General features: G+C 59.4%; 221 protein-coding genes, 4 tRNA genes and 2 pseudogenes (2 of these 227 only partly in view). 127 read left to right on the forward strand and 100 right to left on the reverse strand.

Going from position 1 to position 226,775, the window contains the following annotated elements:
- Positions 1-201, forward strand: the 3' portion of a protein-coding gene (locus tag L2I46_RS04820; RefSeq protein WP_023290977.1) for an SDR family oxidoreductase. The gene continues 543 nt to the left of window position 1, outside the view; 201 of the gene's 744 nt are visible here — the last part of the coding sequence; the start codon falls outside the window, past its left edge; its stop codon occupies positions 199-201.
- A gap of 116 nt (positions 202-317) precedes the next feature.
- Here the strand turns inward: L2I46_RS04820 and L2I46_RS04825 are convergent, their stop codons facing one another.
- The 6 genes from L2I46_RS04825 to L2I46_RS04850 form a co-directional block, all read right to left on the reverse strand.
- Complete coding sequence (locus L2I46_RS04825; protein WP_032454037.1) at positions 318-821, reverse strand: protein disulfide oxidoreductase; 504 nt, start codon at positions 819-821, stop codon at positions 318-320.
- Positions 811-1,422 carry a DsbA family protein gene (locus L2I46_RS04830; RefSeq protein WP_023290975.1) on the reverse strand — a complete coding sequence of 204 codons (612 nt, stop codon included), beginning with the start codon at positions 1,420-1,422 and terminating at the stop codon, positions 811-813. The genes L2I46_RS04825 and L2I46_RS04830 overlap by 11 nt, the downstream gene beginning before the upstream one ends.
- A gap of 1 nt (position 1,423) precedes the next feature.
- A complete protein-coding gene (locus L2I46_RS04835; protein ID WP_236947581.1) occupies positions 1,424-3,433 on the reverse strand; it encodes a protein-disulfide reductase DsbD family protein in 2,010 nt (669 codons plus the stop codon).
- A gap of 49 nt (positions 3,434-3,482) precedes the next feature.
- Positions 3,483-3,842: a hypothetical protein gene (locus tag L2I46_RS04840; protein WP_023290973.1), complete on the reverse strand. Its 360-nt coding sequence runs from the start codon at positions 3,840-3,842 to the stop codon at positions 3,483-3,485.
- 124 nt (positions 3,843-3,966) lie between these two features.
- Positions 3,967-5,400 (reverse strand): 6-phospho-beta-glucosidase BglA, encoded by a 1,434-nt coding sequence (bglA, locus tag L2I46_RS04845; protein WP_023290972.1) that lies wholly within the window; start codon positions 5,398-5,400, stop codon positions 3,967-3,969.
- 118 nt (positions 5,401-5,518) lie between these two features.
- Complete coding sequence (locus tag L2I46_RS04850; protein ID WP_032454033.1) at positions 5,519-6,247, reverse strand: MurR/RpiR family transcriptional regulator; 729 nt, start codon at positions 6,245-6,247, stop codon at positions 5,519-5,521.
- Positions 6,248-6,297: 50 nt separating this feature from the next.
- On the opposite strand from L2I46_RS04850, the gene yqfB reads away from it, so the two are divergent.
- The gene (gene yqfB, locus L2I46_RS04855; protein WP_087848598.1) at positions 6,298-6,609 is read left to right on the forward strand and encodes a N(4)-acetylcytidine aminohydrolase; all 312 of its coding nucleotides are present in this window, start codon (positions 6,298-6,300) and stop codon (positions 6,607-6,609) included.
- Between the two features lie 163 nt (positions 6,610-6,772).
- Complete coding sequence (gene trhA / locus L2I46_RS04860; protein WP_008806429.1) at positions 6,773-7,432, forward strand: PAQR family membrane homeostasis protein TrhA; 660 nt, start codon at positions 6,773-6,775, stop codon at positions 7,430-7,432.
- Between the two features lie 155 nt (positions 7,433-7,587).
- Here trhA and ygfZ read toward each other — a convergent pair whose 3' ends face one another.
- Positions 7,588-8,571 (reverse strand): tRNA-modifying protein YgfZ, encoded by a 984-nt coding sequence (ygfZ, locus tag L2I46_RS04865; protein WP_102003810.1) that lies wholly within the window; start codon positions 8,569-8,571, stop codon positions 7,588-7,590.
- Between the two features lie 245 nt (positions 8,572-8,816).
- Here ygfZ and sdhE point away from each other — a divergent pair, with 245 nt between their 5' ends.
- Together sdhE and L2I46_RS04875 are read left to right on the forward strand one after the other, a co-directional pair.
- A complete protein-coding gene (gene sdhE, locus L2I46_RS04870; RefSeq protein ID WP_002916312.1) occupies positions 8,817-9,083 on the forward strand; it encodes an FAD assembly factor SdhE in 267 nt (88 codons plus the stop codon).
- On the forward strand, positions 9,064-9,474 hold the full coding sequence (locus L2I46_RS04875; RefSeq protein ID WP_236947582.1) for a protein YgfX: 411 nt from the start codon (positions 9,064-9,066) through the stop codon (positions 9,472-9,474). The genes sdhE and L2I46_RS04875 overlap by 20 nt, the downstream gene beginning before the upstream one ends.
- A gap of 6 nt (positions 9,475-9,480) precedes the next feature.
- Here L2I46_RS04875 and fldB read toward each other — a convergent pair whose 3' ends face one another.
- The gene (fldB, locus tag L2I46_RS04880) at positions 9,481-10,002 is read right to left on the reverse strand and encodes a flavodoxin FldB (RefSeq protein WP_004205324.1); all 522 of its coding nucleotides are present in this window, start codon (positions 10,000-10,002) and stop codon (positions 9,481-9,483) included.
- Positions 10,003-10,102: 100 nt separating this feature from the next.
- On the opposite strand from fldB, the gene xerD reads away from it, so the two are divergent.
- The 5 genes from xerD to lysS all read left to right on the forward strand — a co-directional run bounded on the left by xerD (position 10,103) and on the right by lysS (position 16,185).
- Positions 10,103-10,999, forward strand: a complete 897-nt coding sequence (xerD, locus tag L2I46_RS04885) for a site-specific tyrosine recombinase XerD (RefSeq protein ID WP_105490963.1) — start codon at positions 10,103-10,105, stop codon at positions 10,997-10,999.
- A gap of 22 nt (positions 11,000-11,021) precedes the next feature.
- The gene (gene dsbC, locus L2I46_RS04890; protein ID WP_002916301.1) at positions 11,022-11,735 is read left to right on the forward strand and encodes a bifunctional protein-disulfide isomerase/oxidoreductase DsbC; all 714 of its coding nucleotides are present in this window, start codon (positions 11,022-11,024) and stop codon (positions 11,733-11,735) included.
- 5 nt (positions 11,736-11,740) lie between these two features.
- A complete protein-coding gene (gene recJ, locus L2I46_RS04895) occupies positions 11,741-13,474 on the forward strand; it encodes a single-stranded-DNA-specific exonuclease RecJ (RefSeq protein ID WP_032454029.1) in 1,734 nt (577 codons plus the stop codon).
- A gap of 85 nt (positions 13,475-13,559) precedes the next feature.
- Positions 13,560-14,658, forward strand: a protein-coding gene (gene prfB, locus L2I46_RS04900) for a peptide chain release factor 2 (RefSeq protein ID WP_101862173.1) whose coding sequence is annotated in 2 segments (ribosomal slippage) — positions 13,560-13,634 and positions 13,636-14,658 — 1,098 coding nt in all. Because the reading frame shifts where the segments join, the coding sequence is not laid out codon by codon here.
- A 9-nt stretch (positions 14,659-14,667) separates the two neighbouring features.
- Complete coding sequence (lysS, locus tag L2I46_RS04905) at positions 14,668-16,185, forward strand: lysine--tRNA ligase (protein ID WP_008806422.1); 1,518 nt, start codon at positions 14,668-14,670, stop codon at positions 16,183-16,185.
- Between the two features lie 217 nt (positions 16,186-16,402).
- Here lysS and idi read toward each other — a convergent pair whose 3' ends face one another.
- Entirely contained in the window at positions 16,403-16,957 is a 555-nt protein-coding gene (idi, locus tag L2I46_RS04910) for an isopentenyl-diphosphate Delta-isomerase (RefSeq protein ID WP_032454025.1), read from the reverse strand.
- A gap of 315 nt (positions 16,958-17,272) precedes the next feature.
- On the opposite strand from idi, the gene actS reads away from it, so the two are divergent.
- Together actS and L2I46_RS04920 are read left to right on the forward strand one after the other, a co-directional pair.
- Positions 17,273-17,986, forward strand: a complete 714-nt coding sequence (gene actS / locus L2I46_RS04915) for an amidase activator ActS (RefSeq protein ID WP_023290963.1) — start codon at positions 17,273-17,275, stop codon at positions 17,984-17,986.
- Between the two features lie 80 nt (positions 17,987-18,066).
- Positions 18,067-18,140: transfer RNA gene (locus tag L2I46_RS04920), tRNA-Gly, on the forward strand.
- Positions 18,141-18,307: 167 nt separating this feature from the next.
- Here L2I46_RS04920 and L2I46_RS04925 read toward each other — a convergent pair.
- On the reverse strand, positions 18,308-19,696 hold the full coding sequence (locus L2I46_RS04925; RefSeq protein ID WP_236947623.1) for an MFS transporter: 1,389 nt from the start codon (positions 19,694-19,696) through the stop codon (positions 18,308-18,310).
- A 129-nt stretch (positions 19,697-19,825) separates the two neighbouring features.
- On the opposite strand from L2I46_RS04925, the gene L2I46_RS04930 reads away from it, so the two are divergent.
- Positions 19,826-20,755 (forward strand): LysR family transcriptional regulator, encoded by a 930-nt coding sequence (locus L2I46_RS04930; protein WP_065805875.1) that lies wholly within the window; start codon positions 19,826-19,828, stop codon positions 20,753-20,755.
- Positions 20,756-21,106: 351 nt separating this feature from the next.
- Here the strand turns inward: L2I46_RS04930 and L2I46_RS04935 are convergent.
- Positions 21,107-21,808 (reverse strand): annotated as a pseudogene (locus L2I46_RS04935) (carboxymuconolactone decarboxylase family protein); the annotation flags it as partial.
- A 203-nt stretch (positions 21,809-22,011) separates the two neighbouring features.
- On the opposite strand from L2I46_RS04935, the gene L2I46_RS04940 reads away from it, so the two are divergent.
- Positions 22,012-22,275 carry a hypothetical protein gene (locus L2I46_RS04940; protein WP_023290955.1) on the forward strand — a complete coding sequence of 88 codons (264 nt, stop codon included), beginning with the start codon at positions 22,012-22,014 and terminating at the stop codon, positions 22,273-22,275.
- Positions 22,276-22,278: 3 nt separating this feature from the next.
- On the opposite strand, the gene L2I46_RS04945 is transcribed toward L2I46_RS04940, so the two are convergent.
- Positions 22,279-22,851: a DUF1349 domain-containing protein gene (locus tag L2I46_RS04945; protein ID WP_085551383.1), complete on the reverse strand. Its 573-nt coding sequence runs from the start codon at positions 22,849-22,851 to the stop codon at positions 22,279-22,281.
- 18 nt (positions 22,852-22,869) lie between these two features.
- Positions 22,870-23,163 (reverse strand): YciI family protein, encoded by a 294-nt coding sequence (locus L2I46_RS04950; protein WP_048298243.1) that lies wholly within the window; start codon positions 23,161-23,163, stop codon positions 22,870-22,872.
- A 217-nt stretch (positions 23,164-23,380) separates the two neighbouring features.
- On the opposite strand from L2I46_RS04950, the gene L2I46_RS04955 reads away from it, so the two are divergent.
- The 5 genes from L2I46_RS04955 to L2I46_RS04975 all read left to right on the forward strand — a co-directional run bounded on the left by L2I46_RS04955 (position 23,381) and on the right by L2I46_RS04975 (position 27,998).
- Positions 23,381-23,710 (forward strand): metalloregulator ArsR/SmtB family transcription factor, encoded by a 330-nt coding sequence (locus tag L2I46_RS04955; protein WP_085551384.1) that lies wholly within the window; start codon positions 23,381-23,383, stop codon positions 23,708-23,710.
- A 52-nt stretch (positions 23,711-23,762) separates the two neighbouring features.
- Positions 23,763-25,055: an arsenic transporter gene (locus tag L2I46_RS04960; RefSeq protein ID WP_139619931.1), complete on the forward strand. Its 1,293-nt coding sequence runs from the start codon at positions 23,763-23,765 to the stop codon at positions 25,053-25,055.
- 9 nt (positions 25,056-25,064) lie between these two features.
- Complete coding sequence (gene arsC / locus L2I46_RS04965; protein WP_032454017.1) at positions 25,065-25,487, forward strand: glutaredoxin-dependent arsenate reductase; 423 nt, start codon at positions 25,065-25,067, stop codon at positions 25,485-25,487.
- Between the two features lie 473 nt (positions 25,488-25,960).
- Entirely contained in the window at positions 25,961-27,514 is a 1,554-nt protein-coding gene (locus L2I46_RS04970) for a peptide MFS transporter (RefSeq protein ID WP_032454016.1), read from the forward strand.
- A gap of 184 nt (positions 27,515-27,698) precedes the next feature.
- Positions 27,699-27,998 (forward strand): DUF1889 family protein, encoded by a 300-nt coding sequence (locus L2I46_RS04975; protein WP_004205347.1) that lies wholly within the window; start codon positions 27,699-27,701, stop codon positions 27,996-27,998.
- A 250-nt stretch (positions 27,999-28,248) separates the two neighbouring features.
- Here the strand turns inward: L2I46_RS04975 and L2I46_RS04980 are convergent, their stop codons facing one another.
- Genes L2I46_RS04980 through L2I46_RS04995 form a run of 4 tightly spaced genes read right to left on the reverse strand, consistent with a single transcriptional unit; the run spans position 28,249 to position 32,948 of the window.
- The gene (locus L2I46_RS04980; protein WP_032454015.1) at positions 28,249-29,697 is read right to left on the reverse strand and encodes an MdtP family multidrug efflux transporter outer membrane subunit; all 1,449 of its coding nucleotides are present in this window, start codon (positions 29,695-29,697) and stop codon (positions 28,249-28,251) included.
- Positions 29,694-31,631, reverse strand: coding sequence for a multidrug efflux transporter permease subunit MdtO (mdtO, locus tag L2I46_RS04985; protein ID WP_236947583.1), 1,938 nt, complete (start codon positions 31,629-31,631; stop codon positions 29,694-29,696). Before mdtO ends, L2I46_RS04980 begins: the two co-directional genes overlap by 4 nt.
- 12 nt (positions 31,632-31,643) lie before the next feature.
- Positions 31,644-32,669, reverse strand: a complete 1,026-nt coding sequence (gene mdtN, locus L2I46_RS04990; protein WP_236947584.1) for a multidrug transporter subunit MdtN — start codon at positions 32,667-32,669, stop codon at positions 31,644-31,646.
- Between the two features lie 6 nt (positions 32,670-32,675).
- On the reverse strand, positions 32,676-32,948 hold the full coding sequence (locus L2I46_RS04995; protein WP_032454006.1) for a YtcA family lipoprotein: 273 nt from the start codon (positions 32,946-32,948) through the stop codon (positions 32,676-32,678).
- 224 nt (positions 32,949-33,172) lie between these two features.
- Here L2I46_RS04995 and yjdI point away from each other — a divergent pair, with 224 nt between their 5' ends.
- Both yjdI and L2I46_RS05005 read left to right on the forward strand, forming a co-directional pair.
- Positions 33,173-33,403, forward strand: coding sequence for a 4Fe-4S mono-cluster protein YjdI (gene yjdI / locus L2I46_RS05000; protein ID WP_004205354.1), 231 nt, complete (start codon positions 33,173-33,175; stop codon positions 33,401-33,403).
- Between the two features lie 11 nt (positions 33,404-33,414).
- On the forward strand, positions 33,415-33,687 hold the full coding sequence (locus L2I46_RS05005; RefSeq protein WP_002916201.1) for a GNAT family N-acetyltransferase: 273 nt from the start codon (positions 33,415-33,417) through the stop codon (positions 33,685-33,687).
- Positions 33,688-33,955: 268 nt separating this feature from the next.
- Here L2I46_RS05005 and L2I46_RS05010 read toward each other — a convergent pair whose 3' ends face one another.
- The 9 genes from L2I46_RS05010 to fimB all read right to left on the reverse strand — a co-directional run bounded on the left by L2I46_RS05010 (position 33,956) and on the right by fimB (position 42,682).
- Positions 33,956-34,861: a fimbrial protein gene (locus L2I46_RS05010; protein ID WP_032429212.1), complete on the reverse strand. Its 906-nt coding sequence runs from the start codon at positions 34,859-34,861 to the stop codon at positions 33,956-33,958.
- 17 nt (positions 34,862-34,878) lie between these two features.
- Positions 34,879-35,364, reverse strand: a complete 486-nt coding sequence (locus L2I46_RS05015) for a fimbrial protein (RefSeq protein ID WP_072199039.1) — start codon at positions 35,362-35,364, stop codon at positions 34,879-34,881.
- Between the two features lie 27 nt (positions 35,365-35,391).
- Positions 35,392-35,919: a fimbrial protein gene (locus tag L2I46_RS05020; RefSeq protein ID WP_023290941.1), complete on the reverse strand. Its 528-nt coding sequence runs from the start codon at positions 35,917-35,919 to the stop codon at positions 35,392-35,394.
- A 10-nt stretch (positions 35,920-35,929) separates the two neighbouring features.
- Complete coding sequence (locus L2I46_RS05025; RefSeq protein ID WP_236947585.1) at positions 35,930-38,542, reverse strand: fimbrial biogenesis usher protein; 2,613 nt, start codon at positions 38,540-38,542, stop codon at positions 35,930-35,932.
- Between the two features lie 81 nt (positions 38,543-38,623).
- Positions 38,624-39,307, reverse strand: coding sequence for a fimbria/pilus periplasmic chaperone (locus L2I46_RS05030; RefSeq protein WP_369821209.1), 684 nt, complete (start codon positions 39,305-39,307; stop codon positions 38,624-38,626).
- 70 nt (positions 39,308-39,377) lie between these two features.
- Positions 39,378-39,914, reverse strand: a complete 537-nt coding sequence (locus L2I46_RS05035; protein WP_117132684.1) for a fimbrial protein — start codon at positions 39,912-39,914, stop codon at positions 39,378-39,380.
- 71 nt (positions 39,915-39,985) lie between these two features.
- Complete coding sequence (fimA, locus tag L2I46_RS05040) at positions 39,986-40,534, reverse strand: type 1 fimbrial major subunit FimA (RefSeq protein WP_004205364.1); 549 nt, start codon at positions 40,532-40,534, stop codon at positions 39,986-39,988.
- Positions 40,535-41,014: 480 nt separating this feature from the next.
- Positions 41,015-41,623, reverse strand: coding sequence for a type 1 fimbria switch DNA invertase FimE (fimE, locus tag L2I46_RS05045; protein WP_032454002.1), 609 nt, complete (start codon positions 41,621-41,623; stop codon positions 41,015-41,017).
- Between the two features lie 453 nt (positions 41,624-42,076).
- Positions 42,077-42,682, reverse strand: a complete 606-nt coding sequence (gene fimB, locus L2I46_RS05050) for a type 1 fimbria switch DNA invertase FimB (protein WP_023290937.1) — start codon at positions 42,680-42,682, stop codon at positions 42,077-42,079.
- A 168-nt stretch (positions 42,683-42,850) separates the two neighbouring features.
- On the opposite strand from fimB, the gene L2I46_RS05055 reads away from it, so the two are divergent.
- On the forward strand, positions 42,851-43,111 hold the full coding sequence (locus L2I46_RS05055; RefSeq protein ID WP_032428979.1) for a hypothetical protein: 261 nt from the start codon (positions 42,851-42,853) through the stop codon (positions 43,109-43,111).
- Between the two features lie 348 nt (positions 43,112-43,459).
- Here L2I46_RS05055 and L2I46_RS05060 read toward each other — a convergent pair whose 3' ends face one another.
- Positions 43,460-43,705, reverse strand: a complete 246-nt coding sequence (locus L2I46_RS05060; RefSeq protein WP_023290936.1) for a hypothetical protein — start codon at positions 43,703-43,705, stop codon at positions 43,460-43,462.
- A 399-nt stretch (positions 43,706-44,104) separates the two neighbouring features.
- Between L2I46_RS05060 and L2I46_RS05065 the strand changes: the two genes are divergently transcribed.
- Positions 44,105-45,061: a nickel/cobalt transporter gene (locus tag L2I46_RS05065; RefSeq protein ID WP_044524643.1), complete on the forward strand. Its 957-nt coding sequence runs from the start codon at positions 44,105-44,107 to the stop codon at positions 45,059-45,061.
- Here the strand turns inward: L2I46_RS05065 and L2I46_RS05070 are convergent.
- Positions 45,058-45,564: a MarR family winged helix-turn-helix transcriptional regulator gene (locus L2I46_RS05070; RefSeq protein WP_032454000.1), complete on the reverse strand. Its 507-nt coding sequence runs from the start codon at positions 45,562-45,564 to the stop codon at positions 45,058-45,060. The two genes, L2I46_RS05065 and L2I46_RS05070, sit on opposite strands and share 4 nt — an antisense overlap.
- A gap of 81 nt (positions 45,565-45,645) precedes the next feature.
- On the opposite strand from L2I46_RS05070, the gene L2I46_RS05075 reads away from it, so the two are divergent.
- Entirely contained in the window at positions 45,646-46,542 is an 897-nt protein-coding gene (locus tag L2I46_RS05075) for an EamA family transporter (protein ID WP_236947586.1), read from the forward strand.
- Between the two features lie 95 nt (positions 46,543-46,637).
- On the opposite strand, the gene L2I46_RS05080 is transcribed toward L2I46_RS05075, so the two are convergent.
- The gene (locus tag L2I46_RS05080) at positions 46,638-46,847 is read right to left on the reverse strand and encodes a DUF1471 domain-containing protein (RefSeq protein WP_002916131.1); all 210 of its coding nucleotides are present in this window, start codon (positions 46,845-46,847) and stop codon (positions 46,638-46,640) included.
- A 705-nt stretch (positions 46,848-47,552) separates the two neighbouring features.
- Here L2I46_RS05080 and mrkA point away from each other — a divergent pair.
- The 5 genes from mrkA (at position 47,553) to mrkF (ending at position 53,091) form a co-directional block, all read left to right on the forward strand.
- Complete coding sequence (gene mrkA / locus L2I46_RS05085) at positions 47,553-48,161, forward strand: type 3 fimbria major subunit MrkA (protein WP_000756959.1); 609 nt, start codon at positions 47,553-47,555, stop codon at positions 48,159-48,161.
- Between the two features lie 95 nt (positions 48,162-48,256).
- Positions 48,257-48,958 (forward strand): type 3 fimbria chaperone MrkB, encoded by a 702-nt coding sequence (gene mrkB / locus L2I46_RS05090; protein WP_085551524.1) that lies wholly within the window; start codon positions 48,257-48,259, stop codon positions 48,956-48,958.
- A gap of 11 nt (positions 48,959-48,969) precedes the next feature.
- Positions 48,970-51,456, forward strand: coding sequence for a type 3 fimbria usher protein MrkC (gene mrkC, locus L2I46_RS05095; protein WP_032453998.1), 2,487 nt, complete (start codon positions 48,970-48,972; stop codon positions 51,454-51,456).
- On the forward strand, positions 51,447-52,442 hold the full coding sequence (gene mrkD, locus L2I46_RS05100) for a type 3 fimbria adhesin subunit MrkD (RefSeq protein WP_023290930.1): 996 nt from the start codon (positions 51,447-51,449) through the stop codon (positions 52,440-52,442). The genes mrkC and mrkD overlap by 10 nt, the downstream gene beginning before the upstream one ends.
- A 13-nt stretch (positions 52,443-52,455) precedes the next feature.
- A complete protein-coding gene (gene mrkF, locus L2I46_RS05105; RefSeq protein WP_023290929.1) occupies positions 52,456-53,091 on the forward strand; it encodes a type 3 fimbria minor subunit MrkF in 636 nt (211 codons plus the stop codon).
- 33 nt (positions 53,092-53,124) lie between these two features.
- Here the strand turns inward: mrkF and mrkJ are convergent, their stop codons facing one another.
- From mrkJ to L2I46_RS05135, 6 genes are all read right to left on the reverse strand, one after another.
- Positions 53,125-53,841 carry a cyclic-di-GMP phosphodiesterase MrkJ gene (mrkJ, locus tag L2I46_RS05110; protein ID WP_023290928.1) on the reverse strand — a complete coding sequence of 239 codons (717 nt, stop codon included), beginning with the start codon at positions 53,839-53,841 and terminating at the stop codon, positions 53,125-53,127.
- A 143-nt stretch (positions 53,842-53,984) separates the two neighbouring features.
- Positions 53,985-54,569: a transcriptional regulator MrkI gene (gene mrkI, locus L2I46_RS05115; protein ID WP_032453997.1), complete on the reverse strand. Its 585-nt coding sequence runs from the start codon at positions 54,567-54,569 to the stop codon at positions 53,985-53,987.
- 5 nt (positions 54,570-54,574) lie between these two features.
- Positions 54,575-55,279 (reverse strand): transcriptional activator MrkH, encoded by a 705-nt coding sequence (gene mrkH / locus L2I46_RS05120; protein WP_023290926.1) that lies wholly within the window; start codon positions 55,277-55,279, stop codon positions 54,575-54,577.
- 382 nt (positions 55,280-55,661) lie between these two features.
- Positions 55,662-56,540: an aldo/keto reductase family oxidoreductase gene (locus tag L2I46_RS05125; protein ID WP_130941534.1), complete on the reverse strand. Its 879-nt coding sequence runs from the start codon at positions 56,538-56,540 to the stop codon at positions 55,662-55,664.
- Positions 56,541-56,660: 120 nt separating this feature from the next.
- Positions 56,661-57,890, reverse strand: coding sequence for an amino acid permease (locus L2I46_RS05130; RefSeq protein WP_200927783.1), 1,230 nt, complete (start codon positions 57,888-57,890; stop codon positions 56,661-56,663).
- A 123-nt stretch (positions 57,891-58,013) separates the two neighbouring features.
- Entirely contained in the window at positions 58,014-58,475 is a 462-nt protein-coding gene (locus L2I46_RS05135) for a multidrug/biocide efflux PACE transporter (RefSeq protein ID WP_017899256.1), read from the reverse strand.
- 102 nt (positions 58,476-58,577) lie between these two features.
- On the opposite strand from L2I46_RS05135, the gene L2I46_RS05140 reads away from it, so the two are divergent.
- From L2I46_RS05140 to ompK26, 3 genes are all read left to right on the forward strand, one after another.
- On the forward strand, positions 58,578-59,447 hold the full coding sequence (locus tag L2I46_RS05140; protein ID WP_194859818.1) for a LysR family transcriptional regulator: 870 nt from the start codon (positions 58,578-58,580) through the stop codon (positions 59,445-59,447).
- 118 nt (positions 59,448-59,565) lie between these two features.
- On the forward strand, positions 59,566-60,744 hold the full coding sequence (locus L2I46_RS05145; protein ID WP_044524632.1) for an acetyl-CoA C-acetyltransferase: 1,179 nt from the start codon (positions 59,566-59,568) through the stop codon (positions 60,742-60,744).
- Between the two features lie 251 nt (positions 60,745-60,995).
- Complete coding sequence (gene ompK26 / locus L2I46_RS05150; protein ID WP_004205398.1) at positions 60,996-61,691, forward strand: KdgM family porin OmpK26; 696 nt, start codon at positions 60,996-60,998, stop codon at positions 61,689-61,691.
- A 131-nt stretch (positions 61,692-61,822) separates the two neighbouring features.
- On the opposite strand, the gene L2I46_RS05155 is transcribed toward ompK26, so the two are convergent.
- Positions 61,823-62,998 (reverse strand): oligogalacturonate lyase family protein, encoded by a 1,176-nt coding sequence (locus tag L2I46_RS05155; protein WP_032453989.1) that lies wholly within the window; start codon positions 62,996-62,998, stop codon positions 61,823-61,825.
- 483 nt (positions 62,999-63,481) lie between these two features.
- On the opposite strand from L2I46_RS05155, the gene kduD reads away from it, so the two are divergent.
- Positions 63,482-64,243, forward strand: coding sequence for a 2-dehydro-3-deoxy-D-gluconate 5-dehydrogenase KduD (gene kduD, locus L2I46_RS05160; RefSeq protein ID WP_023290920.1), 762 nt, complete (start codon positions 63,482-63,484; stop codon positions 64,241-64,243).
- A 296-nt stretch (positions 64,244-64,539) separates the two neighbouring features.
- On the forward strand, positions 64,540-65,961 hold the full coding sequence (gene araE / locus L2I46_RS05165) for an arabinose-proton symporter AraE (protein WP_236947587.1): 1,422 nt from the start codon (positions 64,540-64,542) through the stop codon (positions 65,959-65,961).
- Here the strand turns inward: araE and L2I46_RS05170 are convergent.
- A complete protein-coding gene (locus tag L2I46_RS05170) occupies positions 65,958-66,953 on the reverse strand; it encodes a LacI family DNA-binding transcriptional regulator (protein WP_032453988.1) in 996 nt (331 codons plus the stop codon). The genes araE and L2I46_RS05170 overlap by 4 nt on opposite strands.
- A gap of 94 nt (positions 66,954-67,047) precedes the next feature.
- Here L2I46_RS05170 and L2I46_RS05175 point away from each other — a divergent pair, with 94 nt between their 5' ends.
- From L2I46_RS05175 to L2I46_RS05190, 4 genes are all read left to right on the forward strand, one after another.
- Positions 67,048-67,182 (forward strand): hypothetical protein, encoded by a 135-nt coding sequence (locus L2I46_RS05175; RefSeq protein ID WP_032429210.1) that lies wholly within the window; start codon positions 67,048-67,050, stop codon positions 67,180-67,182.
- A 12-nt stretch (positions 67,183-67,194) separates the two neighbouring features.
- The gene (locus tag L2I46_RS05180) at positions 67,195-68,436 is read left to right on the forward strand and encodes an MFS transporter (RefSeq protein WP_023290917.1); all 1,242 of its coding nucleotides are present in this window, start codon (positions 67,195-67,197) and stop codon (positions 68,434-68,436) included.
- A 19-nt stretch (positions 68,437-68,455) separates the two neighbouring features.
- On the forward strand, positions 68,456-69,889 hold the full coding sequence (locus L2I46_RS05185) for a glycoside hydrolase family 32 protein (RefSeq protein ID WP_032429209.1): 1,434 nt from the start codon (positions 68,456-68,458) through the stop codon (positions 69,887-69,889).
- A gap of 121 nt (positions 69,890-70,010) precedes the next feature.
- Complete coding sequence (locus L2I46_RS05190; protein WP_032453987.1) at positions 70,011-71,354, forward strand: carbohydrate porin; 1,344 nt, start codon at positions 70,011-70,013, stop codon at positions 71,352-71,354.
- A 59-nt stretch (positions 71,355-71,413) separates the two neighbouring features.
- On the opposite strand, the gene L2I46_RS05195 is transcribed toward L2I46_RS05190, so the two are convergent.
- Genes L2I46_RS05195 through L2I46_RS05210 form a run of 4 tightly spaced genes read right to left on the reverse strand, consistent with a single transcriptional unit; the run spans position 71,414 to position 75,642 of the window.
- Positions 71,414-72,700 (reverse strand): ABC transporter substrate-binding protein, encoded by a 1,287-nt coding sequence (locus L2I46_RS05195; RefSeq protein ID WP_032453986.1) that lies wholly within the window; start codon positions 72,698-72,700, stop codon positions 71,414-71,416.
- A gap of 16 nt (positions 72,701-72,716) precedes the next feature.
- Positions 72,717-73,844 carry an ABC transporter ATP-binding protein gene (locus tag L2I46_RS05200; protein ID WP_236947588.1) on the reverse strand — a complete coding sequence of 376 codons (1,128 nt, stop codon included), beginning with the start codon at positions 73,842-73,844 and terminating at the stop codon, positions 72,717-72,719.
- Between the two features lie 12 nt (positions 73,845-73,856).
- Entirely contained in the window at positions 73,857-74,759 is a 903-nt protein-coding gene (locus L2I46_RS05205; RefSeq protein WP_025711283.1) for a carbohydrate ABC transporter permease, read from the reverse strand.
- Complete coding sequence (locus L2I46_RS05210) at positions 74,752-75,642, reverse strand: carbohydrate ABC transporter permease (RefSeq protein ID WP_002915995.1); 891 nt, start codon at positions 75,640-75,642, stop codon at positions 74,752-74,754. The genes L2I46_RS05205 and L2I46_RS05210 overlap by 8 nt, the downstream gene beginning before the upstream one ends.
- A gap of 259 nt (positions 75,643-75,901) precedes the next feature.
- Here L2I46_RS05210 and L2I46_RS05215 point away from each other — a divergent pair, with 259 nt between their 5' ends.
- The gene (locus L2I46_RS05215) at positions 75,902-76,099 is read left to right on the forward strand and encodes a hypothetical protein (protein WP_032453985.1); all 198 of its coding nucleotides are present in this window, start codon (positions 75,902-75,904) and stop codon (positions 76,097-76,099) included.
- On the opposite strand, the gene L2I46_RS05220 is transcribed toward L2I46_RS05215, so the two are convergent.
- A complete protein-coding gene (locus L2I46_RS05220) occupies positions 76,096-76,422 on the reverse strand; it encodes a cupin domain-containing protein (protein ID WP_023290912.1) in 327 nt (108 codons plus the stop codon). The genes L2I46_RS05215 and L2I46_RS05220 overlap by 4 nt on opposite strands.
- 139 nt (positions 76,423-76,561) lie before the next feature.
- On the opposite strand from L2I46_RS05220, the gene L2I46_RS05225 reads away from it, so the two are divergent.
- Positions 76,562-77,275: an aspartate/glutamate racemase gene (locus L2I46_RS05225; RefSeq protein ID WP_023290911.1), complete on the forward strand. Its 714-nt coding sequence runs from the start codon at positions 76,562-76,564 to the stop codon at positions 77,273-77,275.
- On the opposite strand, the gene L2I46_RS05230 is transcribed toward L2I46_RS05225, so the two are convergent.
- Positions 77,241-78,167 carry a LysR family transcriptional regulator gene (locus tag L2I46_RS05230; RefSeq protein ID WP_023319085.1) on the reverse strand — a complete coding sequence of 309 codons (927 nt, stop codon included), beginning with the start codon at positions 78,165-78,167 and terminating at the stop codon, positions 77,241-77,243. The two genes, L2I46_RS05225 and L2I46_RS05230, sit on opposite strands and share 35 nt — an antisense overlap.
- Before the next feature lie 136 nt (positions 78,168-78,303).
- Here L2I46_RS05230 and lysA point away from each other — a divergent pair, with 136 nt between their 5' ends.
- Positions 78,304-79,566 (forward strand): diaminopimelate decarboxylase, encoded by a 1,263-nt coding sequence (lysA, locus tag L2I46_RS05235; RefSeq protein ID WP_023290909.1) that lies wholly within the window; start codon positions 78,304-78,306, stop codon positions 79,564-79,566.
- Here the strand turns inward: lysA and L2I46_RS05240 are convergent.
- On the reverse strand, positions 79,552-80,559 hold the full coding sequence (locus L2I46_RS05240; RefSeq protein WP_074422442.1) for a LacI family DNA-binding transcriptional regulator: 1,008 nt from the start codon (positions 80,557-80,559) through the stop codon (positions 79,552-79,554). The genes lysA and L2I46_RS05240 overlap by 15 nt on opposite strands.
- Positions 80,560-80,858: 299 nt before the next feature.
- On the opposite strand from L2I46_RS05240, the gene L2I46_RS05245 reads away from it, so the two are divergent.
- The 4 genes from L2I46_RS05245 to L2I46_RS05260 all read left to right on the forward strand — a co-directional run bounded on the left by L2I46_RS05245 (position 80,859) and on the right by L2I46_RS05260 (position 84,948).
- Positions 80,859-82,196, forward strand: a complete 1,338-nt coding sequence (locus tag L2I46_RS05245) for a PTS sugar transporter subunit IIC (RefSeq protein ID WP_023290908.1) — start codon at positions 80,859-80,861, stop codon at positions 82,194-82,196.
- Between the two features lie 7 nt (positions 82,197-82,203).
- A complete protein-coding gene (locus L2I46_RS05250) occupies positions 82,204-83,631 on the forward strand; it encodes a glycoside hydrolase family 1 protein (RefSeq protein ID WP_032453983.1) in 1,428 nt (475 codons plus the stop codon).
- Positions 83,632-83,698: 67 nt separating this feature from the next.
- Positions 83,699-84,472 carry a GntR family transcriptional regulator gene (locus tag L2I46_RS05255; RefSeq protein ID WP_004205433.1) on the forward strand — a complete coding sequence of 258 codons (774 nt, stop codon included), beginning with the start codon at positions 83,699-83,701 and terminating at the stop codon, positions 84,470-84,472.
- The gene (locus L2I46_RS05260; protein ID WP_023290906.1) at positions 84,469-84,948 is read left to right on the forward strand and encodes a GNAT family N-acetyltransferase; all 480 of its coding nucleotides are present in this window, start codon (positions 84,469-84,471) and stop codon (positions 84,946-84,948) included. The genes L2I46_RS05255 and L2I46_RS05260 overlap by 4 nt, the downstream gene beginning before the upstream one ends.
- On the opposite strand, the gene galR is transcribed toward L2I46_RS05260, so the two are convergent.
- Entirely contained in the window at positions 84,909-85,925 is a 1,017-nt protein-coding gene (gene galR / locus L2I46_RS05265; protein WP_002915981.1) for an HTH-type transcriptional regulator GalR, read from the reverse strand. The two genes, L2I46_RS05260 and galR, sit on opposite strands and share 40 nt — an antisense overlap.
- Positions 85,926-86,545: 620 nt before the next feature.
- On the opposite strand from galR, the gene aas reads away from it, so the two are divergent.
- Together aas and lplT are read left to right on the forward strand one after the other, a co-directional pair.
- Positions 86,546-88,705: a bifunctional acyl-ACP--phospholipid O-acyltransferase/long-chain-fatty-acid--ACP ligase gene (gene aas, locus L2I46_RS05275; RefSeq protein ID WP_023290905.1), complete on the forward strand. Its 2,160-nt coding sequence runs from the start codon at positions 86,546-86,548 to the stop codon at positions 88,703-88,705.
- Positions 88,698-89,891, forward strand: a complete 1,194-nt coding sequence (gene lplT, locus L2I46_RS05280) for a lysophospholipid transporter LplT (RefSeq protein ID WP_023290904.1) — start codon at positions 88,698-88,700, stop codon at positions 89,889-89,891. Before aas ends, lplT begins: the two co-directional genes overlap by 8 nt.
- Positions 89,892-90,089: 198 nt before the next feature.
- On the opposite strand, the gene L2I46_RS05285 is transcribed toward lplT, so the two are convergent.
- The 5 genes and pseudogenes from L2I46_RS05285 to L2I46_RS05305 form a co-directional block, all read right to left on the reverse strand.
- Positions 90,090-91,130, reverse strand: coding sequence for an NADP(H)-dependent aldo-keto reductase (locus L2I46_RS05285; protein ID WP_072413531.1), 1,041 nt, complete (start codon positions 91,128-91,130; stop codon positions 90,090-90,092).
- A 221-nt stretch (positions 91,131-91,351) separates the two neighbouring features.
- On the reverse strand, positions 91,352-91,570 hold the full coding sequence (locus tag L2I46_RS05290) for a YgdI/YgdR family lipoprotein (RefSeq protein ID WP_002915974.1): 219 nt from the start codon (positions 91,568-91,570) through the stop codon (positions 91,352-91,354).
- A 123-nt stretch (positions 91,571-91,693) separates the two neighbouring features.
- Entirely contained in the window at positions 91,694-92,407 is a 714-nt protein-coding gene (locus L2I46_RS05295; protein ID WP_023290903.1) for a TerC family protein, read from the reverse strand.
- Positions 92,408-92,470: 63 nt separating this feature from the next.
- The gene (mutH, locus tag L2I46_RS05300) at positions 92,471-93,166 is read right to left on the reverse strand and encodes a DNA mismatch repair endonuclease MutH (protein WP_032453976.1); all 696 of its coding nucleotides are present in this window, start codon (positions 93,164-93,166) and stop codon (positions 92,471-92,473) included.
- Between the two features lie 88 nt (positions 93,167-93,254).
- Positions 93,255-93,395 (reverse strand): annotated as a pseudogene (locus tag L2I46_RS05305) (hypothetical protein); the annotation flags it as partial.
- Between the two features lie 453 nt (positions 93,396-93,848).
- Between L2I46_RS05305 and rppH the strand changes: the two are divergent.
- The 12 genes from rppH to recD all read left to right on the forward strand — a co-directional run bounded on the left by rppH (position 93,849) and on the right by recD (position 112,335).
- On the forward strand, positions 93,849-94,379 hold the full coding sequence (gene rppH, locus L2I46_RS05310) for an RNA pyrophosphohydrolase (protein WP_004205443.1): 531 nt from the start codon (positions 93,849-93,851) through the stop codon (positions 94,377-94,379).
- 12 nt (positions 94,380-94,391) lie between these two features.
- On the forward strand, positions 94,392-96,638 hold the full coding sequence (gene ptsP, locus L2I46_RS05315) for a phosphoenolpyruvate--protein phosphotransferase (protein ID WP_023290901.1): 2,247 nt from the start codon (positions 94,392-94,394) through the stop codon (positions 96,636-96,638).
- 244 nt (positions 96,639-96,882) lie between these two features.
- Positions 96,883-97,758 (forward strand): prolipoprotein diacylglyceryl transferase, encoded by an 876-nt coding sequence (gene lgt, locus L2I46_RS05320; RefSeq protein ID WP_004205445.1) that lies wholly within the window; start codon positions 96,883-96,885, stop codon positions 97,756-97,758.
- Between the two features lie 6 nt (positions 97,759-97,764).
- Positions 97,765-98,559 (forward strand): thymidylate synthase, encoded by a 795-nt coding sequence (gene thyA / locus L2I46_RS05325; protein ID WP_023290899.1) that lies wholly within the window; start codon positions 97,765-97,767, stop codon positions 98,557-98,559.
- A gap of 188 nt (positions 98,560-98,747) precedes the next feature.
- Entirely contained in the window at positions 98,748-99,299 is a 552-nt protein-coding gene (locus L2I46_RS05330) for a prepilin peptidase-dependent protein (protein ID WP_085551581.1), read from the forward strand.
- Positions 99,296-99,853 (forward strand): prepilin peptidase-dependent protein, encoded by a 558-nt coding sequence (locus L2I46_RS05335; RefSeq protein WP_236947589.1) that lies wholly within the window; start codon positions 99,296-99,298, stop codon positions 99,851-99,853. The genes L2I46_RS05330 and L2I46_RS05335 overlap by 4 nt, the downstream gene beginning before the upstream one ends.
- A complete protein-coding gene (locus L2I46_RS05340) occupies positions 99,850-100,257 on the forward strand; it encodes a DUF2509 family protein (RefSeq protein WP_023290896.1) in 408 nt (135 codons plus the stop codon). The genes L2I46_RS05335 and L2I46_RS05340 overlap by 4 nt, the downstream gene beginning before the upstream one ends.
- The gene (locus L2I46_RS05345; RefSeq protein WP_023290895.1) at positions 100,242-100,565 is read left to right on the forward strand and encodes a prepilin-type N-terminal cleavage/methylation domain-containing protein; all 324 of its coding nucleotides are present in this window, start codon (positions 100,242-100,244) and stop codon (positions 100,563-100,565) included. Before L2I46_RS05340 ends, L2I46_RS05345 begins: the two co-directional genes overlap by 16 nt.
- A gap of 12 nt (positions 100,566-100,577) precedes the next feature.
- Positions 100,578-103,955 carry an exodeoxyribonuclease V subunit gamma gene (recC, locus tag L2I46_RS05350; RefSeq protein WP_236947590.1) on the forward strand — a complete coding sequence of 1,126 codons (3,378 nt, stop codon included), beginning with the start codon at positions 100,578-100,580 and terminating at the stop codon, positions 103,953-103,955.
- 120 nt (positions 103,956-104,075) lie between these two features.
- Positions 104,076-106,961 (forward strand): pitrilysin, encoded by a 2,886-nt coding sequence (ptrA, locus tag L2I46_RS05355; protein WP_032453972.1) that lies wholly within the window; start codon positions 104,076-104,078, stop codon positions 106,959-106,961.
- On the forward strand, positions 106,958-110,494 hold the full coding sequence (gene recB, locus L2I46_RS05360; protein ID WP_236947591.1) for an exodeoxyribonuclease V subunit beta: 3,537 nt from the start codon (positions 106,958-106,960) through the stop codon (positions 110,492-110,494). The genes ptrA and recB overlap by 4 nt, the downstream gene beginning before the upstream one ends.
- Entirely contained in the window at positions 110,491-112,335 is a 1,845-nt protein-coding gene (recD, locus tag L2I46_RS05365) for an exodeoxyribonuclease V subunit alpha (protein WP_050533529.1), read from the forward strand. The genes recB and recD overlap by 4 nt, the downstream gene beginning before the upstream one ends.
- Positions 112,336-112,543: 208 nt before the next feature.
- Here recD and argA read toward each other — a convergent pair whose 3' ends face one another.
- Positions 112,544-113,875 (reverse strand): amino-acid N-acetyltransferase, encoded by a 1,332-nt coding sequence (argA, locus tag L2I46_RS05370; protein ID WP_004149616.1) that lies wholly within the window; start codon positions 113,873-113,875, stop codon positions 112,544-112,546.
- 226 nt (positions 113,876-114,101) lie between these two features.
- On the opposite strand from argA, the gene amiC reads away from it, so the two are divergent.
- A complete protein-coding gene (gene amiC, locus L2I46_RS05375; RefSeq protein WP_023290890.1) occupies positions 114,102-115,355 on the forward strand; it encodes an N-acetylmuramoyl-L-alanine amidase AmiC in 1,254 nt (417 codons plus the stop codon).
- Between the two features lie 17 nt (positions 115,356-115,372).
- On the forward strand, positions 115,373-116,449 hold the full coding sequence (gene cobD / locus L2I46_RS05380) for a threonine-phosphate decarboxylase CobD (RefSeq protein ID WP_236947592.1): 1,077 nt from the start codon (positions 115,373-115,375) through the stop codon (positions 116,447-116,449).
- A gap of 3 nt (positions 116,450-116,452) precedes the next feature.
- Here cobD and L2I46_RS05385 read toward each other — a convergent pair whose 3' ends face one another.
- The 21 genes from L2I46_RS05385 to pduA form a co-directional block, all read right to left on the reverse strand.
- Positions 116,453-117,319 carry a GHMP family kinase ATP-binding protein gene (locus L2I46_RS05385; RefSeq protein ID WP_032453970.1) on the reverse strand — a complete coding sequence of 289 codons (867 nt, stop codon included), beginning with the start codon at positions 117,317-117,319 and terminating at the stop codon, positions 116,453-116,455.
- Positions 117,320-117,410: 91 nt separating this feature from the next.
- On the reverse strand, positions 117,411-118,625 hold the full coding sequence (locus L2I46_RS05390; RefSeq protein ID WP_086075058.1) for an acetate/propionate family kinase: 1,215 nt from the start codon (positions 118,623-118,625) through the stop codon (positions 117,411-117,413).
- Positions 118,610-119,062, reverse strand: a complete 453-nt coding sequence (gene pduV / locus L2I46_RS05395; protein ID WP_032453967.1) for a propanediol utilization protein PduV — start codon at positions 119,060-119,062, stop codon at positions 118,610-118,612. Before pduV ends, L2I46_RS05390 begins: the two co-directional genes overlap by 16 nt.
- A 4-nt stretch (positions 119,063-119,066) precedes the next feature.
- On the reverse strand, positions 119,067-119,417 hold the full coding sequence (gene pduU, locus L2I46_RS05400) for a propanediol utilization microcompartment protein PduU (RefSeq protein WP_032453966.1): 351 nt from the start codon (positions 119,415-119,417) through the stop codon (positions 119,067-119,069).
- A complete protein-coding gene (gene pduT / locus L2I46_RS05405) occupies positions 119,417-119,971 on the reverse strand; it encodes a propanediol utilization microcompartment protein PduT (protein WP_014839414.1) in 555 nt (184 codons plus the stop codon). Before pduT ends, pduU begins: the two co-directional genes overlap by 1 nt.
- Before the next feature lie 2 nt (positions 119,972-119,973).
- On the reverse strand, positions 119,974-121,329 hold the full coding sequence (pduS, locus tag L2I46_RS05410) for a cobalamin reductase PduS (protein WP_236947593.1): 1,356 nt from the start codon (positions 121,327-121,329) through the stop codon (positions 119,974-119,976).
- Entirely contained in the window at positions 121,326-122,438 is a 1,113-nt protein-coding gene (gene pduQ, locus L2I46_RS05415) for a 1-propanol dehydrogenase PduQ (RefSeq protein WP_236947594.1), read from the reverse strand. The genes pduS and pduQ overlap by 4 nt, the downstream gene beginning before the upstream one ends.
- A gap of 11 nt (positions 122,439-122,449) precedes the next feature.
- Complete coding sequence (pduP, locus tag L2I46_RS05420) at positions 122,450-123,841, reverse strand: CoA-acylating propionaldehyde dehydrogenase PduP (RefSeq protein ID WP_236947595.1); 1,392 nt, start codon at positions 123,839-123,841, stop codon at positions 122,450-122,452.
- Complete coding sequence (pduO, locus tag L2I46_RS05425; protein ID WP_236947596.1) at positions 123,838-124,848, reverse strand: two-domain cob(I)yrinic acid a,c-diamide adenosyltransferase PduO; 1,011 nt, start codon at positions 124,846-124,848, stop codon at positions 123,838-123,840. Before pduO ends, pduP begins: the two co-directional genes overlap by 4 nt.
- Positions 124,849-124,857: 9 nt before the next feature.
- Positions 124,858-125,133: a propanediol utilization microcompartment protein PduN gene (gene pduN / locus L2I46_RS05430; protein WP_000549823.1), complete on the reverse strand. Its 276-nt coding sequence runs from the start codon at positions 125,131-125,133 to the stop codon at positions 124,858-124,860.
- A gap of 3 nt (positions 125,134-125,136) precedes the next feature.
- Positions 125,137-125,628, reverse strand: a complete 492-nt coding sequence (pduM, locus tag L2I46_RS05435; RefSeq protein WP_236947597.1) for a microcompartment protein PduM — start codon at positions 125,626-125,628, stop codon at positions 125,137-125,139.
- Positions 125,625-126,257, reverse strand: a complete 633-nt coding sequence (locus L2I46_RS05440; protein WP_085551543.1) for a phosphate propanoyltransferase — start codon at positions 126,255-126,257, stop codon at positions 125,625-125,627. The genes pduM and L2I46_RS05440 overlap by 4 nt, the downstream gene beginning before the upstream one ends.
- A complete protein-coding gene (locus L2I46_RS05445) occupies positions 126,257-126,739 on the reverse strand; it encodes a BMC domain-containing protein (protein WP_086075064.1) in 483 nt (160 codons plus the stop codon). Before L2I46_RS05445 ends, L2I46_RS05440 begins: the two co-directional genes overlap by 1 nt.
- Before the next feature lie 3 nt (positions 126,740-126,742).
- On the reverse strand, positions 126,743-127,018 hold the full coding sequence (pduJ, locus tag L2I46_RS05450; protein ID WP_001057755.1) for a propanediol utilization microcompartment protein PduJ: 276 nt from the start codon (positions 127,016-127,018) through the stop codon (positions 126,743-126,745).
- 19 nt (positions 127,019-127,037) lie between these two features.
- Positions 127,038-127,388, reverse strand: a complete 351-nt coding sequence (gene pduH / locus L2I46_RS05455; protein WP_236947598.1) for a glycerol dehydratase reactivase beta/small subunit family protein — start codon at positions 127,386-127,388, stop codon at positions 127,038-127,040.
- Complete coding sequence (pduG, locus tag L2I46_RS05460) at positions 127,378-129,210, reverse strand: propanediol dehydratase reactivase alpha subunit PduG (protein WP_236947599.1); 1,833 nt, start codon at positions 129,208-129,210, stop codon at positions 127,378-127,380. The genes pduH and pduG overlap by 11 nt, the downstream gene beginning before the upstream one ends.
- Positions 129,211-129,219: 9 nt before the next feature.
- Positions 129,220-129,741: a propanediol dehydratase small subunit PduE gene (gene pduE / locus L2I46_RS05465; RefSeq protein WP_085551547.1), complete on the reverse strand. Its 522-nt coding sequence runs from the start codon at positions 129,739-129,741 to the stop codon at positions 129,220-129,222.
- 14 nt (positions 129,742-129,755) lie between these two features.
- The gene (pduD, locus tag L2I46_RS05470) at positions 129,756-130,430 is read right to left on the reverse strand and encodes a propanediol dehydratase medium subunit PduD (RefSeq protein ID WP_048335194.1); all 675 of its coding nucleotides are present in this window, start codon (positions 130,428-130,430) and stop codon (positions 129,756-129,758) included.
- A 10-nt stretch (positions 130,431-130,440) separates the two neighbouring features.
- Positions 130,441-132,105, reverse strand: a complete 1,665-nt coding sequence (pduC, locus tag L2I46_RS05475) for a propanediol dehydratase large subunit PduC (RefSeq protein ID WP_004105132.1) — start codon at positions 132,103-132,105, stop codon at positions 130,441-130,443.
- An 18-nt stretch (positions 132,106-132,123) separates the two neighbouring features.
- Positions 132,124-132,936: a propanediol utilization microcompartment protein PduB gene (pduB, locus tag L2I46_RS05480; protein WP_004105122.1), complete on the reverse strand. Its 813-nt coding sequence runs from the start codon at positions 132,934-132,936 to the stop codon at positions 132,124-132,126.
- The gene (gene pduA, locus L2I46_RS05485) at positions 132,933-133,217 is read right to left on the reverse strand and encodes a propanediol utilization microcompartment protein PduA (protein WP_001183618.1); all 285 of its coding nucleotides are present in this window, start codon (positions 133,215-133,217) and stop codon (positions 132,933-132,935) included. The genes pduB and pduA overlap by 4 nt, the downstream gene beginning before the upstream one ends.
- A 525-nt stretch (positions 133,218-133,742) precedes the next feature.
- Here pduA and pduF point away from each other — a divergent pair.
- The 21 genes from pduF to cobT all read left to right on the forward strand — a co-directional run bounded on the left by pduF (position 133,743) and on the right by cobT (position 152,183).
- Positions 133,743-134,543: a propanediol diffusion facilitator PduF gene (gene pduF / locus L2I46_RS05490; protein ID WP_236947600.1), complete on the forward strand. Its 801-nt coding sequence runs from the start codon at positions 133,743-133,745 to the stop codon at positions 134,541-134,543.
- Between the two features lie 188 nt (positions 134,544-134,731).
- Positions 134,732-135,643, forward strand: a complete 912-nt coding sequence (gene pocR, locus L2I46_RS05495) for a transcriptional regulator PocR (RefSeq protein WP_023290877.1) — start codon at positions 134,732-134,734, stop codon at positions 135,641-135,643.
- Positions 135,644-136,392: 749 nt separating this feature from the next.
- Entirely contained in the window at positions 136,393-137,772 is a 1,380-nt protein-coding gene (locus L2I46_RS05500; protein ID WP_085551548.1) for a cobyrinate a,c-diamide synthase, read from the forward strand.
- Positions 137,769-138,728: an adenosylcobinamide-phosphate synthase CbiB gene (cbiB, locus tag L2I46_RS05505; RefSeq protein WP_085551549.1), complete on the forward strand. Its 960-nt coding sequence runs from the start codon at positions 137,769-137,771 to the stop codon at positions 138,726-138,728. Before L2I46_RS05500 ends, cbiB begins: the two co-directional genes overlap by 4 nt.
- A gap of 10 nt (positions 138,729-138,738) precedes the next feature.
- A complete protein-coding gene (locus tag L2I46_RS05510; RefSeq protein ID WP_004133657.1) occupies positions 138,739-139,371 on the forward strand; it encodes a cobalt-precorrin-8 methylmutase in 633 nt (210 codons plus the stop codon).
- Positions 139,368-140,507 carry a cobalt-precorrin-5B (C(1))-methyltransferase CbiD gene (gene cbiD, locus L2I46_RS05515; protein ID WP_236947601.1) on the forward strand — a complete coding sequence of 380 codons (1,140 nt, stop codon included), beginning with the start codon at positions 139,368-139,370 and terminating at the stop codon, positions 140,505-140,507. Before L2I46_RS05510 ends, cbiD begins: the two co-directional genes overlap by 4 nt.
- On the forward strand, positions 140,501-141,106 hold the full coding sequence (locus tag L2I46_RS05520; protein ID WP_060591999.1) for a cobalt-precorrin-7 (C(5))-methyltransferase: 606 nt from the start codon (positions 140,501-140,503) through the stop codon (positions 141,104-141,106). The genes cbiD and L2I46_RS05520 overlap by 7 nt, the downstream gene beginning before the upstream one ends.
- The gene (locus L2I46_RS05525; protein ID WP_105490996.1) at positions 141,096-141,665 is read left to right on the forward strand and encodes a decarboxylating cobalt-precorrin-6B (C(15))-methyltransferase; all 570 of its coding nucleotides are present in this window, start codon (positions 141,096-141,098) and stop codon (positions 141,663-141,665) included. Before L2I46_RS05520 ends, L2I46_RS05525 begins: the two co-directional genes overlap by 11 nt.
- Positions 141,658-142,431 (forward strand): cobalt-precorrin-4 methyltransferase, encoded by a 774-nt coding sequence (locus L2I46_RS05530; protein WP_050533546.1) that lies wholly within the window; start codon positions 141,658-141,660, stop codon positions 142,429-142,431. The genes L2I46_RS05525 and L2I46_RS05530 overlap by 8 nt, the downstream gene beginning before the upstream one ends.
- Positions 142,412-143,467: a cobalt-precorrin 5A hydrolase gene (gene cbiG, locus L2I46_RS05535; protein ID WP_236947602.1), complete on the forward strand. Its 1,056-nt coding sequence runs from the start codon at positions 142,412-142,414 to the stop codon at positions 143,465-143,467. Before L2I46_RS05530 ends, cbiG begins: the two co-directional genes overlap by 20 nt.
- Complete coding sequence (locus L2I46_RS05540) at positions 143,467-144,192, forward strand: precorrin-3B C(17)-methyltransferase (protein WP_004105101.1); 726 nt, start codon at positions 143,467-143,469, stop codon at positions 144,190-144,192. The genes cbiG and L2I46_RS05540 overlap by 1 nt, the downstream gene beginning before the upstream one ends.
- Positions 144,189-144,974, forward strand: coding sequence for a cobalt-precorrin-6A reductase (locus tag L2I46_RS05545; RefSeq protein ID WP_236947603.1), 786 nt, complete (start codon positions 144,189-144,191; stop codon positions 144,972-144,974). The genes L2I46_RS05540 and L2I46_RS05545 overlap by 4 nt, the downstream gene beginning before the upstream one ends.
- 10 nt (positions 144,975-144,984) lie before the next feature.
- Positions 144,985-145,779: a sirohydrochlorin cobaltochelatase gene (gene cbiK / locus L2I46_RS05550; protein WP_236947604.1), complete on the forward strand. Its 795-nt coding sequence runs from the start codon at positions 144,985-144,987 to the stop codon at positions 145,777-145,779.
- Entirely contained in the window at positions 145,776-146,489 is a 714-nt protein-coding gene (locus L2I46_RS05555) for a cobalt-factor II C(20)-methyltransferase (RefSeq protein ID WP_236947605.1), read from the forward strand. The genes cbiK and L2I46_RS05555 overlap by 4 nt, the downstream gene beginning before the upstream one ends.
- On the forward strand, positions 146,486-147,223 hold the full coding sequence (gene cbiM, locus L2I46_RS05560) for a cobalt ECF transporter S component CbiM (RefSeq protein WP_048335175.1): 738 nt from the start codon (positions 146,486-146,488) through the stop codon (positions 147,221-147,223). Before L2I46_RS05555 ends, cbiM begins: the two co-directional genes overlap by 4 nt.
- Before the next feature lies 1 nt (position 147,224).
- Positions 147,225-147,506, forward strand: a complete 282-nt coding sequence (locus L2I46_RS05565; protein WP_004105092.1) for an energy-coupling factor ABC transporter substrate-binding protein — start codon at positions 147,225-147,227, stop codon at positions 147,504-147,506.
- A complete protein-coding gene (locus L2I46_RS05570; RefSeq protein WP_014839396.1) occupies positions 147,493-148,170 on the forward strand; it encodes an energy-coupling factor ABC transporter transmembrane protein in 678 nt (225 codons plus the stop codon). The genes L2I46_RS05565 and L2I46_RS05570 overlap by 14 nt, the downstream gene beginning before the upstream one ends.
- A gap of 8 nt (positions 148,171-148,178) precedes the next feature.
- Positions 148,179-148,994, forward strand: a complete 816-nt coding sequence (locus L2I46_RS05575) for an energy-coupling factor ABC transporter ATP-binding protein (protein WP_004114986.1) — start codon at positions 148,179-148,181, stop codon at positions 148,992-148,994.
- A complete protein-coding gene (locus L2I46_RS05580) occupies positions 148,991-150,514 on the forward strand; it encodes a cobyric acid synthase (RefSeq protein WP_236947606.1) in 1,524 nt (507 codons plus the stop codon). Before L2I46_RS05575 ends, L2I46_RS05580 begins: the two co-directional genes overlap by 4 nt.
- Positions 150,508-151,053, forward strand: a complete 546-nt coding sequence (gene cobU / locus L2I46_RS05585) for a bifunctional adenosylcobinamide kinase/adenosylcobinamide-phosphate guanylyltransferase (RefSeq protein WP_236947607.1) — start codon at positions 150,508-150,510, stop codon at positions 151,051-151,053. Before L2I46_RS05580 ends, cobU begins: the two co-directional genes overlap by 7 nt.
- Before the next feature lie 74 nt (positions 151,054-151,127).
- Positions 151,128-152,183 (forward strand): nicotinate-nucleotide--dimethylbenzimidazole phosphoribosyltransferase, encoded by a 1,056-nt coding sequence (gene cobT, locus L2I46_RS05590; protein WP_236947608.1) that lies wholly within the window; start codon positions 151,128-151,130, stop codon positions 152,181-152,183.
- 96 nt (positions 152,184-152,279) lie between these two features.
- Here the strand turns inward: cobT and L2I46_RS05595 are convergent.
- The 3 genes from L2I46_RS05595 to L2I46_RS05605 form a co-directional block, all read right to left on the reverse strand.
- Positions 152,280-152,356 (reverse strand) — tRNA-Met (locus L2I46_RS05595).
- Positions 152,357-152,388: 32 nt separating this feature from the next.
- Positions 152,389-152,465: transfer RNA gene (locus L2I46_RS05600), tRNA-Met, on the reverse strand.
- Positions 152,466-152,498: 33 nt separating this feature from the next.
- Positions 152,499-152,575 (reverse strand) — tRNA-Met (locus tag L2I46_RS05605).
- 210 nt (positions 152,576-152,785) lie between these two features.
- Between L2I46_RS05605 and mltA the strand changes: the two genes are divergently transcribed.
- Positions 152,786-153,883: a murein transglycosylase A gene (gene mltA, locus L2I46_RS05610; RefSeq protein WP_008806279.1), complete on the forward strand. Its 1,098-nt coding sequence runs from the start codon at positions 152,786-152,788 to the stop codon at positions 153,881-153,883.
- A gap of 105 nt (positions 153,884-153,988) precedes the next feature.
- On the forward strand, positions 153,989-154,798 hold the full coding sequence (gene tcdA, locus L2I46_RS05615; RefSeq protein WP_065882032.1) for a tRNA cyclic N6-threonylcarbamoyladenosine(37) synthase TcdA: 810 nt from the start codon (positions 153,989-153,991) through the stop codon (positions 154,796-154,798).
- Positions 154,799-154,928: 130 nt separating this feature from the next.
- On the opposite strand, the gene csdE is transcribed toward tcdA, so the two are convergent.
- Together csdE and csdA are read right to left on the reverse strand one after the other, a co-directional pair.
- Positions 154,929-155,366 carry a cysteine desulfurase sulfur acceptor subunit CsdE gene (gene csdE, locus L2I46_RS05620; RefSeq protein WP_023290863.1) on the reverse strand — a complete coding sequence of 146 codons (438 nt, stop codon included), beginning with the start codon at positions 155,364-155,366 and terminating at the stop codon, positions 154,929-154,931.
- Positions 155,366-156,571: a cysteine desulfurase CsdA gene (gene csdA / locus L2I46_RS05625; protein WP_101881253.1), complete on the reverse strand. Its 1,206-nt coding sequence runs from the start codon at positions 156,569-156,571 to the stop codon at positions 155,366-155,368. The genes csdE and csdA overlap by 1 nt, the downstream gene beginning before the upstream one ends.
- A gap of 197 nt (positions 156,572-156,768) precedes the next feature.
- On the opposite strand from csdA, the gene L2I46_RS05630 reads away from it, so the two are divergent.
- The 4 genes from L2I46_RS05630 to rlmM all read left to right on the forward strand — a co-directional run bounded on the left by L2I46_RS05630 (position 156,769) and on the right by rlmM (position 159,770).
- Complete coding sequence (locus tag L2I46_RS05630) at positions 156,769-156,993, forward strand: YgdI/YgdR family lipoprotein (protein WP_002915549.1); 225 nt, start codon at positions 156,769-156,771, stop codon at positions 156,991-156,993.
- 351 nt (positions 156,994-157,344) lie between these two features.
- The gene (gene gcvA / locus L2I46_RS05635; protein ID WP_002915545.1) at positions 157,345-158,262 is read left to right on the forward strand and encodes a glycine cleavage system transcriptional regulator GcvA; all 918 of its coding nucleotides are present in this window, start codon (positions 157,345-157,347) and stop codon (positions 158,260-158,262) included.
- A gap of 19 nt (positions 158,263-158,281) precedes the next feature.
- Entirely contained in the window at positions 158,282-158,677 is a 396-nt protein-coding gene (locus L2I46_RS05640; protein WP_002915543.1) for a DUF423 domain-containing protein, read from the forward strand.
- The gene (gene rlmM / locus L2I46_RS05645; RefSeq protein WP_023290861.1) at positions 158,670-159,770 is read left to right on the forward strand and encodes a 23S rRNA (cytidine(2498)-2'-O)-methyltransferase RlmM; all 1,101 of its coding nucleotides are present in this window, start codon (positions 158,670-158,672) and stop codon (positions 159,768-159,770) included. Before L2I46_RS05640 ends, rlmM begins: the two co-directional genes overlap by 8 nt.
- Positions 159,771-159,824: 54 nt before the next feature.
- On the opposite strand, the gene fucR is transcribed toward rlmM, so the two are convergent.
- The 5 genes from fucR to fucP form a co-directional block, all read right to left on the reverse strand.
- Positions 159,825-160,535 carry an L-fucose operon activator gene (gene fucR / locus L2I46_RS05650; protein ID WP_023290860.1) on the reverse strand — a complete coding sequence of 237 codons (711 nt, stop codon included), beginning with the start codon at positions 160,533-160,535 and terminating at the stop codon, positions 159,825-159,827.
- A gap of 58 nt (positions 160,536-160,593) precedes the next feature.
- Positions 160,594-161,016, reverse strand: coding sequence for an L-fucose mutarotase (gene fucU, locus L2I46_RS05655; RefSeq protein ID WP_023290859.1), 423 nt, complete (start codon positions 161,014-161,016; stop codon positions 160,594-160,596).
- A 1-nt stretch (position 161,017) separates the two neighbouring features.
- Positions 161,018-162,436 carry an L-fuculokinase gene (gene fucK, locus L2I46_RS05660; protein WP_032453923.1) on the reverse strand — a complete coding sequence of 473 codons (1,419 nt, stop codon included), beginning with the start codon at positions 162,434-162,436 and terminating at the stop codon, positions 161,018-161,020.
- Positions 162,437-162,542: 106 nt separating this feature from the next.
- Positions 162,543-164,318: an L-fucose isomerase gene (fucI, locus tag L2I46_RS05665; protein WP_236947609.1), complete on the reverse strand. Its 1,776-nt coding sequence runs from the start codon at positions 164,316-164,318 to the stop codon at positions 162,543-162,545.
- A gap of 32 nt (positions 164,319-164,350) precedes the next feature.
- Positions 164,351-165,661 carry an L-fucose:H+ symporter permease gene (gene fucP, locus L2I46_RS05670; protein WP_085551559.1) on the reverse strand — a complete coding sequence of 437 codons (1,311 nt, stop codon included), beginning with the start codon at positions 165,659-165,661 and terminating at the stop codon, positions 164,351-164,353.
- A 415-nt stretch (positions 165,662-166,076) separates the two neighbouring features.
- Here fucP and L2I46_RS05675 point away from each other — a divergent pair, with 415 nt between their 5' ends.
- The 3 genes from L2I46_RS05675 to fucO are packed head-to-tail and all read left to right on the forward strand — an operon-like array spanning position 166,077 to position 168,051.
- A complete protein-coding gene (locus L2I46_RS05675; protein WP_142376527.1) occupies positions 166,077-166,262 on the forward strand; it encodes a hypothetical protein in 186 nt (61 codons plus the stop codon).
- Complete coding sequence (fucA, locus tag L2I46_RS05680; protein ID WP_023290855.1) at positions 166,228-166,875, forward strand: L-fuculose-phosphate aldolase; 648 nt, start codon at positions 166,228-166,230, stop codon at positions 166,873-166,875. Before L2I46_RS05675 ends, fucA begins: the two co-directional genes overlap by 35 nt.
- A gap of 27 nt (positions 166,876-166,902) precedes the next feature.
- Positions 166,903-168,051: a lactaldehyde reductase gene (gene fucO / locus L2I46_RS05685; protein WP_177335848.1), complete on the forward strand. Its 1,149-nt coding sequence runs from the start codon at positions 166,903-166,905 to the stop codon at positions 168,049-168,051.
- 58 nt (positions 168,052-168,109) lie between these two features.
- Here the strand turns inward: fucO and xni are convergent, their stop codons facing one another.
- The 5 genes from xni to queF form a co-directional block, all read right to left on the reverse strand.
- Positions 168,110-168,865 carry a flap endonuclease Xni gene (xni, locus tag L2I46_RS05690; RefSeq protein WP_023290853.1) on the reverse strand — a complete coding sequence of 252 codons (756 nt, stop codon included), beginning with the start codon at positions 168,863-168,865 and terminating at the stop codon, positions 168,110-168,112.
- A gap of 150 nt (positions 168,866-169,015) precedes the next feature.
- Entirely contained in the window at positions 169,016-170,383 is a 1,368-nt protein-coding gene (locus L2I46_RS05695; protein ID WP_044524543.1) for an L-serine ammonia-lyase, read from the reverse strand.
- Between the two features lie 65 nt (positions 170,384-170,448).
- Complete coding sequence (locus tag L2I46_RS05700) at positions 170,449-171,738, reverse strand: HAAAP family serine/threonine permease (protein ID WP_023290841.1); 1,290 nt, start codon at positions 171,736-171,738, stop codon at positions 170,449-170,451.
- A gap of 500 nt (positions 171,739-172,238) precedes the next feature.
- Positions 172,239-173,606: a nucleotide 5'-monophosphate nucleosidase PpnN gene (gene ppnN, locus L2I46_RS05705; protein ID WP_236947610.1), complete on the reverse strand. Its 1,368-nt coding sequence runs from the start codon at positions 173,604-173,606 to the stop codon at positions 172,239-172,241.
- Positions 173,607-173,717: 111 nt separating this feature from the next.
- Entirely contained in the window at positions 173,718-174,563 is an 846-nt protein-coding gene (gene queF, locus L2I46_RS05710; RefSeq protein WP_023290839.1) for an NADPH-dependent 7-cyano-7-deazaguanine reductase QueF, read from the reverse strand.
- A 68-nt stretch (positions 174,564-174,631) separates the two neighbouring features.
- Here queF and syd point away from each other — a divergent pair, with 68 nt between their 5' ends.
- From syd to L2I46_RS05750, 8 genes are all read left to right on the forward strand, one after another.
- Positions 174,632-175,177, forward strand: a complete 546-nt coding sequence (gene syd / locus L2I46_RS05715) for a SecY-interacting protein (protein WP_023290838.1) — start codon at positions 174,632-174,634, stop codon at positions 175,175-175,177.
- Between the two features lie 632 nt (positions 175,178-175,809).
- On the forward strand, positions 175,810-176,139 hold the full coding sequence (locus tag L2I46_RS05720; protein ID WP_032453918.1) for a YqcC family protein: 330 nt from the start codon (positions 175,810-175,812) through the stop codon (positions 176,137-176,139).
- The gene (gene truC / locus L2I46_RS05725; RefSeq protein WP_085551560.1) at positions 176,139-176,933 is read left to right on the forward strand and encodes a tRNA pseudouridine(65) synthase TruC; all 795 of its coding nucleotides are present in this window, start codon (positions 176,139-176,141) and stop codon (positions 176,931-176,933) included. Before L2I46_RS05720 ends, truC begins: the two co-directional genes overlap by 1 nt.
- A 4-nt stretch (positions 176,934-176,937) precedes the next feature.
- Positions 176,938-177,381 (forward strand): flavodoxin, encoded by a 444-nt coding sequence (locus L2I46_RS05730; RefSeq protein WP_004205560.1) that lies wholly within the window; start codon positions 176,938-176,940, stop codon positions 177,379-177,381.
- A 470-nt stretch (positions 177,382-177,851) separates the two neighbouring features.
- Positions 177,852-179,204, forward strand: a complete 1,353-nt coding sequence (locus L2I46_RS05735; RefSeq protein ID WP_023290835.1) for an MFS transporter — start codon at positions 177,852-177,854, stop codon at positions 179,202-179,204.
- Between the two features lie 2 nt (positions 179,205-179,206).
- Positions 179,207-180,547: a glucarate dehydratase family protein gene (locus L2I46_RS05740; protein ID WP_236947611.1), complete on the forward strand. Its 1,341-nt coding sequence runs from the start codon at positions 179,207-179,209 to the stop codon at positions 180,545-180,547.
- Between the two features lie 18 nt (positions 180,548-180,565).
- The gene (gene gudD / locus L2I46_RS05745) at positions 180,566-181,906 is read left to right on the forward strand and encodes a glucarate dehydratase (RefSeq protein ID WP_004205567.1); all 1,341 of its coding nucleotides are present in this window, start codon (positions 180,566-180,568) and stop codon (positions 181,904-181,906) included.
- 72 nt (positions 181,907-181,978) lie between these two features.
- Entirely contained in the window at positions 181,979-183,118 is a 1,140-nt protein-coding gene (locus L2I46_RS05750; RefSeq protein WP_087775312.1) for a glycerate kinase, read from the forward strand.
- Positions 183,119-183,448: 330 nt separating this feature from the next.
- Here the strand turns inward: L2I46_RS05750 and barA are convergent, their stop codons facing one another.
- Positions 183,449-186,199 carry a two-component sensor histidine kinase BarA gene (gene barA / locus L2I46_RS05755; protein WP_236947612.1) on the reverse strand — a complete coding sequence of 917 codons (2,751 nt, stop codon included), beginning with the start codon at positions 186,197-186,199 and terminating at the stop codon, positions 183,449-183,451.
- A 112-nt stretch (positions 186,200-186,311) separates the two neighbouring features.
- On the opposite strand from barA, the gene rlmD reads away from it, so the two are divergent.
- The 5 genes from rlmD (at position 186,312) to eno (ending at position 194,176) form a co-directional block, all read left to right on the forward strand.
- On the forward strand, positions 186,312-187,616 hold the full coding sequence (rlmD, locus tag L2I46_RS05760; RefSeq protein ID WP_110211535.1) for a 23S rRNA (uracil(1939)-C(5))-methyltransferase RlmD: 1,305 nt from the start codon (positions 186,312-186,314) through the stop codon (positions 187,614-187,616).
- 121 nt (positions 187,617-187,737) lie between these two features.
- Positions 187,738-189,975: a GTP diphosphokinase gene (gene relA, locus L2I46_RS05765; RefSeq protein ID WP_236947613.1), complete on the forward strand. Its 2,238-nt coding sequence runs from the start codon at positions 187,738-187,740 to the stop codon at positions 189,973-189,975.
- Positions 189,976-190,086: 111 nt separating this feature from the next.
- The gene (gene mazG / locus L2I46_RS05770) at positions 190,087-190,878 is read left to right on the forward strand and encodes a nucleoside triphosphate pyrophosphohydrolase (RefSeq protein ID WP_032453910.1); all 792 of its coding nucleotides are present in this window, start codon (positions 190,087-190,089) and stop codon (positions 190,876-190,878) included.
- 280 nt (positions 190,879-191,158) lie between these two features.
- Entirely contained in the window at positions 191,159-192,796 is a 1,638-nt protein-coding gene (gene pyrG, locus L2I46_RS05775) for a glutamine hydrolyzing CTP synthase (RefSeq protein WP_023290827.1), read from the forward strand.
- 81 nt (positions 192,797-192,877) lie between these two features.
- Positions 192,878-194,176, forward strand: a complete 1,299-nt coding sequence (gene eno / locus L2I46_RS05780; RefSeq protein WP_002915213.1) for a phosphopyruvate hydratase — start codon at positions 192,878-192,880, stop codon at positions 194,174-194,176.
- Between the two features lie 63 nt (positions 194,177-194,239).
- On the opposite strand, the gene L2I46_RS05785 is transcribed toward eno, so the two are convergent.
- Positions 194,240-195,349, reverse strand: coding sequence for an SDR family oxidoreductase (locus L2I46_RS05785; RefSeq protein WP_023290826.1), 1,110 nt, complete (start codon positions 195,347-195,349; stop codon positions 194,240-194,242).
- A gap of 478 nt (positions 195,350-195,827) precedes the next feature.
- On the opposite strand from L2I46_RS05785, the gene queE reads away from it, so the two are divergent.
- On the forward strand, positions 195,828-196,499 hold the full coding sequence (gene queE, locus L2I46_RS05790) for a 7-carboxy-7-deazaguanine synthase QueE (RefSeq protein ID WP_023290825.1): 672 nt from the start codon (positions 195,828-195,830) through the stop codon (positions 196,497-196,499).
- 40 nt (positions 196,500-196,539) lie between these two features.
- Here the strand turns inward: queE and queD are convergent, their stop codons facing one another.
- On the reverse strand, positions 196,540-196,905 hold the full coding sequence (gene queD, locus L2I46_RS05795; protein WP_004174641.1) for a 6-carboxytetrahydropterin synthase QueD: 366 nt from the start codon (positions 196,903-196,905) through the stop codon (positions 196,540-196,542).
- A gap of 316 nt (positions 196,906-197,221) precedes the next feature.
- Between queD and cysJ the strand changes: the two genes are divergently transcribed.
- From cysJ to cysH, 3 genes are all read left to right on the forward strand, one after another.
- Positions 197,222-199,021, forward strand: a complete 1,800-nt coding sequence (gene cysJ / locus L2I46_RS05800; protein WP_236947614.1) for an NADPH-dependent assimilatory sulfite reductase flavoprotein subunit — start codon at positions 197,222-197,224, stop codon at positions 199,019-199,021.
- Complete coding sequence (gene cysI, locus L2I46_RS05805) at positions 199,021-200,733, forward strand: assimilatory sulfite reductase (NADPH) hemoprotein subunit (RefSeq protein WP_004205585.1); 1,713 nt, start codon at positions 199,021-199,023, stop codon at positions 200,731-200,733. Before cysJ ends, cysI begins: the two co-directional genes overlap by 1 nt.
- A 98-nt stretch (positions 200,734-200,831) precedes the next feature.
- Positions 200,832-201,566 carry a phosphoadenosine phosphosulfate reductase gene (gene cysH / locus L2I46_RS05810; protein ID WP_004205586.1) on the forward strand — a complete coding sequence of 245 codons (735 nt, stop codon included), beginning with the start codon at positions 200,832-200,834 and terminating at the stop codon, positions 201,564-201,566.
- Positions 201,567-201,634: 68 nt separating this feature from the next.
- Here the strand turns inward: cysH and L2I46_RS05815 are convergent, their stop codons facing one another.
- Complete coding sequence (locus L2I46_RS05815) at positions 201,635-202,681, reverse strand: aminopeptidase (protein ID WP_023290823.1); 1,047 nt, start codon at positions 202,679-202,681, stop codon at positions 201,635-201,637.
- Positions 202,682-202,927: 246 nt separating this feature from the next.
- Between L2I46_RS05815 and cysG the strand changes: the two genes are divergently transcribed.
- The 13 genes from cysG to rpoS all read left to right on the forward strand — a co-directional run bounded on the left by cysG (position 202,928) and on the right by rpoS (position 214,153).
- Positions 202,928-204,334 (forward strand): siroheme synthase CysG, encoded by a 1,407-nt coding sequence (cysG, locus tag L2I46_RS05820; protein WP_072096587.1) that lies wholly within the window; start codon positions 202,928-202,930, stop codon positions 204,332-204,334.
- Positions 204,335-204,343: 9 nt separating this feature from the next.
- Entirely contained in the window at positions 204,344-205,252 is a 909-nt protein-coding gene (cysD, locus tag L2I46_RS05825) for a sulfate adenylyltransferase subunit CysD (RefSeq protein WP_002915160.1), read from the forward strand.
- Positions 205,253-205,261: 9 nt separating this feature from the next.
- Positions 205,262-206,689 carry a sulfate adenylyltransferase subunit CysN gene (gene cysN / locus L2I46_RS05830; protein ID WP_004205589.1) on the forward strand — a complete coding sequence of 476 codons (1,428 nt, stop codon included), beginning with the start codon at positions 205,262-205,264 and terminating at the stop codon, positions 206,687-206,689.
- Complete coding sequence (gene cysC / locus L2I46_RS05835) at positions 206,689-207,294, forward strand: adenylyl-sulfate kinase (RefSeq protein WP_002915158.1); 606 nt, start codon at positions 206,689-206,691, stop codon at positions 207,292-207,294. The genes cysN and cysC overlap by 1 nt, the downstream gene beginning before the upstream one ends.
- Positions 207,295-207,344: 50 nt before the next feature.
- Positions 207,345-207,671 carry a DUF3561 family protein gene (locus L2I46_RS05840; protein WP_004205590.1) on the forward strand — a complete coding sequence of 109 codons (327 nt, stop codon included), beginning with the start codon at positions 207,345-207,347 and terminating at the stop codon, positions 207,669-207,671.
- A gap of 140 nt (positions 207,672-207,811) precedes the next feature.
- Positions 207,812-208,129, forward strand: a complete 318-nt coding sequence (gene ftsB, locus L2I46_RS05845; protein WP_002915156.1) for a cell division protein FtsB — start codon at positions 207,812-207,814, stop codon at positions 208,127-208,129.
- Between the two features lie 19 nt (positions 208,130-208,148).
- Positions 208,149-208,859 carry a 2-C-methyl-D-erythritol 4-phosphate cytidylyltransferase gene (gene ispD, locus L2I46_RS05850; RefSeq protein ID WP_017899180.1) on the forward strand — a complete coding sequence of 237 codons (711 nt, stop codon included), beginning with the start codon at positions 208,149-208,151 and terminating at the stop codon, positions 208,857-208,859.
- A complete protein-coding gene (gene ispF / locus L2I46_RS05855; RefSeq protein ID WP_004181093.1) occupies positions 208,859-209,338 on the forward strand; it encodes a 2-C-methyl-D-erythritol 2,4-cyclodiphosphate synthase in 480 nt (159 codons plus the stop codon). Before ispD ends, ispF begins: the two co-directional genes overlap by 1 nt.
- The gene (gene truD / locus L2I46_RS05860; RefSeq protein ID WP_032453903.1) at positions 209,335-210,384 is read left to right on the forward strand and encodes a tRNA pseudouridine(13) synthase TruD; all 1,050 of its coding nucleotides are present in this window, start codon (positions 209,335-209,337) and stop codon (positions 210,382-210,384) included. The genes ispF and truD overlap by 4 nt, the downstream gene beginning before the upstream one ends.
- On the forward strand, positions 210,365-211,126 hold the full coding sequence (gene surE / locus L2I46_RS05865) for a 5'/3'-nucleotidase SurE (RefSeq protein WP_004205600.1): 762 nt from the start codon (positions 210,365-210,367) through the stop codon (positions 211,124-211,126). The genes truD and surE overlap by 20 nt, the downstream gene beginning before the upstream one ends.
- Positions 211,120-211,746, forward strand: coding sequence for a protein-L-isoaspartate(D-aspartate) O-methyltransferase (locus L2I46_RS05870; RefSeq protein WP_023290820.1), 627 nt, complete (start codon positions 211,120-211,122; stop codon positions 211,744-211,746). Before surE ends, L2I46_RS05870 begins: the two co-directional genes overlap by 7 nt.
- Before the next feature lie 125 nt (positions 211,747-211,871).
- Complete coding sequence (gene nlpD, locus L2I46_RS05875) at positions 211,872-213,002, forward strand: murein hydrolase activator NlpD (RefSeq protein ID WP_023290819.1); 1,131 nt, start codon at positions 211,872-211,874, stop codon at positions 213,000-213,002.
- Positions 213,003-213,160: 158 nt separating this feature from the next.
- Positions 213,161-214,153, forward strand: a complete 993-nt coding sequence (gene rpoS, locus L2I46_RS05880) for an RNA polymerase sigma factor RpoS (RefSeq protein ID WP_002915106.1) — start codon at positions 213,161-213,163, stop codon at positions 214,151-214,153.
- 52 nt (positions 214,154-214,205) lie between these two features.
- On the opposite strand, the gene L2I46_RS05885 is transcribed toward rpoS, so the two are convergent.
- Both L2I46_RS05885 and L2I46_RS05890 read right to left on the reverse strand, forming a co-directional pair.
- Positions 214,206-214,583 (reverse strand): DUF4440 domain-containing protein, encoded by a 378-nt coding sequence (locus L2I46_RS05885; protein WP_223065647.1) that lies wholly within the window; start codon positions 214,581-214,583, stop codon positions 214,206-214,208.
- On the reverse strand, positions 214,580-215,782 hold the full coding sequence (locus L2I46_RS05890) for an MFS transporter (RefSeq protein WP_101977760.1): 1,203 nt from the start codon (positions 215,780-215,782) through the stop codon (positions 214,580-214,582). Before L2I46_RS05890 ends, L2I46_RS05885 begins: the two co-directional genes overlap by 4 nt.
- Before the next feature lie 108 nt (positions 215,783-215,890).
- On the opposite strand from L2I46_RS05890, the gene L2I46_RS05895 reads away from it, so the two are divergent.
- On the forward strand, positions 215,891-216,778 hold the full coding sequence (locus tag L2I46_RS05895; RefSeq protein ID WP_032453901.1) for a LysR family transcriptional regulator: 888 nt from the start codon (positions 215,891-215,893) through the stop codon (positions 216,776-216,778).
- 8 nt (positions 216,779-216,786) lie between these two features.
- On the opposite strand, the gene L2I46_RS05900 is transcribed toward L2I46_RS05895, so the two are convergent.
- Positions 216,787-217,194, reverse strand: a complete 408-nt coding sequence (locus L2I46_RS05900; RefSeq protein ID WP_023290815.1) for a MarR family winged helix-turn-helix transcriptional regulator — start codon at positions 217,192-217,194, stop codon at positions 216,787-216,789.
- A gap of 172 nt (positions 217,195-217,366) precedes the next feature.
- On the opposite strand from L2I46_RS05900, the gene L2I46_RS05905 reads away from it, so the two are divergent.
- The 4 genes from L2I46_RS05905 to L2I46_RS05920 all read left to right on the forward strand — a co-directional run bounded on the left by L2I46_RS05905 (position 217,367) and on the right by L2I46_RS05920 (position 220,218).
- Positions 217,367-217,960, forward strand: coding sequence for a non-oxidative hydroxyarylic acid decarboxylases subunit B (locus L2I46_RS05905; protein WP_023290814.1), 594 nt, complete (start codon positions 217,367-217,369; stop codon positions 217,958-217,960).
- The gene (locus L2I46_RS05910; RefSeq protein WP_236947615.1) at positions 217,960-219,387 is read left to right on the forward strand and encodes a non-oxidative hydroxyarylic acid decarboxylases subunit C; all 1,428 of its coding nucleotides are present in this window, start codon (positions 217,960-217,962) and stop codon (positions 219,385-219,387) included. Before L2I46_RS05905 ends, L2I46_RS05910 begins: the two co-directional genes overlap by 1 nt.
- Before the next feature lie 10 nt (positions 219,388-219,397).
- Positions 219,398-219,634: a non-oxidative hydroxyarylic acid decarboxylases subunit D gene (locus L2I46_RS05915; protein WP_017899174.1), complete on the forward strand. Its 237-nt coding sequence runs from the start codon at positions 219,398-219,400 to the stop codon at positions 219,632-219,634.
- A 431-nt stretch (positions 219,635-220,065) separates the two neighbouring features.
- Complete coding sequence (locus tag L2I46_RS05920) at positions 220,066-220,218, forward strand: Hok/Gef family protein (RefSeq protein ID WP_025999150.1); 153 nt, start codon at positions 220,066-220,068, stop codon at positions 220,216-220,218.
- 118 nt (positions 220,219-220,336) lie between these two features.
- Here L2I46_RS05920 and mutS read toward each other — a convergent pair whose 3' ends face one another.
- Positions 220,337-222,898 carry a DNA mismatch repair protein MutS gene (gene mutS, locus L2I46_RS05925; protein ID WP_236947616.1) on the reverse strand — a complete coding sequence of 854 codons (2,562 nt, stop codon included), beginning with the start codon at positions 222,896-222,898 and terminating at the stop codon, positions 220,337-220,339.
- A 296-nt stretch (positions 222,899-223,194) separates the two neighbouring features.
- Between mutS and L2I46_RS05930 the strand changes: the two genes are divergently transcribed.
- Positions 223,195-223,362: a hypothetical protein gene (locus tag L2I46_RS05930; RefSeq protein WP_162838135.1), complete on the forward strand. Its 168-nt coding sequence runs from the start codon at positions 223,195-223,197 to the stop codon at positions 223,360-223,362.
- Here the strand turns inward: L2I46_RS05930 and L2I46_RS05935 are convergent.
- From L2I46_RS05935 to L2I46_RS05955, 5 genes are all read right to left on the reverse strand, one after another.
- Complete coding sequence (locus L2I46_RS05935) at positions 223,359-223,976, reverse strand: Fic/DOC family protein (protein WP_023290812.1); 618 nt, start codon at positions 223,974-223,976, stop codon at positions 223,359-223,361. The genes L2I46_RS05930 and L2I46_RS05935 overlap by 4 nt on opposite strands.
- Before the next feature lie 115 nt (positions 223,977-224,091).
- Positions 224,092-224,871, reverse strand: a complete 780-nt coding sequence (locus tag L2I46_RS05940; protein WP_060591945.1) for a heme ABC transporter ATP-binding protein — start codon at positions 224,869-224,871, stop codon at positions 224,092-224,094.
- Positions 224,864-225,859, reverse strand: coding sequence for a FecCD family ABC transporter permease (locus L2I46_RS05945; RefSeq protein WP_117136216.1), 996 nt, complete (start codon positions 225,857-225,859; stop codon positions 224,864-224,866). Before L2I46_RS05945 ends, L2I46_RS05940 begins: the two co-directional genes overlap by 8 nt.
- A complete protein-coding gene (locus tag L2I46_RS05950; RefSeq protein ID WP_117136214.1) occupies positions 225,859-226,677 on the reverse strand; it encodes a heme/hemin ABC transporter substrate-binding protein in 819 nt (272 codons plus the stop codon). Before L2I46_RS05950 ends, L2I46_RS05945 begins: the two co-directional genes overlap by 1 nt.
- Positions 226,674-226,775, reverse strand: the final stretch of a protein-coding gene (locus L2I46_RS05955) for a hemin-degrading factor (protein ID WP_023290808.1). The gene runs 930 nt beyond the window's last position; the window shows 102 of its 1,032 coding nt (coding positions 931-1,032); the start codon falls outside the window, past its right edge; the stop codon is at positions 226,674-226,676. Before L2I46_RS05955 ends, L2I46_RS05950 begins: the two co-directional genes overlap by 4 nt.

Below are 226,775 nucleotides of genomic sequence, written 5' to 3' on the forward strand. Positions count from 1 at the left end.
AATGGCGTGCGCCCTGGGCTGATTTATACCGAGATGCACGCCTCCGGCGGCGAACCGGGGCGCGTGGATCGGGTGAAGCATTCGCTGCCGATGCGGCGCGGCGGTCAGCCGGAAGAGGTCGCTCAGGCCATTGCCTGGCTGCTGAGCGACAAAGCGTCTTATGTGACGGGCAGTTTCCTCGAACTGGCGGGCGGTAAATAACCCGCTGATGTCAATTGCCCGGCGGCGCTGCGTTTGCCGGGCATGGGGGTAAGGCGAACGGTAGGCCGGGTAAGGCGTAGCCGCCACCCGGCATAAAGCCCGGTAAAGTGGCTGGCCTACCAGGAGGCCAGCCACAGCCGTAGACGCATTCCCCAGCCGCTGGTCCAGCCGGTGGTGACCGACTTCACCTCGCCTCGATAAATCACCACCAGCGTTGGCGTCACCCGAATGTCCCACTGCCGCGCCAGCTGGCCGCTCGGGTCATTCACCGTCGGCAGCGCCAGTTTCTTTCTGGCAAGCCACGTCTCCAGCGCGGCGTTATCACCGGATCGCAGGGCCACGGTCAGCACATTGCCGCCATCGGCGGCAAGCGATGCCACCGACGGCGTGGTGTAGCGACAGACCCCGCACCAGGTGGCCCAGACGTACAGCAGCAGCGGCTTTTGCTGGCTCATGGCGTTCAGATCCACCGCCCTGCCGTCGAGGGTGTGCAGCGATGTGGCGCTGACGTTTTGCGGCAGCGCGGGCTGGCGAAAATAATCCACCGCCAGGCCTACCGCCGCGCCAATCAACAGCCACACCGCCAGCTCACGCAGCCAGCGCCGGAGCTTACTGGCCACGGGCTTTCGCCAGCTGCTCTTTCACCAGCCCCTCCAGTTCGTCAGCAGGGATCGCCCCGGCGACCATCTGATCGCCGATGATGGTCGCCGGCGTGCCCTGAATATTCAGCACCTGCGACAAAATCAGGTTCATCTTCAGCGAATCCATGGTCTTGTCATCAAGACTGACGCTGTCGGTGGCGGTTTTCTTCTGCGCCGCGGCGATGCTGGCGTCATCGTGATAGCCTTTTTTCGCCATCAGCCGCTGATGCAGCGCCCAGAACTTATCGGGCTGCTGGCGCCAGGTAGAGAGCGCCGCTTTGGCGGCATTGACCGAACTTTGCCCCTTGAACGGCAGCAGCTTCACGATCAGCTGGATGTCCGGGTTATCGTGGACGATTTTTTCCAGCATCGGATCAAACTGTTTACAGTAAGGACAGTTGTAATCGGTAAACGAGACGATCGTCAGCTTCGGCGCTTTGGCGCCGGTGCGCGGGCTGTTCGGATCGTTAAACAGCAGCTGCGCCAGCTGGTCATTACCGTTTGCTGGTGGTTCTTCCGCCGGGGCGGCGAAGCTGAAGGCGGATACGCACAGCAGCAATAAGGCGGTGATAGCTCTCATGTTAGTTTCCTTTGGCGGCGGACAGGGTGGCGAGGAGGTGGTCGCGATCTAACAGCGCAGGCAGGATCTCTCCCTGCGGCAATCCCGGTCCGTAAATCTGGTTAAACGGCACCGCGGCGCTGCCGCGGTCGGTTAAAAACTGACTAATCGTGGCGGAGGGGCGGCTCCAGTCGCCGCGCAGGGCGACCACGTCCGGCGCTAACAGCGCCTGCTGGACGTCATCGCGCAGCAGCACGTTGTATTTATTGGCTTTACAGGTCACGCACCAGTCGGCGGTGACATCAATAAACACCCGCTTATGTTCCGCCAGGGCGCTGGCGATAGCCTGCTCGCTGAGCGGCTGCCAGTTAACCCGGTCGCGGCGCGGGCCCTCGCCGTCAGGCCGGGAGACAAAGGCGACGGCGCCGGCCACCACGATGGCCAGAGCCCCTGCGCGCAGCGCGGTCCGCCAGCGGTAGCGCCAGGCGGTGGCCAGCAGCAGGGCTACGGTCAGTATCACCAGCAGGGTAAGCACCGGGGTACGGCCGATGTGGATCGTCAGCAGGCTGACCAGCCATAGCGCCGAGCCAAGCATCATCACCCCCAGCGCCACCCGCAGATGATTCATCCAGCGGCCTGGGCGCGGAAGGCGTTGCGCCAGCCCCGGCCAGGCGACGATCAGCAGCCACGGCAGGCTCATGCCGACCCCCATGGCGAAGAAAATCCCCCACAGCAGCGGCAGCGGCGCCACCAGCGCCACCGACACGGCGGTGCCGAGGAACGGCGCGGTGCAGGGCGTCGCCAGCAGAGTGGCGAAGGCGCCCTGCCAGAAATGGCCCATTAAGCCGTTGCCGCCTCGGGTGGCGAGGAAGGTGCTGGCGGTGGAGGAGAGGCGGATTTCGAACAGCCCCAGCAGACTGGCGCTGAACAGGACCATCACCAGCGCCATGGCGCCGATAAACCACGGGTTCTGGAACTGGATCCCCCAGCCGAGCGCCTGATTACCCAGGCGTAGCGCGGTCATCATCAGCGCCAGCGCCAGGAACGAGACGACGATCCCGCACGCCGAGGCGAGGAACTGTCGGCGCACCGCGCCGCGTTCGCGATGTTCGGTTTGCACCAGCGAGCCGAGCTTCATCGCCAGCACCGGCAGGACGCAGGGCATTACATTGAGGATAAGCCCCCCGGCCAGCGCCATCAGCAGCACCCAGCCTAACGCCGCTCCCGGCGCGGCGCTGCCTGCGCTGATAGCGAGCTGGCTTTCCTGCGCCTGGCCGCTATCCGCCAGCACCAGCGACAACGTTTTACCGCGTAGATCCGGCGCCGCTTCGCCCCAGCTATCGGTGATCGGCACGCTGGCGGTCAGCGTATCGCCGCGGGTGGTAAAGCTCGGCTTGCCGAAATCGACATCCTCCATGCCGTCGATAAACAGCGCTGGCTGCTGCCAGCCGGCATCACGGCGGGCGGTCACCGTCAGTTTGCCGCTGACGTAGCTGGCGCTCAGCTGCGAAGTCAGGCCATCGCGCAGCGGCAGCGTGCCCATCGCACGGGTGTAATCGTAGGCAAAACCCTCCCCTGGCGGGGCCGTCATATCCAGCGAAAAGGGATAATCAGTGAGAATGCAGACATTGCTGCAGGTGGATAATGTCAGTACGCCGCTGAGCGTCGGCGGTATCTTCCCGCGCAGGGTCATCGGGAAGCTGACGTCGCCGTGATACCCCTGAGTGGAAATGCCCGCAACGTCGAAACGCTGCGGCGTCGGCCAGCGCCAGTCAACCGCCAGCGGCGTGCCCCAGGCGATAGCCGGCGCGATGCCGCCTTCCCCTGGCGAGCGCCAGTAGGTTTTCCAGCCTTTTTCCAGCGCCACGTCTAAAAGCAGGCGGGTATCGCCATTGCTCTCGGTTTGCGCCCGCAGGCGCACGCTGGCGTGTTGATTATCGGCGGCGCGTAGCCAGCCGCTGTCGGCGGCCTGGCTGACGGGCAGCCATAGCCAAAGCAGGCAGACCAGTAGTCGCCTGAATAACATAGACATAAATTTGCTCCATAAATGATGAATTAACCTGAACTGTCAGGAAAATCACTCACTCACGGAAGACGCATAATCGCAGATGCACCCGCAATCGGGGCGGGGAGATAACGCGGGGAGGCCACTGGCGTTCGATACGCGGCGGGATCGCCGCCAGCACCGCCAGCAGCAGGGTGATAGCCAACAGCGCCCCTTCGAACAGCATCGGCGGGACGGCCATCAGCGACTTGGCGCTGAGCTCGCACGGCGTGACCGGCGCGTCGGCCTTATCCTGGGTTTGCTGTAGCGACGGGCTGTCGGCAGCGAGGTTCATGACCAGCGCGTGCATCCCGGCCATTCGCTGGGCGGTGCAGACCAGCACCACCAGACAGGCCAGGAGGACAAAAAGAATGGCTTTGCGTTGTCGCTTAATCATGAGCGCCTCAAATATTCACGAGGCCTATCTTATCGGGCGAACGCGTTTTGGCAATGGTAAAGCTGTAAAGAAGTGTCTGGCGGATAAGCGATTTGCCCTCCCCCGGCCGGGAGAGGGCAGTCAATTACAGATTCTCACCGTTGCTGGCGATGACCTCTTTGTACCAGTTGAAGCTCTTCTTGCGCGAGCGGGACATATCGCCGGTGCCGTCGTCGTGTTTGTTGACGTAGATGAAGCCGTAGCGTTTGCTGTACTGGCCGGTGGTGAAGGAGACGCAGTCGATGCAGCCCCACGGGGTATAGCCCATCAGATCGACGCCGTCGTAGGTGACGGCTTTCATCATCTCTTCGACGTGGGCGCGCAGGTAGTCAATGCGGTAGTCATCGTTGATGCTGCCGTCGGCTTCGACTTTGTCGTAGGCGCCAAAGCCGTTCTCGACGATAAACAGCGGCTTCTGGTAGCGCTCATACAATTCACACAGGGAATAGCGTAGACCGACCGGGTCAATCTGCCAGCCCCAGTCGGAGGCTTTGACGTGCGGATTCGGCACGCTGCCTTCGAAGCCGGAAATGGCGTCGCCGGTGCCGCCTTCGGCTTTCACCGCGTTGGTCATGTAGTAGCTAAAGCCAAGATAAGCGCAGGTGCCTTCGCGCAGGATCTGCGCGTCGCCATCTTCCATCTTGATGTTGAAGCCGCGGCGCTCCCACTCATTCAGCACATAGCTCGGATAGTAACCGCGGAGCTGAACGTCGGTAAAGACGTAGCGCTCGCGCATCGACTCCTGAGCAAACATCACATCTTCCGGTTTGCAGGAGTAAGGGTAGAGGGCGACCATCGCCAGCATGCAGCCGACCTGCATGTCCGGGTTAATACCACGCGCCGCTTTCACCGCCAGCGCGCTGGCGACGAACTGATGGTGCAGCACCTGGTACATGGTCTCTTCCGGGTTGTCATGCTCGGTATAAACCACCCCGGAGCAGCAGTAGCCGAACAGCGGCGCGCGCCAGTTACGCTGGTTATTGATCTCGTTGAAGGTCATCCAGTATTTCACTTTGTGCTTATAGCGCTCGAAGACCACTTCGGCGAAGCGCACAAAGAAATCGACCACTTTACGGTTGGTCCAGCCGCCGTACTGCTGCACCAGGTGCAGGGGCATCTCGAAGTGGGAGAGGGTGATCACCGGCTCGATGTTGTACTTCAGCAGCTCGTCGAACATGTCGTCGTAGAACTTCAGCCCCTCCTCATTCGGCTGGGTCTCGTCGCCCTGCGGGAAGATGCGGGTCCAGGCGATAGAGGTACGGAAGCATTTGAAGCCCATCTCGGCGAACAGTTTGATGTCTTCTTTGTAGCGGCCGTAGAAATCCACCGCTTCGTGGTTGGGGTAATATTTGCCGGCTTCAACCTGGTGGGTGATTTCACGCGGCACGCCGTGCGCCCCGCCGGTCAGTACGTCGCAGATGCTCGGGCCTTTGCCGCCCTGATCCCAGCCGCCTTCAACCTGATGCGCGGCAACCGCGCCGCCCCATAAAAAATCTTTCGGAAGGGTTAATTTTTTCATCCTGGCTAATCTCTCTAATAACTATTGCTCTCGAGTCTAGCAAAGTGAAATTGAATGTCACGATATAACAAATTACGCCAAACGTAATATGTTACATCGAAAAAACAGGCTGTTATTTTTAGCTGATTTTGCGCGCTAATTTACGTCCGAGCGTTTCGAGAATATAGATAACTGGAATTTGCGTCGTAATATCGTAGACACCGCCAATGCGCGTCTGCGGCACGTGCCAGGAGAGATTGAAATCGGCCAGTTTGGCCAGCCGCGAGTGTTCGTGACTGGTAATGGACATCACCTTGCAGCGGTGCAGGCTGAATTGGCTGGCGAAGCGCAGGATCTCTTCCGTCTCGCCGGAGACGGAAAGCACGATCGCCAGCGCGTTACGGGCCATATCGTTAGTCACCGGAAAATAGGGGTCATCAATATGATTACTAAATTTCCCGACGTTGGAGAAGAAGCGGGCGCCATATTTCGCCAGCGCGCCCGAGGTGCCTGCGCCGACGAAAATAATACGTTCGGAGGCGAGAATAATATCGACGGCCTGCTCGAGTAATTCATCGAACTCGTCATTATTAACGCTTTTAAAAAAGCTCATGATTTCGCTGGCGCCGATATTTGCCTGTTGAGGCTCGTTCTGCTCAAGATATAATTTAAAGCGCACGCGAAATTCAGAGTAGCCCTCGCACTGCAGTTTGCGGCAGAAGCGCAACACGGTGGTGGTGGAGACGCCGGCGGCTTCGGCCAGTTCGCGGATGGTCATGTACATCACTTTGTCACGATTCTTAATGACGTAGTGGTAGACCATCATCTCAAGATTATTGAGACTGGCGACAGCGGCGTGGGAGAACATACTCACAGTGGCGAACTCACAATTCATAATGACCAGGACGGAATTATATCATGCAGGCTAATGACATTACCTTTTTTCAGCGCTTTCAGGAGGACATCCTCGCCGGGCGCAAAACGATCACCATTCGCGATGCGGCGGAGTCGCACTTTAAGCCCGGCGATGTGCTGCGCGTCGGGCGCTATGAAGACAACGGCTATTTTTGCACCATCGCCGTGACCGCGACCTCGACGGTGACTCTCGACACGCTGACCGACCAGCATGCTCAACAGGAGAATATGACCCTCGGGCAGCTGCGTCAGGTCATCAGCGACATCTATCCTGGCGAGAACCAGTTTTATGTCATTGAATTCAAAACACTTTAAGATAATCATGAACAGCTGTGAGTTGAAATAAAAATGTAACTTTATGATTTTAATGTGTTTACAAATATACATCGTTTTATTTTAGCTAACAGGTGTTCACTGGAATCATTCTCAGTTACCCTAAGTGGGCAATGAAAGCGTTCTTGTTTTCACGGAGTCAAATATGGTGCGCAAACCATTAATCACTCAGGGATATTCTCTGGCAGAGGAAGTTGCCAACAGCATCAGTCACGGGATCGGGCTGGTGTTCGGTATCGTCGGCCTCGTGCTCTTGCTGGTGCAGGCGGTGGACACTAACGCCAGCGCGACGGCGATCACCAGCTACAGTCTGTACGGCGGCAGCATGATTATGCTGTTTCTCGCCTCCACGCTCTATCACGCGATCCCGCATCAGCGGGCGAAACAGTGGCTGAAAAAGTTCGACCACTGCGCCATCTACTTGTTAATCGCCGGGACCTATACGCCGTTTTTGCTGGTAGGGCTGAACTCGCCGCTGGCGAAGGGGCTGATGATCGTCATCTGGAGTCTGGCGCTGCTGGGGATCCTGTTTAAGCTGACCATCGCGCACCGCTTTAAAATCCTGTCGCTGGTGACCTATCTGACCATGGGCTGGCTGTCGCTTATCGTGGTCTATCAGCTGGCGGTAAAGCTGGCGGTGGGCGGTGTGACGCTGCTGGCGGTCGGCGGGGTGGTGTACTCGCTCGGGGTCATCTTCTACGTCTGCAAACGCATTCCCTATAACCACGCTATCTGGCATGGCTTCGTGCTCGGCGGCAGCGTGTGTCACTTCCTGGCGATCTATCTGTACGTCGGCCAGTCCTGATAAACATCCCACGGTGGCGCTGCGCTTACCGTGGCTACGGTTATCTGCGGCCTGGAAATCCCACGGTGGCGCTACGCTTACCGTGGCTACGGTATTTGCAGTCAAGTAGCCCGGCTAAGGCGCGAGCGCCGCAAGCCGGGAGTCATAACGCTTTATTACGCGTCTTCCAACGAATAGGGCAGCGGTTCAAGGCGCAGGCTGCCGGCATCGTCGCGCACGCGGAACACGCTGTCCGGCTCCATATCGTTATTCATCACCACCTGCACCAGCAGCTGGCCATCATCCAGCTGAACCGCCGCAAGCACCGTACCGGTGCGGCGCCAGTTTTCGCCCATCTTCAGCTCCAGATCTTCTCCGGCCTCCGGCACCCGGCTGGCGGTACCTGACAGCGTCCACAGCGCGCGCTTATTGGCGCCGCGGAATTTCGCCCTGGCGACCATTTCCTGGCCGGTATAGCACCCTTTTTTGAAGCTGATACCGCCCAGCGCCTGCAGGTTGGTGGCCTGCGGAATGAACTGCCCGCTGTTGGCGCTGTCGATAACCGGCAGACCGGCTTCAATATTCAGCGCCAGCCACTGCTGGCTGTTGTTGAGCTGCGCTTCGCCGCGCAGCGCGTCGGTGACGCGATTGGCGGTGTCGACATCGGTCACCAGCAGGAAGCGTTCGCCCGGGTGTTCAAACCACAGCAGGCTGGTGGCGCCTTCGCTAATCACCGGCGTCGCGGCGTCGGGCAGGGCGGCGAACAGCGGCGCCAGCGCGGCGCGCGCCTGGAAGCCGGCCACCCCCAGCAGAACCAGATCGTCGTTGGCGGCGATGGTGACTTTGGAGAAGACGGCATATTTTTTCAGCTCGGTCAGCTGCGCGTCGCGCAGGCTGCGGCGCTCAATCCACGCGAAGCCGCCGTCGCGGCGGAATACGCGCAGGTTGCTCCACATCTTGCCTTTGGCGTCACAGTGGGCGGCAAGCAGATGCTGGGCATCGGTGAGACTGCTCACATCGGCGGTAATCTGCCCCTGCAGATATTTTTCGCTGTCCGGTCCGCTAATTGTCGCCAGCGCCCAGTCATCCAGGGTCATCAGCGTTAACGGCAGACGAGCGGAAGAGGAAGGCTGACGCGGAGGAAAAGGTGTAAAAGCCATAGTCATATCCTGAATCGCTTAACGCAGTGTGTGTGACCAATGGTAAAAGAGCTATAGTGCATTGCAAGCGCTTTCAACAGGCCATTTGTGCGCTGACGTTTGGCGACGGCCTGACGCGGGAAAACAATAAGCCCATCATTATTTTATGGTTTTTATGGAAGGATGCTCGCATTCAGCGATATTCCTGTAAAGTTACGGCAGAAAACGGGTTAAACTAACCTATATTTTGCTGCTGGAAGGTCAACATGGACATTAACAATAAAGCACGTATCCACTGGGCATGCCGCCGCGGGATGCGCGAACTCGACATCTCCATCATGCCGTTCTTTGAGTATGAGTACGATACCCTCAGCGACGCTGACAAACAGCTGTTCATTCGCCTGCTGGAAAATGACGATCCGGATCTGTTCAACTGGCTGATGAACCACGGCAAACCGGCCGATGCGGAGCTGCAGCGGATGGTAACCTTAATTCAAACACGGAATCGGGAACGTGGTCCTGTGGCAATCTGATCTCCGTATCTCCTGGCGCGCGCAGTGGTTTTCCCTGCTGCTCCACGGCGTTGTGGCGGCGCTGGTGCTGCTGGTTCCCTGGCCGTTAAGCTACACCCCGATCTGGCTGCTGCTGCTGTCGCTGGTGGTCTTTGACTGTGTGCGCAGCCAGCGACGGATCCATGCCCGTCGCGGGGAGATAAAACTGCTCACCGATTCCCGGCTGCGCTGGCAAAACGCCGAATGGGAGATCCTCGGGACGCCGTGGGTCATCAACAGCGGTATGCTGCTGCGTTTGCGCCATGTCGATACCCGACGCGGTCAGCATCTGTGGCTGGCGGCGGACAGCATGGATCCCAGAGAGTGGCGGGATCTGCGCCGGCTGGTGCTGCAAAAACCGGCGCAGGAGTAAGCGGCGTCAGGAGAAGTGTTCGGCCATTTCGCCGAGGATCTGCTCGCACCAGCTCTGGATGCGCTCGTCGCTCAGGTCGTACTGGTTGGTTTCATCCAGCGCCAGGCCAACGAACAGTTGGCCATCAGCGATCACCGGTTTCGGGCTGGTGAACTCATAGCCTTCGGTTGGCCAGTAGCCGACAAACTTCACGCCTTTGGTCGCCAGCTTGTCATGCAGCATGCCCAGCGCGTCAAGGAACCATTCGCCATAGCCCAGCTGATCGCCCATGCCGTACAGCGCGACGATTTTGCCCTCCAGGTCCAGGGTGTCCAGCTGGTCCCAAACCGCTTCCCAGTCTTCCTGAATTTCGCCGAAATCCCAGGTCGGGATGCCGAGGATCAGTACATCGTACTGGCTCATCAGGGCGGGGGAGTCATCTTTCAGATTGTGCAACGTCACCAGCTCAGGGCCGATGATATCGCGGATTTTCTCCGCGGCCATTTCGGTGTAGCAGGTACTGGAGCCGTAAAACAGACCTATATTCATCGCGTAAACATCTCGATTCTTGCTGTGAATGGCGGGCAGTGTACCAGAAAGGCGTCCTCTTAAGGCATAATGAGAGCGTTTAACGAACAAAGAGGCCGATGTGAAACAGGATCTGGCACTAATCGAACAGTTTCTCGATGCCCTTTGGCTGGAGCGCAATCTGGCGGAGAATACGCTCAGCGCCTACCGTCGCGATTTGACGATGCTGGTGGAGTGGCTGCACCATCGCGGCCTGTCGCTGGCAAGCGTCGGCAGCGACGACCTGCAGGCGCTGCTGGCCGAGCGGCAGTCCGGCGGCTATAAAGCCACCAGCACCGCGCGCCTGCTGAGCGCCGTGCGTCGTCTCTTCCAGCATCTGTACCGGGAAAAAATTCGCCCGGACGACCCCAGCGCGCTGCTGGCCTCGCCGAAGCTGCCGCAGCGGCTGCCGAAGGATCTCAGTGAGGCGCAGGTTGAGCGTCTGCTGCAGGCCCCGCTGGTGGAGCAGCCGCTGGAGTTGCGCGACAAAGCGATGCTGGAGGTGCTGTATGCCACCGGCCTGCGCGTCTCGGAGCTGGTGGGGCTGACGATGAGCGACATCAGCCTGCGACAGGGCGTGCTGCGGGTGGTGGGCAAAGGCAACAAAGAGCGGCTGGTGCCGCTGGGGGAAGAGGCGGTACTGTGGGTGGAAAATTACCTCGAGTATGGTCGCCCCTGGCTGCTGAACGGCGTGGCGTCGGATGTCTTATTTCCCAGCCAGCGCGCCCAGCAGATGACGCGTCAGACCTTCTGGCACCGGATTAAACACTATGCCGTGCTGGCGGGGATCGACAGCGAAAAGCTCTCCCCGCACGTGTTGCGCCATGCGTTCGCCACGCATTTGCTCAATCATGGCGCCGACCTGCGCGTGGTGCAGATGCTGTTAGGACACAGCGATCTCTCCACCACGCAGATCTACACCCACGTGGCGACCGAGCGTCTGCGACAACTTCATCAACAGCACCACCCGCGGGCGTGAGTGCTGAACAAAAGGACTGAGTATGAAAAAAGGTTTATTGATGTTCACCCTGCTGGCGGCTTCCCTTTCCGGGGCGGCGCATGCCGATAGCGCGGCAATTAAACAGTCGCTGGCGAAGCTGGGTGTGCAGAGCACCGATATTCAACCGTCGCCGGTTTCCGGGATGAGCACGGTGCTGACCGACAGCGGCGTACTGTATGTCACCGACGACGGCAAGCACATCATCCAGGGGCCGATGTACGACGTGAGCGGCGCGCAGCCGGTCAATGTCACTAACCAGCTGCTGCTGGGTAAACTGAACGCGCTGAGCAACGAAATGATTGTCTACAAAGCGCCGAAGGAGCAGCACGTCATTACCGTCTTCACCGACATCACCTGCGGTTATTGCCACAAGCTGCATGAGCAGATGAGCGACTACAACGCGCTGGGGATCACCGTGCGCTATCTCGCCTTCCCGCGCCAGGGACTGCAGAGCCAGGCGGAGCAGGACATGAAGGCCATCTGGTGCGCGAAAGATCGCAACAAAGCGCTGGATGACGCTATGAACGGCAAGGGCGTGCAGCCGGCGAGCTGCAGCGTGGATATCGCTAAACACTACACCCTTGGCGTGCAGATGGGCGTCAACGGTACCCCGGCGATGGTCCTCAGCAACGGCATGGTGCTGCCGGGCTATCAGGGGCCGAAAGAGCTGAAGGCGTTCCTCGACGAGCATAAAAAACAGACAAGCGGTAACTGATTCGCGTGAAACAACAGATACAACTACGCCGCCGCGAGGCGGTTGACGGCGTCGATTTACCCGCCGATCTGCCGCCGCTGCTGCAGCGGCTGTATGCCAGCCGCGGGGTGCGCAGCGCCCAGGAGCTGGAGCGCAGCGTCAAAGGCATGCTGCCGTGGACGCAGCTCACCGGCGTTGAAAAAGCGGTCGGGATGCTGCACGACGCTTTCCAGAAAGGGTTGCACATTGTCGTAGTCGGCGATTTTGACGCCGACGGCGCCACCAGCACCGCGCTCAGCGTGCTGGCCCTGCGCGCGCTGGGCTACGGCAACGTCTCCTACCTGGTGCCGAACCGTTTTGAAGACGGCTACGGCTTGAGCCCGGAAGTGGTCGATCAGGCCCACGCCCGCGGCGCGCAGATGATCATGACCGTCGACAACGGGATCTCGTCCCATGCCGGCGTCGATCATGCCCATGCGCTGGGGATCCCGGTGCTGGTAACCGATCACCACCTGCCGGGGGAGACGCTACCGGCGGCGGAGGCCATCGTTAACCCTAACCTGCGCGATTGCGACTTTCCGTCGAAATCGCTGGCCGGGGTCGGGGTGGCGTTCTATCTGATGCTGGCGCTGCGCACCTTTCTGCGTGATAACGGCTGGTTCGATGCCCGCGGCATCGCCGCGCCGAACCTTGCCGAGCTGCTGGATCTGGTGGCGCTTGGCACCGTTGCCGACGTCGTGCCGCTGGATGCTAACAATCGTATTCTCACCTGGCAGGGGTTAAGCCGCATTCGCGCCGGCAAATGTCGGCCCGGCATTAAGGCGCTGCTGGAGATTGCCAACCGCGATCCGCAAAAGCTGGCGGCCAGCGACCTCGGTTTTGCCCTCGGGCCGCGCCTGAACGCGGCGGGGCGGCTGGACGACATGTCGGTCGGCGTCGCGCTGCTGCTGTGCGATAACATTGGCGAAGCGCGCGTGTTAGCCAATGAGCTTGACGCGCTCAACCAGACGCGCAAAGAGATCGAGCAGGGGATGCAGGCGGAAGCGCTAACGCTCTGTCAGCAGCTGGAACGCAGTAGCGATACCCTGCCCGGCGGGCTGGCGATGTACCATCCGCAGTGGCACCAGGGGGTGGTCGGCATCCTCGCCTCGCGAATTAAGGAACGTTTCCACCGGCCGGTGATCGCCTTTGCGCCCACCGGCGACGGCACGCTGAAAGGCTCCGGCCGCTCCATACAGGGGCTGCATATGCGCGATGCGCTGGAGCGTCTCGATACGCTCTATCCGGGGCTGATCCTGAAGTTCGGCGGCCACGCGATGGCGGCAGGATTATCGCTGGAAGAGGCGCGCTTTGAGGAGTTTCAGCAGCGCTTTGGCGAGCTGGTGACCGAGTGGCTGGATCCCGCGCTGTTACAGGGCGAGGTCGTTTCCGACGGGCCGCTGGCGGCGGCTGAGATGAGCATGGAAGTAGCGCAGATGCTGCGCGACGCCGGGCCGTGGGGACAGATGTTCCCGGAACCGCTGTTTGACGGCCGTTTCCGCCTGCTGCAGCAGCGGCTGGTGGGCGAGCGTCACCTGAAGGTGATGGTCGAGCCGGTTGACGGCGGCCCGCTGCTGGACGGTATCGCCTTCAACGTGGATACTTCCATCTGGCCCGACAACGGCGTGCGTGAAGTCCAGTTAGCCTACAAGCTCGACATCAATGAGTTCCGCGGCAACCGCAGCCTGCAGCTGATCATCGATCACCTCTGGCCAAATTGACAACAGTGTATGAATAAGGGCGCGAATCCGGTAGAATTCCGCTCTTATCACCGCATTTTGACAAATCCATTAAAAGAAACCGACCATGTTTGAAATAAATCCGGTAAAAAACCGCATTCAGGACCTCACGGAGCGCTCCGACGTTCTTAGGGGGTATCTTTGACTACGATGCCAAGAAAGAGCGTCTCGAAGAAGTAAACGCCGAGCTGGAACAGCCGGACGTCTGGAACGAACCTGAACGCGCTCAGGCGCTGGGTAAAGAGCGTTCTTCCCTGGAAGCCATCGTAGATACCCTGGATCAGATGTCCCAGGGGCTGGAAGACGTTGCCGGCCTGCTGGATCTGGCCGTGGAAGCGGACGACGAAGAGACCTTCAACGAAGCCGTCGCCGAGCTGGATACGCTGGAAGAGAAGCTGGCGCAGCTTGAGTTCCGCCGCATGTTCTCCGGTGAATACGACAACGCCGATTGCTACCTCGATATTCAGGCAGGCTCCGGCGGCACCGAAGCCCAGGACTGGGCCAGCATGCTGATGCGCATGTACCTGCGCTGGGCGGAAGCGCGCGGCTTTAAGACCGAGATCATCGAAGAGTCCGAAGGTGAAGTCGCGGGCATTAAATCCGTGACCATCAAGATCATTGGCGATTACGCTTACGGCTGGCTGCGTACCGAAACCGGCGTTCATCGTCTGGTGCGTAAGAGCCCGTTCGATTCCGGCGGCCGCCGTCATACCTCCTTTAGCTCTGCGTTCGTTTACCCGGAAGTTGAAGACGATATCGATATCGAAATTAACCCGGCCGACCTGCGCATCGACGTTTACCGCGCCTCCGGCGCCGGTGGGCAGCACGTTAACCGTACAGAATCCGCGGTGCGTATTACCCACATCCCGACCGGGTTGGTGACGCAGTGCCAGAACGACCGTTCGCAGCACAAGAACAAAGACCAGGCCATGAAGCAGATGAAAGCGAAGCTTTATGAGCTGGAGATGCAGAAGAAAAATGCCGAGAAGCAGGCGATGGAAGACAACAAGTCCGATATCGGCTGGGGCAGCCAGATCCGCTCTTACGTGTTGGATGACTCGCGTATTAAAGATCTGCGTACCGGGGTGGAAACCCGCAACACTCAGGCGGTGCTCGACGGCAGCCTGGACCAATTTATCGAAGCAAGTTTGAAAGCAGGGTTATGAGGAACCAACATGTCTGAACAACAAGCACAGGGCGCTGACGCGGCAATTGACCTTAATAATGAACTGAAAACCCGTCGCGAGAAGCTGGCTGCGCTGCGTGAGCAGGGCGTCGCTTTCCCGAACGATTTCCGTCGTGACCATACCTCTGACCAACTGCACGCTGACTTCGATGCCAAAGAAAACGAAGAGCTGGAAGCGCTGAACGTTGAAGTGGCCGTGGCTGGCCGCATGATGACCCGCCGTATCATGGGTAAAGCGTCCTTCGTCACCCTGCAGGACGTTGGCGGTCGCATCCAGCTGTACGTAGCGCGCGATGACCTGGCGGAAGGCGTTTACAACGACCAGTTCAAAAAATGGGATCTCGGTGACATCATCGCCGCCCGCGGTAAGCTGTTCAAGACCAAAACCGGTGAGCTGTCTATCCACTGCACCGAGCTGCGTCTGCTGACCAAAGCCCTGCGCCCGTTACCGGACAAGTTCCATGGCCTGCAGGATCAGGAAGCGCGCTATCGTCAGCGTTACCTCGACCTGATCTCCAACGATGAATCGCGCAACACCTTTAAAGTGCGTTCGCAGATCCTGGCGGGTATCCGTCAGTTCATGGTTGGCCGCGGCTTTATGGAAGTGGAAACCCCGATGATGCAGGTGATCCCGGGCGGCGCCTCCGCGCGTCCGTTCATCACCCATCATAACGCGCTGGATCTGGACATGTACCTGCGTATCGCGCCGGAACTGTACCTCAAGCGCCTGGTCGTGGGCGGTTTCGAACGCGTCTTCGAGATCAACCGTAACTTCCGTAACGAAGGGATCTCCGTTCGTCATAACCCAGAGTTCACCATGATGGAACTCTACATGGCCTATGCGGACTATAAAGATCTGATCGAGCTGACCGAATCCCTGTTCCGCACCCTGGCGCAGGACATTCTCGGCAACACCGAAGTGCCTTACGGCGACCAGGTGTTCGACTTCGGCAAGCCGTTTGAAAAACTGACCATGCGCGAAGCGATCAAGAAATACCGTCCGGAAACCGAGATGGCGGATCTGGATAACTTCGATTCCGCGAAAGCGATCGCTGAGTCTATCGGCATCAAAGTGGAGAAAAGCTGGGGTCTGGGCCGTATCGTGACCGAGATCTTCGAAGAAGTGGCGGAAGCGCACCTGATCCAGCCGACCTTCATCACCGAATACCCGGCGGAAGTTTCTCCGCTGGCGCGCCGTAACGACGTCAACCCGGAAATCACCGACCGCTTTGAATTCTTCATCGGCGGCCGTGAGATCGGTAACGGCTTTAGCGAGCTGAACGACGCCGAAGATCAGGCGCAGCGCTTCCAGGACCAGGTTGATGCGAAAGCCGCGGGCGACGACGAAGCGATGTTCTACGATGAAGACTACGTGACCGCGCTGGAGCACGGCCTGCCGCCGACCGCCGGTCTGGGTATTGGTATCGACCGCATGGTGATGCTGTTCACCAACAGCCACACCATCCGCGACGTGATCCTGTTCCCGGCAATGCGTCCGCAGAAATAATCGCGTCTTGTGAAATGCAAAAACCCGGCTTGCCGGGTTTTTTTATGTCTGACGTGAGGCCTGAAGGCTGGCGTAGCGCGGCTGGCGGCGTAAATGCCTTAACCGGGCTACGCAACAGCGCAGAACCGTAGGCCTGTGCAAGCGTAGCGCCGCCAGGCAACGATGACAGGTACGGAGTCGCTTTTTGCGCCGGGTGGCGGCTGCGAGAATAGTCAGCTTACCCGCGCACACGCGCAACAAAGTCGGTCAGCGCCTGGCGAGCGTCCCGATTTTCCGCTTCCAGCACCATCCACGGGCTAAACGCCCACGGCGTGGCGGCCAGCGCGCTTAACATCGTTGCCAGGTCAACCCACTGATAATCCATGACTTCATCGTCGTTAGGCAGCACTTCGCTCACCACGCGCGCGGCATACACCGGGCATACTTCGTTCTCAACGATGCCGTTCGGGGCGACCGCCCGGTAGCGGAAGGCCGGGTGAACCGGCACGATGTCGGCGATCTCCACGCCGAGTTCGAAGCGACAGCGGCGCGTGACGGCCTGCTCGAAGGTCTCGCCCTGCTGGGGGTGTCCGCAGACGGAGTTGGTCCACACCCCGGGCCAGGCTTTTTTGCCCAGCGAACGGCGGGTGACCAGCAACTGCCCCTGCTGATTAAACAACCAGCAGGAAAACGCGAGATGTAAAGGGGTATCAAGCGTGTGGGCGGCATACTTCTCCAGCATACCGGCAGGCTGATCCTGCTCATCCAGTAAAATGACGTGTTCCCCGGCCATGACGACTCCTGAAAATAAAAAATGACCCGGCACAAACCCGCCGGGTCATGTACTCAGGCCTCTAGGGTAGCCCATAAATGGGAGAAAGGCATTACCAAAACAAGCCCTGGAGTCCGCTCTGTGAGCGGCAACGCGTCATGGCGGGTAAGTCCACCACGACGTGCGGCTCCAGCAGCAATTGCTGTCCGTCGCGGGCCGTATTCGATGGCGGGGGGCTATTGGTTTCGCCATCAGGGATGACGCCCTGCGCCGCGGACTGGTATGATATTCGCCCTGGTTGCGAGGTAAGTGGTTGTGTTAAGTGCAGGATGCCTGATGATGAAACGCGTTTTTATGACACTGATGCTGGTGGTAAGCCTGGCGCTGGCCGGCTGCTCCAGCAACTCCGATTCCGGTACGACCTACACCGTCAAACGCGGTGATACCCTGTATGGCATCTCCCGCACCACCGGCACCAGCGTTCGCGATCTGGCCCGCCTGAATAACATCTCCCCGCCTTACACCATTGAGGTGGGGCAGAAGCTGAAGCTTAACGGCAGCAGTTCAACGAAGACAACGAAGAAAAAATCTTCCTCCACGCGCACGGCGGCGGTCACGCCTTCGTCCGCGGTACCTCAGTCCTCCTGGCCGCCGGTGGGACAGCGCTGCTGGCGCTGGCCGACCAGCGGCAAAGTGGTCCTGCCTTATTCCACCGCCGATGGCGGCAATAAAGGCATTGATATCGCCGGGACTCGCGGCCAGCCCGTGTACGCCGCCGGGGCGGGCAAGGTGGTCTACGTCGGCAACCAGCTGCGCGGCTACGGCAACCTGATCATGATTAAGCACAGCGAGGATTACATCACCGCCTATGCCCACAACGATAAGCTGATGGTGAATAACGGCCAGAGCGTGAAGGCCGGCCAGCAAATCGCCACCATGGGCAGTACGGATGCCGACTCAGTGCGTCTGCATTTCCAGATCCGCTATCGGGCGACGGCCATCGATCCGCTGCGCTACCTGCCGCCGCAGGGCAGTAAGCCTAAGTGCTAAAAGGTTATTTTATCGCCAGTCAGCATCCGGCGGGCTTGTCACAGGGTGCGTAAGGGCTATAATGCTTTTCGCACCTCTTCGCGGGCGTAGTTCAATGGTAGAACGAGAGCTTCCCAAGCTCTATACGAGGGTTCGATTCCCTTCGCCCGCTCCAAACTCAAGTCTTCTGACGTCTACCCAACTCAATTTTCCCTTGATAAATAAGAAGTTATAGCATTCTGTTAGTCTATTGAACTCCGACGGAGGACTCCTCTTTGGTTGCGGGATCGGCGTTTTGCGTTGCTGGCGCTGGAGTAGTAGCGTTTAGTGATATTTTCGCACTTATCCTGTTTCCGCAGGATGAGTGATTTTACGCAACCGGCTCGCGCTGACGACGACCGATACCGCAGAGGCCGCGGCGGCGCTCCACAGCGCAACATGAATTGACCTTTCATCTGCTGCCAGCAGAACGCCTACGGCGGCGGCTCCCAGGCACTGCCCGAAAGTGCGCATAATGGATAAAACACCGGACGCATAACTCGCGTGCTCACGAATAACGTTTGAGAGCATTTCCCGGTTATTGGGACTCTGAAAGCAGCCAAACCCTATTCCGCACACCAGACTTCGCAGGCAGATATCCCACATTGAAGGGCAGGCGGGTAACGTCGCCAGCAGGATCAAACCGACGACAAAAATCACCAGCCCCAGGGTTGATATCGCCGGGGCTGATATCGTGTCCGCCCAACGGCCTGCATGCGGCGCAATCAGCACGATCCCTAACGGCCACGGCGTAAACAGCAGGGCAGACACTACCGGACTGTAGCCGTATTCGCTCTGAAACAGGAAGGGTAGCGCAATAAAGGTGATCCCCTGGCTGACAAAAGCAACCATTGACGTGAAAGCCGCGAGGGTAAAACGTTCATTTTTAAACATGCTCGGCGGCAGTAAGGGATGACCCGTACGGCGGATTTGCCAGATAAAAGCCATGCCGCTCAGCGCAGCGAGAGCCATCCAGCAAAGGCTGCCGAATTGAGAAGTAGCGTTCTGTAGGCTGTTCGCCGCCATGATCGTCGAACCCAACAGCAGCGCCGACAATATGGCGCCCACGGTGTCGAAGGGCGCCTGCATACGGATCGCATCCCGCGGCAGCGCTCTGACCGCCAGCAGTAAGGCGAGGGTGCCGGGAAGAACGTTTATCGCAAACAGCCATTGCCAGCTCAGGGTGTGAAGGATCGTACCGCCCAATACCGGGCCGATAGCGGAGCTGGAGGCAATGAGCAGGGCATGGAACCCCAGAATGCGGCCAAGTAATCGTCCGGGAAATACGGACCTGAGTATTGCGGGGGCAATACTCAGCGTCGCCGCGCCGCCGAGCCCCTGAAGCACGCGCATACCGATAAGCACTTCGGGCTTATTCGCCAGCGCGCAACCCAGTGATGTCAGGGTAAAGGTCGTCAGGCCCGCCAGAAATACGGGGCGATAACCCAGACGGGCCGCAAGCGCCGCGAATATCGCCAGCGTCATCGCAGCCGCCAGCAGATACCCGTTGGCGAACCAGACGGCAATACCGGCAGGTACCTGCAAATCCTGAGCCATTGAGGGCAGGGCAATGTTGATCATGGTGCCATCAAACACGCCCATTAAGGTGGTGGTCATTATTGCGGCCATCACCCGTGCGCGCGCCGGGCCAGGCAGTCCTTCGTCGCCGGGTTGGCTGGAAAAGAGCGTCATCATTTGTCCTCTGGGAAGAGTGTATGGATGACAAAACTATAAAGATGGCTTTAACCGGGCGGAAGGTGCACTATTTTCACTTTATTGTTGCATCAAACGCCTTATCTTAATGTGCTGGGAGAAAGGGTAATGTCTGATCCCGATTTTAATTTGCTGGTAGCACTCGACATATTGCTGAGTGAAGCGAGTGTCGCAGGTGCGGCACGTCGTCTGAACCTCAGCACCTCAGCTATGAGCCGGACATTAAGCAGGTTACGCGATGTCACAGGAGACCCGATCCTGGTGCGCGCCGGGCGTAACATGGTACTGACCCCGTGGGCCGAAGCGACCCGGGATCGCGCCAGGCGTGCAGTGCACGATGCCAGGGCGGTATTGCAGCCCTCAACTGAAACGTTCTGCGCGCGAAGTCTGGCGCGTCTTTTTACCATCAGGGCAAACGATGGTTTTGTGGTGGCGTTTGGGCCTGCGCTCATCGCAGCGGTTGCCGACGCCGCGCCGGACGTCTGTATACGCTTCGCGCCTAAGCCGGAAAAAACCTCGCGCTATCTTCGGGAAGGGCTGGTTGATCTGGAGATTGGCGTTCAGAGTAATATGGGGCCAGAAATACGGCTGCAGCGACTGTTTGAGGATCGGTTTGTTGGCGTCGTGCGTAAAGGGCACCCGTTGGCTAAGCAGGCAGAAATAGGCGTGGGTGATTATGTCGCCTGGGGCCATGTGGTAGCGTCACCCGAGGGCGCGTTGCACGGATCCGTTGACGATGCGCTGGCCGAACTGGGGACAAAACGTAAAATTGCGAGCGTCGTACCGGGATTTCCGACAGCACTGTCCGTGGCGTTGGAATCGGATCTTATCGCCATGATACCCGCACTCTATTTACTCAATCAGCAGGTAACGGACCAGGTACACGTTTTCGAGCTGCCGTTCAAAAGCCGTCGTATTACGGTATCGCAGATGTGGCACCCAAGAATGGAACGCGACCCCGGTCACCGCTGGCTGAGAGAGCAAATTCTTGCGATATGCGGTGTGGCCAGGTCAGTCATGACTAAGGAGCCGGTATAGCGATTGCTATAACATCAACTTATATTAAATTAACAACACAATACATTGATATTTAAGATAAAATAAATTAAGTGTAGTAGCTGAATTGAGATGGCGATCTCTGACCAAATAGACATGTCCGCGCTACAGTCTCGCCACAGCGATCGCGGCTTTCAAAGGATGAGACTCATGACGGCATACGGAACGGAAATTTTCTCAATGAGCGATGTGAACAGACTCACGATCGAAGTCTCCACGCGTCGATAGACCGTTTATGTCCTTTCCGCGAGATTTAATCGAAAGCCCTCGTGCTACCTTTAAGCTAACTATTAACGATAAATAAAGGACAGCTTTCCTGTCCTTTATCCTTTTTTATTCAGCTTTGCTCTCGCGCGATCGCAACACCTCACCGACCACAGGAGCAGCGGTAAACGCATTTGGCCATCCCGCGTAGAACGCCGCCTGGGCGACCACTTCTCCGGCCTCTTCAGCCGAAAGCCCATTATCCATCGCTCTGTTTAGGTGGTAGCCAATCTGCGCGCTCTGTCCGGCGGCGATTAACGCGCTGACCGTCACCAGGCTTCTGTCGCGGGGCGTAAGCGCGGGCCGTTGCCAGAGGTCGAGAAACAGCGGGTCGGCGGTAAATTTAACCAGGCCAGGCGAAATGGGACCGACATTTTTCTCCACGGTGTCTGCACGCTGTTTCTCTACCTGTTCATTGAGAGGCAGCAGCGTTGGCGAGGCGGCGGGCAGGGCCTCTGTCGTGATGCCGCGGGCTGCAAAGATCGCTTTGGTCACCCTGACGGCTGACATCGCATTGGGCCAACCTGAGTAGAACGCCAGATGGGTAATGATCTCTGATACTTCCGCTGGCGTCACGCCGCTATCGAGCGCAACTTCAATATAGTGCTTAAGCTCGCCAGGCTGGTTGCGGGCAATCAGCATCGCCACCGTCACGATGCTGCGGTCGCGGGCGGACAGGGCGTCACGTTGCCAGAGGTCGTTGGTAATCGCTTCACGGCCAAAGCGTGCCAGCGCCGGGGAGACCGCGTGAATGTCAGCGTCCGAAAGAGTGAAAGCCCTGATTGATTTTCTGATAGCGCATACCGCGGCATAAAGGCTGTTTTGCGTGCGAAATGTCTGAAGGCGCCGGCCCTGTCTTTCCCTCTGCCTTAACCCTATACTCCCTGCGGATAAAGCGGTTTTTTATCGCGGTGCAACGGCTTATCCCATTGTCAACGCGATGGGCGGGGAATTTCACTAAGGGAGAGGCAGCAATGGGCAGACGCTTAATGGTCTGTGTGTTCGCGCTGGTGGCGTTTTCAGCCACTGCAGCACATGGTCATCACGGCCAGTCGGTAATATCGGGCGCCGACGGCGGCAACGGTTCGGACGGCGGCAGTAGCGATAATTCCTCGGGTCGGGCAGGGTGCCCGGGCGGCACCGATCCCGATAAGCACGGCCATTTTTACCTGCCCGGCACCCGCGAACCCTGCAATCCTGGCCCTCAGGATGCAGAGAAAGTCGGGTCTTCCCACTAGCGTTCAGCTCAGATCGTGCAGCGCTTTGTCCAGCGGTGGGGAAAGTTGAATATCCAAAAAGGCAACCGCCAGTCCGCCGCGCTCCGGTGAGCAGCACATGACGCCCGCTTTCACCGGGCCTGGCGGAAAGTAGCCCAGACGCAGCAGCGGCCAGCGCTCGCCGTCAGTCGAATATTGCAGCCTTAACGCATCGCCTTTGCGGGTCAGACGCAGCCAGAAGGTGCGTGGGTCGCCGGGAAAAAGCCCGGTGGCCCAGTCGGAGTGATTCAGCGTCAGTACGCTGCCGATGGCCGGGGCATCGTCATTGAATTCAATTCCCGCCTTCAGCCAGGTCTGCTCGTCCGCCATCATCATCAGCCCGGCCTGGTCGTAAAGCGTGGTGAAATCCGCACAGATTTTTGCCTGCAGGGTAAAATCGCCCTCCACCTCAGCGGCATAAAGATGGCCGGAGAAGCGCTCGAAGCCATACCAGGTATGACGCCAGAAATCGGTATGCTTATCGGTGACCACCGTCAGGCTGTCGGCATCGCGGCGCCACTCGGCTGGTTCATTAATCCAGTGAAAGGATGGCTGCATGTTTCCTCCGGAACAGGCTTATAACAGCGACTGCAGCGCGGGGGACGCCATGCTGGCCTCAAAGGGGATAATCTCCGTATGGGCGAGACCCAGCTGCTGGAAGGGATCCTGGCTCAGACGCGATTCCAGAATTTCCCGGCTGTCGCATTTCGCCAGAATCACCCCGCCGGTGCGGGGAATACGGCGGCCGGAGGTGAGAAAGAGGCCGTCAGCATAGCCTTTTTTGAGCCATTCGACGTGGGCGGGGATCGCGCTGTCAATCTCTTCGAGCGGTTTTATATACGTTAAAACAACCACATAAATCGTACTCATCCTGAAAACCCTGTCAATCCGATGGGATCTTCAGCCTGACACATTTCGATGATGGTTAAAAGAAAACGCGGCATTTTTGCGTGCTATTGAGCAGGAGGCACATGTTGCAACGGTGTGGAGATTTATCGCGGCCGTGAAAAACACATATGTTTTTTCGAATGCGTATTGATCTTTGTTCGTGGTCCCGTATGCTGTCCGTCACGCTTGAGGAGAAACCATGTCTTTATTGCCCCTGCAACTGTTCAAAAACCTCGCCGATGAAACCCGGCTGGGGATCGTGCTGTTGCTCAAGGCGCGGGGAGAGCTGTGCGTGTGCGATCTCTGTACGGCGCTCGCCCAGTCCCAGCCCAAGATCTCTCGCCATCTGGCGATGCTGCGGGAGAGCGGATTGCTGCTGGATCGTAAACAGGGTAAATGGGTCTATTACCGCCTCTCTCCGCAGATGCCAACCTGGGCGGCGCAGGTGATAGAGCAGGCCTGGCTCAGTCAGCAGGACGATGTGCGGCTGATGGTCAGCAGACTGGCTGGCGGGGCGGGTTGCCAGTAAAAATTTTATCTAAACATATCTGTTTTTTCGAATGTGGTTGGCGGGAGGAAGAATGTTGCTGGCAGGTGTGATTTTTGTCCTGACCCTGGTGCTGGTGATCTGGCAGCCGCGGGGTTTAGGGATCGGCTGGAGCGCGGCCTTTGGTGCGGCGCTGGCGCTGGCTACCGGTGGAGTACAACTAGCCGATATCCCGGTGGTGTGGCATATCGTCTGGAATGCGACCGCCACCTTTATCGCCGTTATCATTATCAGCCTGCTGCTCGACGAATCCGGCTTTTTTGAATGGGCCGCGCTACACGTTTCCCGCTGGGGAAGAGGGCGGGGTCGTCTGCTGTTTACCTGGATTATCCTGCTCGGTGCGGCGGTGGCGGCGCTGTTTGCCAACGACGGCGCGGCGCTGATCCTCACGCCCATCGTAATTGCCATGCTGCGGGCGCTGGGGTTCAGTAAGGGAACGATGCTGGCCTTTGTCATGGCAGCCGGGTTTATTGCCGATACCGCCAGCCTGCCGCTGGTGGTGTCGAATCTGGTGAATATCGTTTCGGCAGATTTCTTTGCCATTGGCTTCAGGGAGTACGCTTCGGTGATGGTACCGGTCGATCTCGCGGCGATCCTCTCCACCCTGGCGATGCTGCACCTGTTCTTTCGCAAGGATATCCCGCCGGCCTGGGATATGGCGTTACTGAAAGCACCGGCCACGGCGATAAAAGATACGGCGACGTTCCGCACCGGCTGGGGCGTGCTGCTGTTGTTGCTGGTCGGCTTTTTCGTTCTTGACCCGCTGGGGATCCCGGTCAGCGCCATCGCGGCGCCGGGAGCGGGGATCCTGTTTGCTGTCGCGAAGCGCGGGCGGGTGATAAACACCGGCAAGGTGCTGCGCGGCGCCCCATGGCAGATTGTGATCTTCTCGCTGGGGATGTATCTGGTGGTGTATGGCCTGCGAAACGCCGGATTAACGGATTATCTGACCACGGTGCTGAACATGCTGGCGGAGCGCGGGCTCTGGGCCGCGACGCTGGGCACCGGTATCCTGTCGGCCTTCCTCTCTTCGATCATGAATAATATGCCCAGCGTGCTGGTCGGCGCCTTGTCGATTGATGGCAGCGCGGCAACAGGGACGATCAAAGAGGCCATGATATATGCCAACGTCATCGGCTGCGATCTGGGGCCCAAAATCACGCCGATTGGTAGCCTGGCCACGCTGCTCTGGCTGCATGTGCTGACGAAGAAGCACATCACCATCGGTTGGGGGTATTATTTCCGCTGCGGCATCATCATGACCCTGCCGGTGCTGCTGGTAACGCTGGCCGCGCTGGCGCTGCGTCTCTCCTTCAATCAGCCATGAGAACGTGCTATGAGCATCACCATTTACCATAACCCTGAATGCGGCACCTCGCGTAATACCCTGGCGCTGATCCGCAACAGCGGCGCTGAGCCCACCATTATCTATTATCTGGAGACGCCGCCGTCGCGTGATGAACTACGCCAGCTGATCGCCGCGATGGCGATCCCGGTGCGGGCGCTGCTGCGGCAAAACGTCGAACCCTACGATGCGCTGGGCCTGGCGGAAGACCGGTTTACAGATGACCAGTTAATCGACTTTATGCTCCAGCATCCGATCCTGATCAACCGTCCGATCGTGGTGACGCCGCGGGGCACCCGGCTCTGCCGCCCGTCAGAGGTGGTGCTGGAGATCCTGACGGCGCCGCAAAAAGGCGCCTTCGTGAAGGAAGACGGTGAGCGCGTCATTGATCGGACGGGGCAGCGTGTGAAATAGCGCGCAAAATGGCGCCGGCTGTAGCAGCCGGCAAGCCATGTGCATCCTGCCTCGCGGGAGGCTCTCCGGGTGTGAAACACCTGGATGGCTGAACAATATTCTCCCTTAGCGCTATTTCTGCCTCCTCAGCCCCGTTTCCCTTACTTTTCCTGTCGTTATATGCCCTGCCTGCACCGACGGTTTTTGTCCTTTGTTACTCAATCAACTTACTGTTTTTAATAAATAAAATTATGTATTCTTTACAATGGCATAATGTCAACGCCGTTTGCGCTTTTGCGAACATTAAATCTATAAAACTAGATGTTTGTCGACTTTTCATCTAAAAAGGGAAGGTAAGGGGCTGGACAAAACCACTGCATGGTTATCAAATGGTTAAAAATGCTCGTTCCTGATGTTAAGACAAACAAATTATAAATCGTCAGCCCGCTTTATACGGTTAACTTGCGCTGCGGTGCACCTTATCTGGAGAATTTATGCATTCCTCTGTTAATAAAAACGAAAGCCGTACCTTTTTCGGCCATCCTTATCCGCTGGGCTCCCTGTTCTTCACCGAAATGTGGGAGCGCTTCTCGTTTTACGGCATCCGCCCCTTACTGATCCTGTTTATGGCGGCGACGGTTTACGACGGCGGAATGGGGCTGGCGCGGGAGAACGCCTCGGCGATCGTCGGGATTTTTGCCGGCAGTATGTATCTGGCCGCGCTGCCGGGCGGCTGGCTGGCGGATAACTGGCTTGGCCAGCAGCGCGCCGTCTGGTACGGCTCGATTCTGATCGCCCTCGGGCACCTGTCGATCGCCCTGTCGGCATGGCTGGGCAACGACCTGTTCTTTATCGGCCTGATGTTTATCGTCCTCGGTTCCGGGTTGTTTAAAACCTGTATCTCGGTGATGGTCGGCACTCTGTATAAAAAAGGCGACGCGCGCCGCGACGGCGGTTTCTCGTTGTTCTACATGGGGATCAACATCGGCTCGTTTATCGCGCCATTGATCTCCGGCTGGCTGATTAAATCCCATGGCTGGCACTGGGGCTTCGGCATCGGGGGGATCGGGATGCTGGTGGCGCTGATCATTTTCCGTGTCTTTGCCGTGCCGTCGATGAAGCGCTATGACGCAGAGGTCGGCCTCGATTCCACCTGGAACAGCCCGGTGGCGAAAAAGAATGGCGTTGGGGCGTGGCTGCTGGCGCTGGCGCTGGGAGTGGCTGTGCTGGTCACGCTCATTAGCCTGGGCACGATCGTGATTAACCCGGTGGCGGTGGCCAGCGTGCTGGTCTATGTGATTGCCGCTTCCGTAGCGCTCTATTTCATCTGGCTGTTCGTCTTCGCCGGCCTGAGCCGTAAAGAGCGGGCGCGCCTGCTGGTGTGCTTTATTTTGCTGGTTTCGGCGGCCTTTTTCTGGTCGGCATTTGAACAGAAACCGACCTCATTTAACCTGTTTGCTAACGACTATACCAACCGGATGATCGGCGATTTTGAGATCCCCGCGGTCTGGTTCCAGTCGATTAACGCCTTATTTATCATTCTCCTCGCCCCGGTATTCAGCTGGGCGTGGCCAGCGCTGGCGCGTAAAAACGTTCGTCCGGGCAGCATGACCAAATTCGTCATTGGCATCCTGTGCGCGGCGGCGGGCTTTGGCCTGATGATGCTGGCGGCGCAGAACGTCCTGAACAACGGCGGGGCCGGTGTGTCGCCGCTGTGGCTAGTGGGCAGCATCCTGATGCTGACGCTCGGCGAACTGTGCCTGAGCCCGATTGGCCTGGCGACCATGACCCTGCTGGCGCCGGAGAGAATGCGCGGCCAGATGATGGGGCTGTGGTTCTGCGCCAGCGCGCTGGGTAACCTGGCGGCGGGCCTGATTGGCGGTCACGTGAAGGCCGATCAGCTGTCGCTGCTGCCGGACCTCTTCGCCCGCTGCTCCATCGCGCTGCTGATCTGCGCCGCCGTGCTGGCCGTGCTGATTGTCCCGGTCCGCCGGATGCTGGAGAACAGTCAGTCCAGCGGTGCGCAAAAATCCGTCAGCAACGCCTGACGCGATCCCCAGGCCGGTCCCGCGGGACCGGCTTGTTTTTTGTCCAACCCCCGCCCCGGCAGTGCAAAATCCCCTTTTCTGAATGCGCGATGTCCCATAACGTGAGCGTGTTCTTTGAAATCACGTCGCTTTCCGGTCCATAGTGTAGTCAGGTTTACTATGTGGTTAATATAAGGACACACCTATGCCAGCAGTCATTGATAAAGCATTGGATTTCATTGGTGGTATGAATACGTCTGAGCCAGTACCACAGTCTATGGATGAAAGTACCGCGAAGGGAATTCTCAAATATTTGAAAGAGCTGGGCGTGCCAGCCAGCCCGGCCGACGTCGCTGAGCGCGGTCAGCAGCAAGGCTGGAGCGCCGGGTTTACCGACAAAGTGGCGGAGTGGGCTGAACGGGTCGCCGCCGGCGAACGGCTGGTGATTAAGCATCCGGAATTCTTTTCCACCTACATGCGGGAAGAGCTGCGCGCCCTGGTGTAATCGCCGCGCAGCAACACCGCGTCTTCTGTTTAATGCCTTCCCCACCGGGGAAGGCATTCTGGCTGATGACAAACCTGTTTCATTATTGTGCCCGCATTTCTGCCGGGTGGCGGCTTTCGCCTTACCCGGCCTACGAAAGACGGCCATATCAAACCGTTATGCGGTTGGCCGTAGTCCCGCGCAAACGCAGCGCCGCCGGGCAATCCCTGAAGACGGTTTAATGCCTTCCCCACCGGGGAAGGCATTTTTGTTACTGGCCGCGGTAGCCGCCGCCCAGGGCTTTGATCAGGGTAATGTCGGTGCTCAACCGCTGGGCCTCAATATCCAGCAGCAACAGCTGCTGGGCAAGGACCGCCCGCCGGGCCTCTTCGGCGGCGTAGCGGCTGAGCAGGCCTCGCTGATAATGGGCGCGAGCGCTGTCGGTGGTGGTTTGCGCCGCGGTGACCTTCAGCTGCTGCAGCGCGCGCTGCTGATTCAGGTCGTTAAGCTGGCTGGAGCTGATGGCGACATCGCGAACCGCGTCCAGTACCGCCTGGTTGTACTGTTTGATCAGAATATTGCTGGCGGTGCGCACCGACTGCAGATTGGCGTTCAGACGACCGCCGTCGAAGATCGGCAGATAGAGCCCAGGCAGCAGGTTGATCTGCTGGAAAGAAGACTTAAACAGATCCCCGACGCTCAGGGCGTTATAGCCCCAGAACGCTTTGATATCAAAATGAGGATAAAACGCCGCTTTCGCCGCGTCGACCTGGCTCAGGGAGGCGGTCACATACCCGCGCAGCGCCTGCAGGTCCGGGCGGCGGGCCAGCAGCTCGAAAGAGAGCGACGGCGGCAGCGTCTCCTGGAGCGCAGGCAGCGCCACCGGATGGATCGCCGGCATGCTCTGCGCATCGGCGCCTATCAGCGCCCGCAGGGTTTCACGATACTGGGTCAGCGTCCCCTCGGCGCTGATGATCTGCTGGCGGGCGGCGAGCTTTTCGGCCTGGGCGTTGGCCACATCCACACTGTCTTCCACGCCGCGTTGGGTCCGGTGCTCGTGGGCCGCCACCGAGAATTGGGCAATGCCTTCCAGGTCCTGCAGCAGCGCGATTTTCTGGAACGTCGCCTGCATGGCGAAATAGAGCTGCGCCACGCTGCTGGCGATGTCGAGCTCAATGCCGGCGGTCTCCGCCAGCCGGGCGTTTTTCTCGCCAATGGCGGCGGCAACCCGGGCGCGATCGGCTCCCCAGAGATCGATATTCAGCTGCGCCCCGACGCCAACGGTGTTCAGCGTATACCAGGGACCGTTCTTATCCACCGGCAGGGAGTAGGAGTAGGGCCAGCTAAAGGATTTGTCGGTGATCCGCAGGCGATTTTGCGCCGCGACGGCGGTGGCCTGCAGGCCCATCGCCGACTGGGCGAGTTCCACCGTGGACTGCGACTGAGAGATGCGCAGCCGGGCGGCCTGCATGGTCGGCGAGTTCTGCAGCGCCCGGTTGATCAGCATGTTGAGCTGAGGATCCTCATAGGCCTCCCACCAGCGGGCTGCCGGCCAGTCGCTATTCGCCAGGTGGATCACCTGCGCCAGCTGGGCCTGCTGCGGATTGACGATGGCGACCTGGGCTGGCTCGTCCTGGATCAGCGCGCAGCCGCTGAGCAGCGTCAGCGTCAGGGTAAGGAGAGTGCCGCGCAGCCGCGCGGAGAAAGGAAGGATCATCATGACGTTTTAGCCTGTTGCTCAGTCGCTATCGGTGTCGGGCCCCAGTCGGGCAGGGCGGCCAGCGCGGCGGCCAGCGCCGGGCCAAAGGGGTTAGTCAGGTCGGCGGCCAGCTGCTCGGCAGGCGCTGTCGCCTCCTGTTCGATACGTTCGGCGTAGCGCCGCAGCTGTTCGGCGCAGCGGGTCAGGGTCGGGTCTCCCGGCGCGGCGTTGAGCCGGTACCCTTCGCTGAGGCGGGCGATCTCCTCGGCCCGGGCGAGGGTGGCGCGCATCGGCCAGTCTTTCGCCTGGGGCCAGGGGTGGGCATACGTACCCAGCGGTTCGGCGCGAACCCGATGGATCAGCGCTTCGCTGTCGGTGAAGGCGACAAACAGAGGGGCCAGCGGCACCGCATCGTGCGGGGCGGCGAGGCAGTCCGCCAGCCGGCGATAGAGTCCGGCGAGGCGCGATTTCAGCTGCGGCGCTTCGCTGTCCGGCCAGAGATACAAATGGACAATGGAGGAGACCAGCACCCCGAGCAGAATGCCCAGCACCCGGTCCCGCAGCTCGGTGAGGTTTGTCAGCGGACCAAACCAGCTGAGGAAGGCCAGCGCAAAAGTGAAACCAATCTGGATCCCGGCGTAGGCGATACGCTCCGAGCCGGCGGCAATCCAGGCCGCCAGCGCCAGCACCGGCAGGGACATCGCCAGCAGCCCCGACAGCGAGTCGGTCCAGGGCTGGACAAAGACGATTAACAGCAGCGCCAGCAGAGTGGCGAGCAGCGCGCCGCCGATGCGCAGCCACGTCTTCTGCATCGTGGCGCCCAGCCCGGGCTGGGCGACGATCACGCAGCTCAGCATAATGGTGTGCAGCCCCTGCCAGTCGGCAGCGGTATAGAAGACATAGCAGATTAGCGTCGCCAGCAGGGTCTTGAGCGCAAAATGGAGATACGCCGGGTTGCGCCAGGCGTCCGGCGCCAGCAGAGGCGGTTTTTCCACCTCGCCCTGCGGCAGGGCCACCGGCTCACCCTGGGCCAGCTGCTGCAGAAGGGCAGCCATCTCCTGCAGAACGGCGCGATTGGCGCCGCGGCCGCTGAGCGCCAGGGGGGGAATGGCGCCGTCAAACGGCCCCTCGCTAAGGGCGCTCTTCAGCTGCAGTACCGCCTGCGACAGCAGCAGGCGATCGTCGCTATCGGCCTCGTCCGCTTGCAGCAGCGCCGCCAGCTGGTAGCAGCGCAGGGTGGCGGCCAGCCGCGAGCGCCAGGCCTGCGGATCGGCGGCGATCTCCGGCGTCGCCCGGCAGGCCTGGGCGAACAGCGACTGCAGCTGGTTGAACTGCGCGGCGGTCTCGCCGAAGGTCGGTGGCGTTTCTCCGCCCGGGGTCGCCCGCCGGCTGGCGACCGACTGCAGCATCTCCGCCAGACGCGCCTTAAACTGGTTGCCGGGAAAGGCCTGCTGAAAACAGGCGTTGACCAGCAGGGTGACAAGGATCGCGGTGTTAATCGCCACCCACAGCCAGAGCAGCAGCCGCACCAGGATCTCGCTCTGGCTGGTCATCGACGGGAAGGTTTGGGCGTAAATCACCGCCAGCGCCACCACGAAAAAGGCCAGTCCCAGCTTGCCCAGCACCCGCATCAGATAGATGGCGCAGAAAAAGAGCGCCACGGAGGCCGCCAGGCGGATCAGCGGGTAGTCATAGGTCCACTTGATGATCAGCAGCACGCCGCCGAGCGCCACGCTGACGGTGACAAAAAAGACCACGCTGACTAACTTAATCATCAACACGTTAGGCTGGCTGACGTAGAACACGACGATCAGCGCGACGGCCAGGAAGGGGATCTGCAGGGTCATGAACAGGGTGATGAGCACCGCACAGCTCAGCGTCAGGCGCAGCGTGTAGCTGGCGCGTCCCGGCGCGTCGCGCAGTTCCTGGCGTAAAAAATGGGCGAGAGGAAACATCGCGTCGCCCGGCTACGGCTGCAGCACGGCGCTGGCCGAGGCGCCCATGCGGAACAGAGCCAGATCGGGATCGCTGACGGCGATTTTTACCGGGAAGCGCTGCGAGACGTGGACCCAGTTAATGCTTTTCTGGATCAGCGGCAGGCCTTCGATGACGCTCCCGCCTTCGGGCAGGACCCCGGAGCCGACCGAATCGACCACCCCGTTAAAGGTCCGGTTGTGGTTGGTCATCACGGTGATCCGCGCCGCCACGCCAGGGCGCACGTTGTTCAGATCGGTCTCGCGGAAGTTCGCGATCACATACCAGCGGTCGTCATCCAGCAGGGTGAAGACCGGCTTCAGCGCCGAGGCGTACTGGCCGACGGTGGTTTTCAGCGCCACTACCACGCCGTTGAACGGCGCGCGCACTTCGGTAAATTCCAGATGCAGTTCGGCGAGGGCGATTTGCGCCAGGATCCCGGCGCGTTGCGCCACCATGGCATCCACGCCGGTCACGGCCGCCGAGGCCTGTCTGGCCTGCAGCAGCGTGGCTTCCAGCTCCGCCCGGGCCGCTTTCTCGGCGGTGCGCGCCTGATCGAGATCTTCCTGCGAGGCAAACCCCTGCGGCACCAGCGGTTCAAGGCGGATGCGCGTGGAGGTGGTCTGCTTGACCAGCGCTCTGGCGCGCTCGACGGCGGCCGCTACCGACTGGGCGTTATACTCCTGCGCTTTGATGGTGCGCTGGGTCAGCATAATCTGCGCGTCGAGGGTCGTCAGCCGGGCTTTCGCGTCATCGAGCATCGCCTGATAGGGACGGGGGTCGATGCGGAACAGCAGATCGCCTTTTTTCACCCGCTGGTTATCGCGGATGGGCATCTCCACGATGCGTCCGCTGACCTCGGGCACCACATCGATGGTATCGGCATAGACATAGGCGTCATTGGTCTCCGGCGACGTTTGCAACTGCCAGATAACCAGGATAAGCGCCAGGATGGCGGCGAGGACCAGCGCCAGCAGAGGCCATTTCTTGCGTAACAGGGGAGTGCGGGAAGTAGTCATAAGCGATCAGTGAACAAAAAACAGAAACCACAGCAGCGTGGCGAACAGGAACATCAGCGCGACATAGCTGAAGACCAGGGGAGAAAAGCGCGGCTGCCAGCCGTTACGGGTAATCAGGATATGGCAGGGGATGAGTAAAAACGCGCCGCCCAACAAGCAGAAAAACCAGCCGGGGAACGCGGCGCCCAATACCGGGATCGCTGGTGAGAGTGAGCAGCCGGTGAGCGGCAAGACGAGCAGTAGCCGCGCCGGGCGGGCTATGGTGGCAATATGATTCAATGGAACATCCCTGAGTGCTCTTACCAGTGTGTCATGAGTGTAATCGCCTCGTTGCGGGAATGAAAGTCAACCGTTCGTTGAGTGCGGGATCCGTGCGCGCCGGAAGAGCGGGAGGATGCGCCAAATCCCTCTCCTGACGCCCATTACCGACTTGCGCATAGTCAGCCGTCACGGGGAGGACTATGCTTAGCCTGAAAGTCATAAAACAAGACCGAGGCAATGTCATGGATAAGGAATTACTGGAAGCCGGCTACCGGGCCTACACCGGGGAGAAAATCGACGTCTACTTTAATACGGCGATCTGTCAGCATTCCGGGAACTGCGTGCGCGGCAGCGCGAAGCTGTTCAATCTCAAGCGTAAGCCGTGGATCATCCCGGATGAAGTGGATGTCGCGACGGTGGTGAAGGTGATCGATACCTGCCCGAGCGGCGCTCTGCAATATCGTCATAAATAAGCGAGGAGAAGATGGAAATACTGGAAGGGCACAACAAATTTTATGTTAACGACGCGCAGGGTAACCAGGTCGCGGAGATTGTTTTTGTTCCCACCGGCGAACACCTCAGCATTATCGAACATACCGATGTCGATCCCAGCCTGAAAGGCCAGGGCGTGGGGAAACAGCTGGTGGCGAAGGTGGTGGAAAAAATGCGCCAGGAGCAGCGGAAGATTATTCCACTCTGCCCGTTTGCCAAACATGAATTCGATAACACCCGCGAATACGACGATATTCGCGCCTGACGTACCGGCACCGGTGTAAACCGGTGCGCTTTTCACTCGCCAGCGCATCCGCGCCATTAGTCACTCATCGCTTCCCCCATGCCTGTTCAAACGCCGACCGTGAGTTTGCTGATGAACGAGGCGGCTGCCTGTGCGGAAAGCGAGGGGCCATATGCGGGGGATGTTCCACCCGCTTTTTTACCCCCGCCAGCCGCTTCGCCGCGTTCAGTATCCGCTGGTTCAACCCCCCGGGCGGCCAGCGAGCAGGAAGAGAGGATGTCATCGGTCATCATTGATAGACAAAGGTAATGCCGATGATCGACTGCACATTACCGGCGGTGACCTGGCCTGTGGTCCGGGCGTAGGTCGCCGTCAGGCCGAGATTGACCGGCGAGGTTCCGACGGTGCCCAGCGAGACCGTGCTGTTCGCCGGCACGGCGCTGCCGTTGCGGGTAAGCTGGACGCCTATCCCCTGCGCCGGCGAGGCGGAGGCGGTGTTCGTGAAGATCGCGTGGGCGCTGTCCGCGGTGGCGCCGGAGAGGTAATACCCCAGCTGCTGGCTCTGCGCGCAGTGCACGGTGAGCGGCACGGCCATGGAGCCCGGGTAGTCGGGGAGGGTGACGGTGACATCGCGGGCAGAGACATCGCAGCCGCCGGTGGGGACCACCACGTCGTTATTGGCGTAGATGTTCCAGATGAACTGGAAGGAGTCGCTATTGTAGTTGTTGGTCTGATGCAGGATCAGCACCGCGATTAACGATCCTGCGGCGATCGCCACCCCGCCGGCGGTGCTGACCGGCGTCAGATACAGGACGGCGGGCCAGGGCTTATCGGTTCGTGAATCGTAAATCACCCGCGCCGTTTCCGTGGTGGTCGGGAAGGGGTAAGAGGTGCCGTTATATTTCACGGTGCCAGAGAAACTCGACAGCACGCCGCCATAGGCGGATCCGCGCTGCAGGGTCACGTAGTCAGTGATCGTTTCCGGATAGTCGTTATGGCAAAAAATCTGCGTGGAGAGGTCGACCACCAGGTTTTGCCCGACGTTGACCGCCGGGGTCAGGTTAACGTAGACGTTGGCTGATCCGCCGCCGATGGGGATCGTCGCGCCGGTGGCCGTTTTGCAGGCGAAGGACCAGGCGTTTATCGACCAGCCCAGCAGCAGCAGGGTGGTGAACAGGGGAATAATTTTTTTCATCATGATGCTCTCCTGGCTCAGGCGTAGGTATAGGTGACGTTAATCACCGCCTGAATGGTGCCTTGCGTGGCGCCGCCGTTGACCGACAGGGCCCTGACCTGCAGCGGGAAGCGGGCGGACTGGCTGGCCTCATCCACCTGTACCGACTGGCTGCTGCCGTTGTTCAGCGTGGCGCCGTCCTCGCTCTGCAGTTCGAGCTGAATATTGCCTGCCGTCCCCTGGTTTTTGTAATAGCCGGTGCTGTCCGCGGTCCCGCTGAAGGTGGCCTTCACCCGTGAGGTACCGACGGGGCAGTTGCTGAGATCCAGCGCCACGCTGTGCCAGGCCGATGCCGAGCCCGCGCCGATCAGGCTGAAGGTGTAAAGATCGCCCAGCTCGACGGTGGCATTGACGGTGGAGACCGTGCAGGGTCTGGCCACCACCTTCCCGTTGACGGTGAGGGTGACATCGGCCGCCCGCAGGGAAGGGCTCGCGGTTAACAGGCCGGCCAGCAGCCAGCCCACGTGGGTCCATTTCATTGCAGCCTCCGCTTACTGAAATTCCAGGGTGAATGTCGCTGTCGCATTGACATGCCCGGCGGTGACGGGCACCTGGGTGGCCATCAGACGGGCGTAAAAGTTCAGGATGTTGGTCTGGCCCGGCGTCAGCGTGGTCCAGGCGATGGCTGACGACGGGGCATTGACGGGCAGCCGGGACTGCTGCTGGTCGAGAATCTCCACCCCCATTCCCGCCGCCGCCGAGGCGCCGGCGTCGAGTTTTAACAGGCTGGTATTGACGCTGTCCGCCACGCCGGTGAAGCCGACCTTCACCGCGGTGACGGAAGTGCCGCAGGGCGACAGCACGATACGGAACGGCACCGGCGGGGTCGTCGCCCCGACGGCGTAAAACTGCTTCGCGGCGTTGTCCTGCAAATCGACGGTGAACTCCTTCGACTCTCCGGCCACCGCGCAGGCGTTGTCGCGCACATAGCCGCTGATGGCGATCGTGCTGTCGGCAGCGAAGGCCAGCGGCGCGGCCAGCGTGAGCAGGGCGCCCAGCAGATACTGCGGTGTTCTCATCATCATCTCCTTAGCGACACGCGACGGACAGCTGGCTGAGCGCCTGCTGCCGGCTCTCCGGCGGCAGACGATAATCGGCCACGCACTGGGCGTCGGCGCCATCGCCCCATTTCACCCGCACCTTACCCGCCAGCGGCATCCCGCTGAGGTAGACCTGACCGTTATCCGCGACGATGCTGCCGCTCCGGTTGCTGTCGCTGGTGGCGAGGGCGCCAAACGGCACCGGTTTGCCGCGATGGGTCAGCGTCATCAGGATCTTCATCCCCACCTGGGCGTTAAAGCTGGCGCGGACGATCGCCCCATGGGTAGGCACCACGCTGACCACCGCATCATCAAGGTCGACATTGTCCGCCAGGGTATTAGTGTCCAGCGCGACCCGGTTTTCGCGATACTCGGTGGCATACGGCAGGACGGCATATCCGCGCCAGTCGGTGCGTACCCCGGTCTGGTTTTCCACCTTCACGCCGCCGGCGCCGGGGGCTTTCACCAGCACCACGGTATCGTTCAGCGGCTGGCTCAAGGTGATGCCGTTGGCGTGCGCCAGCACGCCGCCGCTGACCCCGTAGTAAAGCTGTTTAAAGCCATCGCTGCGGCTGTAGCCGACGTTGGCGTTGCCGTAGCCGCCGCGGTAGTTGAGCGCGGTATAGCCGGTGCTCCCGTTGTCGCCGTTGCCGCCGCCGGCATAGCCGGTTTGCACGCTATAGCTGAGGTTGTTGTCATCAAGCAGGGTGCCGTACAGGCCCGCCAGATTGGTCATGCGGCCATTGAGATCGTGCGACAGGCTGTAGCTGGCGCTGGCGTGCCGCCAGACCGAACGGCTATCGGAGCGCAGCCAGTGGCTGAAGGGGATATTGACGTTAACCGCCAGCATCTGATCGCGTCCCTGCTGCCAGGCGTTTTTCGTCAGGCTGTAGCTTAGCGACCAGTTGATATCGTCTACGGCGGCGTTGAGGCCGGCCTGCAGTTGCTCATCGGCATCGTCGGTGCCCCAGTAAGTCTGGTGGCTGCCGCTCAGATAGAGGGTGGCGGTGCGCCCCAGCTGTTGGGTCACGCTCAGTTGCACCTTGCCGCGTTTGCTGTAAGCCAGATTGTAGTAGTCGGTAAATTTGGGTTTCACCTGGATAACCCCGTCCTGAGTTTCCACGCTGTAGCCGCTCATCCGGCGGTAGGTGGTATCGGCAAAGTTATAGTAGCCGCGGGTGGAGTAGCGGTAGCCCACCAGCTGCAGGTTGGTGCCGGTCTCATCCAGTGACTTGTTATAGAGAAAGCGCACCGACTGTCCCTGATGCTCGCTGTCGTCAGGCAGGGTGGCGTTGGCCTGGGTGATATCCAGCGACAAGGCGCCGAAATAGCCCATGTTTTTCCCCACCCCGAGGTTAAAGGCGCGATAGCGGTCCGCCAGCTGGGCGCCGCCGTACAGGGTCCAGCCGGCCGGCAGGCCATGCATGGCCGTGCTCTGGAAAAAATCGGGCGTTTCCTGCTGGCTGTTGCCGCTGCGGTACTCCCCGGCGGAGAGGGCGAAGCGGGTATGGCCTTCGCGCTGCAGCACCGGCACCGTTGACCAGGGCACGCTGAAGACCTGGCGGGTGCCATCCGCTTCTTTAATGGTGACCTGCAGATCGCCGCCGTTGCCCGCGGCGTAGAGATCGTCGATGGTAAACGGCCCCGGCGGCACCGTGCTCTGGTAGATTTCGTAGCCGTTTTGTTTGACTGACACCTGCGCGGTGCCGCGGGCGATCCCGTGGATCACCGGCGCGAAGCCTTTCTGGCTGTCCGGCAGCATATTGTCATCGGAGGCCAGCTGCGCGCCGCGGAAGTTGATCCCGTCGAAGACATCGCCGTTGGTGTAGCTATCCCCGAGGGTAAGCCGCGACCGCAGGGGAATGATGTCCCGCTCAAGCCAGCTGTTGACGTGCTGCCAGCGGTTCTCATTGGATGAGGCGCTGCCGCCGCTGCTGTAACTCCAGGTGCTGTTATCGCGCAGGCGCCAGGCGCCGAGGTTCAGCCCGCTCTGCAGATTCAGATAGGCGTAACGGCTGTTCCCCCCGGTGGCGTTATGAACGTTATTGCCGGTGAAGTTATAGTTAATCAGCCCGGCGGTGATGCCGTTATCCCATAGCTCCGGCGGAATATAGCCGCGGGCGTGGCTGCCCATAAACGCCTGGGGTACGGTGAGATACAGGCGCTGCTGGCCGACATCGAAGCGGGTGGTGGCTTCGCTGATGAGCGTCGTTAGCGGCACGCAGGCCTTACTGTCCAGGGCCGCCATGCCCGTCACCCGTCCGGTATCCACCCCCATGCTCGCCAGCTGGCCGCGGGTCAGGCAGGGCGACAGGCCATGGCCCTGCGCATCGGCCTGGAAAGTAACGTCCCGGGTAGTCATATAGCCGTTATTGAGGTAAATATCGACGCGATAGGTGCCCGGCGGGACCTCCTGGCCTTTTTCAAATCCCGACAGGTCTGCCACCGCCGCCGGATCGTCAGCTAAAAAGCGGGGGTTAAAATAGAGGTCCGCCTGCGCGGCAAACGGCTGCGAGCAGAGCCACAGCGTCAACGCCGGCGTAATCAGGCGCCGGGCGCTTGGGCGACCCCCATGGTCCAGTCCATATTTTCGATGTGACATAATCCCTCCGGTCCGACGTTGCCCGGCAGTCAGTGCTTCTGGTCATGCGCAGCGTGGCCCGCGCGGCGGGGCACACCAGAGTTAACGCAGTACGCCATTCATTTTCGGCGTCAGCGCGCCGTAATCGTTAATGGTGCGATAGGTGATGGTGCTGCCGGCATCCGCGGGCAGCTTGACGCTGGTTTTGCCCATCGGCGGCACCAGGGCGTTTTCCAGAATGCGCGTTCCGGCGTTCAGTTCGGTCACCGTCAGGTAATAGGGGGTGGGATTAGTCAGCGTTAGCGACGATCCGTTGCGGCTAAAGGTCAGCTTGTCCGGCGCCTGATCCGGGGGCAGGGCCAGTTTTGCCGGTCGGTAGTAGAGCTTGATGCGGCTGATAATCGCCAACTGGAGGGTGTTGTCGCTGAGCTTCGATTTATCCATTGAAGGAATGGCCTTCACGTTCATCCAGAACAGGCTTTCCCGATCCTGCGGCAGCTGGTTATTGGTCGCGTCGATAATGCGCAGGGTGTTCTCTTTTTTGCCCTGCATGGCAAACAGGGGGGGAGTGATAACAAACCGGCCGTCTCGCTGCCCATCGGCATTTTCCACCCATGACTGAATAAGCCAGGTGCTGTTGTCGTCGTTATTGGTGACCGCCAGCTGGACCTGTTTCTGACCCGCCGGGTAGATGACCCGGGTCGCGCCCAGCGCGACGCCCGCGTGCGCGCTGGCGCTCAACGCGCCGGCGGCGAAAAGCGCACATCCCGTCAGTATGCCGCGTATCGTCGTTGCCGTTTTTCTCACATTATCTCCTTGTCTGCTCACGGTGTTGTCCTGCTGGTCTGCGGGTTGATTACTGATAGGTTAATGAGAACCAGGCCTGGGCGTTGGCCGCCCCGCCGGTGACCTGGCGTCCGGTCGCCCGATATTTGGCGACGAAATTTAGCGTCGTCGGTCCGCGGTAGAGCGCCACCCAGCGATCCGGTGGACGATTGAGGGGCAATTGCTGGCCCTGACTGTCGAACAGCGCAATGCCTATCCCGCTGGCGATCCCCGGGCCTTCGCCCACCGACAGCACATCGGGGTTTTTGCCGTCAGCCACGCCGTGAAATGCCACCCCGACATGCTGGCTGACCGCCGTACTGCAATCCTGTAAATGAATCGCGAAAGGGATCGGGTTGCTGTCTTCGCCCACGTCGTGAAATCGGTTACTGCTGATCTGTCCCAGATTGACCGTCATCTGCCGATCGCCGGCTTCAACGCGGCAGGAACTGGCCATGATCAGGCCCTGAAAGCGCATGCTCCCTCCCGGCAGCGTGACGTTCCACTGATTACCGGCCAGCGCCAGCGGAGGCAGCAGCAGTAGCAGACCCGATTTCATTCCCTGCATCGTTTCACCCCGGTTGCAAAATTAAGCGTGGGCCCTCCTGGCCCGGATGGCTTCCTTGCCTGATGGTTGCCTTACTCGTACTGCACTTTGAAGGTGGCGTCCGCGTTCGCGATACCGGCGGTCGCGGCGCCAGTGGCGTAGTAACGCGCCTGGAACGGAATGATGTTGGTGCCGTCATTCAGGGTGGTGGCTGCGCTGAAGGTGGCGCCGTCCAGCGCCAGCGGCGTGCCGGTGTTGTCGAGGATCTGAACGCCGACGTTGGTCGCGCTGCCGGCGGCAGAGTTTTGCAGCGCCAGAACGGTGGTATTGCTGCTGTCGATAGCCGTACCGGCGAAGGCGACGGACGCTTTGGTTGCTACCGTGGTGTCGCAATCATCCAGCTGAATGTTGAAACCGACGGACGAACTGGTGCTCCCCGCCGTGGCCAGCTTCGCGGAACGCACCTGGCCCAACTGAACGGTTTGATCGATAGAGCCGGCATCCACCGCACAGGCCGCGTTAACGACTTCCCCTTTAAAATGGACGGTCCCGCCGTTAACCGTGGTGGTATCGGCCAGGGCCGCCGCGGAGCTCAGAGACAGGGCTGACACAACAATCATTGCCAGTGTTTTGATTTTCATACTGTTTTCCTTTGAACGATGTCGAAATAACGAACCGGATTGGCAGCCGTTGTGCCTTCCAGGCATTTCAGATTTCAGCCGAGTGGTCCGGCTGCCGGCTCTGCACAGTTTTCGCCCAACCGATGAGACAATTGGGGCCATTTTGACTCGTTGAGATAAATGATCTGATTTCCGTTTAATTACGCCTGTTTTATGGTGTTAAGTTCTGAGAAATGTTGTTTATATGGATGTTTCATCTTTGGTTGTTGGCGGAGTGCGAAAGGAAGAGCGATGCCGCTGGCGAAGGCGCGTCGATGCCCCGGGAGGTCAGGGTGAGAAAAGTGCGTAATTGATGTTTTAAAAATGATTTAAAATCAGATGATTATGAATTTTTTTTGCAGAAATATGGCGTGGTGAGTTGCAAAATATGTCAAAACATTTTTATGATATAAACAGTTTGGCCCCAATTGACCTGTTCACGGTTTATTTTTTTAATTAAATTCAATCGGTTGTATCAATTCCCGCTTCCGCATTGTTTTCTCCAATAAGATTATTTCTTTCCCATATTCCGGCAAAACGCGCCGCATTGCTGGCGGTGTAGCGCACCGTGTGTCGAATATTACGATGACCGAGATAATCCTGGATCAAACGGGTATCTGTCCCTCTTTCCGCCAGTTCGTAGCCGCAGGCGTGACGCAGCATATGGGGGTGGGTCTGCGTTACGGTACCTGCCTTTTCCCCGGCGGCGCGAATAATACGATATGCCTGCTGGCGTGAGAGCGGGGTACCGCGACGGGAGATAAACAGCGCGTCGGTTTTGGCCGCCGCTTTCCAGCCGGCGCGGACCTGACTCCAGCGCTCAATAGCCTCACGTTCATCAAAGCGCAGCGGGTGAATAGTCGAAAAACCGTTCTTCAACCGCCGCACATTGACCCGGCCTTCCCGTAGATCCAGATCGTGATAGTGCAGATCCAGCAGTTCGCTGATGCGCATCCCGTGGCGAAAGGCGAGCAGGATGAGGCAGTAGTCCCGCTCGCCGGTGGCGCCCTGACGCGCGGCCTGCATCATAGCCTGAACTTCTTTGGCGGTAAGAAAACGACGTCGGTTCACAATAGTTGCTCCTGAAAAAGATGTGAGGGGTCGTCATGGCGAAACCATACGCCATGACGGAAAAGATCCGGAATGCGAGAACGGTACAAGGTGAAGGCGATTAACCACGCATAGATAGCATATTATATTTACAGCCAGTCAAAATATCGCCTGGCGATAATTCTTAATTTTAGAGATTTTAAGCAAGGCCACAATAGATCTGCTCGGGTTTCATAGCATGTGCATAAAATAAAAGGTTTTTTTCAGGCGATAGATTTTAAAAATAGCGGGATGGATTTTTAGCCAACAATAAATAGTCACGGCAAAACCGGAATTTATGCAGGGTTAATTGAACGATGTGACCGCAGGATTAAATAAGAACTTGCGGGAACAGTAATCATAATTAACCGAGGGTTAATTTATTGATATTTAATTTCCCCGCAACGCGGTACAACGCCATCCGTGGCGTCAGGCTTACTGAAGCAACGACAGGCGCTGTTTGTCGCGCGTATTGTCCCAGATACCATAGAAGCGTCCCGCGTTGCTGGCGGTATACCAGACGGTATGGCGAATATTGCGGTGTCCGAGATAGTCCTGGATCAGGCGGGTATCGATACCCATATTGGCCAACGCAAAGCCACACGAGTGACGCAGCATGTGCGGGTGGATCTCCAGCGGCAATCCCGCCTGGTCGCCAGAAGAGGCGATAATCTGATAGAACTGCTGGCGGGAAAGGGGATTGCCTTTGCGGGAGAGAAACAGCCACTCGCTGGCGGCCTGCGGCCAGGTGTTGCGAATGGCCAGCCAGCGCTTTAGGGCGTGGATCTCTTTATTCAGCAAAGGGTGGGTGGTCGAGAACCCCTTTTTTAGCCGATGGATATAAACGCAGCGGGAAGCAAGGTCGATATCGGATATTCGCAGGCGACAGATCTCGCTGGCGCGCAGACCATGGATGAAGCACAGCAGCGTCAGGCAATAATTACGTGCGGCGTAGGGACCGCTATCGGCGGCTTTTAGTAGCGACTCGATTTCATTCTGAGTCAGGAAGTTCCTTTTTTTAATATCGGCGTTATTCGTCATGGTGTTCCCTTTTATGGCAGGCAAATATTACGCTTTCCGGGCCTGCGTCAGGTCATTGTTAAATGCGACTGCCTTTTTATTTTTAAACAGCGTGCTGATAACGTTTTTATTTGCTACGGGTGCACGCAGTATCATGGGCTATCGCCATCCCCTGCGATAAGACGCCGCATGCTGAAGGGTAAAGAAAGGGTTAGCTGGTTGAACTGGCGAATCTTTCCTGGAGGTTTCCACGTCCTGTACATCCCTGATCCTCTTGATGATGCCCACGTGATGATGAAGGCACTGGCTTCCGGCCACGGCAAGGCGGCCATCAATGCCGTCATGATTTATTTCCCGGCTGTCGGGGCGGCACGGCGTCAGCCAGCCGGCCGCCCGTATCTCAGCGACGGGAATGGCATGAGTAATTTCTCAGACAGAATACAACCTTGAACCGTCTGGATAGCATTCACTGCAAAACTACAACAGTGATTAAACCATACTGCAAAAAGCCTGGGGATAATAGCCATTGTCTCTGTAAGGGCACTTTACGTCTTATTTAAAGGGTTGAGCTTAATCTTAATAGTGCAGTGGTAGCAGCGGGCGGTAATCGGCGGTAGCGGTGATATCAGGCTGTGGGTATTAGTAGCCATGGACTGCGGACCGGTTGCGGGTAATATTCTGCTGCAAGCTAAGAATAAAGAGCAGGCAGGGCTGGACGCGACGGTCCGGCGTCACAGGCGGAGTGAAAGGCTCCGGTGGCAGAAGACCTCGATCTGACATTCGCCGGAGCAGGCTGACTTACCATTTTTCGTCGCGGGCTTCCTGACGACCTTCGCGGCGGTTTTCCCGCTTATCGTGACGGCAGCTGGCGTTGCTTTGATTGTTGTTGCTGACGCACTCTTGCTTGGTTTCACGGCCCTGCTCGCGGCTATCCTGGCGGATATCGCGGGCGTCCTGGCGCTGGTCGCTGCGCCAGGTCGCCTGCGCCGAAAGCGAGGGCGTCAGCAGCGCGACGCACGCCAGGGCGAGTAAACATCTTTTCATCGGAGTGGTCCTGTTAATGCATGTATTAAATAAATAGCAGTTAATGAATATTCGTGCCTGATGCGCAGGATGATAAAGTACATAAAGTGCCAGGATAGCGATAACTGATTTATTTTTATCTGTTTTTAGACGTGTAACGACTGCTCTTATATGTTATTCAGGGTGCCAGCATTAAAAACAAACGTCTGTGGTATGCTGAAGAGAGTAAAGTGCTTTGTGCAAAGATAGGGCAGAGGGTAGGTACAGGAGCCCGCTGATGCTGATAATGCGGAGCCTTGTGACCTCGAGCATTGACGAGAAAAACGCCGACAAATCATCCATCCTTGAAAACAGGCACTATTGTTCGCCGGGCATGAGATTGTCGTCCGGTGGTTCATCTCTTTTCACCATGGCATAACGATGATGATTCCGATTGCGCAGCGCGACTGGCGCCTGCTGGTCGCCGGGAGCGGCGGCCTTCTTCTGCTGGCCGCCGGCGTCACCTTGCACAGCCACTGGAGCGACTTTCTCCAGTGGTGCCTCGCCACGCAAATTACCCTGCATCGCTATCTGGTGATGTACCTTTTGCTGCTGAACAACCATCAGTACAGCGGCGGCGTCTGGCTGCTGGTGGGCGCATTTCTTTACGGCGTGCTGCACGCTATCGGACCGGGCCACGGTAAGTTTATCGTCACCACTTACCTGAGCACCAACCAGGAGAGCCTGACCGCGGCGCGGGTGGTGCCTTTTCTCGGCAGCCTGCTGCAGGGCGTGAGCGCCATCCTGTTTGTCTATATTCTCGCGGTGGGGCTGAATCTGGCCGCCGGCGATCTCAGCGCCAGCCGCTGGTACGTCGAGAAGATCAGCGCCCTGACCATCGCCGCCTTTGGGGTTTACGTTATCTGTCGCGCGCTGCAAAGCCTGCGGCCGGGTAAAACAAGGATACGCGCCCTGAGGCCGGCGCATCAGCATGATGCCGCGTGCGGCTGCGGGCACCACGGCGTGGGGCAGGACCTGCAGGGCGCCGACTGGAAGACACGTCTGGGCGTGGTGCTGGCTATCGGCGCCCGGCCCTGCAGCGGAGCGATTATGATCCTGCTGTTCGCCAACGCGCTGGGGATCGTCAGCTGGGGCATCGCCGCGGTGATGACCATGGCGCTGGGCACCGCGCTCTCGATCCTCGGTCTATCGCTGGCGGTGCACTATGCCCGTCACCGTACCGTCAACCGGCTGACGGCGACCAGCCGTCCGCGGCCCTGGCTGGTGCCGCTGGTGAAGATCCTCGGCGGGCTGGCGCTGATCCTCTTTGCCGCCGGGTTGTTTTTCACCGTGGTGCCGATCAGCGCTAACGGCGACTTTATCGCCGCGGGCTGTTAACGGCTTTCCAGCAGGCGCATCAATATCCGCAGCGCCTGATCCAGCTGCTGGCGCTCGCCATCGCTGAGCTCCGCCAGCAGCTGCCGTTCATTATCGACATGGGTCTCCACCGCTTCATCGATGCGCTCACGTCCCGCGGGCGTCAGGGCGACCAGCATACTGCGGGCGTCTTCCGGATTGGGCAGGCGGGTAATAAACCCGCGTTTTTCCAGCGCCTTCAGGCGATGGGTCATGGTGCCGGAAGTGATCATCAGCGTGGAGAAGAGCTGGGTCGGCGAAAGAATGAACGGCGCCCCGGCGCGGCGCAGCGTCGCCAGCATGTCAAACTCCCAGCGCACCAGTTCGTGGCGCGTAAAAGCCACTTCCACCTGCGGCTCCAGCAGCATGGCGCACCGTTTCAGACGGCCAATCGGCCCCATTGGGCTGCAGTCGAGGTCCGGTCGCTCCCGTTGCCACTGGGCGAGAATCCGATCAACGGCATCGATCGGCGGTGATTTGTCCATGAGTGCTCACTTGTCTTGATATCAAGATAATTGCGGGTACATACTTGAGGCACCAATTTAACTTGAAGTGAAGATAAAATCATGGCTTTTCTCTCGCGTAGTCTGATGCTCGACCTGCTGCTCACGGCGCTGGCGCCCGCTATCTGGGGGACGACCTACATCGTCACCTCCCAGTTTCTTCCCCCTGACCGGCCGTTTAATGCCGCACTGCTGAGGGTGTTGCCGGCAGGTATCGCCCTGCTGATCTGGAGCCGCCGCTTTCCGCAGCGCGGCGAATGGCTAAAGCTTATCGTTACCGGCATCTTAAATATCGGCGCGTTTCAGGCGCTGTTGTTTATCGCCGCCTATCGCTTACCCGGCGGGCTGGCGGCAGTGATTGGCGCGATCCAGCCGCTGCTGGTGATGCTTCTCGCCTGGTGCGTAGACCGGCAGCGCTCGCCCTGGCTGGCGGTATTCTCAGCCCTTGCCGGCATACTCGGTATGGCCATGCTGCTGCTGTCGCCGCGCACCGTCCTCGACCCGCTGGGCATCGGCGCGGCGTTTCTCGGGGCGATCAGTATGGCGCTGGGCACCTGGCTCTCCCGCCGCTGGGCGCTCTCCCTGCCGATCGTCGCGTTAACCGGCTGGCAGCTGGCGATCGGCGGGGTGGTGCTGGCGCCAGTGGCGCTGATCGTTGACCCCCCTTTGCATCAGGTGACTGCGCTGCAGGCGGCCGGCTATCTGTGGCTGTGCGTGGCGGGCGCCATGCTGGCCTATGGCCTGTGGTTCCGGGGGATTGGCCGCCTCTCGCCGGTGGCGGTGTCGGCAATGAGCCTGCTGAGCCCGGTGACCGCCGTGGTGCTGGGGTGGATTTTCCTTGGACAAACGATCCAGGGGATGGCGCTGGTCGGGCTGATCGTGGTGCTGGCGAGCGTATTGTCTATTCAGCGTGTGCTGGCGCGCCAGGCGGCGGGGGCAAAAACGAAAAAAGCCCCATAACGGGGCTCGACATTGCTGTGTGCGGGGTAGGCGGCGGGAGCCAGACCAGCCGCCCACAGGCGGCCTGTCCGGCAGCTCCCTCTGCAACCATTCGCTTATTTAGAGAGCTCGGCGGTCATATGGACCTGGTTGCCGGTGTACGCTTCGGTGATGTGGTAGGAAGCGCCTTGTTCTTTCGCAATGGTCGCGATTTTCGCTTCTGCGCTGTCCAGGGTATCTGCTGTTACGCTCACCGGATGAGCGAAGCTAGCGAAAGAGACCAGGGAGAGCATACCGGCAGCGGCGAGTAATTTTACGTTTTTCATGGTGTTTGTCCTTTTAACTTTTATGGTGGAAAGCGTGTTTGCTTTCGATGGACTTATAATAAGTCTGCTAACTATAACGCGCGTGGCAAAAAGTGCGATTTAGATCACATTTTTATGGCGGTTTGATAATGGGGAAATGAACCTTTCTCTATTTTTTGATTTAAAAACAACGCATTAGAGATTTATTTCTGCAGGGGATATCACGCGGACTGCCTGTGCTCAGAGTGTGGAATGCGCCTCATTTACGCGGTTACCATTCATTGTGTGAATTGTTTGGGCGGTTTTTAACCGCCGTCATGGCGGATTCGGACGATTCGCAATAGCCCTCTGGCGGCCATTTCGGCATGCTGAGGTGGCCCTTTCTCTCGCGCCCTGGCGTCAGGCTTTCCGTGCTGTAAACAACCACCACCCCGTTTTCACCTATCAATAATTATTTATTAATAGCCATTGGGTATATGTTATATAACTTAATGAAACGTGAACAAATGTATATTTGTCGGCGAATAAATAGCATTCTTTGACGCCGATAGCACCAGCGAACTTATATTTTTTGGTTCGTTACCTGACGCCTTAAATATTGCGGCTCCCGGTCAGTCGAAGATTCTATTAGCAGTGGCATAAATCAGCATCGCCTGATGTTTCTGGTTCTATGCGAATTCACAGTGTGCTCATTGATTCGTAATTCACTCTGACAAGGAAATGGCAATGAAAAAGGTTCTTCTCTCTGCAGCAATGGCAACCGCGTTTTTTGGCATGACTGCTGCCCATGCAGCTGATACCAATGTTGGCGGCGGCCAGGTTAATTTCTTCGGTAAAGTTACCGATGTATCCTGTACTGTTTCTGTTAACGGCCAGGGCAGCGATGCGAACGTTTACCTGTCTCCGGTAACCCTGACTGAAGTTAAAGCGGCAGCAGCGGATACTTACCTGAAACCGAAATCTTTCACCATTGACGTCTCTAACTGCCAGGCGGCTGACGGCACCAAACAGGATGACGTAAGCAAACTGGGCGTAAACTGGACCGGCGGTAACCTGCTGGCTGGCGCAACCAGCAAACAACAGGGCTACCTGGCGAACACCGAAGCTTCCGGTGCTCAGAACATCCAGCTGGTGCTGTCTACTGACAACGCTACCGCGCTGACCAACAAAATCATCCCGGGTGACAGCACTCAGCCGAAAGCGAAAGGCGATGCTTCCGCTGTAGCCGATGGCGCGCGTTTCACCTACTACGTAGGCTACGCCACCAGCGCGCCGACCACTGTGACCACCGGTGTGGTAAACAGCTACGCGACTTACGAAATTACTTACCAGTAATTCCGTCAGAAAATAAAACTGCCCCGCGATGGGGCAGTTAATAACAATAATAAAGCGGCAATGTCCGCCGCTTGTATTTTTATTCTGAGGTCAGCATGAAGCGTATTGCCCTTTTTTTCTGTTTCATTTTTAGTTTTGCGGCCCATGCCAACAATATTATTGTTAACGGTACCCGCTTTATTTATCCAGGAAATGAAAAAGAAATAACGGTACAGCTTTCAAATAACGCCGACCGTCCGGCGCTGGCGCAGGCCTGGCTGGATAACGGCGATGCCGATGCCACACCGGATACCATTACCACCCCGTTTATTATCACCCCGCCGATTTCGCGCGTTGACGCCAAGAGCGGCCAGACGCTGCGTATTAAGCTCGGCAGCAGCGCCGGTCTGGCGAAAGATAAAGAGTCGCTGTGGTGGCTGAATCTGCTGGAAATTCCGCCGGTGGTGGCTGATCAGAAAAATGAAGGCCAGAACGTGCTGCAGCTGGCGATCCGTTCCCGCTTTAAATTTATTTATCGTCCTGCCGGGCTGGGCAACCGCGATGCGGCGGCCGAGAAGCTGACCCTGACCGCCAGCGGCAGCAGTCTCGCCATCAACAACCCGACGCCGTTCTACATTACCGTCAGCCGTATTTCCCGCGACGGCGGTAAAGCCCTGAACAGCAAAACCGTGATGCTGGCGCCGCAGTCCAGCCAGACGGTGGTGCTCTCCTCCGCCGTCAACCGCGGCGAAACCCTGACCGTTAACAACATTAATGACTATGGCGCCGATGTCGCAGTGAAAGTGGCCGTTAAATAAGGGAAAAGCTAATGAAGCAGAGGTCATTCTGCCCGGGAAGATTAAGCACCGCGATCGCCATCGCGCTGTGCTGCTTTCCGCCATTTTCCAGCGGACAGGAAAACCCGGGAACGGTATATCAATTTAACGACGGCTTTATTGTCGGCAGTCGCGAAAAGGTCGACCTGTCACGCTTCTCGACCAGCGCGATTACCGAAGGCACTTACTCCCTTGACGTCTACACCAACGACGAATGGAAAGGGCGCTACGATCTGCGCATCGCGCGCGACACAGACGGTAACCTTGGGGTCTGCTACACCAAAGCGATGCTGACGCAGTACGGCATCGCGGCGGAAAAGCTCAATCCGCAGCTGAGCGAACAGGAAGGCTATTGCGGTAGCCTCAAATCCTGGCGCAACGAAGACAACGTCAAAGACAACCTGGTCCAGTCCTCCCTGCGGTTGAACATTTCAGTGCCGCAGATCTATGAAGATCAACGCCTGAAAAACTATGTCAGCCCGGAGTTCTGGGACAAAGGCATTACCGCGCTCAATCTTGGCTGGATGGCCAACGCCTGGAACAGCCACACCTCTTCGGTCGGCGGGTCGGATAACAGCAGCGCCTACCTTGGCGTCAACGCCGGTCTGTCGTGGGACGGCTGGCTGCTGAAGCATATCGGTAACCTGAACTGGCAGCAGCAGCAGGGTAAAGCGCACTGGAACAGCAACCAGACCTATCTCCAGCGGCCGATCCCGCAGATCAACTCCATCGTCAGCGGGGGGCAGATTTTTACCAATGGCGAATTTTTCGACACCATCGGTCTGCGTGGGGTCAACCTCGCCACTGATGACAATATGTTCCCGGACGGCATGCGCTCCTATGCCCCGGAAATTCGCGGCGTGGCGCAGAGCAACGCCCTCGTCACCGTGCGTCAGGGCAGCAACATTATCTATCAGACCACCGTTCCGCCGGGGCCGTTTACCCTGCAGGATGTCTATCCATCCGGCTATGGCAGCGATCTTGAAGTCTCGGTAAAAGAGGCGGATGGCTCGGTGGAAGTGTTCAGCGTGCCTTACGCCTCCGTTGCTCAGCTGCTGCGTCCGGGCATGACCCGCTACGCGCTCTCCGCCGGTAAAGTGGACGACAGCGGGCTACGCAACAAGCCGATGCTCTATCAGGCGACCTGGCAGCACGGGATCAATAACCTGCTGACCGGCTACACAGGGGTCACCGGCTTTGACGACTATCAGGCCTTCCTGGTGGGCACCGGGATGAACACCGGGATCGGCGCGCTCTCTTTTGACGTCACCCATTCGCGGCTGAAGAGCGATACCCATGATGACTCGGGGCAGAGCTATCGCGCCACCTTTAACCGCATGTTCACCGATACCCAGACCAGCATCGTGCTGGCGGCGTATCGCTACTCGACGAAAGGTTATTACAACCTCAACGATGCGCTGTACGCCGTCGATCAGGAAAAAAACAGCCGCAGCAACTATACGCTGTGGCGGCAAAAAAACGGCATGACCTTCACGGTGAACCAGAACCTGCCGGAAGGCTGGGGCGGGTTTTATCTCAGCGGTCGTATTTCCGATTACTGGAACCGCTCCGGGACCGAGAAGCAGTATCAGGTCAGCTACAACAATTCGTTTGGTCGTCTCTCCTGGTCGGCGAGCGCCCAGCGCGTCTATACCCCGGACAGCTCCGGCCATCGCCGCGACGATCGCATTTCACTCAACTTCAGCTACCCGCTGTGGTTTGGCGATAACCGCACCGCCAACCTGACGTCGAACACCTCGTTCAACAACTCGCGCTTTGCCAGCTCGCAGATTGGTATCAATGGCTCGCTGGACAGTGAAAACAACCTTAACTACGGCGTGTCGACCACCACCGCCACCGGCGGTCAGCACGATGTGGCGCTCAACGGCAGCTACCGTACGCCATGGACCACCCTCAACGGCAGCTATAGCCAGGGCGAAGGGTATCGTCAGAGCGGCATTGGCGCCAGCGGGACGATGATCGCCCACAGCGGCGGCGTGGTGCTCTCGCCGGAAAGCGGCTCGACGATGGCGCTGATTGAAGCCAAAGACGCGGCCGGCGCCATGCTCCCGGGATCGCCGGGCACCCGCGTGGACAGCAACGGTTACGCCATCCTGCCGTATCTGCGCCCGTACCGGATCAACGCCGTCGAGATCGACCCGAAAGGCAGCCATGACGACGTGGCCTTCGATCGCACCGTGGCGCAGGTTGTGCCGTGGGAAGGCAGCGTGGTTAAGGTGGCGTTCGGCACCACGGTGCAGAACAACCTCACCCTGCAGGCGCGCCAGGCGAACCATGAGCCGCTGCCGTTCGCGGCGAGTATTTTCTCCCCCGACGGCAAGGAGATCGGCGTCGTCGGTCAGGGCAGCATGATGTTCATCAGCGATGCGAACGCCAAACGTGCGATTGTGAAGTGGAGCGGCGGTCAGTGTTCGGTGGATCTGGGACAGCAAACAACAAAGGATAGCGTATGTCGCTGAGGAAATTACTGACGCTTTTTATCGTCTTAATGGCGCTGGGCACCACCTCGTCCTGGGCCGTCTGTACGCGTCTCTCTTCGCCAACGGTGATGCTGGACATGGTGGTGGGCAGGGTGGTGGTGCCCCCGGATCTGCCGGTGGGCTCGGTGATCCTCACCCGTGACTGGACGATGAGCGCCCCGGGCGGGGCGAGCTATCGCTGTACCTCCGGCACCAACCGCTTCGCGGCGAAGATCGTCTCGCCAGGGGCCACCGATCTTGGGAATAAAATTTATTCCACCAACGTGCCGGGGATTGGTATGCGTTTCAGCCGCGGCGGCGCGACGGTGAATATCGTCTATCCCGACGTCTATTCGTCCCGGGTGTATAACACCACCAACTATTCCCTTGAAGGGTCACGTTTTACGCTGGAGATTATCAAAACCGCGGCAACCACCGGCAGCGGCACCCTCGCGGCGGGAAAATACACCTCCTATGACTGGGAGAGCGGCGGCAACCCGATCCTCGAAACCTATCTGAGCGCCAATGCGATCACCGTGGTCTCGCCCTCCTGTTCGGTACTGAGCGGGAAAAATATGAATGTTGATGTGGGCGCCATCAGACGCACTGACCTGAAAGGGGTGGGCACCACCGCGGGCGGGAAGGATTTTAATATCGATCTGCAGTGCAGCGGCGGCCTGAGTGAAACGGGATATGCCAACATCAGCACCTCTTTTTCCGGCACCCTGGCGACCAGCACCACCGCCACCATGGGCGCCTTGCTGAATGAAAAGGCCGGCAGCGGGATGGCGAAAGGCGTCGGCATCCAGGTGCTGAAGGATGGATCCCCGCTGCAGTTTAATAAGAAATATACCGTTGGCCGCTTGAATAATCAGGAGACCCGCTACATCACCATCCCGCTGCACGCGCGCTTTTATCAGTATGGCCCGACGACCAGCACCGGCGAGGTGGAGTCGCATATGATCTTTAACCTGACGTACGATTAATACGGGAGGGGGAATGAAGGGATTGCCGAAACATACTATCGCGTGGCTGCTGCTCTGCGGCAGCCTCGCCGCCCCCTCGGCGTGGGGTTTCGAGACCAATTATGACCGCGGACGGGTCGATTTTGCCGGGCGGGTGACGGATATTTCCTGCAGCGTCGCGCTCAATGGCGGCCAGCATGCCGGCAGCGGCAACGTCTGGCTGGCGCCGGTCAGCCTGGCGGAAGTGCACGATCGCGGGGCCGGCGCGTTTATGAAGCCGCAGCCTTTTACCCTGGCGCTGTCAAACTGTCAGCTGCGTCATGACGGCGGCGCCGCCTCGCAGGACGAGGTGCGGCGGGTCAGCGTTCGCTGGGTCGACGGTTTTTTACTGACGGCGGTCGGCAATGAGAACGCGGGCTATCTCGCCAATACCTTGCCAGACGGAGCGCAGAATATTTATCTGGCGCTGTCGACCAATGATAATAATACGCTGGATAAGAGTAATAAAATTGTCCCTGCGGACCCGCAGCAAAATCAGGTGCATTTGCAGGAAAGCGCGGTCAGCGGCGGCCTGTTCACCTATTATGTGGGCTACGTTTCGCCGACGCCGAAAAGCGCCACCAGCGGGCCAATTACCAGCTGGGCAACGTGGGAATTAGTTTATAATTAAGCGAGACGAAAAAGCCGGGCAAGCCCGGCTTTTTTATATGACAATATCGTCGGCAACCAGTTGTTCAATGCTGACTTCCTGCCAGTAATGCCCCTGAATAGCAAACCATTCCATACCCTGCAGCCATTTTTTATGGGCTTCGCTTTCCACGCCTTCAATAATCACGTTGTGATGATTGCGGGATAAAAAGGTGACCAGCGCATCCATCAGCTGACGGCCGGACTCTTTGCGCATCAGATGCCAGAAAAAATCTTTATCAATTTTGACATAGTCAAAATGATAACCGCTGATGGCGTTTATCCCCGCGTAGCCAGAGCCGAAGTCGTCGAGCCACAGCGAGGTATCCTGCGGGCTTTGCCAGGCGGCGAGGGAATTATTCAGAAGTTTCTCGGCGTTTTCGGTCACTTCAAAATGGACGCAGGTCAGGGCGGCAATTTTCTCTTTTATTTCCTTCTGGCGTAGCAGATTCAGGATATGGTCATCGACGTTAATGGTGGCGGAAATATGGTTACGTAAAAACCATGCTTTATGCTGTTCAATCAACGCCAGTTGCTCGAGAAAAATACGTTCACGAACCGCCGCGGTGGCATGGCGGAAAAAATATTCTGGCGAAACGGGAAGATTATCGAAGCGGCTTAAGCATTCAACTGCGACTAAGGTACCTTGTGGGGAAAACATTTTCTGAAAGACGTAGCGTACAGCGATATCATTACGAGATAAAATGTTGTCTTCGAATATTTTAGTGTTCATTATCCCTCTTCACGAGGTTAGTCAGACAATAAGCAGAGGATTGACTAATTATAGGCTACCTGATGGTTAATGGGAATGGCAGGAAATGTAAATCAACAGCGAATAAGTACGCTTTATCCGCTATTGATTTACCGCTGTAAAATTTAACATTGATGAAGGGCGGCAATACGCTGGTTCATCGTGCGGGAATTATCAATGCCCAGCTTTTGCATGATATGGATACGATGGCTGTGGACCGTTTTATGGGCAATGCCGAGCAGGGCGGCAATACGCTTATTATTATTGTTGGCAATCAGCAGTTCGAGGATCTGGCACTCCCGCGGCGACAGCTGTTTGCGCAATCGTCGCGGCGGCTGTTCGCTGGCGCCCTTCGCGCGCTGGATAATGGAAGTAAACATAGATAGCGGTGAGTTTTCGCTAATAATCATGGCATTATCGACAGTTATCAACTCTCGGCATAGCCCGGCAATGTCGCTTTTTACCATCAGCACCGGCTGCTGGCAGCGCTGCAGGGAAAGGCGGAGCGCATTCAGCAGATCAAGGATTCTGATGGCAGAAATATCCTTATTAATTAAATTGAAAATAACCGTTTGGGCCACAGGCAGATGTTTTCTCTGGATAACATCGTCATAGCCAAAACGGGTGGCATTTTCATGACTATCAATAAGGTAGTGATAGATTGAGTGACCAATGAGATTATCATTGGTGTACAGCAATATACTTTCCAAGGGTATCAGATTCTCTTTTTGCGCTTGGCTTCTAAGATCAGGTCCAGCAGAATCTTCTCTATTCTGCGCTGGTCGTCGAGATGACGGAACTTAAACTGGCAGGATATCTGATAATAGCTTTCGCTCTCTTCATTGGGATTGTCGAGGGTGATAATAATGACATTTTTTACCACCAGGTCGATGGTGATCTCGCCATATTCCGCCAGCATCAGTACGGCATTTTTCAGCAATGCGTTATGACTGAGAAATTTCAGGTTCGGCGTTTTGGTCATCAGCGCGCAACCGCCGTCCGAAATGTCTTTGATGTCGAAAAGATAGTTTTCGCCATTTTTATGGCGCCCGCGGCAATAAAAGTCATGCTCGTGGCGTAAACGAAAGCGGGGATCGCGGCGACGCTGCACGACCTGCAGGCATTCAGGCAAGGAAAAGGCGTAGCGGATACCTTTATCGACACCGCTATTGTCATGTTTTGTCAGGGCTGCATTAAACTCTATTTTCCCTGAATCGCTATGCAGTAGAAAACGAATTTTATGACCCGGTGGGATTTTGCGATGGGTCTGAATATGGAACTCGGCAAAGTCCACGCGCGTCAGTTGGGTTATGATACTGGTGTTGTTAAAAAATATTTCAATTTCAGTACGTTTGCGCAACTCCTCTCTGAAAATAGCAATAATTTCATACTTACTGGTCTTTATCGTTCCCTCTGTCATAGGCTTCCCTTGTAAATAGTTGTCGTGAGGCGTTTGATTTTTCTTATAGCAATAGCAACATTCTGATTGGGTTAATCAGATGTTTTTATGAGCGTTTGATGTTATTGACTATCTTTGCAGCCAGATTGATATGTATAAACTTGGAATTCGATATTGTGTTTCCTGTAATCAAGAGTTTCAAATTTTGGTCATGACAAAAACGACAACGGCCTCCAAGCTGGAGACCGGTCGAAGGAAAAAAACTTAAGTTTAATTAACGGGGATAATGAGAAAACGATCGTCGATCATGCCCCATTTGTAGGATCTATAGTGCCAGCAGTGTTGAGGTTTTTCCAGGCAAATATTGAGGAGGGAAGTCGTTCCCTCCATTTGGCCTGAGGGGTCAGGGATGCGTGCGATTGGCGATATTATCCAGGATGCGTAGCGCATCCGCTGGCAGAACCAGTCCGGCGGCGGCAATATTTTCCGCCAGGTGCGTGCGGGATGAGGTGCCGGGGATCAGCAGAATATTGGGCGCGCGCTGGAGTAGCCAGGCGAGGGCGACCTGCATCGGCGTCGCCTCAAGCGAGGCCGCGACCTCGTTCAGCTCCTGCGCCTGCAGCGGGGTAAAACCGCCCAGCGGGAAGAAGGGGACCCAGGCGATGTGCTGGGCGGCCAGCGCATCCACCAGCGCGTCGTCGGCGCGATGGGCAATGTTATAGAGGTTTTGCACGCAGACGATAGGCGTCATTTTCAGCGCATCCGCCACCTGCTTTGCCGTCACGTTGCTAAGGCCAATATGGCGGATCAACCCTCGCGCCTTCAGCTCCAGCAGGGTAGCGAGCGGCGCCTCCAGCGACCCCTCCACCGGGCCGTGGGGGCTCAGCATACTGCGCAGGTTCACCACCTCCAGCACGTCGAGCCCCAGGTGACGCAAATTGTCCTCGACGGCCTGGGTCAGTTCAGCGGGCGACATGGCCGGCAGCCAGTTGCCTTTCTCGTCACGGCGGGCGCTGACCTTGGTGACAATGCACAGATCGTCGGGGTAGGGGTGAAGCGCTTTGCGGATCAGCTGATTGGTCACATGGGGGCCATAGAAATCCGAAGTATCGATATGGTTTACCCCAGCTTCGACGGCGGCCTGCAGCACGCGCACCGCTTCTTCAGGATCTTTCGGCGGGCCGAAGACGCCGGGGCCGGCCAGCTGCATGGCCCCGTAACCCAACCGATAGACCTGGCGATCGCCGAGCGTGCCGCGACCGGATAAGGTGACACTGGACATAGGAACTCTCCTCACGGTGGCTAAGCCGTAAGTGTAATGCGCTCACAAGGAAGGGAAGGACGAGAATGTTGTCAGAATGTGCGACAGCGGCTCAGGCAAGCCGCTGTCGCCGGAGGCGGATTAGCCGAAGAACATCACGGAGACGCAGAGCAGGCCGACCACCAGAGTGATGGCGTTCCCCACCGAGCGATACGGCTTCAGCGCCGGGATAAGCCAAGTTGACAGCGTGGGCATGATAAACAGGATCATGGCGATAAGCGGTCCGCTGATGGCGTAGATCATCGAGATCGCATTCGGGTTGATAAAGCACACCGCAAAGGTGAAGGCGGAGACCAGCATGATCGACATCGCGCGGTTGAAGGCGCGGCTCTTGCGCACGCCCATCAGGCCCAGCGAGCTTTTGACGATTTCGCTGGCGCCTTCAATGACCCCGAAGTAGGTGCCGAGAAAGGATTTCGACATGGCGACCACGGCGACGATAATGCCGGTCACCGCCAGCCAGCCCGGCGCGCCGGGCATCATCGACAGGGCGGAGAGGATAGTCACCCCCTGATCGCGGGCGGTCTCAATATAGGTCGCCGGGATAGCCAGCAGGCAGCTGAAGACGAAAAACAGCACGCTGGCGCAGATGATGGTGTAGGCCACCTTCATGATTTTTTTGCATTTACCCATGGCCAGGTCGCCGTGTTTCTCCTGCTGGTCGATAGCAAAAGTCGAGATGATCGGCGTATGGCTAAAAGCGAAAACCATCACGGGTATGGAGATCCAGACCTGGTGGAGCGTCTGCGAGCTGAACTGCATCTGGCTGGTGAGATGTTCCGGATGCCAGTCGCGAATTAAATAGAGGGAGAGAAACAGAAAGCAGGCGATGAGCGGGAAGACCAGAAAGCCCATCACCTTGATGGTGATCTGCCGGCCCATGAGAAAGATCAGGTTAAGGACCAGCACCACGCCAAGACTCAGCAGCGCGCGTAGCGCAGGCGTCATCGGCGTGCGATGCGCCACCTGCTCGGCCAGCGAGTTGGTGATGGCCACGGCGTAGATCAGCACGACCACAAAGAAGGCGAGGAAATAGAGGCCGGTGATCAGGTTGCCAATTTTCTTACCATAGTAGTGATTGACTGCGCCGGTGATCCCGGTTCCCGGCGCGATATTGGCCGAGAGAATAAACTGGCTCAGCGCTTTGTGAGGCCAGTAGGTGAGCGGCCAGGCGACCAGCGCGGTGATGAAAAGGACGATGGCGCCAGCCGAACCCAGCTGGATCGGTAGAAATAGCGTCCCAGCGCCTACTGCAGTGCCATATAAGGCAAAACTCCATAGAGTTTCTTCTTTAGACCAAATTTTAGACATTATGCGACTTTATCAACCGTCAAACCAAAAAAAAGGAGTGCAATTTACCATATTTATGGTTCATCTGTTGCGATAGTTTTTGGTGATAAAGTCGCGGCGGATCGCGAAGGATCCGCCCCGGGGCTAGCCGCGTGCCGCCTGGCGCGGGCGGCGGTGACGGATCACGCGCTCGCGCAGGGTGTCCCAGACCCAGTTAAACGCCATGGTGTAGGGCAGGAAGAAGAGCATGAAGCCGATCTCCAGCATAAACGCCTGCAGTAGCGATACCCCCAGCACGATAGCCACCATGGTGACGCCGATGATAACAAAGCCGGTCTCGAAGCCGATCGCGTGCAGCGCCCGCACTTTCAGCCGGCGGGGGACGCGGGAGACCGGCCACAGGCGATCGAAAGCCGCGTTATAAATGATGTTCCATACCATCGCCAGGGTGGCGAGCAGAATGCTCAGCCCGCCCATCTCCACCACCGAACGCTGCATCAGCCAGGCGGCGGTGGGGGCGAGGATCAGCGTCGCCAGTCCTTCGAAGGTGATGGCGTGGATAACGCGTTCGGTGAGCGTCTTGCGCTGATGCGGGGTCTGTTGCATGGCGAGCTACCTCCAGTTTTAGCCTGAACAGGAAATTACCCGGCAGTTTATGGAAAAATATGATAAACAAAAGATAGAAACCATCGATAAAGTAGATACATCATGCGTTATTCACCGGAAGCGTTAACTGCCTTTGTCGAGGCCGTTGACAGCGGGTCGTTCTCCGCGGCCGCCCGTCGCCTGCGGAAAAGCCAGTCGACGATCAGTACCGCTATCGCCAACCTGGAGGCTGACCTCGGGGTGACCCTCTTCGATCGGGCTACGCGGCAGCCGACGCTGACGCCGCAGGGGGAGCAGGTGCTGAGCTATGTCAAAGCGATCCTCGCCGCCAGCGAGCGGCTGGATGAGCTGGCGGTGTCGCTGTCCGGCGAGACGGAGCCGCGACTGACCTTTGTGCTCTCGGACACCCTGCACCCGGACGTGCTGGAAGATCTGCTGGTGCAGTTTGACCGCCGCTTCCCTCATACCGAGTTTGAGTGTTTGATTGGGGAAGATGAGGACGTGATCGATCTCCTGCAAAAATCCCGCGCCCAGGTGGGATTGATTGAGGCGAGAGAGCGCTACCCGACCGATATCGGCAGCACCCGCCTGCCGCTGCAGACGGCGATGGGCATTTACGTGGCGCCTGACCATCCGCTGGCGGCGCAGGGCAAGGTTGTCTGGGATGAGCTGCGCAGCTGGCGCGAGCTGCGTTTGAGCACCTTTCTGGCCAGCGCCACGGAGCCTGCCGCCGGGCAGGTCTGGTCGGCGCCAAACTACCTGCTGCTGCTCAGCATGGCGGTGCAGGGCTTCGGCTGGTGCATTCTGCCCTGCGCCCTGGTGGCGGAGTTTGCGCCGCAGGGCGGGCTGGTGGCGCTCGATATCCCCGGCTGGCCGCGGGCGATTTCGGTGGATCTGCTGTGGAATAAGAAAGCGCCGCCCGGGGCGGCGGGCAGCTGGCTGCGTCAGCATCTGCAGCGGCCTGAACGTTAACAAATGGCTAATTCTTTGTGATTGGCCTCACTTTTTTTAAACAATTACAAAGTTTTTTGATAACAATTATCTAGTATATCGCTGTTTCTTTGCGCAAAAGCACGGGCAGGGGTAGAGGATGAAGGATGTCGTGATCGTCGGGGCGCTGCGAACGCCGATTGGCTGCTTTCAGGGCGCGCTATCGCGCCATTCAGCCGTTGAGCTGGGTAGCGTGGTGGTGAAGGCGCTGGTGGAGAAGACGGGAATCGATCCGCAGAGCGTGGATGAGGTGATCCTCGGCCAGGTGCTGACCGCGGGAACCGGGCAAAACCCGGCCCGTCAGTCCGCTATTCGCGGCGGGTTGCCCAACACTGTATCGGCTATCACCATTAACGACGTCTGCGGTTCCGGTCTGAAAGCCCTGCACCTCGCCACCCAGGCCATCCAGTGCGGGGAGGCGGACGTGGTGATCGCCGGCGGCCAGGAGAACATGAGCCGCGCTCCGCATGTCCTCACCGACAGCCGCACCGGCGCCCAGCTGGGCAACAGCCAGCTGATTGACAGTCTGGTCCATGACGGCCTGTGGGACGCCTTCAACGATTACCATATGGGCGTCACGGCGGAAAACCTCGCCCGGGAATACGGCATCAGCCGCGAACTGCAGGACGCCTGGGCGCTCAGCTCGCAGCATAAGGCGCGCAAGGCGATTGATTCCGGACGCTTTCGCGATGAGATTGTCCCGGTCGTTACCGAGCATAACGGCGCGGCGCGCACCGTAGATACCGATGAACAACCGCGGGTGGATGCCAGCGCGGAAGGGCTGGCCAGCCTGCAGCCTGCCTTCGATCGTCTCGGATCGGTGACCGCCGGCAACGCATCCAGCATCAATGACGGCGCGGCGGCGGTGATGATGATGAGTGAGGCGAAAGCCGAGGAGCTGGGGCTGCCGATCCTCGCGCGGATCCGCGCCTTCGCCAGCGTCGGCGTCGATCCGGCGCTGATGGGCATCGCCCCGGTGCACGCCACCCGCCGCTGTCTGGAACGGGCCGGCTGGCGGCTGGACGACGTCGATTTGATCGAAGCCAATGAGGCCTTTGCCGCTCAGGCTATCTCCGTTGGCCGGGTACTGGAGTGGGATGAGCGACGGGTCAACGTCAACGGCGGCGCGATCGCCCTCGGCCACCCGATCGGCGCCTCCGGCTGCCGGATTCTGGTGTCGCTGGTGCATGAAATGATCAAGCGCGATGCGCGTAAAGGGCTGGCGACGCTGTGCATCGGCGGCGGTCAGGGCGTGGCGCTGGCGGTAGAGCGCGCGTAGCGCTGAATGTCGATTTCCATGGCCTCCTGCGGGAGGCCTTTTTTATGCGCCGCGCTTTGCCGACCCCCCTCTTTTTTTGCCGTATTTCCCTTCTCCCCACCGTCAATTTATTGAGCTCCGTCACGTCTTGTTGTGCCACCTTTTTTGAAACAAATAACTACGATCCTGGTCACTAAAACTGAGGTGCTTAAAAAATAAAATAACGTTTCATAAAAACGAAATGACATTTTATTTATTATAAGGGGTACCCTATGTTAAAACGATCTCTGGTTCTGGCCGCCCTCTGCGGTATGTCTTTTGCGGCAACTGCGGTCACGATAGATTTACGTCATGAATTTATTGATGGCGGCAAGAGCGATAAAAGCAATGCCGACCGCGTCTCGGTATCCCACCGCTTCGCCAACGGGCTAGGCTTTACCGTGGAGGCCAAATGGCGTTCAGGCGGCGACAACGGTTCGCAACCCTATTCGGACGTGGTGGGCAACGGCCATGAAGACACCATCAGCTGGCGCTGGAAAGCGACGTCGAACCTTTTCCTCACCCCCGGGTTTACCATAGAGAGCAACGACAGCCGCTCCATTTACAAGCCGCATCTGCACGTACAGTACAGTTTCGACAATGGCTTCTATGTCGCCGCTCGCTATCGCTATGAGTACACCCGCTATCCGAACGATGCCGGTAAAGATGATGACAAGGTGAATCGCGGCGACGCGTGGGCCGGGTTTGCCCTCGGCGACTGGCGCACCGAGCTGAACTATGTCTATGCCCGCAGTTCGGAAGGGGTGAACCGCAACGACAACAAACCCTACTCACAGGAATATAACGTGAAGGTAGCCTATAAGCTGGATAACAACTGGTCGCCGTATGGTGAAATCGGCAACGTCGGCGTGAATGACCGCAGCGATCGCCAGACCCGTTTCCGCGTCGGGGTGGCCTACTCGTTCTGATTTCCGCCAGACCCTCATCGTCTCTCTTCCCCGGCGCCGTCAGCCGGGTTTTTTATGCGCCAAAGCGAGGGAACAAAAAAAGCCCTCCGCGAAGGAGGGCAAGGCCAGTTACAGAAAAACGTTCGCCGGGCTCAGGCGCTCAGCATCGGCGGATGGTCAGGTAATTTCGCGATATAGATGGCCGGCTTGCCGTCTTTATCGGAGCTGAACAGAATGGCGCTGTCATCCGGCGTAAACGAGGGGTGCGGGTGAGTCACCTGGCGGCTGTTGGCTACCGTCGCCCACGAGGTATCATGGCGCGCGACGCGGAAGTAGCGCTTCTCCGCCACGTTAAAGACGTACAGATAAGGATCGTTATCAATGGAGTAGCCGCCGGTATCTTTGACATCGACCGGCGTGCCCGATCCATCGCCCACCAGCAGCGTGCCGTCGAAATTGCTCATCAGATGCGAGCAGGCGGGCATCGTCATCAGGGCCTCGTTGACGCCGCTTTCCGGATCAAAGCGATAGATCGTCCGCCCCTGCTGGCCTTTCAGATAGGAGACGTAGATCAGCGCTGAACCGTCCGGTACCCAGAATTCATGGGTGCAGCTTTCGCCCGGGGCATGCGCTTTGACTTTACGCACGTTGCTGCCATCTTCATTGACCAGCCACATGCGGGCGTCAACCAGATCGTGCGGCCCTTCATGGCAGAAGGCGACGGTATGGTCGTCGAAGGGACGATAGATCGGATGTCCCAGCCAGATTTTTTCCTCATGGATCACCTGGCTCTCACCGCTGCGCAGGTCGACGCGCAGCAGGCGGCAGTGCGGTCCTTTGTGGAAAAAGTCATGAAAAATCTGCCAGTCGTTGAGCGGCGTCCAGTCGCTTTTCGCAATCTCAATGCCTACCAGTTTGCTGCAATCGCTGTTCGCCACCCAGGTGCCATAGCCGACCCACTCCTCGCTGACGCGGTAAACTTCACGCTCGGCGAGGGTGGTGAGGTTCACCTCCAGCAGGGTACGGTCATTTTTCACGTAATAGAGCGACTTATCGTCCGGGGAGAGGAAGCCGCCGAAGGTGTTATCCCCGGCGCCTTCCGTCAGCTGGACGGCTTCGGCGCTGGCGATATTCAGCAGATAGTAGTTCCAGTGGCCGTCAAACTCGCCGGCGAACAGTAAATGGCTGCCATCGTTAAAAAAGCACTTCTGATAGAAGTAGTTGCGATGACAGGTGACCTCCGGGGGGGTTAAGCGGGTGACTTCCGCCCCGGTATCCGGATCGCGGCTGACGTGATAGTTCAGTTTGACCCGCATGCCTTTAGCCATGTAGTGCTCCTTTCTTTCCTGCGATGCCGCTGGACCAGAGGCGTGTCGCTGAGTGATGTGTTTTAAAAGATGGGTGTTAATTTATCAAAACAATGTTTCATTATTTGTGATGTCTCACGCAGTTCAGCGCAATTCCCGCATCTTCCGCGGCCTGCTGGCCCCACTTCGACCGTCTCCTCAGACAACCGGTTGAATCATCATTCTTTTAAAACCGCTTCCTGTCCGGCGCGGGTTGCCGCATCCGTTCGCTTTTTCTTTTTTTGTAATCGACGTCATAAAAAATGAAACGACGTTTTAAATATCATTGAAAATGACAGGGGGTGGGGCTAAGATGGCACCCATTAGTAAAACGGAACTCTGTTTTATTTTTATGATGGGCTATGCCCGTGAGTTCGCCCTACGCTCAGTCGCGCCGCCGGCGCGAGCCGGGCCGAGAGAACCTTGCCTGCATACTGCAGGCTCTGAACGACTAAGGAACACATTATGATTCTTGATGCATTCTCCCTGCAGGGAAAAGTGGCCGTCGTGAGCGGATGCGATACCGGTTTAGGTCAGGGGATGGCCCTCGGTCTGGCGGAAGCGGGCTGCGATATTGTTGGTATCAATATTGTCGAGCCGGTGGAAACCATCGAGCGGGTGACGGCGCTGGGACGCCGCTTTCTCAGCCTGACCGCCGACCTGCGCCAGATTGACGGTATCCCTCAGCTGCTGGAGCGGGCGGTGGCGGAGTTTGGCCATATTGATATTCTGGTCAACAATGCCGGCCTCATCCGCCGCGAGGACGCGCTGGCGTTCAGCGAAAAGGACTGGGACGACGTCATGAACCTCAACATCAAGAGCGTATTTTTCATGTCCCAGGCGGCGGCGAAGCACTTTATCGCCCAGGGCAGCGGCGGGAAGATCATTAACATCGCCTCGATGCTGTCGTTCCAGGGCGGGATCCGTGTGCCGTCGTATACCGCGTCCAAAAGCGCGGTGATGGGCGTCACCCGCCTGCTGGCCAACGAGTGGGCTAAACACCATATCAATGTCAACGCCATCGCCCCGGGGTATATGGCGACCAATAACACCCAGCAGCTGCGCGCTGACGAGCAGCGCAGTAGCGAAATCCTCGACCGCATTCCCGCCGGGCGCTGGGGCCTGCCGTCCGACCTGATGGGGCCGGTGGTCTTCCTCGCTTCCCCAGCCTCCGATTACATCAATGGCTACACGGTAGCGGTGGACGGCGGCTGGCTGGCGCGCTAACCGTCGGCGACGGTCGGCGCGACACTCATCGCTCCGGCCGTCTGAGCAATTATTGTCCATACCGTAAAATGAGGATCGTCCATATTCCAGAGTGCAGAATGAATGTTACCGCCCTGTATGGACAGGGTTATTAACTATGCGAAACGAATTTTTTGTTACTTTGAAAGTTTAATGTCCATCACAAAACCCATCTTGCCAGCAAAATAGTCCATATCTTTGGCGTATCCAGCCTGACAAACTCCTCCGCCAGTCACGTACTTTCGTCCTATGTCTTTCTCTGTGTGGCAGGAATAAAAATGACTTCAATCAGTAACGACTCTGCATTAACGCCGCGGGCGCAACGTGACACCCGGCGGATGAACTGGTTTGTTTCTATCGCCGCGGCGGTGGCGGGGTTGCTCTTTGGCCTGGATATCGGCGTGATATCCGGGGCGCTGCCCTTTATAACCGACCACTTCACCTTATCCAGCCAGCTTCAGGAGTGGGTGGTCAGCAGCATGATGCTGGGGGCGGCGATAGGCGCGCTGTTTAACGGCTGGCTGTCGTTCCGCCTTGGCCGCAAATACAGCCTGATGGCGGGGGTCGTGCTTTTTGTCGCCGGCTCTATCGGCTCCGCTTTTGCCGCCAGCGTGGAAGTGCTGCTGGTGGCCCGCGTGGTGTTGGGGGTGGCCGTTGGGATCGCCTCTTATACCGCGCCGCTGTACCTCTCCGAAATGGCCAGCGAGAACGTGCGCGGAAAAATGATCAGTATGTATCAGCTGATGGTGACCCTCGGCATTGTGCTGGCGTTTCTTTCCGATACCGCCTTTAGCTACAGCGGTAACTGGCGCGCCATGCTGGGCGTGCTGGCGCTGCCGGCGGTGATCCTGATCGTTCTGGTCGTCTTTCTGCCGAACAGCCCTCGCTGGCTGGCGGAGAAAGGGCGCCATATCGAAGCGGAAGAGGTGCTGCGGATGCTGCGCGATACCTCGGAGAAGGCGCGCGATGAGCTTAACGAGATCCGCGAAAGCCTGAAGCTGAAGCAGGGCGGTTGGGCGTTGTTCAAGGTCAATCGTAACGTGCGCCGGGCGGTGTTCCTTGGCATGCTGCTGCAGGCGATGCAGCAGTTCACCGGCATGAACATCATCATGTACTACGCCCCGCGTATTTTCAAAATGGCGGGCTTTACCACTACCGAACAGCAGATGATCGCCACCCTGGTGGTGGGCCTGACCTTTATGTTTGCCACCTTTATCGCGGTGTTCACGGTGGATAAAGCGGGCCGCAAGCCGGCGCTGAAAATCGGTTTCAGCGTGATGGCGCTGGGCACCCTGGTGCTCGGCTACTGCCTGATGCAGTTCGACAATGGCACCGCCTCCAGCGGCCTCTCCTGGCTTTCCGTCGGCATGACCATGATGTGTATTGCCGGGTATGCGATGAGCGCGGCGCCGGTGGTGTGGATCCTCTGCTCTGAGATCCAGCCGCTGAAATGCCGCGACTTCGGCATCACCTGCTCCACCACCACCAACTGGGTGTCGAACATGATCATCGGCGCCACCTTCCTGACGCTGCTTGACGCGATCGGCGCCGCCGGGACCTTCTGGCTCTACACGGTGCTCAACGTGGCCTTTATCGGCGTCACCTTCTGGCTGATCCCGGAGACCAAAAATGTCACCCTCGAGCACATTGAGCGCAACCTGATGGCGGGCGAGAAGCTGCGCAACATCGGTAACCGTTAATGTGAGGCGCGCGGCAGCCACGGGCTGGCGACCTTGCGCGTCTCCCGATGGTTGTCGCCGTGAATGATATGCAGGGCGCTCAGGCGCCCGATGTCGTAGTGCGGCAGCTGCACCGTGGAGAGGGGCGGCAGAAACAGATCGCCAATGCCCACCATATTGTCGTATCCCACCACCGCCACGTCCTGTGGAATGCGTAACCCCTGGCCCAGCAGCGTCTGATAGACCATAAAGGCGATGCGATCGTTGCCGCAAATCACCGAGTCAAAGCCGGGTTTACCCTCGCGGATATGCGCCATCACCACCCCCGGAATATCGTGGTAATGCTCATCGCCCTGGGCCATATACGAGTGGGTCAGGCTGTCCGGTTCGATGCCCGCCTCCCGGCAGGCGCGCTCCAGCCCCTGACGGCGGCGGATCGTCGCCAGCTGGCTGGCGGGTAAGTGCAGGCACAGCGGACGACGATAGCCCGCGGCAAGCAGGGCTTTTACCGCGTCGTACTGACCCTGTTCATCGTCCGGGATATAGCTGGCCACCGGCTGGCTGAGGCTTTCGCAGTTGGCCAGCACGCAGGGCAGGGTCAGCAGTTTGTCCGGCAGCGGCACCTGGCGCAGGCCCATGGTGGTAAAGATAATGCCGTCCGGACGGTGGGAGAGGAGCAGGTCGACCACCGCTTCCGGCCGATCGTCGGAAAACATGTTGACCACAAAGCTGTTCCAGCCGTGGGCGCGGGCGGTCTCTTCGATCGAGAGGGTGATCTCCACCGAAAAGGGGGTGGTGACGGTATCCAGCGCCAGCACGCCGATGGTGCTGGGGGTGGCCCGCGCCCCGCGGATCTTTTTCGCCGACAGGTCGGGGACATAGTTGGTTTCGGCGATGGCGGCCTGCACGCGGGCCAGCGTCTCCGGCTTGAGCCGCTCCGGGGTGTTCAGCGCCCGAGAGACGGTCATCAGAGATACATTCGCCAGTTTTGCTACATCTTTCAGGGACGCCATTTTTTCCTCCGCCATAGCTGCAGAGTACAGGCTATACAACTAAGTCGCTGATGTAAAAGCGTGAAACGATTTTATGCTAGCTTCGTCCTCCACGCTGCCGCGGTTAATATTTGATCGCGATCGCATCTTCATTATGTTAACGTTAACTTTTGTGATTAACATCATGTATCGCAGCGAATCCCCCTGCGCTTTGTTTTTTGTTAACGTTACCATAATTGCATTCCTCTAACACGAGAATGTCATGATGAAAGCGCATCACTCACACAGCTACCCGTTGCTCAGTGCCTTACTGTTTTTCTTTTTCGTGACCTGGTCGTCATCCGGCTCCTTGCTCTCCATCTGGCTGCACCAGGAGGTCGGGCTGAAGGCCGGCGATACCGGTATCATCTACGCCGTTCTGTCGGTTTCCGCGCTGTTTGCGCAAGTTTGCTATGGCTTTATCCAGGATAAGCTGGGGCTGCGCAAACATCTGCTCTGGTATATCACCGCGCTGCTGATCCTCTCCGGTCCGGCGTATCTGCTGTTCGGCCATCTGCTGAAAATTAACGTCCTGCTGGGCAGCATCTTCGGCGGGATCTACATCGGCTTGACCTTTAACGGCGGCATTGGCGTGCTGGAATCCTATACCGAGCGCGTGGCGCGCCAGAGCCAGTTTGAATTCGGCAGGGCGCGGATGTGGGGCTCGCTGGGCTGGGCGGTGGCCACCTTCTTCGCCGGTCTGCTGTTTAACATCAACCCGCAGCTTAACTTCCTCGTCGCCAGCTGTTCCGGACTGGTGTTTTTTATCCTGCTGGCGCGGCTGCGCGTCTCCTCGGCGCCGCATGCGATGCAGGAGGCGGTTTCGGGCGGCAAGGTGACCCTGGAAGATGCGCTGCGCCTGCTGACGCTGCCGCGCTTCTGGGCGCTGGTCTTCTTCGTCATCGGCACCTGCATCTACGGCGTCTATGACCAGCAGTTCCCGGTCTATTTCTCATCGCAGTTCGCGACCCTGCAGGAAGGCAATGAGATGTATGGCTACCTCAACTCCTTCCAGGTGTTCCTCGAGGCGGCCGGCATGTTCTGCGCGCCGTGGCTGGTGAACCGCATCGGCGCCAAAAATGGTCTGATTTTCGCCGGCATGGTGATGGCGATGCGCATGGTGGCCTCCGGCCTGGTGGAGGGGCCGCTGCTGATCTCCATCACTAAACTGCTGCACGCGGTGGAGCTGCCGATACTGCTGGTGGCTATCTTTAAGTACAACAGCATCAACTTCGATAAACGCCTCTCTTCCACCCTCTATCTGGTGGGCTTCGCCTGCACCAGCTCGATTATCGCCAGCGTTTTGTCGCCGCTGGCGGGTTACAGCTATGAAAAATATGGCTTCGCCCAGTCCTATCTGATCATGGGCCTGCTGGTGTTCTGCACCACCTTTATTTCCATCTTCTTGTTGCGCTCCGGCAAATCCTCCGCCGATCCGCTGGTGTCGCAACCTACCGCTGTCTGAATCAAAAAGAGTGAAAATGATGACTTACACAATCTCCAGGGCTGAACAGGTACTCCAGACACAACGCCAGGCGCTCAATCTGCGCTGGTATCCGCACTATCACCTGGCGGCCCGCGCCGGGTGGATCAACGACCCAAACGGTCTGGTGTGGTTCGACGGCTGGTACCATGCCTTTTATCAACATCACCCGTACTCCACTCAGTGGGGGCCGATGCACTGGGGGCACGCGCGGAGTAAGGATCTGGTGCACTGGGAGCATCTGCCGGTGGCCCTGGCGCCGGAGGGGCCGGAGGATAAAGACGGCTGCTTCTCCGGCTCGGCGGTGGTCGATGGCGATACCCTGGCGCTGATTTACACCGGGCATAAATTCCACGGCGATCCGGGCGACGAAGCCAATCTGTATCAGGTTCAGTGTCTGGCCACCAGCCGGGACGGGATCCACTTCGAGCGCCAGGGGATGGTGGTCGACACCCCGCCGGGCATGCACCACTTCCGCGACCCGAAGGTCTGGCGGGAAGGAGACAGCTGGTACATGATCGTCGGCGCGCGCGAAGGCGATACCGGCCAGGTGCGGCTGTACCGCTCAGCCGATCTGCGCCAGTGGCAGGATGTGGGGGTGCTGGATGAAGCGGAAAGCGCCATGGGCTATATGTGGGAGTGCCCGGACTTCTTCACCCTCAACGGCAAACGCGTTCTGATGTTTTCCCCGCAGGGGATGCAGGCCGAGGGGTTCCGCAACCGCAACCTGTTCCAGAGCGGCTATCTGATCGGCGAGTGGCAGCCGGGGCAGCGATTCGTCCGCCACGGCGAGTTCAGAGAGATGGATCACGGCCACGATTTCTATGCGCCGCAAAGCTTCGCCACCCCCGATGGCCGGCGGATCGTGATTGGCTGGCTGGATATGTGGGAATCACCGCTGCCGGAGCAGCAGGACGGCTGGGCGGGCATGCTCTCCCTGCCGCGCGAGCTGAGCCTGAGCGCGGATAACCGCCTGCAGATGCGCCCGGCGAAAGAAGTGGAGAGTCTGCGCGGCGCCTGGTTCCCGTGGCCGGTAAGCACCCTGAACAATCAGCAGACCACGATGGTCGACAACTGCGAGGCGATGGAGGTGAACCTGCGCTGGAACTGCGCCCGCAGCAGCGCCGAGCAGTATGGTCTGCGCTTTGGCGATGGCCTGCGCCTCTACGTGGATGCCCAGCAGCAGCGTCTGGTGCTGGAGCGGCATTATCCGCAGCATGGCCTGTGCGGGACGCGCAGCGTGCCGTTGACCGCGGGGGCGGATCTCAATCTGCGGATATTTTTCGATAGCTCTTCGGTGGAGGTGTTTGTCAATGACGGCGAAGCCTGCCTGAGCAGCCGTATCTATCCGCAGGCTCCCCGCCGTGAATTAGCGTTATTTGCCTGGAGCGGCTCAGCGGCATTAACTGAAGCCGGAGCCTGGCAGCTCGAATAATAATAAGGCTGTTGTCGTTAATAACCCGTCTTTGACGATGGGCGGGTTATTATTGCCTGCATCGTCGTGCATTACCCATTAATAACAAATTTAGTTCATTTCATAATAAAAGGGTTTACCGATGAATAAAATCTGGGTCGGGTGTTTTCTCACGTCTCTCTCTCTGCCACAGGCGATGGCGCAGGCGCCGTTATCGCTGGAGGATCGGCTGGCGCAAATGGAGCAGCGGCTGAAGGCGACGGAGGCGCGCGCCGCCAGCGCAGAGGCGGAGATTAAGACGCTGAAAGGCCAGCAGCAGGCCACGACGGTCGCCCGCGCGGCGCCGGCTACGCCGCGCCTGCAGCTAAACGACAATGGCGAATTAAAATTTTATGGCGACGTCGAATTTAATCTTGATGGCGCCAGCCGCACCGGCAGCCTGACGTCGGTCAAAACCAGCGCGAATAAAAGCTGGGCGCCCGGTGATAAAGAGCGTTGGGATATTAATGGCCGTATTCTGCTGGGTTTCGATGGCAGACGTAATGGCGCCGACGGGAAATATGCCGGATTCAGCGTGCAGCCCCTGGCGGATATGGATGGCAAAATGAATCTCGATGATGCGGTATTTTTCTTTGGTCAGCAGGATGACTGGAAAATAAAAATAGGCCGCTTTGAAGCCTGGGATATGTTCCCCCTGAATCAGGATACCTTTATTGAATATTCAGGAAATACCGCCAACGACCTCTATTCCGACGGCTATGGCTATATTTACATGATGAAAGAGGGGCGCGGGCGCAGCAGCAGCGGCGGCAACCTCCTGTTCAGCAAAACGGTGGATAACTGGTATTTCGAGGTTAACACCCTGGTGGAGGATGGCAGTTCGCTGTTTGTCGATCAGAACTATCACGGTAATGCGCTGGAAAACCGTAAAAACGTGGTGTACGTGCGGCCGGTGGCGGTGTGGCAGTCCGGCGCGTGGTCGGCGGCGGCGGCGATAGAGAGCAACCTCGTCAACAACGCCTACGGCTATCAGAACCAGGGCGGGCGCTGGGTCGACCAGTCAAACCGTACCGGCTACGGGATGACCATGAGCTGGAACACCCTGAAAAGCGATCCGCAGGACGGGGCGGTGGTCAATCTGAGTACCGCCCTGCTGGACGCGGCGGACGAAACCGACTTCAGCGCCGGGATCAACGCCCTGTGGCATCGCGTGGAGCTGGGCTATATCTACGCGCATAACAAAATCGACCAGTTCAACATGGCCGGGGTGAGCAGCGAGTGCGATGACGACTGCGCAATCCTCGTGCCGGGGCGCTATGACATCCACACCGTGCATACTTCCTGGCAGTTGCCGAATATTATGGCGATGCCGAACTTCAATATTTACCTTGGCGCCTACGCCTCGTGGCTCGATTCCACGGCAGCGAAGAGTGGGAATCCCGATGAACGCTACGGCGCCCGGGTGCGCTTTAAATATTTCTTCTGACAGGATACTCAGGCAGGCTCTCCCGCGGCGGACGCAGCGGGAGGTTTCCGACGGGCAGGTTAGCGCATCGCGCGGCGCAGAATGCGGTCGGTCTGGCGCTGGAAGTCCTCGGCCGCTTCTTCCACCGACTTTTTACCGTAGTCGATGTACTGCAGGGTGGTGCCGAACTGGGCGACGATCTGCGGGTCGTCGAAGTACGGCGAGACCGGCAGAGTGGTGGGCAGGGATTGCGCCAGCTTCAGACCGGACACCGCCGGATCGTCGGCTTTGATGATCCCGTCTTCGGTCAGGTAGGTGACCGCCGCTTTACTCAGCGGCACGCCGCGCTCCAGTCCGAGAATATCCACCCCTTCTTTACTGTTCAGCAGGAAGTTAATCACTTTCGCCGCCGCCTGCGGGTTTTTCGTCGATTTGCCAATCGACAGCATTTGCGCAGGCTTGAAGAACAGTCCGGCATCGGTGGCTCCGGGGAGCATCGGGTATTCCCCCAGCACCAGCTTCGCCGGCGGCTTCAGGTTGTCGGAATATTTGTTGATGGTGGAGTTCCACATGTAGGTCCCGCCCCATTCACCCTGGATCCACGGCTTCATCTCGTACATGTTGCTCTTGCCGAAGGAGGCATAGTAGCGGGTGTCCGGCATGACATGGCTGTCGATAAGCTTCTTATACATGCCGAAGAAGTCCGCCCACTGCGCTTTGCTGTAGGAGAATTTGCGTCCTTTCTCATCGATGGCCGGCTGGTTGTATTTTTGCACCATGTAAGAGTTGAGCAGGGCCAGCACGTCCTGGTGCTCAAGCACCACCGGGTAGTACTGTTTCCCGAGTTTGCTTTCGAAAGTTTTCCCCGCCGCCAGCAGTTCATCCCAGGTTTTCGGGAAGGGGATGCCCGCCTTTTTCCACGCTTCGTCGTTAAAGTAGAAGACCCGGGCGGTGACCGACACCGGGATGCCGTTGAGCTTGCCATTGACCGTGGTGGACTGCAGCTCTTTGGCGTCGAACTGGCTGAGATCGATCTCGTCTTTCAGAGTGTTGAGATCGTAAAAACCCTCGCCATTTTTCGAAAAAATCGGCAGCCAGTTCCAGTTGGTCTGCATCACGTCAGGCTCGGTGCCGCCGGCTATCTGGGTGGTCAGGCGCGAAAGATGGCCGTCCCAGCCGGTATATTCCGCTTTGACATTGATATCGGGATATTGCTGGTGAAAAGCCTCCAGCGCCTTGAGAGTCACCTGATGGCGGCCATTGCCCCCCCACCAGGACATACGCAGGTCGACATCCTGCGCCAGCGAGGAGAAGGCGCTAAGGCCGAGGGTGGCGGAGAGGGTGGCGCTTATCAGCACGTTTTTCATTGTTATGCTCCAGGGTTCACAGAGAGAGGTTCTGTTCGGTTTTGGCGTCAAAGATGTGACACTTGTTAAGATCAAAGGTGAAATAGACTTTTCGGTTCAGTCCCTTAGCTATCATCGGCTTCGCATCGTCCGACGGCACGCGAGCGGTCAGCTCGTAGCCCGCGACCTGCAGATAGACAAAGAACTCATGGCCCATGTTTTCCACCCGCACCATCTCGCCCATGCAGCCGCCTTCGGCGAACGGCGCGTCGGAGAGCGACACGAATTCCGGGCGGACCCCGTAGAACACCTCCTGATGCTGATACGCGCCGACTTTCTCCGCCAGACGGTCGTTCAACGGCAGGCGCTGGTCGCCAAGGGTCAGGCACAGGCGGCCGTCGTGTTCAACCAGCTGGCTGGGGCGAATATTCATCTCCGGCGCGCCGATGAAGCCGGCGACAAAAATATTTTTCGGCTGGTGGTAGAGGTTGTCCGGGGTATCGACCTGCATAATGTGGCCGAGCTTCATCACGCAGATGCGGTCGCCCATGGTCATCGCTTCCGTCTGATCGTGGGTAACGTAGACGGTGGTCGCCGGTTTACCGGATTTTTTCAACTGCTTATGCAGATCGGAAATGCGGATGCGCATCGAGGCGCGCAGCTTGGCGTCCAGGTTGGAGAGCGGTTCGTCGAACAGGAAGACGTCCGGTTTTTTGACGATCGCCCGGCCCACCGCCACGCGCTGCGCCTGGCCGCCGGAGAGCTGGCGCGGCAGACGTTCCAGCAACTCCTCCAGTTCAAGAATTTTCGCCGCTTCCTCCACCTGCCGATCAATCTGCGCCTTGGGCAGCTTGCTCAGCTTCAGGCCGAAGGCGAGGTTTTCCCTTACCGTCATATGCGGATAGAGGGCGTAGTTCTGGAACACCATCGCGATACCACGGGATTTAGGCGCCAGGTTGTTGACGATCTTATCGCCGATCCGCACCTCGCCGCCGCTGATGGTCTCCAGACCCGCCAGCATGCGAAGGGTGGTCGATTTGGCGCAGCCGGAAGGGCCGACGATCACCATAAATTCGCCATCGGCAATCTTCAGGTCGATACCATGCACCGCTTTAAACCCGTTTGAGTAAACTTTTTCCAGTTTGTTGAAAATCACTTCAGCCATGATATTTCCCTCTTAACCTTTGATTCCGCTGCTGGTCACGCCCTGCACGAAGTAGCGTTGAGCCAGGAAGAAGACGATGATGGACGGCAGAATGGAGATGCTCGCCATTGCCAGAATTTCGTTCCACGGCGCGCCTTCCGTGACGTCGATAGACATTTTTAGCGCCAGCGCGATGGGATACTTATCGACGCTGTAGACGTAGATCAGCGGACCGATAAAGTCGTTCATCGACCACATGAACTGGAACAGCGCCACCGAGATAATGGCCGGCTTGAGGATCGGCACTACCACATACCACAGCACCTGGATGGAGTTGCAGCCGTCGATCTGCGCCGCCTCTTCCATATCGCGCGGGACGCCGCGCAGAAACTGGATCAGCATGAAGACAAAGAATCCCTGGGTGGCGAAGGCCAGCGGCAGATACAGCGGCAGATAGCTGTTCAGCATCCCCATTTCACGGAACATCAGGTACTGCGGGATCAGCAGGACGGTGCTCGGCAGCAGCATGGTGGTGATGAGCGTCGCGAACCAGAACTTCTTCCACGGGATCTCAAAGCGTGCGAAGCCGTACGCCACAATGGTGGAGGAGATGATCGTTAACACGACCTTCGGGATCACATACTTAAAGGTGTTCAGCATATAGTGGCCGAAATGGTATTCGGTGCCGGTCTTCCAGCCGTTGATGAATCCGTCCCAGGTGGCGTGAGTCGGCCACAGCCCGAGGGTGGTGAAGATCTCATGGTTCGGCTTGAACGAGGCGGAGAACATCCACGCCAGCGGGTAGAGCATCAGCAGGCCGACGAACACCAGCACGACGTAGCGCACCACCCGGCTCACCTTTTCCCGGCGCAGCGTACGGGCCACCTCACGATCGGCGTCGCTCATCACCGGCGCCATCTGTTGAATATCAGCCATTTTTGCCTCCCTTATCGGCGGAATAGAAGACCCAGTATTTCGATGACTTAAAGGCTATCGACGCAAAGACCGCCACGACGAGGAACAGCACCCACGCCAGCGCGGCGCCATAGCCCATGTCGAAGTACTTAAAGGCGGTATCGTAGATGTAGAGCGAGAACAGGTAGGTGTAATAGGTCGGGCCGCCGCCGGTTATCACGTACGGGCCGGTAAACTCCTGGAACGCCTGGGTGGTCTGCATAATAAAGTTGAAGAAAATCACCGGGGTGATCAGCGGCACGGTGACCTTCATAAACATCTGCCACTTCGAGGCGCCGTCGATCATCGCCGCCTCATACTGCGACTGCGGGACGTTCTGCAGCGCGGCGAGGAAGATGACCATCGCGGAACCAAACTGCCAGACGCGCAGCAGGGTGACCGACATCAGCGCCAGCGAGGGTTCCCCCAGCCAGTTGATGGCATCGATGCCAAAGACGGCGAGAAAACTGTTCAGCAGGCCGTCAATGGCGAACAGGGCGCGCCACAGCACGGCAATCGCCACCGAGCTGCCAAGGATCGACGGGATATAGTAGGCGGTGCGGAAAAAGCCGATACCGCGCAGTTTGAAATTGAGCACAAAGGCAATGCCGAGGGCGAAAGCCAGTTTTAAGGGGATGGTTAAAAAGACGTAGGCAAAGGTCACCCCCATCGATTTCCAAAACAGGCTATCCTCGGTCAACATATAGCGATAGTTTTCAATGCCGTTAAATACCGGCGGACTCATCAAGTCGTACTCAGTAAAACTGAGAAAGAAAGATGAAACAAAAGGAAAAGCGGTAAAGACAATCAGCCCGATGATATAGGGCGATATCCATGCCAATCCCAGCAGCTTGTTTTCATTCATACATACCTACCTGGCTTACGAGTTGTAATACGGATCCGATGACGCGGCGCTGTCGGCCTTTGGCCGCGAACCACGCAAAAAAGTCTGAACGCTTCCTCTGGTTAACATATCCTTGTTAATGAATGGGTTAGGTTTTAAGTGGCCCAGCGTGGAGGGGCCGTCAGGCTCTTTTTTTATGCTGATCTGTTTTTTATAAAACACCGTTTTAATTTCATTTTATTGCGATTTATTTCCGCGTCATGCAGATCTGGATGGAAATGTGATCAAAGTCGAAACGATGTTTCAAAAAGGTGAGGTGGTAAGCATTTTAGGCGTTTGTGAGGGACTGAAAAGTATGAAATATCAGCGTAAGCGAGGCGGGGAATATTATTATCAGGATAATGATTTTGCCGGTATATTTTATTCGAAGGTACAGGTAGATAACCGGGGGCGGCAAGCGCCCCCCGACAGGGATTAACCCTGGAGAAAATCTTCGCGGATGGGGGTAAAGGTATCGAGCAGCGTGCCGGGCTGCAGGCAGACGCAGCCGTGCATGATCCCCGGCTGCTTGTACAGCGTATCGCCAGCGCTGACGACGCGCGTCTCCTCGCCGATGGTGAATTCGAACTCGCCGGAGAGCACGTAGGTGAGCTGTTCGTGAGGGTGGTTATGCATTGGGCCGACGGCGCCGGCGGCAAAATTTACCTCCACGGCCATCATTTTGCCGTCATGGGCCAGAATGCGGCGGGTTACGCCATTGCCAAGGTCTTCAAGGGTGGTGTCTTTATGGAAAATAAACATCTGCCGATCCTGTTGTTAAAATGAAACATTGTTTCACTTAAGTTATCTCACTCTTCATGAAAAAGAAATACGCGGCCAGAGAAGTGGAAAGTTGATCACAAGTTTGTTTCACTGGCAGAAACAACATAAGGAGCAAAAGATGAAAACCATTGGCCTGTTAGGCGGCATGAGCTGGGAGTCAACGATCCCTTACTATCGCCTGATTAATGAAGGCGTGAAGGCGCGACTGGGCGGGCTGCACTCCGCCAGACTGGTGTTGCATAGCGTCGATTTTCACGAGATTGAAGCCTGTCAGTCCACCGGCGACTGGGATCGCGCCGGCGCGATCCTTGCCGACGCCGCGGTTGGGCTGCAGCAGGCGGGCGCCGAGGGCATTGTCCTGTGCACTAACACCATGCACAAGGTGGCGGATGCCATCGCCGCCCGCTGCCAGGTTCCCTTTCTGCATATCGCCGACGCCACCGGAAGGGCGATTGCCGCCAAGGGCCAGCGGCGGGTCGCGCTGCTGGGCACCCGCTATACCATGGAGCAGACCTTTTACCGGGGTCGTCTGCAGGCGCAGTTTGCCATCGAGACGCTGATCCCCGAGGCCGACGATCGGGCGCGGATCAATCAGATCATTTTCGACGAACTCTGTCTCGGCACCTTCAGCGAGGCGTCGCGGGATTATTATCTGCAGGTGATTGCCGCCCTGGCGGAGCAGGGGGCGGAAGGGGTTATTTTCGGCTGCACGGAAATTGGCCTGCTGGTGCCTGCCGAGCTCAGCCCGCTGCCGGTCTTTGACACCGCGGCGATCCACGCTGAGGACGCGGTCAACTTTATGCTCTCTGCAGAACCGACGCCAGCGGCGTGAGGATCTGCGGCAGACTCTGCTGCAGGTGCGTCACGAAGGCGTCGACCAGCGCCGATCGCGGGCGATGGAGCGGGCGGATCAGGCTGACGGTAAACGGCACTTCGACGCTGAAGCGGCGCACCACCACGCCGCTATCGGCATAGTCCAGGGCGGTCAGCGGGTTAACCACCGAGATCCCGGCGCCGGCGCGCACCATGGCGCAGATCGAGGCCGCGCTGTGGGTTTCGACCACCATCCGCCGCTTGACCTGATGCTCAAGGAACAGGGCGTCGAGCAGCTGGCGATAGCTGTCGGTGCGCGACAGGCTGATGTAGTTCTCGCCCTGAAAATCGGCGGGGGTCAGCGTCGTCTGCGCCGCCAGCGGATGGCCGGCGGGCAGCACGCAGACTTCATTCAGCGTCAGCAGCGGGGTGCGTTCAGTGCCCGCGGGGGTATGCAGGGTCTCCGTCAGACCAAGGTCATGGCGCTGGGCGGAGAGCCATTCCTCCAGCAGCGGCGACTCCTGAGGGACGATCTGCAGGCTGACCTCCGGGTAGCGGGCGAGGAACGGCGGCAACAGCAGCGGCAGAAAGGACTGGGAAAAGACCGGCAGACAGGCTATCGACAGCTCGCCCTGGCGGAACTCGCGCAGGCTCTCGGCGGCGCTGACGATGCGGTCCAGGCCGTACCAGGAACGCTGAACCTCCTCAAACAGGCGCAGGCCCTGCACGGTTGGCTGCAGGCGACCGCGGGTCCGTTCAAACAGCCGCAGGCCGAGCACCTTCTCAAAGCGCGCCAGCTCGCGGCTGACGGTGGGCTGGGAGGTATGCAGCATCCGCGCGGCCTCGGTCAGGTTGCCGGTGGTCATCACCGCATGAAAGATTTCGATATGACGCAAATTGACGGCTGGCATGCGGTCTCCCTGAGGCTCGGCTGTAACTATATCATTTTTGCATAGAGTCGCGATAAAACGATATTTTTTATTCGTCCGGCGCTGTGGCGTAATCAGAAAAAACAGCGACCAACACACGCACTACACCGGAGTTCTTATGCCACACTCGCTTTACGCCACCGATACCGATCTGACCGCGGACAACCTGCTGCGCCTGCCGGCGGAATTTGGCTGCCCGGTCTGGGTCTATGATGCGCAGATTATTCGCCGCCAGATTGCCCAGCTCAGCCAGTTTGATGTGGTGCGTTTTGCGCAAAAAGCCTGCTCTAACATCCATATTCTGCGTCTGATGCGCGAGCAGGGGGTGAAGGTGGACTCGGTGTCGCTGGGGGAGATCGAGCGTGCGCTGGCGGCGGGCTACGATCCGCAGCAGAATCCAGAGGATATTGTCTTCACCGCCGATCTGATCGACGAGGCGACCCTCGATCGCGTCAAGGCGTTACAGATCCCGGTGAACGCCGGCTCGATCGACATGCTGAGCCAACTGGGTGAAGTGTCGCCGGGCCATCGCGTCTGGCTGCGCGTCAACCCGGGCTTTGGCCACGGCCACAGCCAGAAAACCAATACCGGCGGTGAGAACAGCAAGCATGGCATCTGGTACAGCCACCTGCCGGCGGCGCTGGAAGTGATGCGTCGCTATCAGCTGCAGCTGGTGGGGATCCATATGCATATCGGCTCTGGCGTCGACTATGGTCACCTGGAGCAGGTGTGCGGCGCGATGGTGCGCCAGGTTGTCGACTTTGGTCAGGATCTGCAGGCCATCTCCGCCGGCGGCGGCCTGTCTATTCCTTACCGCGAGGGCGAAGAGGCCATCGACACCGCTCACTATTATGGCCTGTGGAACCGCGCCCGGGAGCAGATCGCCACCCATCTGGGTCACCCGGTGAAACTGGAGATTGAACCCGGACGCTTCCTGGTGGCCGAGTCCGGCGTGCTGGTGTCGCAGGTGCGCAGCGTGAAAGAGATGGGCAGCCGCCACTTCGTGCTGATTGACGCCGGCTTTAACGACCTGATGCGCCCGGCAATGTACGGCAGCTATCATCATATCACCGCTCTGGCGGCGGATGGCCGCGATCTCAGCGCCGCGCCGCAGGTGGAGACCGTGGTGGCCGGGCCGCTGTGCGAGTCCGGGGACGTCTTTACCCAGCAGGAAGGGGGGAAAGTCGAGACCCGTCTGCTGCCGGCGGTGGCCCCAGGGGATTATCTGGTGCTCCATGACACTGGCGCCTACGGGGCTTCGATGTCATCCAACTATAACAGCCGTCCGCTGCTGCCGGAGGTGCTGTTTGATGGCGGCAAGGCGCGGCTGATCCGCCGTCGCCAGACCATCCAGGAGCTGCTGGCCTTAGAGCTTATTTAAAAAAGGTCCCGTCGTCACCGACTCACGCAACACCAGCGTGCCGGTGAACGGCGGGATCGTTTCGATCGGCTGCTGGTTAGCAAGCTTGATCGCCTGATCGATAGCCGTGGTGATCATGTTGTCGATCGGCAGATAGACCGTCGACAGCCCCGGCTCCAGCCATTTCGCGCTTGGCGCATCGTCGAAGCCAAACAGCGACACATCCTGCGGAATACGCAGCCCCGCCTGATGCAGCGCCTTAGACGCCCCCAGCGCCATATCATCGTTACAGGAAAACAGCGCGCTGAAGCGGGCTTTCTCGTCCAGCAGTTCCCGGCACAGCTCGTAGCCGCGGGTCATCGTCGAGTCCCCGTATTTCACCCGGCTCGGATCCCACTCAATGCCATGTTTTATCAGCGCGTTGCGATAGCCTTGCAGGCGCGCCTGGCCGGTGGGGGTGTGCATCGGGACAGTGATGCAGGCGATATCGCGGTGGCCCTGGGTAATCAGATACTCCACGGCCTGGAAGGCGGCTTCCTGCTGTTCGAAGAACACGCAGCGTTCGCGGGCCTGCGCCACATCACGGTTAATCACCACCAGCGGCATGGCGATCGAGTTAATCAGCGACATGATCGCCTTCTCGCTCATATGCCGGGTATAGAGGATGATCGCATCGCACTGCCGGTCGGCGAGCATCTGCACTGCTTCCTCTTCGCGCTCCGGCGTATCATGGCCGTCGGTGACGATAAGCTGTTTTCCCCAGGCTTCGGTCTGGCGTGACGCCTGCTGCAGCAGACGGCCAAAGTAGAAGCCGTCAAAGGTGGAGACGACCAGCCCGATACTGTTGCTGGTCTGATTGGCCAGCGAGCGGGCAAGGAAATTCGGCCGATAGCCTAGCTCTTCCATCGCTTTAAAGACCTGTTGGCGGGTGCTCTCTTTCACCTGACCTGTGCCGTTCAACACGCGGGAAACCGTCGCTTTCGAGACGCCTGCGCGAATTGAGACATCCAGCATTGTAGCCATTCATCGATTCCTGATTTCACGTGGTAAGGCGCAGTTTATCACAGACCGAAAAGGGACATATCGACGGGGCGGGGCGGAAAAACCATCGCGATCACGCTTTTAGCAGGAACTGACCAACCGGCGCTATCTGGTATGCCAATAGCTTTTATTATCGATATTTGGGATACCACACAGCGGGTTGCGAGCCCTGTCACAGAACAATTTTTACCTGGCAACTATGTTTTGGTATGCCAAAAGTCTCTGGCTGTCCACCTGGCCGCAATAAGCCCTTTACTCTGAGGTACTCTTTTATGGCATTACAGGACAAACTGATCGACGCGCTGGGGCGTTTCGCGACGACATTCAACAGCTATCGCTACATTATGGCGATCAAATCGGCGTTTATTACCCTGATGCCGGTGATCATCGTCGGGGCCTTTTCGGTACTGATCTCCAATATGGTGCTGGATCCAAAGAATGGGCTCGCCAGCTTTTCCTCGCTCTCCTTTCTCGCCGCGCTGAAGCCGATCACCAGCGCGCTGAACTACGCCACGCTCAACTTCCTCAATATCGGCGCCGTGTTTCTGATCGGCATTGAGCTGGGGCGGATCAACGGCATCAAAAGCCTGTTTCCCGGCCTGCTGGCGGTGATCTGCTTTATCTGCGTCACGCCGACCACGGTAGAGATGATGGTCGATGGCCAGATGCACGTGGTGAAAGATGTCCTGCTGCGTCAGTTCTCCGACACCCGCAGCCTGTTCCTCGGGATGTTCATCGCTATTCTGTCGGTCGAGATTTACTGCTGGCTGGAGGGGCGCAAGGGACTGAAGATCAAGATGCCGGATACCGTGCCGCCGAACGTTTCAGCCTCTTTTTCCGCGCTGATCCCGGCGATCATCACCACCACCGCGATCGCCACCTTTGGTTTTCTCTTCCACCAGCTGACGGGAATGTATCTCTACGATGCGGTCTACCAGGTGGTGCAGCAGCCGCTGGAGCGGGTGGTGCAGAGCCTGCCGGGGATCCTGCTGCTGATGTTCGTCGCCCAGCTGTTCTGGGTGATCGGTATTCACGGCAACCAGATGATCAAGCCGATCCGCGAGCCGCTGCTGCTGGGGGCGATCACCGTCAATATGAGCGCCTTTGAGCAGGGGAAAGAGGTACCGAACATCATCACCATGCCCTTCTGGGATGTTTACATGAGCATCGGCGGCTCGGGGCTGACCATCGGCCTGCTGATTGCGGTGATGATCGCCACCAGGCGCAAAGAGATGAAAGAGATCGCCAAGCTGTCGATAGGCCCGGGGCTGTTCAATATTAACGAGCCGGTGATCTTCGGGATGCCGATCATGCTCAACCCGATCCTCGCCATCCCGTTTATCATCACCCCGCTGGTGACCGGCAGCATCGGCTATTTCGCCACCCTGACCGGCTTCGCCGGCAAGGCGGTGGTGATGGTGCCCTGGACCACGCCGCCGCTGATCAACGCCTGGCTCTCCACCGCCGGCTCGATGGGGGCGGTGGTCACCCAGCTGATCTGCATCGTGGCCGCGGTGCTTATCTATCTGCCTTTCGTCAAAATCGCCTCCCGCCGTGCCGATGCCGCGCAGCGTCAGGCAGACAATCAACAGACCGCCAACCCTGTCTGAGGAGCCTATGACTACCGTACGGATGACTATTCCCGATGATTTTATCCTTGGCGCGGCGGCTTCCGCCTGGCAGACCGAGGGCTGGAGCGGGAAAAAACCGGGGCAGGACTCCTGGCCCGATCTCTGGTACAAAAACGACCGTCACGTCTGGCATAACGGCTATGGCCCGGCGGTGGCTACCGATTTTATCAACCGCTTTCAGGAAGATGTGCAGCTGATGAAGCTGGCCGGGCTGACCCACTACCGCACTTCGATCAACTGGTCGCGCTTTCTGACCGACTATGAAAACGTCACGGTGGATGAGGAGTATGCGGCCTATTACGACCAGCTGTTCGATGCGCTGCTGGCCAACGGCATCACGCCGATGATCTGCCTTGAGCATTACGAATTACCGGGCTATCTGCTGGAAAAGTATGGCGGCTGGGGGTCGAAAACGGTGGTCGAGCTGTTTGTGCGCTACGCGGAGCAGGTTTTTGCCCGCTACCACCCGAAGGTGACCCGCTGGTTTACCTTTAATGAGCCGATCGTGGTGCAGACCCGGGTCTATCTTGATGCCCTGCGCTGGCCCTATGAGCAGAACACCAGCACCTGGATGCAGTGGAACTACCATAAGGTGCTGGCGACCGCTTGCGTCGTGAAGCGATTTCGCGAGCTAGGCTATCCCGGGACCGTCGGCTGCATCCTCAATCCGGAGGTGACCTACCCGCGCTCCCACGCCCCGCATGACCTGCGCGCGGCGGAGATCTACGATCTGTTCTACAACCGTATGTTTCTCGACCCGCTGGTGCACGGGGTCTGGCCGCCGGCGCTTCTCGCGCTGCTTGAGCAGCATCAGGTGACGTGGGAGGCCAGCGCGGAGGATCTGGCGATTATCCGCGAGCACACCGTCGATGAGCTGGGGATTAACCTTTACTATCCGCACCGGGTCAAAGCCCCGTCGCGGGCCTGGCATCCGCATACCCCGTTCCATCCGGCCTGGTATTATGAGCCGTTTGAGCTGCCCGGCCGGCGGATGAACGCCTCCCGCGGCTGGGAAATCTACCCGCAAATCATCTTTGATATGGCGATGCGGATAAAAAATGACTATCGCAACATTCCCTGGTTCGTGGCGGAGAGCGGGATGGGGGTGGAAAACGAAGGCCAGTTCCGTAACCGCGAAGGCGCCATTGACGACAGCTACCGCATTCGTTTTATCAGCGAACATCTGTGGCACACCCTGCGCGCCCGCGAGGCAGGGGCCAACTGCCAGGGCTATATGCTGTGGGCGTTTACCGACAACGTGTCGCCGATGAACGCCTTTAAAAACCGCTACGGGCTTATCGAAATCGACCTGCAAAACCATCGCGCCCGGCGACCCAAAGCCTCGGCGCACTGGTTTCGTCAGCTCGGCGAACGGCGTGAGCTGGTGCTGGATATCGATGATGAATACCGCTAGCCGGGGGCAATATTTGCTAAGATAGCGCCGTGTTTGACTCGCAGGCATGTAACGCACAGGTGATTTTGTGGAAAAAGCGATAATTCCGCCGGAAAAGAAGCCCTATCAGGAGATTGGTGATGACCTGCGCGCCCAGATCGCGCAGGGGCGCTACCCGGTCGGGTCGCGCTTGCCGCCGGAACGCCATATTGCCGAAACCTATGGCGTCAGCCGGACCATCGTGCGCGAAGCGCTGCTGATGCTGGAGCTGCAGGGGACGGTGGATATCCGTCAGGGATCCGGGGTGTACGTCATGCGTATCCCGCACGAAAACGACAGCGAAGAAGAGCAGCTGCTCAGCAGCGACGTTGGTCCGTTTGAAATTCTCCAGGCGCGCCAGCTGCTGGAGAGCAATATCGCCGCCTTTGCCGCGAAAATGGCCACCCGCGCCGATATCGATAATCTGAAGCGGATTATCGAGCAGGAGCAGCGGGCAATCGCCCTCAACGACACCGCCCAGGATAACGCTCGTCTGTTCCATCTGGTGCTGGCCGGGGCGACGCAGAACCAGATGCTGTTAGCGACGGTGGAGCGGATCTGGCTGCAGATGGACAGCAGCCCGCTGTGGCAGCAGTTTAATGTGCATATTGCCAGCCGCGCCTGGCGGCTGAAGTGGCTCGGCGACCGGCAGACCCTGCTTGCCGCGCTGCGGCGTCGCGATGTGATGGGCGCCTGGCAGGCGATGTGGCAGCATCTGGAAAACGTTAAAAACAGTCTGCTGGAGCTGTCCGATGAAGACGCCCCGGACTTTGACGGCTATCTGTTCGACTCGGTGCCGATTTTTCAGGGGAAGCTGGTATGACGATCCTGCCGCTGTACGCCGCGCCGCAGTTCGCCCGGGAGGTGACCGACTGGCTGTGGCAGGCCTTTGGCGGCGAGGCGCTGCCGCGGGAGTTTTTCGCCAGCATTGTGCAGCATAGCCAGACGGCGGAGGCGCTGCCGCTGACCTTTATTGCCGTGGAAGGGGAGCAACTGCTGGGAACGATTGGCCTCTGGCGCTGCGATTTGATCAGCCGCCAGGATCTGTTTCCCTGGCTGGCGGCGCTGTACGTCGCGCCCGCCGCTCGCGGTCAGGGGCTGGCCGGACAACTGCAGCGGCATGTGATCGATTATGCCCGCCGCGCGGGCTATCGGGAGCTTTATCTCTACTCCGCCTGCCGCGATTTTTATGAACGCTTCGGCTGGCGCTACATCGGCGAGGGGCTGGATTACCCGGCCACCGCCGTGCATCTCTATCGCTACGACTTATCGCCTTCCTGCGGGGCCACCACCGAATGACGGCGCACCAGCGTCGGGCTGAACAGGTGGGTGATCTCCGGCGCCGGGCGCTGCTCCGCCAGGGCTAAGGCCAGCTCGGCCGCCTGGGTCGCCATCGTGACGATCGGGTAGCGGACGGTGGTCAGCCGCGGGCGAACATAGCGCGAAATCAGGACATCGTCGAAGCCGATCAGCGAAATTTCCCGCGGGACGTCGATGCCGTTGTCGTTCAGCACCCCCATCGCGCCGGCGGCCATCGAGTCGTTATAGCAGGCGACGGCGCTAAAGTGGCGGCCGCGGCCAAGCAGTTCGGTCATCGCCTGTTCGCCGCCGCTTTCATCCGGCTCGGCGAACGTGACCAGCCGGTCGTTGCACGGCAGGCCGCTCTCCTCCAGCGCCGCGTAGTACCCCTGCAGGCGATCTTCCGCATCAGAGATATCGTGGTTTGAGCACAGGTAGCCGATACGCGTGTGCCCCTGCTGGATCAGATGGCGGGTCGCCAGCCAGGCGCCGTAGCGATCGTCCAGCGCCACGCAGCGCGTTTCATATCCGGGCAGGATGCGGTTGATCAGCACCATGCCGGGGATCTGCTTCATCAGCCCGGCGAGTTCCTCATCGGGGATCATTTTGGCATGCACCACCAGCGCCGCGCAGCGGTGACGGATCAGCTGCTCTATCGCCTGGCGCTCCTTCTGCACGTTGTGGTAGCCATTGCCAATCAGCAAAAAGTTGCCGGTGCGATAGGCCACCTGTTCGACGGCTTTGACCATCGCGCCGAAGAAGGGGTCGGAGACATCGCCCACCACCAGGCCGACGGTTTCCGTGGACTGCTGGGCCAGCGCCCGGGCGTTCGCGTTGGGGTGATAGTTGAGGGTTTCCATCGCCGCGCCCACGGACTGACGCGAGGCTTCGCTGGCTTTGGGAGAGTTGTTGATGACGCGGGAGACGGTAGCGACGGAGACTCCTGCGAGTCGGGCTACATCCTTAATTGTCGCCATACCATGCCTTTTATAGGGTAAGCGTTTACATACTGCTATGTTACGGGAAAGAGCGGCAGATTCAAGGCGCGGCGGCGAAGGAATGGCGCAAATGTGATTCAGAGCGGGCTTATCGGTGACCTGTTTACATTGACGCTATCAGTAATTGAAACCGGCTCGGGGAAATACAAACCTTTGCTTACACTTTGCGATGCGCTGTTGCGAATGTTCGCTGGTTTGTCCGCCGAGCAGGTTGATATTCTGGCTATCCCAGAGGTATTGATAGGTGGAGTCAACGTCATGTTGACCACTTTACTTACACCAGCCTGCGCAGATGCGCAGGTTTTTTTTTGCCCGTCGCCGGCGTTGTTACAGATAGCGAAAATCGTAATAACTGGTTGCACTTAGGCTCACTCCCTTGCGTTTTCCCGCTGGCCCGAACCGGGCGAAAAACGCGACAATCGAGATCCCAGAGGTATTGATAGGTGAGTTTCTCAGGTACGCTCTTCGTACTGGACGTCTTACACCAGCCTGCGCGGATGCGCAGGTTTTTTTTATTCTGAAAATCCCCCCGCTGCACTGCTTTCCCACGCCTTCTCGTGTAACCTGCTTTGACTCATCACCGGTCACATGGAGTTGTTATGCTATTGGGATTTTTCAGACTGCTGTTCAAGGGGTTATACCGGGTCAGACTGACCGGCGACACGCAGGCTTTGCACCAGCAAAAAGTCTTAATTACCCCGAACCACGTCTCGTTCCTCGACGGCATTCTGCTGGCGCTGTTTTTGCCGGTCCGACCGGTTTTTGCCGTCTATACCTCAATCAGCCAGCGCTGGTTTATGCGCGCGCTGACGCCGATTATCGATTTTGTGCCGCTGGACCCGACCAAACCGATGTCGATCAAACATCTGGTGCGCCTGATTGAACAGGGGCGGCCGGTGGTCATCTTCCCGGAAGGGCGAATTTCGGTCAGCGGCTCGCTGATGAAAATTTATGACGGCGCCGCCTTTGTCGCCGCCAAATCGCAGGCGACCATCGTGCCGCTGCGCATTGAAGGCGCTGAATTGACGCCCTTCAGCCGGCTGAAGGGGCTGGTGAAACGTCGCCTGTTCCCGCGTATTCAGCTGCATCTGCTGCCGCCCACCCATCTGCCGATGCCTGAGGCGCCGCGCGCCCGCGACCGGCGCAAAATCGCCGGAGAAATGCTGCATCAGATCATGATGGAAGCCCGGATGGCGGTGCGTCCGCGGGAAACCCTGTATGAGTCGCTGCTGGCGGCGCAGGACCGCTTCGGCGCGCGCAAACCCTGCGTGGAGGATATCAACTTCCAGCCGGATACCTATCGCAAGCTGCTGACCAAAACCCTGTTTGTCGCCCGCATTCTGGAAAAATACAGCCAGCAGGGCGAGAAGATCGGCCTGATGCTGCCCAACGCCGGCATCAGCGCGGCGGTGATTTTCGGCGCGATCGCCCGCGGGCGCATTCCGGCGATGATGAACTATACCGCCGGGGTGAAAGGGCTCAGCAGCGCCATCGCCGCCGCGGAACTCAACACCATTTTTACCTCGCGCACCTTTCTCGATAAAGGCAAGCTCTGGCACCTGCCGGAGCAGCTGACCCAGGTGCGCTGGGTGTTCCTGGAAGATCTCAAAGGCGATATCACCCCTGCGGACAAACTGTGGATTTTCGGCCATCTGCTGGCGCCGCGTCTGGCGCAGGTTAAGCAGCAGCCGGAAGACGCGGCGATGATCCTCTTCACCTCCGGCTCGGAGGGCAATCCGAAAGGGGTGGTGCACAGCCATAAAAGTCTGCTGGCCAACGTCGAGCAGATCAAAACCATTGCCGACTTTACCGCTAATGACCGCTTTATGTCGGCGCTGCCGCTGTTCCACTCCTTTGGCCTCACCGTCGGTCTGCTGACGCCGCTGCTTACCGGCGCGGAGGTGTTTCTCTATCCCAGCCCGCTGCACTATCGCGTGGTGCCGGAGCTGGTCTACGATCGCAACTGCACAGTGCTGTTCGGCACCTCGACCTTCCTCGCCAACTATGCCCGCTTCGCTAACCCCTATGATTTCTATCGTCTGCGCTATGTGGTCGCCGGGGCGGAGAAGCTGCAGGAGAGCACCAAACAGCTGTGGCAGGATAAATTCGGCCTGCGCATTCTCGAAGGCTATGGCGTGACCGAGTGCGCCCCGGTGGTCTCGATCAACGTGCCCATGGCGGCGAAGGTCGGCACCGTGGGGCGTATCCTGCCGGGGATGGACGCCCGCCTGCTGGCGATGCCTGGCATTGAGCAAGGGGGGCGGCTGCAGCTTAAAGGGCCGAACATTATGAAAGGCTACCTGCGGGTGGAAAATCCCGGGGTGCTGGAAGCGCCGACGGCGGAAAATCAGCACGGCGAAAAGGAAGCGGGTTGGTATGACACCGGCGATATCGTCACCTTCGACGAGCAGGGCTATGTCCGCATCCAGGGCCGCGCGAAGCGCTTCGCCAAAATCGCTGGCGAAATGATCTCTCTTGAGATGGTGGAGCAGGTGGCCCTCGGCGCGTCGCCGGACAAAATGCACGCCACGGCGATTAAACAGGACGCCAGCAAAGGCGAGGCGCTGGTGCTGTTTACCACCGATAATGAACTGACTCGCGAAGCCCTGCTGCGCTACGCTCGCCAGCACGGCGTACCGGAGCTGGCGGTGCCGCGCGATATACGCTGGCTGAAACAGCTGCCGGTGCTCGGCAGCGGCAAGCCAGACTATGTCACCCTGAAAAACATGGTCGACGAGGCGGAAACAACCCATGAGTGAGTCAGTGCATACTAACCCTTCGCTGTATTCGAAAGGGATGATGGCGGTGATCTGCGCCCAGTTCCTGTCGGCCTTCGGCGACAATGCGCTTCTCTTCGCCACCCTGGCGCTGATGAAGCAGCTTTATTATCCGGAGTGGAGCCAGCCGGTCCTGCAGATGTTGTTTGTGGGCGCTTACATCCTGTTTGCCCCCTTTGTCGGCCAGTTCGCCGACAGCTTTGCCAAAGGCCGGGTGATGATGGTGGCCAACGGCCTGAAGCTGCTCGGCGCCGGCTGTATCTGCTTCGGCGTTAATCCGTTTATCGGCTATACGCTGGTGGGGATTGGCGCCGCCGCCTATTCGCCGGCCAAGTATGGCATTCTCGGCGAACTGACCACCGGCGATAAGTTAGTGAAGGCTAACGGACTGATGGAGTCCTCGACCATCGCGGCGATCCTGCTGGGCTCCATGGCCGGCGGGATCCTCGCCGACTGGCACGTGCTGGCGGCGCTGATCGTCTGCGCGCTGGTCTACGGCGGGGCGGTGGTGGCTAACCTGTGGATACCCAGGCTGCCGGCGGCGCGTCCGGGGCAGTCATGGCGTTTTAAGCCGATGACGCACAGCTTCTTCAGCGCCTGCCGCACGCTGTGGCGCAACGGCGAAACCCGCTTTTCGCTGATGGGCACCAGCCTGTTCTGGGGCGCTGGCGTGACCCTGCGCTTCCTGCTGGTGATCTGGGTGCCGGTAGCGCTGGGCATTACCAGCAACGCCATGCCCACCTATCTTAATGCGATGGTGGCGGTGGGGATTGTGCTGGGGGCCGGGGCGGCGGCGAAGCTGGTGACTCTGGAGACGGTGTCGCGCTGTATGCCGGCCGGGATATTGATCGGTATTGCGGTAATGGCGTTTGCGGTGCAGCAGTCGCTGCTGCCGGCGTTCGGACTGCTACTGCTGCTCGGGGTGTTCGGCGGCTTCTTTATCGTGCCGCTGAATGCGCTGCTGCAGGAGCGCGGGAAACACTCGGTCGGGGCGGGTAACGCGATTGCGGTACAGAACCTGGGCGAAAACGTGGCGATGCTGCTGATGCTGGGGCTCTATTCCCTGGCGGTGAGCGTGGGCGTTCCGCCGGTCGCCGTGGGGATAGGTTTTGGCGCGGTGTTTGCCGTGGCCATCGCCGCGCTGTGGGTCTGGGGGCGGCGTAAATAACTTCTCGTCGCGGTTGACTCGAAATCGTAACCCCTGCCAGGCGCGCGGGCAGAGGGAAACCCCGGGTTGCGGCTTACGCCTGACCCGGGCTACCGCGGCTGCTGAGGTGGCTACCCGACCTGGGTAGCGAAGGCCCGGTAAGGCGTAGCCGCCACCGGGCAACAACGCGACGCCAGAAGCCGGCGTCGACAGGTCATGCTACGGAGCCGGGTAGGTATAAACCTGATGCACCGCTTCAATCTCCGCTAATACCTCTTCGCTCAGCTCAAGCTGTAAACTTTCCACGTTGGCCTGCAGCTGCGCCATGGTCGTCGCCCCCAGCAGGGTGCTGGCGACAAACGGCTGCCGACGCACAAAGGCCAGCGCCATTTGCGCCGGATCGAGGCCGTGGCGTTTGGCGATATCCACATACGCCGCCACCGCTTTCTGCGACTGCTCGCTGCTGTAGCGCGTAAAGCGGCTGAACAGCGTATTGCGCGCCCCCGCCGGCTTCGCGCCGTTGAGGTACTTCCCGGTCAGGGTGCCGAAAGCCAGGCAGGAGTAGGCCAGCAGCTCCACGCCTTCGAACTGGCTCACTTCCGCCAGGCCGACTTCAAAGCTGCGGTTCAGCAGGCTGTAGGGGTTCTGAATGGTCACGATTCGCGGCAGGTCGTGCTTATCCGCCAGGTGCAGATAACGCATCACGCCGAAGGCGGTTTCGTTCGACACGCCGATGTAGCGGATCTTGCCGGCGCGCTGGAACTCGGTCAGCGCCTCGAGGGTATCCAGCAGGGTCACCGCGGGGGCGGAGTCGGCCCAGGTGTAGCCCAGCTTGCCAAAGCAGTTGGTGGGGCGCTGCGGCCAGTGTACCTGGTACAGGTCGAGATAATCGGTCTGCAGACGCTTCAGACTGGCGTGCAGCGCCTCGCGGATATTTTTCCGGTCCAGGACGTGGTTTGGTCGAATACTGCTGTCGTTATTACGCGCGGGCCCGCTGACCTTCGAGGCGAGCACCAGCTTTTCGCGATTGCCGCGTTTCGCCAGCCAGTTGCCGACGTAGGTTTCGGTCAGCCCCTGAGTTTCCGGGCGCGGCGGGACAGGGTACATTTCAGCGACATCGATCAGATTGATGCCGTTGGCGACCGCATAGTCGAGCTGCTGATGGGCATCGGCCTCGCTGTTCTGCTCGCCAAAGGTCATGGTTCCCAGCCCGAGGGTGCTGATTTCAAGTGAACTGTGTGGGATACGGTGATACTGCATAGCCAGCTTCCTTTTTATTTATAAGGTCAGGCATTCCCCGACAAAGGAGTATCAACATGGCAGAGGGTGAGAAAAAGAGGAAGTAAAAAAATCAAAAAAGCCGGGTGACGAGGAGGAGCGGTGGGTGAAATCCGCGGTGTCCTGGTGTGTCCCGACTCTTCTCAGAAGACTGGTTGTCGGTAAGCGCAGCGTCAACAGAGGCTGGGGCCGACGGGGAAAAATTAACGCTTAATGATTTGTGAAACGTCGTCACGATTGATCTGCATTTTATTACCCTGCTGATCTTCGTAGCTGATAAGACCGGTATCGTCATCCACGGTGGGTTTACCGTCGGTCAGGATCATTCGCCCATCTTTGGTCGCCATGACGTAATCGCTGCTGCAACCGGAAACCGAGAACGCCAGTCCTACGGCGGAAATCAATACTGCCCATTTTTTCATCGTCATCACCTCTTGAGTAGCTGCACCCCATACCTGTCTATTAATAGCCTGATTTGTGAGACATAAAAAGCAGTAAAGTCTGAAAAAGGGTTGCAGCCTGTGACCAGGCTGCAATTTTGTGGTTTACAGCGGGTTTTTCTTATTGCGCAGCAGGTTAAGGCTCTCCACCGCAATAGAGAAGAACATCGCGAAGTAGATGTATCCCTTCGGCACATGGACGTCGAAACTTTCCAGCATCAGGGTAAAGCCGACGAGGATCAGAAACGACAGCGCCAGCATTTTCACCGACGGATGACGGTCAACAAAATCGCCGATAGGTCGCGCGGCGAACATCATGACCCCCACCGCAATCACAACCGCCGCCATCATAATAAACAGATGATCCGACAGGCCGACGGCGGTGATCACCGAGTCGAGGCTAAAGATGATGTCCAGCAGCATGATCTGCACGATGGCGCCGAGGAAGGAGTGAACGTTAGTTTTCAGCCCCTCCTCTTCGCCTTCGATAGATTCATGGATCTCTTTACTGGCTTTCCAGATAAGGAACAGTCCGCCAAACAGCAAGATCAGATCGCGAAACGAAATCTCCTGACCGAGGACGGTAAAGAGCGGGTTGGTCAGCTTAACGACCCAGGCGATAGAGGCCAGCAGCGCCAGGCGCATGACCATCGCCCCCATTAAACCGATCCGTCGCGCGTGGGCGCGCTGGGCGGTGGGGAGCTTGGCCACAACCAGAGAGAGAAAAATAATATTATCGATCCCGAGCACGATCTCCAGCAGCGTCAAGGTGCCCAGCGCCAGCCAGGCGTTAGGATCGGTTATCCATGCAAATAACATTGTTCAAAGTCCTGCAAAATAGAAAGCAGCAATTATATGCAAGCCCCAACGCAGAACAAAAAATTAATCGTGTTGTAACAAGAAATGGCGGGCGAGCAGGGCGGCGGTAAAATTCTTTTTCAGGTAGAAGCCGCGCGGCAGCGTGAGGATCGTCTCCCCGCGGGCGCCGATGGCTTCGGTCAACGCCTTGCTGTTGGCCGCTTTCGGTCTTAGCTGCAGCACCTCGCCGTGGCGGGCGGTAATGCGCTCCACCTCACCGAGGACAATAAGATCCATCAGCTCTTCCCAGTCCATGCGCAGCTGGCGCTCCTCTTCTTCATCCGGACTCCACAGCAGCGGTGCGCCGACGCGCCGCGCCGCCAGAGGAATGGTGCGCTCTCCCTCCACAGGGATCCACAGGACTCGCTGCAGCTTATGCCGCACATGACTGCTCTCCCAGGTGACGCCGCTATTGCCAGTTAACGGGGCGACGCAGACAAAAGTCGTCTCCAGCGGACGGCCCCGGCTGTCGATAGGGATCGTTTTGAGCTCCACCCCCAGCGCGGCGAAATCCTGCTCGGGTTTACTGCCCGCGCTGGCCCCCAGCCACAGCTCCAGCAGGATGCCCGTCCAGCCTTTATCACGTTTCAGATCGCGGGGAATGGGGATCCCGGCCAGCGCCGCCAGCTCACCCAGCGTATAGCCGGCCAGCTGGCGGGCCTGGGCCAATAGCTGTTCCTGACTTTGCGGCGGAGAGGAGAGCGGAGCGATAGCGGGCATAGGGCGACACCTTTGGTTAAAAAATGAGCGCTAATTTTGCGCGTTGTGGATAGAGTTTATCGTTTTCTGAGTAACTATACCAATTCCATGATTTATATGATTTTTTAAGGTCATTACGCGGCAGGTGAAAACCATGAAAACAGGTTTTCCAGAACTGGTCACTGACAATAAACAGGATCTTACACCATGTTATCCACAGAAAAGTGGGATAACTGGGGAAAAGACCCACTACTGGTTCGATTTACAGCCTTGACGTGCGACGAAAATCGAATTTTTAGAGAAAATATGCCCGCGACCTGCGCGTAATCTGTGGATAAAATCGACATTGCTCGATCTTTCATCAGTCGGCGGATCGCATGTGTGATGATCGTCACGTTATGCTGTAATAAGTGAAAGGAATATATTCTAACTTAATGAATATGCTATCATTATTATAAGGTGCTAGCAGTGCGATGTTCAGATTACTCCGGGTTTTCCCGGGTTAATTCCGTACTTCTTCACAACTCTATCCACAGAAAAAGTGAATAAAATCGGACGTCGGGCGCTTTCGCTGTTTATAACTCTGGCAATTACTGTGAGTTATTCAAATGTTATCCGTTCTCAGTGTGCGAACAGAGTGGTTTACCGTTTCCGACGAGTGTGAAACAATCATTCACATTGAAGCTTATCTTGAGGTAGTCCGGTGATTGATGACGATGGCTACCGCCCAAATGTCGGTATTGTAATCTGTAATCGTCAGGGCCAGGTCATGTGGGCCCGACGCTATGGTCAGCACTCGTGGCAGTTCCCGCAAGGGGGCATAAATCCAGGAGAATCCGCAGAGCAGGCGATGTATCGGGAATTGTTTGAAGAGGTCGGGTTAAGCCGTAAAGATGTGCGGATCCTTGCCTCAACCCGTAACTGGCTGCGTTACAAGTTGCCTAAACGTTTGGTGCGTTGGGACACAAAGCCGGTTTGTATCGGCCAGAAACAAAAGTGGTTTCTTTTGCAGTTGATCGGTAACGACGCGGACATCAATATGCAAACCAGCAGCACACCTGAATTTGATGGCTGGCGCTGGGTGAGTTACTGGTACCCGGTGCGTCAGGTGGTGTCGTTCAAACGCGACGTCTACCGCCGGGTGATGAAAGAGTTCGCCAGCGTCACTATGTCGCTGGCGGAGAGCGCACCTAAGCCGCAAAGCGCGCCTGCTTATCGACGTAAAAGAGGTTAAGCCACGCACATTATGCTCACTCGGTTGCGAGAAATAGTCGAGAAGGTCGCGAGTGCGCCGCGTTTAAACGAGGCGCTGGATATTCTGGTGACGGATGTCTGCCAGGCGATGGAGACGGAAGTTTGCTCGGTTTACCTGGCTGACAATGATCGACGCTGCTATTACCTGATGGCTACCCGCGGGTTAAAAAAACCTCGCGGGCGCACCGTTGCGCTGGCGTTCGATGAAGGCCTGGTGGGGCTGGTTGGCCGCCTGGCGGAGCCCATCAACCTCGCCGATGCGCAAAAACACCCCAGCTTCAAGTATATTCCCGCCGTCAAAGAGGACCGCTTCCGCGCCTTCCTTGGCGTGCCGATCATCCAGCGCCGCCAGCTGTTGGGCGTGCTGGTGGTTCAGCAGCGTGAGCTGCGCCAGTTTGATGAAAGCGAAGAGTCTTTCCTCGTCACCCTCGCCACCCAGATGGCGGCGATCCTCTCCCAGTCCCAGCTGAACGCCCTGTTCGGCCAGTATCGTCAGACGCGCATTCGCGCTCTGCCGGCCTCTTCCGGGGTGGCGATTGCCGAGGGCTGGATGGACGTCAGCCTGCCGCTGATGGAGCAGGTGTATGAAGCCTCGACGCTGGACACCGCCTCGGAACGTGAACGCCTGACCGGCGCGCTGGAAGAAGCGGCCAACGAGTTTCGTCGCTACAGCAAACGCTACGCCGCCGGCGCGCAAAAAGAGACGGCGGCGATCTTCGATCTCTACTCGCACCTGCTCTCCGACGCCCGCCTGCGTCGCGAGCTCTTTGCCGAAGTCGACAAAGGCGCCGTCGCCGAGTGGGCGGTCAAAAAGATCATCGAGAAGTTCGCCGAACAGTTTGCCGCGCTGAGCGACGGCTATCTGAAAGAGCGGGCCGGCGACCTGCGCACGCTGGGTCAGCGTCTGCTGTTCCATCTCGACGACAGTATTCAGGGACCTAACACCTGGCCGGCGCGCATTATCCTCGTGGCGGACGAGCTGTCGGCCACCACCCTCGCCGAGGTGCCGCAGGATCGTCTGGCCGGCGTGGTGGTGCGCGATGGCGCTGCCAACTCCCATGCCGCCATTATGGTGCGGGCCCTTGGCATCCCAACGGTGATGGGCGCCGATATTCAGCCCTCGCTGCTGCATGGCCATACGCTGATTGTCGATGGCTATCGCGGTGAGCTGCTGGTGGATCCTGAACCTGTTCTGTTGCAGGAATATCAGCGGCTTATCAGCGAAGAGAACGAGCTCAGCCGCCTGGCGGAGGACGATCTCCAGCGCGCATCGGAGCTGAAAAGCGGCGAACGGGTGAAAGTCATGCTCAACGCCGGCTTAAGCCCGGAGCACGAAGAGAAGCTCGGCAGCTTTGTTGACGGTATTGGTCTGTACCGTACCGAAATTCCTTTTATGCTGCAGAGCGGCTTCCCCTCAGAAGAGGAGCAGGTCGCCCAGTATCAGGGCATGCTGCAGATGTTTAACAGCAAACCGGTGACCCTGCGTACTCTGGACATCGGCGCGGATAAACAGCTGCCGTACATGCCGATCAGTGAAGAGAATCCGTGCCTTGGCTGGCGCGGGATCCGCATCACCCTCGATCAGCCGGAGATCTTTTTGATCCAGGTGCGAGCGATGCTGCGCGCCAACGCCGCCACCGGCAACCTCAGCATTTTGCTGCCGATGGTGACCAGTCTGGAAGAGGTCGATGAGGCCCGTCGGCTGATCGACCGCGCCAGCCGGGAAGTGGAAGAGATGATCGGCTACGCCATCCCGCGTCCGCGTCTGGGGGTGATGCTGGAGGTGCCGTCGATGGTCTTTATGCTGCCGCAGCTGGCCAGCCGGATCGATTTTATCTCGGTAGGCACGAACGACCTGACCCAGTACCTGCTGGCCGTCGACCGTAACAATACCCGGGTCGCCAGCATGTATGACAGCCTGCATCCTGCGGTATTGCGGGCGCTGGCGATGATCGCCCATGACGCGGAGCGCTTTGGCATCGATCTGCGACTGTGCGGCGAGATGGCAGGCGACCCGATGTGCGTGACGATCCTCATCGGTCTCGGTTATCGCCATCTGTCGATGAACGGCCGCTCGGTGGCGAGGGTGAAATATCTGCTGCGCCGCATCGATATCGAAGAGGCGCAGGAGCTGTCGCGTCGCAGCCTCGAAGCCCAGATGACCGCCGAGGTGCGCCATCAGGTGGCGGCCTTTATGGAGCGGCGCGGTCTCGGCGGCCTGATCCGCGGCGGGCGGTAGCGGTAGCCCGGGTGAGGCGTAAGCCGTAACCCGGGAATCCTCTGTTCGCACCCTCCGGCAAAATAGGATACCACCGGGAAAACGGCATTCTGTTAGCATCCGTATACATATCTTTTACACGCCGGCGCGGATCGCACACCTGGCTTATGCTATGATTCGCCTCCTTCGGCGTGCCCGTTTTAATCGGGCATGGATCATCACCGCTGTCCACTTTCGGCGGAATAACAAGTCTTTATGGTGACAGATGAATAGTGGCTACCTGCATTTTCCGGAGTTCGATCCGGTCATTTTTTCTCTAGGCCCGGTCTCCCTCCACTGGTACGGTTTAATGTACCTGGTGGGCTTTGTCTTTGCGATGTGGCTGGCCACCCGTCGGGCGAATCGTCCGGGCAGCGGCTGGACGAAAAATGAAGTGGAAAACCTGCTTTACGCGGGCTTCCTCGGCGTCTTCCTGGGCGGCCGTATCGGCTACGTGCTGTTCTACAACCTGCCGGTCTTTCTTGCCGATCCGTTGTATCTGTTCCGCGTCTGGGACGGCGGCATGTCGTTCCACGGCGGCCTGATCGGCGTGATCCTGGTGATGATTATCTTCGCCAGACGCACCAAACGAACCTTCTTCCAGGTCTCCGATTTTATCGCGCCGCTGATCCCGTTTGGCCTTGGCGCCGGGCGTCTGGGCAACTTTATCAACGGCGAGCTGTGGGGCCGCGTGGACCCGAGCTTCCACTACACGATGATTTTCCCGGGCTCCCGTGCTGAAGACCTGGCGCTGCTGCCGACCCACCCGGAATGGCAATCGCTGTTTGATACCTATGGCGCGCTGCCGCGCCACGCGTCGCAGCTGTACGAGCTGGCGCTGGAAGGCGTGGTGCTGTTCCTGATCCTGAACCTGTTTATCCGTAAACCGCGCCCGACCGGTTCCGTTTCCGGCCTGTTCCTGATTGGCTACGGCCTGTTCCGCATTATCGTGGAATTCTTCCGCCAGCCCGACGCCCAGTTCACCGGCGGCTGGGTGCAGTACATCAGCATGGGGCAGATTCTTTCGATCCCGATGGTGCTTGCGGGTATCATCATGATGGTTTGGGCTTACCGCCACCGTCCGCAGCAACTGAATTCTTGAGGAACCATGAAACAGTATCTTGATTTGATGCAGAAAGTGCTCGCCGAGGGCACGCCAAAAAATGACCGCACCGGCACTGGCACGATCTCTATTTTCGGCCATCAGATGCGTTTTAACCTGCAGGAAGGCTTCCCGCTGGTGACCACCAAGCGCTGTCATTTACGCTCCATCATCCATGAACTGCTGTGGTTCCTGCAGGGTGACACCAACATCGCCTATCTGCACGACAACAACGTCACCATCTGGGACGAGTGGGCAGATGAAAATGGCGACCTGGGACCGGTTTACGGCAAACAGTGGCGTTCCTGGCCTGCGCCGGACGGTCGTCATATCGACCAGATCAGCACGGTGATGGACCAGCTGAAAAACGACCCGGACTCCCGCCGGATCATCGTTTCGGCGTGGAACGTCGGCGAGCTGGATAAGATGGCCCTGGCGCCGTGCCACGCCTTCTTCCAGTTCTATGTCGCCGACGGCAAGCTCTCCTGCCAGCTGTATCAGCGCTCCTGCGACGTCTTCCTCGGCCTGCCGTTCAACATCGCCAGCTACGCGCTACTGGTGCATATGGTGGCGCAGCAGTGCGATCTGCAGGTCGGCGATTTCGTCTGGACCGGTGGCGATACCCATCTGTACAGCAACCATCTCGAGCAGACTCATCTGCAGCTGAGCCGCGAACCGCGTCCGCTGCCGAAGCTGGTCATCAAACGCAAGCCCGCGTCGATCTTCGACTACCGCTTTGAAGACTTCGAGATTGAAGGTTACGATCCGCACCCGGGAATCAAAGCGCCAGTGGCGATTTAACCCCCTCTGCAGATATGACCAACCGGCGTCCGATGACGCCGGTTTTTTTATGCCGTTTTCACCACCTGAATGAGTGGCAGCCCTCGTCGCCATTAGGATAGGAACGCTTCACCCCGCCCCCTGACCACAGGCGGTTGTGGGCGGGAATGTTGGAAAGAGGCTCGCAAAAAAATGTTCTGCTGTTGATCATACAAACCTTTTTTGCGTGTCTGGCCGGGAAAGCTATTTTCCGTCGTCGCGCCAGGGCTAACCGCCGCGGCATACTCTGCGCCATGAACAGAGAACATGGCTATACCCTGATGGAAACCCTGGTGACGCTGACGTTAATGATGATCCTCAGCGTCGGCGGCCTGTACGGCTGGCAGCGCTGGCAGCAGCAGCAACGACTGTGGCAAACCGCCGTCCAGGTGCGGGATTTCCTGGTCTTCCTGCGCGATGACGCCAACGCCTACAACCGGGACCGCGTGCTTCGCGTCGGCCAGGATGAAGAGGGCTGGTGCCTGAGTGCGCAGGCGGAGGCGTCGGCGTGCGCCTCCGGGTCAACCTTAACGCTGCGCCCGCGCTGGCCGGGGATCTCGCTGGCTGGCGTCACGCCTGGCCTGGGATTCTACGGACTGCGCAGCACCGCCTGGGCGGGCAATCTGCGGCTGCAGAGCGAGGCCGGCAGCTGGAGCATTGTGATTTCACACTGGGGGCGGATTCGTTTATGCCGTAGCGACAGCGCGGGAGGGTGCCAGTGAGCCGCCGCGGGTTTTCCCTTGCGGAGGCGCTTATCGCCATGGCGATAGGCTCGCTGCTGCTGATTGGCGCCTGCCGCTTTCTACCCGCCCTGCAGCGCCATATTCTGCGCCAGGGCGAACAGCTGGCCCTGGAGAACGAACTGTGGCAGCGGGTGCATGCCGTGGGTAAACATCTGCAGCGCGCCGGATACTGCCGGGGAGCGTGCGGCGGAGCCGGACTGGAGCTTGCCGCCGACGGCGAGTGCCTGATTGTGCGCTGGGACGCGAACAGCAATGGGACATGGGAAACCTCCCCTGCGGCAGCGGCGGAGAGCACCGGCTATCGCCTGCGCGATGGCGCGCTGGAGACTTTGCGCGGAGCCAGCGACTGCCGCGGCAGCGGATGGGAGAAAATCACCAATCCGGCCGCTATGGTGGTGACGCGCTTTGCGGCGCAGCGTCTGCTGACCGAGGGCTTCGCGCCGGAGCTGATCGTGACGCTGGCGGCGCGCTCTGCCCGGCAGGCGGGTCTGGCGGCCGAGGTGGAGCAGCGGGTGACGGGGTATAACCTGTGATCCGCCAGCGTGGAATGTCGTCGCTGCTGATGGTGCTCCTGTTGCTGACTCTCGGTAGCCTGCTGCTTGAGGGGCTTAACCTGCAGCAGCGGGCGCTGCTGGCGCAAACCGCCAGCGAAACGCAGGCGATCCGCGATACGGCTGTGGCCCATTCGGCGCTACAGTGGGGAAAACAGCAGGCCTGGTCGACACAGGCGCCGCTGGCCTGCCGCGAGCAGGCGCAGCAGGGCTGGCGCGCCTGTCTGCGCATCTTCGACGACGGTTCGCTGCTGCTCAGCAGCGCCAGCGGCGAGGTGCAGGTCTGGCAGTCCGGCGAGGTGCGCGGCGGGCAGGTGCGTTTCTCCGCCCATGGCTGGAGCGATTTTTGCCCGCTCAGGGAGGTGAGCTTATGTCAAATGCCATGAAGCGCCAGCGGGGTTTTAGCCTGCCGGAGACCGTGCTGGCGATGGCGCTGATGGTGCTGACGGTCGCCGCGCTGGGCGGCTATCAGCGCGGAATGGCGCAAGGGGTCCACCAGCTGAACCAGACGCGTCAGCTATGGCGCGACGCCTGGCGCTATAGCCAGCTCTCCGCGCCGCCTCCGCCGGCAGGCGAGCAGGTAAGCCGTATGCAGACATCGACGCAAAGATGTGTCAGCATCACGGTAACGATCAGTATGCCCGTTGCAAAGCGGGCGCAGATGACCCGGCTGCATTGCCCGGTCAGCCAGTAGTCAGGAGCAATTATGTTAAGGGTATACCACTCAAACCGGCTGGATGTTCTCGAGGCGTTGATGGAGTTTATCGTCGAGCGCCAGCGGCTGGATGACCCTTTTCAGGCTGAAATGGTGCTGGTGCAGAGTACCGGTATGGCGCAGTGGCTGCAGATGACCCTGGCCTCGCGCTTCGGAATTGCCGCCAACATCGAGTTTCCGCTGCCGGCGAGCTTTATCTGGGATATGTTCGTGCGCGTCCTGAAAGATATCCCTGGCGAAAGCGCCTTCAGCAAGCAGAGCATGAGCTGGAAGCTGATGACTCTCCTGCCGCAGCACCTGGAAGAAGACGATTTTATCCTGCTGCGCCAGTATCTGAGCGATGACGGCGACAAACGCAAGCTGTTTCAGCTGGCCGCCCGGGTAGCGGACCTCTATGACCAGTATCTGGTCTATCGCCCGGAATGGCTGATGCGCTGGGAGGCCGACCAGCAGGTTGACGGCCTCGGCGACGCCCAGCAGTGGCAGGCGCCGCTGTGGAAAGCGCTGGTGCGCTATACCGCCGAGCTCGGTCAGCCGCAGTGGCACCGCGCCAATCTCTATCAGCGCTTTATCAGCGCCCTGGAAAAGGCGGATGAACCGCCCGCCGGGCTGCCGTCGCGCGTCTTTATTTGTGGAATTTCCGCGCTGCCGCCGGTCTACCTGCAGGCGCTGCAGGCGCTGGGTAAGCATGTCGATGTCTATGTGCTGTTCACCAACCCCTGCCGCTACTACTGGGGAGATATTAAAGATCCGGCGTTTCTGGCGAAGCTACTGTCGCGTCAGCGACGCCATCACCGCGAGGCGCGCGCGCTGCCCCTGTTCCGCGACGCCGGGCAGGCGCCAGGGCTGTTTAATGACGCCGGGGAGCAGGATGTCGGCAACCCGCTGCTCGCCTCCTGGGGCAAGCTGGGACGCGACTATATCTACCTGCTGGCGGGGCTGGAGCGCTATGAGGAGCTGGACGCCTTTGTCGATATCGTTCCTGATAACCTGTTGCATAACCTGCAGTCGGATATCCTCGAACTGCGCAACGCGGCGGTGGCCGGGCAGAGCGCAGAGGCGTTCGCTCACAGTCACGACAAACGTCCGCTGGCGCAGGATGACCGCAGCCTGAGCATTCACGTCTGCCACAGTCCGCAGCGTGAGGTGGAGGTTCTGCACGATCGGCTGCTGGCGATGCTGGAGGCGGATCCGACGCTCACGCCGCGGGATATCATCGTCATGGTGGCGGATATCGATAGCTACAGCCCCTATATACAGGCGGTGTTTGGCGCCGCCAGCGGCGACCGCTGGCTGCCGTGGGCGATCTCCGACCGCCGCGCCCGCGAGTCGCACCCGGTGCTGCAGGCGTTTATCACGCTGCTCTCGCTGCCCGACAGCCGCTTCGCCAGCGAAGATGTACTGGCGCTGCTGGACGTGCCGGTGCTGGCGGCGCGCTTTAACATCAACGAAGAGGGGCTGCGCTACCTGCGCCAGTGGGTCAACGAGTCCGGGGTCCGCTGGGGAATGGATGACGACAACGTCCGTGAGCTTGACCTGCCGGCGACCGGCCAGCACACCTGGCGGTTCGGCCTTACCCGCATGCTGCTGGGCTACGCGATGGACAGCCGGGAGGGCGAATGGCAGTCGGTGCTGCCCTATGACGAATCCAGTGGTTTGATCGCCGAACTGGTGGGTAACCTCGCATCGCTGCTGATGCAGCTTAACCTGTGGCGACGCGGTCTCGCCCAGCAGCGGCCGCTGGCGGAGTGGCTGCCGGTCTGTCGCGATCTGCTGAATGACTTTTTCCTGCCGGACAGCGAGACCGAAGCGGCGCTGGCGCTGATTGAGCAGCAGTGGCTGGCGGTGATTGATAGCGGTCTGGAGGCGCAGTATGGCGACCAGGTGCCGTTGACGCTGTTGCGCGATGAGCTGGCCCAGCGCCTCGATCAACAACGGATCAGCCAGCGCTTTCTCGCCGGCCCGGTCAACATCTGCACCCTGATGCCGATGCGCTCTATTCCTTTCAAAGTGGTTTGCCTGCTGGGGATGAACGATGGGGTTTATCCGCGAACGCTGCCGCCGCTGGGCTTTGATTTAATGAGCCAGAAGCCGCAGCGCGGCGACCGCAGCCGGCGCGATGATGACCGCTACCTGTTCCTTGAGGCGCTGATGTCCGCCGAACAGACGCTGTATATCAGCTACATCGGCCGTTCTATCCAGGACAACAGCGAGCGCTTTCCCTCGGTGCTGGTGCAGGAGCTGGTGGATTACATCGGCCAGAGCCACTGTCTCGCCGGCGACGAGGAGCTTGATTGCGACACCAGCGAGGCGCGGGTTAAAGCCCACATCACTCACCTGCATACCCGCATGCCGTTCGACATCGCCAATTTCCAGGAGGACGAGAACAAGAGCTACGCCCGGGAATGGCTGGCTGCCGCCGGCCAGCAGGGTGAGGCGCATAGCGACTTCATTCAACCGCTTACCCCGCCGCCGATAGACAGCCTGCCGTTCGAGCAGCTCCTGCGCTTCTGGCAGCACCCGGTTCGCGCGTTCTTTCAGCAGCGTCTGCGGGTCAATTTCCGTGCGGAAGAGGATGATATTCCCGATGACGAGCCCTTCACACTTGAAGGGCTGAGCCGTTATCAACTGAACCAGCAACTGCTCAATACCCTTATCGAGGAACAGGACGCCTCGGCCATGTTCCGCCGCTTCCGCGCCGCCGGCGAGCTGCCGTATGGCGCCTTTGGCGAGCTGGTGTGGGAGACGCAGCGTCTGGAGATGCAGGCCCTGGCCGAGCGGGTGAAAGCCGAGCGCCAGCAGGCGCAGAGCATGGAGATCGATCTCCAGTGCAGCGGCGTCAATCTGACCGGCTGGCTGCAGCAGGTGCAGCCGGACGGGCTGCTGCGCTGGCGGCCTTCGCTGCTGAGCGTCTCCCAGGGGATGCAACTTTGGCTGGAACACCTTGTCTACTGTGCCAGCGGCGGCACCGGCGAGAGCCGACTGTTTGTGCGTAAAGAGGGAGAGTGGCGTTTTCCGCCGCTGGCGCCCGCCGAGGCGCAGGCGTACCTTAATGAGCTGGTGGATGGCTATTTGCTGGGGATGTCGCAGCCGCTGCTGCTGCTGCCGGAAAGCGGTGGCGCCTGGCTGAAAGCCTGTTATGACGCCGAAAAGGATGTCATCGTAATGGACGAAGAGACGCAGCAGAAAGCGCGGAGCAAATTCCTGCAGACCTACGAAGGTAACATGGTGGTCAGCGGGGAGGGCGCCGATATCTGGTATCAACGCCTGTGGCGTTCGCTGGAGCCGGCGCATTACGAAGAAATCATTGCCCAGACGCAGCGTTATCTGTTACCGCTATATCGTTACCATCAGTCCACACAAATTTAAATAGTATAAAAATTGCGCAGTGAATGGCGGTTCATTTATTATGCGCAACGTATCACGGACTGATGGACATAAAAGGCTGCACGCCGTGCAGCGCAAGTTTGTTAATGATGAGGTTCGTGAATGCCCCGCAGTTTATGGTTCAAGGTTTTTGTAGTGCTGGCCGCCCTCTGGGCGCCGTTGAGTCAAGCCGACACCGGATGGCAGCCTGTTCAGGAGACGATCCGCAAAAGCGAAAAAGATACGCGTCAGTATCAGGCGATCCGTCTTGATAACGACATGGTCGTGCTGCTGGTTTCCGATCCGCAGGCGGTGAAATCGCTGTCGGCGCTGGTGGTGCCGGTGGGATCCCTGCAGGATCCGGCCGATCATCAGGGGCTGGCGCATTTTCTGGAACATATGACGCTGATGGGGTCGCAAAAATATCCCCAGCCTGACAGCCTTGCAGAGTTTCTTAAGCTGCATGGCGGCAGCCATAACGCCAGCACCGCGCCCTACCGCACCGCGTTCTATCTCGAAGTGGAGAATGATGCGCTGGACGGGGCCGTAGACCGGCTGGCCGACGCCATCGCTGCGCCGCTGCTGGATAAAAAATATGCCGACCGCGAACGTAACGCGGTCAACGCCGAGCTGACGATGGCCCGGACGCGAGACGGGATGCGCATGGCCCAGGTCAGCGCAGAAACCATTAACCCGGCTCACCCGGCGGCCCACTTCTCTGGCGGCAACCTCGAGACGCTCAGCGATAAGCCCGGCAACCCGGTTCTTGATGCGCTGCACACCTTCCGCGATAGCTGGTACTCCGCCAACCTGATGAAAGCGGTGATCTACAGCAACAAGCCGTTGCCGGAGCTGGCGCGCATGGCCGCTGACACCTTTGGCCGCGTGCCGAATCGTCACATCAGCAGGCCGGAAATAAGCGTCCCGGTGGTAACCGATGCGCAAAAAGGCATCATTATTCACTACGTGCCGGCGATGCCGCGTAAAGTGCTGCGCGTCGAGTTTCGCATCGACAACAACAGCGATCGTTTCCGCAGCAAAACGGATGAACTGGTCACTTACCTGATCGGCAACCGCAGCCCGGGGACGCTCTCCGACTGGCTGCAAAAGCAGGGACTGGCGGAAGGTATCCGCGCGGATTCTGATCCGGTGGTGAACGGCAACAGCGGCGTGCTGGCGATCTCGGCCACCCTCACCGATAAAGGCCTGGCGCACCGCGACGAAGTGACGGCGGCCATATTCAGCTACCTCAACCTCCTGCGTACTCAGGGTGTCGACAAACGTTACTTTGACGAGTTGGCGCATGTGCTGGCGCTGGATTTCCGCTATCCGTCGATCAACCGCGACATGGATTACGTGGAATGGCTGGCGGATACCATGATCCGGGTGCCGGTCGAGCATGCGCTGGACGTGGTCAACATTGCCGATCGCTACGACCCGCAGGCGATCAAAGACCGGCTGGCGATGATGACTCCGCAGAACGCGCGCATCTGGTATATCAGCCCGCAGGAACCGCATAACAAGACCGCTTATTTTGTCGATGCGCCGTATCAGGTGGATAAGATCGGCGAGCAGACGTTCGCTGACTGGCAGCAAAAAGCGCAGGCGATCAAGCTGCAGCTGCCGGCGCTCAACCCCTATATTCCGGATGATTTCACCCTCATCAAAAGCGATAAAGCCTGGCCGCACCCTCAGCTGATTCTCGATGAGCCGACCCTGCGGGTGGTTTATGCCCCGAGCCAGTATTTCGCCAGCGAGCCGAAGGCGGATATCTCCCTGGTGCTGCGTAATCCCCAGGCGATGGACAGCGCTCGCCGGCAGGTGATGTTTGCCCTCAACGATTATCTCGCCGGCATCGCCCTCGATCAGCTCAGTAACCAGGCGGCGGTCGGCGGCATTTCGTTCTCCACCGGCGCCAATAACGGGTTAATGGTCAATGCCAACGGCTACACCCAGCACCTGCCGGCGCTGTTCAGCGACCTGCTGCAGGGATACTTCAGCTATACGCCGACCGAGGAGCAGCTGGAGCAGGCCAAATCATGGTATGCGCAAATGATGGACTCCGCTGAGAAGGGCAAAGCCTACGATCAGGCGATAATGCCGATCCAGATGGTCTCCCAGGTACCGTATTTCCAGCGCGAAGTACGCCGGGCGCTGTTGCCTTCCATCACCTTGCAGGAAGTGCTCGACTACCGCGCCAACCTGAAAACCAAGGGGCGCCCTGAACTGATGGTGATCGGCAATATGTCCGCCGATGCCGCCACGACGCTGGCTCGCCAGATCCAGCAGCAGCTGGGCGCTGACGGCAACGAATGGTGCCGCAATAAAGACGTGGTGGTGAACCGGCAGCAGCTGGCGATCTTCAACAAAGCGGGCAACAGCACCGACTCCGCGCTGGCCGCGGTGTTTGCGCCGCCCAACGTGGATGAGTTCAGCAGCACCGCCGCCAGCACCCTGCTGGGACAGATTATTCAGCCGTGGTTCTACAACCAGCTGCGCACCGAAGAGCAGCTCGGCTACGCGGTCTTTGCCTTCCCGATGAACGTGGGGCGCCAGTGGGGCATGGGCTTCCTGCTGCAGAGTAGCGATAAGCAGCCGGCTTTCCTCTGGCAGCGGTTCCAGGCCTTCTTCCCCACCGCGGAGGCGAAGCTGCGGGCGATGAAGCCGGAAGAGTTTGCCCAACTCCAGCAGGCGGTGATAAGCCAGATGCTGCAGGCGCCGCAGACGCTGGGCGAAGAGGCATCGAAACTGAGCAAAGATTTCGATCGCGGTAATATGCGTTTTGATTCACGTGATAAAGTAGTGGCTCAGATTAAACTGCTGACGCCGCAAAAACTTGCCGATTTCTTCCATCAGACGGTGGTGGATCCGCAGGGCATGACGATATTGTCCCAGATTTCCGGTAGCCAGAATGGCAAAGCGGACTACGCCCAGCCGGCAGGCGGCAAAGTGTGGGAAAACGTCAGCGCATTGCAGCAATCCTTACCCCTGATGCGAGAGAATGAATGACCGACACCGCTGAGTCTTTGGATCCCCTGCGCTTGCCCTTGAGGGGCGAGCGCCTGATAGAAGCCTCTGCGGGCACCGGAAAAACCTTTACCATCGCCGCGCTGTATCTGCGGCTGCTGCTGGGGCTGGGCGGCGAGGCCGCCTATCCCCGCGCCATCAGCGTTGAAGAGCTGCTGGTGGTGACCTTTACCGAGGCGGCGACCGAAGAGCTGCGCGGACGTATCCGCAGCAACATCCATGAACTGCGCATCGCCTGTATGCGCGGTGAATCCGACAACCCGCTCTACAGCGCGCTGCTGGCGGAGATCGCCGATAAAGACGATGCCGCGAAGACCCTGCTGTTGGCCGAACGGCAGATGGACGAGGCGGCGGTGTTCACCATCCACGGTTTTTGCCAGCGGATGCTGAGCCTTAACGCCTTCGAGTCAGGCATGCTGTTCGAGCAGCAGCTGATCGAGGATGAATCCCGCCTGCGCTATCAGGCCTGCGCCGACTTCTGGCGCCGTCACTGTTATCCACTGACCCGCGATATCGCGGCGGTGATCCATGACGTCTGGAAAGGGCCGCGCGACCTGCTGAAGTCCCTTGACCGCTGGCTGCAGGGCGAAGCGCCGCAGCTCAAGTCGCCGCCAGCCGCCGACGAGACGCTGGCCGAGCGCCATCAGCAAATCATCGGCCGCATTGACTCGCTCAAGCAGCAGTGGCGCGAGCAGGTGGGGGAGATCGAAGGCGTGCTTGAAGATTCCGGCCTTGACCGGCGGAAGTTCAATCGCGGCAACCAGGGCAAATGGCTTGAGAAAGTGACCGCCTGGGCGCAGGAAGAGACGCTGAGCTATCAGTTGCCCGACGCGCTGGAGAAATTTGCCCAGTCGTTTCTGCTTGAGCGTACCAAAGCCGGTGGCGAACCGCCCGTGCATCCTCTGTTTAGCGCCGTCGAATCGCTGCTGGCCTCGTCGCTGACGCTCACCGATCTGGTGCTGGCGAGAGCGATGGTCGAGATCCGTGATGCGGTCGCGCGCGAAAAGCGCCGCCGCGGCGAGCTGGGGTTTGACGACATGCTCAGCCGGCTTGACGAGGCGCTGCGCGGCGACAGCGGCGAGGCGCTGGCCAGCGCCATTCGCCAGCGTTTTCCGGTGGCGATGATCGATGAGTTTCAGGATACCGACCCCCAGCAGTACCGGATTTTCCGCCGTATCTGGCGCCAGCGTCCGGAAACGGCGCTGTTGCTGATCGGCGATCCGAAGCAGGCCATCTACGCTTTTCGCGGCGCCGATATCTTTACCTATATGAAAGCGCGCGGCGACGTTGCCGCGCACTACACGCTTGACACCAACTGGCGCTCCTCCCCTGGCATGGTGGGCAGCGTTAACCGGCTGTTCAGCCTCAGCGATAACCCCTTCATGTTTCGCGAGATACCGTTCCTGCCGGTGAAGTCGGCGGCGAAGAACCAGGGGCTGCGCTTTACCGTTGACGCAGCGGATGTCCCGGCGATGAACGTCTGGCTGATGCCCGGCGACACCGTTGGCGCCGGCGATTATCAGACGTTTATGGCCCAGCTCTGCGCCACGCAGATCCGCGACTGGCTGAGCGCCGGTCAGCAGGGGCACGCACGGCTGTGGCGTGGGGAAACTTCGCGCCCGGTGCAGGCTTCGGATATTACCGTGCTGGTGCGCAACCGGCTGGAGGCGGCGCAGGTGCGTGAAGCGCTCCAGACGCTGGGCATCCCCTCGGTCTACCTCTCCAACCGCGACAGCGTTTTTGAGACGCTGGAGGCCCAGGAGCTGCTCTGGCTATTGCAGGCGGTGTTGTCCCCGGAGCGGGAAAATACCCTGCGCAGCGCGTTGGCGACCTCAATGTTTGGCCTGACCGCGCTGGATATTGAAAACCTCAACCAGGATGAGCAGGCGTGGGACGCGCTGGTGGAGGAGTTCAGCGAATACCGCCAGATCTGGCGTCAGCGCGGGGTGATGCCGATGCTGCGGGCGCTGATGACGGCCCGGCACATCGCCGAGAACCTGCTGGCGACCCGGGGCGGCGAGCGGCGCTTAACCGACATACTGCACATCAGCGAATTGCTGCAGGAGGCGGCCAGCCAGCTGGAAAGCGAGCATGCCCTGGTGCGCTGGCTGACGCAGCATATCGCCGAGCCGGACAGCAACGCCGCCAGCCAGCAGATGCGTCTCGAAAGCGATAAACACCTCGTGCAAATCGTCACTATTCACAAGTCAAAAGGACTGGAATATCCCCTGGTCTGGCTGCCGTTTATCGCCCGGTTTCGCAAACAAGACCAGGCGTTCTATCACGATCGCGAGACGTTCGCGGCGGTACTGGATCTGGGCCAGGATGAGGCCAGCCTCGAACTGGCGGAGGCGGAACGGCTGGCGGAAGATCTGCGCCTGCTGTACGTCGCTCTCACCCGCGCGGTCTGGCACTGCAGCCTTGGCGTGGCGCCCCTCAGCAGTCGAAAGTCCGGCAACAGCGATTTTCATCTGAGCGCCCTCGGGCGGCTGCTGCAGGCGGGCGAAGCCATGGATGCCGCCGGGCTGGCCGCGCGTTTAGCGGACTTCTGCCATGGCGATATTGCATTACAGAGACCTGGCGAGCTGGATCTGACCCCGTGGCAGGCGCCGGCGGCGAGCATTCCCCCGCTGTCGGCGCGCGAGCTGCAGCGCCGCATCGCCGACGACTGGCGGGTGACCAGCTATTCCGGGCTGCAGCAGCATGGTTTCAGCGGCGGACAGGATTTGCTGCCGCGTCTGGATGTCGATGCCGCCGGCGTCGGCGAAGTCGTGGAAGATCCGCAGCTGACCCCGCACCAGTTTCCGCGCGGCGCCGCGCCGGGAACCTTCCTGCACAGTCTGTTTGAGGAGCTGGACTTTACCCAGCCGGTGCCGGACGGGTGGATGGCGGAGAAACTGCAGCTGAGCGGGTTTGACGCGCAGTGGGCGCCGGTGCTGACCGACTGGCTGGGGGGCGTGCTGAAGACCCGTCTGCCGGGGCCGGATATCGCGCTCAATCAGCTTGCGGCGCGGGATAAACAGGTGGAGATGGCATTTTATCTGCCCATCGCCCAGCTGCTGACGGCGGAGCGCCTTGACGCGCTTATCCGCCAGTACGATCCCCTTTCCGCCGACACGCCGCCGCTGGATTTCCGCCAGGTGCGCGGCATGCTGAAGGGCTTTATCGATCTGGTCTTCCGCCACGAAGGCCGCTATTACCTGCTGGATTACAAATCGAACTGGCTGGGGGAAGATCGCGAGGCCTATACCCGGCCCGCGATGGAGCAGGCGATGCGGGCTCACCGCTACGATCTGCAGTATCAGCTGTACAGCCTGGCGCTCCACCGCTATCTGCGCCACCGGCTGGCCGATTACGACTATGACCGCCACTTCGGCGGCGTGATTTATCTCTTCCTGCGCGGCATGGACGGGCAGGAGGGGGGGCAAGGGATCTTCACCACCCGGCCGGTGCGACCGCTGATTGACGGTCTGGATCAGCTTTTTGCCGGAGAAACTCAGGAGGAGGCCTCATGACTTTCGAACAACTACTGCTGGCGGCGGTGGAGCAGCGTCTGCTGCGGCCGCTGGACGTCCAGTTTGCCCTGATGGTGGCGCAAAACGACCCGCCGGCGGTCAAGCTGGCGGCGGCCTTGCTGAGCCGGGACGCCGGCGAGGGGCACGTATGCCTGCCGCTCTCGCGGCTGAGCGGCGACGAGGCGCTCGGCGGGAAAGCGGGGGAGATCCGCGATCGGCTGCTGGCCGAAGCCGGCGCGCCTGAAGACTGGCCCGCGCTGCTGCTCGCTTCGTCGGCGGTGAGCTGCGGCGATGCCCCGGCGCCGATGATCTTATGCGGCGACCGGCTCTATCTGAACCGGATGTGGCGCAACGAGCTGACCGTCGCCCGCTTCTTCAACGAAGCCAACCGGGTGCTGGAGATGGATGAGGCCCGGCTGGCGTCAACCCTGAACGCTCTGTTCCCTGCCACCGGCGAAACCGACTGGCAAAAAGTGGCCGCAGCGGTGGCGCTGACCCGCCGCATCTCGGTGATCTCCGGCGGTCCCGGGACCGGGAAGACCACCACCGTGGCCAAACTTCTGGCGGCGCTAATCCAGATTGAAGACAGTCCGCGCTGTCGTATTCGCCTGGCGGCGCCGACGGGGAAAGCGGCGGCGCGTCTGACCGAATCGCTGGGCGCGGCGTTGAGAAAACTGCCGCTGACCGACGCGCAGAAAGCGTTGATTCCCACCGAGGCCAGCACGCTGCATCGTCTGCTGGGCGCCCAGCCCGGCAGCCAGCGCATGCGCTATCACGCCGGCAACCCGCTGCATCTGGACGTGCTGGTGGTGGATGAAGCCTCGATGATCGACCTGCCGATGATGTCGCGGCTCATCGACGCGCTGCCGGCTCACGGGCGGGTGATCTTCCTCGGCGATCGCGACCAGCTGGCCTCCGTGGAAGCGGGGGCGGTGCTGGGGGATATCTGCGCCTGGGCGAGTTCGGGCTATACCGCCGCGCGGGCGCAGGAGCTGACCCGGCTGACCGGTTCACCGGTACCGGCGGGCGAGGGGGCTATCGCTGGCGCGCTGAGAGATAGCTTGTGTCTGCTGCAAAAGAGCTATCGCTTCGGCAGTCACTCCGGCATTGGGAGCCTGGCGCGGGCGGTGAACGCTGGCGCGCGCGCGGAGGTGAAGGCCACGCTGCGCCAGCCGTTTGACGATATCGCGCTTCATCCCCTCAGCACGACCGAAGAGTACGAAGCCATGCTCGGCGCGGCACAGCAGGGCTATGAGCGCTACCTGCAGCTGCGCCGCGAGCGGGCGGAACCGCAGGCGATGCTGGCCGCCTTCAGCGAATTTCAGCTGCTGTGCGCGCTGCGGGAAGGGCCGTACGGCGTGAGCGGCGTCAATGAGCGGCTGGAGCAGCGGCTCAACCGTCAGCGGGCGATCGCCCTGCCGCGCCACTCCCGCTGGTATGACGGCCGGCCGATTATGATCGCGCGCAACGACAGCGCGCTGGGACTGTTTAATGGCGATATCGGGATAGCGCTGGAGCGCAACGGCGAGCTGAGGGTGTGGTTCCTGATGCCCGACGGCGCCATCAAGTCGGTGCAGCCGAGCCGCCTGCCGGAGCATGATACCGCCTGGGCGATGACCGTGCATAAATCGCAGGGATCGGAGTTCGACCATGCGGCGCTGATCCTGCCGGCGCGCAGCGTCCCGCTGGTGACGCGCGAACTGGTCTACACCGCGATCACCCGCGCGAAACAGCGGTTGTCGCTCTATGCCGACGAGCAGGTGCTCTCCCAGGCCATTGTGACGCGAACCGAGCGGCGAAGCGGCCTGACGGAGATCTTCGCCGGGCACAAAGCCCCCTGAGATGCCGCGTTTGGGCGACGGGTAGCGTGACGACGCACCTCGACGGCTGGGCGCATATCGGTGAGCCAGCGAGGTAAAGGGTCTACGCGAAGAGCAGAATTCTACCCGCGAGCCGCAGACAGCGTGCCGGCCAGGCGTGGCAGGGGACAGGCCCGGGGAGCGATAAACGCCGGTTTATCCCGGGCCGTTAGCAACAGCGAAGAAGGGCTTAAGCGAGGTCGGCCATCAGCACCTTCGACCGGCGCTGATAGTTATACATCTGCTTTTTACTCTCCGGCAGCAGGTCGATATCCACCGGCGTGAAGCCGCGCTCCTGGAACCAGTGGATGCTGCGGGTGGTTAACACAAACAGCTTGCTCAGCCCCATCTGTCTGGCCTGGGCGGCAATACGCTCCAGCAGCACCTCTCCCCGCGACGAGCTCCGGTAATCCGGATGCACCGCCACGCAGGCCATTTCGCCGATCTTCTCTTCCGGGAAAGGATAGAGGGCGGCGCAGGCGATAGTGGTGTTATCGCGCTGAATAATAGTGAATTTGTCGATCTCCATCTCCAGCTGCTCGCGGGAGCGGCGCACCAGGATGCCCTGCTGTTCCAGCGGGCTTATCAGCTCGAGAATACCGCCGATATCGTTGATGGTCGCCCGACGGATTTGCTCTGCGCTCTCCATGACGATCTGGGTGCCGATGCCGTCGCGTGAGAATAGCTCCTGCAGCAGCGCGCCATTCTCCTGATAGCTGATCAGGTGGCAGCGCCGCACGCCGCTGCGGCAGGCCTTCACGGCCCCGCGCAGGAAGCGCACGGTACCGGAGTTATAATCTTCGTCCGCTTCCAGCTCTTCGACGCGGGCCTGCGCTTCATTGGGGAACAGTTCGGAGACAATTTCCCCGGCCTGGTTGTAAACCCCTTGCGAAGAACAGAAGCCGATCATTTTCTCTGCTTTCAGCTTGATAGCCAACTGGGTGGCGATCTCTTCCGAAGTCAGGTTAAAGCTTTCGCCGGTGACCGACACCGCGACCGGCCCCATCAGCACAATGGCGCCGCTGTCGAGCTGGCGATGAATCGCCTCTTCGTCAATGCGGCGAATGCGGCCGCTGTGGCAATAATCAACGCCGTCATCAACGCCCAGCGGCTGGGCAATGATAAAGTTGCCGCTGACGACGTTGATATGGGCTCCCTGCAGCGGGGTGTTGTTGAGGCTCATCGACAGGCGGGCGGTGATCTCCAGCTGCAGCATCCCCGCCGCCTGCTTAACCAGCTCCAGCGTTTTGGCGTCAGTCACTCGCGTCTGCTTGTGATAGACCGGCTCGTGATGGTGTTCGGCGAGGTTAGCGTCAATCTGCGGGCGGGCGCCATAGACCACCACCAGGCGAATGCCCAGGCTATGCAATAACCCTATGTCATTGACAATATTTGAGAAATTTTCATGCTCAATGGCTTCGCCGCCCAGCATGATGACAAACGTTTTTCCCCGATGGGCATTAATATAGGGAACAGAATGGCGGAATCCTTCTACCAGTTCAGTGCGACGTTCCTTCACCATGACAAACCCTCAATGCATGATTATTCGTAATTATTGTATTTTTATTCTGTTTTGCCGTTAAACGCAAGCCCCAATTTGAGGCTAAGCCCTGAAAAACATGTGACCCGGCGCAGGGTGTCAATGAATGTTTACCCTTTTATAGATGACAGGTTATATGCCTTTCGTTAAAGTTTCTGGTCAATCTGTTTGTTTTGGGTATAAATGCGTTTTATTGCTTGGGAGTGGCATGTCGGGAAACAACTCTGGATTAAGCCGTCGCCGTCTGCTGCAGGGCGCGGGCGCCATGTGGTTAATGAGCGTGAGCCCCGTTGGGCTGGCCGCCGCCGCGCGGGTGGTTGCCGTTCGCGTCTGGCCTGCATCGACCTACACGCGCGTCACGGTGGAATCGAATCATGTGCTGAAATACCGGCAGTTTGCCCTCAGTAATCCGGAACGGGTGGTGGTGGATCTGGAAGGGGTTAATCTGAACTCGGTGCTGAAAGGCATGGGAGGGCAGATCCGCGATGACGATCCCTTTATTAAGTCCGCCCGCGTGGGCCAGTTTGATCCGCAAACCGTGCGCATGGTCTTCGAGCTCAAGCAGAACGTTAAGCCGCAGCTGTTTGCCCTTGCGCCGGTGGCCGGCTTTAAAGAGCGTCTGGTGATGGATCTTTACCCCGCCAACGCCACCGATGTGCAGGATCCGCTGCTGGCGCTGCTCGAGGATTACAACAAAGGCGATCTGCAGCGTCAGGTACCGCCGGCGCAAAGCGGGCCGCAGCCGGGCAAAGCCGGGCGCGATCGGCCGATTGTCATTATGCTCGATCCCGGTCACGGCGGCGAAGATTCGGGCGCTGTGGGCAAGTATCGCACCCGCGAGAAAGACGTGGTGCTGCAGATTGCCCGTCGCCTGCGGGCGCTGATCGACAAAGAAGGCAATATGAAGGCCTATATGACCCGCAACGAAGACGTGTTTATCCCGTTGAAGGTGCGTGTCGCCAAGGCGCAGAAGCAGCGCGCCGACCTGTTCGTATCGATTCACGCCGACGCCTTTACCAGCCGCCAGCCCAGCGGCTCCTCGGTGTTTGCGCTCTCCACCAAGGGAGCCACCAGTACCGCGGCAAAATATCTCGCCCAGACGCAGAACGCCTCGGATCTGATCGGTGGGGTCAGCAAGAGCGGCGATCGCTATGTCGACCACACCATGTTCGATATGGTGCAGTCCCTCACCATCGCCGACAGCCTCAAATTTGGTAAGGCGGTGCTGGAGAAAATGGGTAACATCAATAATCTGCACAAAAATCGGGTAGAGCAGGCGGGCTTTGCGGTGCTCAAGGCGCCCGATATCCCCTCCATTCTGGTGGAGACGGCGTTTATCAGTAACGTGGAAGAGGAGCGGAAGCTGAAAACGGCCAAATTCCAGCAGGAGGTGGCCGAGTCGATCCTTGCCGGGATTAAAGCGTACTTCGCCGACGGCGCGACGCTGGCCCGGCGTGGATAACCACACAGGAAAAGGATATGGCCTTACTGAAAAGCGCCCATGGCGGCAATATCCGCGAGGCCGCCGCCCTGCTGGGCATTGCCCCCAACGAGCTGCTGGATTTTAGCGCCAACATCAATCCGCTGGGAATGCCTGCCTCGCTCAGGCAGGCGATCGTCGATAACCTCGGCTGCGCCGAGCGCTATCCTGACGTCGAATATCAACAGCTGCACCAGGCGCTGGCGGCCCACCATCAGCTGCCGGCGGGGCATATCCTCGCCGGCAATGGCGAAACCGAATCGATCTTCACCCTCGCCCACGGCCTTAAGCCGAGGCGGGCAATGATCGTCATTCCTGGCTTCGCGGAGTACCGGCGGGCGCTGCAAACCGTGGATTGCGCGGTCGTGGAGTATGCCCTTCGGGAGTGCGATGGCTGGCAGCTGACCGACGCCATCCTCGATGCCCTCACCCCGGCGCTGGACTGCCTGTTTCTCTGCACGCCGAACAACCCCACCGGCCTGCTGCCAGAGCGGGGCCTGCTGGAAGCCATTGCCCGGCGTTGCCAGGCGCTGAACATCAGCCTGATCCTCGATGAGGCCTTCCTTGACTTTATCCCCGACCAGCCGGGGTTTATTCCCCTGCTGGCGCAGTATCCGCACGTCTGGGTTTTGCGCTCGCTCACTAAGTTTTATGCCATTCCGGGACTGCGTCTTGGCTACCTGCTCAATGCTGACGCGCAGGCGGTAGCCCGACTGCGCGAGCGACAAATGCCGTGGTCCATCAATGCGTATGCCGCGCTGGCCGGCGAGATCATCCTCCAGGACCGGGCGTATCAGCGGGCCACCTGGCAGTGGCTGCAGGAGGAGGGGGCGCGTTTCTACGCGCTGCTGCAGGAGATAGCCGGGCTGACCGTGTGGCCCGGGCGCGCCAACTACCTGTTCTTGCGCTGCGACAGACCAGAGCTTGACCTGCAATATGCCCTGTTGCGCCAGCATGTGCTGATCCGCAGCTGCGCGAATTACCCGGGGCTTGATAGCCGCTATTTCCGGGTGGCGATCCGCAGCGCCGGCGAAAACGACCAGCTGCTGGCGGCGCTGCGCCGGGCGCTGGCCTGAGCCCTATTGCAGGGTGACGCCCCCCGGGACCATCGCCAGCAAGTGCTGCAGCGGCCAGTGGGCGGCGATGTCGCTGTCTGCCAGCCGCCATTTTAAAAAGTCGACGTCATGACGACGGCGGTCCAGCAGCAGGCCGACGACGCTGCCGCTGTGCGCCACGTTAAGGCCATAGAGCCCTGCGCTTTCCACCAGGTCCAGCAGCGCGTCAAACCCCGGCTTGGGCAACAGCCGCTGGCTGGCGATGGCGCTGATGGTCGCCGCTTCGCCCAGCAGCTGCGGGCTACCGCGCTGGCAGGCCTGCTGCACTTTCTCCCACGCCAGCTGCAGCCGGGAGGCGTTAGCCAGCAGACCCGGCTCGCGCGGCAGCTGGTGGTAGTCAGTGGTGCGCAGCGTCAGCGGGCTCTCCAGCACTAACAGGTCGAGCGCCGGCGGCGCAGGGCAGGCGATTTGCGTGGCGGCGGTATTATGGTCGAACAACGTCAGCTGGCGGAACAGGGTGCTGTCGGTGGGCTCCAGCGCGACGCACAGGCGCGCCAGCGTCGGCTCATCCAGCGCGTGGCCCAGATGATGGGCGGTAGCCGCCGCGGTGGCGGCGATATCGGCGGTGCTGCTGGCCATCCCTTTGGCGACCGGGATCGTCGAGTGCAGGGTGATGCGGATCTGCTGACTCAGCGCCGCCGGGTAGCCCCAGTGGGCCAGCAGCTGGTCGACCATCGCCCGCGACAGTGGCCGCTCATCGTTTCGCGGCGTGCCGGTCTCGACCTCGACGGTGCTGTACCAGTCCACCGGGCAGGAGACCAGCTTCTCGCTGCCGAGGATCCAGCCCTGGATAAGTTCTCCGCACGAGGCGGGACATTGTGCAACGGCCACGTTTTCACCTTTCCGCTTACCTTCGCCAGGGCGCATAGTGGCACGGCGATTCGCCGGTTACCATGATTCTCCGCAAGGGGAGAGGCGCCGTTTATACCGACACCGCCAGCTCGCGCGCCTGCGGCAGCGCCAGGCGCATCACATCGCGGGCAATCATCAGCTCTTCATTGGTATTGATGACCGCTACTTTGACCATCGCATTTTCGGCCTGAATAAAGGTAGCGTTGTGCTGGTTTTTCTCTTCATCGACCGACAGCCCGAGGAAATTCAGGTTATGGCAGATGGCGCTCCTGGCGCGGGCGGAGTTTTCGCCGATGCCGCCGGTAAAGATCAGCGCGTCCAGGCCGCCCATCTGCATAATATAGCTGCCGATGGTGGCGCGAATGCGCTCGGCAAACAGCGAGAGCGCCAGGGCTGCCTGACGATTACCGCTGTCCGCCGCCTGCTCGACATCGCGATAATCGTGCGAGATGCCGGAAACCCCCAGCAGGCCGGACTCGTTATTCAGCAGCTGATTAAGCTGCTCTGGCGTTTTTCCCTCATGCAGCGCCAGCCACGGTAGAATCGACGGATCGATATCGCCGCTGCGGGTGCCCATCATCACGCCGGACTGCGGCGTAAAGCCCATTGAGGTGTTAACCGAGCGCCCGCCTTTGATTGCGCAAACGCTGCTGCCGTTGCCGAGATGGCAGCACACCACGCGCAGAGCGCTCAACGGTACGCCCAGCTTTTCCGCCAGCGTCGCGCTAACGTACTTGTGGCTGGTGCCGTGGAAGCCGTAACGGCGAATGCCCAACTCGCTGTAGTAGCGCCAGGGCAGCGGATAGATAAACGCGCGCTCGTCCAGCGTCTGGTGAAAAGCGGTATCAAACACCGCCACTGACGGCGCGTCGGGCAGCAGCTGGCGGAAAACGTTAATGCCCAGCGCGTTGACCGGATTATGCAGCGGGGCCAGCTCCGCCAGGCGCTCGATTTCCGCTAAGGTCTCATCGGTCACCGGCGTCGAATCTTTAAAGCGCTCCCCGCCGTGCGCCACGCGGTGGCCGACGCCATCGATATCCTGCAAACTCTGGATAATTCGATGGTCGAGGAGCTTTTCCAGCAGCAGGGTGACGGCTTCACGGTGATCGGCTACGGGCGCCGTTTCCTGCCATTTTTGCGCCGGCGTTTTGAGGGTCACCTGGGCGTTTGCCATGCCGATACGCTCGATCAATCCCTGGCAGAGCATATCGCCCTGAGGCATCTCCAGCAGCTGGAATTTTAACGATGAACTGCCGGCATTAATGGCCATTATTTTGTAAGACATAAAGGTTCCTTCGAATTCAGAAAATCCAGCACGGCAGCAAGACCCAGATTATTCAGCGCGCTGGTGATAAAAATCTGCTGGGCGCCAGCCTGCCTGAGCCACTCGCCGATCAGCGATATCCGCTGCGCATCGGCCAGGTCGGCTTTAGTGACCAGACCAATCGTCGGGCGGTTCATCGGGGCGGTAAAACCCGGAGAAAACGGCGACCACTGGGCGTCGGCGTTCAGCACCAGAGCGATAACGTCGGCCTCGCAGGCGCTGGTCAACAGAGCGCTATAAAGGCAGCGGTTCTCCAGATATTCGCCCGGCGTGTCGATGGCCATCGGCGACCATTCAATCGCCTGGGTTTTCTTGTAATGGAGCGCTTCGCCGCGCAGGCCCTGGGTCAGCGAGGTTTTGCCGCACTGGCTGGGGCCGATCAACATCAGACGTTTCATCGCGCTACGTCCGGGTTATTGAGCAGGTAGTAAACTGCATCATCTCGCCCAGGGTGCGCGTCACCTGCCTGAGGGCGTACTCGACGGCGGAAACGTCGCCGGTCAGCACCACGGCGCCGGTAAAGCGGTCAAGAAAACCGATCTCCACCGCGCCGGATTTGGTGGCGATATCGCAGGCGATAATCGACGCTTCGCTGGGCGTAATGGTGAGGATGCCGATGGCGGACACCGCATCCTGCAGGCCGAGTTTCTTAAAGAGATCTTTCCCGGGATTGGCAATCAGGTGCGCGAGGGTTACCTGTTTCCCGGGAACGTATTCCTGAATCATACGATCCGTTGTTGGCTGTCTTTCCATTATCCCTCCACCATTTGTCGCCACATGGCTTCATGCGGTCGCGGGATCACCGAACGATAAACCAGCAGCCCTTTTTCACCCGCGCTTTCGCTGGCTACCGTAACCGCGTTGTTGACGTCGGAAACGTCGCCCGCCACCACCATGTAGCATTTACCGCCGATGCCGAAGGCCATATGCACCCGTACCAGGGTGACGTTGGAGGCTTTCACCGCCCGGTCCGCGGCGCTGATGCAGGCCGCAACGCTCCAGGTTTCAACGATGCCGACCGCCTGGCGTTTGTCTACGCTGTTCAGGCCGCTGATGGCCGGGAGTACGCTGGGATGGATATTCGCCAGCACCAGGCTGTCGACGAGCATTTCGCCGGCCTGCGAGGCACCGGTTTCAATGGCCTGCTGGATAGCGCCAATATCCCCGCCGAGCATCAGTAAAAACTTACCCGGGCAGATAGTTTTGCTGACCAGCAGATTGACGTTGGCGCTTTTCAGCATCGCATCGCCGAGTTCCATTCCTTTGGCAATGCTGGTGAGTTCTAAAATTCCTATAGCCTGAGACATGGTTAACCTCTTACCACCGTGATGGCTTGTTCGCTGATGGCCGCAACCACGCCGTCGATGCTGGCGTGAATCGGCGCGCCTAATGCGCCTGCCGGGATATCGGCAACGCATTGCCCGCGCGTAACGCGTTCTCCCACCGCAACGTTAGCTACCGCGCTGGCGCCGATATGCTGGCGCAATTGCAAAGTCACTGTTTCTACTGCCGGTTCGTCTTCCACCAGCGGCGCCTCCTGATACCAGGGGCTCAGCCCCAGTTTGGCGATCAGTCGCTTCACCGGCACGAGGCGATATTTCGCCATTTCGTCGGCCGGATAGAGCGGTCCTTCATAGCGCTGGTTTTGCGCGCGCAGCTCGCGTTTCAGCATGCGGTTGATGCGCATCGGCGAGATCCCTACCGGGCAGGCCACGCTTTCGCAGACGTTGCATTCCGAACAGGTGAGGGCGCTCAGCAGCAGCTGGGGCGTGGCGGCCTGATGAAAGTTCACCGCCCGCACCAGCAGGTGCGGGGAGAGTTCGTGGCCGATCAGATGCCGTGGGCAGAGATCGGTACACAGGCGGCACTGTTCGCAGACGGTACGGGCCACGGAAAGCACCGTGCGCTCGTCCTGCATCCGCCGCTGGATAAGCGGATGGCTTTTGGGCAGCACCAGCAGGCCGCCGGTAGTTTTGGTCACCGGGTTATCGAGAGAGGTAATCAGGCCGCCCATCATCGGGCCACCGTTAATAAAACCGGGGTCGTCGACCGTCGCGCCGCCCGCCAGCGCCAGCACTTCGCGCAGCGACATGCCGATGGGGACGGTGACGGTCAGCGGCCGGGCGACCGCGCCGTTAACGGTCAGCGTGCGGCGGGTCACCGGAAACTGCTGCTCAACCGCACGGGCAATATTGAGCACCGTTTGTACGTTATTCACCACGACCCCGACGCTGGCCGGCAGCGCGGCGGGCGCGACCCGGCGACCGGTAGCCAACCAGATAGTCAGCACCTCATCGCCTGCGGGATAGACATCCGGCAGAATATGCAGGCGAATACCGGCAGGCAGCAGCGGGGTGAGCGCGTCGATAGCCCGGCGGTACTTCTCTTTCAGGGCAATCACCCCTTCGCGCGCGCCGGTTGCCGTCATCGCGTACTGCACGCCGCGTACCAGACGTGCAGCCTGCTGCCACATCAGCTGCTGATCGACCTTGAGCATCGGTTCGCACTCGGCGGCGTTAACCAGAAAGATCTCCACCTGCGCCTGCAGCTTCACGTGGGCGGGAAAACCCGCGCCGCCCGCGCCGACGACGCCCGCTGCGCGAACGCGCTCGCGGATTTCATCGGCGCTCCAGGGCATTTCAACAGCGTTGACGGCGGTACTCATCGCAGTTCCTCCAGCAGTTCCTGAATTTCCCCGGCGCTGGCCGGGCGAGGATTCGTGCGCAAGGTCACGTCAGCCAGTGCGGCCTGCACCATGGCCGGAATGCGCGCTGAGTACGCGGCACGTCCCTCTTTCAGCGCGACCGCCAGTGACGGCAGCGCACAGCGCTGCTTGAGCCGTTCGATTTGCTGGATCAGCGCATTGATCGCCGTACTATCGCTGGCCTCTGCCGGACAAAAGCCGCAGGCTTTGGCCAGCCGGGCGTAGCGTTTGCCGGCGCGCGGATGGCCGGCGTTAAAGCGGATAACCGCGGTTAACAGCAGCGCGTTGGCCAGCCCGTGCGGGAGATGAAACTGCCCGCCAAGCTGGTGGGCGATAGCGTGGTTAAGCCCCAGCCCCGCCTGGCTGAACGCCATCCCGGCAAGCGTTGAGGCATTGTGCATTTTCCCGCGCGTCGCCACGCAGTCGCCTTTTTCCACCGCCGTGGGCAGATACTGGAACACCAGCCTGGCGGCTTTTTCCGCCAGCGCGTCGGTAAAGTCGCTGGCGTGCGGAGAGACCCACGCCTCCAGCGCGTGGGTCAGCACGTCCATGCCGGTGTTGGCCGTAATCTGCGGCGGCACGCTGACCACCAGCTCCGGGTCAAGGATCGCCATATCGGGATAGAGCGCATTGTTGAACAGCGGGTACTTGATGCCTTTATCCGGATCGCTAATTACGCAGGCGCTGGTCACTTCTGAACCGGTACCGCTGGTGGTCGGTATGGCCACGCAGGTTTCGATGCTGATGCCGCTCTGCTGACTGAACCAGACGATAGCTTTCGCCGCATCCATTGCCGATCCGCCGCCGAAGCCGATGACCACTTGCGGCTGCAGGGCCTGCATTTGCGCAATGCCCTGTACCACGGTGTGGATAGTGGGGTCCGGGGTTATCTCGCTAAAGACGCTAATGCGGTTATCTGCGGGCAACGCCTGACGCAGGGTTTCCAGCAGCGGCGAGCGCGCAAGAAAGCCATCGCAGATAATCCAGATGTGCTTGTGGGTAAAGCGCTTGAGCACCGCCAGGCTACCCTGACCGCTGTACAACCGCGTTTGTAGTGAGAAAGTCTTCATCGCGACCTCGGTTAGCGAATGGAAAAGCCGTTGGTCAGCACGCAGCGACGGGAGCGGGCAAACGTGCGCGCCGAGGTTGTCCCTTCACCGGTCGGCGTGGCGATAGTAAAGGTGGTAAAGCCTTCGCCGCCGACGCCGATCCCGGCATAAGAGGGGCCGTTCTTGACGAATATCGAGGTTTGCAGGGTGCGGGCCGCGAGGTTCAGGCGCGACACGTTTTGCGAGTGCATAATGGCGGTATGATGCAGTCCCTCTTCAACCTTCAGCGCCAGGGCCAGCGCGCTATCGAAATCGCTAACTTTCACTATCGGCAGCATCGGCATCAGCTGCTCGCTGGTAACCCACGGATCGTCGGCGTTAACCAGCGCTATCAGTAGACGCGGCGCTTTCGCCGGAACGGCGATGCCGGCCGCTTCGAGCATGGCTGATGGGCTTTTGCCGACCAGTTTTTTATTCGCCTGGCCTTCAGGCAGGCAGGCGGCGCGGAGTTTGTCAGTGTCGGCAGGGCTCAGCAGCAGCGCGCCGAAGGTTTGCATTTGCTGCACCAGACGTTCGGCGACGCTCTCCACCACAATCAGGCTCTTCTCGGCAATGCAGGGCAGGTTGTAATCGAACGAGGCGCCGTTGATGATATCTTCCGCCGCTTTAACCAGATCCGCCGTTTCATCAACGATGCAGGGCGGGTTACCCGCGCCGGCGCCGATCACTTTCTTACCACTCTTCATGCCCATCGCCACAATGCCGGGGCCGCCGGTGATAGCGAGGACCGCAATGCGCGGATGGGCCATCATCTGTTGGGTGGCTTCAAACGTCGGTTCCGCCACGGTGACCACCAGATTGCGGATGCCGCAGCAGCGGAAGGCAATCTCTTCAATCATGCTAATCAGCTTCAGAGAGACCTTTTTTGCTCCCGGATGCGGGCTGAAGTAGACGCTATTGCCCGCCGCCAGCATGCTGATGCTGTTATTAATGATGGTCTCCGTCGGGTTGGTGCTCGGCGCGACCGACCCGATAACGCCAAACGGCGAGTACTCAAACAGCACCATGCCGCCGTCGCCGGTGAGCGCGGTGGTGGTGAGATCTTCCACGCCCGGCGTGTTGTCCAGCGCAGCTTTGTTTTTTAAAAATTTATCTTCTTTGTTGCCCATCCCCGTTTCATTGGCGCTCTCTTCCGCCAGCGCGGCCAGCTGCGGCGTCAGCTCCTGACGCATTGCGCTGATGATGGCGCTGCGGGTTTTCAGCGGGCACTGCTGATAACGTAAGAACGCCTGGTGCGCGGCGTCGATAGCCTCGCTGACGGACTGAAAAATCCCTTTGCTCTGCGCCGGGTTTGGCGTTTGCCCCGGGGTTAACTGTTCGCTAAGAATGGTGCGAATAAGAGTTTCGAGTTCAGAAGTATTCATTGATGAGTTCCCACGTTAATGGCCGCGATGGCGGTCTGTGCTATATCCATGTCCTGTTCAACGCTGCCGCCGCTGATGCCAAGACCCCCGATTAATAAGCCGTCGCGCCACAGGGCGTAACCGCCGCCAAAGGTCACCACTTTTCCCTGTAAATGCGTTTCGAGGCCATAAAGCGCGGCGCCCGGCTGAACGGCGTCGCTCAGCTCATGGGTCGCCGTTTTCATCGCCACCGCGGTCCAGGCCTTTTTCGGCGCCAGCTCGCTGCTGACCAGCAGGGCGTCCGGCATCCGCCAGGTCACGGTTTCGGTGCCGTGTGCGTCAACGATGCTGATCACCACCGGAACCTGAAGCTGCTGCGCGCGCTCAACGGCGGCGCGGGTGAGCTGGTGCAGATCATGGAATGAGAGGGCCACGGGCGTCGTCTCCTTGCTGCGTCTCGGCTGGCTGGCGGCCAGATAGCGCCGGCTCACTTCACGGATGATGTTGTTCTGGTGCGCATCGCTATCTTCCGCGCGCGCCAGGGCGTACAGGCAGTCTGACAAGCGATTGATGTAGCGCATCAGCACCTGGCGCACGTTGACTTCCGCCGCCAGCTCAACCAGTCGCCGTTCGGCCCGGCGGGCCAGCGTGCGGGCAAAATGCAGGCGGCTCGCGGCTTCGCAGCGGCCGGGTAAAATAAAACTGTGCAGCGGCTCGACGCGGGCCATGGCCCGATCGATGGCGGCTTCGAGAGCGGAAATCTCTTCGCTGCTGATGTAGCGCTGTTTCGGCGACGGCTGTTCGCTGTCGCTGGCCAGTTCTGCGCTAAACCAAAAAAGCTGCTGCTGGATGGCCTCAAGTAAGGCGCGGTGATTTTCATCCGCGGCGGCGCAGGCGCACAGGCTCAGCGCGGCGTTCAGCTCATCCAGCGTGCCGTAGGCTTCAACCCGCGGGTGGGTTTTACTCACCCGCTGGCCGGTAAAGAGTGAGGTGGTGCCAGCGTCGCCCGTTCGGGTATAAATCGCCATAGTCGCTCCTTAACGTGAAAGCGTATCGACAATGCCGACAACGGCGAGGTCGATGGCCTCGTTTGGCCCGGAAAAAACGTGCCTGGCGCTGGAGCCGCCGCTGAGCAGAACCAGCTCGCCGATCCCCGCGCCGACGGAATCCACGGCGACTTCATCGCCGGAGGTCGGCGAGGCAGGAAGCTCGCCATCGGCGCTGACCCGCCGCACCAGCAGCAGCTTTTTGCCGATCAGGGAAGGCGATTTTTGCGTGGAGACAACCGCGCCCGTGACTCGTGCCAGATGCATGATTTACTCCTGCTTAATTAATTGAATATGCCGCGCCTGTGCCGCTTCGCGCGCCAGCACGGTCACGATGCATTTGCGGTGGATAACCAGGCGCCCCTGGCCCAGCTGCGCGACGTCGCGATAGCTCAGCACCGATCCTGCGTGCAGGATCAGCGGCAGCCCACGCTCGTCGGTGAAGATCGCCGGCAGGCGCGCCAGTTTTTTGACCGGGATAACCGGCAGCAGCTGGCTGTGCAGGGTGAGCTGCACGCGGATGCCGAAAGCCAGCGCGTCGTGAATTTTCCGGGCCGCAGGATCGTCGGTCTCAGCCTCCGTCAGCTGGCCCAGCAGCGGCAGGTCGACAAGCAGGATGCGCAGCGAGGCGTGCTGGCAGAACAGCCTGGGGCAGTCGGCATCGCGCAGCTGCGCAACGCTCAGCGTCGCCGTGCTATGGGCGCGACGCTGCAGCCTGGAGACGATTTCCTCCACGATGCGCTGCAGAACTTCGCCGTTCATCGCGGGCCTACCAGCCGGGCAAAGGCCTGCGGATTATCGGCGCCGGCGGCGTTGGCTTCATCGGTATCAATGTGCATTTCGAGACGCATATCCGGTGAAACGCGAATCGCCACGTTGTTGAAAATCAGCCCGCGCTCGTCGCCTTCAATGGCCACGGAGACCCTATCGCCGTGGGAAACCCGCAGGATCAGCGCATCGAGCGGCGACATATGAATATGTCGCTGCGCGACGATAACCCCTGACGAGAGCGTCAGTTCGCCATAGGGGCTGACCAGACGGATGCCCGGCGTCCCTTTCAGATCGCCGGACATTCTCAGCGGCGCCGCAACCCCCAGGGTTCGGGCATCGGTACGCGATATTTCCACCTGGCTTACCGAACGCAGTGGGCCGAGCAGGCGCACATTTTTAAGCTGCCCCTTCGGCCCTATCAGGGTGACGGTTTGCTCCGCGGCGTACTGTCCCGGCTGCAGCAGCGCTTTTTTCTCGCTGATGGGATGGCCAGGAAACAGGCGTTCATAATCCGACGCTGACAGGTGGATATGACGATTTGAAACCCCCAGCGGGATGGGCCGCAAACGCATCTCGTCGAGGACTTTACTGACCGTTGATTCGAGAAGCTGTTTATCCATTACGCTTCACCTCGCTTGCCGGGATGAATGCAAAGGGTGCGCGGCTCGCCCTTCTGGCGCGGACATTTTGGATCCAGGCACAGGTTGCAGCTGACCACGCCTTGTTGCTGGAGGGGCTCTTCTGCTGGCGCTTCAGAAACGACATTAGCCGTCTCTGACTCTTCAGGCTCAGGTTCCATGACGGAGGGTGGGGGAGCTTCTGCGGGCAGGATCCCTTCTCCGGGTCTGGCGATGACTTTATGAGCCACCAAACCGTTTCGCTGTTCGGCAAACTGTGCACCGGTGGTGATGGCCGCCTGTACTGAGGCCACATCACCGGTAATTTTAATGACCGTCCAGCCTGAACCATTGGTCTTTTCGAGGGCGACCAGCGTGATAGAAGCGGATTTCGCCATGATATCGGCGCAGCTAATAGCCAGTGCCAGACCACAAACTTCAAGTAATCCCAGTGATTGCTTCACGCGGTGCTCCTTATTCGCCATCAATCAGGCTGATTTCGGTAAAATGGCCTCAACGTCGCTGTGCGGACGCGGGATCACGTGGCAGGATTTCACTTCGCCTACTACGCTTGCCGCCGCGCTGCCCGCATCCACCGCCGCTTTGACCGCGCCGACGTCGCCGCGAACCATTACGGTCACCAGACCCGAGCCAATTTTTTCGTAGCCGACCAGCTGCACGTTGGCCGATTTCACCATTGCATCGGCAGCCTCAATGGCGCCTACTAACCCTTTTGTTTCAACCAGTCCCAGTGCGTTATTCATACTGCTGTTCTCCTGTTGCTTAGCTATTCAGATCCCGGAAAGGGATCCCTTTGACCAGCCGTGCCGCGTTATTACCGGTGTTACGTTGGGCCTGACTGTCCTGATGATGCATCAGCGTAAAAAGCGGCGCCGATGCGGGTAAATTCTTGTAGTGCACGACCAGCGTATGGCGGTCGCAGGCGATGCCCACCAGCAGCGGCGAGCTGCGCGCCGCCTGCCAGGCGCTGTCCACGACATCCCCGGCCGGGTGATGCTGGAGCAGGAAAGGAATGCCTTCCTCTTCGATACCCAGCAGCACGTCGCGCCACAGGACGTCGCAGCCGTCGATGGCGGCGATCACAATAGCCGGGGCGCTGTGATTACTGTCCATGCGCGAACTCCTTATGCCAGGAGAGAATCAGGCCGGTGGCCACCGCGTTTCTGGGGCCCTCGCTGCCGCGAATATTTCCCCGCCCGGCAACCAGGCGGTAGTGCGCCAGCGCATCGGTGACCAGCTGCGGGACTTCGAAATCCAGCGACGAACCGCCGACCAGCACCACGAACGGAATATCGCGAATATTGCCGGTGGGGCTGACCTGACGCAGTGCGCGCAGGGCGTTGGTGACAAAGACCCGCTCTTTGGCGCTGCGGCGAATGGCGCGCACTTTTTCCAGCGCTAAATCGCCGGGTAGCGGCACCAGTTCGTCCGCTTTCACCACGCAGACGCGGGCGAATACGGCGGGCGGCAGCGGCGTGGAGAAGAACTGCACGCTGCCGTCCTCGTGGCGTAAATGGAACAGACTTTCCACCTTGGCCAGCGGGTACTTCTTGATCTCTTCCGCCAGATAGCGGTCTTCCAGTCCCAGCTCGCGGGCAATAATCATCGTCACCATATCGCCAGCTCCGGCGAGGTGAGTGGCGATGATTTCGCCTTTGGGGTTGATGATGGAGGCATCGGTGGAGCCCGCGCCGAGGTCGAGGATCGCCAGCGGTCGGGTGGTGCCCGGCGTGGTCAGCGCGCCCAGAATGGCGGCTTCGGCCTCGGCGCCGCCGATCTGCACGTCGATATTGAGCTTCTGCTCGATTTCGCGGGCAATCATCGCCATCTGCAAACGATCCGATTTCACCATTGAGGCGATGCCCACGGCCTGCTCCAGCGAGAACTCCCCGGCAAGACCGCCGGTGACGCTCACCGGCACCGAGGTATCGACGGCCAGCAGGTCCTGAATGAATATTTCGCTGCTGGGCTTGTTGGTCAGCTCGGCCATGGTCTGGCGCACGTGTTCCAGCATGCCGCCGATATTGGTCCCCGACTCGCCGGTGACGTTATCGAGCTTGCCGCAGCCGTCGACCGCTTTCATGATGGCTTCGGCGCCAGCGGCAACGTCTACGCGTACGCTCCGGCCCTGGGCCAGCAGCTCAAGGTTACCGGCGGGTATCGCGCGCGCTTTGACGTCACCGGATGGCGTTTTGACCACCACGGCGGAACGGTTGCCAATCAGCGCGCGAGCCATCGGGACGATGTTTTTCGTCTCCTCGGCGTTGAGGTGGAATACGGTGGCGATGCCGTAGGGGTTAGAGAGCGTTTCGATGACCTTCCCCGGGACGGCGACCTCAATTGCCGCCAGCATTCCCAGCGGAATGCGGTCGATGTACAGCACTTCGTCAACAATCGGCAGCGGTTTTTCCAGCCGGTTGCTGACCAGCACGCCATCGTCACGTTGCAAAATGACGCCGGTAATCTGATACCCGGCGCGCAGGGAAGCGTTAATCACGCTGGCGATATCGGCAAAATCGAACGCCGACGACACCACCAGGATATAGGGCGCGTCCGCCGGGCGGGTTAACAGCTCCTGCGGCGTAATGGTGATGCCCACGCCAAGCCCCGCGCCGCCGGGCGTTTTCGGGTTATGGCCGATCATGGTTGATTCGGTGATGATGGTCTCGGTAATGGTTTCCATCGCCACATCGCCAATCACCGGCGTGGCTTCGTTAATGCGGATGAGCGAGATATCGCTGACATTGATCCCCGCGCGCTTTGCGACGAGGGCGAGCGCCTCCTGAATGCCGAACACGTTACGCAACGTGCCTTTAATCCCGGTAGTTTCCGCCAGCGCGCTGTGGGTGATTGTCAGCGTGCCAGCCTCATTCAGAGTCGCCAGGGCGACTTCCGTCGATGAGTTGCCGATATCAATGCCAGCTATATATCGCATACGAAATCCTTAATCGTCGCCTTTGAGTTTTTTACGCTCGACGTACAGCGTGGCCGCTTCGCGAACGAAAGCGGCGCAAATCTTCGCCTGATAGCGGCTTTCGAGATCGTCGGCGATCGCCAGCAGCTCCTCTTTCGTCGAGCGATAGGGGCGGAGGGCGTTGTAGATTTCAAGAATGCGATCGTCCGGTACCGCGGTCAGCTCGGCGGCGCGTTCGAAGTTCATCGCCAGCCGGTCGCGGCCCGCGTCCCTGGCGATAGAAGCCTGTAAGCGCAGCGTTTCCGGGGTAATACGCATATCCTGGGCGGTAACTTTGTTGCTCAGCACGTTTTCCAGCGTAAAGTCGTCCAGCGTTTTATTGGTGGCGGTTTTCACCCATTCCGGGTGTTTGTTCGCCAGCGGGTAGTCGCTGACCTTTGCGCTACGGGACGCGCCGACTGCCGCCGGAGCCGCCGTCGGCGCCTCGCCCTGCAGGCTGTTCATGCGGCTTAATACGTCGCGCACCATCGATTCAATTGCGTCGGTATTCATGGAGTTATCCTTTATCAAAGCGCCACGCGCAGTTCCTGCGGGTTTTTGCCCGTCACCACGTACTTGGTCTCTTTAATGTGCAAAATGGCCGATTTCGCCTGGTATTTTGGCCGCGCCATCTGGTCGTTCAGCGTCGGGACCGGCTGCGGCGATTCGCGTTTCGCATAGCGGGCGGCGTTTTTACCAATCTGGCGATAGGTTTCCAGGGTCAGCAGCGGCGCCTGGGGGAACAGCTCCAGGTTAGAGAGCGGCGGCAGCCCCTGCTGGTGAATCACCGTGGTGCCTTTTGACTGGATGCCGATAGAGATGCCGGAGCCGCTCAGGCGATTGCCTTCAACGGCGACGAAGGCCACGTCGGAGGATTTAAAGCAGCGAATCACGCGCGCCTTAATGCCTTCTTCTTCAATACCGGCAATGACTTCGCGCAAAATGCTCTTATGCGGTATGCCGACGATATTGACGGTCTGCGCCAGGCCGAAAGCCGGGCCGACGGCGATAATCACTTCGTCCTGCTGGGTACCCTGACGCGCTTCGCCCACTTCCGTCAGGAAGCCGTCGCCGGCGGGGGGCGTGGCCTGGGGCGCCGCAGAGGACGCTGGCGCAGTAAACGAGACGGGTTTATCGCTGCCCTTCATCTCGCTGAGCACGTCTTCAATTATCTGGCGCAGCAATTTTTCATTAATTTCCATTTCTCACCCCTTAATCAATCTCGTTGGGATCAAGAGCGCCAGGGATGTTTTTAATCTCTTCCCAGCGTTCGCCCTGCAGGCGATAGCCCGTTGCCGGACCGGCATAGTCGTTAACATCGTTGACGGCGGACAGCACCTGCCCATCGCCGACGATAATTGCGGAGGTATGCAGATAGTCTCCGGTCAGCTTGGCTTTCTGGATGTTGAGCATGTCCTGGGCCACGTCGGTGAACCCGCCCTGCGCCAGCGCTTTCACTACTTCCAGGCCGTTGCGGTTTTTATTGATGATTTCCTGGGCGAACTTGATGTCTTCGACGATGTTGCGCTCCGGCATATCTTTCGAACCGTGGGCGTAGGTCGCGGCTTCAACTTCTTCATCGGTAATCGGCGGCAGCCCCATTCCGGCAAAAACGGCCTGCAGCGCGCGGGCAGCCTTATTACGGATGGCAATAACATCTTCTTCGCGAACCGGACGCAGACCGCCGTCCACCTTCAGGTCGCGCTGGATGACGTTGTAGTCGTCAAAGTCTTCGGCATCTTCGTTGGAACCGGCGAACATGTTGTCGTAGTTCGGCACCGCGGAATAACCGGAAGAGATAAAGTCGGTCCCCGGCAGAAACTGCATCAGCAGGCGCGCGGTACGACGCATATCGGAGTGGGTGAAGGTCTGGTCGTTACTGGAGGCGCACTCCAGATCCAGCGACGAACAGATCAGGTTTTCCGCCAGCACCGCGCGAATGCCGGAAGGCACCGCAGACGGCACGCCGATGCAGCTAACGGAACCGTTTTGCAGCCCCTGTACGCCCGCGGCTTTGGTGATGTAGATGCAGCGCGCTTCCAGGTAAAGCATGGATTTGCCTTCGGCGTAGCCCATCTGCACTTCGGAGCCGGAGCCGGAGGTGAAGCGCATTTTCAGACCGCGAGAGGCGTAGGAGGAGGCTAAGAAACCCTTCGACCACGGCGTGTCGTCGCCGTCGGTAAAGACCGGTTCGGTACCGTAGACGGAGATGGTTTCGGCGTAGCAGGTGTGGCCCAGCATGCCGAGCTTCAGCTCGGTGGCTTCTTCCAGCGAGCACTGAGTCAGTACGCCCGGACGGCCTACCTGCGAGCCGACCAGCAGCGCGATGGCGTTGAACGGCGCGTAGCGCGCTACCGCAACGGTGGTTTCCTGTTCGTCAAATCCGCGCCATGCGCCTTCGGCAGCGTCGGCGGCAATCTGTACCGGGTTATCTTTGACGTTGGTGACGTGCGCCTGCTGGGATGGGGTGCGGCGGGCGCGCATTTTCTGCATCGCCATCATCATCTCAACGACGTTCATATGCGAAACCACTTCGACAATTTTTGCCGGCGTCATCGCGGTGGTCAGCGGGACGATTTCGCTGCGTTTAACGTTCGGATCGCACAGCATGTTGGCCAGCTTAACCGAATCCATCGCCATCACTTCTTCGGCGCGATTCAGGTTGATACCGTAGCGGGCGATAAAGTGGTCGATCAGGTCAAAATCGCTCACCGGTTTCCCGTCCAGCTCGGTCACCGCGCCGTTAACGATTTTTATCGACGGTTTCGGATCGTTCGGGCTTTCCATCGCGATAAAGCCTTCTTCGATCCACTCCTTAACGAAGCCGTCCTGATTCACAGGGCGTTTCGCCAGTGCTTCAAATCTTTTCGATCTCATGAATCAGCCTCGTGGGTATCAGATGTAGGACGGGCGATCGTTTTTCGGTTCAGAACCGAGGGTCGCAAGGACGGTTTTACCGATTTCGCGCGCGGAGGTGACTGCCTGGCGGACCGCGCCGGAGTCGCCGGAAATCACCAGGATGGCTTCGTTACTGAAGCTGGTGCCGTGCGCCGGAGAGCTATACGCCACGACTTCCACGTTGGCTGACTTCAGGGCGGTATCGGCCATCAGCACGCCAACGGAGGCCGGTGCGCCGACGATAATGCCGCAGGCGCGGCCAATCGGCGCGCCGAAGGCTTTTTCCAGGGCGTAGCTGGCGCGGGCGGTGTACTGCAGCTCGATATGTCCGGCTTCATTGCCGTAAACATCGCCGAAGGTGCGGTCGAGCTCTTTCAGCGCCACTTCAATCCCGCGCTTAACGTCGGAAACGTCGTTGCCGCCTAAAATAATCAGCGAACCGTGGCCTGCACCGCCTTTGGTATCGCGCGGCAGCTCAATGCTGACCACTTCGGTGTTGGTGGCTTTCACCGCTTCGTCCGCCGCCATAATGTGCGGGCCTGCGCCGGTGCGGGCGCCGAGAATGCCGATGGAGCGATAGCGCTTTTCAAGCTTCATCGCGTCCAGCAGGGCGGTATCGACGTTGGCGATAACCAGACCCAGGGTGTCGCCAATAGCGGTCCCGACAAATTCCGTTAAACTGCAGCTTTTTTCTGCCATAGCCGTCTCTCGTATTGGATGGTTTTCAGTAGGGATGGCCTGCTGTTCCGGCGTTGCCACGCGGGCAATCACCTGAGCCATGATCTGTTCAACCAGCTCATTGCTGCTCATTGGCTAATTCCCTTCGGTAAGATTTTTTCTACATCGGTGTGAGGGCGTGGGATGACGTGTACGGCTTTCACTTCACCCACGTTACGTGCGGCGGCGGCGCCCGCATCGGTGGCCGCTTTTACCGCGCCAACATCGCCGCGCACGATGACGGTTACCAGCCCGGAGCCAATCTTTTCATAGCCCACTAACATCACATTGGCTGACTTAACCATTGCATCAGCGGCCTCTATGGCTGCGGTTAAGCCTTTGGTTTCTACCATTCCTAGTGCTTCTTGTTGCATAAAGACCTCGCATGGAGTGTTCCGATAGTGGGGACTATAAGAAGATGCGAGGAAAAAGAATGGCTGACTTCAATGTGATGGTGAAAAAATAGTGGGTTTTGGATAAGATAAAATTGTCGTTTATTTATTTAAATGTTTGATATTATTTGTTGTTTTTATTTTCGCTGATGTGATTATCTTGTTTTGTATATTCCATATTTACAAATTTGTTCATGACGATTTTAATTTTATCTGCTATGCGCGAGAAACTGATTTGTGATGTTTGTTGGAAAACGATGAGCTGGTTTTAGCAATATTTTTGCATGCCATGGCGTTGGCATAATGGCGAAAGCCGCGCGTGAGCAATGCCATTCTGCGTTATTTAATGACAATAATTTGTTATTGATACCCGAATTTTCCGGAGGCTGCCGTCAGCAGGTTGCCAACAATTTGCGGACGGGAGTTCATATAGTGGTGCGCGTTGTACTCTACTGCCAGCAGGATGTTGGCTGGTCAGGACACGAACTCTGCTAAGAAGGTGTCACCATGAATGATTCGTTAAAAGCGCAATGTACCGCCGAGTTTCTGGGCACCGGGCTGTTTTTGTTTTTCGGCATCGGCTGCCTGAGCGCGTTAAAGGTGGCGGGCGCCAGCCTCGGACTGTGGGAGATATGCATTATCTGGGGTCTGGGGATCTCGCTTGCCGTCTATCTGACGTCGGGAATATCCGGCGGGCATCTCAACCCGGCGGTGACCGTCGCGTTATGGCTGTTTGCCTGCTTTCCCGGACGAAAAGTTTTCCCCTATATCGTTTCACAGGTTGCCGGCGCCTTTGGCGGCGCGGTGCTGGCCTATGTGCTGTACAGCACGATGTTTACCGAGTTTGAATCCGCCCACCATATCGCGCGCGGCAGCGTAGAGAGCCTGCAGCTGGCGAGTATTTTCAGCACCTACCCGGCGGCATCGCTGAGCATCTGGCATGCGGCGCTGGTTGAAGTGGTGATCACCTCCATGCTGATGGGGATGATTATGGCGCTGACCGACGACGGCAACGGCGTACCGAAAGGGCCGCTGGCCCCGCTGCTGATCGGCCTGCTGGTGGCGGTCATTGGCGCTTCAACCGGGCCGCTGACCGGCTTTGCGATGAATCCGGCGCGTGATTTTGGGCCGAAGCTGTTTACGTGGATGGCGGGTTGGGGCGATATCGCGATGACCGGCGGAAGGGATATTCCGTACTTTATTGTGCCGATTATTGCGCCACTGATCGGCGCCTGTCTCGGCGCGGCCATCTATCGTTATCTGATTGGTAATAATCTACCGTGTAATTCCTGTAAATTAGAGGATTAAGGTCACGGCTGAAATAGCCAAAAATTTTCATGAACCGGTATCACGAACTCACCAAAAACGTCTCCCACGGATGGGAGACTTTTGCTATCGTATTATTCTTTTATCGTTGGCGGCAATGGATGATGAAAGGAAGTAAATATTAAAGAAATGTTTTATTTATAACAAAAAATTAACTGAGAGGTTTTATCATGATTTCTGCGAGCACACTGAACTCAGAACTCATTAATAAAATCGCACAGGATTTTGCGCAGGCCACCAGTCTGGCGGTGGTGGTCGTCAATATTCATGGTGATGAAATATCTGAACTGTTTAACTTCACCCCTTTTTGCCAGCTGATGCGCCAGCATCCCCAGCACAGCACCCGCTGTCGAATGAGCGACCGCTGCGGCGGGCTTGAGGCGTCTAAAACCGATCAGCTCTGTATCTACCGCTGCCACGCCGGGTTAACCGATTTTTCCATTCCTCTGGTTATCGCCGGGCACCTTGTGGGCTTTGTGCTTTGCGGCCAGGTGCGCTTAAGCAACGATGTTGAACTGGTCGATATCCTCAACGTGGATGACCGCTGGCAGGCCGACCCTGAGCTGCTTAAAGCGTTTCGCGACGTGCCGGAAATGGACTACGCCAGAGTGATTGCTTCTGCTGATTTACTGAAGCTTATCGTCGAAAACTGCCTGAAAAAACAGCTCAACTTTGTGGTGATTAAAGATAATCCCCAGCAGCCGGAACCTGCTCGCGCCAGCCGGGTCGCCAGCCCTCATGACAGCAAAATGAAGAAGGCGCTGCGCTACATTGACGCCCATTTATCCGACGAGCTTCGCCTGGAAGACGTCGCCGCTCACGTTTATCTCAGCCCCTATTACTTCAGTAAGCTGTTCAAAAAATATCAGGGTATCGGCTTTAATGCCTGGGTGAACCATCAGCGGATGGTGAGCGCCAAAGAGCTGCTATGCCACAGCGACTGGAGCATCGCCAGCATTGCGCGGAATTTAGGATTTTCGCAAACCAGCTATTTTTGCAAAGTTTTTCGCCAGGCCTATCAGGTGACTCCGCAGGCCTATCGCCAGCAAATTAACGCCAGATCACAAACTGAGTCAGTTTAAATGACAATAATTTGTTATCGCCAGTTTTTGTTATACCCGCGTATCCTGCTCATTCTAAAATGAAAATATCTCATTCACAGCAATAAATTGTCATAGCGCAACAAAATAATAATGAGAGAACGATAAACTGCACCAGTTTTTATTTATTTGATGAGATAGAGTGATATCCGAAATGGCTTTCAGCGCGCTATCGGCGTAATGAAATAGCTTTGGTATTTAAAAATTAAACACGACGGAAGCCATCCTGCTTCCGTAAGATGTTCCGGGAATCATTCGAGTGGGTTTCATCCCGCTCGAATCATGACGGACTAAACCGACAGGCGCCAGGGAAGGGGGTGTGAATCCCCCGCAGCCCCCGCTGCTGTGATGCTGACGAACCCATATATACGCTAAATAATTCGCGTTGTAGGAAGGCTGAAAGAGAGTGACAAATTCGTCTGGAACGAATTTGAACAGCCATAGGCTGGCTTTAGGGAGGGACAGGGATGTCCCTCATAATCCCCAGGAGCTTACACAGGTAAGTGACTGGGGTGAACAAGTAAAGCCAACGCACATACAACGTGAAGTATGACGGGTATGACCACTGATCTGCTTAGCGGATTGGGAAGGATGGGGGAGGACGACGCTAAGCCAGAAGACCTGCCTGTCGGTAATAATCAACAACTTCGGTGGGAAGTGGGTTGCTCAGATGCGTACAGTCGAAAGACTGGGAATGCACGCAGCCCTACCACCCGGCACAGGATCGGGGTATGGCAGCCAGGCAGCACGCATTTATTCTCGCAGGAACCGGCAGCGGTTGTGGTAAAACTACGGTCACGCTTGGCCTGCTCAGCCTGTTGAAGCAGCGCGGCATGCGGGTTCAGCCCTGCAAAGTCGGCCCGGACTACCTCGACACCGGCTGGCACACCGCCGTCAGCGGCGTCGCTTCCCGCAACCTCGACAGCTTTATGCTCCCGGAGCCGGTGCTTAACGCGCTATTTTGCGAACAGATGCAGCGGGCGGATATCGCGGTCATTGAGGGCGTGATGGGGCTGTATGATGGCTTCGGTACCGACCCTGGCTACTGCAGCACCGCCGCGATGGCTAAACAGCTCGGCTGTCCGGTCATTTTGCTGGTAGATGGCAAAGCGGTTTCCACCTCCATCGCCGCCACGGTGATGGGATTTCAACACTTCGACCCCAGCCTCAACATTGCCGGCGTTATCGTCAACCGCGTCAACAGCGAATCCCATTATCAGCTTCTCAAAGGCGCCATTGAACGCTATTGCGGGCTGCCGGTGCTCGGCTACGTACCGCGAATGGAAGGGGTGGCGTTACCCGAACGCCATCTGGGGCTGGTTACCGCTCGCGAGTCGCTGGTTAACCAGCAGCCGTGGCGCGATTTTGCCCACACGCTGGCGCGAACCCTGGATATTGAACGGCTTCTTACCCTCAGCCAGCTCTCCATTCTGCCCACCGGGGAGTGGCCGGCGCTGCCGTCCCCTGATGCTGGCGCGGGCCTGACGCTGGCGCTGGCCGACGACGAGGCCTTCAACTTTTACTACCCGGATAACCTCTCGCTGCTTGAACGCTGCGGAGTGAATATCGTGCGCTTCAGCCCGCTGCGCGATAGCGAGCTGCCACCGTGCCAGATGATTTGGCTCGGCGGCGGCTATCCGGAAATTCATGCTGCCGCGCTGGCGGCCAATACGCCGATGCTGGCGCAGCTGCGGGAGGCGCACCGGCGCGGGGTGGCGATTTACGCCGAGTGCGGCGGTCTGATGTATCTGGGCAGCTCCCTGGAAGACGCCAGCGGCGACATCTACCCGATGGCCAACCTGATCCCCGGCCACAGCAAGATGGGTAAACGGCTTACCCGCTTTGGCTACTGCGAGGCGCGGGCGATGCGGCAAACGCTGCTGGCGGCGCCCGGCGAAACCCTGCGCGGACATGAATTTCACTACTCGGATTTTACTCCCGAGTCCCCGGCGGTTCTGGCCTGCCGCAAGGTCCGCGACGGTATGACCCTTCAGCAGTGGTCCGGCGGCTGGCAGGTGGGCAACACGTTCGCCAGCTATCTGCACCTGCACTTTGCGCAGCGCCCCACCATGCTTAACCACTGGCTGGCTGCGGCAAGGAGCGCGCTATGACGCTGCTGGCATGGGGCGTTGCCTGGCTCCTCGATTTTATCATCGGCGATCCGCAGAGCTGGCCGCATCCGGTGCGCTGGATTGGCAGCCTGATCGCCGCCGTTCAGCGCGGTGTGCGCCGCTATTGCCGCAGCGATGTCGCCCTGCGCGTCGGCGGCGGGGTGATGTGGCTGGTGGTGGTCGGGCTAACGTGGAGCATCTGCTGGGGCGTGCTGACGCTGGCGCAGAGGATTCATCCGTGGCTTGGCTGGCTGGTTGAGGTCTGGATGATTTTCACCGTGCTGGCCGGACGCTGCCTGGCGCAGTCGGCGCGGGACGTCGAGCGCCCGCTGCGCGCGGGGGATCTGGCGGAAAGCCGCGTCAAACTCTCATGGATTGTCGGGCGCGACACGACGCAGCTTGCGCCGCAGCAGATTAATCGCGCGGTGGTGGAAACCGTCGCGGAAAACACCGTTGACGGGATTATCGCGCCGCTCTTCTTCCTGCTGCTCGGCGGCGCGCCGCTGGCGATGGCCTATAAAGCGGTCAACACCCTGGATTCGATGGTCGGCTATAAGCACGAAAAATACCGCGCCATCGGCATGGTCAGCGCCCGCCTCGATGATGTCGCCAACTTTATCCCCGCTCGCCTGAGCTGGCTGCTTATCAGCCTCGCCGCTTTCCTCTGCGGTGAAGCGGGCGGCCGCGCGCTGCGCATCGGCTGGCGCGACCGCTACAACCACAGCAGCCCGAACTGCGGATGGTCGGAGGCCACCGTCGCCGGGGCGCTCGGCATCCGGCTTGGCGGCCCTAACGATTACTTTGGTCAGCGCGTGGAGAAGCCGTGGATTGGCGAGGCGACGCGCGACGTTTCCGTAGACGATATTTCCCGAACGATTCGACTGATGTGGGTGTCTTCGACCCTGGCGCTGGCGCTGTTTATGGCGATCCGGTTCTGGCTGGTCGGCGCAGCCTGAGGACAAATGAATGCACTATATCCAGCAACCGCAGGCGATTGAGGCGAAAAGCTTCGACATTATTGGCGACATTATTGCGCAGACCCGCCCGGACTACCGCTTTGCCAGCCCGCTGCACGAAGCCATTATCAAGCGGGTGATCCACACCACCGCTGATTTTGACTGGCTGGATATTCTGTGGTTTTCGCCCGACGTGCTTCCTCGCTTAAGCGCCGCCCTGAGCCAGCCCTGCACGCTTTATACCGATACCACCATGGCTCTGTCCGGGATCAATAAAACCCTGCTGGCGAAATTCGGCGGCGAGTGCCGCTGCTATATCAGCGATCCGCGGGTGGTGGCGGAGGCCAAAGCGCAGGGGATGACCCGCTCGATGGCGGCGGTCGATATTGCGGTCGCCGAAGAGGGCGAGAAGGTGTTTGTTTTCGGCAATGCGCCCACCGCGCTGTTTCGTCTGCTGGAGCATGATGTCGCGGTCAACGGCGTGATTGGCGTGCCGGTCGGCTTCGTCGGCGCGGCGGAGTCGAAAGAGGCCCTGACGCAGAGCGGCCTGCCGGGCATTGCCGCGCTGGGTCGTAAAGGCGGCAGCAACGTCGCCGCCGCCATCGTCAACGCCATTTTGTACCACTTACAGGGGGCGCGATGAGCGAGCAATCCTTTGACGCCCCGGTGTGGCACAACGGCAAGGCGCTGCGCAAAGGCTATACCACCGGATCCTGCGCGACGGCGGCGGCAAAGGTCGCGGCGCTGATGGTGATGCGCCAGCACCTCATTCATCAGGTCTCCATCGTGACTCCTTCCGGCGTCACCCTGTGTCTTAACGTCGAATCACCGCACGTCGAAGGGCAGCAGGCGATCGCCGCAATTCGTAAAGACGGCGGCGATGACGTTGACGCCACCCACGGGATGCTGATTTTCGCCCGCGTGACGCTCGATGATTCCGGCGAGATTACCCTGCGCGGCGGCGAAGGCGTCGGCACGGTCACCCGCAAAGGGATCGGCCTGCCCATCGGCAGCCCGGCGATTAACCGCACCCCGCGCCACACCATTGAGTCGGCGGTGCGCGAAGCGATAGGCCCGTCGCGCGGGGCGACGGTAGATATTTTCGCCCCGGAAGGCGAGGCGCGGGCGCAGAAAACCTATAACTCGCGGCTCGGGATCCTGGGCGGCATCTCGATTATCGGCACCACCGGTATCGTGACGCCGATGTCGGAAGAGAGCTGGAAGCGTTCGCTGTCGCTGGAGCTGGAAATTAAGCGCGCGGCGGGGCTGGAGCGGGTGGTGCTGGTGCCGGGTAACCACGGCGAGCGCTTCGTACGCGAGCAGATGGGCATCGACTCGCAGGTGGTGGTCACCATGAGCAACTTCGTCGGCTACATGATTGAAGAGGCCGTCCGCCTCGGGTTCCGCCAGATCGTGCTGATTGGCCATCCCGGCAAGCTGATTAAAGTCGCCGCCGGGATCTTCCACACCCACAGCCATATCGCCGATGCGCGGATGGAAACGCTGGTCGCGCATCTGGCCCTGCTGGGGGCGCCGCTGGCGCTGCTGCAGCTGGTGAGCGAATGCGATACCACCGAAGCGGCGATGGAGCACATCGACGCGTACGGTTTTCAGCATATCTATCACCATCTTGCTGAACGCATCTGCCTGCGGGTGATGCAGATGCTGCGCTTTACCAAAACGCCGCCCGTCTGCGACGCCATCATGTTCTCCTTTGATAACAAGGTCCTCGGCAGCAATCGCCCGGTGGCCGAGATTGCGCGGGAGATGTCATGTTAACGGTGGTCGGCATGGGGCCGTCAGGCCTGCATTTGATGACGCCGGCGGCGCAAGATGCGGTCGCCAGTGCGGATGCGCTGGTAGGCGGTAAGCGGCATTTGCAGCAGTTCCCCGGATTTCGCGGCGAACGGTTTGCGCTGGGCGCCAATATTGCCGAACTGCTGGTCTGGCTCGGCGAACGCGCAGCGCAGAAGGTGGTGGTGCTGGCCTCAGGCGACCCGCTCTTTTACGGGATCGGCACGCGGCTGATAGCCCACTTTGGCATCGAGCGCGTGCGCATTATCCCCGGCATCAGCGCGGTGCAGTATCTCTGCGCGAAGGCCGGTATCGATATGAACGATATCTGGCTGACCAGCAGCCACGGGCGGGACGTCTGTTTTGATGAGCTGGCGCGCCAGCGCAAGGTGGCGATGGTGACCGACGGGCGCTGCGGGCCGCGGGAAATCGCCGCCCAGCTGGCGGCGCGGGGTAAAGGGTATCGCTGGATGGTGATTGGCGAAAATCTGGCGATGGATAACGAGCGGATCCACTGGCTACCGGTCAGTGAGGTCGATGCCGAATATGAGATGAACGCGGTGGTGATCCTCGATGAAAGATGAGCTTTTTCTGCGCGGCGAGAAGGTGCCGATGACCAAAGAAGCGGTTCGCGCGCTGGCGCTGGCCAAACTTGAACTGCACCGGGCAAGCCACCTGATTGATATCGGCGCCGGTACCGGCAGCGTGTCGATTGAGGCGGCGCTGCAGTATCCCTCTTTGCAGGTAACCGCCATCGAACGCAACCCCGCGGCTCTCCGGCTGCTGGACGACAATCGCCAGCATTTCACCTGCGGCAACATTGAGATCCTGCCCGGCGAAGCGCCGATGGTGATGACCGAACGCGCCGACGCCATTTTTATGGGCGGCAGCGGCGGCCGCCTCGACGAACTGATTGACTGGTCGTGGCAGCAGCTCTACCCCGGCGGTCGCCTGGTGATGACCTTTATCCTGCAGGAGAACCTGAACGCGGCTCTCGACTATCTGCAGCAGCGGGGGATTACACAGATTGATTGCCTGCAGCTGAACGTCTCATCGCTGACCGCGCTGGGCAGCGGCCACTATTTCAAACCGAATAATCCCGTTTTTGTTATCGCCTGTCAGAAGGAAGAAAACCATGGCTGAGACATTTGACCCCCGTAGTGTGTGGTTCGTTGGCGCAGGGCCGGGCGACCGTGAGCTGATTACCCTCAAGGGCTACCGCTTGCTGCAGCAGGCCCAGGTGGTGATCTACGCCGGGTCGCTGATAAACACCGAGCTGCTGGAGTATTGTCCGCCCGGCGCCGAGTGTCACGACAGCGCCGAACTGCATCTGGAGCAAATTCTCGACCTGATGGAAGCCGGCGTTAAAGCCGGGAAAACGGTGGTGCGTTTACAGACCGGGGACGTGTCGCTGTACGGCTCGGTCCGCGAGCAGGGCGAAGAGCTGACCAAACGCGGTATCGACTGGCAGGTGGTGCCGGGCGTCAGCGCGTTTCTGGGCGCGGCGGCGGAGCTGGGCGTCGAGTACACCGTGCCGGAAGTCTCCCAGAGCCTGATCATCACCCGCCTTGAAGGGCGCACGCCGGTGCCGGCGCGCGAGCAGCTTGAATCATTTGCCAGCCACCAGACTTCAATGGCGATTTACCTTTCCGTGCAGCGCATTCACCGGGTAGCGGAGCGCCTGATGGAAGGCGGCTATCCGGCAACCACGCCGGTGGCGGTGATCTATAAAGCGACCTGGCCGGAAAGCCAGACCGTACGCGGTACGCTGGCGGATATCGGCGACAAGGTACGCGAGGCGGGGATCCGTAAAACGGCGCTCATTCTGGTCGGGAATTTCCTGGGCGCTGAGTATCACTACTCAAAACTCTACGCGGCGGACTTTAGCCATGAATACCGTAAAGCCTGAATCAATCGCGCTTTTCTGCCTGACGCCAGGGGGCGTTTGGCTGGCGAAACGGCTGGCGGCGATGCTGCCGTTAACCTGCTTTACCAGCGAGAAGCTGCTGGAAGAGGGTTTTCTTCCCTTTGAAAACGGTTTTGCCAGCGCCGCGCGCGAGGCCTTCAGCAGTTATTCGGCGCTGATTTTCATCGGCGCCACCGGGATCGCTGTACGCGTGCTGGCCCCGCTGGTCAATGATAAGTTCAGCGATCCGGCGGTGGTGGTGATCGACGAACGCGGCCAGCACGTCATTAGCCTGCTTTCCGGCCATGCGGGGGGCGCGAATGCCCTGAGCCGCTATCTGGCCGGGATGCTCGGCGCCGACCCGGTGATCACCACCGCCACCGACGTCAACGAGTTGGCGGCTCTGGATACGCTGGCATTCCAGCTTAATGCCCGGATGAGCGACTTCCGCGCGGCGGTGAAAACCGTCAACCAGATGCTGGTCAGCCATCAGCGCGTCGGTCTGTGGTGGGACGACGAGCTGGATGAAGACGTCCGCCACTGCGACCGGCGGGGGTTTATCACCGTGGCCGATCTGCACCAGCTTCCCGAGCTGGATGCGCTGGTCTGCGTTACGCTGCGCAACGAACTGCCGCCGATCGCCGTGCCGCACTGGAAACTGGTGCCGCAGCGGGTGGTCGCCGGAATTGGCTGCCGCCGCGATACGCCATTCCCGCTGTTAGCGGCGCTGCTGGCGCGCCAGCTTGAGGCGCAGCGCCTGGATCCGCTGGCGCTGAAAGCTATCGGCAGCGTCACGTTGAAGAAGCACGAGCAGGGGCTGATTCAGCTGGCTTCCTGCTGTCGCGTACCGTTCGAAACCTTTCCCGCTGATGCCCTGCGCGAGCATGAGCACCATTTTCCCGCTTCATCGTTCGTCAGAAAAACCGTCGGCGTGGGGAGCGTATCCGGTCCGGCGGCCTGGCTGCTGAGCCATGGGCAACTGTTAGGCGAAACCCTGCGCGAACAGGGCGTCACTATTACTTTGGGAGTTTCACACTGATGTTAAGCGTAATCGGAATCGGCCCTGGCTCGCAGTCCATGATGACCATGGAGGCCATTGAAGCGCTGCAGGCGGCGGAAATCGTCGTTGGCTATAAGACCTACACGCACCTGGTGAAAGCCTTTACCGGCGATAAGCAGGTGATCAAAACCGGAATGTGCAAAGAGATTGAGCGCTGCCAGGCGGCGATTGAGCTGGCGCAGGCCGGGCATAACGTGGCGCTGATCAGCAGCGGCGATGCCGGTATTTACGGCATGGCCGGACTGGTGCTTGAACTGGTCAGCAAGCAGAAGCTGGATGTGGAAGTCCGCCTGATCCCGGGGATGACCGCCAGCATTGCCGCCGCCTCGCTGCTGGGCGCGCCGCTAATGCACGACTTCTGCCATATCAGCCTCAGCGACCTGCTGACCCCGTGGCCGGTGATTGAAAAGCGCATTGTCGCCGCCGGGGAAGCCGACTTCGTGATCTGTTTTTACAACCCGCGCAGCCGCGGCCGCGAGGGCCATCTGGCGCGCGCCTTTGAGCTGCTGTCGGCCAGCAAAAGCGCGCAGACCCCGGTGGGGGTCGTGAAATCCGCCGGACGTAAAAAACAGGAGAAATGGCTGACCACCCTGGGGGAGATGGATTTTGCACCGGTCGATATGACCAGCCTGGTGATCGTCGGCAACAAAGCGACATATATCCAGGATGGCCTGATGATCACCCCGCGAGGCTACGTGCTGTGAGTCACGGCGAGGTGCTGGTGATGGGCGGAACCAGCGACGCGCGGGCGCTGTGCCAGCAGCTTGATGCGGCGCAGGTCCCCTACACCCTATCGGTGGCGACGCCCACCGGCCAGCAGCTGGCGGGAGACATTCGCGGCCAGGTGCGCTGCGGGCGCCTCGAGCTGGAGGAGATGATCGCCTGGCTGAAGACTAACCGGACCCGCTGGGTGATCGATGCTTCGCACCCCTACGCCGAAGCGGTAAGCCGCAATATCGTCCGGGCCTGTGAAACCGCCGGCGTGCTGCTGAGCCGCTATCAGCGCCCTGAGCAGCTGAGCGGCCTGACGCATCCGCTGCTCTATACCGTGGAGAGCATTGAACAAGCCTGCGAGGTGGCGCGGCGCTTCGGCCAGCGCGTGCTGCTCACCACGGGCAGCAAAGATCTGGCGCGCTGGCGGGCGGGATTAGGCGAAAAAACGCTGCTGGCCCGGGTGTTGCCGGTCGCCGATGTCATCGCCCAGTGCGCCGGGCTGGGGTTCGGCGTTGGCGAGATCTTTGCCCTGTGCGGGCCGTTCAGCGCCGAATTCAACGCCGCTTTCTACCGCCAGTGCCGGGCCGATGTGGTGATCACCAAGGCCTCCGGCGCCGAAGGCGGCTATCAGGAAAAAGTACAACCCTGTCTGGATGCCGGTATCCCCTGCATCGTGATTACGCGCCCGGCACCGCTGGTGACGGGTGAAGAATTACTGGAAAGTCAGGCTGCCTTTGCCCGGCGCTTAGCGCGCTGGCTGGCCGCTGCTTAAGGAGTCCGAAATGAAAAAAGCGCTTCTGGTGGTCAGTTTTGGCACCAGCTATCACGACACCTGTGAAAAGAATATCGTCGCCTGCGAGCGCGAGCTGGCGGCCAGCTGCCCGGACCGCGACACCTTTCGCGCCTTCACCTCCGGGATGATTATCCGCAAGCTCAAGCAGCGCGACGGTATCGAGATTGATACGCCGCTGCAGGCGTTGCAGAAGCTGGCCGAGCAAGGCTACCTGGATGTGGCGATTCAGTCGCTGCACATTATCAACGGCGATGAGTATGAAAAGATCGTCCGCGAAGTGCAAAGCCTGAGCCCGCTGTTCCTCCGCCTGACGCTGGGGGCGCCGCTGCTGAGCAGCCATAATGATTACGTCCAGCTGATGCAGGCGCTGCGCCAGCAGATGCCGCCGCTTGCCGCCGATGAAACGGTGGTCTTTATGGGCCACGGCGCCAGCCATCACGCTTTCGCCGCCTACGCCTGTCTGGATCATATGATGACGGCGAAGGGGTTTCCGGCGCGGGTCGGCGCGGTCGAGAGCTATCCGGAAGTCGATATTCTTATCGACAGCCTGCGTCGGCAGGGGGTGAAGGGCGTGCACCTGATGCCGCTGATGCTGGTGGCCGGCGATCACGCCATTAACGATATGGCCTCGGACGAAGAGGACTCCTGGAAAACGCTGTTCAACGCCGCCGGTATCACGGCGACGCCCTGGCTGAACGGGCTGGGAGAGAATCCGGCGGTGCGCGCAATGTTCGTCGCTCACCTGCAGCAGGCGCTGAGCCTGGCGATGGAGGAGGCGGCATGAGCGGCAAACTGTATGCCTTAAGTACCGGTCCTGGCGCCGCCGACCTGATCACCGTGCGCGCGGCGCGGGTGCTGGGCACGCTGGACATTCTCTACGCGCCCGCCGGACGTAAAGGCGGCGACAGCCTCGCGCTCTCCATCGTGCGCGAGTATATCGGCGAACGGACCGAAGTACGCTGCTGCCATTTCCCGATGAGCGCCGACAGCGCGGAAAAAGAGGCGGTGTGGGATGAGGTTGCCGCGGCGCTGGTTCAGGAAGTGGAAGCGGGCAAGCAGGTCGGCTTTATTACCCTCGGCGACGCCATGCTGTTCAGTACCTGGGTGTTCTTACTCCTGCGTATCGGCTGCCCGGAGTGGCTGGAGATTGTTCCCGGCGTCACCTCTTTTGCCGCCATTGCCGCGCGTTCAAAAACGCCGCTGGCCATGGAGCAGCAATCGCTGGCGGTGATCTCCTGCACCGCGCCGGAAACGGAAATCGAGCAGGCGCTGCGCCAGCATGAAAGCCTGGTGCTGATGAAAGTGTACGGGCGATTTCCCCGCATCAAAGCGCTGCTGGCGAAAAACGGTCTGCTGGATGCCGCGCTGATGATGTCCGAAGCCACGCTGCCGGGCGAGCAGTGCTGGCGCCATCTCCGTGACGTCAGCGACGACCAGCCGCTGCCCTATTTCTCGACCATTCTGGTCAATAAACAGTGGGAGTATGCAGAATGAAACGTGAACAACAGCTAAAACAGCTGTCTTTCAGCGGGTTAGCTGCGGCGCTATTGCTGATAGTGGTTCCCGAAAAGGCTTTCGCGATGCACATCATGGAGGGGTTTTTACCGCCGATGTGGGCCCTGGCATGGTGGCTGCTGTTTTTACCCTGCCTGTGGTACGGGCTGGTGCGCCTGCGCCGCATTGTGCAGGAAGATAACAATCAGAAGGTGCTGCTGGCGCTGTGCGGGGCGTTTATTTTTGTCCTCTCGGCGCTGAAAATTCCTTCCGTAACCGGCAGCTGTTCCCACCCGACCGGCGTCGGCCTGGCGGTGATTCTCTTCGGGCCTGGCGTGGTGGCGATCCTTGGCGCCATCGTGCTGCTGTTCCAGGCGCTGCTGCTGGCGCACGGCGGGCTGACGACGCTCGGCGCGAACGGCATGTCGATGGCGGTCATCGGGCCGGTGGTCGGCTATATGGTGTGGAAAATGGCCTGCCGCGCGGGCATTCGCCGCGACGTCGGGGTGTTTCTCTGCGCGATGCTGGCGGATCTGGTGACCTACTTTGTCACCTCCGTACAGCTCGGCGTGGCCTTCCCGGATCCCGCCGCCGGCGCGAGCGGATCGATCGTCAAGTTTATGGGGATCTTCTGCCTGACGCAGATCCCGATCGCCATTGCTGAAGGGCTGTTAACCGTCATGATCTACGACCAGTTGACCAAACGTCAGCTGATTACCGCACAGGGGCATTAACATGAAAAAGACGCTGATATTGTTCGCCATGGTGGTGGCGCTGGTGATCCTGCCGTTCTTTGTCGATCACGGCGGCGAATTCGGCGGTTCGGACGGCGAGGCGGAGAGCCAGATTCAGGTGGTCGCGCCGCATTATGAGCCGTGGTTCCAGCCGCTGTATGAACCGGCGAGCGGAGAAATTGAGAGCCTGCTGTTTACGCTTCAGGGCTCCCTCGGCGCGGCGGTCATTTTCTATATTCTGGGCTACAGCAAAGGCAGACAGCGCCGTGATGACCGGGTTTGACCGACTCAGCTATCAGAGCCGCTGGTTTCACGTCGCGCCGGAGCGCAAGTTCCTGTTCTGGCTGCTGCTGATGGTGCTGGCTTTTACCCTGCCTCCGCTGGGGCAGGGTATCGAAATGGCGCTGATTGCCGCCTTAACCTGCTGGCTGCTGCGGGTCTCGCCGTGGCGCTGGTGCCGTTGGATGGCGCTGCCGTTTGGCTTCCTGCTGATCGGTGTGCTGACCATTCTGTTCAGCGTTAGCCGCAATCCGCAGGATCTGCTGGTGAGCCTGCCGCTGGGCAGCGTCTGGCTGGGCATCACGTCGGAGGGGTTGACGACCGCCAATCAGACCTTCTGGCGCAGCCTGGCGGCGCTGGCGTCCACCTTCTGGCTGGTGCTGAATCTGCCGTTCCCGCAGCTTATTGTGCTGCTCAAGCGCGGGCGGGTGCCGCGCCTGCTGACCGAGCAAATTCTGCTGACCTGGCGCTTTATTTTTATTCTGTTAGACGAAGCGCTGGCGATTCACCGTGCGCAAACATTACGTTTTGGCTACCGTAGCGTGCCGAAGGGCTATCGTTCGCTGGCGATGCTGGTAGGACTGCTGTTTACCCGGGTGATGATCCGCTACCAGCAGATGAGCACCACGCTGGATATCAAACTGTATCAGGGTGATTTTCACCTTTAAGGATAAGTATGCTTGCCACGACCGATCTCTGGTTTCGCTATCAGGACGAGCCGGTGCTGAAGGGGCTAACGCTGGATTTTTCCCATCACGCCGTGACCGGACTGGTAGGGGCGAATGGCTGCGGAAAATCCACGCTGTTTATGAACCTGAGCGGTCTGCTGCGCCCGCAGAGCGGGGCGGTGCTATGGCAGGGAAAACCGCTGGACTACAGCAAACGCGGCCTGCTGGCGCTGCGTCAGCAGGTGGCGACCGTTTTCCAGGACCCGGACCAGCAGATTTTCTATACCGATATCGACAGCGATATCGCCTTTAGCCTGCGTAACCTGGGGGTTGCGGAAGAGGAAATTGCCCGCCGGGTGGACGATGCCCTGACTCTCGTCGATGCCCAGGGGTTTCGTCACCAGCCGATTCAGTGCCTGAGCCACGGGCAGAAAAAGCGCGTGGCGATAGCCGGCGCGCTGGTGCTGCAGGCGCGCTATTTACTGCTCGACGAGCCGACGGCGGGTCTCGATCCTTCGGGACGCGCGCAGATGATCGACATCATTAAGCGTATTGCCGATCGGGGCAACCACGTGGCGATCTCCAGCCACGATATCGATCTGATCTATGAAATCAGCGATGCGGTTTACGTGTTACGCCGCGGCGAAGTGCTGGCGCACGGCGAACCCGGGGCGGTGTTTGCCCGCAGCGAACTGATGGCCCAGGCCGGGCTCACCCAGCCGTGGCTGGTGAAACTGCACGCGCAGCTCGGGCTGCCGTTGTGTAAAACTGAAGAAGAATTTTTTACGCGGATGCGAAGCAACGCGATGAAGGAGGCGTCATGACGCTGGCAATTATGTTACAGGGCACCGCTTCCGACGTCGGCAAAAGCGTGCTGGTCGCGGGGCTGTGCCGCATCTTTTATCAGGACGGGCAGCGCACCGCGCCGTTTAAATCGCAGAATATGGCGCTTAATTCCGGTATCACGCCGGATGGCAAAGAGATGGGCCGCGCGCAGATTTTCCAGGCCGAAGCGGCGGGGATCGCGCCGGACGTGCGCATGAACCCGGTGCTGCTTAAGCCGACCAGCGACCGCAAAGCGCAGGTGGTGCTGATGGGCAAGGTGGCGACCGATATGGACGCGGTGAGCTATCACGAATATAAACCGCGCCTGCGCGAACAGATCCTCGCGGTTTATAACAGCCTGGCCGCCGAACATGATGTGCTGGTGCTGGAAGGGGCGGGCAGTCCGGCGGAGATCAATCTGCGCGATCGCGATATCGTCAATATGGGCATGGCCGAGATGGCCCAGTGCCCGGTGATCCTCGTGGCGGATATCGATCGCGGCGGCGTCTTCGCCTCTATCTACGGCACGCTCGCGCTGCTGCACGATCGCGAGCGCGCGCGGGTAAAGGGCGTGATTATCAATAAATTTCGCGGCGACGTGGCGCTGCTGTATTCCGGGATCGAGCAGATAGAAGCGCTCACCGGCGTCCCGGTGCTCGGCGTCATGCCGTGGCTGGACGTCGATCTTGAAGATGAGGACGGCGTCGCGCTGCAAAAAGGGAAATATCTGCGCACCGACAGGCGCGATATTGAGATTGCCGTGATTCAGGTGCCGCACATCTCTAATTTTACCGATTTCAACGCGCTGGCGGCGCAGCCGGACGTCCGCGTCCGCTATGTTCGCCAGCCGCAGGAGCTGGCGGGCGTGGATACGATTATCCTGCCGGGCAGTAAAAATACGCTCGGCGACCTGGGCTGGCTGCGCGAGAGCGGCATGGCGCATGCGGTACTGCAGGCCCGGCGTCAGGGCGTACCGGTGCTGGGGATCTGCGGCGGCTATCAGATGCTCGGCGAAACCATTATCGATGAGGTGGAGTCGGGGCTTGGCACCCAGCCGGGGCTGGGGTTGCTCAATACCGTTACCCACTTTGCGCAGAGCAAGACGACGACCCAGGTCACGGCGACTCTGGCTCCGGCGCTGCCGGCGTGGCTGGCGGCAACGGCGGGGCTGGCGGTAAGCGGCTACGAAATTCATATGGGCGAAACCGAGCTGCGCGACGGCTGTCGTTCGCTGATGCAATTACATAAAGGCGGCCTGAGCGTGGCGGAAGGCGCGGTCAGCGATGACGGCCTGGCGTTTGGCACCTATCTGCACGGCCTGTTCGATAGCGATGCCTTTACCCGCGCGCTGGTTAACGGCCTGCGCCAGCGTAAAGGGCTGGCGGCGCTGGATAGCGATTTCGAGTATGCGCAGTATAAATCGCGCCAGTTCGATCTGCTGGCGGACGCGATGCGTCAGCATATTGATATCGAAAAAATCTACACCATCATGCGCCAACATCAGGAGCCCGTATGCTGACTTTAGTCACCGGCGGGGCGCGCAGCGGTAAAAGCCGCCATGCCGAAGCGCTGATCGCCCATGCGCCGCAGGTACTGTATATCGCCACCTCGCAGGTCTTTGATGACGAGATGGCGGCGAGGATCCAGCACCACCGCGACGGCAGGCCCGCGCACTGGCGCACCGCCGAGCGCTGGCAGCAGCTTGATGAGCTGATCACCCCGGATATCGCTCCGGAAGAGGCGATTTTGCTGGAATGCATCACCACCCTGGTGACCAACCTGCTGTTTGCGCTGGGGGGCGACAGCGCGCCGGACGGCTGGGATTATGCGGCGATGGAGCGGGCGATCGACGCCGAAATCGCGGTACTGATTGCCGCCTGCCAGCGCTGCCCGGCCCGCGTGGTGCTGGTGACCAACGAGGTAGGGATGGGGATTGTGCCGGAAAACCGTCTTGCCCGCCATTTCCGCGATATCGCCGGACGCGTCAACCAGCGCCTTGCGGCGGCGGCAGACGAGGTGTGGCTGGTGGTGTCGGGCATTGGCGTAAAAATCAAATAGGCCAGGCGCGCCGTACCGGGCGTTATTCTTCCTGCTGGCTCTGCGATGAGTCAGCCAACAAGACGAGAACCTCTATGCAAAGCTTAACCTCTCTACTGGGCGCGATCCCGGCGCCTGATGAAAGCGCGATGGCGCGCGCCCGGCTTCATATTGATGGTCTGCTGAAACCGCCCGGAAGCCTTGGACGCCTTGAAGATCTTGCCGTGCAGCTGGCGGGCATGCCCGGTCTTGACGGCGTGCCGCAGGTGAAAAAAAAGGCGCTGCTGGTGATGTGCGCCGACCACGGCGTGTGGGACGAAGGGGTCGCTATTTCGCCAAAAGCGGTGACCGCAATTCAGGCGGCGAATATGACGCTGGGCAAAACCGGCGTTTGCGTACTGGCGGCGCAGGCGGGCGCGAAGATGCACGTGATTGATGTTGGAATCGATGCCGAGCTGATACCGGGCGTCATCAACATGCGCGTGGCGCGCGGCTGCGGCAATATCGCCGTTGGTCCGGCAATGCGCCGCAGCCAGGCGGAAGAGCTGCTGCTGGAGGTGATGCGCTATACCCAGGGGCTGGCGGAGGATGGCGTCACGCTGTTTGGCGTCGGGGAGCTCGGAATGGCCAATACCACCCCGGCGGCGGCAATCGTCAGCGTCCTGACCGGCAGCGATGCCCAGGAGGTGGTAGGCATTGGCGCTAATCTGCCGTTGGCGAAGATCGGCAATAAAGTTGAGGTGGTACGACGAGCCATCGCCGTTAACCGCCCCGATCCGCATGATGGTCTGGACGTGCTGGCGAAAGTGGGCGGTTTTGATTTATTGGGGATGACGGGGGTAATGCTGGGCGCGGCCTCCTGCGGTCTGCCGGTGGTGCTCGATGGCTTCCTCTCCTACGCCGCGGCGCTGGCGGCGTGCCGAATGGCGCCGCAGGTGAAACCCTATCTTATCCCGTCGCACTATTCGGCGGAGAAGGGGGCGCGTATCGCGCTGGCGCACCTGGAGCTGGAGCCGTATCTCAACATGGGGATGCGCCTGGGCGAAGGCAGCGGCGCGGCGCTGGCGATGCCGATCGTGGAAGCGGCCTGCGCGATGTATCACGAAATGGGGATGCTGGCGGCGAGCAATATTGTGTTGCCGAAGGGCTGAGAAGGTGGGGGAGCGGCGCTGCGCCGTTCCCGGAATTCTGTAGCAGATTCGCGGAGCGCAGAAACAAAAAAACACCCTGGAGGGTGTTTGTAATGTTGGTTGCGGGGGCCGGATTTGAACCGACGACCTTCGGGTTATGAGCCCGACGAGCTACCAGGCTGCTCCACCCCGCGTCACCGTACTGCTTCACATTGTCAAATTTGATTGGTTGCGGGGGCCGGATTTGAACCGACGACCTTCGGGTTATGAGCCCGACGAGCTACCAGGCTGCTCCACCCCGCGTCACCGTACTGCTTTACTTCATCAAATTTTAATTGGTTGCGGGGGCCAGATTTGAACTGACGACCTTCGGGTTATGAGCCCGACGAGCTACCAGGCTGCTCCACCCCGCGTCCGTGGAAGCGCACTATACTCCGCTAGCGAGATGATGCAACCTTTTTTCGACCAAATCGACATTTTTGTAAGAATTGGCTTATAAAACGCCATGTTGTGGTGTTTTTTTACACAAATCTGTGCCATCGATGAGATCGCGCATTTCAATAGCCCCGGCGCTTTGTTATCTTCAACACGCACTAAGGCTTCGCAGCAAAAGATGAGACACCATGAAAGGACGTTGGGCAAAATATGTAGCGACGGGGGCAATGCTGGCCATGCTCGCCGCCTGTTCCTCAAAACCGACCGACCGCGGTCAGCAATATAGCGATGGCAAGTTCACCCAGCCGTTTTCACTGGTAAACCAGCCTGATGCCGTCGGGGCCCCGATCAATGCCGGCGACTTCTCCGAGCAGGTTAATCAAATTCGTAACGCCTCGCCGCGCCTCTATAACAGCCAAAGCAACGTCTATAACGCGCTGCAGGAGTGGCTGCGCGCCGGCGGCGACACCCGTACGCTGCGCCAGTTTGGCATCGACGCCTGGCAGATGCAGGGCACCGACAACTATGGCAACGTCCAGTTTACCGGCTACTACACGCCGGTGGTGCAGGCGCGCCACACCCGCCAGGGCGAATTCCAGTACCCCATTTACCGGATGCCGCCGAAGCGCGGCAAGCTGCCGTCCCGCGCCAGCATTTATGCCGGCGCGCTGAGCGATAACTATGTGCTGGCGTACAGCAACTCGCTGATGGATAACTTCATCATGGACGTGCAGGGCAGCGGTTATATCGACTTTGGCGATGGTTCGCCGCTCAACTTCTTTAGCTATGCCGGGAAAAACGGCTGGCCCTATCGCAGCATCGGCAAAGTGCTGATCGACCGCGGGGAAGTGAAGAAAGAAGATATGTCGATGCAGGCGATCCGCGAGTGGGGTGAAAAGCACAGCGAAGCGGAAGTGCGTGAGCTGCTGGAGCAGAACCCGTCGTTCGTGTTCTTTAAACCGCAGTCTTTCGCTCCGGTGAAAGGGGCCAGCGCCGTGCCGCTGATTGGCCGCGCCTCGGTGGCCTCCGACCGGTCGATTATTCCGCCGGGAACCACCTTGCTGGCCGAGGTGCCTCTGCTGGATAATAACGGCAAGTTTAACGGCCAATACGAACTGCGACTGATGGTCGCCCTCGATGTCGGCGGGGCCATCAAAGGCCAGCATTTCGATATTTACCAGGGCATTGGCCCGGATGCCGGGCATCGTGCCGGCTGGTATAACCACTACGGCCGCGTATGGGTGCTGAAAAACGCCCCGGGCGCGGGCAACGTCTTTAGCGGCTAGTACTCACGTTCTTTTCCCCGGTCGCGCTGCGCTTACCGGGGCTACGGTAGCCCGGGTAAGGCGCTTGCGCCGCGACCCGGGAATGTCCACTAATTCTGAGGTTATATGTCTGTTGTAATCAGCGATGCCTGGCGCCAGCGTTTTGGCGGTACGGCACGTTTATATGGTGAAAAAGCGCTGCAATGTTTTGCCAACGCCCACGTCTGCGTGGTCGGGATCGGCGGGGTCGGCTCGTGGGCGGCGGAAGCGCTGGCGCGAACCGGCATCGGGGCGATCACCCTTATCGATATGGACGATGTCTGCGTCACCAATACCAACCGCCAGATCCACGCCCTCAGCGGCAACGTCGGGCTGGCGAAAGCCGAAGTGATGGCGGAGCGTATTCGCCTGATCAACCCGGAGTGTCGGGTGACGGTAGTGGATGATTTCGTGACCCCGGAAAACGTGGCGGAATACCTGGGCGCCGGCTTCAGCTACGTCATCGACGCCATCGATAGCGTCCGGCCGAAAGCGGCGTTAATCGCTTACTGTCGTCGCCATAAGGTGCCGCTGGTCACCACCGGCGGCGCGGGCGGACAAATCGATCCGACGCAAATCCAGGTCGCCGATCTGGCGAAAACCATCCAGGATCCGCTGGCGGCCAAACTGCGCGAGCGGCTGAAAAGCCAGTTTGGGGTGGTGAAAAACAGCAAAGGCAAGCTCGGCGTGGACTGCGTCTTCTCTACCGAAGCGCTGGTCTACCCGCAGGCGGACGGCAGCGTCTGCGCGATGAAAAGCACCGCTGAGGGGCCGAAGCGAATGGATTGCGCATCCGGGTTTGGCGCGGCGACGATGGTGACCGCGACCTTTGGCTTTGTCGCGGTATCCCATGCGCTGAAGAAAATGCTGGCGAAGGCGGAGCGGCAGACGGCGTAAATTCCCGGGTCGCGGCGCAGGCGCCTTACCCGGGCTACAAGACAATTCCCCGGAGGCACCTGTCCGGGCGACAAAACCGCACGAACCCGTAGCCCGGGCAAGGCGCGTCAAGCGCCGCCCCGGGATGAGCTTAAACCTCAACCTCGCGGGCGGCGGCGAGCACCGCTTCGCTCAGGGCGCTGAGCCCCTGGCTGCGCGAGGCGCTCAGCTGGCCGCGCAGCCCCAGCTCGTCGAACAGCGCCAGCGGATCCTCGGCCAGGATCCCAGCGCGGGTTTTTCCTTCCACGGCGGTTAAGAGTACGGCCAAAAGACCGCGCACAATCCGTCCTTCGCTGTCGCCAAAGAAGTGCAGCCTGCCTTCGGCATCCTCCTCATAGCCCAGCCAGACGCGGTTTTCACACCCGGCAATCTCCCGGGCCTGCGCTTTGCGCTCATCGGTCAGCGTCGGCAGCTTTTTGCCCAATAAAATCAGCTGCCGATATTTATCCTCCCACTGGTTCAGCGGGGCAAAGGTCTGGCGCAGCGTGGCGTCGGTAATGGTCGTGCCGAAGGGATGCAGAGTTGTCATTAATCCACCAGAATTTCCAGAGCGCGATCCACCGCGTGGACCAGCGCCGCAACATCGTCTTGGGTATTGTAGGGGGCGAAAGAGGCCCGCAGCGTGCCGCTGACCCCTAAGGCCGCCAGCAGCGGCTGGGCGCAGTGTTGCCCGGCGCGCAGGGCAATGCCGGACTCCGCCAGCAGCGTCACCAGATCGCTGTGATGAATACCGTCGAACTCAAAGGCGAGCAGGCTTGATTGCTGGCAGCGGAAAGAGCGGAAGCCCGGCCGTTTCGCCAGCGCCTCTTCCGCCAGGCTCGCCAGACTGCGGCTCCAGTTTTCCGCCTGTCCGATATCGCTCTGCGCCAGCCACTCCAGCGCGGCGCTCAGGCCAATCACCCCGGCGACATTGGGCGTACCGGCCTCAAGGCCATAGGGCGCCGGCTGCGGCGTAAAGCCGTCAAAGCTGACCTCGGCGATCATCTTCCCGCCGCCGAGCCAGGGCGACATCGCCGCCAGCAGTTCGCTTTTACCGTACAGGGCGCCGATCCCGGTCGGGCCATACAGCTTATGACCGGAAAAGGCGTAAAAATCGATATCCAGCGCCTGCACGTCCGCGGGGAAATGCACCGCCCCCTGGGCGCCATCGACCATCACCACCATTCCGGCGGCGTGAGCAAGGCGGATGGCCTGCGCCAGGTCCGGGCAGCCGCCGGTGACGTTGGACATCTGCCCGATGGCCAGCACCCGGCTGCGCGGGGTGATGAGCGCGCCGAGGCTGGCGATATCCGGCAGGCGGTCGGCGCCAAGCGGCAGCTTGACCACTCTGGCGCCGGTCTGCCCGGCCACCATCAGCCAGGGCACGAGGTTGGCATGATGCTCGGCTTCGCTGACGATAATTTCATCGCCAGGCTGCAGCCGCGGCCGGACGTAGCTCTGCGCCACCATATTGATGGCCTCCGTGGTCCCCCGCGTCCAGACGATATCTTTGCCGGAGGGGGCGTTCAGCCACGCCGCCACGCGCTCGCGGGCCGCCTCATAGCGCTCGGTCAGCCGCTGGGCGGCGGCGAATTGACTGCGGTGGACGTTGCCGGCGCTCAGGCGATAAAACTGGTCGCTGGCCTCAATGACCGCCAGCGGTTTGAGCGCCGTCGCCGCGCTGTCGAGATAGACGCCGGCGTCGGCCAGCGCCGGAAACTGCGCGCGAAAGTGCGCAGGGTTGAATGCGTTCATGGAATTCCTCGTATCAATACCGCGATCGTCGCGCAATTTGCCGGGCGTGACAAGGCCTCTGCGTCCTGTGGAATTGTCCGAATGTGACTCCACATGGGGCAAAGAGGGTTATGCTGAAAAGTGTTGGGTTTGTGTTTTAACCTATTACTTAACGAGTCACGAATAGTATAAATAGCCGTAAGGAGAGAAAAATGAAAATGACTAAGGCCGCTGCGATTATCTCTGCCTGTATGCTGACTCTGGGCCTGAGCGCCTGTTCCTCTAACTATGTGATGCATACCAATGATGGGCGGACCATCGTCACCGACGGGAAACCGCAAACCGATAATGATACTGGCATGATCTCGTATAAGGACGCGTGGGGCAACAAACAGCAGATCAATCGCTCTGACGTGAAACAGCTGGGTGAGCTGGACGAGTAAGGCAGTAAAAAGGCAAAAAAAAGCACCGCGCGTTGCGGTGCTACATTAAATCACTATGGACAGACAGGGTAAATGTACAGGAAGTGAAAAGGGGTAGCCTTGCTACCAGGGTCTGCAAAGACAGACCAATTGCAAACACAACAACACAACATCACAACCGTAAGCCAAAAGCTTGATGGAACACGCATTCCAAAAAAAGCTTCTCGTTCCGGCTCAGGAAGTGCCGCCACTATAGGTATTTGCTGGTAGAACCTCAACGGACAATTTATAATGGCTCAGATAAAAAAAACTAATAGGTTAACCGTTGTTTCCTATTTGTTAAATTGAGTTAACATCTAAGCCAGAATAACCATGTCGAAGCGATTACCTCCTCTGAATGCATTACGTGTTTTTGATGCAGCCGCACGCCATCTCAGCTTCACTCGGGCAGCCGATGAGCTTTTTGTGACGCAGGCCGCAGTCAGCCACCAAATCAAGTCTCTCGAGGATTTTCTGGGCCTTAAGCTGTTCCGTCGGCGCAATCGTTCGCTGCTGTTAACGGAAGAAGGGCAAAGCTATTTTCAGGATATTAAAGAGATTTTTTCGCAACTGACGGAAGCGACGCGTAAACTGCAGGCGCGCAGCGCCAAAGGGGCCTTAACGGTCAGTTTATTGCCAAGTTTCGCCATCCAGTGGCTGGTGCCGAGACTCACAAGCTTTAACTCAGCTTATCCGGGAATCGACGTCAGGATCCAGGCGGTGGACCGTCAGGAGGATAAGCTGGCGGACGATGTCGACGTGGCGATTTTTTACGGTCGCGGCAACTGGCCGGGCCTGCGTGTGGAAAAACTGTACGCCGAGTATCTGCTGCCGGTCTGTTCCCCGCTGCTGCTCACCGGCGACAAGGCATTGAAAACGCCTGCCGATCTGGCGCAACATACGCTGCTTCACGATGCGTCCCGCCGCGACTGGCAAACTTATACCCGCCAGCTGGGTCTAAGCCATATTAATGTGCAGCAGGGACCGATTTTCAGCCACAGCGCGATGGTGCTGCAGGCGGCCATTCATGGGCAGGGCGTGGCGCTGGCCAACAACGTCATGGCCCAGTCCGAAATTGAGGCCGGTCGCCTGGTGTGTCCGTTTAATGATGTTCTGGTCAGTAAGAATGCGTTTTACCTTGTTTGCCATGACAGTCAGGCAGAACTGGGTAAAATAGCCGCTTTCCGGCAGTGGATTCTGGCGAAAGCGGCAAGTGAACAAGAAAAATTCCGCTTTCGTTATGAACAATAATTACTTGTAGGGTAACAACATGACCAGCCGTTTTATGCTGATATTCGCCGCGATTAGCGGCTTTATCTTTGTGGCTCTGGGTGCCTTCGGCGCGCATGTCTTAAGTCAATCGCTCGGCGCGGCGGAGATGGCCTGGATCCATACCGGCCTGGAGTATCAGGCCTTCCATACCCTGGCGATTTTTGGTCTGGCGGTGGCGATGCAGCGTCGGATCAGTATCTGGTTCTACTGGAGCAGCGTGTTTCTGGCGTTAGGGACCGTGCTGTTCAGCGGCAGCCTCTACTGCCTGGCGCTCTCTCATTTACGCCTGTGGGCGTTCGTGACCCCGGTGGGCGGCGTGAGCTTCCTCGCCGGCTGGGTTTTAATGTTAATTGGTGCAATTCGTCTGAAACGTAAGGGCGTTGTTCATGAATAAGGTTGTCCTCTATTGTCGCCCTGGGTTTGAGAAAGAGTGCGCAGCAGAAATTACCGATAAGGCAGCCCGCCTTGAGGTGTTTGGTTTTGCCCGGGTCAAAGAAGACTCTGGCTATGTGATTTTTGAAGGCTATCAGCAGGATGATGGCGAGAAGCTGGTGCGCGATCTGCCGTTCAGCTCGCTGATCTTCGCCCGCCAGATGTTTGTGGTCGGCGAACTGCTGCGCGACCTGCCGCCGGAGGATCGCATCACGCCGATCGTCGGCATGCTGCAGGGCGTGGTGGAGAAGGGCGGCGATCTGCGCGTCGAGGTGGCGGACACTAACGAAAGCAAAGAGCTGATGAAGTTCTGCCGCAAGTTTACCGTGCCGCTGCGCGCGGCGCTGCGCGAAGCGGGCGTCCTGACCCGCTATGAAACGCCGAAGCGTCCGGTGGTGCATGTGTTCTTTATCGCCCCGGGCTGCTGCTATACCGGCTACTCGTACAGCAACAACAACTCGCCGTTCTATATGGGCATTCCGCGGCTGAAGTTTCCATCCGACGCCCCGAGCCGCTCCACCCTCAAGCTGGAAGAGGCGTTCCACGTCTTTATTCCGGCAGACGAGTGGGACGAGCGCCTGGCGAACGGCATGTATGCCGTCGACCTTGGCGCCTGCCCGGGCGGCTGGACCTATCAGCTGGTGAAGCGCAACATGTGGGTCTCTTCGGTCGATAACGGTCCGATGGCCCAGAGCCTGATGGATACCGGCCAGGTGACCTGGCTGCGCGAAGACGGTTTCCGCTATCGTCCGAACCGCAACAACATCTCGTGGATGGTCTGCGATATGGTGGAGAAGCCGGCGAAAGTGGCGGCGCTGATGGCGCAGTGGCTGGTCAACGGCTGGTGCCGGGAGACCATCTTCAACCTCAAGCTGCCGATGAAAAAGCGCTATGAAGAGGTGTCGCAGAATCTGGCCTACATTCAGGCCCAGCTGGACGAGCACGGCATTAACGCCCAGATCCAGGCGCGTCAGCTGTATCACGATCGTGAAGAGGTGACCGTTCACGTGCGTCGCCTGTGGGCCGCCGTCGGCGGACGTCGCGACGAGCGTTAATCTCTCACCCTCAGGCCGGAGACGCGTGCTTGTCCTCCGGCCTTCGCCGCATGCTTAAGGCTGCGGCGCATCCGACACAATATGCGTCACGTCATCCAGATGACCAATTCTCGCCTCGCCGGAACGGTTGAACTTACTTTTATCGATCAGCAGCAGCGACTGCGCCGCCCGCTTAAGCAGGATCGATTTGAAGTCGGCATTGAACGCATTGGAGTCCCACAGCGCGCCCTGCGGGTCGATGCCTTCGCAGGAAAAAATAAACAGATCGATCTCCAGCGATTTCAGCTGGGAAATCAGCGCCGGGTTAACGTAGCAGCCATATTTCCGCTGCAGGGTGCCGCCGGAGCAGGTGAGGGCGATCTGGTCGCGTTTGGCCAGCTCCTGGCAGATGGGCTGGCTGTTGGTAAAAACGTGCAGCGGGCGGTCCGGCAGCTGGCGGGCGAGGTACCAGCAGGTGGAGCTGGCATCGAGGGCGATGACCATGCCTTCGTCAATCCAGGCCAGCGCTTCGCGGGCGATGTCGGCTTTATGCGCGTAATGGCTTTTCAGGCGCATGTGGAAAGGGTCGCCGCTGTCCTGGCTGCGCTGGTGGATCACTTTGGCCCGGCCGTGGTTGCGCAGCACTTTGCCCTGCGCCTGCAGCTCGCTGAGATCGCGGCGAATGGTTTCCCTGCTGACGTTGAGCTGTTTTGACAACGTTTCGGTGGTCAGGCTGCTGTGGTTGATCAGGAGATCGACGATCGCCTGCTGGCGGGCCGCTTTCATTTATTCTCACCCCATCATTGATTGAGCGTCTGCATCAGGCAGACGCTCCGGCATGAGATTACGGCGTGACTCCTTTTTTTAAAAGGATATTTCCGTACTTAGCGCACTCTCCTGTGATAACGATCGCAAAGGCTTTTTGCGCCCGCTCGTAGAAGGCAAAGCGGTCAATCCGCACGATGTCCGGGCAGGGGGCCTGCGCCGATAGCGCCTGCCGATAGCGCTGTTCCACCGTCGGGTCGAGGGCATCGCCTTCGACGGCGGCCATCATCACCAGCGGCGGCGCGTAGCTGTCTAACTCGAACAGCGGGATAATCGCCTGCAGCAGGTCGCTGACCCGCAGGCCATCGGCGCGGATCACCTGCGGACCCATGCTGTGCGCCGGGAAGTGGGCATCGGAAAAAATAATTTCATCCCCATGGCCCATTTCGGCCAGCACTTTCAGCAGTTCCGGCGATATCAGCGGGGAAATGGTTTTGAGCATCTCAGGCTTCCTCTGTGAATTCAGGTTCAGTTTGCGGCCAAAAATAGCGGTAGCGGTACGCGACCTGCGCCCTGGCCTGCTCCGGCGAAGAGAACTCGCCCACGCCATACCAGCCAAACATCGCCGCGCCGGCCACCGTGGTTTCGGCATCGTCGAGCACTTTGATCGGTATTCCCAGCCGGTCGGCCTTGATCTGGTTCCACAGCGCGTTGCGGCTGCCGCCGCCGACCAGCAGCAGCTCTTTCGCCCGGAAGCGGCCGATGTTTTCCAGGGTTTGCAGATGCTGCGCCAGCTGGTCGCTTAACCCCTCCAGCGCGGCACGGTAAAAATGGCCGCGGGTGGTGTTGAGCGTGACGCCCTGCCAGCCGGCGTGCTGGCTGGCGAGCAGGTCGCACTGCATCCTGACGCCCTCGGCGCCGGGCGGGATCGCCTGGGCTTCGTCAATCAGGGTTTGCCACGGCGTGTCGGCGATCCACAGCAGCTTACGCACCCATTCGAGCACGCCGGAGGCCAGCCACTGCATCCCCGGGTTATAGCGTCCCGGCTGGCTGTCCAGTTCGCAGGTGGAGCCGCTGTAGTCGCCGAGCAGCGAGGTGTCGACCTGCGCGCTGCGCACCATCAGGATCTCCCAGGTCCCGGAGGAGAGCACCGGCTCATCCTGCCCGGCGCCGGCGCCAAACAGGGCGAACTGGGTGTCGTGCCCGGCCGAGATAACCGGGATCCCGACGGGAAGGCCCAACAGCGCAGCGGCCTTCGGCAGCAGGGCGCCGATCGGCTGGCCCGCTTCAACCAGCCGTGGGAACAGGCGGCGCGGCAGGCCGGTCGCCTGCAGGATCGGCGCGCTGAAATCGCGCTGCCGGAGATCGAGCATTTGGCTGGTGCCCGCCATGGTAAGGTCGGTGGTGAACTCCCCGGTCAGCCGATGGTTGATCAGCGACGAAATGAACAGCCAGGCATGGGCCTGCGCCAGCAGCTGCGGGTGGTTCTCTTTCAGCCAGATCAGCTTATACAGGGTGTTGAACGCAAAGGCACCGACGCCGGCGATTTGCTGCAGCTGGCGCGCGGGCATATACCGGCTGATGGTGTCCATCACCGCCGCGGTGCGCGGGCATTTCCAGCTGATGATCGGATACAGCAGCGCACCCTGCTCATCCACCAGCGCGCCATCGACGCCAAAGGTCGTGACGGCGATGCCGCGTACCGTGCAGGAGGCCAGCGGGTCGTGGATCTGCCGACAGCAATCGGCAAAGCGCTGCATAATGGCCTCCAGCGACCACTGGTGCCAGTCGCTGCGCTCGGCGGCGATGTCGCTGGCGTTTGCCGTGGCGGCGCGGGCGACAATGTTCCCCTGTCGGTCAACGGCCATCGCCCGCACGTTCGTGGCGCCGCAGTCGAGGACCAGGATAACGTCTTGCTTCATAGTGACTCCCGAAACAACATTGCCGAATGGCGCGGCGCTTATCCGGCCTACAAACAGCGCGCGTCTGTAGGCCCGGTAAGCCTGCGCCACCGGCTAAACCCACCAGTTAACGCTTATACAGCGGCCCGTAGTTCTGGCAGGCGCGATAGTCCTGGCCTTCGATGTCCATGCCGTGCGCGGCCCAGGCGGAGGGGCGGTAGATTTTCGCCGCTTCCACGTTGTGCATGCAGACCGGAATGCGCAGCATGGCGGCGAGGGTAATGAAATCCGCGCCGACATGGCCGATGGTCAGCACGCCGTGGTTGGCGCCCCAGTTGGCCATGACCGAGTACACATCGCTGAACGGGCCCTTGCCGGTGAGGCGCGGGGCAAACCAGGTGGTGGGCCAGGTGGAGTTGGTGCGGGCGTCGAGCTGGTCGTGCATCGCTTTGGGCAGCGCCACGCTCCAGCCTTCGGCAATTTGCAGCACCGGTCCCAGACCTTTGATGATGTTCACCCGGGTCATGGTGAACGGCACGCCGCCTTCGGTCAGGAAGCGGGAAGAGAAGCCGCCGCCGCGGAAGTATTCATGGATCGCCGGGCACCATTCGGTGGCCGCGAGGCAGGCATCCGCCTCGTTCTGTTCAATCTCCCAGTGAGGTTTCATCGTCGGGTTGCCCTGCGCGTCGCGCTGCTGGCAGGAGCCGTCCAGCGCCGCGGAGCCGGAGTTAATCAGGTGAATAATGCCGTGCTCCGCCCGGCCGGTGAGCGGCTGCCCGGTGACGCGCTCAACGGCGTCCGGCGACCAGTAGGTGCGCACGTCGGCAAACACCTGGGCGGTGCCGGTGAGCTGGTGGCCCATCAGCATGGCCACGCCGTTGAGGCTGTCGTTTTCGGTGGCGACGACGAACGGCTCGCGCACGCCGTTCCAGTCAAAAGAGCTGTTGAGCAGCGCTTCGGCGGTATCGCCATTGGGGTATTGATCGGTCCAGTGGCGCTGGCCCTGGAAACCGGCGGCGATGGCGTTGTAGCCCAGCGACTCCTCCACCAGCCCTTTTTCCGCGAGCTTCGCGTTGCCCTGCATCATATCGCGGATGCACATCGCCATCAGCAGGCTCTCTTTTAGCACCGCGCGGCTCTGCGTTTCATTGCGCTTATACTGCTCGGCGTTCTGATCTTCGCCGTAGCGGAAATGTTTATCCGCCCACGCCAGCGCCATCTCCAGCTCGGTTTCATCATAGATTTTCTGATCGATTCGCCGGCGCAGCTCCGTCATGTCGACTGCCTGAACCTTCATCCCGAGCCAGGATTCAAAGAAGTTGTGGTCGACGATGGAGCCGGCGATGCCCATTGAGACGCCGCCCAGCGACAGATAGCTTTTCCCTTTCATATTAGCGACGGCCAGGCCGGCGCGAGCGAAGCGCAACAGTTTTTCTTCGACGTCCGCCGGGATGGAGGTGTCATCGGCATCCTGCACGTCATGCCCGTAGATGGAGAACGCCGGGATCCCTTTCTGGCTGTGGGCCGCCAGCGCGGCGGCCAGATAGACCGCCCCCGGACGTTCGGTGCCGTTAAAGCCCCAGATGGCCTTCGGGCGCAGCGGATCCATGTCGATGGTTTCACTGCCGTAGCACCAGCAGGGGGTGACGGTGATGGTGACGCCAACGTTCTGGCTGCTGAATTTCTCTTCACAGGCGGCCGACTCGGCCATGCCGGCGATGCAGGTATCGGCGATCACGCACTCCACCCGGGCGCCGCAGGCATGGCGCAGCTTCTCGCCGATAAGCGCGGCGGTGGCTTTCGCCATGTTCATGGTTTGCGCTTCCAGCGATTCGCGGACCCCCATGCGACGACCATCGATTACCGGGCGGATACCGATCTTCGGTAAGCTGATTTTTTTCATTACAGATCCCTCAGGTTATGCGGATAACAGGTTTAGTTCGTCGCCGCTTGCGAGCGGAAACGGGCAAAAATAAAGATGATGGCGAAGCACAGCGCCGGGACCAGCTCAGCGGTCGGGATATTGCCGGCGGCATCGCTGACAAAGCCCATCACCGGGGTGACGATCCCGCCGCCGATGATGGTCATGACGATAAAGGACGAGCCATATTTGGTGTCCTGGCCCAGCTGCTTAATCCCCAACGAGAAGATGGTCGGGTACTGAATGGACATAAAGGCGCTGCACAGGGTCAGGGCCAGCAGGCCGACGTGGCCGCCGCTGAAGGCGGAGAGCAAACAGAGCAGCATGGCGATAAGCGCATAGACAGCCAGCACGTTATGCGGCGCGAAGCGGCGGATAAGCCAGGTGCCGGTGAAACGGCCAATGAAGAAACAGACCATGGTGCCGGTGAGGTAGTTGGCGGCGAAACCGGCCGTCATGCCCGGGATCTCTTCGACAGCGTAGCGAATCAGATAGCTCCAGCAGGCGGTCTGCGCGCCGACATAGCAGAACTGGGCCAGAACCGCCCAGCGCCAGTGGCGGATGCGCATCAGGCGCGACAGCGAGGCGAGAAAAGTGCTCTGCGCGCTGTCGCCGTGGTCATCGCTTTGCAGTGACGGGAAGCGGGTGCAGACGATCAGCAGGGCGACCAGCAGCACGATGGCCACGATAATCATATAGGGGGTTTGTACCGACAGAACCAGGCTGTGCTTCCAGGCGCCGAGCTGTTCTGGGGTCATGCTATCCAGCACCTCCTGCGGCTGATGCGGGACGTTGGACAAAATAAGGCTCTGACCAAATACCACGGCGATAATGGCGCCAAATGAGTTAAAGGTCTGGGCCAGATTAAGACGGAAGTGACCGCCGCTTTCCGGACCGAGAACGGTGACAAACGGGTTGGCCGCGGTTTCCAGACAGCCAAGCCCGGCGGCGATAATAAATAATCCAATCAGAAATAGGGTGTAATTCATCACTTCCGCGGCAGGCCAGAACAGCGCGGCGCCGCAGGCATATAAAAACAGACCAGTAAGAATGCCTGCTTTATAGCTGAATTTTTTCATCAGCATCCCAGCGGGGATGGGAATAACAAAATAGCCAAAATAAAAAGCCGACTGGATTAATCCGGCCTGAAAGTTAGTCAGCGTAAAGGCCTGTTGAAATTGCGGTAATAAAATATCATTAAGATTATTGGCCACGGCCCACAGAAAAAAGAGGGAGCATAGCAGAGCAAAAGGAATAATATAGCTCTTACTCTGCCCGCTCTCCATGGCGCGGTAACTTTGCGTTGGTATCGTTGTGTTTCCCATAGCGTCCTCATCAGTTCAGAAGCAGTTACAACAGCATTCAGGGCGCAGTCTGGTGCTGCAGCAGACCGCAAAATTAAGTGAGCTCAGGTGACGCGCCGGTGAGTGAAATGAAAGTCACGGCGGAACTCATGGCTTCATTTTCAAATAAAAACCGCCTGTTAATATGATGAGGGTCACACTTAACGCTCTGCGGACCATTTTATGTGATAATTGTCACTTTAATTTTTCAAAATCGCTGACCGTTTGAGAAAATAAATTCACAAAACCACAACGCCAATGACCGATTGAATATATATCGTGGAAAACGGGCAAATGTTACAGGAAAATAAAATGCCCGCTTGATGGAATATTTTTAAGAACGGGCATTTTAAATGGTCGATTAACCAGTCTGATCCCTTTTTTTAGGGCGGAATAATTGACGTGGTTCACAAAATATGGCGATGAAAATTCCCCTGTGATTATTCATGCTGAAGATGGAGATCATTATTCAACCTATCCCACGGTAGCCGACAATAATTGCGTTGCCCTGCCGTTGACGGATGATGAGTCGCCAAAAGAGGAAAACAATGGAAAGAAACAGACTGGCCCGGCAGATTATTGATACCTGCCTGGAAATGACCCGCCTGGGGTTAAATCAGGGGACCGCCGGCAATGTCAGCGTGCGCTATCAGGGGGGGATGCTGATCACGCCCACCGGCATCCCATATGAAAAACTGACGGAAGAGAAGATCGTCTTTATTGATGCCGACGGCCAGCATGAGCAGGGAAAACTGCCCTCCAGCGAATGGCGTTTCCATCAGGCGGCCTACCAGACGCGGCCCGATGCCCAGGCAGTGGTCCACAATCACGCTGTGCATTGTACGGCGGTGTCGATCCTCAACCGGCCCATTCCGGCCATCCACTATATGATCGCCGCGGCGGGCGGGAATTCGATCCCCTGCGCGCCCTATGCCACTTTCGGCACCCGCGAACTGTCTGAGCATGTCGCGGTGGCGCTGAAGCACCGCAAAGCCACGCTGCTGCAGCATCATGGCCTGATCGCCTGCGAGGCCAGCCTGGAGAAAGCGCTCTGGCTGGCGCATGAAGTGGAAGTCCTGGCCCAGCTCTATCTCAGCACGCTGGCGATTACCGACCCGGTACCGGTGCTGGATGACGAGGCGATCGCCATCGTGCTGGAGAAGTTCAAAACCTACGGATTACGCATTGAAGAGTGATGCCGCAACGCTAACAGGAGAGACGCGATGGCAAACCGAATGATCCTCAACGAAACGGCGTGGTTTGGCCGGGGGGCGATAAACGCATTAACCGATGAAGTGCTGCGGCGCGGTTATCGCAAGGCATTGATCGTGACCGACAGCACCCTCGCGCAGTGCGGCGTGGCGGCAAAAGTCACTGACAAACTGGACGCCGCCCGGCTGGCATGGGACATGTTCAGCGACGTGATCCCCAATCCCACCATCGCCGTGGTCCAGCAGGGGCTGCAGGCCTTTCAGCGCAGCGGGGCGGATTACCTGATCGCCATCGGCGGCGGTTCGCCGCAGGATACCTGTAAAGCGATCGGTATTATTCAGCGTAACCCGGCGTTCGCCGATGTCCGCAGCCTGGAGGGGCTGTCGCCCACCCGTCAGCCCAGCGTGCCGATCTTCGCGGTGCCGACCACCGCGGGTACCGCGGCGGAGGTGACGATTAACTATGTCATCACCGATGAAGAACAGCGGCGTAAGTTTGTCTGCGTCGACCCGCACGATATTCCGCAGGTGGCCTTTATCGATGCCGATATGATGGACGCCATGCCGCCGGCGCTGAAGGCGGCGACCGGCGTCGACGCCCTGACGCACGCTATCGAAGGGTACCTCACCCGCGGCGCCTGGGCTTTGACCGATGCGCTGCACCTCAAAGCCATCGAGATCATCGCCGGCGCGCTGCGCGGCTCGGTTGCCGGAGACGCCGGAGCGGGGGAAGCCATGGCGCTCGGCCAGTATGTGGCGGGGATGGGATTTTCCAACGTCGGGCTTGGCCTGGTGCACGGCATGGCGCATCCGCTCGGCGCTTTTTACAACACGCCGCACGGTGTGGCGAATGCCATCCTGCTGCCGCACGTGATGCGCTTTAATGCTGAGGCGACCGGGGAAAAATATCGCGATATCGCCAGGGCGATGGGCGTCAGGGTGGAAGCGTTAAGCCTGACCGCCGCGCGCCTGGCGGCGGTGGAGGCGGTCTGCCAGCTCAACCGCGATGTCGGTATTCCCGGCCATCTGCGCGAGGTGGGCGTCAGGAAAGAGGATATTCCGGCGCTGGCCCAGGCGGCGCTGGCGGATGTGTGTACCGGCGGCAACCCGCGCGAGGCGAGCCTGGCCGATATCGTCGGGTTATATCAGGCGGCCTGGTGAGGGGCTGCCCCGGCCGAAGCAGGCGGTGCCGCCGCGCCGGCGCCGCGCTCGGGTAGGGTCAGCGCGTCAGCCGCAGCTGCTGCAGATTGCCGTCCAGCTGTAGGTCGGTCTGCAGGCGGGCGACTTCCCGGCAGGTGAAGGCCATTTCCTGATGCGTTGCCAGCTTTTTGCGCCACTTTTCCGGGACCTCGGCCAGGCGGGCATACAGCCCCTCCAGGTCCTGGAACTCGTTCAGCAGCTGGGCGGCGCTTTTGGGGCCAATGCCCGCTACGCCCGGCACCTTCGAGCTGCTGATCCCCGCCAGCCCCCAGTAATCCGCCAGCTGCTCCGGGGTGACGCCGAACTCGCTGGCGATGAAGGGGGCGTCCAGCCAGCGCTTCTGAAAGTAGTCGCGGATGCGGATGGTGGGCGACAGCAGCTGGCAGTAGCCTTTGTCAGTGGAGACAATGGTGGCCTGATGGCCCGCCTGGGCCACCTTCACCGCCAGGGTGGCGGCGAGGTCGTCCGCTTCGCTGCCCGGCGAGGCCCAGCAGCGGATCCCCCGCTGCTCGAAGGCGGCCCGCAGCGCCGGCATCTCGGCGACCAGGGTCTCCGGCATCGGCGCGCGGCCGGCTTTGTACTCCGGCAGGCGCTGGTGGCGCCAGCCGTGGGCGCGATCCTCATCATCAAACACCGCCACCGCGTGGGTGGGCTGACTATGGACGATCAGCTGCTCCAGCGCATGCAGGCAGGTATCGACGCAGGGCGAGCCCTGTACCGCGTGGATGCGGCGGATCAGATTTAACGCGTCGACGATTAACAGATGAACAGCCACAGATACCCCCTTATTCTCAGCGCCTTTAGGGTAACATCGGTGGTGATTCGAGGCCATTGGTAGAGCGAGGATCGGGAATCACACTCGCAAATCAGGCAGGATTCCGGTCAAAAGCAGGCCCGCCGCGGCGACGCGCGGCGGGCCAGCAGGTTAATCGCAGGCGACAATCTTCATCGCCAGCCCCCCGCGAGAGGTTTCCCGGTACTTGGCGTTCATGTCTTTGCCGGTTTCGTACATGGTCTCAATGACTTTATCGAGGCAGACGCGCGGCTCGCTGGTCCGGCGCAGCGCCATTCGCGCGGCGTTGACCGCTTTCACGGCGGCGATAGCGTTGCGTTCGATGCACGGCACCTGCACCTGGCCGGCGACAGGGTCGCAGGTCAGACCGAGGTTGTGCTCCATGGCGATCTCTGCCGCGATGCACACCTGGCCCGGGCTGCCGCCCAGCAGTTCAGCCAGACCGGCCGCCGCCATCGAGCAGGCGACGCCCACTTCACCCTGGCAGCCCACTTCGGCGCCGGAGATCGAGGCGTTCATCTTATAGAGCGAACCAATCGCGCTGGCCACCAGCATATAGCGCGCCAGGGAGTTGCTGTTCACCTTGCGGATAAACTTGTCGTAATAGGCCAGCACTGCCGGCACGATACCGCAGGCGCCGTTGGTCGGCGCCGTCACCACCCGGCCGCCGGCGGCGTTCTCTTCGTTCACCGCGAGGGCGAACATATTGATCCAGTCGACCACCGCCATCGGGTCGCTGTTGGTGGTGTCCTGGCTCACCAGCATGCGGCGCAGCGCGGCAGCCCGGCGCGGAACGCGCAGTTTGCCCGGCAGGACGCCTTCGGTGGTGATGCCGCGCTCAATACCGGCGCTCATCACTTCCCACACCGCGGCGAAGTGTTGCTCCAGCGCCTCTTTACTGTGCAGCGCCAGTTCGTTCTGCATCATCAGGCCGGAGAGCGACAGCCCGGTTTCGCGGCAGTGACGCTGCAGGTCGGCGGCGTTTTTATAAGGATAAGGAACGGCCACCGGCGCGTCGGTGGTCTGGCCGAAGTGCGCTTCATCGACGATAAAGCCGCCGCCGATGGAGTAGTACGTCTGGCTGTAGAGCGCCTGGTCGCCGGCCAGGGCGGTGATGCGCATGCCGTTCTCATGCAGCGACAGGTTGTCGGCATGGAAATTCATGCACTGATCGACCGGGAAGTCCACTTCGTGCTGGCCGTTGGCCAGCATCAGGCGACCATGGGTGTTAACGTCCTGAATAAAGCCAGGGATAGCGTCGATGTCGACGGTGTCCGGCAGGTTGCCGGCGAGCCCCATGATAATCGCGATATCGGTATGGTGGCCTTTACCGGTCAGGGAGAGGGAGCCGTAGACATCGACGACCACTTTGGTCACCTCGGCCAGCAGGCCGCGCGCGATCAGGTCGTCAGTGAATTGTTTGCCCGCTTTCATCGGTCCAACGGTATGGGAGCTGGAAGGGCCAATGCCGATTTTAAAGATATCGAATACGCTGATCATATGTATTCCCGTGCTGTCGGAAAGCGCGCCGCCGTTCAGCGGCGCGGGGGGAGGTGTTGACTGAATTAGCTGAACAGCGAGTAGAAGATCGCGGAGATGGCAATCAGACCCATAATTACCACGAAGACGTTGCTGACGTGGCCGCTGTATTTACGCATCGCCGGCACTTTCTGAATCGCGTACATCGGCATCAGGAACAGGATCATCGCGATAATCGGGCCGCCAAGGGTCTCGATCATGCCGAGGATGCTCGGGTTCAACGTCGCGACAATCCAGGTGGTCACCAGCATGAACAGCGCGGTCAGCTTGTTCAGTTTGTTGATTTCGATAGATTTGCCTTTACCGCGCAGGGACTTAATCACCATGCCGTTAAAGCCTTCGCGGGCGCCCAGGTAGTGGCCGAGGAAGGATTTGGTGATGGCGATCATCGCGATGATCGGCGCCATCCAGGCAATGATTGGCGCGTTAAAGTGGTTCGCCAGGTAAGACAGAATCGAGATGTTCTGCTCTTTCGCCGCCGCCAGGTCTGCCGGAGAGAGGCTCAGGACGCAGCTGAAGACGAAGAACATCACGGTCAGCACCATCATGATATGAGCGCGAGCCAGGATGCTGGAGCATTTTTTCTCGGCGCCTTCGCCGTACTCTTCACGCTTGGCAACCGCGAAGGAGGAGATGATCGGCGAGTGGTTGAAAGAGAAGACCATGACCGGGATCGCCAGCCACAGGGTCATCAGCAGGCCGTTGCCGGTGACGGAGGCGCCGCTCAGGGAGAGGGTCTCCAGCGCCGCGCCGTTCCACTGCGGGATCAGGTACAGCGCCAGAATCATCAGGGCGATAACGAACGGAAACACCAGAATGCTCATCGCTTTCACGATCATCTGCTCGCCGAAACGCACGATGGTCATCATGCCGACGATCAGGATCAGCGACAGAATCGCGCGCGGCGGCGGCGTCATGTGCAGCTGGTGCGCCATGAAGCTTTCGACGGTATTGGTGATCGCCACGCTGTAGACCAACAGGATTGGGTAGATAGCGAAGAAGTAGAGCAGGGTAATCAGCTTACCTGCGCCTACGCCGAAGTGTTCTTCAACCACTTCAGTGATGTCTTCGCCCGGGTTTTTGCCGGAGAGCACGAAGCGCGTCATACCGCGGTGGGCGAAGAAGGTCATCGGGAAGGCCAGAATCGCCATGATAATCAGGGGGATCATGCCGCCGACGCCGGCGTTGATCGGCAGGAACAAGACGCCCGCGCCGATCGCTGTACCGTACAGGCCCAGCATCCACATGGTGTCGGTTTTACGCCATCCGCTGCGGGTTTCGCCCGAAACGATGGTGCTGGTTTGAGTGGTTTCCATCTGTATCTCCTGGAGGAATCAACAAAATCTAATGAACAAATACAATTGCGTAACACGAAATTCGTTTAATTACGGTTTTTTTAGAAATTTTCTCCGTAATAATTGGGCCGGAAAGATACATTTATATGGTTTATGCATCAGTGATCGCGATCTCAAATGCAATAATCCACTTTCAATGTGCGTATTTTTAGTCCAACAGCCTGTTTCTGGTGATCAGCCAGCGATTTGTGGCGCGCAGGCTACCATTTGCAGCATATGAGATAAAAGCTGGGTGGCGTAATAACGAGGGATTTACTGTAAAAAAGAGAAGTGGTCGACGTTTTTGCGCTTAAAACCATTTTTTGCAGTGATAATTGTCGCAGTTTTTACCAACGCAAACGATTGGCTATGTAAAAATAATTTAGCTGTTTGATGAGTAACCGAAAGTTTTTTAGCGCGTTTTGGAAGTCAGAGAAAGCGTGCCCGCCGGGGCAACAGGCGCTGCCCCGGCGGGACGGAAATCAGGCGATGATTTCGTAGCAGGGAATATAGGCGGTGCCGCCCGGGAGCTTCATGCGGTGCTGGGCGACGAAGCCCTGCAGCAGATCGTCCATGCGGCGCATCATCTCCGGGTCGCCGTGCAGCTTATAAGGACCGTAATGCTCGATGGCCTGGATGCCCACCTCTTTGACGTTACCCGCGACAATGCCGGAGAAGGCGCGGCGCAGGTCGGCGGCCAGCACTTCCACCGGCTGGTCCGGGGAGAGTTTGAGGTTGGCCATGTTTTCATGGGTCGGATCAAACGGCATCTGCAGGTCCGGCGAGATACGAATCGACCAGTTGAAGCTGTAGGCGTCGTCGGTCTCGCGACGGCTCTCTTTCACCAGCGGCATCGCTTTTTTCATCTGCCGCGCCACTTCCGCCGGGTCGTCGATGATGATCCGGTAGTGGCGACGGGCGGATTCGCCCAGAGTATGGGTGATAAATTCGTCCAGCACGCGGAAGTAGTCAGCGCTCTCTTTCGGTCCGGTGAGGATCAGCGGCAGCACCTGCGCTTTGTTATCCGGATGCATCAGAATACCCAGCAGGTAAAGCAGCTCTTCGGCGGTGCCGACGCCGCCCGGGAAGATGATGATCCCGTGGGCGATGCGCACGAAGGCCTCCAGACGCTTTTCGATGTCCGGCATGATGATCAGTTCATTGACCAGCGGGTTTGGCGGTTCCGCAGCGATAATGGACGGTTCGGTCATGCCGATAAAGCGGCTGTCTTTGTAGCGCTGCTGCGCGTGGCCGACGGCGGCGCCTTTCATCGGCGCTTCCATTGCGCCAGGCCCGCAGCCGGTGCAGATGTTGAGTTCCCGCAGTCCCAGCTGCGTACCGACGCGGCGGGCGTAGAGGTATTCGTTTTCGTTGATCGAGTGGCCGCCCCAACAGACGATCATGTTCGGCGCTTCGCCGACGTGCAGCGCGCGGGCGTTGCGCAGGATCGAGAACACCAGGTTGGTGATATGGACCGAACTTTCGAGATCGAGGTTCGGGAAGCGAACGGTATTGTGGATCTGGCCGTACACGAACAGGATATCGCGCAGCACGGCAAACAGGTTGGCCTGCAGGGAACGAATAATGCGCCCGTCAACGAAGGCCTCTTCCGGCGGGTTGATCAGTTCCAGCTTCACGCCGCGTTCGCGACGCAGCACGTTAATATCGAAATTTTCAAAACGGGACAGAAGCTCCTTGCTGTTATCGGTCAGGCTCCCCGAGTTGAGCACAGCAAGCGAGCAGTTGCGAAAGAGTTGATACAGATCGCTGCTGGCGGTGCGCTTAAGCATATCCACTTCCAGCTGCGACAGCATATCCATTGAACCAAGCGGGCTAACATGTGTAATCAAGTGAACTCCTTACAGGACGCTTATGGTCTTCCTGTGATTACAATAGCCCTGCGAGCGGCGTTTCCACAACCTTGCGCGCGTCTAAACGCACGCAAATTGTGAAAATGTTTATTATTGTCGGGCGAGGCGGCCGGTGGCAGGGGAAAAGTCGCCGTTACTGCGCCAGGGGTTAATATCCAGACCGCCGCGTCGCGTATAGCGGGCGTAAACGGAAAGCGATTCCGGCTGGCAGAAACGGAGAATATCGTTAAAGATGCGCTCGACGCACTGCTCATGGAATTCGTTATGGTGGCGGAACGAGACCAGATAGCGCAGGAGCTGCTCGCGGTCGATCTTCGCCCCACGATACTGGATCTGCACCGAGCCCCAGTCCGGCTGGTGGGTGATCAGGCAGTTGGACTTCAGCAGATGGCTGACCAGCGTCTCTTCCACGATTTTGCCGCTGGCGGCGCCCTGCAGGTAGTCGGCGCTGAACTGATAGTTATCGATCTCGATATCCTGATCGTCGATGCAGGCGCCGTGGAGGTGAGCAATCGGCTGGCCTTCCAGTTCATCCAGCCGATACAGCGAGACCTTGACCTCGCCCTGGGCGCAGGCGCTCAGATCGCGGGTCAGCGTCTCTTCCACCTCCTGCCAGCTGGCGAAACGCGTCTGGTTAAAGCTGTTGAGATAAAGCTTAAAGCTTTTTGACTCCACCAGATTGACGCTGGTGTCGGGCAGTTCGACGTGGCCGACGGCCACCTGCGGCAGGCCTTTGCCGTTCAGCCAGGAGAGTTCGTACAGCGTCCAGATATCGGCGCCGTGAAACGGCAGGTTGTCGGCATGCAGGCCAAGCGGGTCGCGATTAAGGCTGCGCGGAACGCCCTGCAGCAGCGAGGCGTCATAGGTATCGCGGTAATCGGTTGATTTACCGAGCGTCAGGCCGGCCAGCGCCTGATGATTATCGTAAGAAGACATGTTTCACCATAGTAAAGCGGGTACACTATGACCCCAGTGTATCCTGTCTAACGTGAAGAGAGAAACCGGTGGACCATCAGACCGCAGAAGCGCTGCATGCTTTTACCCAACGTTATTGCGCCGCCTGGCAGCAGCAGCGCCACAGCCTGCCGCGCAGTGAAGAGCTTTATGGCGTCCCGTCGCCTTGCGTCGTCGACACCCAGGGCGAGGCCGTGTTCTGGCAGCCGCAGCCGTTTTCGCTGGCGCAAAATATCAGCGCGGTTGAACGCGCCCTGGATATTGTGGTACAACAGCCGCTTCATTCTTATTATACCACTCAGTTTGCCGGCGATATGACCGGCCGGTTTGCCGGCGAAACGCTAACGCTGCTGCAGACCTGGAGTGAAGAGGATTTCCAGCGGGTGCAGGAAAACCTCATCGGGCATCTGGTGGTGCAGAAGCGGCTGAAGCTGGCGCCGACGCTGTTTATCGCCACCCTCGAGAGTGAACTGGATGTCATTTCCGTCTGTAATCTTAGCGGTGAAGTCGTCAAAGAGACCCTCGGCACCGCCAAACGCATCACCCTTTCCCCCTCGCTTGCGGGTTTCCTCAACCAGCTTGAGCCGGTTCTGTAATCCAGTCTGCCTGGTCATTTGTGAGAGATCTCTTACAAAACCTGTAAGAGATCATCATCATTTAAGGCAAATTTAATCCAATCTTTTTTTATTAACTTATTGGTATTAAATTGGATTTTTATTTTTTCGTCCTTTTGAGTGGGGACTAATCTTAAGAGATTGTCTCAAGAAGGGTTGTAAGAAGAGGCAGAATCAGTGATCCTATGTCTGTCGACAGGAAGTCGCGAAATGAAGCGAACATCAGGATGATGGCGCTTCTGCAGGACCCGCCAGGATGGCGTTGCAAGGACAGGCTTCAGGATGAAGCAAGGATAACGCAGGATCGCGTAATGGACACCTCCAGGATGGAGAATGAGAGCCGCTCAGGATGAACGGTGGATCTGGAAGATCGGGACAAACTTAAGGATAAGTCATTTCGCATCGGGGTGGTGTGAAAGCAGGATGCACGAGTTTATGGATGAACATGGTCAGGAGACCTCAGGAAAAGTTTTCAAGGACGAGCAGGGAGCACCAATGTAGCGGGAATGCTGCAAAACGAACCGGGAGCACTGTTTATACAGTGCTCCCTTTTTTTATTTCTCCTGCGGATTTGCTATCCTGCGCCCGGTTTTTAACTCATCGAGGTTTCCCCCATGACTCTTGACGATAGCGTGCGCGATCGCCTGCGCGCCATTGAAGCCCTGCTGCGCGAAACAGAGCACTGGCAGGAGACGGCGCCGGACAGCAGCGCCTTCGCCAGCGATAAGCCGTTTTGCCTGGATACCCTGGAGCCGCTGGAGTGGCTGCAGTGGGTCCTGATCCCGCGTATGTATCAGCTGCTGGAGAGCGGCCAGCCGCTGCCGCAAAATTTCGCCGTTACGCCGTATTACGAAATGGCGCTGGATCAAGCCCACCCGGTTCGCGAATCCATGCTGGCGGAGCTGCTGCTGCTGGACGCGCTGTTTGCCGGTGAGCAGGCCTGATGCTGGAGATAATCTACCAGGACGACTGGCTGGTGGCGGTCAACAAACCGTCGGGCTGGCTGGTGCATCGCAGCTGGCTCGATCGCGATGAGAAAGTGGTGGTGATGCAGACCGTGCGCGACCAGATCGGCCAGCACGTTTTTACCGCCCATCGCCTCGACCGGCCCACCTCCGGCGTCCTGCTCATGGGACTGTCAAGCGAGGCGGGGCGGCTGCTGGCGCAGCAGTTCGAGCAGCATCAGATCCAGAAGCGCTACCATGCGATCGTCCGCGGCTGGCTGATGGAAGAGGCGCTGCTCGATTATCCGCTGGTGGAAGAGCTGGATAAAATCGCCGATAAGTTCGCCCGCGAAGACAAAGGGCCGCAGCCGGCGGTGACCCATTACCGTGGTCTGGCGACGGTGGAGATGCCGGTGGCGACCGGGCGTTATCCCACCACCCGCTACGGGCTGGTGGAACTGGAGCCGAAAACCGGCCGCAAGCACCAGCTGCGCCGCCATCTGGCCCACCTCCGTCATCCGATCCTCGGCGACAGCAAGCACGGCGATCTGCGGCAAAACCGCAGCGCCGCGGAGCATTTCGGCTGTCACCGCCTGATGCTGCACGCCAGCAAACTGTCGTTAACCCATCCCTTTACCGGTGAGCCGCTGACCCTGCGCGCCGGTTTTGACGACGTCTGGATGCGTGCGCTGTCGCAGTTTGGCTGGCGCGGGCTTCTCCCGCTAAATGAAAGGGTTGAGTTTGCCGACGACTGCGGTCAGGATGAAGAGAATAAGGTCAATCCAGGGAGATAATAGCATGGCGGAAGTCGGAATTTTTGTCGGCACCATGTACGGCAACTCGCTGCTGGTCGCGGAAGAAGCGGAAGCGATCCTCAGCGGACTGGGACACAAGGCTACCGTGTATGAGGATCCGCAGGTCAACGACTGGGAATCCTACACGGGTAAGTATGTGCTGGTGGTCACCTCCACCACCGGGCAGGGCGATCTGCCGGACAGCATCGTCCCGCTGTATGAGGGCATTAAAGATATGTATCAGCCTCACCTGCGCTACGGCATTATCGCGCTGGGCGACAGCACCTACGCCAACTTTTGCGGCGGAGGCCTGAAGTTCGATCAACTGCTGCAGGAGCAGGGCGCGAAGCGCATCGGCGAAATGCTGAAGATTGACGCCAGCGAAGATCCGGAGCCGGAGAGCGTCTCTAATCCATGGGTTGAGCAGTGGGCTACCCTGCTGGAATAAAAGCGCTGCCCTCTCCCTACGCAGAGGGCGCCCTTTCAAGATGTCGCGGCCAGATACGCGGACAGCAAAAGTGTATCCCTTTCCGGACGGCACGCCTTCAGGCAAATGCACAATATCCTTAGCAATATCATGGGTTAAGCCAGCCGGTTTCACCGGGTCAAGAGAGGTATTTCACACTCCGGCTCTTATTGCTGCGCTTTTGACCACCCGCGGCGCTGGTTTTTCATTTCCGTGAACTTCCCCCCACTCTTTCAGGCATACGCCATAAACCACCTGCAATAGCGGCGTAAAAGCTGTGTAGATGCACGGTGAGCCGCGGTGTGCCTCTTCATATACTGCTCCAGCCAGTGATAAATGCAGTGCCAGATATAACGACAACTATCAAAACACGACCACGTCATTCTGATTACCCTACAGGTTGTGCTGTTCAGAATGAACGTAGCTAAACGCTATGATTCAGGAGTACAACAATGAGTTCATTAAGTCAGGCGGCGACGGCGGCTGAAAAGCGCACCAACGCCCGCTACTGGATAGTGGTGATGCTGTTTATCGTCACCTCTTTTAACTATGGCGACCGGGCGACGCTGTCGATCGCCGGTTCGGAAATGGCCAAAGATATCGGCCTTGATCCGGTGGGAATGGGGTATGTCTTCTCCGCGTTCTCATGGGCTTATGTCATCGGCCAGATCCCGGGCGGCTGGCTGCTCGACCGCTTCGGTTCGAAGCGCGTCTATTTCTGGTCGATCTTCATCTGGTCGATGTTTACCCTGCTGCAGGGCTTCGTCGACATCTTCAGCGGCTTTGGCATTATCGTCGCGCTGTTTACCCTGCGCTTCCTCGTTGGCCTGGCCGAATCGCCGTCATTCCCGGGTAACAGCCGTATCGTGGCCGCTTGGTTCCCGGCGCAGGAGCGCGGCACGGCGGTGGCGATCTTTAACTCCGCCCAGTACTTTGCCACCGTTATCTTCGCGCCGATCATGGGCTGGCTGACGCATGAGGTGGGCTGGTCGCACGTCTTCTTCTTTATGGGCGGCCTGGGGATTGTGATTAGCTTTGTCTGGCTGAAAGTGATCCACGATCCGAACAACCATCCGGGGGTAAACAAGAAGGAACTGGAATATATCGCCGAAGGCGGCGCCCTGATCAACATGGATCAAAAGAGCAGCGCGCAGAAGGTGCCGTTCAGCGTCAAAATGGGGCAGATCAAGCAGCTGATCGGATCGCGGATGATGATCGGCATCTATATCGGTCAGTACTGCATTAACGCCCTGACCTACTTCTTTATCACCTGGTTCCCGGTTTACCTGGTGCAGGCGCGCGGCATGTCGATCCTTAAAGCGGGGTTTGTCGCCTCCATTCCGGCGGTGTGCGGCTTCGTCGGCGGGGTGCTGGGCGGGGTGATCTCTGACTGGTTAATGCGCCGCACCGGCTCGCTGAACATTGCCCGCAAAACGCCGATTGTGCTGGGGATGCTGCTCTCCATGACCATGCTGATGTGTAACTATGTCAACGTGGAGTGGATGGTGATTGGCTTTATGGCGATGGCCTTCTTCGGCAAAGGGATCGGCGCGCTTGGCTGGGCGGTGATGGCGGATACCGCGCCGAAAGAGATTAGCGGTCTTTCCGGCGGTCTGTTCAACATGTTTGGCAATATCTCCGGTATCGTCACCCCGATCGCTATCGGCTATATCGTCGGCACCACCGGCTCGTTCAACGGGGCGCTGGTTTACGTCGGCATTCATGCCCTGGTGGCGGTACTGAGCTACCTGGTGCTGGTGGGCGACATCAAACGTATTGAACTGAAACCTGTCGCGGGGCGTTAATCATGACTACCCAATCCAGCCCGATTATTACAGAGATGAAGGTCATTCCGGTGGCCGGGCACGACAGCATGCTGCTGAACATCGGCGGGGCGCACAACGCCTGGTTTACCCGCAATATCGTGGTATTGACCGATAACGCCGGCAACACCGGCGTGGGAGAAGCCCCTGGCGGAGAGGTCATCTACCAGACGCTGCTGGCGGCGATCCCGCAGGTGGTAGGTCAGGAGGTCGCCCGTCTCAATCGCGTGGTGCAGCAGGTGCACAAAGGCAATCAGGCGGCGGATTTCGACACCTTTGGCAAAGGGGCGTGGACCTTCGAACTGAAAGTCAACGCGGTAGCGGCGCTGGAGGCCGCGCTGCTCGACCTGCTCGGCAAGGTGCTCAATGTGCCGGTCTGCGAGCTGCTGGGCCCGGGTAAGCAGCGTGATGCCGTCACCGTGCTGGGCTACCTGTTCTATATCGGCGATCGGCAGAAAACCGACCTGGGTTATCTGGACCATACGCCGGGCGATCACGAATGGTATCGCCTGCGCCACCAGCAGGCGCTGAGCAGCGAAGCGGTGGTGCGCATGGCGGAAGCCGCTCAGGATCGCTACGGTTTCAAAGACTTTAAGCTGAAGGGCGGCGTGCTGCCCGGCGAGCAGGAAATTGACACCGCCCGGGCGCTGAAAAAGCGCTTTCCGGACGCGCGCATCACCGTCGATCCTAACGGCGCCTGGCTGCTGGATGAGGCGATCGCCCTGTGCAAAGGGCTGCAGGATGTTCTGACCTACGCCGAAGATCCGTGCGGCGCCGAGCAGGGCTTCTCCGGCCGGGAGGTGATGGCCGAGTTTCGCCGCGCCACCGGGCTGCCGGTCGCCACCAATATGATCGCCACCAACTGGCGCGAGATGGGTCATGCGGTGATGCTCAACGCCGTCGATATTCCGCTGGCGGACCCGCACTTCTGGACGCTCTCCGGCGCGGTACGAGTGGCGCAGCTGTGCGACGACTGGGGGCTTACCTGGGGCTGCCATTCCAACAACCATTTTGATATTTCCCTGGCGATGTTTACCCACGTCGGCGCCGCCGCGCCGGGTCATCCCACCGCCATCGACACCCACTGGATCTGGCAGGAAGGCGACGCGCGCCTGACCAAAAATCCGCTGCAGATTATTAACGGCAAGATTGCCGTGCCAGACGCGCCGGGACTCGGCGTGGAACTTGACTGGGAGCAGGTGCGCAGAGCCCATGAGGCCTATAAAGCGCTGCCGGGCGGCGCGCGCAACGACGCGGGCCCGATGCAGTACCTGATCCCCGGCTGGACATTCGACCGCAAACGTCCTGTTTTCGGCCGCCACTAATTACAAAAGGATGATGCTATGACGACTTTCTCTTCCACGCCCGTTGTCACCACCATGCAGGTGATCCCGGTTGCCGGCCATGACAGTATGCTGATGAATCTGAGCGGGGCCCACGCCCCGTACTTCACCCGCAATATCGTGATTATTAAAGATAACGCCGGCCATACCGGCGTCGGTGAAATTCCGGGAGGCGAAAAAATTCGCCAGACTCTGGAGGATGCCATTCCGCTGGTGGTGGGCAAAACGCTGGGTGAGTATAAAAACGTGCTCGGCGCGGTGCGCAATCAGTTCGCCGACCGTGACGCCGGCGGCCGCGGCCTGCAGACCTTTGACCTGCGCACCACCATCCACGTGGTGACCGGGATCGAAGCGGCGCTGCTGGACCTGCTGGGCCAGCACCTTGGGGTCAACGTCGCCTCGCTGCTCGGCGATGGGCAACAGCGCAGCGAAGTTGAAATGCTGGGCTATCTGTTCTTTATCGGTAACCGCCACGCCACGCCGCTGGCCTATCAGAGCCAGCCGGATGAACAGTGCGAGTGGTATCGCCTGCGCCATGAAGAGGCAATGACGCCGGATGCGGTGGTCCGCCTCGCGGAAGCGGCCTATGAAAAATATGGTTTCAACGACTTTAAGCTGAAGGGCGGCGTACTGGCCGGTTTTGAAGAAGCCGAAGCGATCAGTGCCCTGGCGAAGCGCTTCCCGAATGCCCGCGTGACCCTCGATCCGAACGGCGCCTGGCTGCTTGAAGAAGCCATTCAGATTGGCAAGCAGCTGAAGGGCGTGCTGGCCTATGCTGAGGATCCGTGCGGCGCTGAGCAGGGCTTCTCCGGCCGCGAAGTGATGGCGGAGTTCCGTCGCGCGACGGGCCTGCCGACCGCCACCAATATGATCGCCACCGACTGGCGGCAGATGGGCCATACGCTCTCCCTGCAGTCGGTGGATATCCCGCTGGCGGACCCGCACTTCTGGACCATGCAGGGGTCGGTTCGCGTGGCGCAGATGTGTCATGAGTTCGGCCTGACCTGGGGTTCGCACTCCAATAACCACTTCGACGTGTCGCTGGCGATGTTCACCCACGTCGCGGCTGCGGCGCCGGGCAAGATCACCGCTATCGATACCCACTGGATCTGGCAGGAGGGCAACCAGCGTCTGACCAAACAACCGTTTGAAATTAAAGGCGGAATGGTGCAGGTGCCGAGCACGCCGGGTCTGGGGGTTGAGCTGGATATGGACCGCGTAATGCAGGCAAATGAGCTATATAAGAAACATGGCCTTGGCGCCCGCGACGATGCGATGGCGATGCAGTACCTGATCCCAGGCTGGACCTTTGACAACAAGCGTCCATGCATGGTGCGCTAAAAGGCCGCTGGCCTCTGCGGGGGCCGGCATTGCGCGATAGCGACAGGGGTTAGCTCAAAGTAAGGACTGCAGATGAAAATAGTGATCGCACCGGATTCCTGGAAGGAGAGCCTGACCGCGCTGGAAGTAGCCAGTGCGATAGAGCAAGGCTTTCGCGAGATTTATCCTGACGCGGAATATGTCAGGCTGCCGGTTGCCGACGGTGGGGAAGGGACGGTGGAAGCCATGGTGGCGGCGACCGGCGGGCATCAGGTGCCGCTGACGGTGACCGGGCCGCTGGGGGAGCCGGTAGAGGCATTTTATGGGCTGTCCGGCGATCGCCAGTGCGCCTTTATCGAAATGGCGGCGGCCAGCGGGCTGGAAAGCGTTCCCCCGGCGCAGCGTAACCCGCTGCTGACCACCTCCTGGGGCACCGGGGAGCTGATTCGCCATGCGCTGGACGCTGGCGTGCGGCAGATCATTATTGGCATTGGCGGCAGCGCGACCAATGACGGCGGCGCCGGCATGGCGCAGGCGCTGGGGGCGAAATTGCTGACCGCCGACGGTCAGCAAATCGCGCCAGGGGGCGGCGCGCTGGAGACGCTGGCGCGCATCGATCTTAGCGAGCTTGATCCACGGCTGGCAGACTGTCGGATTGACGTGGCCTGCGATGTCACCAACCCATTGACCGGCCCGCAGGGCGCCAGCGCGGTATTCGGCCCGCAAAAAGGGGCGACGGCGCAGATGATCGACCGGCTTGACAGCGGCCTGCGGCACTATGCCCGGATCATCGCCCGTGATTTAGATTGCGACGTGCTGAGCCTGGAAGGCGGCGGCGCGGCGGGCGGGATGGGCGCGGCGCTGTATGCGTTTTGTGGCGCTCAACTGCGCCCGGGCATTGAGATTGTCACCGATGCGCTGCAGCTGGCGGAGCGGGTGGCGGATGCTGATTTAGTGATCACCGGCGAAGGACGTATCGACAGTCAGACTATCCACGGCAAGGTGCCGGTGGGAGTGGCCCGGGTGGCGAAGCGATTTAACGTACCGGTGATCGGGATTGCCGGCAGCCTTACCGCCGATGTCGGCGTCGTGCATCAGCACGGGCTGGATGCGGTATTCAGCGTGTTGTACACCATCTGCACGCTGGATGAAGCGCTGGCCAATGCCGCCGCCAACCTGCGGATGACGGCGCGAAACGTCGCCGCGGTTTTGCAGATGGGCGGTAAGCTGTAATGGAGGTGTCCCGGCTGGCGCGGCCTCCCGGGAATGTCTAAGCGATGTTGAAGTCGCCAGCACCGGCAGTTTCCGCAGCGCAAGCGGGTAAATTAACGGCAGGCTGCACGGACCGTAGGCCGGGCAAGGCGTCGCCGCCGCCCGGCATAAAAGCGGCTCCGTGCCCGCTCTCCTTGCCCGGCGGCGCGATGCCTGGCGAGCCGGGTGCAGGAACCGTAGGCCGGGCAAGGCGTCGCCGCCGCCCGGCATAAAAGCGGCTCCGTGTCCGCTCTCCTTGCCCGGCGGCGCGATGCCTGGCGAGCCGGGTGCAGGCCGGGAAGCCCTGTGGTTTTAGCCCCCCATCCGGCAGGCTTCGCGCGCCACGTTATCCATCTCATCCAACAGCTCAAGCAGCTCCGGCTCCAGATCCTCGGCGGCGGTGCCTGCGCGCAGCTGGCTCTCCAGAGTGTGGCAGAGCTTTTTCAGCCGCGGCACGCCGCTGTAGCTGCAGCTGCCGTGCAGTTTGTGGATCAGATCCACCAGCCCTTCCGGCTGCTCGCCGACCAGTTGCTCTTCCACTTTGTTACGCACCTCCGGCATAAAAGCGATCAGCATCTGCAGCATCTCCCTCGCCAGGTCCGGCTTCATCGCCGCCTGACGCAGCGCCAGCTGCCAGTCGAGCGTCTGGTTATGGTCGATGACTGGCTCTGCGGGCGGTGTCGCCGCCGGGGCGATGCTGTGTACTCCAGGCTGATAGCGCAGCAGCAGGGCGTGCAGTTTCTCTTCTTCGATCGGCTTCGCCAGATAGTCGTTCATGCCGGCGCTCAGTAGCTTCTCGCGCTGGCCCTCCAGGGCGTGCGCGGTGACGGCGATAACCGGCGTTTGCTGGTGATGCGGCAAATGATGGATAAGCTCACAGGCGCGGATGCCGTCCATATCCGGCATCTGAATATCCATCAGGATCAGATCCATCTGCAGTTGCTTGGCCTTGTCCACCGCCTGCTGCCCGCTGTCGCAGAGGATCACCTGCTGCACAAGGTCATCCAGCAGGGCGCCAATGAGCTTCAGGTTTGCCGGGTTGTCGTCGACGGCCATCACGGTCATCGGCAGCTTATGGCTGTCGGCGTGGGTCAACGGCGCGGAGGCCGTCGCATGATGGGTGGCCACCAGCGCCGGCAGCAGACGGGTGGTGGTGAGCGGTTTCAACAGGCAGGCGGCGATGCCATCGCGCTTCAGGGCTTCGGCGCTGACCTGGGCATGACATGGCAGAGCCAGCAGTACGTTGTCTGACATCGCACAGGCTTTGGCTAATTTTTCCCGGTGCGGCGACAAATCGCGCATTGAGACCGGAATACCGACCAGCAGAATGTCGTACTGGGCTTCCGCCAGCGCAGAGAAGGTGGGGCTGTAAATCACCTCCAGCGGCGTGGCGGCCAGCATCTCCAGCGTGCACTGCGCCGCCGTCGCGTTGGCTTCCACATAGGCCAGACGCTTGCCCGCCAGCCCGTCGGTATTCAGCGTATCCGGGATGGCGTTCGGGTTGAGATCGAGGCTGATATGGAACCAGAAGGTGGAGCCGCGGTTTGGCTGACTGTGGAACGAGATATCGCCGCCCATCTCCTTAACCAGACGCTGGGTGATCACCAGCCCGAGCCCGGTGCCGCCGTGGCGGCGTGAAATACTGGCATCGGCCTGACGGAAGGCCTGGAACAGCCGGGACTGGTCGCGCTCGGGGATGCCGATGCCGGTATCGTGGATCTGAATTTCGATCTGCACCCGCGAATTACTGATGGCCCGCTGCTCCACCAGCACATCGATATTACCGTGCTCGGTAAATTTGATGGCGTTGCCTACGAGGTTGGTCACAATCTGCTGCAGACGCAGCGGGTCGCCGATGACGTTATCCGGCACGTTGTTCTTAATGTTCAGCGTCAGCTCCAGCCCTTTATCGTGCGCGGAATGCGCCAGCAGGGTGACCACCTCATCAAGCGAGGTGCGCAGCAGGAACGGAATGCTCTCCAGGATCAGCTTCCCGGCTTCCAGCTTGGAAAAGTCGAGCACGTCGTTGATGATCGCCAACAGATTATTGGCCGAGCGTTCGATGGTGGTCAGGTGGTCGCGCTGCGTGGCGTTGAGATCGGTTTTCAACGTCAGACGGGTAAAGCCGATCACCCCATTGAGCGGGGTGCGCAGTTCGTGGGACATATTGGCCAGGAATTCAGACTTAATGCGCGCCGCCTCCTGGGCGCGCTTTTTCGCCAGGTCCAGCTCGACGTTCTGAATCTCCATCTGCTCAAGGGTTTCCCGCAGATCGGAGGTCGCCTGGTCGACGTTGTGCTGCATCTCCTCATGGTACGCCGCCAGCGACATGGCCATCGAGTTGATGCCGTTTTTCAGCATATCCAGTTCGCCGAGCATAAAGCCCTCGACGCGGCTGTCCAGCTGCCCGCGGCGGATGCGGTCGACGGTGTTGACCATATTGCGGATAGGGCCGGTGACGTCGCGCATCAGGCGCCAGCCGAAGATCAGCGCGATGCCGATGCAGAACAGCATCATCACGCTGGAGATAAAAATCTCTTTGTACTGCTGGAGGCGCACCGATTTCAGGTCCAGCTCCAGCGCGACGTAGCCCAGCATATTGCCCGGCATTTTGGCATCGGATTCAGGGGATTCATCCGGCGAATAACTTTCCGAGACGATCGGCGTGCGCAGGATCATCATGTCGCCGTCGCGGATGACGCTGAGACGACGGGGAAAAGCTTCGCCTTTCGGGATCTGCAGGTCGCTGGGGTTGAGCTGGTAATTGGAGGTGACAAACAAGCGGTTATGCGAATCGTACACCGAGATGGCCCGCACGATCTCCGAGTGGCGACGATGCAGAACGCTGATCAACTGGCCGATAGATTCGCGGTTTTGCAGATTCATGCCATATTCGCTGGAGACCGCCAGCGGCTCAATAATGCTGGTGCCGGCGTCCTCCAGCTGACGTTGCAGGTCGTTATAACGGTGAGCGACAAAGAAAACACTGAGCAACAGCCCTATCAGGACGGTTGGCGCCAGAATCAGAATCATCATGCGAGCACGCAGGCTGTAGTTGGTCATGCGGTTCCATTATGGGAGAATATAGACATCATCGTTCGGTGCGCGTCGGTGCGCCTCGCGGCGCTGCCGCTCTGAACGAGCTCGTTTTATTTGATTGAGACAACTCTCTACGATGGCGCAATTCTACTCTGCAAAACGGCGTGTGACGACGCGCCAGATCATAACCGTTACAGTCAACGACCTCGATCCCTTTGGCCAGGGCGTGGCCCGCCACCAGGGGAAAGCGCTGTTCGTCGGCGGCGTGCTGCCGCAGGAGCAGGCTGAGGTGGTGTTGGTGGAAGACAAAAAGCAGTACGCCCGCGCCCAGGTGAAACGCCGTCTGACCGACAGCCCGCAGCGCCAGGCGCCGCGCTGCCCCCATTTTGGCGTTTGCGGCGGCTGCCAACAGCAGCATGCCAGCATCACGCTTCAGCAGCAAAGTAAACGCGCCGCGCTGGCGCGCCTGATGAAGCGCGAGGTGGATGAGATCATCGCCGGCGAGCCGTGGGGCTATCGCCGGCGCGCGCGCTTAAGCTTGAATTATCAGCCAAAGACCCAACAATTGCAGATGGGTTTTCGTCAGGCCAGCGATAAAGCGATCGTCGATGTGGTGCAGTGCCCTGTTTTGGTGCCCCAACTTGAGGCGCTGCTGCCCGCCGTGCGCGAGTGCTTAAGCGCGCTGAGCGCATTACGCCATCTTGGCCACGTCGAGCTGGTGCTGGCGGACAACGGCCCACTGATGGTGCTGCGCCATACCGCTGCGCTGCCGGCGGCTGACAGGGAAAAACTGGAACGTTTTTCGCAAACTCACGGTCTTTCCCTGTACCTCGCGCCGCAAAGCGAGATACTGGAACATATTCACGGCGAAGCGCCATGGTATACCTCAGACGGACTACGCTTAGTGTTCAGTCCGCGGGATTTTATCCAGGTCAACGACGGCGTGAATCAGCAGATGGTGCGTACCGCGCTGGCGTGGCTGGATCTGCAGCCGGAGGACCGGGTGCTGGATCTGTTCTGCGGGATGGGCAATTTTACCCTGCCGCTGGCGACTCGCGCCGCCCACGTGGTTGGGGTGGAAGGGGTGCCGGCGCTGGTGGCGAAGGGGCGGGAAAACGCCGCCCTCAATGGTTTATCAAATGTCACCTTCTTCCATGAAAATCTGGAAGAGGATGTCACCCGCCAGGCCTGGGCGAAGCATGGCTTTGATAAAGTGCTGCTGGACCCGGCCCGCGCCGGCGCGCCGGGCGTGATGCCGCATATTATAAAACTGGCGCCGCGGCGGGTGGTGTATGTTTCCTGCAACCCGGCGACGCTGGCGCGAGACAGCGAAACCCTGTTGCAGGCTGGATATCAGATTCAACGCCTGGCGATGCTGGATATGTTCCCGCATACCGGTCATCTGGAATCAATGGTGTTGTTTGAGCGCAGGCTTACATAAGGTCATTCACAACGTCGCAGAAGAGCCGCCCCGGCCATCAATGCTGACGCGACCTGCAGGATGACATGTAGAAAGTTGAGGCTTGCCGACTTCGGCAGGCCGGTCCCTTAAGGAGAGGACAATGGTTGCGGTAAGAAGTGCACATCTTAATAAAGCTGGTGAATTTGACCCGAAGAAATGGATCGCGAGTCTGGGGATTTCCAGCCAGCAGTCGTGTGAGCGCTTAGCCGAAACCTGGGATTATTGTCGCGAAAAAACGCAAGGACACCCGCTGGCGGACCTGCTGCTGTGGCGGGGCGTCGAAATGGTGGAGATCCTCTCCACCCTGAGTATGGATATCGATACCCTGCGCGCGGCGCTGTTGTTCCCGCTGGCCGACGGCGAAGTCGTCAGCGAAGAGGCCATGCAGGAGAGCGTGGGTAAATCGGTCGTGACCCTGATTCACGGGGTACGGGACATGGCCGCCATCCGTCAGCTGAAAGCCACTCATACCGACTCGGTATCTTCCGAGCAGGTGGATAACATTCGCCGCATGCTGCTGGCGATGGTTGACGATTTCCGCTGCGTGGTTATCAAGCTTGCCGAACGTATCGCGCATCTGCGCGAGGTCAAGGACGCGCCGGAAGATGAGCGGGTGCTGGCGGCTAAAGAGTGCACCAATATCTATGCTCCCCTGGCTAACCGCTTAGGTATCGGCCAGCTGAAGTGGGAACTGGAAGATTACTGCTTCCGCTACCTGCATCCGGCAGAGTACAAGCGCATTGCCAAACTGCTCCACGAACGCCGTATCGACCGCGAGCATTATATCGACGAGTTCGTCGGCCACCTGCGGGCAGAAATGAAAGCCGAAGGGGTCAAGGCCGAGGTCTATGGTCGGCCGAAGCATATCTACAGCATCTGGCGCAAAATGCAGAAAAAACACCTCGCCTTTGACGAGCTGTTTGATGTACGCGCGGTGCGCATCGTGGCCGAGCGGTTGCAGGATTGTTATGCCGCGCTGGGGATCGTTCATACCCACTACCGTCACCTGCCGGATGAGTTCGATGACTATGTGGCCAACCCGAAACCCAACGGCTACCAGTCTATCCATACCGTGGTGCTGGGGCCGAGCGGCAAGACCGTGGAGATTCAAATCCGCACCCGGCAGATGCATGAAGACGCCGAGCTGGGCGTGGCCGCGCACTGGAAGTACAAAGAGGGCGCGGGAGCGGGGACCAGCGGCGGCCGCGGCTATGAGGACCGTATCGCCTGGCTGCGCAAGCTGATTGCCTGGCAGGAAGAGATGGCCGACTCCGGCGAAATGCTCGACGAAGTGCGCAGCCAGGTCTTTGACGACCGGGTGTATGTCTTTACGCCGAAAGGCGACGTGGTGGACCTGCCGGCGGGGTCGACGCCGCTCGATTTTGCCTACCATATCCACAGCGACGTCGGTCATCGCTGCATCGGCGCTAAAATTGGCGGCCGCATCGTGCCGTTCACCTATCAGCTGCAGATGGGCGATCAGATCGAAATCATTACCCAGAAGCAGCCGAACCCGAGCCGCGACTGGCTCAACCCTAACCTCGGCTATGTCACCACCAGCCGCGGACGCTCCAAAATTCACGCCTGGTTCCGTAAGCAGGACCGCGACAAGAACATTCTTGCCGGCCGACAGATCCTTGACGACGAGCTGGAGCATCTGGGCATCAGCCTGAAGGATGCGGAAAAGCACCTGCTGCCGCGCTACAACTTCAACGAGCTCGATGAACTGCTGGCGGCCATCGGCGGCGGCGATATCCGCCTCAACCAGATGGTCAACTTCCTGCAGGCGCAGTTCAATAAACCGAGCGCCGCCGAGCAGGATGCGGCAGCGCTGAAGCAGTTGCAGCAGAAAACCTATGCTCCGCAGAACCGCACCAAGGACAATGGCCGGGTGGTGGTGGAAGGGGTTGGCAATCTGATGCACCATATTGCCCGCTGCTGCCAGCCGATCCCGGGCGATGAGATCGTCGGCTTTATCACCCAGGGGCGCGGGATTTCCGTGCATCGCGCCGACTGCGATCAGCTCGCTGAACTGCAGTCGCATGCCCCGGAGCGCATCGTCGATGCGGTATGGGGCGAAAGCTACTCGGCCGGATATTCGCTGGTGGTCAGGGTGGAGGCGAACGATCGCAGCGGGTTACTGCGCGATATCACCACCATCCTCGCCAATGAGAAGGTGAACGTGCTGGGCGTTGCCAGCCGCAGCGATACCCGTCAGCAGCTGGCCACCATCGATATGACCATCGAGATTTACAACCTGCAGGTGCTGGGCCGGGTGCTCGGTAAGCTGAACCAGGTGCCCGATGTCATTGACGCGCGCCGTCTGCACGGCGGTTAATTCGTCTCCAGGCCGGATAAGGCGAAGCCGCCATCCGGCAATTTCGCCACGTCGGATAAGGTCGAAACGCCTTATCCGGCCGACTATTTTTTACATTTCCAGGATTGTCACATGACCCAAATCGACCGCTTGCTCGGCATCATGCGCCGCCTGCGCGACCCGGAAAACGGCTGCCCGTGGGATAAAGAGCAGACCTTTGCCACCATCGCCCCCTATACCCTCGAAGAAACCTATGAAGTGCTGGACGCCATTTCGCGAGAGGATTTTGACGACCTGCGCGGTGAGCTGGGCGATCTGCTGTTCCAGGTGGTGTTCTATGCGCAGATGGCGCAGGAAGAGGGACGTTTTAACTTTGACGATATCTGCGCCGCCATCAGCGACAAGCTGGAGCGCCGCCATCCCCATATCTTCGCTGATGCCACCGCGGGAAACAGCAGCGAAGTCCTGGCCCGCTGGGAGCAGATCAAAAGCGCGGAGCGGGCGGAAAAAGCCCAGCACTCAGCGCTGGACGACATTCCGCATAGCCTGCCGGCGCTGATGCGCGCGCATAAAATCCAGCGTCGCTGCTCGGCGGTCGGTTTTGACTGGACCTCGCTGGGCCCGGTGCTCGACAAGGTGCATGAAGAAATTGATGAAGTGATGCATGAAGCGCAGCAGGCGGTGGTGGATGAAGCGAAACTGGAAGAGGAAGTGGGCGATCTGCTGTTCGCCACGGTGAATTTATCCCGCCATTTAGGGGTCAAAGCCGAGGTGGCGCTGCAGAAGGCGAACCTCAAATTCGAGCGCCGCTTCCGCGAAGTCGAGCGCATTGTCGCTGCCCGCGGCCTGGAAATGACCGGCGTCGACCTCGATACCATGGAAGAAGTATGGCAACAGGTAAAACGCCAGGAAACTGATCTCTAACGAGTTTTCGTGATCAAGCGCGATTTGTGTGATTTTATAAATAACAAGCGCTTGATTTACGTCAAAAACATTTCGCCAAAAGCGTCTATTTTCTCTTTCCGTTATGTCGTTGAAACACCATGTAGCCTGCCTCTTCGAGTTGTTCGGGTCGCAACACAGGTGCAACTTGAAGAACGAAGGGGAGGGGAAGAATGAAAGTTTGTGGCGTCACGCATGTTCGGGTATACTACTTTCCCGTCCTGGTTATTCCATCGTTTTACCCTAACTTCTCAGGTTCAGCATGACAACGAACTATATTTTTGTGACCGGCGGGGTCGTATCCTCTCTGGGTAAAGGCATTGCCGCAGCCTCCCTGGCAGCCATTCTTGAAGCCCGTGGTCTCAACGTGACCATCATGAAACTGGATCCGTATATCAACGTCGATCCGGGCACCATGAGCCCAATCCAGCATGGGGAAGTGTTCGTTACTGAAGACGGCGCAGAAACCGATCTGGACCTGGGCCACTACGAGCGTTTCATCCGTACCAAGATGACTCGCCGCAACAACTTCACCACCGGCCGTATCTACTCTGACGTGCTGCGCAAAGAGCGCCGTGGCGACTACCTGGGCGCGACCGTTCAGGTTATCCCGCACATCACCAACGCTATCAAAGAGCGTGTGCTGGCGGGCGGCGAAGGCCATGACGTGGTGCTGGTGGAGATCGGCGGTACCGTCGGCGATATCGAATCCCTGCCGTTCCTCGAAGCCATTCGTCAGATGGCGGTAGAGATTGGCCGCGAGCATACCCTGTTTATGCACCTGACTCTGGTGCCGTACATGGCCGCCGCGGGCGAAGTCAAAACCAAACCGACTCAGCACTCCGTGAAAGAGCTGCTCTCCATCGGTATCCAGCCTGACATCCTGATCTGCCGCTCCGATCGCGCTGTTCCGGCCAACGAACGGGCGAAAATTGCTTTGTTCTGTAACGTTCCGGAAAAGGCTGTTATTTCTCTGAAAGACGTCGATTCCATTTATAAAATTCCAGGCCTGTTGAAATCTCAGGGGCTGGACGATTATATTTGTAAACGATTCAGCTTAACTTGTCCGGAAGCAAACCTGGCCGAATGGGAACAGGTAATCTATGAAGAAGCCAATCCGGCAGGCGAAGTCACCATCGGTATGGTCGGTAAGTACATTGAACTGCCGGATGCCTACAAGTCGGTGATTGAAGCGCTGAAACACGGTGGTCTGAAAAACCGCGTTACCGTCAACATCAAGCTGATCGATTCGCAGGATGTGGAAACGCGCGGCGTCGAAATCCTCAAGGATTTAGATGCTATCCTTATCCCGGGCGGCTTCGGCTACCGCGGTGTGGAAGGTAAGATCGCCACCGCGCGCTATGCGCGTGAGAACAATATTCCTTATCTGGGCATTTGCCTGGGTATGCAGGTTGCGCTGATTGAGTTCGCGCGCAACGTAGCGGGTATGGAAAACGCCAACTCGACGGAATTTGTGCCAGACTGTAAATACCCGGTTGTGGCCCTGATTACCGAATGGCGTGACGAAGATGGCAACGTCGAAGTCCGCTCCGAGAAGAGCGATCTGGGCGGCACCATGCGCCTGGGCGCGCAGCAGTGCCAGCTGGATGATGATTCTCTGGTACGCCAGCTGTACGGCGAGCCGACCATCACCGAGCGCCATCGTCACCGCTACGAAGTCAACAACATGTTGTTGAAACCGATTGAAGCTGCCGGTCTGCGCGTTGCGGGCCGTTCCGGGGATGATCAGTTGGTCGAGATCATCGAAGTGCCGAACCATCCGTGGTTTGTGGCCTGCCAGTTCCACCCGGAGTTTACTTCGACGCCGCGTGATGGACACCCGCTGTTTGCCGGCTTTGTGAAAGCCGCCAGCGAGTACCAGAAACGCCAGGCGAAGTAAAAAGAGTTAGAACGGCAATGCACCCATCCGGGTGCATTGTTTGTCTGGAGTTTTAGTTTAACTTGTACTGAGGAAAACCTAATGTCCAAAATCGTTAAAGTCATCGGTCGTGAAATCATCGACTCCCGTGGTAACCCGACTGTTGAAGCCGAAGTACACCTGGAAGGTGGTTTCGTCGGTATGGCAGCTGCTCCGTCAGGTGCTTCTACTGGTTCCCGCGAAGCGCTGGAACTGCGCGATGGCGACAAATCCCGTTTCCTGGGTAAAGGCGTAACCAAAGCTGTTGCTGCGGTAAACGGCCCGATCGCTCAGGCAATCCTGGGCAAAGATGCCAAAGATCAGGCTGGCATCGACAAGATCATGATCGACCTGGACGGTACTGAAAACAAATCTAACTTCGGTGCGAACGCAATCCTGGCCGTTTCTCTGGCGAACGCCAAAGCAGCAGCTGCCTCCAAAGGCCTGCCGCTGTACGCGCACATCGCTGAACTGAACGGCACTCCGGGCAAATACTCCATGCCGGTTCCGATGATGAACATCATCAACGGCGGTGAGCACGCTGACAACAACGTCGACATCCAGGAATTCATGATTCAGCCGGTTGGCGCGCCGACCCTGAAAGAAGCAGTACGCATGGGTTCTGAAGTGTTCCATCACCTGGCGAAAGTGCTGAAGTCCAAAGGCATGAACACTGCCGTTGGTGACGAAGGCGGCTACGCGCCTAACCTGGGTTCCAACGCCGAAGCGCTGGCTGTTATCGCTGAAGCGGTTAAAGCTGCAGGCTACGAGCTGGGCAAAGACATCACCCTGGCGATGGACTGCGCAGCGTCTGAATTCTACAAAGACGGTAAATACGTTCTGGCCGGCGAAGGCAACAAAGCGTTCACCTCTGAAGAGTTCACTCACTTCCTGGAAGAGCTGACCAAACAGTACCCGATCGTCTCCATCGAAGATGGCCTGGACGAATCTGACTGGGAAGGTTTCGCTTACCAGACCAAAGTACTGGGCGACAAAATCCAGCTGGTTGGTGACGACCTGTTCGTAACCAACACCAAGATCCTGAAAGAAGGCATCGAAAAAGGCATCGCTAACTCCATCCTGATCAAATTCAACCAGATTGGTTCTCTGACCGAAACTCTGGCGGCTATCAAGATGGCGAAAGACGCTGGCTACACCGCTGTCATCTCTCACCGTTCTGGCGAAACTGAAGACGCGACCATTGCCGACCTGGCTGTGGGTACCGCTGCAGGCCAGATCAAAACCGGTTCTATGAGCCGTTCTGACCGCGTTGCTAAATACAACCAGCTGATTCGTATCGAAGAAGCGCTGGGTGAGCAAGCGCCGTTCAACGGTCGTAAAGAGATCAAAGGCCAGGCTTAATCCTGTCTTTGTGAAATAACCATGCCAGCCTTCGGGCTGGCATTTTTTTTATGCCTGCGGCCATTATTTAAAGTCGACGGCCATTTGCTGAGGGATCGACAGCCCGCGAGTGGTTTCCACGCAGCGGTCGATGTAATCGGTAAAGCGCGGCGGTTTTGGCATCCCCATGCTCAGCAGCTTGTCGTTGCTAAAGCGCACGTTCAGCGTGGCGAACGCGCCATATAAGCGCATCGCTTTCAGCATCAGTCGCTCATTGCACGGCCCAAAAATTCCTTTCAGTTCGCGACGCATTTTGACCAGCGTTTCATAGCTCACCTGGGCGTACTTGTCTCCCACCGGCGCCTGCTCCAGCGCCAGGGCCATCGCCCGGTCGATTTCGGCAAACTTCACGCTGTTCTCCTCGCCGGCAGAGATATGCACCACCTCGCCGCGGGCCAGCGGCTGGTTAAGCAGCATCAGCAGGGCATCGGCGCAGTAGTCCACCGGAATAACATCGATCCGATCCTCCATCGCGCACATAAATTTCTGCAGCATCAGCCCCATGCTGAACACCCAGAAAATACTGCTGGAAGGCCGGCAGCCATGATGGGTATGGCCCACCACAATAGAAGGGCGGGCAATGACCAGCGGTAGTGTAGGGCAGTGCTGCTGCATCAGTTGCTCGATGGCCGATTTCGAGTGGGTATATTCCACCAGATGCTCGGCGCGCTGCCGAAACTCCGCGCTCTCGGCGACCAGCGAATCCGGCTCCGGTGAGCAGGACATTGCGGTGCCGACGTGCAGAAAACGCTGCAGACCCGCCACCTGCGCCATCCGTTGCGCCAGACGCAGCGTACCCGCAACGTTAACCTTCCAGATGAGCGGGTTGCTGCCAAATGAGGCGACAGCGGCGCAGTTGAGGACATGGGTAACTTGCTCAAGCCGCGGGTCGTTAAGAAAATGCTCCGGAGAGGCGAGATCGCCCAGCAGGATCTGCTGCGGGCGCAGCATCGCCAGTTTCTCCTCGGCGATGTTGAACTTACGCATGTTCTCCTTGACCCGCTCCAGGCCTGCGTCGGGACTGTCGGCACGTACCAGCAGCAGCAGATCTAACTGGCTATCCTGATGGAGTATTTTCTCTAACGCCGCGCCGCCCAGAAAACCGGTGACGCCGGTAATGAATAATGTGGTCATAAACGCTATCTCATTATGGTTGGTCTGCGGGATTCTAGGAGGGACAAAGTAAACGACGATTAAATAAAAAATGGCGGGCAACAGGACTTTATTAAGAGGGGCTTAAGCTTATTTTCAGCGGTGGATTGGATTCGACTCTCAGACCAGATAAATAATTCACTCTTTCATGTATCAGTTTGTACACTGCTGTATTTAAAGGTATTTTTGTGTTTATACTGACATTTAATATATTCTGGTTTATAACGCGAAAAACATCTTCTGTTACATCTTTCTTTACGGTGGCATGGCGCGACGTTTATTTTAATCCTTACCACACTAATCAAATAAACGAAAACAGAGGCATGCTTTTAATTAACAATGAATAACCTCCGGGGAGAGAAAGCGACGCCGTGAGGGAAAAAACGATCGCAGCGCAGGACAAGACCTGGACAGTGAAATCTGCGATAATAAGCGTTTATCACCCTAAACAGAGATGACTATGCAGTACCCGATTAACGAGATGTTCCAGACCCTGCAAGGCGAGGGTTACTTCACCGGCGTGCCTGCCATTTTTATTCGTCTGCAGGGATGCCCGGTAGGATGCGCGTGGTGTGACACCAAGCATACCTGGGACAAACTGGCCGATCGGGAAGTGTCGTTGTTCAGCATCCTGGCGAAAACCAAAGAGAGCGATAAGTGGGGGCCGGCAAGCAGTGAAGATCTGCTGGCGATTATCGGTCGTCAGGGGTGGACTGCCCGCCACGTGGTCATTACCGGCGGTGAGCCCTGCATTCATGATTTAACGCCGTTAACCTCGCTGCTGGAGCAAAACGGCTTTAGCTGCCAGATTGAAACCAGCGGCACTCACGAAGTTCGCTGTACGCCTCATACCTGGGTGACGGTATCGCCGAAGGTGAATATGCGCGGCGGGTATGACGTGCTGTCTCAGGCCCTGCAGCGGGCGGATGAGATCAAACATCCGGTAGGGCGCGTCCGCGACATTGAAGCGCTGGACGAGCTGCTGGAAACGCTGAGCGATGACAAACCGCGGATCATCGCCCTGCAGCCAATCAGCCAGAAAGAAGACGCGACGCGCCTGTGTATCGACACCTGCATCGCCCGTAACTGGCGCCTGTCCATGCAGACGCATAAATATCTGAATATCGCCTGATAAAAAAGCCCGGCAGCGTACTGACCGGGCTTTTTTTCGCTTACTCGCCGCGATAGACGCAGCCGGCGGTGCAGGTCTCTTTCACCATCACGGCGCTCAGCAGCGGTACCCGCGGTTTCATCTCATCCCAGATCCACTTGGCCAGCACTTCGCTGGTAGGGTTTTCCAGACCGGGGATATCGTTCAGATAATAGTGGTCCAGGCGATCGTAGGTCGGCTTGAAGGCGGCCTTCAGCTCGGCAAAATCCATGATCCACCCGGTATGGGGATCGACTTCACCGGTTATCTCCAGACGCACCATAAAGGAGTGGCCATGCAGGCGACCGCATTTGTGTCCTTCCGGGACGTGCGGCAGGTGGTGGGCGGCTTCGAAGGTGAAATCTTTAAACAGCGTGGTGGACATCATTGACTCTCAACAGGACGAAAAAAACCGCCGTAGGGTACCGGAAAGTACATTTTTTCGCATTAACTAAAACGGCCCTGAACAGAAAATCGACACATTTATCTGGGTTAAATGAATTAAGTTGTGATATTTCAAATAGTTATTTAATCGATTTTGTTGTTAATAACTACAACTAAAACAGGTTAGTCCATTTGGTTATTTATTATTTCCATCCCTTCTTTAATTGTTACTATGCCCGCCGTTAACCTTCTATTCTCTTCTGTTTTTGTCGCGCTGACAGGGTGCGAATAACAGCTTTGCTTACTGGAACAAACGACGCATGACGACACAGGCCCCACCTTCCAACTTGCTGCCGCTCAACCCGGAGCAACTGGCGCGCCTTCAGGCGGCCACCACTGACTTCACGCCCACTCAGCTCGCCTGGGTGTCTGGCTATTTCTGGGGCGTGCTGAATCAGCAGTCCGGCGCGGCAGCCGCCGTTCCCGCCCCGGCCGCCGAGGTCCCGACGATCACGCTGATTTCCGCCTCGCAAACCGGCAACGCTCGCCGCGTCGCCGAAGCGCTGCGCGACGATCTGCTGGCGGCGAAGCTGAACGTGAAGCTGGTGAATGCAGGCGATTATAAATTCAAACAAATTGCTACTGAAAAACTGCTGGTGGTCGTGACCTCCACCCAGGGGGAAGGTGAGCCGCCGGAAGAAGCGGTCGCATTGCATAAGTTCCTGTTCTCGAAGAAAGCGCCGAAGCTGGACGGGACCGCATTCGCCGTCTTTGGCCTCGGCGATACCTCTTATGAATTCTTCTGCCAGTCCGGCAAAGATTTCGACAGCAAGCTGGCCGAACTTGGCGCGGAACGCCTGCTCGATCGCGTCGACGCCGACGTTGAATATCAGGCCGCGGCCGCTGAATGGCGCGCGCGCGTCGTTGAGGTGCTTAAGGCCCGTGCGCCGGTCGCCGCGCCCGCTCAGCTGTCCGCCAGCGGCGCAGTGAACGACATTCACACCAGTCCCTACACCAAAGAGGCTCCGCTGACGGCGACCCTGTCGGTCAACCAGAAAATCACCGGCCGCGATTCAGAAAAAGATGTACGCCATATCGAAATTGACCTCGGTGATTCCGGTCTGCGCTATCAGCCGGGCGACGCCCTGGGCGTCTGGTATCAAAACGATCCTCAGCTGGTGAAAGAGCTGGTGGAGCTGCTGTGGCTGAAAGGCGACGAGCCGGTGACCGTCGAGGGCAAAACCCTGCCGCTGGCGGAAGCCCTGCAGTGGCATTTTGAGCTGACGGTTAACACCGCGACTATCGTCGAAAACTACGCCACCCTGACCCGCAGCGAATCGCTGCTGCCGCTGGTGGGCGATAAAGCTCAACTGCAGCAGTATGCCGCCGCGACGCCGATCGTCGATATGGTCCGTTTCTCCCCCGCGCAGCTGGACGCCGAGGCGTTAATCGGTCTGCTGCGCCCGCTGACGCCGCGTCTCTACTCTATTGCCTCCTCGCAGGCGGAAGTGGAGAGCGAAGTGCATGTCACCGTGGGCGTGGTGCGCTATGACATCGAAGGCCGCGCCCGGGCTGGCGGCGCCTCCAGCTTCCTCGCCGACCGCGTGGAAGAGGATGGCGAAGTCCGCGTCTTTATCGAGCACAACGACAACTTCCGTCTGCCGGCTAACCCGGAGACGCCGGTGATCATGATTGGCCCGGGCACCGGTATTGCGCCGTTCCGCGCCTTCATGCAGCAGCGCGCAGCGGACGGGGCGCCAGGTAAGAACTGGCTGTTCTTCGGCAACCCGCACTTCACCGAAGATTTCCTCTATCAGGTGGAGTTGCAGAGCTATGTGAAAGAGGGTCTGCTGACCCGTATCGATCTGGCCTGGTCCCGCGATCAACAACAAAAAATCTATGTGCAGGACAAACTGCGTGAGCAGGGAGCCGAGCTGTGGCGCTGGATCAATGATGGCGCCCACATTTATGTCTGCGGCGACGCCAATCGTATGGCGAAAGACGTGGAACAGACTTTACTGGAAGTGATAGCCGAATACGGCGCGATGGACGCCGAAGCGGCGGACGAATTTTTAAGTGAGCTGCGCGTTGAGCGCCGTTATCAGCGAGATGTCTACTAATGAGCGAAAAACATCCGGGGCCTTTAGTGGTCGAAGGTAAACTGACCGATGCCGAGCGTATGAAGCTCGAGAGCAACTACCTGCGCGGCACCATTGCGGAAGATTTAAACGACGGTCTGACCGGCGGTTTTAAAGGCGATAACTTCCTGCTGATCCGTTTCCACGGTATGTACCAGCAGGACGATCGCGATATCCGCGCGGAGCGCGCCGCTCAGAAGCTGGAGCCGCGTCATGCGATGCTCCTGCGCTGCCGTCTGCCGGGCGGGGTGATCACCACCACCCAGTGGAAGGCGATCGATAAGTTTGCCGCCGAGAACACCATTTACGGCAGTATTCGCCTGACCAACCGGCAGACTTTCCAGTTTCACGGCATTCTGAAAAAGAACGTCAAGCCGGTGCATCAGATGCTGCACTCGGTGGGGCTGGACGCGCTGGCCACCGCCAACGATATGAACCGTAACGTGCTGTGCACCTCCAACCCGTACGAATCGCAGCTCCACGCTGAGGCCTACGAGTGGGCGAAAAAGATCTCCGAGCATTTGCTGCCGCGCACCCGCGCCTATGCCGAGATCTGGCTGGATCAGAAAAAGGTCGCCACCACTGACGAAGAGCCGATCCTCGGTCAGACCTATCTGCCGCGTAAGTTTAAAACCACGGTGGTGATCCCGCCGCAGAACGATATCGATCTGCACGCCAACGACATGAACTTCGTGGCGATCGCCGAAAACGGCAAGCTGGTGGGCTTTAACCTGCTGGTGGGCGGTGGTCTTTCTATCGAACACGGTAACAAAAAAACCTACGCCCGCACGGCGAGCGAATTCGGTTATCTGCCGCTGGAGCATACTCTGGCGGTGGCGGAAGCGGTCGTGACTACCCAGCGCGACTGGGGTAACCGTACCGACCGTAAGAATGCGAAAACCAAGTACACCCTTGAGCGCGTTGGCGTTGAAACCTTTAAGGCGGAAGTGGAGCGCCGGGCAGGCATTAAGTTTGAGCCGATCCGCCCGTACGAATTCACCGGCCGCGGCGACCGCATCGGCTGGGTGAAGGGGATTGATGATAAATGGCACCTGACGCTGTTTATTGAAAACGGCCGCATTCTGGATTATCCGGGGCGCCCGCTGAAAACCGGTCTGCTGGAGATTGCTAAGATCCATCAGGGCGAATTCCGCATCACCGCCAATCAGAACCTGATCGTCGCCAGCGTACCGGAAGATCAGAAGGCGCGGATCGAGAAGCTGGCGCGGGATCATGGTCTGATGAATGCCGTCACCCCGCAGCGCGAAAACTCAATGGCCTGCGTCTCCTTCCCGACCTGCCCGCTGGCGATGGCGGAAGCCGAGCGTTTCCTGCCGTCGTTTATCGACAAGGTGGAAGGGGTGATGAGCAAGCATGGCGTGAGCGATGAGCATATCGTCACCCGCGTCACCGGCTGTCCGAACGGCTGCGGCCGCGCGATGCTGGCGGAAGTGGGGCTGGTGGGGAAAGCGCCAGGCCGCTATAACCTGCACATCGGCGGTAACCGCAGCGGCACCCGCATCCCGCGGATGTACCGTGAGAACATTACCGAGTCGGAAATTCTCGACTCGCTAGACCAACTGGTAGGGCGCTGGGCGAAAGAGCGCGAAGCGGGTGAAGGCTTCGGCGACTTTACGGTGCGTGCGGGCATCATTCGCCCGGTGCTCGATCCAGCCCGCGATTTCTGGGAGTAACATCCTGGTGCCCGGTGGCGCGTAGCGATCCGGGCCTGTAAAACCCGTAGGCCGGGCAATCGCAGTGCCGCCCGGCAAAACAGGCAAACGAGGTTCTTATGTCCGTACTCGATCTAAACGCGCTTAATGCATTGCCGAAAGTGGAACGCATTCTGGCACTCGCGGAAACCAACGCCCAACTGGAAAAGCTCGACGCCGAAGGGCGTGTGGCCTGGGCGCTGGAAAACCTGCCGGGAGACTATGTGCTGTCGTCAAGCTTTGGTATTCAGGCGGCGGTGAGTTTGCACCTGGTGAATCAGATCCGCCCGGACATTCCGGTGATCCTCACCGATACCGGTTACCTGTTCCCGGAAACCTACCAGTTTATTGACGAGCTGACGGACAAGCTCAAGCTGAACCTGAAGGTCTACCGCGCGGCCGAAAGCGCGGCCTGGCAGGAGGCGCGCTACGGCAAGCTGTGGGAGCAGGGCGTTGAGGGCATTGAGAAATACAATGAGATCAACAAGGTTGAACCGATGAACCGGGCGCTGAAAGAGCTAAACGCGCAGACGTGGTTTGCCGGTCTGCGCCGCGAGCAGTCGGGCAGTCGGGCGACGCTTCCGGTGCTGGCGGTCCAGCGCGGGGTGTTCAAGGTGTTGCCGATTATCGACTGGGATAACCGGACGGTGTATCAGTATCTGCAAAAGCATGGGCTGAAATACCATCCGCTGTGGGATCAGGGGTATCTGTCGGTAGGCGATACCCACACCACCCGCAAATGGGAGCCGGGCATGGCAGAAGAAGAGACCCGGTTCTTCGGGCTTAAACGCGAGTGCGGATTGCACGAGGGTTGATTAGCGCTTCCTGAGGGAAGGGTGTGAAAGAGAACACGCGGGTGATGCCGCGTGTTCATTTGCACCCGTCAGCTTTTCTTCTCTACCTTCGCCAGCTCTTTCACCAGCGGCAGCATCACTTTCACGACATCGCGCCCGCGATGCTCGATCCGTCCCGGCAGCGCGTTGTCGATATATTGCTGATTATCCAGCTGAACGTCATGCCAGCTGATTCCCTGCGGGAAGCTGCGCGATTTGCTCCGCTGCTGATAGCCATCTTTCTTGCCTAATGACCAGTTGGTCGCTTCGACCGACAGCACCGGGATCCCCGCGTTGTCGAAGACGCTGGCGTCATTACAGCAGCTGGTGCCTTTCGGGTAAGCCGGATTGAGTCCCGGATTGGTGTAGGCGGCGATGCCTTTGCTGCGGGCGATAGCCAGCGCGCGATCGCGGGTCAGCTTGCGCACCGAGGCCGGCGTGCGGCGGCCGCTGTTGAAGTAAAGCTTATCGCCCACCACCAGGTTATCGAGATTGATCACCAGCAGGGTATTTTTCTTTTCCGCCTCGCTCATCCGCTGCAGCAGGTTTTGCGCGCCGAGACGACCTTCCTCTTCGCCGCTGGTGGCGATAAAGCGAATGCCATAGCGGGTGGGGACGTTCTTTAAATGCTCCGCCAGCTCCAGCATCACCCCGAGCCCCATCGCGTTGTCGTCAATTCCCTGCAGCGTCAGGCCGCCGAGGTTATTTTCGACGTCTTTATCGCTCTGCGGCGCGTAGGTATCGAGGTGCGCCATGATGATGATTTGCTGGCGAGACTGGCCTTCATGGGCGGCGATCACCGTACTGCCGGTGGCATTATGCCAGTTTTTACGCTGGTTGCTGTCGGTATAGATGTAGCGGGTATTGAAGCTCCGCACGTCGCTCTGATAGCCCATCCGGGCGAACTGCTGGCGCAGATAGTCAGCTGAGAGCATTTCCGGGGGCGTTCCGGTCATTCGTCCCGGGAAGACGGTGGCGATATGGCGAGCCTGACTACTGGCGGTGTCGCCCAGCGCGCTGAATGCGGGGGCGGCGGCGAAAACAAAACCGGTGCCGAGCGCCAGCGGAAGCAGACGGCGGCACAACGCGGAAAACATAAGGGGTCCTTACACGAACGAGACAATTTGACGCGTACAGTATGAAACTGTGACCGCGGTTAAACAATTTCAATTGCTCTTAAATAGCGGAAAAATAGCGTGTTAAGCACTTTTTGATATTTAGATTTCCACCGCGTTATTCCTTTGTGTCACAACTCATTCCATTTCGTAATTTCATTTGCTCTAAGGCGCACCCTATAGTCGCAGTATCGCTGATTGTAAGAGAGTTGTTACCCCGTGGATTACTTGCCCCTTTTTGCCGAACTGAAACAAAGGCCCGTGCTGGTGATCGGCGGCGGTGAGATTGCCGAACGCAAGATCAAGTTTCTGCTGCGCGCCCAGGCGCAGGTGCAGGTGGTCGCCGGGACGCTGTCTCCGGCGCTGGCCGATCTGGCGGCGCGCCAGGCGCTTAGCTGGCGGGCGACGGAATTTAGCGACGCTCTGGTGGATGATGTCTTTCTGGTGATTGCCGCCACGGAGGACGAGGCGCTTAACCAGCGGGTGTTTGCGGCGGCTAACGCGCGCTACCGGCTGGTCAACGTAGTGGATAACCAGGCGCTCTGCTCGTTTGTCTTCCCTTCTATCGTCGACCGTTCGCCGCTGCTGGTGGCGATCTCCTCCAGCGGGAAAGCGCCGGTGCTGTCGCGTATTCTGCGCGAAAAAATCGAAGCGCTGCTGCCGACGAACCTCGGGCGTCTGGCGGAATCGGCGAGCTACTGGCGCAATCATCTGAAAACCCGTCTGACGACCACCGAAGCGCGTCGCCGCTTTTGGGAGCGGGTCTTTACCGGCCGCTTCGCCAGCCTGATGGTGGCGGGCAACGCTGCGGAGGCGGAAAAAGCGCTGCAGGATGAGCTGGATAAGCCTGAACGCGAAACAGGTGAAATTATTCTGGTGGGGGCCGGACCGGGCGATGCCGGGCTGCTGACCCTGCGTGGCCTGCAGGCGATCCAGCAGGCGGACGTGGTTTTCCACGACCATCTGGTGACCCAGCCGGTTCTCGAGCTGGTGCGCCGCGATGCCGAGCTGGTTTGCGTCGGTAAGCGCGCCGGCGAGCACTCGGTGCCGCAGCATGAAACCAATCAGCTGCTGGTGGAGGCGGCGAAGGCGGGGAAAACCGTCGTGCGTCTGAAAGGCGGGGATCCGTTTATTTTTGGCCGCGGCGCAGAAGAGCTGCAGGCTGCCGCCGCCGCGGGCATCCCGTTCCAGGTGGTGCCTGGCGTCACTGCCGCCGCCGGCGCGACGGCCTACGCCGGTATTCCACTGACCCATCGCGATTATGCGCAAAGCGCCGTCTTTGTCACCGGGCACTATAAGCCGGACAGCGCTCCCTTCGACTGGGCGCTGCTGGCGAAGAGCCAACAGACGTTGGCCATTTACATGGGCACCATGAAGGCGGCGGAAATCAGCGCCCAGCTGATCGCCCACGGTCGCGACAGCAATACGCCGGTAGCGGTGATTTCCCGCGGTACCCGCGACGATCAGCAGACGATAACCGGCACATTGCAACAACTCGAACACCTGGCGAAAGATGCCCCGATGCCCGCTCTGCTGGTGGTCGGCGAAGTGGTGCAGCTGCATCAGCAGCTCGCCTGGTTTCAACATACATCATCCGCCGAGGGGTTTAACTCTTCGGTGGTCAATCTGGCTTAAGGAACGGTTATGGACCAAAAACGACTCACTCACCTGCGGCAACTGGAGGCGGAAAGCATCCATATTATTCGTGAGGTGGCCGCCGAATTTTCTAACCCGGTGATGATGTACTCCATCGGGAAAGATTCCAGCGTAATGCTGCATCTGGCGCGCAAAGCGTTTTATCCGGGAACCCTGCCGTTCCCGCTGCTGCACGTCGATACCGGCTGGAAATTCCGTGAGATGTATGAGTTCCGCGACCGTACCGCCAAAGCCTATGGCTGCGAGCTGCTGGTGCATAAAAACCCGGAAGGGGTGGCGATGGGCATCAACCCGTTCGTCCACGGCAGCGCCAAGCATACCGATATCATGAAAACCGAAGGGCTGAAGCAGGCGCTGAACAAATACGGCTTTGACGCCGCATTCGGCGGCGCGCGGCGTGATGAGGAAAAATCCCGCGCCAAAGAGCGCATCTACTCCTTCCGCGACCGCTTCCACCGCTGGGACCCGAAAAACCAGCGTCCGGAGCTGTGGCACAACTACAACGGCCAGATTAACAAAGGCGAAAGCATCCGCGTCTTCCCGCTCTCCAACTGGACCGAGCTGGATATCTGGCAGTACATCTATCTGGAAAACATCGAAATCGTGCCGCTGTATCTGGCCGCTGAGCGCCCGGTGCTGGAGCGCGACGGCATGCTGATGATGATCGACGACGACCGTATCGATCTGCAGCCGGGCGAAGTGATTGAAAAACGGATGGTGCGTTTCCGTACCCTCGGCTGTTGGCCGCTGACCGGCGCGGTGGAGTCTGAAGCGCAGACGCTGCCGGAAATTATTGAAGAGATGCTGGTATCCACCACCAGCGAACGTCAGGGGCGCGTCATCGATCGCGACCAGGCCGGCTCGATGGAGCTGAAGAAACGTCAGGGTTATTTCTAAGGAGCCGCCATGAACACGACCATTGCCCAACAAATTGCCAATGAAGGCGGCGTAGAAGCTTATCTGCACGCGCAACAGCACAAAAGCCTGCTGCGTTTTCTGACCTGCGGCAGCGTCGATGACGGTAAAAGCACCCTGATTGGCCGTCTGCTGCACGATACCCGCCAGATCTATGAAGATCAGCTCTCTTCGCTGCACAACGACAGCAAGCGTCACGGCACCCAGGGTGAAAAACTGGACCTGGCGCTGCTGGTGGATGGCCTGCAGGCCGAGCGCGAGCAGGGCATCACCATCGACGTGGCCTATCGCTACTTCTCGACGGAAAAACGCAAATTTATCATCGCCGACACCCCGGGGCACGAGCAGTACACCCGCAATATGGCCACCGGCGCGTCCACCTGCGATCTGGCGATCCTGCTGATCGACGCGCGTAAAGGCGTGCTCGACCAGACCCGCCGACACAGCTTTATCTCCACCCTGCTGGGCATTAAACACCTGGTGGTGGCGGTCAACAAAATGGATCTCGTCGAGTTTAGCGAAGCGCGCTTCAACGAGATCCGTGAAGCTTACCTGACTTTTGCCGAGCAGCTGCCGGGCAACCTCGATATTCGCTTTGTGCCGCTGTCGGCGCTGGAGGGCGATAATGTCGCCAGCCAGAGCGCGAACATGCCGTGGTACAGCGGCCCGACTCTGCTGGAAGTCCTCGAAACGGTGGAGATCCAACGGGTAGTGGAGAGCCAACCGCTGCGCTTCCCGGTGCAGTATGTTAACCGTCCGAACCTCGATTTCCGCGGCTTCTCCGGTACGGTCGCCTCCGGTACCGTGCAGGTCGGCCAGCGTCTGAAGGTGCTGCCGTCGGGCGTCGAATCGAGCGTGGCGCGTATCGTCACCTTCGACGGCGATCTGCAGGAAGCCGCCGCCGGGGAAGCCATTACCATTGTGCTGAAAGATGAAATCGACATCAGCCGCGGCGACCTGCTGGTTGACGCGCAAGCCACGCTGCCGGCGGTGCAAAGCGCCAGCATCGACGTGGTGTGGATGGCCGAGCAGGCGTTGACCCCGGGGCAGAGCTACGACATCAAAATCGCCGGTAAGAAGACCCGCGCCCGCGTGGATGCTATCCGTTACCAGGTGGATATTAACAACCTGACCCAGCGTGAAGTCGAGTCTCTGCCGCTGAACGGCATCGGGCTGGTGGAGCTGACCTTTGACGAACCTCTAGTGCTGGATCCCTATCAGCAAAACCCGGTGACCGGCGGGCTTATCTTTATCGATCGTCTGACCAACGTCACCGTCGGCGCCGGGATGGTCAACGAGCCGCACCTGCAGGCGTCGACGTCGGCATCGCAGTACAGCGCTTTCGAGCTGGAACTGAACCAGCTGATCCGCAAACACTTCCCGCACTGGGACGCCCGCGACCTGCTGGGAGGCAAATAATGGCCCAGCATGACGAAAACGTCGTCTGGCATGCCCATCCTGTGACCCAGCAGCAGCGGGAACAGCATCACGGCCATCGCGGCGTGGTGCTATGGTTTACCGGCCTTTCGGGGTCGGGAAAATCCACTGTCGCCGGGGCGCTGGAGGAAGCCTTGCATGAGCGCGGCGTCAGCACCTATCTGCTGGACGGCGATAACGTACGTCATGGCTTGTGCAGCGACCTGGGATTCAGTGATGAGGATCGCAAAGAGAACATTCGCCGCGTCGGTGAAGTGGCCAGGCTGATGGTCGATGCCGGGCTGGTTGTATTGACGGCATTTATATCTCCGCACCGCGCGGAGCGACAGATGGTGCGCGAGCGCCTGGGGGAGGGACGCTTTATCGAAGTGTTCGTCGATACCCCGCTGGCCATCTGCGAGGCGCGGGATCCGAAAGGATTGTATAAGAAGGCGCGGGCAGGGGAATTACGCAATTTCACCGGTATAGACTCGGTCTATGAGGCACCGGAAAAGGCGGAAATTCATCTGGATGGTGAACAATTGGTAACAAATTTGGTGCACCAACTATTAGACCTGCTGCAACAGAGCGATATTATCAGATCCTGAAACGGCAGCGGCATCGAGGGGTGCCGGTTGCCCGGTCTACAGGATTCGATATGCGCAATACCCAGAACCTCAGTATTATTCGTTCAGAACCGCCTCCGGCGACCGGCGACGAGACCACCTGGTCTTTGTCGGGCGCTGCCGTGGGCTTTATTTCATGGCTGCTGGCGCTGGGTATTCCCTTCCTTCTCTATGGCAGTAATACACTTTTCTTCCTCCTCTACACCTGGCCATTCTTCCTTGCGTTGATGCCGGTGGCGGTGGTGGTCGGTATTGCGCTGCACTCTCTGCTCAATGGCAAACTGCTCTATAGCGCCAGCGCGACCATCCTGACCGTCGGGCTGATGTTTGCGCTCCTCTTCCTCTGGCTGTTGGGATAACCCGTTTCTGGTATGAATCAAGCATGGGTATCAGCAGCAAAAATATGGTACAGTCCCCGCGTTACGCGGCATCGTCCGCGCGCCCCGGTAGCGTACCCGGGCGAGTTTTGGGATGATGATGCCGTTTTTCAGGGGGCAGGATGGGTAAACTAACGCTGCTATTATTAGCTTTGCTGGTCTGGCTACAGTATTCGCTGTGGTTCGGTAAAAACGGCCTGCATGACTACACGCGGGTTAACGACGACGTCACCGCCCAGCAGGCGACTAACGCCAAATTAAAAGCACGCAACGATCAGCTGTTTGCCGAAATTGACGACCTCAACGGCGGTCAGGAAGCGATCGAGGAGCGTGCGCGCAATGAACTCAGCATGACCCGCCCGGGCGAAACCTTCTATCGTCTGGTACCGGATGCGTCTAAACGCAACCAGGCATCGGGGCAACAGCAGAACAATCGATAACCAGGCCCAGGATTACAACATGGCAGCCACTTTTCCGGGCATTTGCGCCGTGGTGCCGGCAGCCGGTTTCGGCCGCCGCATGCAAACGGAATGCCCGAAACAATATCTCTCAATCGGTAACAAAACGATTCTCGAACATGCGGTCGCCGCGCTGCTGGCGGATCCGCGCGTCCAGCGCGTGGTGATTGCCGTCAGCCCCGGCGATCGGCGCTTCAGCCAGCTGCCGCTGGCCCAGCACCCGCAAATTACCGTCGTGGATGGCGGCGCCGAGCGCGCCGATTCGGTGCTCGCCGGCCTGCAGGCGTTGCCGGAGGCGCAGTGGGTGCTGGTGCATGACGCCGCGCGCCCCTGCCTGCATCAGGATGACCTCAGCCGCCTGCTGGCACTCTGTGAAACCAGCCGCGTCGGCGGGATCCTCGCAGCGCCGGTGCGCGACACCATGAAGCGCGCCGAGCCGGGCAAAACCGCCGTCGCCCATACCGTCGATCGTAATGACCTGTGGCACGCGCTCACCCCGCAATTTTTCCCTCGCGAGCTGCTGGTGGATTGCCTCACCCGGGCGCTGAACGAGGGGGCCACCATCACCGATGAAGCCTCGGCGCTGGAGTACTGCGGCTTCCATCCGCAGCTGGTCGCCGGACGCGCTGATAATATTAAAGTGACGCGCCCGGAAGATCTGGCGCTGGCGGAATTTTACCTCACCCGTTCCCGACACCAGGAGAAAGCTTAATGCGAATTGGACATGGTTTTGACGTACACGCTTTTGGCGGTGAAGGCCCAATCATCATTGGCGGGGTACGCATTCCTTATGAAAAAGGGCTGCTGGCCCACTCCGACGGCGACGTCGCGCTGCATGCGCTGACCGATGCGCTGCTGGGCGCCGCGGCGCTCGGCGATATTGGCAAGCTGTTCCCGGATACCGATCCGGCGTTTAAAGGCGCCGACAGCCGCGAACTGCTGCGCGAAGCGTGGCGCCGCATCCAGGCCAAAGGCTATACGCTCGGCAACGTCGACGTCACCATTATCGCCCAGGCGCCGAAAATGCTGCCGCATATCCCGCAGATGCGCGTTTTTATCGCTGAAGATCTCGGCTGCCATATGGACGACGTCAACGTGAAAGCGACCACCACCGAGAAGCTGGGCTTCACCGGCCGCGGGGAAGGGATCGCCTGCGAAGCGGTCGCGCTGCTGCGTAAGGCCGACAAATGATCGCCTTTGACCAACTGACCTGGCTGCACGGCAAGCCGCAGAGCAGCGGGCTGCTGAAAGCCAATCCGGAAGATTTCCTGGTGGTGGAAGACCTGGGCTTCGCCCCGGACGGCGAAGGCGAGCACGTGCTGGTGCGGATCCTCAAAAACGGCTGCAATACACGCTTTGTCGCCGATGCGCTGGCGAAATTCCTCAAAATCCATGCCCGTGAAGTGAGCTTCGCCGGGCAAAAAGATAAGCACGCCGTCACCGAGCAGTGGCTGTGCGCCCGGGTGCCCGGCAAAGAGATGCCGGATCTGAGCAAATTTCAGCTCGAGGGCTGCCAGGTACTGGAATATGCCCGCCATAAGCGTAAGCTGCGATTAGGCGCGCTGAAGGGCAACCAGTTTACCCTGATCCTGCGCGAGGTAAGCGATCGCCAGGAGGTGGAGACGCGTCTGCAGGCCATCGCTGAACGGGGCGTGCCGAACTATTTCGGCGCTCAGCGCTTTGGCATCGGCGGCAGCAATCTGCAGGGAGCGCTGCGCTGGGCGGAGAGCGGCGCGCCGGTGCGCGATCGCAATAAGCGCAGTTTTTGGTTGTCGGCGGCACGCAGCGCGTTGTTTAATCAGCAAGTCAGTATTAGATTAAAAAAAACGGAATTTAATCAGGTTGTTGATGGCGATGCGCTACAATTAGCGGGGCGTGGGAGCTGGTTTGTCGTCACACCGGAAGAACTCGAGGTTTCGCAGGCGCGGGTGCATAACCGCGAACTGATGATCACGGCTGCGCTGCCGGGCAGCGGCGACTGGGGAAGCCAGCGCGATGCCCTGGCCGCCGAGCAGGCCGCCATCGCCGAGGAAACCTTGCTGCAGACACTGCTGGTGCGGGAGAAAGTCGAGGCGGCGCGCCGGGCGATGCTCCTCTATCCGCAGCAGCTGAGCTGGAACTGGTGGGATGATGTAACCGTTGAACTGCGTTTCTGGCTGCCGGCGGGCAGCTTCGCCACCAGCGTGGTCAGGGAGCTTATCAATACAACGGGTGACTATGCGAATATTGCTGAGTAACGATGACGGGATCCATGCGCCGGGGATACAGACCCTGGCGAAGGCCTTAAGGGAGTTTGCCGAGGTCCAGGTGGTTGCACCCGATCGTAACCGCAGCGGGGCTTCGAATTCGCTGACGCTGGAATCGTCACTGCGCACCTTTACCTATGAAAATGGCGATATCGCCGTCCAGATGGGGACGCCGACGGACTGCGTCTACCTTGGCGTGAACGCGCTGATGCGCCCGCGTCCGGACATCGTCGTTTCCGGAATCAACGCCGGGCCCAACCTGGGCGATGACGTCATTTACTCCGGCACCGTGGCGGCGGCGATGGAAGGCCGCCATCTGGGGTTCCCCGCGCTGGCCGTGTCGCTCAATGGCTATCAACACTACGACACCGCCGCAGCGGTGACCTGCACTCTCCTGCGCGGACTCAGCCGTGAACCGCTGCGCACCGGGCGGATCCTCAACGTCAATGTCCCGGACCTGCCCCTTGACCAGATCAAAGGTATCCGCGTGACCCGCTGCGGCAACCGCCATCCTGCCGACCAGGTGATCCCGCAAAAGGATCCGCGCGGCAATACCCTTTACTGGATTGGCCCGCCGGGCGATAAGCGCGACGCCGGGCCGGGCACCGATTTTGCGGCAGTGGATGAAGGCTATGTTTCCGTTACGCCATTGCACGTCGATTTAACCGCCCATCAGGCGCATGAGGTGGTCACCGATTGGCTGGAACGTGTCGGGGTTGACAGGCAATGGTAAGTAAACGTGTTGAAAGTTTGTTGAATCAACTGCGCACGCAGGGCATCGTCGATGAACGTGTCCTCGAGGCGATCGCGCGCGTCCCGCGCGAAAAATTTGTTGATGAAGCCTTTGAACATAAAGCGTGGGAAAACACCGCGCTGCCGATTGGCCAGGGGCAAACCATCTCCCAGCCGTACATGGTGGCGCGGATGACCGAGCTGCTGGCGCTGACGCCGGAGTCGCGGGTGCTGGAGATCGGCACCGGTTCCGGTTACCAGACGGCCATCCTGGCGCACCTGGTGCATCACGTTTGCTCGGTAGAGCGAATTAAGAGTTTACAGTGGCAGGCGCGTCGTCGCCTGAAACAACTTGATTTACATAATGTTTCAACCCGTCATGGCGATGGGTGGCAAGGTTGGCAGGCGCGGGCGCCGTTTGATGCCATTATTGTGACGGCGGCGCCGCCGGAAATACCGACCGCGCTGCTGGCGCAGCTGGATGACGACGGCGTGCTGGTACTGCCGGTCGGCGAGGAGCATCAGTTTCTCAAACGGATCCGTCGCCGGGGCAACGAATTTATCATTGATACCGTCGAGGCCGTTCGCTTTGTTCCCCTGGTGAAAGGGGAGCTGGCCTGAGACCCGGATTATTCCAGGTTTTTTTTGCCTGACTTTAGGCGTAGGGTGGACACATTTTTCAGTGTCCTGGCCGGGCGTCGCCCGGTAAGCAAGATATTGGCAGTTAACATATTCCTGGGGGATAAATGAGCGCGGGAAGCACCAAATTTACCGTCAGCCGTATTGCGGCTCTTTCACTGGTTTCACTCTGGCTGGCCGGATGTACCAACACCAATAATCCGCCTGCGCCGGTTAGCTCTGCCGGCGGTGCCGCCTCTTCCAGCACCAATTCCGGCATGTTGATTACGCCGCCATCCTCCGGCGTCCAGTCTGCTCCTCAGGCGCAGCCGATCCAGCCGGTGCAGACCCAGACCATTCAGCCGCAGCCAATGGCGCAGGAGCCGGTGCAGACGGTGAATGGCAAGATCGTTTACAACCGCAAATATGGCGATATTCCGAAAGGTAGCTATACCGGCGGCAGTACCTATACGGTCAAACGCGGCGACACCCTGTTCTATATCGCCTGGGTCACCGGCAACGATTTCCGTGACCTGGCGCAACGCAACAATGTCCCGGCCCCGTACGCCCTGAACGTCGGTCAGGTGCTGCAGGTCGGCAACGCTTCAGGCCAGCCGATCACCGGTGAAAACGCCGTTTCTCAGGCCAGCGCAAGGGCGAGCGGCGGTGCGACGGCCACCACAACTTCTGCACAAAAATCGACCGCGGTGGTTGCTTCACAACCGACTATTACGTATTCTGAATCCTCAGGTGAACAAAGTGCTACCAAGATGTTGCCTAATAATAAACCAGCGACCACGACCTCGACGGTTGTCGCGCCGGTGACGGCACCTACAACGGTGAGCACAACCCAGCCGACTGCAAGCAGTACGTCAACCAGTTCGCCGATCTCATCATGGCGCTGGCCGACTGATGGCAAAGTTATCGAGAACTTTAGTGGCGCGGAAGGCGGCAATAAAGGTATCGACATTGCAGGCAGTAAGGGACAGGCTATTGTCGCGACCGCCGATGGGCGCGTCGTCTATGCCGGTAACGCACTGCGCGGCTACGGTAATCTTATTATCATCAAACATAACGATGATTACCTGAGTGCCTACGCTCATAACGATACCATGCTGGTTCGGGAGCAACAGGAAGTCAAAGCGGGGCAGAAAATCGCTACCATGGGTAGCACCGGAACCAGCTCAACAAGATTACATTTTGAAATTCGTTACAAGGGGAAATCCGTCAACCCGCTGCAGTACTTACCGCAGCGATAATTTGGCAAAGTACGGATAAGCGAAGCATTAGCTAACAGGCGCCAGGGCGGTGTCTATGCGCCTCTCGCTGAGAGGAGTAGGGGAAATCGTCCTGGCGTCTTTTGTTGATGCGCCGTGGAAGGTGCTTTGCTCAGGGATCACGGGTAGGAGCCACCTTTATGAGTCAGAATACGCTGAAAGTTCATGATTTAAATGAAGACGCGGAATTTGATGAGAACGGAATTGAGGTTTTCGACGAGAAGGCCTTAGTAGAAGAGGAACCCAGTGATAGCGATCTGGCTGAGGAAGAGCTGCTGTCGCAAGGCGCAACGCAACGCGTGCTTGACGCCACTCAGCTTTATCTTGGAGAGATTGGTTATTCCCCACTGCTGACCGCGGAAGAGGAAGTCTATTTCGCGCGTCGCGCACTGCGTGGTGATGTCGCTTCACGCCGTCGCATGATTGAAAGCAACCTGCGTCTGGTGGTGAAGATTGCCCGTCGTTACAGCAATCGTGGTCTGGCGCTGCTGGATCTGATTGAAGAAGGTAACCTCGGCCTGATCCGCGCCGTTGAGAAGTTTGACCCGGAACGTGGGTTCCGTTTTTCGACCTATGCGACCTGGTGGATCCGCCAGACCATTGAACGGGCGATCATGAACCAAACCCGTACGATCCGTTTGCCGATCCATATTGTCAAAGAGCTGAACGTCTATCTGCGTACCGCGCGCGAGTTGTCCCACAAGCTGGACCACGAGCCGAGCGCGGAAGAGATTGCCGAACAGCTGGACAAACCGGTCGATGACGTCAGCCGTATGCTGCGTCTGAACGAGCGCATCACCTCGGTGGATACCCCGCTGGGTGGCGATTCAGAAAAAGCGCTGCTGGATATTCTGGCCGATGAGAAAGAGAACGGCCCGGAAGACACCACGCAGGACGATGATATGAAACAAAGCATCGTTAAATGGCTGTTCGAACTGAACGCCAAGCAGCGTGAGGTTCTGGCGCGTCGTTTCGGTCTGCTGGGTTATGAAGCCGCCACCCTGGAAGATGTGGGCCGTGAAATTGGCCTCACTCGCGAGCGTGTGCGTCAGATCCAGGTGGAAGGTCTGCGTCGCCTGCGGGAAATTCTGCAGGGGCAAGGACTGAATATCGAAGCGCTCTTCCGCGAATAAGATCTTTTCTCTCAAAAAGGCCCCCTCGAAAGACGGGGCCTTTTTCTTTGCGCTAGCCGAGGCGGGTTTCCTGCAGATGGCGCCAGACAATTTTCCCTTCCGCTTGCTGAAAAATCGCCGTCGACCAGCGTACGTTCTCACTGCCATCCGCCAGCGTTTGGCGTTCACGGTACAGCACGGCGGCGCCGTCGTGCCACTCGCTGATGATTTTCGCCTGATCCACCACAATGTGTAATTCCGGACGGCTTGCGCCCGCCTGGTGGAAAAAACGGCTCACCGTCGGGTAGTCCATCTTCTCGCCGTTCAAAGGGATCATGGTGAATTCGGCGGCAAAGCGGCTCATCAGCGCCTCAGCGCTACCTTCCCCCTGGCTTAACCAGTGTTCGATAAGGACATGGGCGTCGACGACTTCCTGCAGATAAGGGTTCATGACTTCTCCAGAGTAGTGTGCAGGCGATGGATAATCGCCCGATTATTCAGCCGCAGGCAAAACAGCAGCGGCAACAGGGTTATGGCGGCGGCGCAGCTAAACGCGCCCTGCCAGGCGTAGGCCGGCGGGAAGACTCTCAACAGCAGGGCGAGCAGCGCGCTGCCGGCAAAGAAGCTGAGCTGGCGGTTAAGATTCCACAGCGCGCTGGCGTCAGGCATCTCTTCGCCAGGCGTATGCAGGAAAGCGCTGCTTTGCGCGGTGCTGCTGCATAAGCTGCCTCCGCCGCCCATCAGCGTAAAGGCCAGAATCAACAGCGCCAGCGGGCTGCGCGCATCGACCTGCAGCAGCAGCAGGATCCCCGCCGCCTGTAGCAGGCAGCCGACCATCACCAGCGGCCGCGGCCCGAAGCGGTTGAAATACCTGCCGGTAAAGGTGATGGCGGCAAACGAGGCCAGCGACCACGGCACCATCAGGGCGCCAGTGGCCCCCGGCGCCATCCCGGTGACGCGTTGCAGGTAGAACATTCCCACCACGTTGACGGCAATAAACATCCCCGGTACGCAGAGATAGATCAGCATGGCGAAGCGCAGGAGAGGATCGGCCAGCAATGACAGCGGGAGAAAGCGGGTCGGCCGGACGGGAGCGGGGCTGTCGTTTAGCCATCGCGCCGCCAGCATAAAGGTAAGCAGGGCGACAGGCAGGCTGGCGAAAAAGACCCAGCGCCAGCTGAACGCCTGGACGAGCAGACCCCCGATCGCCGGCGAGCAGGCGGGCGCCAGCAGGCCGACCAGCATCACCGCCGCCGACAGCTTCGCCCGCTCCTGCGGCTGAAACAGCGGCCACGTCAGCGCCTGGCCGAGGGGGATTAACAGCCCGCCGCCCATCCCCTGCAGCGTACGCCAGAAAATCAGCTCACCCAGGCTATGGGCCAGCCCCGATGCCAGCGCGCCGAGGCTGAACAGCCCCAGCGAGAGTAAAAACAGCCGTTTTGGCCCACAGCGCTGGCTAAGCCAGGCACTGAACGGTACGACGGCCGTCAGGCCAAGAATATAGGCATTGCTGACCCACGCCAGCTGCGAGACGGACACCGCCAGCTCGTGGCTGATAGCCGGGAAGGCAATGCTGGCGATAAACATATTGATTAGGTCGAGAAAAAAGCCGAACAGAAAAACGGTGGCAACGCGGTGGCGATAGGTCATGATTCACTCCCTCAGACAGGCGGCTACTGTAAACCCGGCGCCGCGGGGGATAAATGGGGCGAATCGGGATATACTGTCTGAATATTTTTGACAATCATCCGGACGACGATGCTAAACCTTCAGCGTGTGACCATGTTTATCGCCGTGGTGGACGCCGGCAGCTTTACCCAGGCCGCCGCGGCGCTGGGGCAGACCAAGGCGGTGGTCAGCTTTAACGTACGGCAACTGGAAAATGAGCTGGGGGTGACGCTGCTGCTGCGCTCGACGCGCCGTCTGCGGCTCACTGACGCCGGGGCGCTGTTCTATCAGCGTGGGGTGGCGCTGCTCAAAGCGGCGGAAAATCTGCAGGATGAGGTCCGGGCCAGCCATAGCGGTTTAAGCGGAGAGCTGCGGATCACCACCACGCCGGAGTATGGCGCGCAGGTCATCATCCCGGCGCTGGCGGCGTTTTCCCGTCATCATCCGGCGCTACGGGTGCGGCACGTCTCGTCCTCCCATCATGCGGATCTTATCTCCGAACGATTTGACGTGGCGATACGCCTCGGTACGCTGGCCGATTCCCGCTATCGGGCGACGCGGATAGCCAGTTTCGCGATCCTGCCCGTCGCCTCCCCGGCCTGGCTGGCGAGCCATCCGGTGCTGACGCTGTCCGATCTGGCGCAAGCTGACTGGATTATTCACGAGCGTCTGCCGGCCCCGCTGCGCTGGCAGCTGCGAACGGATGAACAGGCAGAGGTGGATTTTACGATAGTCAACGCGCCACGGTTTTCAGCCGACAGCGCCACGGCGCTGATGAGCTTTGCTCTGGCCGGATGCGGCATCGCTTTGCTGCCAGCCTGGCTGGTGGCCGGTAAACTGGCGCAGCGGGAGCTGGTGGCTGTCCTGCCGGAATACCATTTCCCGCCGCAGGGAGTGTATGCCCTTTATCCCGATGCGCAGCATATGCCGACCCGGGTGCGGACGTTTATCGACTTCCTGCGCGAGCAGCTCGGCTAGGCGCTTGCTCAGGGAACCATCATTTTACGCACCAGCCGGGAGAACTGTTCGCGTTCATCATCGCTCAGGCGGCCAAGAAACTCGTCATCGACCTCATTGCCTTGCGGAATGGAACGGTTAAGCAGCGCCTCGCCTTCGTCGGTCAGATAGACAAAACGGCGGCGCTTATCGGCCGGATCGTGCTCCCGGCGCACCAGGCCGCGCGCTTCCATCCGGCTGAGCATCTCCGCCAGCGTGGCCTTCGTACTGACCGCCGCTTCAATCAGCACCACCTGTTCGATCCCCGGCTGCTCCGCAACCGAGCGCATCACCGCATACTGAGGCTTAGTCAGGTCCGGTAACGCCTGCTGCCAGCGGGCGGTATGTTGTTGAAAAAGCTGGCGCAGCAGGTGGAATGCTTCGTTTCGTAACTCCATGGATACTCCGTAACAAAACTGTCACCTCTATGATAGCCGTTCGTACGCCTTTTTATACCTTTTCCCTGTTTGATTAAAAATGCGCACGTATACGAACGATCTTGTCATTCGACTCAGGAGAGGGTAATTTAAGCATAAAGTTCGTGTACGAACAAATTGAATGAGGTCTGGAATGAAACTGATTGTTGGGATGACGGGGGCCACCGGGGCTCCGCTTGGGGTGGCATTACTGCAGGCGCTGCGCGATATGCCGGAGGTGGAAACCCATCTGGTGATGTCGAAGTGGGCCAAAACCACCATCGAGCTGGAAACACCCTGGACGGCACGGGAAGTGGCCGCGCTGGCGGACTTTTCCCACAGCCCGGCCGACCAGGCCGCCACCATCTCATCAGGTTCATTTCGTACCGACGGCATGATCGTGATTCCCTGCAGTATGAAAACGCTGGCAGGCATTCGCGCAGGCTATGCCGAGGGGCTGGTGGGACGCGCGGCGGACGTGGTGCTTAAAGAGGGGCGCAAGCTGGTGCTGGTCCCGCGGGAAATGCCGCTCAGCACGATCCATCTGGAGAACATGCTGGCGCTGTCCCGTATGGGCGTGGCGATGGTGCCGCCGATGCCGGCTTACTATAACCACCCGGAGACGGTTGACGATATCACCAACCACATTGTGACCCGGGTGCTGGATCAGTTTGGCCTCGACTATCACAAAGCGCGCCGCTGGAACGGCTTGCGCACGGCAGAACAATTAGCACAGGAGATCGAATAATGGCTTTTGATGATTTGCGCAGCTTTTTGCAGGCGCTGGATGACCAGGGACAACTGCTGAAAATCAGTGAGGAGGTGAACGCTGAGCCAGACCTGGCGGCGGCAGCCAATGCCACCGGACGCATCGGCGACGGCGCCCCGGCGCTGTGGTTCGATAAGATTCGCGGCTTTACCGACGCCCGGGTGACGATGAACACCATCGGCTCGTGGCAGAACCATGCCATCTCGCTGGGCCTGCCGCCCAACACGCCGGTGAAAAAGCAGATTGATGAATTCATCCGCCGTTGGGATAACTTCCCGGTGACGCCAGAGCGCCGCGCCAACCCGGCATGGGCGGAAAACACCGTGGATGGCGATGATATCAACCTGTTCGATATTCTGCCGCTGTTCCGCCTCAACGATGGCGACGGCGGGTTCTACCTCGACAAAGCCTGTGTCGTTTCGCGCGATCCGCTTGACCCTGACAACTTCGGTAAGCAAAACGTCGGTATCTACCGTATGGAAGTGAAAGGCAAGCGCAAGCTTGGCCTGCAGCCGGTGCCGATGCACGATATCGCCCTGCATCTGCATAAAGCGGAAGAGCGCGGGGAAGACCTGCCGATCGCCATTACCCTCGGTAACGACCCGATTATCACCCTGATGGGCGCCACGCCGCTGAAATACGATCAGTCAGAATATGAAATGGCCGGCGCGCTGCGTGAGAGCCCGTATCCCATCGCCACCGCGCCGCTGACCGGCTTTGACGTGCCCTGGGGTTCGGAAGTGATCCTCGAAGGGGTGATTGAAGGCCGTAAGCGTGAGATAGAGGGGCCGTTCGGTGAGTTTACCGGCCACTACTCCGGCGGTCGTAACATGACGGTAGTGCGCATCGACAAAGTCTCGTATCGCAGCAAACCGATTTTTGAATCGCTCTATCTCGGTATGCCGTGGACCGAAATCGACTATCTGATAGGCCCGGCCACCTGCGTGCCGCTGTATCAGCAGCTGAAGGCAGAGTTCCCGGAAGTGCAGGCGGTCAACGCTATGTACACCCACGGTCTGCTGGCGATTATCTCCACCAAAAAACGCTACGGCGGTTTTGCCCGCGCGGTGGGTTTGCGGGCGATGACCACTCCCCACGGCCTCGGCTATGTGAAGATGGTGATCATGGTTGATGAAGACGTTGACCCGTTCAACCTGCCGCAGGTGATGTGGGCGCTCTCCTCGAAGGTTAACCCGGCGGGAGACCTGGTGCAGTTGCCGAACATGTCGGTCCTTGAACTTGACCCAGGCTCCAGCCCGGCGGGCATCACCGACAAGCTAATTATCGACGCCACCACCCCGGTTGCGCCGGACCTTCGCGGCCACTACAGCCAGCCGGTGCAGGATCTGCCGGAAACCAAAGCCTGGGCTGAAAAACTGACCGCTATGCTGGCCAACCGTAAATAAGGAGAAGAAGATGATTTGTCCACGTTGCGCCGATGAAAAGATTGACGTCATGGCGAAATCGCCGGTGAAAGGAGTCTGGACGGTGTATCAGTGCCAGCACTGTCTGTATACCTGGCGGGATACCGAGCCGCTGCGCCGCACCAGCCGCGAGCACTATCCTGAAGCGTTCCGGATGACGCAGAAAGATATTGATGAGGCGCCGCAGGTGCCGCACGTCCCGCCGCTATTGCCGGAAGATAAGCGTTAATGAAAATAGCCTGCTAAGGGCTTATCCTGTTAGGGCTATTTTACCTGCCATTTTAAAACTGGGTCGTGCGCAAACTGCCTGCGACCATCACGCCGACTGGGATAATCTCTCCGTCGGCTTTTTTATATTTCGCAAAATAATAAAATTTATTTATTCATTAAATCCAGAAATTATGTAAAGGGGTAATATAATGGGGCGACTTTGCGAGTCGGCTTCCAGATTATTATAAAATCCGTCTGATTAATTCCTTGCAGATAAATTTCACGCCCTGACGAGTATAGAATAGCGGCGGGTGCTTGAGGCTGTCTGGCCTTGAGCAAGACCAGGACCCCAGACAGACGAAAGCCCCAGGAGATATTTCTATCAACTGAGGCTAGCGAATGAACATAGACAATTCAGATGTTAGTCTCTTCTTTGCAGGGAGGCAAGATATGCTGACAAAATATGCCCTTGTGGCAATCATCGTACTCTGTATTACGGTACTGGGATTTACGCTGTTGGTGCACAGCTCGCTATGCGAGCTGAGTATTAAAGAGCGTAGTATTGAGTTTAAAGCTGTTCTCGCTTACGAATCGAAGAAGTAGCATCCGCGCGGGGGCAACCCCGCGTATTGGTTGTCAGGACGCATCCTCTTGCACCCATTTTTAGTTTGTTAAAACGGCAGCGCTGAGCGGCGCTGCCGTTTTTCACCTTAATGGGGCGCTAGACCAGACTTTTCAGACGGTAGATCCACTCCAGCGCCTGACGCGGGGTCAGGGAGTCCGGATCAAGATTCTCCAGCGCCTCAACCGCAGGCGAGGTCTCTTCCGGAGCGGCGAGCAGCGACATCTGCGTGCCGTCGACCTGGGTCGCCGCCGCGTTGGGCGAGATACTCTCCAGCTCGCGCAGTTTCTGCCGCGCGCGCTTGATCACCTCTTTCGGCACCCCGGCCAGCGCGGCGACCGCCAGGCCGTAGCTCTTGCTGGCCGCGCCATCCTGCACGCTGTGCATAAAGGCGATGGTGTCGCCATGCTCCAGCGCGTCGAGATGGACGTTGGCGACGCCTTCCATTTTCTCCGGCAGCTGAGTGAGCTCGAAGTAGTGGGTGGCGAACAGCGTCAGCGCCTTGATTTTGTTTGCGAGATTTTCCGCACAGGCCCATGCCAGCGACAGACCGTCGTAGGTGGACGTGCCGCGGCCAATCTCATCCATCAGCACCAGGCTGTGTTCGGTGGCGTTGTGCAGGATATTGGCGGTTTCAGTCATCTCCACCATAAAGGTCGAGCGGCCGCTGGCCAGGTCGTCCGCCGCGCCGACGCGGGTAAAGATGCGATCGATGGGGCCTATCTCCACCTTCTGCGCCGGGACGTAGCTGCCGATATAGGCCAGCAGCGCAATCAGCGCGGTCTGGCGCATATAGGTACTTTTACCGCCCATGTTCGGCCCGGTGATGATCAGCATCCGCCGCTGCGGCGCCAGCTGCAGCGGGTTGGCGATAAACGGCTCTTTCAGCACCTGCTCGACCACCGGATGGCGGCCTTCGCTGATGCGAATGCCCGGCTTATCGCTAAAGGTCGGGCAGCAGTAGTTGAGGGTTTCCGCGCGTTCCGCCAGGTTGACCAGCACGTCCAGCTCGGCCAGCGCGCTGGCGCTCGCCTGCAGGTCGGCAAGGTACGGCAGCAGCAGGTCGAACAGTTCGTCATAAAGCTGCTTTTCCAGCGCCAGCGCTTTGCCCTTGGAGGTCAGCACCTTATCTTCGTATTCCTTCAGCTCAGGAATAATATAGCGTTCGGCGTTTTTCAGCGTCTGGCGTCGCACGTAGTGGATCGGCGCGAGGTGGCTCTGGCCGCGGCTGATCTGGATGTAGTAGCCGTGGACGGCGTTGTAGCCGACCTTCAGGGTGTCGAGGCCCAGCCGCTCGCGCTCGCGGATCTCCAGCTTATCGAGATAATCGGTGGCGCCATCGGCCAGCGCCCGCCACTCGTCCAGCTCTGCGCTGTAGCCTGGAGCGATGACCCCGCCGTCGCGGACCAGCACCGGCGGGGCGTCGATCACCGCGCGCTCCAGCAGTTCGCGCAGTTCGCTAAACTCGCCCATTTTTTCGCGCAATTTTTGCACCGGCTGACTGTCAACGTCAGCCAGCTGCTCGCGCAGCAGGGGCAACTGCTGCAGGGCATGACGCATGCGGGCTAAATCGCGTGGACGGGCGGTACGCAGCGCCAGACGCGCCAGAATACGTTCCAGATCGCCGACCTGGCGCAGCACCGGCTGCAGCTCGGTATAGCGCTCCTGCAGCGCGCCGATGGTCTGCTGGCGCTCCACCAGCACGGCGGTATCGCGGACCGGCATATGCAGCCAGCGCTTGAGCATCCGGCTGCCCATCGGCGTCACCGTACAGTCGAGTACCGAGGCCAGAGTGTTATCGGTGCCGCCGGCGAGATTCTGGGTGATCTCGAGGTTACGGCGGGTGGCGGCATCCATAATGATGCTGTCCTGCTGGCGCTCCATGGTGATGGAGCGAATATGCGGCAGCGAGGTGCGCTGGGTGTCTTTGACATACTGCAGCAGGCAGCCGGCGGCGCACAGGCCGCGGGGGGCGTTTTCCACGCCGAAGCCGACCAGATCGCGGGTGCCGAACTGCAGGTTAAGCTGCTGGCGCGCGGTGTCGATTTCAAATTCCCACAGCGGGCGACGGCGCAGACCGCGGCGGCCTTCGATCAGCGACGATTCGGCAAAATCTTCCGCGTACAGCAGCTCCGCCGGATTAGTGCGCTGCAGCTCTGCCGCCATGGTTTCGCGGTCGGCCGGTTCGCTCAGGCGGAAGCGGCCGGAGCTGATGTCCAGCGTCGCGTAGCCAAAGCCTTTGCTGTCCTGCCAGATGGCGGCCAGCAGGTTGTCCTGACGCTCCTGCAGCAGCGCTTCATCGCTGATGGTGCCCGGCGTGACGATACGCACCACTTTACGCTCGACCGGCCCTTTGGTGGTGGCCGGGTCGCCTATCTGCTCGCAAATAGCTACCGACTCGCCCTGATTAACCAGTTTCGCAAGATAGTTTTCCACCGCGTGGTGGGGGATGCCGGCCATGGGAATGGGTTCGCCCGCGGAGGCGCCGCGTTTGGTCAGCGAGATATCGAGCAGCTGCGACGCGCGTTTCGCATCCTCATAAAACAGCTCGTAAAAATCCCCCATCCGGTAAAACAGCAGAATGTCAGGATGTTGCGCCTTCAGCTTGAGATACTGCTGCATCATCGGCGTGTGGGCGTCGAGATTGTCAATTGTGCTCATGGGGTGTTATCCAGATCCCTGATTTGAAATGGCTGCGATTTTGTTGTTTTCGTCGTTATCACATGGATGAGACATGATAACGGAGATGGGCAGGCGAGGGAAACTGACGAACGCGCGCGGCGCGATCCGGATTCCAGTTGCAGAGGGGGATGAGTCATCAAAAGCCAGCATCAGGATGTGCAGTTACCGGTTCAAAAAAGCCCTATCCGATATTTCCCTGGATAAGCCTTAACGGCAGCAGTTAGCAACGATCCTTGATATACTGAAACCATCAGGTGAATGAAAAGGGAGATGCCATGAGTCACAACAAAAAAGATCAGGCCACATACGCCAGACCTTCCCGCGCTGACATCGTTCGTTCTGTTGCGACATCAACCGCGGTCGAGACAGGGCAACCCTCAGCCAGAGTTGAAGAGAGTCTTGAAGCCGCGCGCAAAAAATATGCGCATCTTCGTCTTGCCTAATCCCTTCTTAAGGCCATGCTGACCCAGTGTTTCATCGGTCGATAGTCCAGAGTCAAACCTGCATGGATAGCCGATATATACTGGGTTTTGTTTTGTTCCCAGCTTTGATAATTCAGCGGTTTATAGCCAGCCTGCACCGCCATCACATCAGCTAATAATCGTGATAAACGCCCGTTACCCTCTCTGAATGGATGGATGAGGATCAATTCAACATGTGTGACTGCGATAGCTTCTGTGAGCTGCAATTCACTCATGCCTGAACAAGGCGTATAATGAGCAAGGTATTTCTTATCAAAATCGTTTAGCAGTTTAGCCAGCTGTGTTGAAGGGGCGAACATAAAATCGCCTTTGCTGATATTGACCGTTCTTTCCTGGCCTGCCCATGCATAGATATTGCCTAACCAGCGATAATGCCACTTTTTCAGGATATTGACGCTGAGCAATCCGGTTGGAAAGTGTTCCTCAAAAACCGAGCGATAAAGTTGTTCCAGCAGTACCAGTTCTACGCTATCCATCTCATTTGCGTCAGCAATCCCGAGTTTATTAGCCAAAACCCGTTCACCTGAATTTTTCTCATACTGGCCTTCGCTGCCAGCAACTGTGTATCGGCTCATGGGGACCCTCAAAAGGGAACGCTGATAGATATGAAAGTATAATGCTCATCAGCTTTTGCGGTGTAATACCGAACGCGCGCGGCGCGATCCGGATTCCAGTTGCGCCGCGCGGGGGTTACGGCGCCAGATAGACCTGGGGGGCCGCGTTGTCCGGATGCTGGCCGAGGCGGACATCCGCCCCGTACCAGCGATGGATAACCGACTGTTGGATCACCTCCTGCGGCGTCCCCTGGGCGACCAGGCGGCCCTGGTGAAGCAGCAGGATGCGGTCGGCCCACAGGGCGGCGAGGTTAAGGTCATGCAGCACCACGCACACGTGCAGTTGCCCGCCGGCGGTGAGCCGTTTGAGCAAGCGCAGCAGATGCTGTTGATAGTAAAGGTCCAGCGCCGAGGTGGGCTCATCGAGAAACAGCCAGCCCTGCGGCGCGCCGTCGCGCCACAGCTGCGCCAGACAGCGGGCGAGCTGCACCCGCTGCTGCTCGCCGCCGGAAAGGGCGGGATAGCGGCGGCCGGCAAGGTCATCGCAGCCGGTGACGGCCATTACCGCCGCCAGCTCCGCCGGGTCCGCGGTCGGGCCCCACGGCGAGCGCCCCATGGCGATGACCGTTTCCACCGTCCAGTCGGCCTGCAGGGCCGTGCGCTGTAGCATGACCGCCCGCCGGCGCGCCAGCGCCTCGGGTGACCACGCCTCCAGCGGCGTGCCCGCCAGACGGCGGGTACCGCTATCCGGGGTCAGGTACCCGGTCAGCAGCCGCAGCAGGGTGGATTTGCCAGCGCCGTTCGGCCCGATAAGCGCCGTCATCTCGCCGCCGCGCAGCGCGACGGAGATGTTGTCGATAATCTGCCGCTGGCCGAGGCGAAGCGCCAGCCCCTGCGCGCAATATTCATTAGCCATGTTTGGGGTTCTCCCGACGAAAGACCAGCCACAGAAACCAGGGGGCGCCCAGCAGGCTGGTGAGCAGACCGACCGGCATCTCCGCCGGCGCCGCCACGGTGCGGGCCAGGGTGTCGGCCAGCAGAAGCAGGATCGCGCCGGCCAGCAGCGAGCCGGGGATCAGCCCGCGATGGTCCGGCCCCAGCCACAGGCGCATCAGGTGCGGCACCACCAGGCCAATAAAGCCGATGACGCCGCTAATGGCCACCGCCGCGGCCACCAGCACCGCGCTGCACAGCAGCAGCCAGCGCTGCAGCGCCCGCACGTTGACCCCGAGATAGTGCGCTTCTTCATCGCCGAGCTGCAGCAAATTCAGGCGGGAGGCCATCCACCACACCGCCAGCGCCGCCGGGATGATCAGGGTCGCAGCCACCAACAGGGTCGGCCACTCGGCCTGGCCCAGACTGCCCATGCCCCACAGCGACAGCTGTCGCAGCTGGGCGTCGTTACTCAGCCAGGCCAGCACGCCGACCAGCGCCCCGCACAGCGCGTTGATGGCGATCCCCACCAGCAGCAGGCGCGACAGCGACCCCTCCTCCGCCCGGCTGAGGATAAAAATCACCACCATCACCGCCAGGCTGCCGATAAACGCCGCCAGCATCGGCATATACAGAGCGATCAGCCCCGTTGCGGAGAGCGGGAGCACCAGCCAGCTGGCCACCGCCAGCGCGGCGCCGCTGCTGATGCCCAGCAGGCCCGGGTCGGCAAGCGGGTTGCGAAACAACCCCTGCATCACGCAGCCGGAGAGGGCCAGCGCCGCGCCTACCAGCAGGGCCAGCAGCACCCGCGGCAGACGGATGGTCAGCCAGATGTGGCGCAGCATCTCATCCCCGGCGGGCAGCAGGCTGGCCAGCGGCAAACGCATCGCGCCAAGGGTGGTGGCGAACAGCGTCAGCAGGACCAGCAGCAGCGTCATCAACAGCAAACGGCGGGTGAGGGCAGGGCGCATCAGGGCAGATGCTCCGCTTTTTCACGCAGCGCGATAATCGCCTGCGGGGTGCGCGGCCCAAAGCCGAGCAGGGCCATATCGTCGATCGTCAGCAGCTGCTTATGACGCCCCGCCGGGGTCTGTGCCAGGCCGGGCAGTTTCCACAGCCCGGCTTCGCCGCCCATCCCTTTGAGACCATCGGCGGAGATCACCACCAGATCCGCCTGGCTGGCGGCCACCCCCTCCTGCGACATCGCCCGATAGTGGTCGAAGCCCTGCATCGCGTTCTGCAGCCCGGCGGCGTGAATGGCGCCATCGGCCGCGGTGCGTTGCCCGGCCACCAGGGTATTCATTCCGCCGTGGCTGAGAATAAACAGCACCCGCCTGGCAATCGGCTGCGTTGGAATGGCGGCGATCTGTTGCTGAAGCTGCTGGCGCAGCGCGTCGCCTGCCGGGGTTTTGCCTAACGCTTCGGCAATGACGGCCACTTTGTTATCAATCGCGGCCAGGCTTTCGCCGCCCGGCACGTTTACCACCTTCACGCCGCTCGCCTGCACCTTGTGTAAAACCAGCGAGGGCTGCGCCTGGGCGCTCGCTAGCACCAGCTGCGGACGTAATGCGAGGATCCCCTCGGCGTTCAACTGCCGCAGGTAGCCGACATCCGGCAGCTTTTGCGCCGCCGGGGGCCAGCTGCTGGTGCTGTCCCGGGCGACCAGGCTCTGTTGCGCGCCAAGGGCATAGACGATCTCAGTGACATCGCCGCCGAGGGTGACGAGCCGCTCCACGGCGGCGTGGCACAGCAACGGGAAGGCGATGAGAAGCAGTAACCAGCGCATCATGCGGGCAGTCCTTCGCGGGTCAGACGATCCACCTGCTGGCGCCATTGCGCCTGCTCGGGGTGGCCCTCGCTGCGCTGGCCATAGAGCTGGGCGATCTG

Origin of the sequence: Klebsiella sp. 2019SCSN059 (genome assembly GCF_021739525.1) — a bacterium.
Lineage (GTDB): Bacteria > Pseudomonadota > Gammaproteobacteria > Enterobacterales > Enterobacteriaceae > Klebsiella > Klebsiella quasipneumoniae.

Excerpts from the sequence above, each read along its gene's own strand:
- L2I46_RS05445 (WP_086075064.1), bottom strand. The coding sequence starts at position 126,739 with ATGGCGAATAAGGAGCACCGCGTGAAGCAATCACTGGGATTACTTGAA.
- L2I46_RS05135 (WP_017899256.1), bottom strand. The coding sequence starts at position 58,475 with ATGCAACAGACCCCGCATCAGCGCAAGACGCTCACCGAACGCGTTATC.
- L2I46_RS05895 (WP_032453901.1), top strand. The coding sequence starts at position 215,891 with ATGCTAAACCTTCAGCGTGTGACCATGTTTATCGCCGTGGTGGACGCC.
- L2I46_RS04940 (WP_023290955.1), top strand. The coding sequence starts at position 22,012 with ATGGGCAGACGCTTAATGGTCTGTGTGTTCGCGCTGGTGGCGTTTTCA.
- kduD (WP_023290920.1), top strand. The coding sequence starts at position 63,482 with ATGATTCTTGATGCATTCTCCCTGCAGGGAAAAGTGGCCGTCGTGAGC.
- L2I46_RS05005 (WP_002916201.1), top strand. The coding sequence starts at position 33,415 with ATGGAAATACTGGAAGGGCACAACAAATTTTATGTTAACGACGCGCAG.
- cbiB (WP_085551549.1), top strand. The coding sequence starts at position 137,769 with ATGACGCTGCTGGCATGGGGCGTTGCCTGGCTCCTCGATTTTATCATC.
- L2I46_RS05750 (WP_087775312.1), top strand. The coding sequence starts at position 181,979 with ATGAAAATAGTGATCGCACCGGATTCCTGGAAGGAGAGCCTGACCGCG.
- L2I46_RS05180 (WP_023290917.1), top strand. The coding sequence starts at position 67,195 with ATGATGAAAGCGCATCACTCACACAGCTACCCGTTGCTCAGTGCCTTA.
- L2I46_RS05060 (WP_023290936.1), bottom strand. The coding sequence starts at position 43,705 with ATGAAAAGATGTTTACTCGCCCTGGCGTGCGTCGCGCTGCTGACGCCC.
- L2I46_RS05185 (WP_032429209.1), top strand. The coding sequence starts at position 68,456 with ATGACTTACACAATCTCCAGGGCTGAACAGGTACTCCAGACACAACGC.
- L2I46_RS05840 (WP_004205590.1), top strand. The coding sequence starts at position 207,345 with ATGCGCAATACCCAGAACCTCAGTATTATTCGTTCAGAACCGCCTCCG.
- csdE (WP_023290863.1), bottom strand. The coding sequence starts at position 155,366 with ATGACAACTCTGCATCCCTTCGGCACGACCATTACCGACGCCACGCTG.
- pduH (WP_236947598.1), bottom strand. The coding sequence starts at position 127,388 with ATGGACAGTAATCACAGCGCCCCGGCTATTGTGATCGCCGCCATCGAC.
- pduM (WP_236947597.1), bottom strand. The coding sequence starts at position 125,628 with ATGAACGGCGAAGTTCTGCAGCGCATCGTGGAGGAAATCGTCTCCAGG.
- mutS (WP_236947616.1), bottom strand. The coding sequence starts at position 222,898 with ATGAGCACAATTGACAATCTCGACGCCCACACGCCGATGATGCAGCAG.
- mrkJ (WP_023290928.1), bottom strand. The coding sequence starts at position 53,841 with ATGAACACTAAAATATTCGAAGACAACATTTTATCTCGTAATGATATC.
- L2I46_RS05890 (WP_101977760.1), bottom strand. The coding sequence starts at position 215,782 with ATGACCTATCGCCACCGCGTTGCCACCGTTTTTCTGTTCGGCTTTTTT.
- ompK26 (WP_004205398.1), top strand. The coding sequence starts at position 60,996 with ATGTTAAAACGATCTCTGGTTCTGGCCGCCCTCTGCGGTATGTCTTTT.
- mrkH (WP_023290926.1), bottom strand. The coding sequence starts at position 55,279 with ATGACAGAGGGAACGATAAAGACCAGTAAGTATGAAATTATTGCTATT.
- L2I46_RS05130 (WP_200927783.1), bottom strand. The coding sequence starts at position 57,890 with ATGTCTAAAATTTGGTCTAAAGAAGAAACTCTATGGAGTTTTGCCTTA.
- L2I46_RS05905 (WP_023290814.1), top strand. The coding sequence starts at position 217,367 with ATGAAACTGATTGTTGGGATGACGGGGGCCACCGGGGCTCCGCTTGGG.
- fucO (WP_177335848.1), top strand. The coding sequence starts at position 166,903 with ATGGCAAACCGAATGATCCTCAACGAAACGGCGTGGTTTGGCCGGGGG.
- L2I46_RS05735 (WP_023290835.1), top strand. The coding sequence starts at position 177,852 with ATGAGTTCATTAAGTCAGGCGGCGACGGCGGCTGAAAAGCGCACCAAC.
- rlmD (WP_110211535.1), top strand. The coding sequence starts at position 186,312 with ATGGCGCAATTCTACTCTGCAAAACGGCGTGTGACGACGCGCCAGATC.
- pduB (WP_004105122.1), bottom strand. The coding sequence starts at position 132,936 with ATGAGCAGCAATGAGCTGGTTGAACAGATCATGGCTCAGGTGATTGCC.
- pduP (WP_236947595.1), bottom strand. The coding sequence starts at position 123,841 with ATGAATACTTCTGAACTCGAAACTCTTATTCGCACCATTCTTAGCGAA.
- L2I46_RS04980 (WP_032454015.1), bottom strand. The coding sequence starts at position 29,697 with ATGATGATCCTTCCTTTCTCCGCGCGGCTGCGCGGCACTCTCCTTACC.
- recB (WP_236947591.1), top strand. The coding sequence starts at position 106,958 with ATGACCGACACCGCTGAGTCTTTGGATCCCCTGCGCTTGCCCTTGAGG.
- gcvA (WP_002915545.1), top strand. The coding sequence starts at position 157,345 with ATGTCGAAGCGATTACCTCCTCTGAATGCATTACGTGTTTTTGATGCA.
- L2I46_RS05055 (WP_032428979.1), top strand. The coding sequence starts at position 42,851 with ATGCTGAAGGGTAAAGAAAGGGTTAGCTGGTTGAACTGGCGAATCTTT.
- gudD (WP_004205567.1), top strand. The coding sequence starts at position 180,566 with ATGACGACTTTCTCTTCCACGCCCGTTGTCACCACCATGCAGGTGATC.
- L2I46_RS05630 (WP_002915549.1), top strand. The coding sequence starts at position 156,769 with ATGACTAAGGCCGCTGCGATTATCTCTGCCTGTATGCTGACTCTGGGC.
- L2I46_RS04830 (WP_023290975.1), bottom strand. The coding sequence starts at position 1,422 with ATGAGAGCTATCACCGCCTTATTGCTGCTGTGCGTATCCGCCTTCAGC.
- L2I46_RS05950 (WP_117136214.1), bottom strand. The coding sequence starts at position 226,677 with ATGATGCGCTGGTTACTGCTTCTCATCGCCTTCCCGTTGCTGTGCCAC.
- L2I46_RS05190 (WP_032453987.1), top strand. The coding sequence starts at position 70,011 with ATGAATAAAATCTGGGTCGGGTGTTTTCTCACGTCTCTCTCTCTGCCA.
- L2I46_RS05940 (WP_060591945.1), bottom strand. The coding sequence starts at position 224,871 with ATGGCTAATGAATATTGCGCGCAGGGGCTGGCGCTTCGCCTCGGCCAG.
- L2I46_RS05250 (WP_032453983.1), top strand. The coding sequence starts at position 82,204 with ATGACTACCGTACGGATGACTATTCCCGATGATTTTATCCTTGGCGCG.
- argA (WP_004149616.1), bottom strand. The coding sequence starts at position 113,875 with ATGGTGAAGGAACGTCGCACTGAACTGGTAGAAGGATTCCGCCATTCT.
- lysA (WP_023290909.1), top strand. The coding sequence starts at position 78,304 with ATGCCACACTCGCTTTACGCCACCGATACCGATCTGACCGCGGACAAC.
- fucP (WP_085551559.1), bottom strand. The coding sequence starts at position 165,661 with ATGGGAAACACAACGATACCAACGCAAAGTTACCGCGCCATGGAGAGC.
- cobD (WP_236947592.1), top strand. The coding sequence starts at position 115,373 with ATGGCCTTACTGAAAAGCGCCCATGGCGGCAATATCCGCGAGGCCGCC.
- L2I46_RS05945 (WP_117136216.1), bottom strand. The coding sequence starts at position 225,859 with ATGCGCCCTGCCCTCACCCGCCGTTTGCTGTTGATGACGCTGCTGCTG.
- L2I46_RS05785 (WP_023290826.1), bottom strand. The coding sequence starts at position 195,349 with ATGACCACATTATTCATTACCGGCGTCACCGGTTTTCTGGGCGGCGCG.
- cysD (WP_002915160.1), top strand. The coding sequence starts at position 204,344 with ATGGACCAAAAACGACTCACTCACCTGCGGCAACTGGAGGCGGAAAGC.
- L2I46_RS05700 (WP_023290841.1), bottom strand. The coding sequence starts at position 171,738 with ATGGAAACCACTCAAACCAGCACCATCGTTTCGGGCGAAACCCGCAGC.
- L2I46_RS05155 (WP_032453989.1), bottom strand. The coding sequence starts at position 62,998 with ATGGCTAAAGGCATGCGGGTCAAACTGAACTATCACGTCAGCCGCGAT.
- cysI (WP_004205585.1), top strand. The coding sequence starts at position 199,021 with ATGAGCGAAAAACATCCGGGGCCTTTAGTGGTCGAAGGTAAACTGACC.
- ptrA (WP_032453972.1), top strand. The coding sequence starts at position 104,076 with ATGCCCCGCAGTTTATGGTTCAAGGTTTTTGTAGTGCTGGCCGCCCTC.
- L2I46_RS05285 (WP_072413531.1), bottom strand. The coding sequence starts at position 91,130 with ATGCAGTATCACCGTATCCCACACAGTTCACTTGAAATCAGCACCCTC.
- L2I46_RS05345 (WP_023290895.1), top strand. The coding sequence starts at position 100,242 with ATGTCAAATGCCATGAAGCGCCAGCGGGGTTTTAGCCTGCCGGAGACC.
- pduS (WP_236947593.1), bottom strand. The coding sequence starts at position 121,329 with ATGAGTACCGCCGTCAACGCTGTTGAAATGCCCTGGAGCGCCGATGAA.
- L2I46_RS05575 (WP_004114986.1), top strand. The coding sequence starts at position 148,179 with ATGCTTGCCACGACCGATCTCTGGTTTCGCTATCAGGACGAGCCGGTG.
- L2I46_RS05010 (WP_032429212.1), bottom strand. The coding sequence starts at position 34,861 with ATGAAAAAAATTATTCCCCTGTTCACCACCCTGCTGCTGCTGGGCTGG.
- L2I46_RS05075 (WP_236947586.1), top strand. The coding sequence starts at position 45,646 with ATGGCTTTTCTCTCGCGTAGTCTGATGCTCGACCTGCTGCTCACGGCG.
- L2I46_RS05070 (WP_032454000.1), bottom strand. The coding sequence starts at position 45,564 with ATGGACAAATCACCGCCGATCGATGCCGTTGATCGGATTCTCGCCCAG.
- mltA (WP_008806279.1), top strand. The coding sequence starts at position 152,786 with ATGAAAGGACGTTGGGCAAAATATGTAGCGACGGGGGCAATGCTGGCC.
- mrkB (WP_085551524.1), top strand. The coding sequence starts at position 48,257 with ATGAAGCGTATTGCCCTTTTTTTCTGTTTCATTTTTAGTTTTGCGGCC.
- pduU (WP_032453966.1), bottom strand. The coding sequence starts at position 119,417 with ATGGAAAGACAGCCAACAACGGATCGTATGATTCAGGAATACGTTCCC.
- L2I46_RS05225 (WP_023290911.1), top strand. The coding sequence starts at position 76,562 with ATGAAAACCATTGGCCTGTTAGGCGGCATGAGCTGGGAGTCAACGATC.
- pduO (WP_236947596.1), bottom strand. The coding sequence starts at position 124,848 with ATGGCGATTTATACCCGAACGGGCGACGCTGGCACCACCTCACTCTTT.
- L2I46_RS05145 (WP_044524632.1), top strand. The coding sequence starts at position 59,566 with ATGAAGGATGTCGTGATCGTCGGGGCGCTGCGAACGCCGATTGGCTGC.
- L2I46_RS05920 (WP_025999150.1), top strand. The coding sequence starts at position 220,066 with ATGCTGACAAAATATGCCCTTGTGGCAATCATCGTACTCTGTATTACG.
- L2I46_RS05720 (WP_032453918.1), top strand. The coding sequence starts at position 175,810 with ATGACTCTTGACGATAGCGTGCGCGATCGCCTGCGCGCCATTGAAGCC.
- L2I46_RS04960 (WP_139619931.1), top strand. The coding sequence starts at position 23,763 with ATGTTGCTGGCAGGTGTGATTTTTGTCCTGACCCTGGTGCTGGTGATC.
- amiC (WP_023290890.1), top strand. The coding sequence starts at position 114,102 with ATGTCGGGAAACAACTCTGGATTAAGCCGTCGCCGTCTGCTGCAGGGC.
- eno (WP_002915213.1), top strand. The coding sequence starts at position 192,878 with ATGTCCAAAATCGTTAAAGTCATCGGTCGTGAAATCATCGACTCCCGT.
- rlmM (WP_023290861.1), top strand. The coding sequence starts at position 158,670 with ATGAATAAGGTTGTCCTCTATTGTCGCCCTGGGTTTGAGAAAGAGTGC.
- truC (WP_085551560.1), top strand. The coding sequence starts at position 176,139 with ATGCTGGAGATAATCTACCAGGACGACTGGCTGGTGGCGGTCAACAAA.
- pduV (WP_032453967.1), bottom strand. The coding sequence starts at position 119,062 with ATGAAACGTCTGATGTTGATCGGCCCCAGCCAGTGCGGCAAAACCTCG.
- L2I46_RS05900 (WP_023290815.1), bottom strand. The coding sequence starts at position 217,194 with ATGGAGTTACGAAACGAAGCATTCCACCTGCTGCGCCAGCTTTTTCAA.
- nlpD (WP_023290819.1), top strand. The coding sequence starts at position 211,872 with ATGAGCGCGGGAAGCACCAAATTTACCGTCAGCCGTATTGCGGCTCTT.
- mdtN (WP_236947584.1), bottom strand. The coding sequence starts at position 32,669 with ATGACTACTTCCCGCACTCCCCTGTTACGCAAGAAATGGCCTCTGCTG.
- cobU (WP_236947607.1), top strand. The coding sequence starts at position 150,508 with ATGCTGACTTTAGTCACCGGCGGGGCGCGCAGCGGTAAAAGCCGCCAT.
- cysH (WP_004205586.1), top strand. The coding sequence starts at position 200,832 with ATGTCCGTACTCGATCTAAACGCGCTTAATGCATTGCCGAAAGTGGAA.
- queE (WP_023290825.1), top strand. The coding sequence starts at position 195,828 with ATGCAGTACCCGATTAACGAGATGTTCCAGACCCTGCAAGGCGAGGGT.
- galR (WP_002915981.1), bottom strand. The coding sequence starts at position 85,925 with ATGGCGACAATTAAGGATGTAGCCCGACTCGCAGGAGTCTCCGTCGCT.
- pocR (WP_023290877.1), top strand. The coding sequence starts at position 134,732 with ATGATTTCTGCGAGCACACTGAACTCAGAACTCATTAATAAAATCGCA.
- L2I46_RS05170 (WP_032453988.1), bottom strand. The coding sequence starts at position 66,953 with ATGGCGTCCCTGAAAGATGTAGCAAAACTGGCGAATGTATCTCTGATG.
- L2I46_RS05565 (WP_004105092.1), top strand. The coding sequence starts at position 147,225 with ATGAAAAAGACGCTGATATTGTTCGCCATGGTGGTGGCGCTGGTGATC.
- L2I46_RS05525 (WP_105490996.1), top strand. The coding sequence starts at position 141,096 with ATGAAAGATGAGCTTTTTCTGCGCGGCGAGAAGGTGCCGATGACCAAA.
- L2I46_RS05440 (WP_085551543.1), bottom strand. The coding sequence starts at position 126,257 with ATGGATAAACAGCTTCTCGAATCAACGGTCAGTAAAGTCCTCGACGAG.
- L2I46_RS05500 (WP_085551548.1), top strand. The coding sequence starts at position 136,393 with ATGGCAGCCAGGCAGCACGCATTTATTCTCGCAGGAACCGGCAGCGGT.
- L2I46_RS05870 (WP_023290820.1), top strand. The coding sequence starts at position 211,120 with ATGGTAAGTAAACGTGTTGAAAGTTTGTTGAATCAACTGCGCACGCAG.
- L2I46_RS05730 (WP_004205560.1), top strand. The coding sequence starts at position 176,938 with ATGGCGGAAGTCGGAATTTTTGTCGGCACCATGTACGGCAACTCGCTG.
- L2I46_RS05220 (WP_023290912.1), bottom strand. The coding sequence starts at position 76,422 with ATGTTTATTTTCCATAAAGACACCACCCTTGAAGACCTTGGCAATGGC.
- L2I46_RS05205 (WP_025711283.1), bottom strand. The coding sequence starts at position 74,759 with ATGGCTGATATTCAACAGATGGCGCCGGTGATGAGCGACGCCGATCGT.
- L2I46_RS05240 (WP_074422442.1), bottom strand. The coding sequence starts at position 80,559 with ATGCTGGATGTCTCAATTCGCGCAGGCGTCTCGAAAGCGACGGTTTCC.
- recD (WP_050533529.1), top strand. The coding sequence starts at position 110,491 with ATGACTTTCGAACAACTACTGCTGGCGGCGGTGGAGCAGCGTCTGCTG.
- mdtO (WP_236947583.1), bottom strand. The coding sequence starts at position 31,631 with ATGTTTCCTCTCGCCCATTTTTTACGCCAGGAACTGCGCGACGCGCCG.
- L2I46_RS04835 (WP_236947581.1), bottom strand. The coding sequence starts at position 3,433 with ATGTCTATGTTATTCAGGCGACTACTGGTCTGCCTGCTTTGGCTATGG.
- mutH (WP_032453976.1), bottom strand. The coding sequence starts at position 93,166 with ATGCCCGCTATCGCTCCGCTCTCCTCTCCGCCGCAAAGTCAGGAACAG.
- L2I46_RS04930 (WP_065805875.1), top strand. The coding sequence starts at position 19,826 with ATGTCTGATCCCGATTTTAATTTGCTGGTAGCACTCGACATATTGCTG.
- L2I46_RS05640 (WP_002915543.1), top strand. The coding sequence starts at position 158,282 with ATGACCAGCCGTTTTATGCTGATATTCGCCGCGATTAGCGGCTTTATC.
- L2I46_RS05195 (WP_032453986.1), bottom strand. The coding sequence starts at position 72,700 with ATGAAAAACGTGCTGATAAGCGCCACCCTCTCCGCCACCCTCGGCCTT.
- araE (WP_236947587.1), top strand. The coding sequence starts at position 64,540 with ATGACTTCAATCAGTAACGACTCTGCATTAACGCCGCGGGCGCAACGT.
- L2I46_RS05555 (WP_236947605.1), top strand. The coding sequence starts at position 145,776 with ATGAGCGGCAAACTGTATGCCTTAAGTACCGGTCCTGGCGCCGCCGAC.
- thyA (WP_023290899.1), top strand. The coding sequence starts at position 97,765 with ATGAAACAGTATCTTGATTTGATGCAGAAAGTGCTCGCCGAGGGCACG.
- L2I46_RS04925 (WP_236947623.1), bottom strand. The coding sequence starts at position 19,696 with ATGACGCTCTTTTCCAGCCAACCCGGCGACGAAGGACTGCCTGGCCCG.
- L2I46_RS04950 (WP_048298243.1), bottom strand. The coding sequence starts at position 23,163 with ATGAGTACGATTTATGTGGTTGTTTTAACGTATATAAAACCGCTCGAA.
- L2I46_RS05580 (WP_236947606.1), top strand. The coding sequence starts at position 148,991 with ATGACGCTGGCAATTATGTTACAGGGCACCGCTTCCGACGTCGGCAAA.
- pduJ (WP_001057755.1), bottom strand. The coding sequence starts at position 127,018 with ATGAATAACGCACTGGGACTGGTTGAAACAAAAGGGTTAGTAGGCGCC.
- rpoS (WP_002915106.1), top strand. The coding sequence starts at position 213,161 with ATGAGTCAGAATACGCTGAAAGTTCATGATTTAAATGAAGACGCGGAA.
- pduA (WP_001183618.1), bottom strand. The coding sequence starts at position 133,217 with ATGCAACAAGAAGCACTAGGAATGGTAGAAACCAAAGGCTTAACCGCA.
- pduE (WP_085551547.1), bottom strand. The coding sequence starts at position 129,741 with ATGAATACCGACGCAATTGAATCGATGGTGCGCGACGTATTAAGCCGC.
- mrkF (WP_023290929.1), top strand. The coding sequence starts at position 52,456 with ATGAAGGGATTGCCGAAACATACTATCGCGTGGCTGCTGCTCTGCGGC.
- cysC (WP_002915158.1), top strand. The coding sequence starts at position 206,689 with ATGGCCCAGCATGACGAAAACGTCGTCTGGCATGCCCATCCTGTGACC.
- fucU (WP_023290859.1), bottom strand. The coding sequence starts at position 161,016 with ATGCTCAAAACCATTTCCCCGCTGATATCGCCGGAACTGCTGAAAGTG.
- L2I46_RS05020 (WP_023290941.1), bottom strand. The coding sequence starts at position 35,919 with ATGAGAACACCGCAGTATCTGCTGGGCGCCCTGCTCACGCTGGCCGCG.
- fucR (WP_023290860.1), bottom strand. The coding sequence starts at position 160,535 with ATGAAAGCGGCCCGCCAGCAGGCGATCGTCGATCTCCTGATCAACCAC.
- L2I46_RS05530 (WP_050533546.1), top strand. The coding sequence starts at position 141,658 with ATGGCTGAGACATTTGACCCCCGTAGTGTGTGGTTCGTTGGCGCAGGG.
- cysJ (WP_236947614.1), top strand. The coding sequence starts at position 197,222 with ATGACGACACAGGCCCCACCTTCCAACTTGCTGCCGCTCAACCCGGAG.
- cbiD (WP_236947601.1), top strand. The coding sequence starts at position 139,368 with ATGAGCGAGCAATCCTTTGACGCCCCGGTGTGGCACAACGGCAAGGCG.
- sdhE (WP_002916312.1), top strand. The coding sequence starts at position 8,817 with ATGGACATTAACAATAAAGCACGTATCCACTGGGCATGCCGCCGCGGG.
- mrkC (WP_032453998.1), top strand. The coding sequence starts at position 48,970 with ATGAAGCAGAGGTCATTCTGCCCGGGAAGATTAAGCACCGCGATCGCC.
- actS (WP_023290963.1), top strand. The coding sequence starts at position 17,273 with ATGATGAAACGCGTTTTTATGACACTGATGCTGGTGGTAAGCCTGGCG.
- L2I46_RS04975 (WP_004205347.1), top strand. The coding sequence starts at position 27,699 with ATGCCAGCAGTCATTGATAAAGCATTGGATTTCATTGGTGGTATGAAT.
- csdA (WP_101881253.1), bottom strand. The coding sequence starts at position 156,571 with ATGAACGCATTCAACCCTGCGCACTTTCGCGCGCAGTTTCCGGCGCTG.
- fucI (WP_236947609.1), bottom strand. The coding sequence starts at position 164,318 with ATGAAAAAAATCAGCTTACCGAAGATCGGTATCCGCCCGGTAATCGAT.
- pduN (WP_000549823.1), bottom strand. The coding sequence starts at position 125,133 with ATGCATCTGGCACGAGTCACGGGCGCGGTTGTCTCCACGCAAAAATCG.
- truD (WP_032453903.1), top strand. The coding sequence starts at position 209,335 with ATGATCGCCTTTGACCAACTGACCTGGCTGCACGGCAAGCCGCAGAGC.
- cbiK (WP_236947604.1), top strand. The coding sequence starts at position 144,985 with ATGAAAAAAGCGCTTCTGGTGGTCAGTTTTGGCACCAGCTATCACGAC.
- queF (WP_023290839.1), bottom strand. The coding sequence starts at position 174,563 with ATGTCTTCTTACGATAATCATCAGGCGCTGGCCGGCCTGACGCTCGGT.
- fldB (WP_004205324.1), bottom strand. The coding sequence starts at position 10,002 with ATGAATATAGGTCTGTTTTACGGCTCCAGTACCTGCTACACCGAAATG.
- pduC (WP_004105132.1), bottom strand. The coding sequence starts at position 132,105 with ATGAGATCGAAAAGATTTGAAGCACTGGCGAAACGCCCTGTGAATCAG.
- L2I46_RS05210 (WP_002915995.1), bottom strand. The coding sequence starts at position 75,642 with ATGAATGAAAACAAGCTGCTGGGATTGGCATGGATATCGCCCTATATC.
- aas (WP_023290905.1), top strand. The coding sequence starts at position 86,546 with ATGCTATTGGGATTTTTCAGACTGCTGTTCAAGGGGTTATACCGGGTC.
- ispF (WP_004181093.1), top strand. The coding sequence starts at position 208,859 with ATGCGAATTGGACATGGTTTTGACGTACACGCTTTTGGCGGTGAAGGC.
- L2I46_RS05540 (WP_004105101.1), top strand. The coding sequence starts at position 143,467 with ATGTTAAGCGTAATCGGAATCGGCCCTGGCTCGCAGTCCATGATGACC.
- surE (WP_004205600.1), top strand. The coding sequence starts at position 210,365 with ATGCGAATATTGCTGAGTAACGATGACGGGATCCATGCGCCGGGGATA.
- pduG (WP_236947599.1), bottom strand. The coding sequence starts at position 129,210 with ATGCGATATATAGCTGGCATTGATATCGGCAACTCATCGACGGAAGTC.
- tcdA (WP_065882032.1), top strand. The coding sequence starts at position 153,989 with ATGTCTGTTGTAATCAGCGATGCCTGGCGCCAGCGTTTTGGCGGTACG.
- L2I46_RS05695 (WP_044524543.1), bottom strand. The coding sequence starts at position 170,383 with ATGATCAGCGTATTCGATATCTTTAAAATCGGCATTGGCCCTTCCAGC.
- L2I46_RS05260 (WP_023290906.1), top strand. The coding sequence starts at position 84,469 with ATGACGATCCTGCCGCTGTACGCCGCGCCGCAGTTCGCCCGGGAGGTG.
- L2I46_RS05520 (WP_060591999.1), top strand. The coding sequence starts at position 140,501 with ATGTTAACGGTGGTCGGCATGGGGCCGTCAGGCCTGCATTTGATGACG.
- lysS (WP_008806422.1), top strand. The coding sequence starts at position 14,668 with ATGTCTGAACAACAAGCACAGGGCGCTGACGCGGCAATTGACCTTAAT.
- ispD (WP_017899180.1), top strand. The coding sequence starts at position 208,149 with ATGGCAGCCACTTTTCCGGGCATTTGCGCCGTGGTGCCGGCAGCCGGT.
- L2I46_RS04840 (WP_023290973.1), bottom strand. The coding sequence starts at position 3,842 with ATGATTAAGCGACAACGCAAAGCCATTCTTTTTGTCCTCCTGGCCTGT.
- L2I46_RS04970 (WP_032454016.1), top strand. The coding sequence starts at position 25,961 with ATGCATTCCTCTGTTAATAAAAACGAAAGCCGTACCTTTTTCGGCCAT.
- bglA (WP_023290972.1), bottom strand. The coding sequence starts at position 5,400 with ATGAAAAAATTAACCCTTCCGAAAGATTTTTTATGGGGCGGCGCGGTT.
- L2I46_RS05390 (WP_086075058.1), bottom strand. The coding sequence starts at position 118,625 with ATGTCTTACAAAATAATGGCCATTAATGCCGGCAGTTCATCGTTAAAA.
- L2I46_RS05200 (WP_236947588.1), bottom strand. The coding sequence starts at position 73,844 with ATGGCTGAAGTGATTTTCAACAAACTGGAAAAAGTTTACTCAAACGGG.
- L2I46_RS05570 (WP_014839396.1), top strand. The coding sequence starts at position 147,493 with ATGACCGGGTTTGACCGACTCAGCTATCAGAGCCGCTGGTTTCACGTC.
- lplT (WP_023290904.1), top strand. The coding sequence starts at position 88,698 with ATGAGTGAGTCAGTGCATACTAACCCTTCGCTGTATTCGAAAGGGATG.
- L2I46_RS04945 (WP_085551383.1), bottom strand. The coding sequence starts at position 22,851 with ATGCAGCCATCCTTTCACTGGATTAATGAACCAGCCGAGTGGCGCCGC.
- L2I46_RS05245 (WP_023290908.1), top strand. The coding sequence starts at position 80,859 with ATGGCATTACAGGACAAACTGATCGACGCGCTGGGGCGTTTCGCGACG.
- cbiG (WP_236947602.1), top strand. The coding sequence starts at position 142,412 with ATGAATACCGTAAAGCCTGAATCAATCGCGCTTTTCTGCCTGACGCCA.
- pyrG (WP_023290827.1), top strand. The coding sequence starts at position 191,159 with ATGACAACGAACTATATTTTTGTGACCGGCGGGGTCGTATCCTCTCTG.
- cbiM (WP_048335175.1), top strand. The coding sequence starts at position 146,486 with ATGAAACGTGAACAACAGCTAAAACAGCTGTCTTTCAGCGGGTTAGCT.
- L2I46_RS05915 (WP_017899174.1), top strand. The coding sequence starts at position 219,398 with ATGATTTGTCCACGTTGCGCCGATGAAAAGATTGACGTCATGGCGAAA.
- L2I46_RS05025 (WP_236947585.1), bottom strand. The coding sequence starts at position 38,542 with ATGTCACATCGAAAATATGGACTGGACCATGGGGGTCGCCCAAGCGCC.
- L2I46_RS05290 (WP_002915974.1), bottom strand. The coding sequence starts at position 91,570 with ATGAAAAAATGGGCAGTATTGATTTCCGCCGTAGGACTGGCGTTCTCG.
- mrkA (WP_000756959.1), top strand. The coding sequence starts at position 47,553 with ATGAAAAAGGTTCTTCTCTCTGCAGCAATGGCAACCGCGTTTTTTGGC.
- L2I46_RS05885 (WP_223065647.1), bottom strand. The coding sequence starts at position 214,583 with ATGAACCCTTATCTGCAGGAAGTCGTCGACGCCCATGTCCTTATCGAA.
- arsC (WP_032454017.1), top strand. The coding sequence starts at position 25,065 with ATGAGCATCACCATTTACCATAACCCTGAATGCGGCACCTCGCGTAAT.
- yqfB (WP_087848598.1), top strand. The coding sequence starts at position 6,298 with ATGCAGGCTAATGACATTACCTTTTTTCAGCGCTTTCAGGAGGACATC.
- dsbC (WP_002916301.1), top strand. The coding sequence starts at position 11,022 with ATGAAAAAAGGTTTATTGATGTTCACCCTGCTGGCGGCTTCCCTTTCC.
- L2I46_RS04955 (WP_085551384.1), top strand. The coding sequence starts at position 23,381 with ATGTCTTTATTGCCCCTGCAACTGTTCAAAAACCTCGCCGATGAAACC.
- relA (WP_236947613.1), top strand. The coding sequence starts at position 187,738 with ATGGTTGCGGTAAGAAGTGCACATCTTAATAAAGCTGGTGAATTTGAC.
- ftsB (WP_002915156.1), top strand. The coding sequence starts at position 207,812 with ATGGGTAAACTAACGCTGCTATTATTAGCTTTGCTGGTCTGGCTACAG.
- idi (WP_032454025.1), bottom strand. The coding sequence starts at position 16,957 with ATGGCCGGGGAACACGTCATTTTACTGGATGAGCAGGATCAGCCTGCC.
- L2I46_RS05910 (WP_236947615.1), top strand. The coding sequence starts at position 217,960 with ATGGCTTTTGATGATTTGCGCAGCTTTTTGCAGGCGCTGGATGACCAG.
- L2I46_RS05935 (WP_023290812.1), bottom strand. The coding sequence starts at position 223,976 with ATGAGCCGATACACAGTTGCTGGCAGCGAAGGCCAGTATGAGAAAAAT.
- fimA (WP_004205364.1), bottom strand. The coding sequence starts at position 40,534 with ATGAAAATCAAAACACTGGCAATGATTGTTGTGTCAGCCCTGTCTCTG.
- L2I46_RS05930 (WP_162838135.1), top strand. The coding sequence starts at position 223,195 with ATGAGTCACAACAAAAAAGATCAGGCCACATACGCCAGACCTTCCCGC.
- L2I46_RS05295 (WP_023290903.1), bottom strand. The coding sequence starts at position 92,407 with ATGTTATTTGCATGGATAACCGATCCTAACGCCTGGCTGGCGCTGGGC.
- L2I46_RS05230 (WP_023319085.1), bottom strand. The coding sequence starts at position 78,167 with ATGCCAGCCGTCAATTTGCGTCATATCGAAATCTTTCATGCGGTGATG.
- cobT (WP_236947608.1), top strand. The coding sequence starts at position 151,128 with ATGCAAAGCTTAACCTCTCTACTGGGCGCGATCCCGGCGCCTGATGAA.
- pduD (WP_048335194.1), bottom strand. The coding sequence starts at position 130,430 with ATGGAAATTAATGAAAAATTGCTGCGCCAGATAATTGAAGACGTGCTC.
- lgt (WP_004205445.1), top strand. The coding sequence starts at position 96,883 with ATGAATAGTGGCTACCTGCATTTTCCGGAGTTCGATCCGGTCATTTTT.
- pduF (WP_236947600.1), top strand. The coding sequence starts at position 133,743 with ATGAATGATTCGTTAAAAGCGCAATGTACCGCCGAGTTTCTGGGCACC.
- pduQ (WP_236947594.1), bottom strand. The coding sequence starts at position 122,438 with ATGAAGACTTTCTCACTACAAACGCGGTTGTACAGCGGTCAGGGTAGC.
- ptsP (WP_023290901.1), top strand. The coding sequence starts at position 94,392 with ATGCTCACTCGGTTGCGAGAAATAGTCGAGAAGGTCGCGAGTGCGCCG.
- mazG (WP_032453910.1), top strand. The coding sequence starts at position 190,087 with ATGACCCAAATCGACCGCTTGCTCGGCATCATGCGCCGCCTGCGCGAC.
- L2I46_RS05510 (WP_004133657.1), top strand. The coding sequence starts at position 138,739 with ATGCACTATATCCAGCAACCGCAGGCGATTGAGGCGAAAAGCTTCGAC.
- pduT (WP_014839414.1), bottom strand. The coding sequence starts at position 119,971 with ATGTCTCAGGCTATAGGAATTTTAGAACTCACCAGCATTGCCAAAGGA.
- L2I46_RS05080 (WP_002916131.1), bottom strand. The coding sequence starts at position 46,847 with ATGAAAAACGTAAAATTACTCGCCGCTGCCGGTATGCTCTCCCTGGTC.
- L2I46_RS05125 (WP_130941534.1), bottom strand. The coding sequence starts at position 56,540 with ATGTCCAGTGTCACCTTATCCGGTCGCGGCACGCTCGGCGATCGCCAG.
- L2I46_RS05065 (WP_044524643.1), top strand. The coding sequence starts at position 44,105 with ATGATGATTCCGATTGCGCAGCGCGACTGGCGCCTGCTGGTCGCCGGG.
- mrkD (WP_023290930.1), top strand. The coding sequence starts at position 51,447 with ATGTCGCTGAGGAAATTACTGACGCTTTTTATCGTCTTAATGGCGCTG.
- ygfZ (WP_102003810.1), bottom strand. The coding sequence starts at position 8,571 with ATGGCTTTTACACCTTTTCCTCCGCGTCAGCCTTCCTCTTCCGCTCGT.
- L2I46_RS04850 (WP_032454033.1), bottom strand. The coding sequence starts at position 6,247 with ATGTTCTCCCACGCCGCTGTCGCCAGTCTCAATAATCTTGAGATGATG.
- L2I46_RS05815 (WP_023290823.1), bottom strand. The coding sequence starts at position 202,681 with ATGTTTTCCGCGTTGTGCCGCCGTCTGCTTCCGCTGGCGCTCGGCACC.
- fucK (WP_032453923.1), bottom strand. The coding sequence starts at position 162,436 with ATGAAGCAAGACGTTATCCTGGTCCTCGACTGCGGCGCCACGAACGTG.
- L2I46_RS05035 (WP_117132684.1), bottom strand. The coding sequence starts at position 39,914 with ATGCAGGGAATGAAATCGGGTCTGCTACTGCTGCTGCCTCCGCTGGCG.
- L2I46_RS05740 (WP_236947611.1), top strand. The coding sequence starts at position 179,207 with ATGACTACCCAATCCAGCCCGATTATTACAGAGATGAAGGTCATTCCG.
- yjdI (WP_004205354.1), top strand. The coding sequence starts at position 33,173 with ATGGATAAGGAATTACTGGAAGCCGGCTACCGGGCCTACACCGGGGAG.
- fucA (WP_023290855.1), top strand. The coding sequence starts at position 166,228 with ATGGAAAGAAACAGACTGGCCCGGCAGATTATTGATACCTGCCTGGAA.
- fimB (WP_023290937.1), bottom strand. The coding sequence starts at position 42,682 with ATGACGAATAACGCCGATATTAAAAAAAGGAACTTCCTGACTCAGAAT.
- cysN (WP_004205589.1), top strand. The coding sequence starts at position 205,262 with ATGAACACGACCATTGCCCAACAAATTGCCAATGAAGGCGGCGTAGAA.
- queD (WP_004174641.1), bottom strand. The coding sequence starts at position 196,905 with ATGATGTCCACCACGCTGTTTAAAGATTTCACCTTCGAAGCCGCCCAC.
- barA (WP_236947612.1), bottom strand. The coding sequence starts at position 186,199 with ATGACCAACTACAGCCTGCGTGCTCGCATGATGATTCTGATTCTGGCG.
- trhA (WP_008806429.1), top strand. The coding sequence starts at position 6,773 with ATGGTGCGCAAACCATTAATCACTCAGGGATATTCTCTGGCAGAGGAA.
- L2I46_RS05140 (WP_194859818.1), top strand. The coding sequence starts at position 58,578 with ATGCGTTATTCACCGGAAGCGTTAACTGCCTTTGTCGAGGCCGTTGAC.
- recC (WP_236947590.1), top strand. The coding sequence starts at position 100,578 with ATGTTAAGGGTATACCACTCAAACCGGCTGGATGTTCTCGAGGCGTTG.